Annotated in this window: 201 protein-coding genes and 3 pseudogenes (1 of these 204 only partly in view); 121 read left to right on the top strand and 83 right to left on the bottom strand. The window is 67.2% G+C overall.

Annotated features, from left to right (window positions below):
- Together AC5P7X_RS06235 and AC5P7X_RS06230 are read right to left on the bottom strand one after the other, a co-directional pair.
- Window positions 1-73, bottom strand: partial view of a glutamine amidotransferase gene (locus AC5P7X_RS06235; RefSeq protein WP_253136474.1) — the start only. 629 nt of this gene lie to the left of the window's left edge; the window shows 73 of its 702 coding nt (coding positions 1-73); it begins with the start codon at window positions 71-73; its stop codon lies beyond the left edge, outside the window.
- Entirely contained in the window at window positions 70-843 is a 774-nt protein-coding gene (locus AC5P7X_RS06230; protein WP_053499652.1) for a YggS family pyridoxal phosphate-dependent enzyme, read from the bottom strand. The genes AC5P7X_RS06235 and AC5P7X_RS06230 overlap by 4 nt, the downstream gene beginning before the upstream one ends.
- A gap of 76 nt (window positions 844-919) precedes the next feature.
- Between AC5P7X_RS06230 and ptsJ the strand changes: the two genes are divergently transcribed.
- The gene (gene ptsJ, locus AC5P7X_RS06225; RefSeq protein ID WP_495214625.1) at window positions 920-2206 is read left to right on the top strand and encodes a MocR-like B6 salvage transcription factor PtsJ; all 1287 of its coding nucleotides are present in this window, start codon (window positions 920-922) and stop codon (window positions 2204-2206) included.
- A gap of 30 nt (window positions 2207-2236) precedes the next feature.
- Here the strand turns inward: ptsJ and AC5P7X_RS06220 are convergent, their stop codons facing one another.
- The 7 genes from AC5P7X_RS06220 to AC5P7X_RS06190 form a co-directional block, all read right to left on the bottom strand.
- Entirely contained in the window at window positions 2237-2743 is a 507-nt protein-coding gene (locus AC5P7X_RS06220; protein WP_053499649.1) for a hypothetical protein, read from the bottom strand.
- A gap of 81 nt (window positions 2744-2824) precedes the next feature.
- Entirely contained in the window at window positions 2825-5935 is a 3111-nt protein-coding gene (locus AC5P7X_RS06215) for an error-prone DNA polymerase (protein WP_171955499.1), read from the bottom strand.
- A gap of 6 nt (window positions 5936-5941) precedes the next feature.
- Window positions 5942-7351 (bottom strand): Y-family DNA polymerase, encoded by a 1410-nt coding sequence (locus AC5P7X_RS06210; RefSeq protein WP_495204819.1) that lies wholly within the window; start codon window positions 7349-7351, stop codon window positions 5942-5944.
- Between the two features lie 9 nt (window positions 7352-7360).
- Window positions 7361-7975, bottom strand: coding sequence for a translesion DNA synthesis-associated protein ImuA (gene imuA, locus AC5P7X_RS06205; RefSeq protein ID WP_053499642.1), 615 nt, complete (start codon window positions 7973-7975; stop codon window positions 7361-7363).
- Window positions 7976-8315: 340 nt separating this feature from the next.
- A complete protein-coding gene (locus AC5P7X_RS06200; protein ID WP_070489998.1) occupies window positions 8316-9320 on the bottom strand; it encodes a cyclase family protein in 1005 nt (334 codons plus the stop codon).
- Between the two features lie 36 nt (window positions 9321-9356).
- Window positions 9357-10007 (bottom strand): DsbA family oxidoreductase, encoded by a 651-nt coding sequence (locus AC5P7X_RS06195; RefSeq protein WP_053499638.1) that lies wholly within the window; start codon window positions 10005-10007, stop codon window positions 9357-9359.
- Between the two features lie 92 nt (window positions 10008-10099).
- Window positions 10100-11050: a LysR family transcriptional regulator gene (locus AC5P7X_RS06190; RefSeq protein ID WP_218086323.1), complete on the bottom strand. Its 951-nt coding sequence runs from the start codon at window positions 11048-11050 to the stop codon at window positions 10100-10102.
- Window positions 11051-11178: 128 nt separating this feature from the next.
- Between AC5P7X_RS06190 and AC5P7X_RS06185 the strand changes: the two genes are divergently transcribed.
- Window positions 11179-12069, top strand: coding sequence for a sterol desaturase family protein (locus AC5P7X_RS06185; protein ID WP_070489996.1), 891 nt, complete (start codon window positions 11179-11181; stop codon window positions 12067-12069).
- A 9-nt stretch (window positions 12070-12078) separates the two neighbouring features.
- Here the strand turns inward: AC5P7X_RS06185 and AC5P7X_RS06180 are convergent, their stop codons facing one another.
- Together AC5P7X_RS06180 and AC5P7X_RS06175 are read right to left on the bottom strand one after the other, a co-directional pair.
- The gene (locus AC5P7X_RS06180; RefSeq protein WP_070489994.1) at window positions 12079-12783 is read right to left on the bottom strand and encodes an AraC family transcriptional regulator; all 705 of its coding nucleotides are present in this window, start codon (window positions 12781-12783) and stop codon (window positions 12079-12081) included.
- A 307-nt stretch (window positions 12784-13090) separates the two neighbouring features.
- Complete coding sequence (locus AC5P7X_RS06175) at window positions 13091-13525, bottom strand: VOC family protein (RefSeq protein WP_005417059.1); 435 nt, start codon at window positions 13523-13525, stop codon at window positions 13091-13093.
- A gap of 337 nt (window positions 13526-13862) precedes the next feature.
- Between AC5P7X_RS06175 and AC5P7X_RS06170 the strand changes: the two genes are divergently transcribed.
- A complete protein-coding gene (locus tag AC5P7X_RS06170) occupies window positions 13863-16658 on the top strand; it encodes a beta-glucosidase family protein (RefSeq protein ID WP_495214624.1) in 2796 nt (931 codons plus the stop codon).
- 99 nt (window positions 16659-16757) lie between these two features.
- Here AC5P7X_RS06170 and AC5P7X_RS06165 read toward each other — a convergent pair whose 3' ends face one another.
- Window positions 16758-17654 carry a LysR family transcriptional regulator gene (locus AC5P7X_RS06165; protein WP_070489903.1) on the bottom strand — a complete coding sequence of 299 codons (897 nt, stop codon included), beginning with the start codon at window positions 17652-17654 and terminating at the stop codon, window positions 16758-16760.
- Between the two features lie 105 nt (window positions 17655-17759).
- Here AC5P7X_RS06165 and AC5P7X_RS06160 point away from each other — a divergent pair, with 105 nt between their 5' ends.
- From AC5P7X_RS06160 to AC5P7X_RS06150, 3 genes are all read left to right on the top strand, one after another.
- Window positions 17760-19121, top strand: a complete 1362-nt coding sequence (locus AC5P7X_RS06160) for an MFS transporter (protein WP_495214623.1) — start codon at window positions 17760-17762, stop codon at window positions 19119-19121.
- On the top strand, window positions 19118-19504 hold the full coding sequence (locus AC5P7X_RS06155; RefSeq protein WP_005417047.1) for a DUF4440 domain-containing protein: 387 nt from the start codon (window positions 19118-19120) through the stop codon (window positions 19502-19504). Before AC5P7X_RS06160 ends, AC5P7X_RS06155 begins: the two co-directional genes overlap by 4 nt.
- Before the next feature lie 222 nt (window positions 19505-19726).
- On the top strand, window positions 19727-21637 hold the full coding sequence (locus AC5P7X_RS06150; protein WP_053499562.1) for a CocE/NonD family hydrolase: 1911 nt from the start codon (window positions 19727-19729) through the stop codon (window positions 21635-21637).
- A gap of 164 nt (window positions 21638-21801) precedes the next feature.
- Here AC5P7X_RS06150 and AC5P7X_RS06145 read toward each other — a convergent pair whose 3' ends face one another.
- Window positions 21802-22755 (bottom strand): helix-turn-helix transcriptional regulator, encoded by a 954-nt coding sequence (locus AC5P7X_RS06145; protein WP_053499560.1) that lies wholly within the window; start codon window positions 22753-22755, stop codon window positions 21802-21804.
- 320 nt (window positions 22756-23075) lie between these two features.
- On the opposite strand from AC5P7X_RS06145, the gene AC5P7X_RS06140 reads away from it, so the two are divergent.
- The 7 genes from AC5P7X_RS06140 to AC5P7X_RS06110 all read left to right on the top strand — a co-directional run bounded on the left by AC5P7X_RS06140 (window position 23076) and on the right by AC5P7X_RS06110 (window position 30980).
- A complete protein-coding gene (locus AC5P7X_RS06140; RefSeq protein ID WP_053499559.1) occupies window positions 23076-23834 on the top strand; it encodes an SDR family NAD(P)-dependent oxidoreductase in 759 nt (252 codons plus the stop codon).
- 129 nt (window positions 23835-23963) lie between these two features.
- Window positions 23964-24416 carry an MgtC/SapB family protein gene (locus tag AC5P7X_RS06135; RefSeq protein ID WP_005413774.1) on the top strand — a complete coding sequence of 151 codons (453 nt, stop codon included), beginning with the start codon at window positions 23964-23966 and terminating at the stop codon, window positions 24414-24416.
- Window positions 24417-24636: 220 nt separating this feature from the next.
- The gene (gene lldP, locus AC5P7X_RS06130) at window positions 24637-26295 is read left to right on the top strand and encodes an L-lactate permease (protein WP_206620535.1); all 1659 of its coding nucleotides are present in this window, start codon (window positions 24637-24639) and stop codon (window positions 26293-26295) included.
- A gap of 53 nt (window positions 26296-26348) precedes the next feature.
- Complete coding sequence (lldR, locus tag AC5P7X_RS06125) at window positions 26349-27113, top strand: transcriptional regulator LldR (protein WP_495214622.1); 765 nt, start codon at window positions 26349-26351, stop codon at window positions 27111-27113.
- Window positions 27114-27117: 4 nt separating this feature from the next.
- Entirely contained in the window at window positions 27118-28257 is a 1140-nt protein-coding gene (gene lldD / locus AC5P7X_RS06120) for an FMN-dependent L-lactate dehydrogenase LldD (RefSeq protein WP_053499557.1), read from the top strand.
- Window positions 28254-29954: a D-lactate dehydrogenase gene (gene dld, locus AC5P7X_RS06115; protein WP_053499555.1), complete on the top strand. Its 1701-nt coding sequence runs from the start codon at window positions 28254-28256 to the stop codon at window positions 29952-29954. Before lldD ends, dld begins: the two co-directional genes overlap by 4 nt.
- A gap of 141 nt (window positions 29955-30095) precedes the next feature.
- Complete coding sequence (locus AC5P7X_RS06110) at window positions 30096-30980, top strand: hypothetical protein (RefSeq protein WP_065185745.1); 885 nt, start codon at window positions 30096-30098, stop codon at window positions 30978-30980.
- A 69-nt stretch (window positions 30981-31049) separates the two neighbouring features.
- On the opposite strand, the gene AC5P7X_RS06105 is transcribed toward AC5P7X_RS06110, so the two are convergent.
- Window positions 31050-31346, bottom strand: a complete 297-nt coding sequence (locus AC5P7X_RS06105; RefSeq protein WP_005417035.1) for a hypothetical protein — start codon at window positions 31344-31346, stop codon at window positions 31050-31052.
- 169 nt (window positions 31347-31515) lie between these two features.
- Here AC5P7X_RS06105 and AC5P7X_RS06100 point away from each other — a divergent pair, with 169 nt between their 5' ends.
- Together AC5P7X_RS06100 and AC5P7X_RS06095 are read left to right on the top strand one after the other, a co-directional pair.
- A complete protein-coding gene (locus AC5P7X_RS06100; RefSeq protein ID WP_032954259.1) occupies window positions 31516-32175 on the top strand; it encodes a hypothetical protein in 660 nt (219 codons plus the stop codon).
- Between the two features lie 68 nt (window positions 32176-32243).
- A complete protein-coding gene (locus AC5P7X_RS06095; RefSeq protein ID WP_053499550.1) occupies window positions 32244-33023 on the top strand; it encodes a CDP-diacylglycerol diphosphatase in 780 nt (259 codons plus the stop codon).
- Here the strand turns inward: AC5P7X_RS06095 and AC5P7X_RS06090 are convergent.
- Entirely contained in the window at window positions 33020-33619 is a 600-nt protein-coding gene (locus AC5P7X_RS06090) for a GNAT family N-acetyltransferase (RefSeq protein ID WP_425520243.1), read from the bottom strand. The two genes, AC5P7X_RS06095 and AC5P7X_RS06090, sit on opposite strands and share 4 nt — an antisense overlap.
- 217 nt (window positions 33620-33836) lie before the next feature.
- Here AC5P7X_RS06090 and AC5P7X_RS06085 point away from each other — a divergent pair, with 217 nt between their 5' ends.
- The gene (locus AC5P7X_RS06085) at window positions 33837-36563 is read left to right on the top strand and encodes a TonB-dependent receptor plug domain-containing protein (protein ID WP_206620539.1); all 2727 of its coding nucleotides are present in this window, start codon (window positions 33837-33839) and stop codon (window positions 36561-36563) included.
- A 78-nt stretch (window positions 36564-36641) separates the two neighbouring features.
- Here the strand turns inward: AC5P7X_RS06085 and AC5P7X_RS06080 are convergent, their stop codons facing one another.
- Entirely contained in the window at window positions 36642-37286 is a 645-nt protein-coding gene (locus AC5P7X_RS06080) for a hypothetical protein (protein ID WP_171957403.1), read from the bottom strand.
- Window positions 37287-37469: 183 nt separating this feature from the next.
- Here AC5P7X_RS06080 and AC5P7X_RS06075 point away from each other — a divergent pair, with 183 nt between their 5' ends.
- Window positions 37470-38630, top strand: a complete 1161-nt coding sequence (locus AC5P7X_RS06075; RefSeq protein WP_346607718.1) for an amidohydrolase family protein — start codon at window positions 37470-37472, stop codon at window positions 38628-38630.
- A gap of 48 nt (window positions 38631-38678) precedes the next feature.
- On the opposite strand, the gene AC5P7X_RS06070 is transcribed toward AC5P7X_RS06075, so the two are convergent.
- Both AC5P7X_RS06070 and AC5P7X_RS06065 read right to left on the bottom strand, forming a co-directional pair.
- Window positions 38679-39116, bottom strand: coding sequence for a DUF3806 domain-containing protein (locus AC5P7X_RS06070; protein WP_346607719.1), 438 nt, complete (start codon window positions 39114-39116; stop codon window positions 38679-38681).
- Between the two features lie 131 nt (window positions 39117-39247).
- Window positions 39248-40129, bottom strand: a complete 882-nt coding sequence (locus AC5P7X_RS06065; RefSeq protein WP_070489899.1) for a LysR substrate-binding domain-containing protein — start codon at window positions 40127-40129, stop codon at window positions 39248-39250.
- A gap of 115 nt (window positions 40130-40244) precedes the next feature.
- Here AC5P7X_RS06065 and AC5P7X_RS06060 point away from each other — a divergent pair, with 115 nt between their 5' ends.
- Both AC5P7X_RS06060 and AC5P7X_RS06055 read left to right on the top strand, forming a co-directional pair.
- Window positions 40245-40946, top strand: coding sequence for an ankyrin repeat domain-containing protein (locus AC5P7X_RS06060; protein WP_253136457.1), 702 nt, complete (start codon window positions 40245-40247; stop codon window positions 40944-40946).
- A 54-nt stretch (window positions 40947-41000) separates the two neighbouring features.
- The gene (locus AC5P7X_RS06055; protein WP_053499570.1) at window positions 41001-42458 is read left to right on the top strand and encodes an amidohydrolase family protein; all 1458 of its coding nucleotides are present in this window, start codon (window positions 41001-41003) and stop codon (window positions 42456-42458) included.
- Window positions 42459-42551: 93 nt separating this feature from the next.
- Here the strand turns inward: AC5P7X_RS06055 and AC5P7X_RS06050 are convergent, their stop codons facing one another.
- On the bottom strand, window positions 42552-43481 hold the full coding sequence (locus AC5P7X_RS06050; protein ID WP_005417015.1) for a LysR family transcriptional regulator: 930 nt from the start codon (window positions 43479-43481) through the stop codon (window positions 42552-42554).
- 93 nt (window positions 43482-43574) lie between these two features.
- Here AC5P7X_RS06050 and AC5P7X_RS06045 point away from each other — a divergent pair, with 93 nt between their 5' ends.
- Window positions 43575-44768 (top strand): MFS transporter, encoded by a 1194-nt coding sequence (locus tag AC5P7X_RS06045; RefSeq protein ID WP_053499534.1) that lies wholly within the window; start codon window positions 43575-43577, stop codon window positions 44766-44768.
- Window positions 44769-45297: 529 nt separating this feature from the next.
- Here AC5P7X_RS06045 and AC5P7X_RS06040 read toward each other — a convergent pair.
- Complete coding sequence (locus AC5P7X_RS06040) at window positions 45298-45951, bottom strand: response regulator (protein ID WP_005417012.1); 654 nt, start codon at window positions 45949-45951, stop codon at window positions 45298-45300.
- Entirely contained in the window at window positions 45944-48973 is a 3030-nt protein-coding gene (locus AC5P7X_RS06035) for a sensor histidine kinase (protein ID WP_346607818.1), read from the bottom strand. Before AC5P7X_RS06035 ends, AC5P7X_RS06040 begins: the two co-directional genes overlap by 8 nt.
- 96 nt (window positions 48974-49069) lie before the next feature.
- On the opposite strand from AC5P7X_RS06035, the gene AC5P7X_RS06030 reads away from it, so the two are divergent.
- The 7 genes from AC5P7X_RS06030 to AC5P7X_RS06000 all read left to right on the top strand — a co-directional run bounded on the left by AC5P7X_RS06030 (window position 49070) and on the right by AC5P7X_RS06000 (window position 55849).
- The gene (locus AC5P7X_RS06030) at window positions 49070-49402 is read left to right on the top strand and encodes a hypothetical protein (RefSeq protein WP_005417009.1); all 333 of its coding nucleotides are present in this window, start codon (window positions 49070-49072) and stop codon (window positions 49400-49402) included.
- Window positions 49403-49452: 50 nt separating this feature from the next.
- Window positions 49453-49896, top strand: a complete 444-nt coding sequence (locus AC5P7X_RS06025) for a helix-turn-helix transcriptional regulator (RefSeq protein WP_050562701.1) — start codon at window positions 49453-49455, stop codon at window positions 49894-49896.
- A complete protein-coding gene (locus tag AC5P7X_RS06020) occupies window positions 49893-50549 on the top strand; it encodes a hydrolase (RefSeq protein WP_053501200.1) in 657 nt (218 codons plus the stop codon). The genes AC5P7X_RS06025 and AC5P7X_RS06020 overlap by 4 nt, the downstream gene beginning before the upstream one ends.
- Window positions 50550-50551: 2 nt before the next feature.
- Window positions 50552-50977 (top strand): DoxX family protein, encoded by a 426-nt coding sequence (locus AC5P7X_RS06015; RefSeq protein ID WP_005417004.1) that lies wholly within the window; start codon window positions 50552-50554, stop codon window positions 50975-50977.
- 119 nt (window positions 50978-51096) lie between these two features.
- The gene (locus AC5P7X_RS06010) at window positions 51097-52944 is read left to right on the top strand and encodes an amidohydrolase (RefSeq protein WP_171955791.1); all 1848 of its coding nucleotides are present in this window, start codon (window positions 51097-51099) and stop codon (window positions 52942-52944) included.
- On the top strand, window positions 52923-54206 hold the full coding sequence (locus tag AC5P7X_RS06005) for an alginate export family protein (RefSeq protein ID WP_206620545.1): 1284 nt from the start codon (window positions 52923-52925) through the stop codon (window positions 54204-54206). The genes AC5P7X_RS06010 and AC5P7X_RS06005 overlap by 22 nt, the downstream gene beginning before the upstream one ends.
- Complete coding sequence (locus AC5P7X_RS06000; RefSeq protein WP_495214618.1) at window positions 54200-55849, top strand: MFS transporter; 1650 nt, start codon at window positions 54200-54202, stop codon at window positions 55847-55849. The genes AC5P7X_RS06005 and AC5P7X_RS06000 overlap by 7 nt, the downstream gene beginning before the upstream one ends.
- A gap of 122 nt (window positions 55850-55971) precedes the next feature.
- Here AC5P7X_RS06000 and AC5P7X_RS05995 read toward each other — a convergent pair whose 3' ends face one another.
- Window positions 55972-56796, bottom strand: a complete 825-nt coding sequence (locus tag AC5P7X_RS05995) for an alpha/beta fold hydrolase (RefSeq protein ID WP_065196126.1) — start codon at window positions 56794-56796, stop codon at window positions 55972-55974.
- A 195-nt stretch (window positions 56797-56991) separates the two neighbouring features.
- Here AC5P7X_RS05995 and AC5P7X_RS05990 point away from each other — a divergent pair, with 195 nt between their 5' ends.
- Window positions 56992-57369 (top strand): hypothetical protein, encoded by a 378-nt coding sequence (locus AC5P7X_RS05990; protein WP_495214617.1) that lies wholly within the window; start codon window positions 56992-56994, stop codon window positions 57367-57369.
- 74 nt (window positions 57370-57443) lie between these two features.
- On the opposite strand, the gene AC5P7X_RS05985 is transcribed toward AC5P7X_RS05990, so the two are convergent.
- The 13 genes from AC5P7X_RS05985 to AC5P7X_RS05925 all read right to left on the bottom strand — a co-directional run bounded on the left by AC5P7X_RS05985 (window position 57444) and on the right by AC5P7X_RS05925 (window position 70039).
- Window positions 57444-58148 carry a DUF2968 domain-containing protein gene (locus AC5P7X_RS05985; RefSeq protein WP_495214616.1) on the bottom strand — a complete coding sequence of 235 codons (705 nt, stop codon included), beginning with the start codon at window positions 58146-58148 and terminating at the stop codon, window positions 57444-57446.
- Between the two features lie 99 nt (window positions 58149-58247).
- Complete coding sequence (locus AC5P7X_RS05980; RefSeq protein ID WP_495214615.1) at window positions 58248-60401, bottom strand: TadG family pilus assembly protein; 2154 nt, start codon at window positions 60399-60401, stop codon at window positions 58248-58250.
- Window positions 60402-60409: 8 nt separating this feature from the next.
- Complete coding sequence (locus tag AC5P7X_RS05975; RefSeq protein ID WP_329843572.1) at window positions 60410-60877, bottom strand: DUF3613 domain-containing protein; 468 nt, start codon at window positions 60875-60877, stop codon at window positions 60410-60412.
- Window positions 60874-61764, bottom strand: coding sequence for a tetratricopeptide repeat protein (locus AC5P7X_RS05970; RefSeq protein WP_171957158.1), 891 nt, complete (start codon window positions 61762-61764; stop codon window positions 60874-60876). The genes AC5P7X_RS05975 and AC5P7X_RS05970 overlap by 4 nt, the downstream gene beginning before the upstream one ends.
- On the bottom strand, window positions 61764-62699 hold the full coding sequence (locus tag AC5P7X_RS05965; protein ID WP_171957157.1) for a type II secretion system F family protein: 936 nt from the start codon (window positions 62697-62699) through the stop codon (window positions 61764-61766). The genes AC5P7X_RS05970 and AC5P7X_RS05965 overlap by 1 nt, the downstream gene beginning before the upstream one ends.
- A 28-nt stretch (window positions 62700-62727) precedes the next feature.
- Window positions 62728-63684, bottom strand: coding sequence for a type II secretion system F family protein (locus AC5P7X_RS05960; RefSeq protein ID WP_171957156.1), 957 nt, complete (start codon window positions 63682-63684; stop codon window positions 62728-62730).
- Between the two features lie 2 nt (window positions 63685-63686).
- Window positions 63687-65033, bottom strand: coding sequence for a TadA family conjugal transfer-associated ATPase (locus tag AC5P7X_RS05955; RefSeq protein ID WP_495214612.1), 1347 nt, complete (start codon window positions 65031-65033; stop codon window positions 63687-63689).
- Window positions 65018-66274 (bottom strand): CpaE/TadZ family protein, encoded by a 1257-nt coding sequence (locus AC5P7X_RS05950; RefSeq protein WP_495214611.1) that lies wholly within the window; start codon window positions 66272-66274, stop codon window positions 65018-65020. Before AC5P7X_RS05950 ends, AC5P7X_RS05955 begins: the two co-directional genes overlap by 16 nt.
- A 28-nt stretch (window positions 66275-66302) precedes the next feature.
- Window positions 66303-67661, bottom strand: a complete 1359-nt coding sequence (locus tag AC5P7X_RS05945) for a type II and III secretion system protein family protein (RefSeq protein WP_065178477.1) — start codon at window positions 67659-67661, stop codon at window positions 66303-66305.
- An 18-nt stretch (window positions 67662-67679) separates the two neighbouring features.
- On the bottom strand, window positions 67680-68717 hold the full coding sequence (cpaB, locus tag AC5P7X_RS05940; protein WP_069138317.1) for a Flp pilus assembly protein CpaB: 1038 nt from the start codon (window positions 68715-68717) through the stop codon (window positions 67680-67682).
- 25 nt (window positions 68718-68742) lie between these two features.
- Window positions 68743-69219, bottom strand: coding sequence for a TadE/TadG family type IV pilus assembly protein (locus tag AC5P7X_RS05935; RefSeq protein ID WP_053500170.1), 477 nt, complete (start codon window positions 69217-69219; stop codon window positions 68743-68745).
- The gene (locus AC5P7X_RS05930; RefSeq protein ID WP_065185730.1) at window positions 69216-69761 is read right to left on the bottom strand and encodes an A24 family peptidase; all 546 of its coding nucleotides are present in this window, start codon (window positions 69759-69761) and stop codon (window positions 69216-69218) included. Before AC5P7X_RS05930 ends, AC5P7X_RS05935 begins: the two co-directional genes overlap by 4 nt.
- A gap of 89 nt (window positions 69762-69850) precedes the next feature.
- Window positions 69851-70039, bottom strand: coding sequence for a Flp family type IVb pilin (locus AC5P7X_RS05925; RefSeq protein ID WP_005416979.1), 189 nt, complete (start codon window positions 70037-70039; stop codon window positions 69851-69853).
- Between the two features lie 692 nt (window positions 70040-70731).
- Between AC5P7X_RS05925 and AC5P7X_RS05920 the strand changes: the two genes are divergently transcribed.
- From AC5P7X_RS05920 to AC5P7X_RS05905, 4 genes are all read left to right on the top strand, one after another.
- On the top strand, window positions 70732-71712 hold the full coding sequence (locus AC5P7X_RS05920; protein ID WP_053500175.1) for an AraC family transcriptional regulator: 981 nt from the start codon (window positions 70732-70734) through the stop codon (window positions 71710-71712).
- Between the two features lie 235 nt (window positions 71713-71947).
- Window positions 71948-77272: an ESPR-type extended signal peptide-containing protein gene (locus AC5P7X_RS05915; protein ID WP_495214608.1), complete on the top strand. Its 5325-nt coding sequence runs from the start codon at window positions 71948-71950 to the stop codon at window positions 77270-77272.
- Window positions 77273-77333: 61 nt separating this feature from the next.
- Entirely contained in the window at window positions 77334-78170 is an 837-nt protein-coding gene (locus AC5P7X_RS05910; RefSeq protein ID WP_053500118.1) for an OmpA family protein, read from the top strand.
- A gap of 148 nt (window positions 78171-78318) precedes the next feature.
- The gene (locus AC5P7X_RS05905) at window positions 78319-78582 is read left to right on the top strand and encodes a DUF6959 family protein (RefSeq protein WP_223224455.1); all 264 of its coding nucleotides are present in this window, start codon (window positions 78319-78321) and stop codon (window positions 78580-78582) included.
- 80 nt (window positions 78583-78662) lie between these two features.
- On the opposite strand, the gene AC5P7X_RS05900 is transcribed toward AC5P7X_RS05905, so the two are convergent.
- The gene (locus tag AC5P7X_RS05900) at window positions 78663-79490 is read right to left on the bottom strand and encodes a class I SAM-dependent methyltransferase (protein ID WP_253137262.1); all 828 of its coding nucleotides are present in this window, start codon (window positions 79488-79490) and stop codon (window positions 78663-78665) included.
- Window positions 79491-79553: 63 nt separating this feature from the next.
- On the opposite strand from AC5P7X_RS05900, the gene AC5P7X_RS05895 reads away from it, so the two are divergent.
- The gene (locus AC5P7X_RS05895) at window positions 79554-79958 is read left to right on the top strand and encodes a MerR family transcriptional regulator (protein ID WP_171957149.1); all 405 of its coding nucleotides are present in this window, start codon (window positions 79554-79556) and stop codon (window positions 79956-79958) included.
- 1 nt (window position 79959) lies between these two features.
- Here AC5P7X_RS05895 and AC5P7X_RS05890 read toward each other — a convergent pair whose 3' ends face one another.
- From AC5P7X_RS05890 to AC5P7X_RS05880, 3 genes are all read right to left on the bottom strand, one after another.
- The gene (locus AC5P7X_RS05890) at window positions 79960-80676 is read right to left on the bottom strand and encodes an MgtC/SapB family protein (RefSeq protein ID WP_005416969.1); all 717 of its coding nucleotides are present in this window, start codon (window positions 80674-80676) and stop codon (window positions 79960-79962) included.
- Window positions 80677-80777: 101 nt separating this feature from the next.
- Window positions 80778-82550, bottom strand: a complete 1773-nt coding sequence (locus tag AC5P7X_RS05885) for a chloride channel protein (RefSeq protein WP_495214606.1) — start codon at window positions 82548-82550, stop codon at window positions 80778-80780.
- A 62-nt stretch (window positions 82551-82612) separates the two neighbouring features.
- Complete coding sequence (locus tag AC5P7X_RS05880) at window positions 82613-84694, bottom strand: TonB-dependent receptor family protein (RefSeq protein ID WP_495214605.1); 2082 nt, start codon at window positions 84692-84694, stop codon at window positions 82613-82615.
- Between the two features lie 131 nt (window positions 84695-84825).
- On the opposite strand from AC5P7X_RS05880, the gene AC5P7X_RS05875 reads away from it, so the two are divergent.
- A complete protein-coding gene (locus AC5P7X_RS05875; RefSeq protein WP_495214603.1) occupies window positions 84826-85746 on the top strand; it encodes a M14 family metallopeptidase in 921 nt (306 codons plus the stop codon).
- A 33-nt stretch (window positions 85747-85779) separates the two neighbouring features.
- Here the strand turns inward: AC5P7X_RS05875 and AC5P7X_RS05870 are convergent, their stop codons facing one another.
- Complete coding sequence (locus AC5P7X_RS05870) at window positions 85780-86631, bottom strand: LysR family transcriptional regulator (protein WP_005416961.1); 852 nt, start codon at window positions 86629-86631, stop codon at window positions 85780-85782.
- A gap of 160 nt (window positions 86632-86791) precedes the next feature.
- On the opposite strand from AC5P7X_RS05870, the gene AC5P7X_RS05865 reads away from it, so the two are divergent.
- From AC5P7X_RS05865 to betT, 4 genes are all read left to right on the top strand, one after another.
- Complete coding sequence (locus AC5P7X_RS05865) at window positions 86792-87145, top strand: SMR family transporter (RefSeq protein ID WP_005416959.1); 354 nt, start codon at window positions 86792-86794, stop codon at window positions 87143-87145.
- Complete coding sequence (locus AC5P7X_RS05860; RefSeq protein ID WP_069138327.1) at window positions 87145-87468, top strand: DMT family transporter; 324 nt, start codon at window positions 87145-87147, stop codon at window positions 87466-87468. The genes AC5P7X_RS05865 and AC5P7X_RS05860 overlap by 1 nt, the downstream gene beginning before the upstream one ends.
- Window positions 87469-87564: 96 nt before the next feature.
- Complete coding sequence (locus tag AC5P7X_RS05855) at window positions 87565-87945, top strand: VOC family protein (protein WP_021204273.1); 381 nt, start codon at window positions 87565-87567, stop codon at window positions 87943-87945.
- Window positions 87946-88141: 196 nt separating this feature from the next.
- Window positions 88142-90121: a choline BCCT transporter BetT gene (gene betT, locus AC5P7X_RS05850; RefSeq protein ID WP_372483736.1), complete on the top strand. Its 1980-nt coding sequence runs from the start codon at window positions 88142-88144 to the stop codon at window positions 90119-90121.
- Window positions 90122-90231: 110 nt separating this feature from the next.
- Here betT and AC5P7X_RS05845 read toward each other — a convergent pair whose 3' ends face one another.
- A complete protein-coding gene (locus AC5P7X_RS05845) occupies window positions 90232-92859 on the bottom strand; it encodes a TonB-dependent receptor (protein WP_495214601.1) in 2628 nt (875 codons plus the stop codon).
- Window positions 92860-93139: 280 nt separating this feature from the next.
- Window positions 93140-94117 (bottom strand): zinc-binding dehydrogenase, encoded by a 978-nt coding sequence (locus AC5P7X_RS05840; RefSeq protein WP_053500918.1) that lies wholly within the window; start codon window positions 94115-94117, stop codon window positions 93140-93142.
- On the opposite strand from AC5P7X_RS05840, the gene AC5P7X_RS05835 reads away from it, so the two are divergent.
- From AC5P7X_RS05835 to AC5P7X_RS05815, 5 genes are all read left to right on the top strand, one after another.
- Window positions 94116-94250 carry a hypothetical protein gene (locus AC5P7X_RS05835; protein ID WP_256337620.1) on the top strand — a complete coding sequence of 45 codons (135 nt, stop codon included), beginning with the start codon at window positions 94116-94118 and terminating at the stop codon, window positions 94248-94250. The two genes, AC5P7X_RS05840 and AC5P7X_RS05835, sit on opposite strands and share 2 nt — an antisense overlap.
- Before the next feature lie 297 nt (window positions 94251-94547).
- Window positions 94548-96911, top strand: a complete 2364-nt coding sequence (locus AC5P7X_RS05830; protein WP_053500920.1) for a ribonucleoside-diphosphate reductase subunit alpha — start codon at window positions 94548-94550, stop codon at window positions 96909-96911.
- A 99-nt stretch (window positions 96912-97010) separates the two neighbouring features.
- A complete protein-coding gene (locus tag AC5P7X_RS05825; RefSeq protein WP_005416944.1) occupies window positions 97011-98051 on the top strand; it encodes a ribonucleotide-diphosphate reductase subunit beta in 1041 nt (346 codons plus the stop codon).
- A 25-nt stretch (window positions 98052-98076) separates the two neighbouring features.
- Window positions 98077-98544, top strand: coding sequence for a flavodoxin (locus AC5P7X_RS05820; RefSeq protein WP_080375118.1), 468 nt, complete (start codon window positions 98077-98079; stop codon window positions 98542-98544).
- On the top strand, window positions 98516-98842 hold the full coding sequence (locus AC5P7X_RS05815) for a thioredoxin family protein (protein WP_005416939.1): 327 nt from the start codon (window positions 98516-98518) through the stop codon (window positions 98840-98842). The genes AC5P7X_RS05820 and AC5P7X_RS05815 overlap by 29 nt, the downstream gene beginning before the upstream one ends.
- A 90-nt stretch (window positions 98843-98932) precedes the next feature.
- Here the strand turns inward: AC5P7X_RS05815 and AC5P7X_RS05810 are convergent, their stop codons facing one another.
- A complete protein-coding gene (locus AC5P7X_RS05810) occupies window positions 98933-100264 on the bottom strand; it encodes an Nramp family divalent metal transporter (RefSeq protein ID WP_346608040.1) in 1332 nt (443 codons plus the stop codon).
- 117 nt (window positions 100265-100381) lie between these two features.
- On the opposite strand from AC5P7X_RS05810, the gene mntR reads away from it, so the two are divergent.
- Window positions 100382-100852 carry a manganese-binding transcriptional regulator MntR gene (gene mntR / locus AC5P7X_RS05805; protein ID WP_014647435.1) on the top strand — a complete coding sequence of 157 codons (471 nt, stop codon included), beginning with the start codon at window positions 100382-100384 and terminating at the stop codon, window positions 100850-100852.
- A gap of 69 nt (window positions 100853-100921) precedes the next feature.
- Here the strand turns inward: mntR and AC5P7X_RS05800 are convergent, their stop codons facing one another.
- The 3 genes from AC5P7X_RS05800 to fabR all read right to left on the bottom strand — a co-directional run bounded on the left by AC5P7X_RS05800 (window position 100922) and on the right by fabR (window position 104566).
- Window positions 100922-101482: a thioredoxin-like domain-containing protein gene (locus AC5P7X_RS05800; RefSeq protein WP_346608039.1), complete on the bottom strand. Its 561-nt coding sequence runs from the start codon at window positions 101480-101482 to the stop codon at window positions 100922-100924.
- Complete coding sequence (locus AC5P7X_RS05795; protein WP_495214599.1) at window positions 101472-103631, bottom strand: TonB-dependent receptor plug domain-containing protein; 2160 nt, start codon at window positions 103629-103631, stop codon at window positions 101472-101474. Before AC5P7X_RS05795 ends, AC5P7X_RS05800 begins: the two co-directional genes overlap by 11 nt.
- Before the next feature lie 278 nt (window positions 103632-103909).
- On the bottom strand, window positions 103910-104566 hold the full coding sequence (gene fabR, locus AC5P7X_RS05790) for an HTH-type transcriptional repressor FabR (protein ID WP_005416927.1): 657 nt from the start codon (window positions 104564-104566) through the stop codon (window positions 103910-103912).
- A 92-nt stretch (window positions 104567-104658) separates the two neighbouring features.
- On the opposite strand from fabR, the gene AC5P7X_RS05785 reads away from it, so the two are divergent.
- Together AC5P7X_RS05785 and AC5P7X_RS05780 are read left to right on the top strand one after the other, a co-directional pair.
- On the top strand, window positions 104659-105729 hold the full coding sequence (locus AC5P7X_RS05785) for a ferredoxin reductase (protein ID WP_053498537.1): 1071 nt from the start codon (window positions 104659-104661) through the stop codon (window positions 105727-105729).
- A gap of 11 nt (window positions 105730-105740) precedes the next feature.
- On the top strand, window positions 105741-106889 hold the full coding sequence (locus AC5P7X_RS05780; RefSeq protein WP_005416924.1) for a fatty acid desaturase family protein: 1149 nt from the start codon (window positions 105741-105743) through the stop codon (window positions 106887-106889).
- Window positions 106890-106894: 5 nt separating this feature from the next.
- Here AC5P7X_RS05780 and AC5P7X_RS05775 read toward each other — a convergent pair whose 3' ends face one another.
- From AC5P7X_RS05775 to AC5P7X_RS05755, 5 genes are all read right to left on the bottom strand, one after another.
- Complete coding sequence (locus AC5P7X_RS05775) at window positions 106895-107230, bottom strand: tetratricopeptide repeat protein (protein WP_053498539.1); 336 nt, start codon at window positions 107228-107230, stop codon at window positions 106895-106897.
- On the bottom strand, window positions 107227-107805 hold the full coding sequence (locus tag AC5P7X_RS05770; RefSeq protein ID WP_495214597.1) for a flavin reductase family protein: 579 nt from the start codon (window positions 107803-107805) through the stop codon (window positions 107227-107229). The genes AC5P7X_RS05775 and AC5P7X_RS05770 overlap by 4 nt, the downstream gene beginning before the upstream one ends.
- Window positions 107802-108431 (bottom strand): superoxide dismutase, encoded by a 630-nt coding sequence (locus AC5P7X_RS05765; RefSeq protein WP_053498542.1) that lies wholly within the window; start codon window positions 108429-108431, stop codon window positions 107802-107804. The genes AC5P7X_RS05770 and AC5P7X_RS05765 overlap by 4 nt, the downstream gene beginning before the upstream one ends.
- Before the next feature lie 429 nt (window positions 108432-108860).
- The gene (locus AC5P7X_RS05760) at window positions 108861-110372 is read right to left on the bottom strand and encodes a thioredoxin family protein (RefSeq protein WP_495214669.1); all 1512 of its coding nucleotides are present in this window, start codon (window positions 110370-110372) and stop codon (window positions 108861-108863) included.
- 127 nt (window positions 110373-110499) lie between these two features.
- On the bottom strand, window positions 110500-110949 hold the full coding sequence (locus AC5P7X_RS05755; protein WP_171957138.1) for a GNAT family N-acetyltransferase: 450 nt from the start codon (window positions 110947-110949) through the stop codon (window positions 110500-110502).
- A gap of 66 nt (window positions 110950-111015) precedes the next feature.
- Between AC5P7X_RS05755 and AC5P7X_RS05750 the strand changes: the two genes are divergently transcribed.
- From AC5P7X_RS05750 to AC5P7X_RS05710, 9 genes are all read left to right on the top strand, one after another.
- Window positions 111016-111951, top strand: a complete 936-nt coding sequence (locus AC5P7X_RS05750; RefSeq protein ID WP_495214595.1) for a TIGR03571 family LLM class oxidoreductase — start codon at window positions 111016-111018, stop codon at window positions 111949-111951.
- 145 nt (window positions 111952-112096) lie between these two features.
- Window positions 112097-112408, top strand: a complete 312-nt coding sequence (locus AC5P7X_RS05745; RefSeq protein WP_005416915.1) for a DUF3817 domain-containing protein — start codon at window positions 112097-112099, stop codon at window positions 112406-112408.
- Between the two features lie 154 nt (window positions 112409-112562).
- Window positions 112563-113759: an MFS transporter gene (locus AC5P7X_RS05740; protein ID WP_053498548.1), complete on the top strand. Its 1197-nt coding sequence runs from the start codon at window positions 112563-112565 to the stop codon at window positions 113757-113759.
- The gene (locus tag AC5P7X_RS05735; RefSeq protein ID WP_495214593.1) at window positions 113756-114949 is read left to right on the top strand and encodes an isochorismate synthase; all 1194 of its coding nucleotides are present in this window, start codon (window positions 113756-113758) and stop codon (window positions 114947-114949) included. The genes AC5P7X_RS05740 and AC5P7X_RS05735 overlap by 4 nt, the downstream gene beginning before the upstream one ends.
- On the top strand, window positions 114946-116598 hold the full coding sequence (locus AC5P7X_RS05730; protein WP_495214592.1) for a (2,3-dihydroxybenzoyl)adenylate synthase: 1653 nt from the start codon (window positions 114946-114948) through the stop codon (window positions 116596-116598). The genes AC5P7X_RS05735 and AC5P7X_RS05730 overlap by 4 nt, the downstream gene beginning before the upstream one ends.
- Window positions 116598-117230 (top strand): isochorismatase family protein, encoded by a 633-nt coding sequence (locus AC5P7X_RS05725; protein WP_495214590.1) that lies wholly within the window; start codon window positions 116598-116600, stop codon window positions 117228-117230. The genes AC5P7X_RS05730 and AC5P7X_RS05725 overlap by 1 nt, the downstream gene beginning before the upstream one ends.
- A complete protein-coding gene (locus AC5P7X_RS05720) occupies window positions 117230-117487 on the top strand; it encodes a phosphopantetheine-binding protein (protein ID WP_019659922.1) in 258 nt (85 codons plus the stop codon). Before AC5P7X_RS05725 ends, AC5P7X_RS05720 begins: the two co-directional genes overlap by 1 nt.
- The gene (locus AC5P7X_RS05715; protein WP_495214589.1) at window positions 117484-121374 is read left to right on the top strand and encodes an amino acid adenylation domain-containing protein; all 3891 of its coding nucleotides are present in this window, start codon (window positions 117484-117486) and stop codon (window positions 121372-121374) included. Before AC5P7X_RS05720 ends, AC5P7X_RS05715 begins: the two co-directional genes overlap by 4 nt.
- The gene (locus tag AC5P7X_RS05710) at window positions 121365-122123 is read left to right on the top strand and encodes a 2,3-dihydro-2,3-dihydroxybenzoate dehydrogenase (RefSeq protein ID WP_495214588.1); all 759 of its coding nucleotides are present in this window, start codon (window positions 121365-121367) and stop codon (window positions 122121-122123) included. Before AC5P7X_RS05715 ends, AC5P7X_RS05710 begins: the two co-directional genes overlap by 10 nt.
- A gap of 101 nt (window positions 122124-122224) precedes the next feature.
- Here the strand turns inward: AC5P7X_RS05710 and AC5P7X_RS05705 are convergent, their stop codons facing one another.
- From AC5P7X_RS05705 to AC5P7X_RS05685, 5 genes are all read right to left on the bottom strand, one after another.
- Window positions 122225-122689, bottom strand: coding sequence for a YrhA family protein (locus AC5P7X_RS05705; protein ID WP_495214587.1), 465 nt, complete (start codon window positions 122687-122689; stop codon window positions 122225-122227).
- A 243-nt stretch (window positions 122690-122932) separates the two neighbouring features.
- Entirely contained in the window at window positions 122933-123310 is a 378-nt protein-coding gene (locus AC5P7X_RS05700) for a DUF2894 domain-containing protein (RefSeq protein ID WP_053498559.1), read from the bottom strand.
- Window positions 123300-123938 (bottom strand): OmpA family protein, encoded by a 639-nt coding sequence (locus tag AC5P7X_RS05695; protein ID WP_065179209.1) that lies wholly within the window; start codon window positions 123936-123938, stop codon window positions 123300-123302. The genes AC5P7X_RS05700 and AC5P7X_RS05695 overlap by 11 nt, the downstream gene beginning before the upstream one ends.
- Window positions 123935-126199 carry a DUF802 domain-containing protein gene (locus tag AC5P7X_RS05690; protein ID WP_495214586.1) on the bottom strand — a complete coding sequence of 755 codons (2265 nt, stop codon included), beginning with the start codon at window positions 126197-126199 and terminating at the stop codon, window positions 123935-123937. Before AC5P7X_RS05690 ends, AC5P7X_RS05695 begins: the two co-directional genes overlap by 4 nt.
- Before the next feature lie 10 nt (window positions 126200-126209).
- On the bottom strand, window positions 126210-126863 hold the full coding sequence (locus tag AC5P7X_RS05685) for a DUF3348 family protein (RefSeq protein WP_065179210.1): 654 nt from the start codon (window positions 126861-126863) through the stop codon (window positions 126210-126212).
- Window positions 126864-127009: 146 nt separating this feature from the next.
- Here AC5P7X_RS05685 and AC5P7X_RS05680 point away from each other — a divergent pair, with 146 nt between their 5' ends.
- Complete coding sequence (locus AC5P7X_RS05680; protein ID WP_069138347.1) at window positions 127010-127933, top strand: M14 family metallopeptidase; 924 nt, start codon at window positions 127010-127012, stop codon at window positions 127931-127933.
- On the opposite strand, the gene AC5P7X_RS05675 is transcribed toward AC5P7X_RS05680, so the two are convergent.
- The 6 genes from AC5P7X_RS05675 to AC5P7X_RS05650 all read right to left on the bottom strand — a co-directional run bounded on the left by AC5P7X_RS05675 (window position 127837) and on the right by AC5P7X_RS05650 (window position 133378).
- Complete coding sequence (locus tag AC5P7X_RS05675) at window positions 127837-129648, bottom strand: phosphoethanolamine transferase (RefSeq protein WP_495214584.1); 1812 nt, start codon at window positions 129646-129648, stop codon at window positions 127837-127839. The two genes, AC5P7X_RS05680 and AC5P7X_RS05675, sit on opposite strands and share 97 nt — an antisense overlap.
- Window positions 129649-129721: 73 nt before the next feature.
- Window positions 129722-130108, bottom strand: a complete 387-nt coding sequence (locus AC5P7X_RS05670; RefSeq protein WP_495214583.1) for a diacylglycerol kinase — start codon at window positions 130106-130108, stop codon at window positions 129722-129724.
- A gap of 56 nt (window positions 130109-130164) precedes the next feature.
- Complete coding sequence (locus tag AC5P7X_RS05665) at window positions 130165-131406, bottom strand: sensor histidine kinase (RefSeq protein WP_495214582.1); 1242 nt, start codon at window positions 131404-131406, stop codon at window positions 130165-130167.
- Window positions 131403-132077 (bottom strand): response regulator transcription factor, encoded by a 675-nt coding sequence (locus AC5P7X_RS05660; RefSeq protein WP_005416896.1) that lies wholly within the window; start codon window positions 132075-132077, stop codon window positions 131403-131405. Before AC5P7X_RS05660 ends, AC5P7X_RS05665 begins: the two co-directional genes overlap by 4 nt.
- A gap of 102 nt (window positions 132078-132179) precedes the next feature.
- Window positions 132180-132710: a nuclear transport factor 2 family protein gene (locus AC5P7X_RS05655; protein ID WP_495214668.1), complete on the bottom strand. Its 531-nt coding sequence runs from the start codon at window positions 132708-132710 to the stop codon at window positions 132180-132182.
- A 35-nt stretch (window positions 132711-132745) separates the two neighbouring features.
- Window positions 132746-133378 carry a YbbD-related protein gene (locus AC5P7X_RS05650; RefSeq protein ID WP_235642279.1) on the bottom strand — a complete coding sequence of 211 codons (633 nt, stop codon included), beginning with the start codon at window positions 133376-133378 and terminating at the stop codon, window positions 132746-132748.
- A 213-nt stretch (window positions 133379-133591) separates the two neighbouring features.
- Here AC5P7X_RS05650 and AC5P7X_RS05645 point away from each other — a divergent pair, with 213 nt between their 5' ends.
- On the top strand, window positions 133592-133843 hold the full coding sequence (locus tag AC5P7X_RS05645) for a hypothetical protein (RefSeq protein WP_235643041.1): 252 nt from the start codon (window positions 133592-133594) through the stop codon (window positions 133841-133843).
- A 17-nt stretch (window positions 133844-133860) separates the two neighbouring features.
- A complete protein-coding gene (locus AC5P7X_RS05640; protein WP_053498576.1) occupies window positions 133861-134178 on the top strand; it encodes a hypothetical protein in 318 nt (105 codons plus the stop codon).
- 51 nt (window positions 134179-134229) lie between these two features.
- On the opposite strand, the gene AC5P7X_RS05635 is transcribed toward AC5P7X_RS05640, so the two are convergent.
- The 5 genes from AC5P7X_RS05635 to AC5P7X_RS05615 form a co-directional block, all read right to left on the bottom strand.
- Window positions 134230-134577, bottom strand: a complete 348-nt coding sequence (locus AC5P7X_RS05635; protein ID WP_065185701.1) for an RcnB family protein — start codon at window positions 134575-134577, stop codon at window positions 134230-134232.
- Between the two features lie 134 nt (window positions 134578-134711).
- Window positions 134712-136148, bottom strand: a complete 1437-nt coding sequence (locus tag AC5P7X_RS05630; protein WP_495214581.1) for an efflux transporter outer membrane subunit — start codon at window positions 136146-136148, stop codon at window positions 134712-134714.
- The gene (locus AC5P7X_RS05625) at window positions 136145-137029 is read right to left on the bottom strand and encodes an HlyD family secretion protein (RefSeq protein ID WP_206620571.1); all 885 of its coding nucleotides are present in this window, start codon (window positions 137027-137029) and stop codon (window positions 136145-136147) included. The genes AC5P7X_RS05630 and AC5P7X_RS05625 overlap by 4 nt, the downstream gene beginning before the upstream one ends.
- A gap of 1 nt (window position 137030) precedes the next feature.
- Window positions 137031-137240, bottom strand: coding sequence for a DUF1656 domain-containing protein (locus AC5P7X_RS05620; RefSeq protein ID WP_053498584.1), 210 nt, complete (start codon window positions 137238-137240; stop codon window positions 137031-137033).
- Window positions 137241-137244: 4 nt separating this feature from the next.
- Window positions 137245-139206, bottom strand: coding sequence for an FUSC family protein (locus AC5P7X_RS05615; RefSeq protein ID WP_495214580.1), 1962 nt, complete (start codon window positions 139204-139206; stop codon window positions 137245-137247).
- Between the two features lie 79 nt (window positions 139207-139285).
- On the opposite strand from AC5P7X_RS05615, the gene AC5P7X_RS05610 reads away from it, so the two are divergent.
- On the top strand, window positions 139286-140080 hold the full coding sequence (locus AC5P7X_RS05610; protein ID WP_495214667.1) for an AraC family transcriptional regulator: 795 nt from the start codon (window positions 139286-139288) through the stop codon (window positions 140078-140080).
- 34 nt (window positions 140081-140114) lie between these two features.
- On the opposite strand, the gene AC5P7X_RS05605 is transcribed toward AC5P7X_RS05610, so the two are convergent.
- Entirely contained in the window at window positions 140115-140936 is an 822-nt protein-coding gene (locus AC5P7X_RS05605; RefSeq protein ID WP_495214579.1) for an alpha/beta fold hydrolase, read from the bottom strand.
- A 576-nt stretch (window positions 140937-141512) separates the two neighbouring features.
- Between AC5P7X_RS05605 and AC5P7X_RS05600 the strand changes: the two are divergent.
- From AC5P7X_RS05600 to AC5P7X_RS05565, 8 genes and pseudogenes are all read left to right on the top strand, one after another.
- Window positions 141513-142256, top strand: a pseudogene (locus tag AC5P7X_RS05600) (RHS repeat-associated core domain-containing protein); the annotation flags it as partial.
- Window positions 142257-142708: 452 nt separating this feature from the next.
- On the top strand, window positions 142709-143134 hold the full coding sequence (locus tag AC5P7X_RS05595; RefSeq protein ID WP_176746378.1) for a hypothetical protein: 426 nt from the start codon (window positions 142709-142711) through the stop codon (window positions 143132-143134).
- Between the two features lies 1 nt (window position 143135).
- Window positions 143136-143708, top strand: a complete 573-nt coding sequence (locus AC5P7X_RS05590) for a hypothetical protein (RefSeq protein ID WP_141750807.1) — start codon at window positions 143136-143138, stop codon at window positions 143706-143708.
- A 14-nt stretch (window positions 143709-143722) separates the two neighbouring features.
- Window positions 143723-144760: pseudogene (locus AC5P7X_RS05585) on the top strand (RHS repeat domain-containing protein); the annotation flags it as partial.
- A 457-nt stretch (window positions 144761-145217) separates the two neighbouring features.
- Window positions 145218-145484 (top strand): annotated as a pseudogene (locus tag AC5P7X_RS05580) (RHS repeat-associated core domain-containing protein); the annotation flags it as partial.
- Window positions 145485-145874: 390 nt separating this feature from the next.
- Entirely contained in the window at window positions 145875-146198 is a 324-nt protein-coding gene (locus tag AC5P7X_RS05575; protein WP_206621089.1) for a hypothetical protein, read from the top strand.
- 487 nt (window positions 146199-146685) lie between these two features.
- Window positions 146686-147075: a hypothetical protein gene (locus AC5P7X_RS05570; protein WP_061479978.1), complete on the top strand. Its 390-nt coding sequence runs from the start codon at window positions 146686-146688 to the stop codon at window positions 147073-147075.
- A gap of 151 nt (window positions 147076-147226) precedes the next feature.
- Complete coding sequence (locus AC5P7X_RS05565; protein WP_495214578.1) at window positions 147227-147706, top strand: hypothetical protein; 480 nt, start codon at window positions 147227-147229, stop codon at window positions 147704-147706.
- A 19-nt stretch (window positions 147707-147725) separates the two neighbouring features.
- On the opposite strand, the gene AC5P7X_RS05560 is transcribed toward AC5P7X_RS05565, so the two are convergent.
- On the bottom strand, window positions 147726-148100 hold the full coding sequence (locus AC5P7X_RS05560; protein ID WP_164282633.1) for a hypothetical protein: 375 nt from the start codon (window positions 148098-148100) through the stop codon (window positions 147726-147728).
- 572 nt (window positions 148101-148672) lie between these two features.
- Here AC5P7X_RS05560 and AC5P7X_RS05555 point away from each other — a divergent pair.
- On the top strand, window positions 148673-149002 hold the full coding sequence (locus tag AC5P7X_RS05555; RefSeq protein ID WP_495214577.1) for a hypothetical protein: 330 nt from the start codon (window positions 148673-148675) through the stop codon (window positions 149000-149002).
- On the opposite strand, the gene AC5P7X_RS05550 is transcribed toward AC5P7X_RS05555, so the two are convergent.
- Complete coding sequence (locus AC5P7X_RS05550; RefSeq protein ID WP_065185691.1) at window positions 148996-149400, bottom strand: ribonucleotide reductase subunit alpha; 405 nt, start codon at window positions 149398-149400, stop codon at window positions 148996-148998. The genes AC5P7X_RS05555 and AC5P7X_RS05550 overlap by 7 nt on opposite strands.
- Before the next feature lie 194 nt (window positions 149401-149594).
- On the opposite strand from AC5P7X_RS05550, the gene moaA reads away from it, so the two are divergent.
- The 19 genes from moaA to AC5P7X_RS05455 all read left to right on the top strand — a co-directional run bounded on the left by moaA (window position 149595) and on the right by AC5P7X_RS05455 (window position 169356).
- A complete protein-coding gene (moaA, locus tag AC5P7X_RS05545) occupies window positions 149595-150575 on the top strand; it encodes a GTP 3',8-cyclase MoaA (RefSeq protein ID WP_495214575.1) in 981 nt (326 codons plus the stop codon).
- An 8-nt stretch (window positions 150576-150583) separates the two neighbouring features.
- Window positions 150584-151579, top strand: coding sequence for a bifunctional molybdenum cofactor biosynthesis protein MoaC/MoaB (gene moaCB / locus AC5P7X_RS05540; RefSeq protein WP_495214573.1), 996 nt, complete (start codon window positions 150584-150586; stop codon window positions 151577-151579).
- A complete protein-coding gene (locus AC5P7X_RS05535) occupies window positions 151579-152832 on the top strand; it encodes a molybdopterin molybdotransferase MoeA (RefSeq protein WP_495214572.1) in 1254 nt (417 codons plus the stop codon). Before moaCB ends, AC5P7X_RS05535 begins: the two co-directional genes overlap by 1 nt.
- Window positions 152832-153092, top strand: coding sequence for a MoaD/ThiS family protein (locus AC5P7X_RS05530; RefSeq protein WP_005416856.1), 261 nt, complete (start codon window positions 152832-152834; stop codon window positions 153090-153092). The genes AC5P7X_RS05535 and AC5P7X_RS05530 overlap by 1 nt, the downstream gene beginning before the upstream one ends.
- A gap of 3 nt (window positions 153093-153095) precedes the next feature.
- Window positions 153096-153596 (top strand): molybdenum cofactor biosynthesis protein MoaE, encoded by a 501-nt coding sequence (locus AC5P7X_RS05525; RefSeq protein WP_495214571.1) that lies wholly within the window; start codon window positions 153096-153098, stop codon window positions 153594-153596.
- Between the two features lie 36 nt (window positions 153597-153632).
- Window positions 153633-154175: a molybdenum cofactor guanylyltransferase gene (gene mobA / locus AC5P7X_RS05520; RefSeq protein WP_053499742.1), complete on the top strand. Its 543-nt coding sequence runs from the start codon at window positions 153633-153635 to the stop codon at window positions 154173-154175.
- Entirely contained in the window at window positions 154172-154537 is a 366-nt protein-coding gene (locus AC5P7X_RS05515) for a hypothetical protein (RefSeq protein WP_053499740.1), read from the top strand. Before mobA ends, AC5P7X_RS05515 begins: the two co-directional genes overlap by 4 nt.
- A gap of 144 nt (window positions 154538-154681) precedes the next feature.
- A complete protein-coding gene (locus AC5P7X_RS05510; protein WP_053499738.1) occupies window positions 154682-156100 on the top strand; it encodes a NarK family nitrate/nitrite MFS transporter in 1419 nt (472 codons plus the stop codon).
- 72 nt (window positions 156101-156172) lie between these two features.
- Window positions 156173-159916 (top strand): nitrate reductase subunit alpha, encoded by a 3744-nt coding sequence (locus AC5P7X_RS05505; protein ID WP_495214570.1) that lies wholly within the window; start codon window positions 156173-156175, stop codon window positions 159914-159916.
- On the top strand, window positions 159916-161460 hold the full coding sequence (gene narH, locus AC5P7X_RS05500) for a nitrate reductase subunit beta (protein WP_053499734.1): 1545 nt from the start codon (window positions 159916-159918) through the stop codon (window positions 161458-161460). Before AC5P7X_RS05505 ends, narH begins: the two co-directional genes overlap by 1 nt.
- Window positions 161460-162140, top strand: a complete 681-nt coding sequence (gene narJ, locus AC5P7X_RS05495; RefSeq protein WP_005416842.1) for a nitrate reductase molybdenum cofactor assembly chaperone — start codon at window positions 161460-161462, stop codon at window positions 162138-162140. Before narH ends, narJ begins: the two co-directional genes overlap by 1 nt.
- Window positions 162137-162844: a respiratory nitrate reductase subunit gamma gene (narI, locus tag AC5P7X_RS05490; RefSeq protein WP_005416840.1), complete on the top strand. Its 708-nt coding sequence runs from the start codon at window positions 162137-162139 to the stop codon at window positions 162842-162844. Before narJ ends, narI begins: the two co-directional genes overlap by 4 nt.
- A gap of 3 nt (window positions 162845-162847) precedes the next feature.
- A complete protein-coding gene (locus tag AC5P7X_RS05485) occupies window positions 162848-163747 on the top strand; it encodes a peptidylprolyl isomerase (RefSeq protein WP_053499732.1) in 900 nt (299 codons plus the stop codon).
- A gap of 23 nt (window positions 163748-163770) precedes the next feature.
- Entirely contained in the window at window positions 163771-165102 is a 1332-nt protein-coding gene (locus AC5P7X_RS05480) for an MFS transporter (protein WP_005416836.1), read from the top strand.
- Window positions 165103-165245: 143 nt separating this feature from the next.
- Entirely contained in the window at window positions 165246-166460 is a 1215-nt protein-coding gene (locus AC5P7X_RS05475) for an oxygen-independent coproporphyrinogen III oxidase (RefSeq protein WP_206620779.1), read from the top strand.
- Window positions 166461-166471: 11 nt separating this feature from the next.
- Window positions 166472-167248, top strand: coding sequence for a helix-turn-helix domain-containing protein (locus AC5P7X_RS05470; protein WP_005416832.1), 777 nt, complete (start codon window positions 166472-166474; stop codon window positions 167246-167248).
- 19 nt (window positions 167249-167267) lie between these two features.
- Window positions 167268-168011 (top strand): molybdate ABC transporter substrate-binding protein, encoded by a 744-nt coding sequence (gene modA, locus AC5P7X_RS05465; RefSeq protein ID WP_495214569.1) that lies wholly within the window; start codon window positions 167268-167270, stop codon window positions 168009-168011.
- 3 nt (window positions 168012-168014) lie between these two features.
- Window positions 168015-168698 carry a molybdate ABC transporter permease subunit gene (modB, locus tag AC5P7X_RS05460; protein ID WP_206620781.1) on the top strand — a complete coding sequence of 228 codons (684 nt, stop codon included), beginning with the start codon at window positions 168015-168017 and terminating at the stop codon, window positions 168696-168698.
- Complete coding sequence (locus AC5P7X_RS05455; protein WP_495214568.1) at window positions 168688-169356, top strand: sulfate/molybdate ABC transporter ATP-binding protein; 669 nt, start codon at window positions 168688-168690, stop codon at window positions 169354-169356. The genes modB and AC5P7X_RS05455 overlap by 11 nt, the downstream gene beginning before the upstream one ends.
- A gap of 93 nt (window positions 169357-169449) precedes the next feature.
- On the opposite strand, the gene AC5P7X_RS05450 is transcribed toward AC5P7X_RS05455, so the two are convergent.
- The 5 genes from AC5P7X_RS05450 to AC5P7X_RS05430 all read right to left on the bottom strand — a co-directional run bounded on the left by AC5P7X_RS05450 (window position 169450) and on the right by AC5P7X_RS05430 (window position 173729).
- Entirely contained in the window at window positions 169450-170979 is a 1530-nt protein-coding gene (locus AC5P7X_RS05450; RefSeq protein WP_495214567.1) for a diflavin oxidoreductase, read from the bottom strand.
- A complete protein-coding gene (locus tag AC5P7X_RS05445) occupies window positions 170976-171404 on the bottom strand; it encodes a PAS domain-containing protein (RefSeq protein WP_134972627.1) in 429 nt (142 codons plus the stop codon). Before AC5P7X_RS05445 ends, AC5P7X_RS05450 begins: the two co-directional genes overlap by 4 nt.
- A gap of 136 nt (window positions 171405-171540) precedes the next feature.
- The gene (locus AC5P7X_RS05440; protein WP_495214565.1) at window positions 171541-172095 is read right to left on the bottom strand and encodes a ubiquitin family protein; all 555 of its coding nucleotides are present in this window, start codon (window positions 172093-172095) and stop codon (window positions 171541-171543) included.
- A gap of 591 nt (window positions 172096-172686) precedes the next feature.
- Window positions 172687-173001, bottom strand: coding sequence for an AzlD family protein (locus AC5P7X_RS05435; RefSeq protein WP_053501167.1), 315 nt, complete (start codon window positions 172999-173001; stop codon window positions 172687-172689).
- A complete protein-coding gene (locus AC5P7X_RS05430; protein ID WP_014037422.1) occupies window positions 172998-173729 on the bottom strand; it encodes an AzlC family ABC transporter permease in 732 nt (243 codons plus the stop codon). Before AC5P7X_RS05430 ends, AC5P7X_RS05435 begins: the two co-directional genes overlap by 4 nt.
- Before the next feature lie 127 nt (window positions 173730-173856).
- Here AC5P7X_RS05430 and AC5P7X_RS05425 point away from each other — a divergent pair, with 127 nt between their 5' ends.
- From AC5P7X_RS05425 to AC5P7X_RS05355, 15 genes are all read left to right on the top strand, one after another.
- Entirely contained in the window at window positions 173857-174321 is a 465-nt protein-coding gene (locus AC5P7X_RS05425; RefSeq protein WP_005413654.1) for an Lrp/AsnC family transcriptional regulator, read from the top strand.
- 479 nt (window positions 174322-174800) lie between these two features.
- On the top strand, window positions 174801-175481 hold the full coding sequence (locus AC5P7X_RS05420; RefSeq protein ID WP_053501284.1) for a TonB C-terminal domain-containing protein: 681 nt from the start codon (window positions 174801-174803) through the stop codon (window positions 175479-175481).
- Between the two features lie 16 nt (window positions 175482-175497).
- Complete coding sequence (locus tag AC5P7X_RS05415; protein ID WP_329842107.1) at window positions 175498-176028, top strand: RNA polymerase sigma factor; 531 nt, start codon at window positions 175498-175500, stop codon at window positions 176026-176028.
- 68 nt (window positions 176029-176096) lie between these two features.
- Window positions 176097-177077, top strand: coding sequence for a FecR family protein (locus AC5P7X_RS05410; protein WP_070489805.1), 981 nt, complete (start codon window positions 176097-176099; stop codon window positions 177075-177077).
- 58 nt (window positions 177078-177135) lie between these two features.
- A complete protein-coding gene (locus AC5P7X_RS05405; RefSeq protein ID WP_053499848.1) occupies window positions 177136-177687 on the top strand; it encodes a hypothetical protein in 552 nt (183 codons plus the stop codon).
- A 144-nt stretch (window positions 177688-177831) separates the two neighbouring features.
- The gene (locus AC5P7X_RS05400; RefSeq protein ID WP_229766051.1) at window positions 177832-178389 is read left to right on the top strand and encodes a hypothetical protein; all 558 of its coding nucleotides are present in this window, start codon (window positions 177832-177834) and stop codon (window positions 178387-178389) included.
- A gap of 57 nt (window positions 178390-178446) precedes the next feature.
- The gene (gene gspG, locus AC5P7X_RS05395; protein WP_206620787.1) at window positions 178447-178884 is read left to right on the top strand and encodes a type II secretion system major pseudopilin GspG; all 438 of its coding nucleotides are present in this window, start codon (window positions 178447-178449) and stop codon (window positions 178882-178884) included.
- A gap of 9 nt (window positions 178885-178893) precedes the next feature.
- A complete protein-coding gene (gene gspK, locus AC5P7X_RS05390) occupies window positions 178894-179799 on the top strand; it encodes a type II secretion system minor pseudopilin GspK (RefSeq protein ID WP_032954238.1) in 906 nt (301 codons plus the stop codon).
- Window positions 179796-180959 (top strand): type II secretion system protein GspL, encoded by a 1164-nt coding sequence (gspL, locus tag AC5P7X_RS05385; RefSeq protein ID WP_206620788.1) that lies wholly within the window; start codon window positions 179796-179798, stop codon window positions 180957-180959. Before gspK ends, gspL begins: the two co-directional genes overlap by 4 nt.
- Window positions 180956-181483: a type II secretion system protein M gene (locus AC5P7X_RS05380; protein ID WP_053499842.1), complete on the top strand. Its 528-nt coding sequence runs from the start codon at window positions 180956-180958 to the stop codon at window positions 181481-181483. Before gspL ends, AC5P7X_RS05380 begins: the two co-directional genes overlap by 4 nt.
- A complete protein-coding gene (gene gspD, locus AC5P7X_RS05375) occupies window positions 181480-183861 on the top strand; it encodes a type II secretion system secretin GspD (protein ID WP_329842112.1) in 2382 nt (793 codons plus the stop codon). The genes AC5P7X_RS05380 and gspD overlap by 4 nt, the downstream gene beginning before the upstream one ends.
- Complete coding sequence (gene gspE / locus AC5P7X_RS05370; protein ID WP_495214562.1) at window positions 183858-185291, top strand: type II secretion system ATPase GspE; 1434 nt, start codon at window positions 183858-183860, stop codon at window positions 185289-185291. Before gspD ends, gspE begins: the two co-directional genes overlap by 4 nt.
- 7 nt (window positions 185292-185298) lie before the next feature.
- Window positions 185299-186498, top strand: a complete 1200-nt coding sequence (gene gspF / locus AC5P7X_RS05365) for a type II secretion system inner membrane protein GspF (RefSeq protein WP_053499836.1) — start codon at window positions 185299-185301, stop codon at window positions 186496-186498.
- Window positions 186499-186768: 270 nt separating this feature from the next.
- Window positions 186769-187944, top strand: a complete 1176-nt coding sequence (locus AC5P7X_RS05360; RefSeq protein WP_053499834.1) for a substrate-binding domain-containing protein — start codon at window positions 186769-186771, stop codon at window positions 187942-187944.
- Window positions 187945-188143: 199 nt separating this feature from the next.
- Complete coding sequence (locus tag AC5P7X_RS05355) at window positions 188144-200527, top strand: filamentous hemagglutinin family protein (protein ID WP_495214561.1); 12384 nt, start codon at window positions 188144-188146, stop codon at window positions 200525-200527.
- 302 nt (window positions 200528-200829) lie between these two features.
- Here the strand turns inward: AC5P7X_RS05355 and AC5P7X_RS05350 are convergent, their stop codons facing one another.
- From AC5P7X_RS05350 to gspH, 3 genes are read right to left on the bottom strand one after another with little or no spacing between them, the layout of a single operon-like run.
- Entirely contained in the window at window positions 200830-201444 is a 615-nt protein-coding gene (locus tag AC5P7X_RS05350; protein WP_495214666.1) for a prepilin-type N-terminal cleavage/methylation domain-containing protein, read from the bottom strand.
- On the bottom strand, window positions 201441-201803 hold the full coding sequence (gspI, locus tag AC5P7X_RS05345) for a type II secretion system minor pseudopilin GspI (protein WP_053500979.1): 363 nt from the start codon (window positions 201801-201803) through the stop codon (window positions 201441-201443). The genes AC5P7X_RS05350 and gspI overlap by 4 nt, the downstream gene beginning before the upstream one ends.
- Window positions 201800-202246, bottom strand: coding sequence for a type II secretion system minor pseudopilin GspH (gene gspH, locus AC5P7X_RS05340; protein ID WP_495214560.1), 447 nt, complete (start codon window positions 202244-202246; stop codon window positions 201800-201802). The genes gspI and gspH overlap by 4 nt, the downstream gene beginning before the upstream one ends.
- A gap of 103 nt (window positions 202247-202349) precedes the next feature.
- On the opposite strand from gspH, the gene AC5P7X_RS05335 reads away from it, so the two are divergent.
- Complete coding sequence (locus AC5P7X_RS05335; protein ID WP_346608082.1) at window positions 202350-202811, top strand: hypothetical protein; 462 nt, start codon at window positions 202350-202352, stop codon at window positions 202809-202811.
- Window positions 202812-202901: 90 nt separating this feature from the next.
- Here the strand turns inward: AC5P7X_RS05335 and AC5P7X_RS05330 are convergent, their stop codons facing one another.
- A complete protein-coding gene (locus AC5P7X_RS05330; protein ID WP_495214558.1) occupies window positions 202902-203237 on the bottom strand; it encodes a hypothetical protein in 336 nt (111 codons plus the stop codon).
- Between the two features lie 201 nt (window positions 203238-203438).
- Between AC5P7X_RS05330 and AC5P7X_RS05325 the strand changes: the two genes are divergently transcribed.
- From AC5P7X_RS05325 to AC5P7X_RS05300, 6 genes are all read left to right on the top strand, one after another.
- On the top strand, window positions 203439-205055 hold the full coding sequence (locus tag AC5P7X_RS05325) for a ShlB/FhaC/HecB family hemolysin secretion/activation protein (RefSeq protein WP_495214557.1): 1617 nt from the start codon (window positions 203439-203441) through the stop codon (window positions 205053-205055).
- 38 nt (window positions 205056-205093) lie between these two features.
- The gene (locus tag AC5P7X_RS05320) at window positions 205094-206878 is read left to right on the top strand and encodes a DUF2341 domain-containing protein (protein WP_495214555.1); all 1785 of its coding nucleotides are present in this window, start codon (window positions 205094-205096) and stop codon (window positions 206876-206878) included.
- A 10-nt stretch (window positions 206879-206888) separates the two neighbouring features.
- A complete protein-coding gene (locus tag AC5P7X_RS05315; protein ID WP_005409874.1) occupies window positions 206889-207302 on the top strand; it encodes an ExbD/TolR family protein in 414 nt (137 codons plus the stop codon).
- Between the two features lie 39 nt (window positions 207303-207341).
- Entirely contained in the window at window positions 207342-208007 is a 666-nt protein-coding gene (gene tolA, locus AC5P7X_RS05310) for a cell envelope integrity protein TolA (RefSeq protein ID WP_495214553.1), read from the top strand.
- A 42-nt stretch (window positions 208008-208049) separates the two neighbouring features.
- On the top strand, window positions 208050-209795 hold the full coding sequence (locus AC5P7X_RS05305) for a putative porin (protein WP_495214552.1): 1746 nt from the start codon (window positions 208050-208052) through the stop codon (window positions 209793-209795).
- Between the two features lie 97 nt (window positions 209796-209892).
- The gene (locus AC5P7X_RS05300) at window positions 209893-210222 is read left to right on the top strand and encodes a hypothetical protein (protein ID WP_053500994.1); all 330 of its coding nucleotides are present in this window, start codon (window positions 209893-209895) and stop codon (window positions 210220-210222) included.
- A 110-nt stretch (window positions 210223-210332) separates the two neighbouring features.
- Here AC5P7X_RS05300 and AC5P7X_RS05295 read toward each other — a convergent pair whose 3' ends face one another.
- The gene (locus tag AC5P7X_RS05295) at window positions 210333-210731 is read right to left on the bottom strand and encodes an OsmC family protein (protein ID WP_495214551.1); all 399 of its coding nucleotides are present in this window, start codon (window positions 210729-210731) and stop codon (window positions 210333-210335) included.
- Window positions 210732-211084: 353 nt separating this feature from the next.
- On the opposite strand from AC5P7X_RS05295, the gene AC5P7X_RS05290 reads away from it, so the two are divergent.
- The 10 genes from AC5P7X_RS05290 to AC5P7X_RS05245 all read left to right on the top strand — a co-directional run bounded on the left by AC5P7X_RS05290 (window position 211085) and on the right by AC5P7X_RS05245 (window position 222150).
- Window positions 211085-211588, top strand: a complete 504-nt coding sequence (locus AC5P7X_RS05290; RefSeq protein ID WP_372483700.1) for an RNA polymerase sigma factor — start codon at window positions 211085-211087, stop codon at window positions 211586-211588.
- A gap of 82 nt (window positions 211589-211670) precedes the next feature.
- Window positions 211671-212627 (top strand): FecR family protein, encoded by a 957-nt coding sequence (locus AC5P7X_RS05285; protein ID WP_495214550.1) that lies wholly within the window; start codon window positions 211671-211673, stop codon window positions 212625-212627.
- A gap of 184 nt (window positions 212628-212811) precedes the next feature.
- Entirely contained in the window at window positions 212812-215928 is a 3117-nt protein-coding gene (locus AC5P7X_RS05280) for a TonB-dependent receptor (RefSeq protein ID WP_495214549.1), read from the top strand.
- Window positions 215929-215980: 52 nt separating this feature from the next.
- Complete coding sequence (locus AC5P7X_RS05275; RefSeq protein ID WP_495214547.1) at window positions 215981-216745, top strand: Slam-dependent surface lipoprotein; 765 nt, start codon at window positions 215981-215983, stop codon at window positions 216743-216745.
- Window positions 216746-216835: 90 nt separating this feature from the next.
- A complete protein-coding gene (locus AC5P7X_RS05270) occupies window positions 216836-218290 on the top strand; it encodes a surface lipoprotein assembly modifier (RefSeq protein WP_329842131.1) in 1455 nt (484 codons plus the stop codon).
- A gap of 136 nt (window positions 218291-218426) precedes the next feature.
- Window positions 218427-218831, top strand: a complete 405-nt coding sequence (locus AC5P7X_RS05265; RefSeq protein WP_329842292.1) for a response regulator — start codon at window positions 218427-218429, stop codon at window positions 218829-218831.
- Between the two features lie 9 nt (window positions 218832-218840).
- Window positions 218841-220427, top strand: a complete 1587-nt coding sequence (locus AC5P7X_RS05260; protein WP_329842132.1) for a sensor histidine kinase — start codon at window positions 218841-218843, stop codon at window positions 220425-220427.
- Window positions 220428-220497: 70 nt separating this feature from the next.
- A complete protein-coding gene (locus AC5P7X_RS05255; protein WP_005416745.1) occupies window positions 220498-220839 on the top strand; it encodes a type II toxin-antitoxin system prevent-host-death family antitoxin in 342 nt (113 codons plus the stop codon).
- 3 nt (window positions 220840-220842) lie between these two features.
- Entirely contained in the window at window positions 220843-221469 is a 627-nt protein-coding gene (locus AC5P7X_RS05250) for an ATPase (protein ID WP_329842134.1), read from the top strand.
- A gap of 63 nt (window positions 221470-221532) precedes the next feature.
- A complete protein-coding gene (locus tag AC5P7X_RS05245) occupies window positions 221533-222150 on the top strand; it encodes a hypothetical protein (RefSeq protein ID WP_053500439.1) in 618 nt (205 codons plus the stop codon).
- Between the two features lie 84 nt (window positions 222151-222234).
- On the opposite strand, the gene proP is transcribed toward AC5P7X_RS05245, so the two are convergent.
- Window positions 222235-223722 carry a glycine betaine/L-proline transporter ProP gene (proP, locus tag AC5P7X_RS05240; protein ID WP_111178676.1) on the bottom strand — a complete coding sequence of 496 codons (1488 nt, stop codon included), beginning with the start codon at window positions 223720-223722 and terminating at the stop codon, window positions 222235-222237.
- Window positions 223723-224302: 580 nt separating this feature from the next.
- Between proP and AC5P7X_RS05235 the strand changes: the two genes are divergently transcribed.
- Both AC5P7X_RS05235 and AC5P7X_RS05230 read left to right on the top strand, forming a co-directional pair.
- Window positions 224303-224719, top strand: coding sequence for a host attachment family protein (locus AC5P7X_RS05235; protein ID WP_032962601.1), 417 nt, complete (start codon window positions 224303-224305; stop codon window positions 224717-224719).
- A gap of 5 nt (window positions 224720-224724) precedes the next feature.
- Window positions 224725-225048 (top strand): thioredoxin family protein, encoded by a 324-nt coding sequence (locus AC5P7X_RS05230; RefSeq protein ID WP_495214543.1) that lies wholly within the window; start codon window positions 224725-224727, stop codon window positions 225046-225048.
- A gap of 59 nt (window positions 225049-225107) precedes the next feature.
- Here the strand turns inward: AC5P7X_RS05230 and AC5P7X_RS05225 are convergent, their stop codons facing one another.
- Both AC5P7X_RS05225 and AC5P7X_RS05220 read right to left on the bottom strand, forming a co-directional pair.
- A complete protein-coding gene (locus AC5P7X_RS05225) occupies window positions 225108-225353 on the bottom strand; it encodes a hypothetical protein (RefSeq protein WP_053500445.1) in 246 nt (81 codons plus the stop codon).
- A gap of 414 nt (window positions 225354-225767) precedes the next feature.
- Window positions 225768-226041 (bottom strand): autotransporter outer membrane beta-barrel domain-containing protein (locus AC5P7X_RS05220; RefSeq protein ID WP_495214542.1); only part of this gene is annotated, 274 nt, incomplete at its 5' end.

The raw sequence follows: 226041 nt of genomic DNA, 5'->3' as shown, positions 1-226041 counted from the left end.
GGGCCAGCAGCAACGGTTGCAGGGTGCCAAGGTCCTCGAAGGCAACGTGTTGCAGGACAACCGCGTGCTTCATGCCGGGGCTCCATTGCTGGGCCAGTAGAAACTGTCCGGGGTGGCGCGTGCGCCGAAGATGGCCTGGCCGACACGGACCACGGTGGCGCCTTCCTCGATGGCCACTTCGAAGTCGCCGGACATGCCCATCGACAGCTGCGACAGGTCAATGCCGGGTGGGGCGGTACGCTGCAGCTGGTCGCGCAGTTCGCGCAGGCGCACGAAGCACGCGCGCACACGTTCGACTTCGGGAGTGAAGATGGCCAGAGTCATCAGGCCACGCACGCGTAGCCGGTCGAAGACTGGCAGCTGCTGCACGAATGCCTCGACGGCAGCGGGTTCCAGTCCGTACTTGCTGGGTTCGGCGGAGGTGTTGACCTGCACGAAAACATCCAGCGTGCGGTCTTCCAGCTGCAGGCGCTGCTGCAGCGCTTCGGCCACGCGCAGGCTGTCAAGCGCCTGGAACTCGCTGGCGAAGCGCGCCACGTAGCGCGCCTTGTTGGTCTGCAGATGCCCGATCACCGACCAGTGCACGCCCAGATCGGCCATCGTCTCGGCCTTGCGTTGCGCCTCCTGCACCTTGTTCTCGCCCAGCTCGCGGCAACCGGCGGCCACCGCCATGCGGATGCGGGCGTCATCGACGGTCTTGCTGACCGGCAGCAGGCGCACGCTGGCCGGGTCCCGGCCGACGCGGGCACACGCATCGGCGATGCGTTGGCGCACCGTGCCCAGGTTGGCGGCGATCTGTTCAACAGACTGGGCGACGGGCCAGTCGGCGGCGGCAAGGGGCATGCGGGCACCTCCAATGCAGGGCGGCCAGGGTGGGATACACTGGCACAGGACAAGACTTATTTTGGCATAGGACAAAATGAAAATCACCGGGCATAGCGCCGAGTCGATCTTCGACAGCATCCGCGATGGCATCGGCAAAGGCCGTCTGCCGGCCGGCAGCGTGCTGCCGCCGGTTCGCGATCTGGCCGATCAGCTGGGGGTCAATCGCAACACCGTGGCCGCCGCCTACAAGCGATTGGACGCGGCCGGCCTGGCCAGCACCGCAGGCCGGCGCGGCACGGTGGTGCGTGGCCTGCCGCCGATGCTGGCGCGCGAGGGCAGTACGCCGGGGTTGGCGCTTCAGGACCTGGCCGGTGGCAACCCGGATCCGCGCCTGTTGCCCAGCCTGCGCCTGACCGCGGCGGCACCGCGGTTGTATGGCGTGGGCACGGTCGACCCGAGGTTGCAGGCGTTGGCACGCGCCTCGCTGGATGCGGATTGCCCCGAGGGGTACGCGCTGGAGCTGACCCATGGCGCGGTCGATGGCATCGAGCGCCTGTTGGCGGCATGGCTGCTGCCGGGCGATCGCATCGCGGTGGAGGATCCATGCTTCCTCGGTAGCCTCAATGTGCTCAATGCCGTCGGCCATGCGCCGTTGCCGGTGACGATGGATGCGCATGGCATGCAGGTCGAATCGCTGCGACAGGCGCTGGAGGCTGGTGCACGCGCGGTGCTGTTGACACCACGGGCGCACAATCCGACCGGGGCCAGCCTGGATGCGAAGCGGGCACGGGCGTTGCGCCAGCTGCTGGCGGCCTATCCGCAGGTGGCGGTGCTGATCGATGACCACTACGCACTGCTCTCGCAGCAGGCCTACCACTCGGTACTGCCGCTGGATGGCCGGCGCTGGGCGCTGCTGCGTTCGCTGTCCAAGCCGCTCGGCCCCGACCTGCGCCTGGCCTGGCTGGCCTGTGATGACGAGACCGCGATGCGGTTGCGGTTGCGGTTGGCGTCCGGCATCGGTTGGGTCAGTCATCTGCTGCAGGATGCCGCCACTTCGGTGCTGGCATCGGCGCCGCAGCGGGCAAAGATCGCCTCGGCAGGCGAGCGGTACCAGCAGCGCCTGCAGTCGCTACAGGAACTGCTGCGCGTGCGTGGCGTGCCGACGCCGTTGCCGATGGAGGGATTGAACCTGTGGCTGCCGTTGCCGGCCGACAGCCATCCACAGGTGCTGGCGCTGGCTGCGCGCGGATGGCATGTGCGTGCTGGCGAAGTGTTTGCGGTGGCTGCACCAGCGCATGGCCTGCGCATCACCTGCGCGGCGCTGGGGGCGGCGCAGCTGCGGCAGCTGGCCGATGACCTGGCAGCGGTGTGTGGGGTATAGCGCCCAGCCATGCTCGACGCTGGAAGCAGATCAGGGCGCGGCGTTGGCGTTGGGGCGCACGTAGTAGGACTGGCCACTGTCATCGACGAACATCAGCTCCGGCTTGCCCTGCCAGGACGTGAGCATGGCGCCGGTATTGTTCTGGTGCTTGACCATCAGGCTGGCGCCACGGTCCGGATTGGCGACGACCTTGAAGACTTCGGTGGTGCCGGTGGCATCGTCCAGAGTGAGCAGGGCTTCGCCCCCGCGGTCGCTGGTGCCATAACCGCCGCGCTCGGAACCGTCGGGGCCAAGCAGGATCAGGCCGGACAGCGCGGTTGCACGCGGTCCCTGGGTGCGGCCCCTGCTGAGGGGGTCCGGCACCGGCGCACCGAGGATCAGCCGTGGTTGGCCAGTGCCATCGTGGATGACCAGGCCGCGCGCTTCGATGATCCGCTCAGGCGATTGGCTGCGATGCAGGCTCCAGGCGGTCCAGCCGGAAACGAGCAGGGCAAGGGTCGATATCACCAGGGTGGTCAGCAGCAGCACACGGGGCATCGGGTCGTCCTTCCTTGGATAGGCCGACGATAGCGGATGCCGGCGGGCAAAGGCCAGTTCGTTGTGTGACGATCTGTATCGTCAGTGGAAATCGCGGCTGTGGCTGCGCAGTCCCTGCAGCAGCTCATCCAGGCAGTGCATGCGCTGCACGATGACATGCTGCACGCCATCAACGCGCTCCAGGCGGCCATCGATCTGCATCAGCTGGGTGTCGACCAGCACCCGGTGCTGGCGGTCGGCCAGGTGGCGCCAGACCACGGCGTTGACCATCCCGGTCTCGTCTTCAAGGGTGAGGAAGGTAACGCCACTGGCGGTCTGCGGGCGCTGGCGCATGCGCACCAGTCCGGCGATGCGCACGCGGCGGCCATGGCCGTGCCCGGCCAGCTGCGCGGCATCCAGGCAGCCGCGGCTGCGCAGCTGCGCGCGCAGGAACGAGATCGGGTGGCGGCCGAGGGTGGTGCCGGTGCTGCGGTAGTCGGCCTGCATGTCCTCCCAGGCGCTGGGCAGTGGCAGGGGCACGCGGGCTTCGGCAGTGGCACGGGCCTGATCGAACAGCGGCAGCCGGTTCTCTACGCCCGAGATATCCCAGCGTGCACGATGGCGATGGCCACTGAGCCCGCGCAGTGCGCCAGCATCGGCCAGCAGGCCCTGCTGGCGGCGGTCCAGCGCGGTGCGCTGGCACAGGTCGCCGACGTCGTCGAACGGGCGCCGCGCGCGCTCGCGCATGATGGCCTGTACGGCATCTTCGTTGCAGCCGTCGATCAGACGCAGGCCCAGACGGATCGCCGCCGGCCCCCTGCTGAAGTCCAGCGTGCAGTCCCAGTCGCTGTGGCGTACGTCCACGGGAAGAACGGTAATGCCATGCCGCCGCGCGTCCTGCAGCAGCTGGTCAGGGCTGTAGAAACCCAGCGGCTGGCTGTTGATCAGGCTGGCAGTGAACGCGGCGGGATGATGGCACTTCAGCCAGCAGCTGGCATAGGTCAGCAGGGCGAAGCTGGCGGCATGACTTTCCGGGAAACCGTAATCGCCGAATCCCTTGATCTGCTCGAACAGGTGCTCGCCGTATTCGCGGCTGAAGTTGTTTCTCAGCATGCCGGCCAGCAGTTTCTCGCGATGTGGTTCCAGCCCGCCGCGGCGCTTCCAGGCCGCCATCGAACGGCGCAGGGCATCGGCCTCGCCCGGGGTGTAGCCGGCCGCATCCACCGCCAGCTGCATCACCTGCTCCTGGAACAGCGGCACGCCCAGGGTACGTGCGAACACGCGTTCCAGCTGCGGTGGGTAGAGCGGGTTGTCCGGGTCGTTCAACGCGTCCGGGCCTTGTTCGCGCAGGATCCGGCGCCGCTCCAGGTAGGGATGCACCATGTCGCCCTGGATCGGGCCGGGACGCACGATCGCCACTTCGATCACCAGATCGTAGAAGTTGCGTGGCTGCATGCGCGGCAGCATCGCCATCTGTGCGCGCGACTCGATCTGGAACACGCCGATGGTGTCGGCGGCGCTGATCATGTCGTAGGTGGGGGTGTCTTCGTCGGGGATCGCATCCATGCGCCCGCTGTGCAGGCCATGCTGTTTCAGCATCGCCAGGCATTTGCGGATGGCCGTGAGCATGCCCAATGCCAGGCAGTCGACCTTCATCAGGCCGGTGGCATCCAGGTCATCCTTGTCCCACTGGATGACGGTGCGGTCGGCCATCGCCGCGTTCTCCACCGGTACCAGGGTCGACAGTGGATGCTCGGAAATCACGAAACCGCCCGGGTGCTGCGACAGGTGGCGCGGAAAATCGATCAGCTCTGCGGTGAGTGCCAGCAGGCGCCGCATCAACGGCGTGTCCGGATCGAAGCCACGCTCGCGCAGGGTTTCCGGCAGCGGGATGTTGCCGCCCCAGTGGTCCATCGCCGCGCCCAGTTCGTTGACCTGGTCCATCGGCAGGCCCAGCGCGCGGGCCACGTCGCGGATCGCGCTGCGGCCACGGTAGCTGATCGCCACCGCGGTCAGTGCGGCGCGCTCGCGGCCGTAGCGCTTGAACACGTACTGCAGCACCTCCTCGCGCCGCTCGTGCTCGAAGTCGATGTCGATATCCGGTGGTTCGTCGCGCTCGGCGGAGATGAAGCGCTCGAACAGCAGGTTGCTGCGTGCCGGGTCGATCTCGGTCACGCCCAGCACGAAGCACACCGCTGAGTTGGCCGCTGAGCCACGGCCCTGGCAGAGGATGTCCTGGCTGCGCGCAAAGCGCACGATGTCCTGCACGGTGAGGAAGTAGGAGGCGTAGTTCTTCTGCTTGATCAGCGCCAGTTCGTGCTCGATCTGCGTGCGTTGCTTCGCTTCGATGCCGCCTTTCCAGCGCCACTGGATGCCGCGCTCGACCAGCACGCGCAGCCAGCTGTCCGGATCGTGTCCTTCGGGCACCAGCTCGCGCGGATAGGTGTACTGCAGCTGTTCCAGGGTGAAGTGGCAGCGCTCGGCGATGCGCAGGGTTTCAGCCAGCAGTTCGGGCGGATACAGCTGGGCCAGCGCGGTACGCGGGCGCAGGTGGCGCTCGCCATTGGGAAACAGGCGCCAGCCGGCCTCGGCCACGCTGCAGCGGTGGCGGATCGCGGTCAGCGTGTCCTGCAGGGCGCGGCGGCGTCGCACGTGCATGTGCACGTCGCCACTGGCGACCAGGGGCAGGCGGTGGCGTTCGCCGAAGGCCTGCAGCTGCTGCAGGCGGCGTGCGTCATCGTGTTCGCGGTGCAGTTCCACCGCCAGCCACAGCCGATCATTGAAGCCGGTGCGCAGCAGTTCCAGGTCGGTAGCGGCCGGTTGCCGGTCCAGCCATAGACAGAGCAGGCCGTTGGGCAGGCCGAGCAGGTCCTCGCGCAGGCAGAGGTACTCGCCCTTGGCAGCCCGCCGCCGGCAGGTCGTGATCAACTGGCAGAGCCCGGCATAGGCGGCCTGGTCGGTGCACAGCAGGGCCAGCTTCGGCCCGTCCTCGACCTGGAATTCGGCACCGACGATCAGCGCCACGCCATGCGCCTTCGCCGCTTGCCAGGCACGCACGATGCCGGCCAGCGAGCATTCGTCGGTGATCGCCAACGCGCGGTAGCCCTGGCCAGCGGCGCGCGCGAACAACTCTTCGGCGATCGAAGCACCGCGCTGGAAACTGAAGGCCGACAGGCAGTGCAGTTCGGCGTAGCCGGGCAGTTCGCTGCGCATGGCGGCTCAGCCGAACCAGCCGTGCAGCATCCACGGCGCATGCGGATCGTTGCGCGCGCGGAAGGCCCAGCCGCGCTGGCCATGCGCGGTTTCCACCACGTAGTAGTCGCGGCGCGCGTCAGCCTGGTCCCACCAGCCCGATTCGATCCGCTCCGGCCCGGCGATGATGCGCAGGCGCGGGTCACGCAGCGGCTGTGGGGTGTCCAGCAGCCAACCGGGGCGCAGTGGCCAGTATGCCGGCGGCCTGGCCGCTGGCTGGATGCCGCTGGCGCGTTCGGGGCGATGGTCGGCCTGCACCGCCAGCGGCTGCACGGCGTCATCGCCCAGCCGCGCGCGCAGGCGCTCGCGCAGCTGGTTCCAGGGCATCGCCTGTGCCGGCCGGGTGTCGAACAGGTCGCGTGCGGCCGGCACGAACGGTGGCAGCTGTTCGGCCTGCAGGCGCAGTGCGCGGCTGCCGGCCGGCAGGGCGAACGCTTCCATGCGGTTGCGCGCGATCTCGAACAGCAACGCGGGATCGCGTTCGGGCGCCAACAGGCCGATGGTCAGCACGCTGGCCGGCAACAGGTCATGCTCGAAATGCAGGTCGAAGCGCTGCACGCCGCCATCGCGCGAACACAGGAACGCGGCCAGGTCGAGCAGCAGGCGGCGCAGCGGGAACAGCAGGGCCTGGCTGGATTCGATCTCGTATTCGAATTCGATGCGCGCATCGAAACGGTCCGGTGGCTGGTAGTAGCGCAATGGCGCGGTGGGCAGCCCGCGCAATGCATCCAGCTGCTGCAGGACCTCGGGGGCGAAGCGCCGGGCCAGGCTGTCGCGCGGCAGCTTGAGCACCGCGCCCAACGTGCGCAGGCCGGAACGGCCAAGCACCGTCACCGCCTCGCTGGGCAGGCCGCAGCGCGCCAGGGGCAGCTGCGCCAGCGCCGCCGGCAGCTGCTGCGCATCAAGGCCGAGGCCATCGTGGACGTTGGCCAGCACGCGCGCGGCATGTGGGGTAGGCGCGGCCACCAGGCGGTGGCGGAAGCCGAGTTCGTGCAGTTCGTTGCGCAGGCGCTGCTGGATCGTCAGCCAGTCACCGAACAGGGCACGGCTGGCACCGATTTCCAGCACCAGTGCATGCGGAAAATCGAGGCTGACCTGCGAGCTGTAGGCATAGGCCCAGCTGGCCAGCAGCTGGCGGGTGTGCTGTTCGGCATTGGGGTCGTAATCGTGCAGGTGCAGGTCCTGCACCAATACCTGCGCAGCCGACAGCAGCATGCCCGGGCGCAACCCCGCGGCGCGTGCCGGCGGGCTGACTGCACGCACTACGCGTCGCTGCGCCGGCCCCTGCAGCAGCACCAAGGGCCGCTGCGGGTCGGGTTGCAGGCGCAGCACGCTGTCCAGCGCCAACTGCGGCAACAACAGGCAGGCCCAGTGCATGGCGCGTCCTCAGTGGGCGATGGCCAGCGGCAACGGTTGTGCCGGCGGCAGGCCGCCACGGCACTTCAGCACCCGCACCTGGCCGTGGTCGAGCTGCAGGCGCAGGCTGGCCGGGGAGGGATTGCGCGCGGCCTGCGCCTCGCGGAACACGAAGCCCAGGCACTGGCCGCTGTCGGCGGCCACCTGCAGGCGGCGCAGGGCGCGGTCGTCGGCTTGATGCGGCCAGCACAGTACCGCCGCGCAGGCCGCAGAGCGCAGGCACTGTTCGGCGGCCCACAGTGCCTGCTTCGGCGTGGCCTGGATGACCTGCAGCTGGGCCAGTTCCAGCCCGGCCGCTGCCCAGGCCGGAGCGTGCGGGCGATAGGGCGGAGCGACCAGCACGATCGGGCGGTCGCGCTGGCTCAGCCTGGCCAGTGCCGGCCAGACCAGCGCCAGTTCGCCAACGCCGGGCGCCGCCTGCAGTACCTCGCACAGCCCGCTGGCCGGCCAGCCGCCGCCGGGCAGGCGTGCATCCAGTGCCGGATGGCCGCTGGCCAGATGGTCGCTGGCGGGGCCCTGGCGGGCCGGGCCACGCCACAGCTGGCGCCCGTCCAGCAGCCGGTCGAGGGCGACGACGGCACCCATCAGTCAGCCCTCCAGGGGAGGCGCCGGGCGGGCTGGAAGCGGCAGGAACGGGCGGAAACGGCGGGCATGGCGCGAGTATCGACGGGCCGGTATCAGGGGCTGAGACCAGACATGCTACTCGCGTTGTGAGTAGAATTACTAATGAAATCGGAAGGCCGGGTTTCAGGTTGCTGAAGGGGGAAAGCATCCACGCATGGCGTGGATCTACTGGAGAGAGCCCCGGCAAATCCATGCCGCAGCCTGGTAGATCCACGCCATGCGTGGATAGCGGTAAAGCGCGGTGCCGACCAAGGTCGGCACCCACCCGGCATGGCCCGGCGCTACCCGGGGATGCCCCTGGTTACGGGCGGACCGGCAGCGCCACCGGGCGCAGCGGCGCGGCATCGCCGCCACGGATCTTCAGCGGGCCGCCGATGAAGGCGAATTCGTAGACCTTGTCGCGCGCCAGTTCGTCCAGCGCCACCAGCTCGATGATCGGCGCACCCTGCTGAGCCAGCAGGTAGGTGTGCAGCGGTACGTAATCGTCGGGCACCTCCGAGGGGAAGGTCTCGAAGCTGAGGTTGTCGGCACCGACGATCATCGCGCCGCCGTCCTCGACCAGGAAGCGTGCCGCGTCCAGGCCCATGCCCGGCGGGTTGGCCATGTAGGCCCTGGGCTGCTCGAACAGGCGCATGCGGCCGGTGCGGATCAGCACCACGTCACCCTGCTGCAGTTTCACCTTCTGGCGTGCCAGCGCATCCTTCAGGTCCTGGCGGGTGACGCGGTAGCTGTCCGGCAGCATGTCCACGCCCTTGGCGCCGGCCACGTCGATCAGCACGCCACGCGCGATCAGCGGCGGGAATTTCTCGATGCCGGTGACATTCCAGCCGCGGTCGCCGAGGTGCTTGTCGGCCTCGAAGCCGTTCCAGATCTTCCCGTGGATGCCGAAGTGGTTCAGCGCATCGATGTGGGTGCCGGTGTGGCTGTACATCGAGAACGCGGTGCCGGTGTAACTGCGGGTGAGGTTCATGGCCTCGCCCACGCCCATCGGATCGTCCATCACTGTGCCGCGCGGGGTGTGGGTCATCCAGAACTGGTAGTGCGGGTCGCCGGCATCCTGCCAGCTGGGCATGCCGACGTAGTATTCGGTGGCCAGGTCATAGGCCTTGCCGCCGCTGACCCGCGACAGGATCGCCGCACGCGAGGCTTCGGTGATCAGGTTGAGGCGGCCAATCTCGTCCTTCGGCCCCCACGGGCTGGTGCCGACCTGCTGGCCGGAGGGAACGCGTTCGTGCGCGGACACGGTGGACGCGGCGGTGGTGGCCAGCAGCAGGGCCAGCGCGGTGGACAGGGTACGTGGGGTCATGGGGAAATCTCCTTGCAGGGTGGGGGAGGGGGCGGCTCAGGCCGCGACCAGGGGCGCCAGGGCCTGGCGCAGGTGTGGGAGCGGCAGGGTCTGCAGGCGCAGGCCGTTGCCACCGATCACGGTGGGGATGGAGCGGATGCCGAGCGCGGCAGCTTCGGCGCGATCGGCCTGCACGCGCTGGCGCACCGCGTCGCTGCGCATGTGGTCAGCGAAGGCGCCACGTGGATGGCCCAGCGATTCGGCAATATCCAGCAGCACTTCGGCATCGCCGATGTTGCGGTGCTGATGCAGGTGCGCCCATTGCACCGCGTCGAACATCGCGCCATGGGCATCATTGCCACCGATCAGCCCTGCGGTCTGGCAGGCCAGTGCGCCGAGCCAGCCGGACGGATACTCGAAGTCCTGTGCGCGCATGCCTTCGATATCGATGCGCGCGATGTCTTCATGCGCGGCGCAGTCGGTCCAGTGGCGCAGGATGATCGCCTTGGCGCGCGCCATCGAGCCGAACACCTCGACCATCTGCGCGCGCGAGTCCTGCAGCACGAAGCTGCGGTGGCGCACCTGGATGCCGAGTTCGGCGGAGACCTGCTGCAGGCGCGGGGCCAGCACGAAGCACCAGCCGCAGACCACGTCGTGGAAGAAATCGACCACCGGCGCTGCGGTGGCGGGGGAAGGAACGGGAGACATCTGCCTGCCATCGGTGAGAGGAGAGGCGGCAGAGTAGGCAGCGCGGCGTGGCCGAAACAGCACGCTGCGGGCAGCTCAGTTTTCGCTGGCGGTTACGAATCCAGGCCGGCGCAGCCGGGCAGCTCGGCGTGCAGGAAGTCGATGAAGGCACGCACCTTGGGCTGCAGGTGGCGCGAGGTGGGGTAGACCGCATGCACGAAGCGCGGCGGATAGCGGTGGTCGGGCAGCACCTGCTGCAGTTCGCCCCGCGCCAATGCCGGCGCGGCCAGGAACGAAGGCAGGGCGCCGATGCCCATGCCCGCCACCAGCAGGTCACGCAGCAGCAGGCTGTTGTTGACGGTCACGCGTGCCGGAAGGGTGATCGTCACCTGGCCATCCGGGCCGAGCAGCGGCCAACTGCCCGGTGAGTCGGACAGGCTGTAGGCCAGCACGCTATGGGCCTGCAGATCCCCTACTGCCTGCGGTGCCGGATGCTGCCGCAGGTAGGACGGCGCCGCGCACAGCACCTGCTGCAGCGAGGCCAGCCGGCGTGCCACCAAGCGTGAATCATCCAGCTCGGCACGCAGTCGTAGCGACACATCGAAACCTTCGCCGACCGCGTCGAGCAGGCGATCTTCCATCACCAGATCCAGCGACAGCTGCGGATGCTGCTGCAGGAAGCGGGGCAGCAGCGGCGACAGCGTGCTCAGCGCGAACGACTGCGGCACATTGATGCGCAGGCGCCCGGTCACCTCGCCACGCTGCTCGGCGATGCCACGTTCCAATGCGTCCAGTTCGTCGAGCAGGCGGCAGCATTCACGGTAATAGGCGTGGCCGGTCTCGGTCAGGCTCATGCGCCGCGTGGTCCGCTGCAGCAGTACCACACCCAGATGCGCTTCCAGCGTGCGCAGCTGTTTGCTGAGCCCAGCGGGCGACATGCCCAGGTCTTCGGCAGCGCGGGCCAGCCCGCCGCGTTCGACGATGCGGCGGAAGGCGCGCATCAGGTTGAAGGAATCCATGCCGGTCCCGGGCGCGATGAGGGCGCCATTGTAGATCCACGCCATGCGTGGATGCAGGAAACGCGGTGCCGACCAGGGCGACCTCTCTGCGGGGGCGCGGGTTGCGCCGTTTGTTCAAGCCGGCAACCCGCACGTGGCGCCAGCATGCAGGCCCCTCATTTCCCGGGTTGCCCATGAAGCACTGGATCCTGCGCCTGTATGCCCCGTTGTTCCTGCTGGGGTTCGTTGCCCCTGCCGTCGTCTGGGTCGGCCACTGCCATGGCGATCCGTTGTGGCTGCTGGCCCTGCTGGCGATCGCCATTGCGGTTTCGTTCGTCGCCGAGCGCGCCTGGCCGTATGACCCTGCGTTCAACCGCGACCACGGCGACCGTGTGCGTGATGCCCTGCACGCGCTGGTCAACGAAGGCCTGAACCTGTTGTCGATCGCGGCGGTGCCGCTGCTGGCGGCGATCATTCCGTGGCAGGTCTGGCCGCTGCAGTGGCCGTTCGCGCTGCAGGTACTGGTGGCGATCATCGCTGCCGATCTCGGCGTCACCCTGGTGCACTACGCAAGCCATCGCATCGGCTGGTTGTGGCGCCTGCATGCGGTGCATCACAGCGTGGCCCGCATGTACGGTTTCAACGGGCTGATGAAACACCCGCTGCACCAGGCGGCCGAAGCGGTGGGCGGCGTGCTGCCATTGTTGGTGCTGGGCCTGCCGATGCCGGTAGCTGCGGTGCTGGCGTTTGCCATCGCCATCCAGCTGCTGCTGCAGCACTCCAACGTGGACATGCGCCCGGGTGTGCTGGGCCGGGTGATGGCGTGGGCACCGCTGCATCGCTTCCATCACATACGTTACGGCACCGCCGGCGACGTCAACTTCGGCCTGTTCCTGACCGTCTGGGATCACCTGCTGGGGACCGCCTTCGATGCGCCGGGCTATCGACTGCAGCAACGCGACCTCGGCATCGGCAGCCAACCGGACTATCCACGCGATTACGCGGGGCAGCTGCTGGCGCCGTTTCGTGAACTGCCGCATGGCGAGGTGCCGGAGCTGCCTGCAGGCCTGCGCAGGCGCGAATGATCGAAGATGTCAGGCCGCGTGCAGCTGCAGGCCCTGCAGTTGCGCGGCACCGATGCCGAACATGCGGCGCAGGCTGCGTGACAGATGGGCCAGGTCGGCGAAGCCGGCGGCATGCGCACTGTCGGTCAGGTTGTGCCCGCGCAGATGATGCATGAGCGCGCGGCGCAGCCGCTGCCACAGCACCCAGCCGCGCAGGGTCACTGCCAGGTCGGACTGGAAACGCCGGTGCAGCTGGCTGGTTGACAGGTGCGCGGCTTCGGCGATGTCGGCAGCCGGCACCGGGCCGGGCAGGTACTGGGCGATACGGGCCAACGCCGCCTGCACGCGGCGGTCCAGCGGTTGCGGGCGGCTCAGCCGTGGCAACCAATCGCGCAGCTCCAGCGCGTTGCCCGGCAGCGCGTGCAGATGCTGCTGGATCTGGGTGGGATCGGCGTGGGCCGGCTCAAGGAACACCGTGCAGCCTGCTTCCGGTGCCGACAGGATCGCGTGCGGCTGGAACGAAGGCAGCCATAGCCGCTGGCCCTGCTGCTGTACGCCATCGATCTCGACGTGCCAGGGCGTACCGTCGCTCAGCAGCAATTGATGGGCGTAGTGCGCATGCAAAGCGCTGTCACCAGCATGGCCGTGCAGCACGGCGGCGTGCGCATCCAGCAGCAACGTGCCGTTCCAGGGCAGGGCGGGGGAGGACATGGAGGGATTGTAGATCCACGCCATGCGTGGATGAATCTCCATCGAAATCGAATATTTCGAGAGTTGAACGAAGAGCAGCCGAGCATGGGCTCGGCTCTACAGCAGGCCGTGCGGGGAATTGTCGAAGGCGGGGTGGGTCCGTTTGCGGGGGTGTCCGCGGCAGGGATGCCGCGGCCAAGGCCCCATGGATGGGTTTACGGCGTCCCCCGCCAACGGGCCCACCCCGCCACCCCACAGGAGCCCAGCTTTTGCTTCTGCTGTTGCTTCTGAGGTTGCCGGCCAGCGGCCGGCACTACCGCGGGGGCCGGGCGCAGCCTGGCCGTGCGTCACCTCACCGCCCCTGCGGATCCGGCCGGTGATGCACGTACTCGACCACCGTGCCATCGGGATGTACCGCATTGAACGCCGCCCCGGTCGGGACCACCTGCAACGGGAAGATGATCTCGGCGCCGGCGGCAACCAGTTTGTCGTGATAAGGCCGAACGTCATCGACCAGCAGTGTCCCCGTGGTCGAGGTGAACGGCGCCAGCGCCGCCTCGCTGCCCTCGATCAACAGGAACGCACCGACCATGGCCAGGCGCAGACCGGCCTCCGGAAACGGAAAGCCCGCATCGGCCACCACGCCCTGCAGCTGCTCGTAGAAGGACACGCTGCGTTCCAGCTCACCGGGGGCCACGAACACCCGGATCAGCACGCGCGGTGCGCGCTGGCTGGACGTATCGCAGCGGTCGCGCCAGAGATGGTCGAAGTCGCGGTGGACGGTCATGGGCTCGGTTCGTGGCCAGGGATCTCCATTATCGGCAGCCCCGCGCGGCGCGCTGATGACCGCCGGTGATGGCCTGATAACTACAGGCTGGATCGCCCCTGTGACTTAGGTCCTGTTGACAGGTGTGAACGCCCTCGCACAATCTTCACAGGATTGGGTCGCCCTGCGCGGCCCGGGCAGGCAGGTTGTCACGGCGGGAGGAGGGTCCCGCGCGCAGACCGGCCCGTCCTTCGGCCTGCGGGAGGTTGCCTGGCAACCCCTGCGCGGCATGAACGCTGCACCCTTCGGCGGCACTTTCCCTGGACCGATTGCCTTGGCAACGGAATTACGCCTGTCGATGAAAACGTTTACAAAGCAGCTTGTACTGCCCCTGGCCCTGTCCGCTGCACTGGCCGCTCCGGCCTGGGCCGACCCTGCCGCGTTCACCGTGCTGACCCTGGAACAGGCCCCGACCGCCGAGGCGATGCCGGCCCTGGCCGCCCAGCTGAAGACCCTGCAGGTGGACGCGGTGAGCGTGCGCCAGGTGCAGCGCGGCATCGGCCAGGTCGATCCGCTGCAGGTGCTGGCCGACGGACTGGGTTACAAATACCGCTTCATTGCTGCGGGCAGGGATGATGGCCAGACCCAGCGCGGCCAGGCCGTACTGACCCGGCTGCCGATCGCCGCTGAATCCGGCCCGGACCAGCCGGGCCTGAACTACCTGCGCCTGGACGATGGCCGCCACACGGTGGCGGTCTATACCGATGCCGGTGCAGGTGCCGCGCAGCTGCCAGCGCTGGTCACCCGTTCGCGGCTGGGTGCACCGGCGGTGCTGCTCGGCGCGGTGGCCGGTGAATCGGCCAAGGCCGCCGGCTTCGATCCGGCGCGTGTGGCGCTGGAAGCCGATGCCAGCTATTTCAGCGATGGTTTCCAGGCCGCCAGCAGCGCGCCGTTCAAGGTGGAAGGCAGCGCCTTGCGCGCCACCCTGCTGACACTGGCCTATGCCGCCGACACGCATGGCGACAGGCCGTGGATGGACACCACCCTCAACGCCGATGCGCGCGCCGAGCTGCTGCTGAAGGCGATGACCGAGGATGAGAAGTTCCAGATGCTGCACAGCTACTTCGGGCTGGGCAAGGATGGTGGCCCACTGCCGGAAGGCGCGGTCGGTTCGGCCGGTTTCGTGCCGGGCGTGGCGCGGCTGGGCATTCCGTCGCAGCAGTCGGCCGATGCCGGCGTCGGCGTGACCAATCCGGGCGGCATCCGCCCGGGTGATTTCGCCACGGCGATGCCATCGGGCCCATCCACCGCGTCCAGCTGGAACCGCGAAGTGGCTTTCGCCGGTGGCGCGACCATGGGCCGCGAGGCGTGGCAGCAGCGCTTCAACATCCTGCTGTCGGGCAGCGTCAACCTGCAGCGCGATCCACGCAACGGCCGCAACTTCGAATATGCCGGTGAGGACCCGCTGCTGGCCGGTTCGATGGTCGGCGCGCTGATCCAGGGCGTGCAGAGCCAGCACGTGATCTCCTCGATGAAGCACTTCGCGCTGAACGACATGGAGACCCGGCGCAACTTCCACGACGTGCGCATCGGCGAACAGGCCATGCACGAGTCGGACCTGCTGGCGTTCGAGATTGCGCTGGAGGCTGGCCGCCCGGGCGTGGCGATGTGCTCGTACAACAAGATCAACGGCACCTACGGCTGCGAGAACGGCTACCTGATGAACCAGGTGCTGAAGCAGGAATGGAAGTTCCCCGGTTTCGTGATGTCCGACTGGGGCGGCGTGCACAGCGGTTCGAAGGCGGCGCTGGCCGGCCTGGACCAGCAGTCGGCCGGTGAAGTGTTCGATGCGGCGGTGTTCTTCGACGAACCGCTGCGTCTGGCCGTGCATGGCGGCGTGGTGCCGCAGGCGCGCCTGAATGACATGGTCACGCGCATCCTGCGCACGATGTTCCTGCACGGCAACTTCGACAACCCGCCGCAGCACCAGAAGGTGGATGCCGAGGCCGGCTTTGCCGTGGCCCAGCGCACGGTGGAAGAGGGTAGCGTGCTGCTGCGCAATGAAGGCAACCTGCTGCCGCTGGCCGACAGCGTGAAGCGCATTGTCATCATCGGTGGCCACGCCGACAAGGGCGTGATCGGTGGCGGTGGTTCCTCGATGGTGGGCGTGACCGCCAAGGGCACCAACGCGGTGCCGGGCGTGCTGCCGACCACCTGGCCGGGCCCGGTGATCTTCCACCCGTCCTCGCCGCTGGAATCGCTGCGTGCGGCGCGCCCTGACGCAACCATCGAGTATGTGGACGGGACCAATGCCGCCGCTGCGGCCAGGGCCGCCGCGCAGGCCGATGTGGCCATTGTGTTTGCCACGCAGTGGGCCGCCGAATCGGTGGACCTGCCGGACATGCAGCTGCCGGACAACCAGGACGCACTGATCTCGGCGGTGGCCGCGGCAAACCCGAAGACCGTGCTGGTGCTGGAAACCAACGGCCCGGTGCGCACCCCTTGGCTGGCGCAGGTGCCAGCGATGCTGCAGGCCTGGTACCCGGGCATCCGCGGCGGCGAAGGCATCGCCGCGCTGCTGACCGGTCAGGTCAATCCGTCGGGCCGCCTGCCGGTGACCTGGGTGACGGACGAATCGCAGCTGCCGCGCCCGCATATCGATGGCCTCGGCTTCAAGCCGGCCAAGCCGTTCGGTGATGTGTTCGATTTCGATATCGAAGGCGCCAACGTCGGCTACAAGTGGATGGCGGTCAAGGGCCTGACCCCGACCTTCGCCTTTGGTCATGGCCTGTCCTACACCTCGTTCGCCTATGACAACCTGAAGGTGAGCGTGGAAGGCTCGCGCCTGGTCGCCAGCGTCGATATCCGCAATACCGGCAAGCGCGCCGGCGCCGATGTGGCCCAGCTGTACCTGAAGCTGCCGGCAGGCAGCACCACGCCGATCCGCCTGATCGGCTACGACAAGGTGAACCTGCAGCCGGGCGAACAGCGCCGCATCCGCATCGAAGCCGAGCCGAAGACCCTGGCCCACTACGATGCACTGGCGCGCCAGTGGAAGATCGACGGTGGCACCTACCAGGTGCAGCTGGCGCGCAATGCCGCCGAGCCGCTGCAGACCGTGGACGTGCAGCTGGTGGAGCAGGTGCTGCGCTGATGCCTGACGACACGGCCCGCACAGGGCCGTGTCTGAAAAAGGGGACGGAGGGGATTAAGTCGTTTATGCATAAACGACTTAATCCCCTCCGTCCCCTTTTTATGTGGCGAACCGGTCGCGCAGGAAATCAATCAGCTGCCGTACCTTCGGTGAGGGCTGCGTGCTGTGCGGATAGACCGCGTAGACACTCTGCTGCGGGAAGCGGTGCTGGCGCAGCACCGGGCGCAGCCGGTCCTGGGCCAGGTCGTCCTCGATCAGCCAGCGTGGCAGCACGGTGACCCCGGCGCCGGCCAGGGCGAACGCGCGCAGGCTGCTGGCACCATCCACGCGTACCACCGCGTTGCCCGGGTTGGTGGCAAACAGGGCGCCGCTGCCATCAGGCGCGATCACCGGCACATCGGCCAGGCGCGGATAGCCCAGGCGGGGCAGGGTGCCCAGCTGTGCCGGCTCATCGGCAGCCTCGGCAGAGGGCAGGCGCGCCAGCAGCGAGGGAGCGGCCACCGCGCACAGAGGGTGGCGCTCCAGTTCACTGGCGTGAAGGCCCGAATCCGGCAGGCGGCCGAGGCGGATCGCCAGGTCGAAGCGTTCGGGAATGAGGTCCGCTGGCGCTGGAGAAGTTGAAAGGTGCAGCTGCAGGGCCGGGTGCTGCGCGCGGAACGCCTCCAACGCGGGAATCAGGCGTAGCTGGGCGTACTCCGGTGTGGTGGTCAGGCGCAGCACGCCCTGCAGCTGGTGCTGGTCGCGGCGCGCGGCATCGATCGCCGCCTGCGCAGCATCCAGTGCCTGCACGCAATGTTGCAGGAACTGCTCGCCGGCCTCGGTCAGGGACAGGTGGCGGGTACTGCGCAACAGCAGGGTCACGCCCAGCTCCTGCTCCAGCCGCTTCAGGTTGAAGCTGACCACCGCGCGGCTGAGGCCGAGCCGATCGGCCGCAGCGGTCAGGCTGCCGGCTTCGACCACGGCACGGAAGATATCGAAGCGATCAAGGCTGACCATGGCGATCCATTGTCAAAACAGATTTGACAGTGTTGCAGCTGCCGTCGTGTTTTTCCAATGGGGTCCGGACGGCATGCTGGCTGCTTCCTCGCTGGAACGCCGCCGATGCCGTCCCCCCGCCTGCGCCATGAGGCGATCTTCCTGCTGGTATTCGCCCTGGATCTGGTCAACATGTTCATCGCGACGGTGGCCTATCCGGCATTGGCAGTGGAGCTGCACGCCGACGTCAGCACCCTGGCCTGGGTCGGCACAGCGTACATGCTGGGCCTGAGCGTGGTGATTCCGCTGGCGCCGTGGCTGGCCGCGCGCTGTGGCGAGCGTCGCTTGCTGCTGGTGGCGTTGCTGTTGTTCGCGGTTGCCGCTGCGCTGGCAGGTTCCGCATCGGGGATCGGCTGGCTGCTGGGATGGCGCCTGCTGCAGGGGTTGGCCGGCGGTCTACTGATTCCCGTGGCGCAAGCCGCGGCGTACCGGCAATGCACGGCCGGGCAACGTGGCGCGCTGACCCGTCGCATCCTGCTGGTGGCGCTTCTGGTGCCGGCCCTGGCACCGGCACTGGGCGGGCTGCTGGTGCAGTGGCTGTCCTGGCGCGGCGTGCTCTGGGCCAGCCTGCCATTGGCGGTGGTGGCCATCGGTCTGGTGCTGGCCTGGACGCCGGCCGACTGCGCGCGCAGTGCGCCGCGCCTGCAGGCCTATGCCCTGTCCACCGCGATGCTGGCGCTGGGCGCGCTGCTGCTGGCGCTGACCTGGCTGGGCGAATCGGGACATCGCGGTGCAGGTGCCGTGTTGCTGCTGGCCGCGCTGTTGCTGGCGGCGACGCACCTGCGGCATGCACGTCGGCAGGCGCAGCCACTGCTGCGCTGGTCGTTGCTGTCCCATCGCGGGCTGCGGCTGGCGATGCTGGTGTATCTCGCCGTACCCGGTGTGTTCATCGGCAGCCAACTGGTCAGTACCCTGCAATTGCACCACGCCGGTTACAGCGCGGCACGCATCGGCGCGCTGATGCTGCCCTGGGCGCTGGCTGCGGCCATCGCGATCATGGCCAGCAAGCGCCTGCTGGCTCGCTTCGGTCCGGCCGCGGTACTGCGCGCCGGCATGCTCCTGCAGGCCAGCGGCCTGTTGTTGATGGCGCTGCTGCCGCAGCCGGCCTTCGTGCTGGCCGGATTGTTGTTCGCGCTGATGGGCGCCGGCGGCAGCCTGTGCAGCAGCACCGCGCAGACGCTGGCCTTCCATGGCGTGGAAGGTGAGGCGTTGGGCGATGCCAGTGCACTCTGGAACCTCAACCGCCAGCTCAGCTTCTGCCTCGGCACCGCCGCCATCGCACTGCTGCTGGCATTGGCCATGCAATGGCTGCCGGCACGCGCCACCAGCGTGGCGCTGGGCTTGGCCGCTGCAATGACGCTGCTGCCGATGGCGCTGCTGCGCCGTTCGCAATCGATCTCTCTTTCCCAACCCGAGACAATGCAATGACGATGACCGCAGAGAACGAGTTCCATGATCTGATCGCCAAGCTGCAGGCCTGGTTCCGTGCGGAAGCAGCCGCCAGTACGCTGGATGCGCTGATGGATCATTTCTGCACCGACTTCAGCATGGTCGGTATTGCTGGGCAGCGCCTGGACCGCGAAGCACTGGCCGGCATGTTCGCTGGCGGCCACGGTGCCCGCCCGGGCCTGTGTATCGAAATCGATGCCCTGCAGTTCATTGCGGTGCCGGCACCGTTGGCAATGCTGCGCTACCGTGAAGGGCAGGGCGTTGCTGAAGGTGGGATGGCCTGGCGTGAAGCACTGGCCGTGCTGCGGCAGGAAGACGGCCGTTGGCGTTGGCTGGCGTTGCATGAAGTAACGGCAGCCTGATCGGGTAGTGCCGGCCGCTGGCCGGCAACTTCATGATCCTGGGGCGCGTTACGCGGTTGCCGGCCAGCGGCCGGCACTACCTTTCGCCGACGAGCGCAGCGGCACCGCAGGCACATGTGCCATCAGTCCTGCCTGCATCGACCGCAGAATGCAAAGCCTGCACACACTTCACGGCGCCAGGCAGGAGTAGGCTTGGGGCTTTCCTGCCGGGAGGGGTTGTCCATGCGTGTGCGTGCCGTCGCTGTAGCCATTGCCCTTTGCCTGTCCAGCACCGTGCTGGCCGCCGATACCCCGCCGATGACCCCGGATATCAGCGGCAAGCCGTTCGTTGCCCCCGATGTCGGTCGCGACTACGACAAGCGCGTGGTGATGGTGCCGATGCGTGATGGCACCAGGCTGTATACGGTGATCGTGGTGCCCAAGGGCGCCCACAATGCGCCGATCCTGCTGACCCGGACTCCCTATGATGCTGCCGGTCGCGCCAGCCGCAGTGATTCGCCGCGCATGCGCGACCTGTTGCCGCAGGGTGACGAGGTGTTTGTCGACGGCGGCTACATCCGCGTGTTCCAGGATATCCGCGGCAAGTATGGTTCCGAGGGTGATTACGTGATGACCCGGCCGCTGCGCGGGCCGTTGAACAACACCAAAGTCGACCATTCCACCGACGCCTGGGACACCATCGACTGGCTGGTGAAGAACGTACCGGAGAGCAATGGCAAGGTCGGCATGCTCGGCTCGTCGTACGAGGGCTTCACCGTGGTGATGGCGCTGACCGACCCGCACCCGGCACTGAAGGTGGCCGCACCACAGAGCCCGATGGTCGATGGCTGGATGGGCGACGACTGGCTCAACTACGGTGCGTTCCGCCAGGTCAACTTCAACTACTTCGCCATGCAGACCGAGAAGCGCGGCAAGGGTACGCCGCTGCCCAGCCTCGGCTACGACGACTACAGCACCTTCCTGCGCATCGGTTCGGCCGGTGACTATGCGCGCTTCACCGGCGTGGACCAGCTGACCTGGTGGAAGAAGCTGGTCGAGCATCCGGCCTATGACGGCTTCTGGCAGGGCCAGGCGCTGGACGCGGTGATGGCAAAGACACCGCTGAAGGTGCCGACCATGTGGCTGCAGGGCCTGTGGGACCAGGAGGACATGTGGGGTGCCAACCACGCCTATCAGGCGATGGAAGGACGCGATAGCGGCAACAACCGCAATTACCTGGTGATGGGCCCGTGGCGACACAGCCAAGTGAACTACAGCGGCAGCGAACTGGGTGCGCTGAAGTTCGACGGCGATACCGCGCTGCAGTTCCGCCGCGACGTGCTCAAGCCCTTCTTCGACCAGTACCTGGTGGATGGCGCGCCGAAGGCCGATACGCCACCGGTGCTGATCTACAACACCGGCGAAAACCACTGGGACCGCTTGAAGGGTTGGCCGCGCAGCTGCGACAAGGGGTGTGCCGCCAGCAGCAAGCCGCTGTATCTGCGCGCCGGCGGCAAGCTGGCGTTCCAGGCACCGGCGGCGGGCGAGGGCGACTTCGAGGAATACGTGTCCGACCCGGCCAAGCCGGTGCCGTTCGTGCCGCGCCCGGTCCGCTTCGGTGACCGCGACATGTGGACCACCTGGCTGGTCAAGGACCAGCGCTTTGTCGATGGTCGTCCGGATGTGCTGACCTTCATCACCGAACCGCTGACCGCGCCGTTGCGCATCGGCGGCGCGCCGGTGGTGCACCTGCAGGCCTCGACCAGCGGCACCGACAGCGACTGGGTGGTGAAGCTGATCGACGTGTATCCGGACCAGGAAGCGTCGACGCCGGAAATGGGGGGCTATGAGTTGCCGGTGTCGCTGGCGATCTTCCGTGGCCGCTACCGCGAGAGCTTCAGCGATCCGAAGCCGCTGGCCGCCAACCAGGTGCTGCCGTACCGTTTCGACCTGCCCAACGCCAACCACACGTTCCAGAAGGGCCACCGGGTGATGGTGCAGGTGCAGTCCAGCCTGTTCCCGTTGTACGACCGCAACCCGCAGACCTACGTGCCGAACATCTACCTGGCCAAGCCGGGCGATTACCAGAAGGCCACGCAGCGCGTGTGGCACAGCGCGGCGCAGGCCAGCTACATCGATCTGCCGGTGTATTGAGGCCCGCAGGGTGACGCCGGGCCGTGCCTGGTAGCACGTGGTAGTGCCGGCCGCTGGCCGGCATCGGCGATGGCGCAGGAGCGTGTCGACCAAGGTCGACACCTACCAAAGCTGGGCCATGGCATGCCGATCGACCAAGGTCGACACCTACCGGGCAGAGGCTTTCAGCCGACCTTCGAGGGACCCGTACGCCAGCGGCTGGGGACCAGGCCGAAGCGCTTGCGGAACGCGGCGGCGAAGTTGCTGGGGTGGCGGTAGCCGCTGGCGGCGGCAGCCTGCTCGACGGTCCATCCGTTTTCGCGCAGGCCCTGTTCGGCATGGCGCATGCGCTGCTCATGCAGGTAGTCGAACACCGAGCTTCCATATTGCTGGGCAAAATGGCGGCGCAAGGAGCTGGGGCTCATGCAGGCCAGCTGGGCCAGTTCGATCAGGCTGTGGGCATGGCTGGGGTCGTCATGCAGATAGCTGCGCACTCGCTCCAGCCGCTCGCGCTGGCCGGCGCGCAGCGTGCGTATATGCTCGGTCTGCATATCCTCGGCCTGCAGGCCGACGGCCAACACCTGCAGGGCCACGCCTTCGCGCCACAGCGCATCGATGTCGTCCTGCCAGGGGCTGTCGAACAATTGGGCGAGCGTCGGCAGCAAGGCATGCGGAATGGCCCAGTGGCGGCACTGCAGAGGGGAATGAAGGACCCGTTGCAGTGCCGGCAGGCGCAGCATGTCCACGTCCAGATCGGCCGGTACGCTCAAGCTGACCCCACGCAGGTGGCTGCCACCGGGATGCAGCCCGGCCATCGACACAGGTTCATGGTGGCTGGTGGTCATGCCTGTGCCGGCGCGCAGGGTGAACCCCTTGCGACGAGGAAACTGGACATCCACTTCGCCCTGAAGCATCAGGCGGATGGTCAGGCCGGCACCGTGCACAGCGGTGGCCGTGTAGGTGAACCGGTTGTGCACGTCCGAGGCGATCAGGCCCAGGCCACCGCGCAGTGACTGTTCGTGGACGTCGCCACGCCCTGCCCATTGGTCGTCGCGCAGTTCACTCCCTTCGATCCGGTAGTCGTAGCCATGGCGTTCGCCGAACTGGCGGTAATCAGCAAAAGTGAAATATCGGGACATCGCTCTGCGCAAACACAGGTTGAATTGAATGTGTCGAAGAATCTGGAAGCGTTTCCCATTGTCGCCGCGATTCGCGCGCTTTTGACTTCGATAAGGTCAAAACGATTGGCGATTACGGCCAAAGTGAAAATGCCGAAGAACATACGCCGGCGTTTTGCACGCATATCCGTACGTAGTTCCATACATAAACTTCAGTTGAGGTTTCATGGCTGGAACGATCTGGAGATGCGATGTCAGCCCGACCATCACGGGCGTGCGCGTAGGGTGGGTGGGTTGGCTGTTGCAGGCCACTTTGATACCCCCACCGATGGAGAATGGAGATGATTGATTACCAGTTGACCGGCAAGACCGCGATCGTGACCGGCGGCGTGTCGGGCATCGGCCTGGCCGTGGCCCAGACACTGGCCACATCCGGTGCCCGTATCTCGGTCTGGGACCTGAAGCAGGATGCGGTGGATGCCACCGTGGCGCAGTTGCGCGATTCGGGTGCACAGGCCATCGGCATCGCGCTGGACGTCACCGACGAGGCGGCGGTGGAGGCAGCGGTGCAGCGCACGATCAAGGAACTCGACGGCCTGCACGTTGCGGTCAACAACGCCGGCATCAGCGGGCCGGCGGCCAGCAGCGGCGACTATCCGATTGATGGCTGGCAGCGCGTGATCGATGTCAACCTCACCAGCGTGTTCCTGTGCCAGCGTGCGCAGATCCAGGCCATGCGCGCTGCAGGCACGGGCGGCAGCATCATCAACATGGCCTCGATCCTGGGCCAGGTGGGCTATGCCGGCTCCACCGCGTATGTGGCGGCCAAGCACGGCGTGGTCGGGCTGACCCAGACCGCAGCGTGGGAACATGCGGCTGACGGCATCCGTGTCAACGCGGTGGGTCCGGGCTTCATCAGCACGCCACTGCTGGAGAAGATGGACCCGAAGGTGCGCGCCACGCTGGAAGGGCGGCACGCGTTGAAGCGGCTGGGTACGCCGCAGGAAGTGGCCGCGTTGGTAGCCTGGCTGGCCAGCGACGATGCCTCGTTCGCGACCGGCACGTACTACGCCATCGATGGTGGCTACCTCGCGCAGTGATGCGCTGAACGCGGGTTGCGGCGTCGCCGGGCATCGCCCGGCGCTACTGGGTGAACGCACTGTGGGGGGGTCTTCACCTCTGTGCCACGCATGCCACGCGACGCTCGGGGAAATACCCGGAGCCTGCCCATGGAACTCACCCAGGATGTCTCGATCCTGCTGCGCGTAGCCGCAGCGATGCTGTTCGGCGGTGTGCTCGGTGTCGAGCGGGAAATGGGCAAGCACGCCGCCGGCCTGCGTACGCACATGCTCATTGCCGGAGCGGCGGCATTGATCGTCGGTCTTGGCGACTCGGTGGCCGAGCATTTCCAGCAGGAGCGTTACCGCGATCTGCTGCAGGTTGATCCGGTGCGCCTGATCGAAGCGGTGGTGGCCTGTGTCGGCTTCGTGGCCGCTGGCACCATTCTGCGCGGCTCACGCGAGGACCAGGTCAGCGGCTTGACCACGGCCAGTTCGCTGATCATGGCGGCGGCGATCGGGATTGCGGTGGGGATCAGCAAGTACGTGATCGCGATCGGGGTCAGCGTGCTGTGCGTGCTGGTGCTGGCGGTGATGCGGCGGTTGGAGAAACGGATCTCGTAGGGAAGGTCGAGTTGTCGGCCAGCGGCCGGCACCATAATGGCTCTAATGGTCGGACCAATATGAAGGCTAGCCCTATGGTCTAATAGGCTCTTCGTCGGAGTAGCGGTTAAATCCGCTGCAAGTGGTCTGATCGCGATCATTAATGGTAATACCAATGATCGACGGCCACGGCGACCCACCGCCTGCGGTGGGCCCCTTCCGTTTCCAGTCGAGAGTCTTCATGCAGCCCTGGCAACACCTGTACGACCCCGCCGGCAACCTGTGGTTGTCGAGCCTGATCGCGCTGCTGCCGATCGCGTTCTTCTTCGTTGCCCTGGCAGTGCTGCGCATGAAGGGCTGGCTGGCCGGCACGATCACCGTGGCCATCGCACTCAGCGTGGCCCTGTTGTTCTACCGCATGCCGGTGCCCCAGGCGCTGGGCGCGGCCGGCTTCGGTTTCGTCTACGGCCTGTGGCCCATCGCATGGATCATCATCGGTGCGGTGTTCCTCTACAAAGTTTCGGTCAAGACCGGGCAGTTCGACATCATCCGGGCCTCGATCCTCTCGGTGACCGAAGATCAGCGCCTGCAGATGCTGATGGTCGGCTTCGCTTTTGGCGCCTTCCTGGAAGGGGCGGCCGGTTTCGGTGCGCCGGTGGCGATCACCGCAGCGTTGCTGGTCGGGCTGGGCTTCAAGCCGCTGTATGCCGCCGGCCTGTGCCTGATCGTCAACACCGCGCCGGTAGCGTTCGGCGCGATGGGCATTCCGATCATCGTGGCCGGGCAGGTCACCGGCCTGGACGCATTCGAGATCGGCCAGATGGCCGGCCGCCAGTTGCCGTTCCTGACCATCATCGTGCTGTTCTGGATCATGGCGATCATGGATGGTTGGCGCGGTATCAAGGAGACCTGGCCGGCGGTGCTGGTTGCGGGTGGTTCGTTCGCCATCGCGCAGTACCTGACCTCCAATTTCATCGGCCCGGAACTACCGGACATCACCGCGTCGCTGGCGTCGCTGGTGTGCCTGACCCTGTTCCTGCGCCGCTGGAAGCCGGTGCGGATCTTCCGTTTCGACACCGAAACCAGCGCCGAGGCGGCCGCACAGCCACTGGAGGCACCGCGCCACAGCGTCGGCCAGATCGCCAGGGCATGGTCGCCGTTCCTGATCCTCACCGCGATGGTCACGCTGTGGAGCATCAAGCCGTTCAAGTCGCTGTTCGCGGCGGGCGGTCCGCTGGAAGGCTGGGTGCTGAAGATCCCGGTGCCGGGCCTGGACCAGCTGGTGCAGAAGATGCCACCGATCGTGGATGCGCCGCTGAGCTATGACGCCATCTACAAGTTCGACTGGTTCTCGGCCACCGGTACCTCGATCATCCTGGCTGGGGTGATTGCCATCATCGTGCTGCGCATGCCTGCACGTTCGGCGCTGCAGACCTTCGGCGAGACCGTGCGTGAGCTGCGCATGCCGATCTACTCGATTGGCATGGTGCTGGCGTTCGCCTTCATCGCCAACTACTCGGGACTGTCTGCCACGTTGGCCCTGGCACTGGCGCATACCGGCGACGCGTTCCCGTTCTTCTCACCGTTCCTGGGCTGGCTGGGCGTGTTCCTGACCGGTTCGGACACCTCGTCCAATGCCTTGTTCTCGGCACTGCAGGCCACCACCGCACAGCAGATCGGCGTGTCCGACGTGCTGCTGGTAGCGGCCAACACCACCGGCGGTGTCACCGGCAAGATGATCTCACCGCAGTCGATCGCCATTGCCTGCGCGGCGGTCGGCCTGGCCGGCAAGGAGTCGGATCTGTTCCGCTTCACGGTCAAGCACAGCCTGATCTTCACCACGATGGTCGGCCTGATCACCCTGGCCCAGGCTTACTGGCTGACCTGGATGATTCCCTGAGCCATGCGCGGCTGGCCGACCACCCGCTGCGCGCTTCGGGCCACAATGGCGCCATGAGCACGCAACGTATTTCGGACAAGGTGGCTGCGCAGCTGCGCGGCCTGGTGCAGGAACAACAGCTGCGGCCGGGCGACCGGCTGCCGGCCGAGCGCACCCTGGCGGTGCAGCTGGGGGTCTCGCGCACCGCGCTGCGCGAGGCCATCGCGCAGCTGGCCAGCCAGGGCCTGTTGACCGCACGGATCGGTGGCGGCACCTACGTGGCCGAGCCTGCGGCACGCGCGCGGCAGGCGCTGGATGAACCGCTGGCGCCGTACCTGCCGCTGTTCCAGGGCGACCCGGAATACCGCTTCGACGTGCTGGAGATCCGCCACGCGCTGGAAGGTGCCACCGCCTGGCATGCGGCGCTGCGTGCCACCGACGAGGACCGCGCGCGCATCGCACAGGCCTTCCAGACCATGATGGACGCGCACGGCAAGGACGACCCCACCGGCGAGGCGGAGGCCGACGCGGCCTTCCACCTGTCCATCGCAGAGGCCTCGCACAACCTGGTGCTGCTGCAGGTGATGCGCGGGCTGTTCGAACTGCTGCAGACCAACATCTCGCAGAGCCGCGAAAAGCTCTACACCTCGGCGAGGACCTTCTCGCCGCTGTCCGACCAGCACCGCGAGATGATGGATGCGGTGCTGGCCGGCGACCCCGAACGCGCGCGCGCCGCCGCGCATGCCCACCTCGAGTTCGTGCACACCACGCTGCGCACCCTCGATGACAACGAAGCCCGGCGTGCGCGGGCCTCGCGCCTGCCTTCCCCCCACGGTTGACCCCATGATCATCTCCGCCTCCACCGATTACCGTGCTGCTGCCGAACGCCGGCTGCCGCCGTTCCTGTTCCACTACATCGATGGCGGCGCGTATGCCGAGCACACGCTGAAGCGCAACGTTTCCGACCTGTCCGACATCGCGCTGCGCCAGCGCATCCTGCGCAACATGTCCGACCTGAGCCTGGAAACCGAGCTGTTCGGCGAAAAACTGGCGATGCCGGTGGCGCTGGCGCCGGTCGGCCTGACCGGAATGTATGCGCGGCGCGGCGAGGTACAGGCGGCGCGCGCGGCCGACAGCCGCGGCATCCCGTTCACCCTGTCCACGGTGTCGGTGTGCCCGATCGAGGAAGTGGCACCGGCCATCCAGCGGCCGATGTGGTTCCAGCTGTACGTGCTGCGCGACCGTGGCTTCATGCGCAACGCGCTGGAGCGGGCGCAGGCCGCCGGCGTGACCACGCTGGTGTTCACCGTGGACATGCCGGTGCCAGGCGCGCGCTACCGCGATGCACACTCGGGCATGAGCGGCCCGAATGCCTCGCTGCGCCGTATCGGCCAGGCCATCACCCATCCGCACTGGGCGTGGGACGTGGGCCTGTTCGGCCGCCCGCATGACCTCGGCAACATCTCCACCTACCGCGGCAACCCGACCGGGCTGGAGGACTACATCGGTTGGCTGGGCAGCAACTTCGATCCCTCCATTTCGTGGAAGGACCTGGAGTGGATCCGCGAATTCTGGAAGGGCCCGATGGTGATCAAGGGCATCCTCGACCCGGATGACGCGCGTGATGCGGTGAAGTTCGGTGCCGATGGCATCGTGGTCTCCAATCACGGTGGCCGCCAGCTGGACGGCGTGCTATCCACCGCACGTGCGTTGCCGGCCATCGCCGATGCGGTGCAGGGCGACCTGAAGATCCTCGCCGATTCCGGCATCCGCACTGGCCTGGACGTGGTGCGCATGCTGGCGCTGGGGGCCGATACCGTGCTGCTGGGCCGCGCCTTCATCTATGCGCTGGCCGCGCAGGGCGAGGCCGGCGTGGCCAACCTGCTGGACCTGATCGCCAAGGAAATGCGCGTGGCGATGACCCTGACCGGTGCGCGCCGCATCGCCGACATCGGCCGCGACTCGCTGGTCAGCCTGCCATGAGCGGCCACGACGCCGTGCTGGCACAGTTGCGCGATGCGGTCGGCAATCGCCATGTAATGACCGGCGACAAGGCTACGCGCCGCTTCCGCCGCGGCTACCGTTTTGGCGATGGCCCAGTGCTGGCGGTGGTGCGCCCGGGGACGCTGCTGGAACTGTGGCGCGTGCTGCAGGCAGCGGTGCAGGGCGGTGCGGCGATCATCCTGCAGGCGGCCAACACCGGCCTGACCGGCGGCTCGACCCCGGACGGCGATGACTATGGCCGGCCGATCGTGCTGGTCAACACGCTGCGCCTGACCGGCATCCAGTTGTTGAACGAAGGCCGCCAGGTGCTGTGCCTGCCCGGTGCCACGCTGGACCGCCTGGAGCAGACGCTGGCCCCGCTGGGTCGCGAACCGCATTCGGTGATCGGCTCGTCCTGCATCGGCGCCTCGGTGCTGGGCGGCATCTGCAACAACTCCGGTGGCGCGCTGGTGCGACGTGGCCCGGCCTACACCGAGCTGGCGCTGTATGCGCAGGTCGATGCACAGGGCCAGTTGCAGCTGGTCAACCATCTGGGCATCGCGCTGGGTGATACGCCCGAGCAGATCCTGCAGCGCCTGCAGGCCGGTGACTACACGGCCGCCGACGTGGGCGATGGCGACGGCCGTGCGGCTTCCGATCCACGCTATGCCGAGGAAGTACGCAAAGTCGATGCCGATACTCCCGCACGCTTCAATGCGGATCCCAGCCGCCACTTCGAGGCAGCGGGATCTGCCGGCAAGCTGGCAGTGTTCGCGGTGCGCCTGGACACCTTCGAGAAGGAGGCTGCCGAGGTCTTCTATATCGGCAGCAATCGCACCGACAGCCTCACCGCGATCCGTCGCCAGCTGCTGACCGGCTTCGAGCGCCTGCCGATCGCGGGCGAGTACATTCACCGCGATGCCTATGACATCGGCGAGCGCTACGGCAAGGACAGCTTCCTGCTGATCGATCGCCTCGGTACCTCCCGTGTGCCCGCGGCGTTCGCATTGAAGAGCCGCGTCGATGGCTGGTTCGAACGGCTGGGCCTGCGCGGGGTGACCGACCGGGTGATGCAGGTGCTGACCGGCCTGCTGCCCTCGCACCTGCCAAAGCGCATGGGCGAGTTCCGGCAACGCTACGAGCATCACCTGTTGCTGAAGGTCTCTGCCCAGGACGCTGCGGAAACCGAGGCCTGGTTGCGCGGGTTCTTCGCCGGGCACGAAGGCGGCTATTTCCACTGCACGGCCGAGGAGGGACGCAAGGCGTTCCTGCATCGCTTCGCGGTGGCCGGTGCGGCAGTCCGCTATCGTGAAGTGCATCGTGAGCAGGTGCAGGACATCGTCGCGCTGGATATCGCATTGCGCCGCGACGATACGGATTGGTTCGAGCAGTTGCCGGCCGATATCGACGGCCGCCTGCTGCACAAGCTGTACTACGGCCACTTCCTGTGCCACGTGTTCCACCAGGACTACATCGCGCGCAAGGGCGAAGACCCGGTGGCGATCGAGCATGCGATGTGGGCGCTGCTGGACCAGCGTGGCGCCGAGTATCCGGCCGAGCACAACGTCGGCCACCTGTACCCGGCCAAGCCGGCGCTGGCAGGTTTCTACCGGCAGCTGGACCCGAGCAATACCTTCAACCCGGGTATTGGCCAGACCTCGAAGGAAAAAGGGTGGGGTGGCTGCGACTGCGGATGATGTAGAGCCGAGCCTATGCTCGGCTGCTCTTCCCGACAGACAGCAGTCGAGCATGGCTCGACGCTACAAGGGCGATGCCGGGCAGGTCCGCCGCCGTCCGGGTAACGGTTACCATCGGAATCCCAGCCACAGGAGCCGCCCATGCCTTCCATTCCCGTCCGCGCCGCCCTGTGCGCTGCATTGCTGGCGACCCCGCTGCTGGTGCTGGCGCAGTCTTCTATCCTGCCGCAGCAGCGCGATGCCGCCGGCAACGTGATGGAACCGCTGGGGCAGGTGCTGGAACAGGGCGGGCAGGGCGAAGTACGCACGCAGTACTGCACGCTTGATCGTGTCTGGTGCGTGCGTGTGCAACCGGTGGCCGAGGACGGTGATCGGCCAACGACGCTGGAAGTCTCTGAACGGGTGGCCGGCGAAAGCGAAGCGCATACCTACCACGTCAGCATCGACGTGCCGCAGGAAAGCGAGCTGTCGCTGTGGCCGTGGATCGTGCGCCTGGCTCCGGGTATCGGCAGCGATGAGCCGGTGACCGACCCGCAGCAGCGCGCCCACCAGAATGTGCTGGTAGGCGGCATCGTCAAGTTCAGCACCATGTACTCCGGTGGAGGTGCCGACGCGTCCACGCTGCAGTTGGCACGCGTGCGCCACCTGCAGGACGACATCCAGGTGGACGACGACGTGCTGACGGTGCCATGGCTGGGCAATGCGATGATCCGTGCGTGTTTCAGCGAGCAGGACATGAAGCAGCGCGCAGGCGCCTGCCACGACGAATACGGGTTCTCGGCCAGGCTCGGGCTGGATCCGGTGGCCGAGGGCATGCCGGTGCTGCGCTACCAGACGGTGGCAACCCGCTTTCCGGCGGGCGTTTCGCGTTTCGAGGATTCGCTGGCCAAGGGCCCGCTGAAGAAGAAGGACCTGCGCACCGAGCAGGACCCAGCATGCAGCTACACGCGGCTGTTCCGCTTCAATGATGGGGTGTTCCACCCCGACCAGGCGCTGCCGGACTGCGCGGGGTATACCGAACCCTGAGCTGTAGAGCCGAGCCTGCGCTCGGCTGTCACGGAAGCGCAGCCGAGCATGGGCTCGGCTCTACAGCGCCTACTCGCAGCGGGTAGCGGTGATGATGTTGTCCTTGTCCACGTACACGCGCAGGCGATCCTGGCGGATGTCCTTCGTGGTGATGGTGCTGGGGCCGATCGGGTTGACCAGGCCGGCGCCGCTCTCGCTGGACAGGCGGCGGATGTTGGGTTCGTTGGCCGGCTGGCCGATTGCCCAGCCCAGCTGGCTGGCATCGCAGTGGCCGGTACCCTTGACCTGCGGGCCAGGGGTGCTGACGCAGGCCGACAGCAGCAGGGCCGACGCAGGCAGTAACAGGGACAGACGGAAGGCGGACATGCGAGCGCTCCTGCGCAGGGAAGATGGCGGAACGATAGCACCCGTCGCGCGAAAGGCGTCAGCACTCCGGTCATTGCCGGCACAGCGTGGTCATTGCATAGTGGGAGGGATGGCTGGCAGCACGCCAGCGGGCAGGCCGGGCCATTCCGGTGCAGGTGTTGGATACGCTATGACGGCAGGCAGTTTGCGCGACAAGCGCAGGGCGAGAAGAGTACTGGCAGTGTCGGTGCTGGGCGTGGCGTTTGCCGCCTCTGCCATCGAGCCGACGCCGGACGCCGCTGCGGAAGCGCCGGTGTTCGGTGCCTGGCGCAACCTGCAGACCGAGGCAGGCTACGCACCCGCCCAGCGCAACCTGGCGTTCGCGATGCTGCCGCAGGCCGCCACCCGCGGCGATCGATTCGCCATTGTCGATCGTGAGGGCAAGCGCGCGGTGTGCTGCCTGCAGGTGGCCAGCCCGTCGCTGGGCGTGGCCGCACTGCGCGAGCAATACCACCTGCCACAGGCCTGGGTGACCGACCTCAGCAATGGCCGCAGCCCGGCACGCCCCTACCTGCCGCACGTCTATGCGATGCAGCGCGTGGATGAACTGGCTGACTATGGTTTCACCGATGTGCCGGGGGCCTACAGCGACCTGGGGGGGCTGCTGATTCCCGAAGGTGCCGCGCTGGAGGCCGATGGCAGCGCCGTGCGCCTGGGTGATGACCGTTATCCCCTGCATTTCCAGCGCCAGCCGCACGCCGAAGATGATGGCGCACTGGACCGCTACACCCTGCAGGCGGGCGAGGGCGTGGCTCCGATCGTGGTTGAAGTGCCGTTCGGCACCTACTGATTGCAGCACCGCGCTGGCTAGAATGCAGTGCGGCGCCGCCTGCCGTGCCTGTTCCGTGAGTCGCCGCCGTGTCCCTGCGCTCGTTGCTGCTGTCGCCCCTGCTGCTGTTGTCCGCCTGTGCGAGCGCGCCGCCTCCGCCGCCCGTCCATTCCGATGCGCTGTGGCGCCTGATCGAGCGTGACTGCCAGGCAGCTGACGGCCCGCGCGGCAGCTGCCTGCGGGTGGAGACGGCGGCCGGCCGCCGTGACGTGCTGGTCAAGGATGCACACGGTGACTACCAGTTCCTGCTGATGCCGCTGGACAAGGTAAGTGGCATCGAGAACCGCGGTCTTTACCAGCGTGGGGCGCCCAACTATTTCGCGGCCGCCTGGCAGGCGCGCGCGCACACCGAACAGGCCCTGGGCCAGCCATTACCGCGCAACGTAGCCAGCCTGGCGCTGAACTCACCGCACGGACGGTCGCAGCACCAGTTGCATATCCATGTCGATTGCCTGCGCACGGACGTGCTGCAGGCCCTGGATGCACACGCCGGCGCCCTGGGGCCACGCTGGTCACCGTTGCCGGTGCTTCTGCGCGGGCATCAGTACCAGGCCTATCTGTTGCCCGGTGCGGAAATGACCGCCAATCCGCTCAACCTGCTGGCCTATGGCCTGAGCGGCGTGGGCGATGTGGGCCAGTGGAGCCTGGTGGTGGCCGGACGCGATGACGTGCAGGGTGGCCCCGGCTTCATCCTGCTGGCCACCCGCGTGGATGCCGCCAGCGGCAACGATGCCAGCGGCGAAGAACTGCAGGATCACGCCTGCACGGTGCTGACCGGCGCGGGTGCGGCACTGGAGCGGGTGCGCTAGCCGATCCGCTGCAGGTGGCTGCGCCACGCTGGCGCGGTAAGCGCCAGCAACTGGCGGTCATGCCATCCCTCGGCGTCCAGGTGGTAGTCGCGCAGGATGCCTTCACGCATGAAGCCCAGGGCCTGCAGTGCCTGGGCGAAAGGGGTGGTGCAACCCGGTGGCAGCAGTACGAAGATGCGATGCAGGCCGACATTGTCGAACAGGAACGGGCACAGCGCGCGCAGTGCGGCCTGTGGATGGGCGTTGCGGTGCTGCAGCGACTGCAGTTCTGCGCAGCGCGAATGCAGTGACTGCAGGCGGACATGCAGTTGGTCGTGCAGGATGCCCTGCGCGTCGTCGAACACGCCCAGTACCAGCAGATCGTTGTCTTCCTGTAGGCGTGAACGATGGACGCTGGCGAGGAAGCGGGCCTCTTCATCAATGCCGTAGGAAGGCCGTTGGCCGCGCTGGCGACGGTCGTCGAAGGTGCGCCAGCGCGGCAGATCGGTGCGCTGGAAGGAACGCAGGGTGATGGGCGTTGCCTGGAGGTGCAGCAGGTGGCGGCGCAGGACGGGGCGCAGCGGGGCGAGGTGAGTGTAGGTGGCGCGGTTGGTCATCCATGCACGATGCGTATCGGAAACGCGCCAGACCATGCAATTCATTGCAAAAGTGTGGCGGTGCCGTGGGTCCGTCTGATTCGGTTCAGGCATAAGCCCATCAGGGCTGGTCATTTCCGTTGAAACCACCCATTCAGGACACTTTCGTTACGGGATCGTTATGTGCCGCACAGGCCACGGCTCCCCCGTACCACCCGCCCACTCCCCCAGGAAGCCCATGTCCGCCTCCCACAAGGCGTTGCGCCCGCGTCCGCTGGTGCTCGCGCTGTCGTCCCTGATGCTGGTCTCGCTGCCGGCCTTCGCGCAGGAAAGCGCACCCACCACATTGCAGGAAGTGAAGGTCACCGGCTCGCGCATTCCCCGTGCCAGTGTCGAGGGGCCCTCGCCAGTGACGGTGATCAGCCGCGAGCAGATCGATGCGCAGGGCTACCGCAATGCCTTCGACGCGCTGAGCGCGCTGACCGAGAACACCGGCAACGTGCAGGGCGAGGACTTCGGCAATACGTTCACGCCGGCCGCCAACACCATCAACCTGCGTGGACTGGGTCCGAACCGCACGCTGGTGCTGGTCAACGGCCGCCGCCAGGCCGACTACCCGCTGGCCTACGAGGGCTCGGTGAACGTGGTCAACCTCGCCAACATTCCCAGCGCCCTGATCGAGCGCATCGAGGTGCTCGCCGCGGGTGCGTCGGCGGTGTATGGCTCCGATGCCATCGCCGGCGTGGTCAACATCATCCTCAAGGACCGCTTTGAAGGCGTGGACGTGAACGTGCGCGCCGGCGGCACCCAGCAGGGCGGGGGTGACAACCAGCGTGCGCAGGTGGTCGGTGGCAGTTCCGGCGAGCGTTGGGATGCGCTGTTCGGCTTCGAGTTCGACGTGCGCAAGGCGATCCACGCGCGCCAACGCGACTTCATGGATTCACTGGACGATGATCCGGCCGGCAAGGCGCCGCAGGCGACCGCGATCGCCTATCGCCGCAATGCTGCCACCGGCCGCAACATCGATCCGGGCGTGAGCGGCTGCGACGCAGCGTCGGGCATTTATGGCGGCAGCGTGTTCCGTGCCAACAACCCGCGCCAGGGCTGGTACTGCGGCAGCAACGAGGCCGCCGCCAGCTACTGGACCGTGCAGACCCAGAAGCGCAACCTCAATGGCTATGGCCTGTTGACCTTCCACGTCAACGACACCACCGACCTGTTCGCCGATGTCGCCGTGGGCAGCGCGCGCATCTACAACAACACGCGCGCGCCGACCTGGACGTCCTCACGCAACTACTTCTACAACCAGAACAGCGGGAACCTGGAGAGCTGGTACCGCCGCTTCGCGCCGGAAGAAATCGGTGGCCTGCCGCGCAATGCCAATCGGTTCCTGGAGAACTCGTGGTCGTTCAACGTGGGCGCACGCGGCCAGATCGGCGACAGCGGCTGGGACTACGAGGCGGTCTACAGCCGGTCGCGCTACGAGAACCGGACCCGTCGCCCGGTGCTGCTGGCCGGCATCAACGAGTACCTGCTGGGCCCGAAGCTGGGCGTGCGCAATGGCGTGGAGGTCTATGCGCCGGACCCGGTGCGCCTGTTCAAGCCTTTGACTCCGAACGAGTATGCGGGCCTGTCCGACTATCAGGAAAGTCGCAACGCGGCGTGGCTGCAGACCTTCAGTGCCAGTGTCAATGGCCGCCTGTTCGCACTGCCGGGCGGCGATGCTGCGCTGGCCGCAGTGGTCGAGGCCGGCAGCCAGGGCTACCGCAACCGCCCGGACCCGCGGCTGGGCACCGGCGAGTTCTGGAACACCAGCGCCGGTATCGGTGCCGGGGGTGATCGCGATCGCTATGCGGCCGGCGTTGAACTGCAGTTGCCGTTGCTGCAATCGCTGACCACTACGCTGGCCGGCCGCTACGACCAGTACCGCGCAGGCGGCGAGCACATCGGCAAGGCGACCTGGAGCTTCGGCGTCGAGTTCCGCCCGATCGAGAGCCTGTTGATCCGCGGCTCTGCTGCGACCAGCTTCCGTGCGCCGGACATGAACTACGTGTTCGCCACCGAGACCCGCGGCTACAACCCGGGCATGACCGATTACTGGCGCTGCCGTACTGCAGGCCAGTCGTACGACAACTGCGACTACAACGGCCTGTCGATCGACTACAGCAACCGCGCCAACGCACAGTTGCAGCCGGAAACCGCAAAGTCGTACGGCTTCGGCGTGGTCTGGTCGCCGCTGTCCGGGCTGGATTTCAGCGCCGACTACTACGACATCCGCATCGACAACGAGGTGACCAGCCTCGATACCAGCCGTATCCTGCGTGACGAGGCCGATTGCCGCCTGGGCCGCACGCTGGGCGGCGAAGCGCGCGATATCGGTTCACCGCTGTGCCAGGACGCACTGTCGCGGGTGATCCGCAATCCGTCCAATGCCACCGTGCAGCCGGACCAGGTGACCCGCGTGCTGATCAATCCGATCAACGCGGCCTCCGAATCGGTGCGTGGCCTGGACCTGAAGGGCAACTGGCGTTTCGATGCCGGCCGCTATGGCCGCTTCACCACGCGCCTGGCCTACACCGTGGTGCTGGAGCACAAGTACCGGCAGTTCTCCGATGATCCGGAGCGTGACATCCGCAATTCGCTGGATGATTACCAGTGGCGCAGCAAGGCCAACGGCAGCATCACCTGGAACCAGGGTGACTGGACCACCACGCTGTACGGCAATCGTTTCGGTTCACTGCCGAAGACCGATGGCAGTGGCCGCATCGCGCCGTACATGACCTACAACGCCAGCGTGTTCCGCCAGTTCGGCGAGAACCTGTCGGTGGGCGTGATCGTCAACAACGTGCGTGACAGCCGCCCGCCGGCAGACAGGAACGGGGGCGGCTGGCCGTTCTACCCGGTCGGCAACTACGACCCGTATGGCCGCCAATACTGGCTGCAGCTGGACTACCGGTTCCGCTGACCGGGCGGGAAGACAGAAGGCCCGGCAATGCCGGGCCTTCTGCTGTCTAGACACCGCGGTGATGGCGCGCGCGGTCGCCTAGGGCAGCGCCTGTTGCAGGTACGACTCGATGACATAGCTGAAGGGCTGCTGCTGGCGATCGCGCAGCAGCGCGCGCACTTCCAGGACCACACCGTCGTCGCCTTCGCCACGCGGTGGCCAGAACGTCTGGTCGGCCAGGGTCTGGCGCTGGAAGCCGAGCGGGCCGACCACGCGGCCAAAGGGTTCGTCGGTGCTGTCCAGCACCTGGTTCATGGCCGGGCTGAGATGGTCCGGCAGGTACCAGTTGTCGGCCTCGGAGAGGACGCGGCTGCCACAGACCAGCTGTACGCGGCGGTAGCGCAGGGCGGTGCCCGGTGGCGTTGCGCCCAGCGCCTGCAGCACGTCGGCGGGGGCAGGTTTGTCCTGGCCGTGCACACGCACCGCGCGCACCCGCGCCTGTTCGGCCAGGCCGTGTTCGGCGCACCAGTGTTCCAGGGTGGCGGTGGCGCTTTGCCCGGACAGCACGCGCTGGTGCAACCGCTCGACCAGGGCAGCCGATGCGATGCGCTGTTGGCCAGGCGGCGCCTGCAGCGGCGCGGTGGCGGCCGCATCGGTGGCGGACAGGCTGGCGATCGGGGCCGCAGCGAGCAGGGACGCGGCCTGCCAGCGGCGGAGGCGATCGTGGCGGTCGGACGGGCCCATGCGGCATCACAGCGGAAACAGGTGCCTATGGTACCCGTTCAGGCGTGTGCACGGCGTGGCTGCGAGCCCCGTCGCAACCGCGTTCATCGGATTGGTGAATATGTGGCATCCAGATATTTCGTTGGCCGATGGCAGCGCGGGCGCGCAGGATGGCGTCATGACTTGGCTTTCCGGGAGTTTCCGATGACGCTTCAGTTCGTCCATGGCGGTGTAGACCGCTACGGCGCGCCACTGCATTTCCATATCCGTGACGGCCGCATCAGTGGCCTCAATGGCGAGGCCTCGCCGGCCGACGGGGCGGAATGCATCGACCTGCAGGGCTTCGCGGTCCTGCCCGGGCTGGTCGACGGCCACATCCATCTGGACAAGAGTTTTGTCGGCGACCGCTGGCACCCGCATCAGCCGGTGAACAGCCTGCGTGAGCGGCTGGCGGTGGAGAAGGCCGCGGTAGCGGGTGCCGCGCCGATGGTGGACCGTGCCGAGGCATTGATCCGCCAGTGCAGCAGCTTCGGCACGGTGGCCATGCGCTGCCACGTCGACATCGACGGCAGCACGGGCCTGCGTCATCTCGAGGCGGTACGCGAGGCCTCGCTCCGCTGTGCCGGCCTCATGCGCATCCAGCTGGTAGCGTTCCCGCAGGCCGGGGTGATGTCCTGTCCGGGTACCGCCGCCGTGCTTGAGCAGGCCCTTGCAGCGGGCGTGGAGGTGCTGGGAGGCATCGACCCGACCACGCTGGATGGCGATGCTGAAGGCCAGCTGGCACTGCTGTTCGGCCTGGCCGAGCGCTATGGCGTGCGCCTGGACATCCACCTGCACGAGCCCGGCGAAACCGGACTGGCCCAGTTGCTGCGCATTGCCGCGCGGACCCGGGCCGCTGGCCTGCAGGGGCGGGTGGCGGTCAGTCATGCCTACTCGCTGGGCGAAGTGCCGCTGGCGCGCGCGTTGCAGGTGGGCGAGGCGCTGGCGACGGCGGGCGTAGCGATCATGAGCAACGCGCCGGGGGATCATCCGTTTCCGCCGCTGCGTGCACTGCATGATGTGGGCGTGCGCGTGTTCGGCGGCAACGACAATATCCGCGACTGCTGGTGGCCTTACGGCAACGGCGATCTGCTGCAGCGGGCGATGCTGCTGGGCTACCGCTCGGGCTTCTACACCGATGCCGACCTGATGCTGGCGCTGGACATGGTCACAACCCATGCTGCACAGGCGATCGGGCTGCCGCAGCACGGCATTGCCGAAGGCCTGCCGGCCACCTTCGTGGCGGTGCGCGCCGATCACGGTCCGGCGGCCGTGGCCGCAGTGCCGGTGGAGCGACGCGTGGTGGTGGACGGCCGCTGGCTGTAGATCCAGGCCGCGCCAACCTCTGTAGCGCCGAGCCATGCCCGGCGGCTTTCAGGCGTAATCGTCGGCGCGGGTAGCGACGAATTCTTCCAGCCACGCCAGCAGATGGGCGATGTCGATGACCTCGCCCTGCTCCACGCGCTTGAGCAGCAGGGTGCTGGCGCCGATCTGCAGGCTGCTGTCGGCATAGCGCAGCACCGCATCGATGCCCCAGGCATCGGTGACCTGCATCCAGGCCAGGCCCGGCACGCGCTGGGCCAGAGTGTCACCGAACGCCACGCCCAGCGCTTCCCAGCCGCCGCAGTCGTCACGATCGATCAGTTCGGCATCGACCACGCGCTGCAATGTGCTGGTGGCCAGCGGCCATTGCACCGGCAACGTCGGGAAGCTGGCGGCCACGCGTGAGGCGATCCGTGCACGCTGGTGCTGCAGGTGCGTCTGCAGGGCTGCAGGCAGGGGATCGAATCGCGTCGGGGGTTGGTCGGACATGGCGAGGCGCCGTGGAGCACGGAAGCAGGGGGCACTGTACGAGGCGATGATGCCCGCCGTGCGGCAAGATTGATCAGATATCGATGATCAATGCGCGAAAGGCATCCACGCGTGGCGTGGATCCACTGTGGTCAGTCCGGTTCGCGCTGTACCTGCCGCCACAGCTCGCTGGCCAGTGCCCGCACCGCATCATCGGCATCGGCACGATGCAGCAGACCGATTTCGTAGTTGTCGATCACCGGCAGCCCGCGCTCGCCATCGATGATGCGGTGCTCGCGCGTGACCGCGCGGCGCGGCAGCAGGCTGACGCCGATGCCATCAGCCACCGCGCCCTGGATGCCACTCAGCGACGAACTGGTGAAGGCAATGCGCCAGCGCAGGCCCAGCGCTTCCACGGCGTGGATCATCTCGTCGCGGTACAGCCCTCGCGGCGGGAAGGTGACCAGCGGCAGCGGGTCCTGCTGCAGGCAACTGCTGCGCAGGCTGTCGATCCAGTGCATCGGCTCGCGCCGGCAATGCACCGCCTGGCGGCTGTTGCGGCGCTGCTTGACCAGCACCAGGTCCAGCTCGCCGTGGTCGAAGCCCTGCGCCAGGTCACGGCTCAGGCCGCTGCTGATCTCCAGTTTCACCTGCGGGTGGCGGCGGCTGAAGGCGGCCAGCATGCGCGTGGTCTGCGGGTTGACGAAGTCCTCCGGCACGCCGATGCGGACGGCGGTCTCCACCGTCGCGCCGGCCAGCGCCTGTGCCATTTCCTCGTTCAGGTCGAGCATGCGCCGCGCGTAGCCGAGCAGGGTGTGGCCGGCGTCGGTGGGGTGAACGTCGCGGTGGCCGCGTTCGAGCAGGCGATGCCCGGCCAGTTCCTCCAGCCGGCGTACCTTCTGGCTGACCGTGGACTGCGTCGAATGCAGGCGCGTGGCCGCCGTGGTGAAGCTGCCGCAGTCGGCCACCATCACCAGCGCCCGCAGCAGGTCCAGTTCGAACAGGGTTCTATTCGATTTGGCACTGTCTTGCATTTGAACATTTCACTTCTGGATACCCAGGCCGACTTCTACCATGCGGGGCAGGGGCCGGCAATGCGCGGCCCCTGCGACCATCGCCCTGCGGCGATGGAGAAAAGGAGACACCGTGATGCGCTTCCATTGCCCTGCTGGCTGGCCTGCACCGTTCACGCGCGTGCTGTTGTTGTGTCTGCTGGCCATGGTCACCCCTGCCTGCACTGCCACCTCCAGAGCCGACGCAGACGCGCGCCTGCGTGATGCCGCCAGCCGCGGCGATGCCGAGGCGGTGCGCGGCGCGCTGGCCGAAGGTGCTGATCTGGAGGCGCACGATGGCCAGGGCCGCACGGCGCTGCTGCTGGCCACGCAGGGCAACAACGTGGATGCCGCGCGCGAACTGATCGAGGCCGGGGCGGACGTCAATGCCAAGGATGCGCTGCAGGACAGTGCCTACCTGTATGCCGGCGCGCGCGGCCTGGATGAGATCCTGGCGATGACCCTGGCGCACGGCGCCGATCTGCGCAGCACCAACCGCTATGGGGGCACTGCGTTGATTCCGGCCGCCGAGCGCGGCCACGTCAGCACCGTGCGCATGCTGCTGCGTGCAGGTGTGGTGGTGGACCACGTCAACCGCCTGCACTGGACCGCGCTGCTGGAAGCGATCCTGCTTGGCGACGGTGGTGAACGCCATGTGCAGATCGTGCAGCTGCTGCTGGAGGCCGGTGCCGACCCGGAGCTGGCCGATGGCGATGGCGTAACGCCGCTGGCGCACGCGCGCCAGCGTGGCTATGCCGGCATTGAAACCCTGCTGCGCCAGCACGGCGCGGCGCGCTGAACCGCTACTCCTTCCACCCGCACGCTGGCCGTGCCTACCAGGATGCTGTCCATCATGTTCCGTTCCCGCCCGTTGTCCCTTGCCATCCTTCTTGCGGTGGCGCCGCTGTCGGTATCTGCTGCCGAGCGCGCCGACCTGCTGATCCGCAATGCCATCGTGGTCGACGTCGAGCACGCCAGCACGCGGGCCGGGCAGAGCGTGGTGATCCGCGGCGAGGACATCGTCGCGGTGGGCCCGGACGCGCAGCTGCGCGGCCAGTGGAGCGCGGCCCGCCAGATCGATGCCAAGGGCAAATACCTGATCCCGGGCCTGTGGGACATGCATGTGCACTTCGGTGGCGGCCCGGCGCTGATCGAAGAGAACAAGGCGCTGCTGCCGCTGTACATCGCGCACGGCATCACCACCGTGCGTGACTGCTCGGGCGATCTGCCCGAGCAGGTGCTGCAGTGGCGTGGCGAGATCGCCAGGGGCACGCTGTTCGGCCCGCGCCTGCTCAGCTCGGGCGCGAAGATCGAAGGCATCAAGCCGGTCTGGAAGGGCACGATCGAAGTGGGCAGCGAGGCCGACGTCGACAACGCGATCACCCGACTGCAGCACGACAGGGTCGACTTCGTGAAGATCACCGACAGCACGCTGAAGCCGGATCTGTTCCTGTATTCGGCCAGCGCAGCGCGCAAGGCCGGCTTCAAGGCCTCGGGCCACATTCCGATGGCGCTGACGGTGGAGCAGGCGGTCGATGCCGGCCTGGCCTCGATCGAGCACCTGGACTACGCATTCAAGGCCGGCAGCAAGGACGAAGCGAAGATCGCCGCCGACTTCGGCGCCGGCCGCATCGACCGCGCGGAAGCCAATCGCCGCCTCGACGCCAGCTTCGACCGTGACACCGCGATGCACGCCTACCGTGATTTCGCCAAGCGCGGCGTATTCGTGACCCCGACCCTCAACGGTGGCCGTATCCTCGATTTCCTGGACCAGGATGACCACGCCAACGATCCGTACCTGGCCTACATCGGCCCGGGCCTGCGCGCGACCTACCAGTGGCGCGTGGACCGCGCGGCGAAGGCGACGCCGGCACAGATCGAGGCGCGCCACGCGCAGTACCACCAGGTGGCTGCCGTGCTGCCGTTGCTGCAGGAGGCGGGCGTGACGATCATTGCCGGCACCGATGCGGGCTTCCTCAACTCGTTCAACTTCCCGGGCATCGCCCTGCACCAGGAACTGCAGCTGTTCGTGAAGGAGGGCCTGAGCGCGCCGCAGGCGCTGTCGGCCGCAACCCGTTCCGGCCCGGCCTGGTTTGGCCAGATGGACCGTTACGGTGATGTCGCGCGGGGCAAGGCCGCCGACCTGGTGCTGCTGACCGCCAACCCACTGCAGGACATCGCCGCCACCGAGAAGATCGACAGCGTGATCCTGCGCGGCAACGTGTATGACCGCGCCGCGCTGGACAAGATGCTGGCCGACACCAAGGCCAAGGTCGCGGCGTGGAATGCCGAGGCTGCGAAGGCGCAATGATCGACAGGGTCGGATCCCTTCTCAACGGGAAGGGCTCTGACCCTGTGGTCTTGAACGAAATCCACGCCATGCGTGGATGATGGGGCCGGTGACCTAGCGCGGTGCCGGCCGCATGCCGTGCAACTGCGGCAGTGCGGCCTTCATCGCATCGATGAAGGCGCGCAGCCGTGGCGGCTGCTGGCGCGCGGCAGGAAACACGACGTGTACCGGCAGTGCCGGTGCCTGCCAGTCCGGCAGCAGCTGCACCAGCCGCCCTTGTGCGAGGTCGTCGGCCACCAGCCAGGCCGAGACCACCGCTGCGCCCAGCCCGGCGCGTGCAGCCTGCTGTACCACGAACAGGTTATCGCTGAGCAGGCGCGGGCTGATTGACAGCGTATGCGCCCGGCCCTGCGCATCATGCAGCAGCAGGCGTTCGCGGTAGTAGGTGACCAGCGAGATCCACGGCAGTGACTGTGCCTGTTCCGGCGTACTGACCGCCGTGGCGTCCACCAGCGAGGGCGCTGCCACGACGATGCGCGGCACTTCTGCGAGCGGCAGTGCAACCATGCGCGGTTCGTCGACAGGGCCCACCCGCACCGCGCAGTCGATGCCTTCTGCGATGAAATCCGGGCGACGATCTTCAAGGATCCACTCCAGGCTCAGCTGCGGGTGCTGGGCGAGGAATGCGAGCATGGTAGGCAGCAGCTGCGCCTGGCCAAAGGCGTGCGGCACCATCACCCGCAGGCGTCCGCGCAGCGTTTCCGGTTCGCCGTTCAGCTCGGCCTGCAGCGACTCCCATTCGTCGACCACGCGCTGCGCATGACGCTGGCAGCGCAGGCCGTCCTCGGTCAGTTGCAGGCCATGGGTGGAGCGCTGCAGCAGGCGCAGGCCGAGCTGCCGCTCCAGTGCCTGCAGGCGTCGGCTGACCGTCGGCTGGGTGGTGCCCAGCTGCAGGGCCGCAGCAGACAGGCTGCCGGCATCGACGATGCGCAGGAAGGTGCGCAGCAGATCCAGGCGATCAGCGCCGGTGGCGAGGTCATTCATGCGTGTGGCGTATGAAATATATGTGCCAGAGCCTACTACAGACGTATGGCGAATACAGGCAGGATACGCCCACTTCCTCTACGGGGCTCCCCCATGTCTACCCCCTCGCTGTCTGTTGCGGCCGCACCGGCGACCGTGCCTTCCGCCCCATTGGTGCTGGCAATGGCGGCCGGTGCCGGCTTCTCGGTCGCGTCGCTGTATTACAGCCAGCCCATGCTGGGCCTGATCGCCCAGGACCTGGGCGCCGGTGAGCGCGCCGCCGGCCTGGTGCCAACCTTGACCCAGCTCGGCTACGCACTGGGCATCCTGCTGCTGGCACCGCTGGGCGATCGCTTCGACCGCCGCCATCTGATCCTGTTGAAGTCCGCGCTGCTGGCGCTGGCACTGGGCGCCGCCGCGATGGCCGGGCACCTGCCGGGCCTGCTGATGGCCAGCCTGCTGGTCGGGCTGATGGCAACGCTGGCGCAGGACATCGTTCCCGCCGCTGCGGTGCTGGCACCGGATGCGCAGCGCGGCCAGATCGTCGGCCGGGTGATGACCGGCCTGCTGCTCGGCATCCTGTTGTCGAGGGTGGTCAGTGGCGTGGTGGCTGAAGCGTGGGGCTGGCGCACGCAGTTCGTGCTGGCGGCGGTATCCGTGGCGGCGATGGGCGCGGTGATGGCGCGTGCACTGCCGCGTTTCGCGCCGACCAGCACGCTGCGCTATCCGGCGTTGCTGGGTTCGTTGCTGGCGTTGTGGCGCGAGCAGCCGCAGCTGCGCCGTGCGGTGGCCAGCCAGTCGCTGCTGGCCGTGGGATTCAGCGCGTTCTGGTCGACCCTGGCGCTGATGCTGCATGCACGTCTGGGCCTCGGCAGTGCGGCGGCGGGTGCGTTCGGTATCGCCGGTGCGGCCGGTGCATTGGCCGCGCCGTTTGCCGGCCGTTTCGCTGATCGACTGGGGTGCCATGCGGTGGCACGGCTGGCGATTGCGGTGGCGCTGCTGGGCTTCGGCCTGCTGCTGGCCGAAGCCTGGTTGCCGGCCGCCGCGCTGTTGCCGTTGCTGGTGGTGAGTGCGCTGCTGTTCGACTTCGGCTTCCAGTCGGCGCTGGTGGCGCACCAGACCCTGGTCTACGGGCTGGTGCCGCCGGCACGCAGCCGGCTCAATGCGCTGTTGTTCACCGGCATGTTCATCGGCATGGCCGCCGGTGGTGCGCTGGGCAGCCTGGCGCTGGCGCAGTGGGGGTGGCACGGCGTGGCCTGGCTGGCGGTGGTGTGTGCGGGCGGCAGCCTGCTGCTGCGTTTGAAGTAGGGGGGGTGTTCGGCAGGGCTTGCAGCCCTGCACCTGCTGGAGGCAACAGCAACAGCAACAGCAACAGCGGGGTTCCTGTAGGGAGGCGGGGTGGGTCCGGTTGCGGGGGACGCCGTGAATCCATCCCTGAAGGCTCGGTCGCGCCATCCATGGCGCTCACGCCCCCGCAACCGGACCCACCCCGCCTTCGACAGGTTCCTGCGGTCTGTTGGAATGGCTCTTGGGGTCAGATCCGTTTTCCGAAGGAAAACGGATCTGACCCCTGATTGATTTCGATATCTGACAGAAGTGTCGACCAAGATCGACACCTACCAACCGCTATCGGAATCTGTCAGGGGTGGGGCGGTGTCGGAGTGCGGGGTGTCAGCCGCATGGATGCGGCTGCCAAGCTTACAGGGACGTACTTGCAGCGTCCCCGCACTCCGACACCGCCCCGCCATCCCACGGAAAGCCCGCTTTTGCTGTTGAGGTTGCCGGCCAGCGGCCGGCACTACCGTGGGTGCAGGGCGCAGCCCTGCCGGACAACCCTCTAATCGTGCCCGCTGTCGTCCAGGCTGATGATGCCGCGCCGCAGCGCCTGGGTTACCGCATGCGTGCGATCACCCACGCCGAGCTTGTCCATCAGGCTCTTCATGTGCGCCTTCACCGTCTGCTCGGAAATCTGCATGCGCTCGCCGATGCGCTTGTTCGACAGCCCTCCGGCCACGTGCCGCAGTACCTCGGTCTCGCGCGGCGACAAGCGATCTTCCACTACATGCGCGGCGATGCTGGCCGCCACGGCCGGGGGAATCGGTGCGCGCCGGCCGCCGGCGACCATGCGGATGGTGTCGACCAGTTCATGGCGCAGCATGTCCTTCAGCAGGTACGCGCTGGCGCCGGCCTGCAGCGCCCGCACCGCACGTACGTCACCACGGTAGGTGGTCAGCACGATGATGCGCGCGCGCGGATCCATCGCGCGGATCCGCACGATGGCTTCCACACCATCCAGGCGTGGCATCTGCAGGTCCATCAGTACCACGTCTGGCTGCAGCTGCTGATAGCGCGCGATGGCTTCCTCGCCATCGGCGGCCTCGCCGAGCAGGCGCAGGTCGGAATGGGCGCCCAGCAGCGCAGCCAGGCCGTCACGCAGCAACGGGTGATCATCGACCACCAGTACGCCGATCGGGGTAGGGGATTCAGTCATGGCTCGTTCTACTCCAGGGCCAGCGCCAACGCGATGGGCGGCGGTGATACAGGCGACGGGCGGGAACCGCCAGCGCGACCTCGGTACCCAGCCCGGGGCGGGTCCACAGCTGCAGTTCCGCGCCGAGGCGCTGGGCGCGCTCACGCATGCCCTGCAGGCCCCAATGGCCATGGCCGGCGTTCTCGTCGGCAATGCCGGCGCCGTCGTCGCGCACGTGCAGCAGGAAACAACGCGTGCCATAGGACAGTTCCACTTCAATGGCACTGGCATTGGCATGGCGCAACGCATTGCGGATGGCCTCGCGCCCGATCAGGAACACCTCTTCGGCCGCGTCGGCCTGCAGCGGTGGCGTCGCGCCTTCCACGGTCAGGCGCAGGGGATTGATGCCATGCCCGGCGTATTCGGCGTGCACGTCGGCCAGCGCCGAAGCGAGGTCGCGGCCCGCGAACGGCGCCTCGCGCAGCGCATTGACCCGCTCGCGACCCTCGGCCAGGTTGCGCTCGGCCAGCTGCATCGCTGACTCAAGCTGACTGCGCACAGGCTCCGGTGTCTGCGCTGACTGGCTGATCGCGTGCAGGCGCAGGATCAGGCCCTGGCTACCCTGCAGCAGGGTGTCGTGCAGGTCGCGCGCGATGCGTTCGCGCTCGCCGTTGCGTTCCTGCAGTCGGGCGCGGAACAGTGCGGCCAGCTGCCCGCTGCGGATGCGTACCGCCAGCACCAGCAGTGCAAGCACGGCGGCGGTGCACAGCAGCTTGAACCACACGGTCTGCATGAAGGTGGGAGCGATGCGGAAGCTGCGGCTGGCCGGTGCGGTGCTCCAGATGCCGTCCTCGTTGGCGGCTTCCACCTCGAACCGGTAGCTGCCGGGCGCGAGGTTGGTGTAGTACGCACGTGTGCTGCTGCCAGCGTCCTGCCAGCCGTCATCCACGCCCGACAGGCGGTAGCGGTAGCGGTTGCGCTCCGGACGTGCCAACGACAGCGCCACGTAGTCAATCTGCAGCTGGCTGGTGCCGGCCGGGAGGCGCAGGCCATCGCGTAGCGGCGCGTGCTCGCTGCCATACAGCACCTCGCCGATGCGCACGCTGGGAGCCATCGTATTGACGTGCGAGCGGGTGGTGTCCAGCCAGGCCAGGCCCTGGTTGGTGGCCAGCCACAGCAGGCCGTCGTCGGCCAGGGCGGCGGTAGCGATCGGTCCGCTCTGCAGGGCGATGCCGGGCATGCCGTCGATGGCATCGAACAGGCGTGGCGTCACTGGCAGACCGGTGCGCAGGGCACGGCGCAGCAACCCGCTTTCCATCCGTACCAGGCCACGGCTGCCGTTTAGCCACAGGTGTCCATTGGCATCGGCGACCATGCCGGTGATGCCCTCCAGGACACCGGCCATGTCGGTGCGCACCGGAACGAACCGGCCGTTGCCCAGCCGTGCCGCCAGCCCCGCTTCGCCGGCGACCAGCAGAAGGTCCCGGTGGTGCAGCATCGCGGTGATCGGTCCTACCGACAGGCCGTTCCCGGCGTCGAAGGTCTCGGTGCCATTCGCACCCAGGCGGCGCAGGCGGCCATCGGCATAGCCGAGCAGCAGCTGGCCATCGGCATCCAGCGCCAGCGATGAGCAGGCCTGCTCGGGCAGGCGGATTTCACGCTGCCACTGGTCATGCTGGTAGTGCAGCACCCCGCGTTCGCCGGTGCAGACCCAGGCCTGTCCGTCATCGGGGAACAACAGGGCATGCAGCGGCTGCCCGGTGAACGGCGCCGGCAGCGGGATCAGTGTGGTGTGGCCGGCGACCGTGCGCGCGAGGTTGACCCAGTCGAACTGCCAGATCGGCGTGGGTGCCTGGCGCGCGGCGGCCTGCAGCTGTGTGGCGCTGCCATCGAGCAGGGTGCGCCGCAGGTCGTAGGGCTTGAGGTCTTCGCCATAGCCATACACGCGGCCATCACTGGCCCGCACCAGCGAGCGGTACGGATCGCTTGGGCCCACCGCCAGGGTGTGGACGCTGCGTGCGCGGAAGCGGTTGAGGCCGAGATTGGTGCCAATCCAGAGATTGCCTTCGCGATCGACGATGATCGGCACTGCCGATGTGGCGGTCAGTCCTTGCGGCGAATCGAAGCGTTCCATGCGCACGGCCCGGGTGCCGTCGAAGGTGATGCGGGCGACGCCGCCGTGCGGGCTCATCGTGGCCCACAGCGCGCCATCGGCAGTGAACTGCAGGCGCGCAGCAACCAGTTCCGGCAACCGCCGCGCCTCACGTTCGCTGTCTGCCAGCAGACCCTGCGCGTTGGCCAGCGGCGAGGTGCCTCTCACCCGGTCGGCCAGCCACACTTCACCCTGCGGGCTTTCGGCCAGCGTCGCCATCTGCGAGACCGCGATGCCGGTGTCCTCGAACGCGGTCTGGCCCGCCGCACGCATCCAGATCTTCAGGTCGGCCAGCACCCAGAACCTGCCCCGGCTGTCGTGCAGCACCCACTGCACACGGCGCTCTGGCAGGCCGGCAGCGGCCGGCAGTGGCTGCCAGCGATGTCCGTCAAAGCGGCGCAGCCCGCCATTGATCGCCGCCCAGAGCTGGCCCTGGCGATCCTGGCTGAAGCGTGGGACCACGCCGACCGGCACCCCCTGCTCGCGGCCGTAGCTGCGCAGCTGCCCATGCGTGAACTGGCTGATGCCGGCCTGGAAGTAGCCGATCCACAGCGCACCGCCGTCGGCATGCGCCAGCGTGACCATGTTGGTGGACGGGAACTGGCTGCCGGCGGGCGCCGCCTGCCGTTCGAAGCGACGGCCATCGAAGCGGTACAGGCCCGAGCCGGTAGCCAGCCACAACAGGCCCTCACGGTCCTGGGCAATGTCCCAGATATCGCCCGGCGCGCCCTGGCCGACACGCCAGGCGGTGTGTTCGTAATCGGGCAGCCCGCCGCTCACCGGCGGGCGCTGCACGGCAAAGGCGGGCAGGGAGGTCAACAGCAGCAGGCACGTCAGCAGCGTCGGCAGGCGACGCACGGACGGGAAGGGGCGGCCACGCATGGCGCGCATTCTGGCAGGTGTGGGGCAGTCCGGGGTGACCCGAACGGGGTAGGCGGCGTGCGCCGGCGTCGGCTATCACGCCGGCATGCCCTCCGGAGCCCCGCCATGCAGCGCTTGTTCGTGATGTTCCCCGACCGCGGTCCGGGCATCGGCCTGCTGTGGTTGCGGTTGTGCCTGTCCGCTGCGCTGTTCACGCCCGGCATGCAGGCAGGCGGGTGGTCGGCGTTGTGCCTGCTGGCAGTGCTGATGCTCGTGCTGGGTGCATTGACGCCGTTGGCGGCGCTGATGGCGGCCGTGGGCATGTTCGCGCAGCAGGCGCCGTGGCCGCAGGCGGTGCTGCCATTGGCGCTGTTGATGCTGGGCCCTGGCGCCTATTCATTGGATGCGCGGTTGTTCGGGCGCCGCCTGCTCGGCCGTCGGCCTCCCCCATTCGGGTAGGTGCTGGCCTCGACCGACGGGGGTAGGGCATCACGCAGGGGTCACGCACCATGGGGCACCCCTTCGCGGCGTCCCGCATGGCCACCCTCTTCCCGCCTGATCCGCCCGCCGCTTCACTGGCACCGCAACAGGCCGCCGCGTTGCAGCGCGCCCTGCGCTATGTCGATGAGCATCTGTCGCAGCCGCTGCGGGTGACCGAGCTGGCGGCGGCCGCCTGCGTCAGCCGCTTCCATCTGGTACGCCTGTTCCGCGCCGGTACCGGCGCCAGCCCGCTGCGCTATGTCCGCCGCCGTCGCATCGAGCGCGCGCGCCAGCTGCTGCCGGGCGCGCAGCTGCCGATGGCCTGCCTGGCCCAGCAGCTGGGCTTCTTCGACCAGAGCCATTTCGTCCGCAGCTTCCGCGCGGAGACCGGCTGCAGCCCCGGCCAGTACGTTGCCGGCGATGCCGCCCTGTTGCATCCCCTTGATCGTGTTTCCAACGGAGTCCACCCATGAGCCTTGCCACCGCCACTCCCGCCCCGGCGCTGCTGTCGCCGACCGACCACGCCCTGGTGCTGATCGACTTCCAGTCGCAGATGGCGTTCGCCACCCACACCATCGACATCTCCGCGCTGCGCAACAACGTGTCGCTGATCGGCAAGGGCGCCAAGGGCTTCAATGTACCGGTCGTGCTGACCACAGTCGCCGAAGCATCGTTCTCCGGGCCGATGTTCCCGGAACTGCCGCAGATCTTTCCGGGCCAGACGGTGTTTGATCGCACCTCGATGAACACCTGGGAAGACCAGCCTGTGATCGATGAGATCAACCGCATCGGCAAGCGCCGTCTGGTCATCGCCGGCCTGTGGACCAGCGTCTGCATCGTCGGCCCGGCACTGTCGGCGCTGGCGCAGGGCTTTGAGGTGTATGTGATCACCGATGCCTGTGGCGATGTCAGCGAGGAAGCGCACGAGCGTGCGATCACCCGCATGGTGCAGGCCGGCGGGGTGCCGATGACCAGCGTGCAGTACCTGCTCGAACTGCAGCGCGACTGGGCACGGGGTGAAACCTACGACCTGACCACCGGCATTGCGCGCGATCACGCTGGCGGCTACGGCATCGGCATCCAGTACGCCAAGCGGATGTTCGGTGCGCAGGAAGGCGGGCACTGAGCATGGTTGCCGGCCATGGCCTCGACCTGGCCCTGCTGATGCTGCGCGTGGCGGCAGGAGGCTTCCTGCTGCCGCACGCGCTGGGCAAGCTGTTCGGCTGGTTCGGGGGACCGGGGCTTTCCGGCTTCGCCACCGAGCTGCGCGGTTTCGGGCTGCCGGCAGTGGCACCGTTGCCATTGCTGTTGGCCTTGCTGCAGGTGTTGTCCGGGCTGGCCGTGCTGCTGGGGTGGCAGACCCGCATCGCTGCGCTTGCGGCGGCTGCCTTCATCGGCTTCACCGTGCTGTTGGCCCTGCCCAAGGGCTGGTTCTGGATGCGCGGCGGCAGTGAGTACCCGTTGATGTGGACCACGGTGCTGCTGGCCCTCGCGCTGGCCGGCCCCGGCGCCTGGGCGCTGGACGGCCAACGCTTTCCGGGAGAATTCGCATGAGTCACGATCCCCTCGATCACGGCCGCCGCAACGTGGTGCTGGCCAGCGGCGCCGCTGTTGCGCTCGGCCTGGCAGGTCGCGCCGGTGCCGCACTCGATTCCACTTCCAAGGAGCGTCGCATGAGCACGCTGGTCATCCGCAATGCCCGCATTACCACCCTCGACCCGCAGCAGCCGCATGCGCAGGCGCTGGCTGTACAGGAAGGCCGCATCGTCGCCGTCGGCAGCGACGAGGAGATCATGCGCGGCTGGGGCAATGAAGCGACGCTGATCGACGCGCAGGGCCGGCGCCTGCTGCCCGGCCTCAACGACAGCCATACCCACCTCATCCGTGGTGGCTTGAACTACAACCTGGAACTGCGCTGGGACGGCCTGCGTTCGCTGGGCGATGCCCTGGACATGCTGAAGGCCCAGGTAGACCGTACTCCCGCGCCGCAGTGGGTCCGTGTGGTCGGTGGCTTTACCGCCGCGCAGTTCAACGAGAAGCGCCTGCCGACGCTGCAGGAGCTCAACGACATCGCACCGGATACGCCGGTGTTCCTGCTGCACCTGTATGACCGCGCACTGCTCAACCGCGCCGCGCTGCGCGCCTGCGGCTACAGCAAGGACACACCGGATCCGCCGGGTGGCCAGATCGTGCGCGATTCGCTGGGCAACCCGACCGGGCTGCTGCTGGCCAAGCCGAATGCGCTGATCCTCTACGCGACGCTGGCCAAGGGCCCGCGCCTGCCGATCGAGTACCAGGCCAACTCGACGCGCCACTTCATGCGCGAACTGAACCGGCTTGGCATCACCTCGGTGATCGACGCCGGCGGTGGCTTCCAGAACTACCCCGAGGACTACCAGGTCATCGAGCAGCTGCATCGCGATGACCAGCTGACGGTGCGCATCGCCTACAACCTGTTCACCCAGAACAAGGGCAGGGAAGTGGATGACTTCCGTGGCTGGAGCGAGATCCTGCAGCCGCGCCAGGGCGATGACCTGCTGCGCCACAACGGCGCGGGCGAGATGCTGGTGTTCTCCGCCGCCGACTTCGAACTGTTCAACGAGCCGCGCCCGGAACTGCCGCCGGAGCTGGAGCCCGAACTGCACGACGTGGTGAAGCTGCTGGTCGAGAAGCGCTGGCCGTTCCGCATCCACGCCACCTACGACGAGAGCATCACCCGCATCCTGGATGTATACGAACAGGTCAACCGCGAGGTGCCATTCGATGGCCTGCACTGGTTCATCGACCACGCCGAGACCATCACTCCGCGCAATATCGAGCGCATCCGCGCGCTGGGTGGGGGTATCGCCGTGCAGCACCGCATGGCCTACCAGGGCGAAGCCTTCGTCGAGCGCTACGGCGTGCAGGCGGCACGGCACACGCCGCCGGTCAAGCGCATGTTGGCCGAGGGCGTGCCGGTGGGCGCAGGCACCGACGCCACCCGCGTGGCCAGCTACAACCCGTGGGTGGCGTTGTCCTGGCTGGTGACCGGGCGCACCGTGGGCGGGTTGGCCCTGTATGGCGAGGAAAACCTGCTCGAACGCGAGCAGGCGCTGCGCCTGTGGACCCAGGGCAGCGCCTGGTTCTCCGGCGACGAAGCAGTGAAGGGGACATTGAAGGTTGGTCAGCTGGCCGACTTCATCCTGCTCTCGGCCGATTTCTTCCGCGTCGACGACGCGCAGATCGCCGACATCACCAGCATGCTGACCGTGGTCGGCGGGCGCATCGTGCACGCCGACGGCGATTATGCTGGGCTGGCGCCGCAGCTGCCGCCGGCGATGCCGGACTGGTCGCCGGTCAACCGGTTCGGTGGTTACCACGTTGGTGGTGCCGCCACCGGATTGGCCGCTGCCCATCGCCACCATCACGGTGTGGCCTGCAGTACGCATGGTGCTCACGGTCATGCCGCGCATCACGCGGCGCCGACCGATGACCTGGCCGGGTTCTGGGGCGCGATGGGATGCTCGTGCTTCGCGTTCTGAGCCTGGCGCTGCTGTCCGTGCCCTCGCTGGCGCTGGCCTGCGAGGGCGGCCGCTGCAGCGACGCGGGCAACGGCGAGCTGCAGCTGGACGCATCGCTGCGCCTGCGTGGCCTGTACTACGACCCGACCCGGTTTGGTATCGGCGGCAGCGAAGATGGCTATGGCCTGCTGCGCGCACTGGCTTCGGCCACCTATGTGGAGGACACCTGGCAGGTAAAACTGCAGCTGGGCGTGCATGCCGAGAATGGCAAGGCAGGCGGCCCGGGCCGCACCGACCGTGGTGCCTTGGACGTGCAGCAGGCGTACTGGCGCTGGCAGCGCGGTGGCTTCCATGTGCAGCTCGGCCGGCAGGAAGCCGGCTATGGCAGCTCGCGGCTGTTGTCGGTACGCGATGGGCCGAACATCCGCCTGGCCTTCGATGGTGCGCGCCTGGGCTGGAAGGGGCGGCTCGGCACGCTTGACCTGATGGCCCTGCGGCCGGTCGAGAACCGGCCGGGTGCCTTTGATGATCGCAGCGAACACGGTGCGCACCTGTGGGGTGCCTATGCCACCGCGGCACGCGGGCAGGGCGTGGGACAGTGGGATCTGTACCTGCTGGACTATCGTCGCGACGGTGCGCGCTTTGCGGCGGGCTCGGGAACCGAGCGCCGGCAGACACTCGGTGCGCGCTGGTTCGGCCAGTCAGGTCTGCTGGACTGGAACAGTGAGCTGGTGGCGCAGGGCGGTGAACTGCGTGCCGCCACCGGCCCACTCGACGTCCGTGCCTGGACGCTGGCGACCGACACGGGTTGGCGCTGGAGGGAGCGGCCACTGCAACCGCGGCTGGGGCTGAAGGCCGACATCGCCAGTGGCGATGGCAACCTGCACGACCGGCGACTGGGCACCTTCAATGCACTGTTCCCGAAATCGGCCTACTTCAGCGAGGCCAGCCTGCTGGCTCCGGCCAATCTGATGGACCTGCAGCCGACCCTGTCCCTGCGCCTGCACGACGCGGTGACGACGGAACTGGGCGTACAGATGGCCTGGAAGCATCGTCGTGCCGATGCGGTCTACACCACGCCGGCGCCGCTGGTGGCGTTGCCGGGCAGCGCCGGTGGCGCGCGCCGCATCGGCACCCAGTACAAATCCGAAACCCGCTGGCAGGCCAGCGAACACTGGCAATGGCAGCTGCAGCTGGCCTGGGTCGACGCCGGTCCTGCACTGAAGCAGGCTGGAGGCCAGGACACGCTGTTCGCCTCGATCGTTGGAGCATGGCAATGGTGAACGCAACCGCGTCGCAACCCCCCGTACAGGACGCAGGTGCCTGGTCCCCGCTGAAGATCCAGATGTTCCGTTCGATCTGGCTGGCAATCCTGGCCAGCAACATCGGCACCTGGGTCAATGATGTGGCCGCCGCCTGGGTGATGGCCGAGCGCACCGGTTCGCCGCTGATGGTGGCCCTGGTGCAGTCGGCCACCACGGTGCCGATCGTGCTGCTGGCGCTCGCTGCCGGCACCCTGGCCGACATTGTCGATCGTCGGAAGTACCTGTTGGCGACCCAGGGCTGGATGCTGCTGGTGGCCGCAGCGATGGCTGCGTTGACCGCGATGGACCTGCTGACCCCGCAGTTGCTGGTGCTGCTGACCTTCTGCATGGGCTGCGGTGCGGCGATGGCAATGCCCGCGCAGGCCGCCATCGTCTCCGAACTGGTGCCACAGCCGATGCTGGCCTCGGCGGTGGCGCTGAACTCGATCGGCATCAATATCGCCCGTTCGATCGGCCCGGCCATCGGCGGCGTGATCGTCGCCCAGCTGGGTGCGGTCTGGGCGTTCGGCTTCAATGCCATCACCTTCGCCGCGATGCTGTTCGTGGTGTGGGGCTGGAAGCGCGACCCAAAGCAGTCGAGCTTGCCGCCGGAAGGCTTCGGTGCCGGATTGAAAGCGGGCCTGCGCTACGCGAGCCGTGCCGGACGGCTGCAGGCGGTGCTGATCAAGTCGGTCGGCTTCTTCTTCTTCGCCGCGGCAATGAACGCGCTGTTGCCGGTGGTAGTGCGTGGGCAGATGCAGGGTGGGGCGGGGCAGTACGGCATGCTGCTGGGCTGCATCGGCATCGGCGCAGTGGGTGGTGCGTTGCTGCTGCCGAAGCTGCGCGCACGGATGGATCGCGACCTGCTGGTGCTGCTGGCGACGTTGTCGCTGGCCCTGAGCCTGGTCGGGCTGGCGCTGACCCGCAGCTGGTACGTGCTTCCGGCGGTGATGCTGGTCAATGGTTTTGCGTGGATCACCGTGCTGTCGTCGCTGCAGATCGCTGCGCAGACTGCGGTTCCGGCATGGGTACGTGCGCGTGCGCTTGCGCTGTACATCATGGTGTTCTCTGCCGGCATGGCCGCCGGCGGCCTGAGCTGGGGCGCGCTCGCTCAGCGCACCTCGCCCGAACTTGCATTGCTGGTGGCAGCGGCCGGTGCGGTGATCGGTGGGTTGCTGGTGTGGCGCGTGCGCATCGCCGGCACCGAAGACCTGAACCTGCGCCCGGCCGGGCACTGGCCGGCACCCGAGCTGTCGGTGCCGGTGTCGAACGATCGAGGCCCGGTGCTGGTCACCATCGAGTACCGCATCGATGATGCTGATCGTGCCACGTTCCAGGCGCAGATGCGCGCGCTGGGCACGATCCGCCGCCGCGATGGCGCCGTGGTCTGGGGCGTGGTCGAGGACGTGGCCAGCCCGGGCATCCACCTGGAGTATTTCGTGACCCCGTCGTGGCTGGAGCACCTGCGCCAGCATGAGCGCATCACCGCCGACGACAAGGCGATCCAGGAAGTGCTGCGGGAACTGCATCGCGGTGAGCGCGCACCGGTGGTACGCCACTTCGTGGGTGGCCATGATCGGCTGCCGAAGACCGGGGTACCACACCATCACAGCGATATCTGAGCTGCCCTTGGTAGAGCCGGCCGCTGGCCGGCTGTGCAGATTGCGATGGATTGATCGGGTTGCCGGCCAGCGGCCGGCACTACCGAAGGAGCGGCGGCGCTGTGGGGCGCCGCCGCGATACCTCACTTGCGTGCGAACGCCAGCAGGTCGGCGTTGAACTGGTCGGCGTGGGTGATGGTCAGGCCATGCGGCGCACCGGCGTACACCTTCAGTTCGGCATCCTTGATGATCTGCGAGGACAGCTTGGCCGAGGCGTCGAACGGCACGATCTGGTCGTCATCGCCGTGCACGACCAGCGCCGGCACGTCGATCTTCTTCAGGTCCTCGGTGTAGTCCACTTCCGAGAATTCGTGCACGCAGTCGTACTGGCCCTTGACGCCACCGAGCATGCCCTGCAGCCAGAACGCATCGCGCATGCCCTGGGTGACGTTGTTGCCATCCCGGTTGGCGCCGAAGAACGGGGTGGTCAGGTCCTTGAAGAACTGCGAACGGTCGCCGCCGGTACCCTTGCGGATGCCGTCGAAGACCTCCAGCGGGGTGCCGGCGGGGTTGCCAGCGGTCTTCAGCATCAGTGGCGGCACGGCGCCGACCAGCACCACCTTGGCCACGCGCGCGCTGCCGTGGCGGCCGATGTAATGGGCCACTTCACCGCCGCCGGTGGAATGGCCGACCAGGATCGCGTCCTTCAGGTCCAGCGCTTCGATCACCGCGGCCAGGTCATCGGCATAGGTGTCCATGTTGTTGCCGTTCCAGGTCTGGCTGGAGCGTCCGTGGCTGCGGCGATCGTGGGCGACCACGCGGAAGCCGTTCTGGCCCATGAACAGCATCTGCGGATCCCAGGCATCGGAAGACAGCGGCCAACCGTGGGCGAACACGATCGGCTGGCCGGTGCCCCAATCCTTGTAGAAGATGCGGGCGCCATCGGCGACGGTGACGAAGTTGCTCATTGCAGGTTCCTTGGCGGAAGGGAGGGAAGGCTTCGGCAGGATGCCGGTGCCTTCGGCAGTACAGCGCAGGCGCAGGCGACCGACTTGCACGGCTGTGCTGGATTGCATCGGATGTGACGCGTATCGCTCTGGCAGGACGGGAGCCGTATGCCGAGGATGAGCGCAGCCCGCCACAGGAACGCACGGACGCCCGCCATGCGATGGTCGCTGATGCTGTGCCTGCTGCTGCCCATGGCAGCGCCGGCACAGACCCATGTCTACAAGTGCGTGGATGGACCGCACCCGGTCTACCAGCAGACACCCTGCCAGGGGCGTGCCGCATGGCGCTGGGACGTGCCCGCGGAGCAGTCATTGTCCCGCGGCGCTGTGGCGCCAGCGGCCTCGACACCGAAGCCAACGCCACGGCCACGGCGTGCGGCGCGGGCGCACGGTGCGCTGATCACGATCAGCACGGATGCGGCAGCCTGCGAGCGTGCCCGGCGTGATCGTGAGAAGGCGTTGCTCAAGCGTCGGCGCCTGGATTTCGTGCAGCGCCGGCAGCTGGATGACGCGGTCTACGACGCCTGCCAGTGATGCGGGACGCTGAAGTGCCGAAAACGACAACGGCGCCATAGGGCGCCGTCGCGTGAGTACCGTGAGTGCAGCTCTCAGCGACCGTCGCTTGCGGCGGCCGGTACGGGCACACTGTCCGGCTTGGGCAGGCTCAACTCCGGGTTGCCCTGTTCGGCCTGCAGGATCTGGATGCGGCGCTGCAGGGCGTCCAGCTGGCTGTTGGTGCTCTGCACGTCGGTGCTGAGGCTCACGGCCTGCTGCTGGGCCTGCTGCAGGGCCGCGCTGACCTGTGCCGACTGCGCCTGCTGCTGTTCCATTTCCTGCTGCAGGGTGCGCAGGCGTTCTTCGTTGTAGGCCACCAGGCGCTCGGTGTAGCGCTTGCCGGCTTCAAGACGGGTGGTGTCGATGTAGACCTGGGCGAGCTGTTCGGACTGCTGCGCGAAGGTGCGGTAGACGCGCTCGGCGTTGTCCACCGCATCGGTCTTGATCACCCGCCAGAAGTTCTTCTCCTGGAACAGGGCGACGTAGTAGGTCAGGGTGTTGGCATTGAACAGCAGGCTGGCGCCATAGTTGCCGTTGTAGGTGGTGCGCAGCTCGGTCAGCTGGCGCGAGTCCATCAACTGCTTGAGTTCGTCCACGGTATTGCGCACCACAGGCGCGCTGCGCGCCGGTTCGGCTGCCGCCTCGCGGTCGGCACGTGCAGCCATCGCTGCCGGTGCCACCAGCATCATGACCACGGCCAGCACTGCCGCGCTGCGCGCGTGCCGGGCAAAGACCGCGCCCCCTGAAGTTTCTCGCATGTCTAGACCATCCACGGATGAGTGTGGGTTGAGATGAAGGTGGTTCCCCGCCGGGAGTCTAGCATGGGTGTGGGCGCCGCCAAGGGCGCCCGTCACCGGTCAGTAGACCAGTTGTGCGGCGCTGCACTGGATCGACTGCACATTGACGTCGGTCCGGCCCAGTTCAACGCCCAGCACGCTGGCCAGCAGGTTGGTCAGCAGGGTGCCAATACTGTTGAGCACCGGCCGCAGTGCGGCCAGGATCGGCTTCAGCAGGGTGCACAGCAGTCCGCTGCAGCTGACGCTGCCATCGGGGTTGGTGACACCCGTTCCCCCGGCACCATCGAGAAAGCCGGCCGGTGCGGTCTGGATGTAGGACGCCAGATTGTTGCGCACGCAGCCGTTGTAATCGATCAGGTTGCCGAGCAGGCTGTCGCAGCGGTTGATCAGCAGGCCGCCGACCAGCGAGCCGAGCAGACCGTCGAGCACGCCCAGTCCCTGGCCGGTGACCGTAACCTTCAGCGCATCCCAGACCGGCCCGTCCTTGTGGCAGGTGGTCAGGTTGAGCAGCCCGCACGCATATGGCAGCCCACCCGGCACGGTCCAGCTGTTCAGCGGAGCCAGCTGCTTGCCGGGATCGCCGTCGCGCAGCAGTGGAATGAGCTTGTCGATGTCGTAGCGCCCACCCGTGGGAAACGCCGCCTGCAGATAGCGATCGGCCAGCGCCTTGGCGGTGTCGTTGGCGTTCATGCCCTGCTTGGGCGAATTGAGCATGCCCGACAGCACCCGTAGCAGTTCGTTGACCAGGCTCGACACTGCGTCACCAATTGCGAGCGGATTGAACCGGGTCGAGCCGGTCTCGCCGGCGGCCAGGGTCAGGGTCTGCGTGCTGGTCAGGGCGGGCAGGGCAATCCTGTCGTTGATCAATGGTTGGCCCAGCAGCTTCAGCAGCTGTTCGTCCTGCAGCGTGGCATCGCAGACATTGGCCTTGGAGAAGCGCTGTGCGGGGTCGACATTGCCGACGCAGGCGCGCAGCACCGACGAGTCCACCTGGATCGTGGCCTTGGGTGGACTGCCGCCGCACTGGATGCCGGTCAAGGTGCCCATGCCGTTGGCCACGTCGACGTGCAACGGCAGGTGCAGGCGCGTGCCAAGCAGGTTCAGCAGCGGCCCCAGCGCGAACAGGTTGTTGCTGTCCACGTCCGCCATCAGCCGCACCTGCGCGTTGTAGGCACGGCTGCCGACGCCGCCGATGGCGATCGATGGCGGCTCGACCACGCCGGCCTGGATCCTGATGCCCAGCAGGTCCAGTCCCTTGACCGCCACGCCGTTGCCATCGTTGGCGATGGAGATCGCGGTGTTGATCAGGTTGAGCACGTTGATCTGTGACTCCAGTGCGCTGCCGACCGTGCCGTCGGGCGAGACAACTTCGGCAAACAGGCCGCCGCCGCCGGACTGGCTGCCAAGCACGATGTTGAGCTTGTTGATGTCCAGCTGGGTGGCAACCAGATCGGACAGGGCGCGCAGCTGCACCCCCACTGCGGAGTCACGGCCGACCACGGTGGCGGTAGCATCGACCAGCTGTGCCAGCGAAATCTTGTTGACCGACAGCAGGCGATTGAAGTCGGCCACGCTGAGGTTGGCGCTTACCGGTATGTTGAGCGCTTTCAGCAGGCCGGACGGAGTCACGTTGGCCTGCGCCAGGCCGTCATAGGACAGCACCGTGGCATTGGTGACGTCCAGGCCAACCAGGCGCAGGGTGGACAGCAGCACTGAATCGCCATTGGTCCGCAGCAGCTGCGAGCCGACCGCAAACACCGCGGTGGGTTCGGCACGGCGCGCCACGGCCTGCACGCTCACGGCGGGCAGGCTGGAAGTCTGACCGAAGAAGGGCAGCACGCTGCGCTCGGCGATCACCTGAACCGCATTGCGGGGATTGCTGGCATCGACGCTGGTGACGAAGCGGGTGCCGGTGCCACGGCTGGCGCTCCAGTTGCCGCAGCGGATCTGCAGGGTGCCTGCGAACCCATTCTGGACCACCGCATTCTGCCGGGCAGCGCTGTTGTCGCTGTTGTCCGGGCTGCACAGCTCCAGCCGCTGTGCGCCGGCCAGTGCGGCAAGGTCGGCCACCTTCTGCGCATCACGCTTGGCCCAGAACAGATAGCCGATCTCGATCAGGCCCAGCATGGCCACCAGCGCCAGCATGACCAGCATCATCGTGACCGACATGCCGCCGCGTGCGCGGCTGAAACTGAACTGTCGTGGGCGTTTCATGGCCGACCTCAGCGTCCGGAGGAGGAGGCGTCCCTGGACCGGGAGACATCGGTCTCAAAGAAGTCCGGGATCTCGTGTTCAAAGCTCTTCAGGTAACGCGCATAGCTCAGCGTGGCCTGGTCACCCAGGATCGGCAGGCGCTGGCCGGCCTGCTGCCCGGAGGCCTGCAGGCGGAACAGATTGCGGGTGGCCTCGCCGCTGGGCAGGCGCGCGCGCGGTGCTGCGGGCGATGCTGGTGCGATGTCGTTTGCGATGGTCGTCGCTTGCGCCGTGGCCCCCCCGGCGGATGCGGAGGGAGCGGCGATGTCCAGGCTGGGAAGCGGCTCGGCCTGCATCGGCGCTGCAGCCGGTGCCGACAGCGAGGGGCCACCGAGCATCTGTCCGGTCAATGGCTGTTGCTGTGCCTGCACGGCACCGGCCACAAGCAGGCAGCACAGCACGGGCAACAGGCGTCGGGTCTGGCGCATCGCGGTCATGGTGTGCTTCCGGTCGGGTGGTCGGTGGCGCTGAAGCGTTCCAGCATCGAGGGTGGCAGGCGCTGCGGATCGCGTTGGACGCGCGGGTCGCGGCGGGGTTCGCCCGCCAGCCGTGCGCCGCCCGATGCACGAGCGCCACTCTCGACGCTGGCCGTGTGTGCAGGTGTGGCTGCGTTGGCGGCGGCAGCGGCCTGTCGTTGCTGCAGGCGCGTGCGGATCTGCTGGGCCTGCTGCTGGATGCTTCGGCGCGTTTCCTCGTTGAGGCTGGCCTGTGCCGATAGCCGCTCCGCCGTGGCCTGGTCGCCGCGCAGTACCGCCCAGAGTGCAAGGTTGGCCGTTGCCTTGGCGTTGCCCGGTGAAAGTTCCAGGGCCTTGGCCAGCGGCTCGCGGGCTTGATCGAACTGGCCGGCACGCAGCCGTGCATAGCCCAGGTCGCCCAGATAGTCGGTGTTCAAGGGCTGCAGCTGCGTGGCGCGCGCCAGCGCCTGTTCGCTTCCGGCGTCGTCGTCGCGGCGTGCAGCGATCAGGCCCAGGCCGTGGGCGGCCGCCGCGGCCTGCGGCCCGCTGGACAGCTCGCGATACAGCGTGACCGCCGCGTCGGCCTGGCCGGTCTCGCGCAGTGCGTCGGCCTGCAGCAGGCGCAGGGCAGGGCGATCACCATAGCGCTGGCGGAAGGCCTCCACGTGGGCCAGCGAGGCATACCAGGCGCCCTGCTGCTGCATGCGTTCGATCAGCTCCAGATAGGCGTTGCGGCTGTCCTGCGGATCGGGTTCCGGCGGCGCAAGGCTGGGCGCCCGCACATATTTCGGTGTGGTCGAGGCGCAGCCACTGGCCAGGGCGGCGAGGGCGACGGCAAGCAGCAGGCAGGAGGTGCGCAGGGCAGGCATCAGGGAGATCCCATCTTGGACAGGGTGGTGGCCAGCGCGACCAGCGCCGGGCCGGCAAGCACCAGCATCAGTGCCGGCAACAGGGTCAGCATCATCACCACGGTCATCTTCACCGAGAGCTTGCCGACCTTTTCCTTCAACGCGTTGCGGCGCTGTTCGCGCAGGCGGATGCTGAACTGGCGCAACGGCTCCTGCACTGCGCCGCCGTGCGCATGCACCTGCAGGATCAACTGCATCAGGCTGGCCAGGTCATCATCGGCGTAGACCTCGCTCAGACGCCGCAACGACTGCGCGCGCGTGCGGCCATGGGTATAGGCCACATTGGCTTCCTGCAGTTCGCCGCCGAGTACCGGCAATGCATCGCGCAGCTTGTCACCCAGGGTCTGCAGGCTCTGGTCCATGCTGAAGCCCACGCCCTGCAGCAGGCGCAGCAGGTCGATCAGCAGGGGCAGCTCGTTCTCGACCGCGCGGCGGCGGCGCCTGACCCACGACGACAGCACGAACTTGGGCAGCAGCAGCCCGGCCGCCAGCGCACCGATCACCACCATCACCTTGGCAAGCCCGTGCGCGCTGCTGAACGCCAGCGCCAGCGCCAGCACCAACAGGGCAAGCAGCAGGCGCAGGCCGAGATAGATCGCGGTGCCACGGCGCGTGTTCCAGCCAGCCAGGTCCAACAGCAGCTTGTCTTCGTTGGCAAGCAGCGCAGCCTCCAGGCGGCCGCCACTGAGCGAGCGCCCGAAGCGCTCGATCCAGCCCAGCGAGTCGCGGCGCGTGGCCTCGGTGTCGCGGCCTTCCTCACGCGGCTGCAGCGCGGTTTTCAGTGTGGCTGAGGTGCGGTGCTCGCGATGGCTGCGCACCCAGCCGGCGATACCGAGCAGGGCGACGCCGGCCGCCAGCACCAGCAGCGAAAGGGCGAACCAGGCGCTGGCGCTCATCGGGCACCTCCGGGGCGGCTGTGGGCGGTCATAGCGATTTGGCCAGGCGGTACAGCAGGAACGCCCCTAGCAGTTCCAGGCCCAGCGCGATCAACAGGATCCTGTGACCGAGCGGGTCGTGCAGCACCGGCTGGAAAAACGCCGGGCTGGAGATTGCCATCAGCACCGCACTGGCGGGCGGCAGCAGCCCCAGTACCCAGGCCGACATCCGTGTTTCCGAGGTGGTGGCCGCCAGTTCCTGCTGGGCCTGTTCCAGGTCGCGCATGAAATCGCCCATGCGTTGCAGGATCTGGTCGGCGCGGCCACCGATGCGCACGCTCACGCCGATCACCACTGCCAGCACCTTCAGTACGTCCATCCGGTACGGCTGCGCGGCCAGGCTCAATGCACGATCCAGGTCCATGCCGCTGCGCGCATAGCGCACCGTGGTGTCGAGCAGGCCGCGCAGTGGCGCGCTGGTCTGCATCGAAGACACCTGGAACGCGGCCTGCAGGCTGTTGCCCAGCGCGGTGAGGCGGACCAGGTTGTCGAGAAAGTCCGGCATCTGGTGCAGCAGCTGCGCGCGCAGCTTCGTGATCCGGCGCATCACCCACAGCCAGCAGCCCAGCAGGTACAGCAGCAGGGTCAGCGGAAACATCCAGGCCGTGCCCAGCCGCATCGCCGCCACGACCGCAAGCATCAGTCCCGGCACCAGCAGCATCAGTGGCAGCTTCCAGCCCGGCGGAAGGCCGGCGCGCTGCAGGACACCGTCCCATGGCAGTACACGGGCTCCGGTGCTGGCCGGGCGGGTCGAATCGTTGGCCGCCGCAACGGCAGGCCCGGCCGGTACCGCGCTGGCCGCGCTACCGCGCGCCAGCTGTTGCTCGGCATGCTGCAGCGAGGCCTGGCGCTGCTCACGGCTGGCGGCGGTGCCCCATAGCCAGACGGCCAGCGCCAGCAGCACCGAGATGATGCTCAACACGCCCAGCAGCAGGCCGGTGCCCATGCTCAGAAGTCCCCGTAGAGCGATTCACGCAGTTGCTGGCGGAACGGCTCCAGCTTGTGCGAGTGCGGATGGAAGCCCAGGCCGATCCAGCGGTCGGTCTCGCGGCCGGTGGCGTCGATCTGCACCTCGTGGCGGAACATTTCCTGGGTGGTGATCAGGTTGTCGCTGACCCCGGTGATCTCGGTGATCGAGACCAGCACCCGGCGCCCGCTGCCCAGCCGCGAGATCTGCACGATGAAGTCGATGGCGCTGGCAATCTGCCGGCGCAGGCTGTCCTCGCTGCCCTGGAAGCCGGCAAAGCCTGCCAGCATCTCGATGCGGTACAGGCAGTCGCGTGGCGTGTTGGCGTGGATGGTGGCCATCGATCCGTCATGGCCGGTATTCATCGCCTGCAGCATTTCCAGCACTTCAGCGCCGCGCACTTCGCCGACCACGATGCGGTCCGGGCGCATGCGCAGACTGTTGCGCACCAGGTCGCGGATGCTGACCGCGCCCTGGCCCTCGGCGCCGCCGATGCGGCTTTCCAGGCGCACCACGTGCGGATGGTTCAGCGACAGCTCGGCGGTGTCCTCCACGGTGATGACGCGCTCGCTGGGTGGCACGTAGCTGGCCAGTGCATTCAGCAGCGAGGTCTTGCCGGAACTGGTGCCGCCGGAGACCAGGATGTTGCAGCGGCCCAGCACCATCGCCTTCAGCAGGGCCTGCATCGGTGCGTCGAAGGTGCCCTTGGCAAGCAGCTCGTCGGGGGTGAACGGGTCCTTGCGGAACTTGCGGATGGACACCATCGGCCCGTCCACCGCCAGTGGCGAGATGATCGCGTTGAGGCGGCCGCCGTTGGGCAGGCGCGCATCGACCATCGGATTGGAATCATCCAGCCGGCGGCCAAGTGGCGCGAGGATGCGGCGCAGGATGCGCAGCAGGTGGGTGTCATCGGTGAAGCGCTGGGTGGCACGCCGGAGCTGGCCACCCTGCGAAACGTGCACGTCCTTGAAACCGTTGATCAGGATGTCTTCGATGGAGGGGTCGTGGAGCAGGTCGTCCAGCGGGCCGAAACCGGTCAGCTCCTTGACCAGGCCCTCGGCAACCACCTGCATCTCTTCTTCGTTGATCGGGATGCGCCATTCCTGGATGAAGCCCACGGTCTGTGCCTGCACCCAGCGGGCGATGGTATCCGGGGCCCAGGAATCGATGTCGATGCGCTCGTCCTCGATGCTGTTGAGCAGGTGCTCATGCGCGGCCGACAGCACCTTCTGGTACTGCTCGGTCTGTGCGAACGGCAGGTGGCCCGGGCTTTCGTGCAGCAGCGGGCGGGCAACGGCATGCGGGAACGGGGTTACCTTGTCTTCCATTGCGATCCACCCAGGGCAAGGGAGAGTCTTTCCCGCAGGCCATGCGGCTGGACCGGGCAGGCAGCCGGGTCCAGCCGTGACACGAGCGGGGCGAGGGCACGCAGGTAGGGATCGCGCGGCGCATCCTGCAGCAGCAGGCGGCCCTGGCTGGCGGCAAGGCGCACACGCGGTCGTTCAGGCAATGTCGCCAGCAACGGCAGTTCGAAGCGGCGTGCGATCTGTTCCGGGCTCATGCCGCTGCTGTCGTCGTGGCGGTTGATCACCAGTTGCAGGCGTTTCTCGCGCTCGCGCTGGCCTGCAAGATGCTTCAGTGCCTGGTCCAGCGAGACCAGCGTGGCGATCGACGCATCGGTGACCAGCCAGATCTCGTCTGCCTGGTCCAGCAACAGCGGCGGCAGCTGCCGCAGCGGGCAGCCGCCGGCATCACACAGCACGCTGGCGAACACCCCGCGCAGGCGCTGCAGCAGCGCGCCAGGGTCGGACGGGGGCACGGCATCACTGCCGCCGGCACGGTCCAGCAGCACCAGCCCGGAGTCATGGCGCGCCATCGCGGTGCGTGCAAGGGTGGCGTCGATGCGGCTGGCGTTGCGCAGCGCATCCTCGTAGTGGAAGCGGCTGTCGAGATTGAGGTACAGCGCAAGGTCACCGGCGGGCTGCGCCAGTTCCATCAGCAGGCCGTCCTGCTGCACTGCATCGCCCTGGGCGAGGGCCCGCGTCTGTTGCGCCAGCACCGAAAGATGTGCGGCCAGGGTACTGGTGCCGACGCCTGCGCGCACGCCCAGCAGCACGATCAGGCGCGCCTTGTGCGCATGCTGCGCCACCGCGGCCGGGCGCGGTGACAGTGCGCGCCGCAGGGCCGCCTCGATGCCGGCGTTGTCACTGTCCAGGTCCAGCACATCGCGCAGGCCGGCGCGCAGCGCGATCACCACGCCTTCGACCTGGCCGGCGCTGGTGGCGCCGACCGCGACCAGCGCCAGGTCCGGTTGGGTCTGCTGCAGCTGCTGTGCCAGTACGCTCGAGGCAGCCGCGCGCTCGGGCCGGAAGTCAAGCAGCACCAGGCTCTGCGGGCCGCGTTGCAGGTCCTGCGCCGACGTCGGCGCACTGCTGTCCTGCCAGTGCAGGGTGGTGGTCGGCGGCAGCTTGGCGGCCAGCCGGGGCAGCAGTTCGCGGTCGATGCCGTACAGGACCAGGTTCATCGGCGGTCCTTGCGGATGCAGCGGCTGGGCGGTGGCGTAGGGCATGGGCGTGGTTCTACAGGCGTCATGGAAGTCAGCGCGAGAAGCCGGGCACCGGGTCCTGGCTGACCGGCCCCAGCAACCACGATCCCCATTCGGGAAGATGCGGCTTGGCTTCGCGCTCGCCAGGCAGCGGCAGTTCGGTATTGCGTGCCAGCGGCTGCACCAGACGCGGGGTGACGATGATCACCAGCTCCTTGTCCTGGCGCTTGTAGTCGAAGTTGCGGAAGAACGAACCAATGATCGGCAGGTCGCCCAGCAGTGGAATCTTGTTGACGTTGGAGACGATGTTGGAGCTGACCAGGCCACCGATGACGAAGCTCTCGCCATCGCCCAGCTCGACCGTGGTATCGGCGCGACGGGTGGTGATCGAGGGAATCTGCACGTTGTTGAGCACGATCGCGTTGCTGTAGTCCAGGTCGCTCGCCTCCGGCGCCACCTTCAGCGCGATCCGGTTCGGCGCCAGTACCGTTGGGGTCACGGTCAGGCCGATGCCGAAGGGCTTGTAGGTGATGGTGGTGGTGCCAAGCCCCTGCGGCTCCAGGATCGGCAGCTCGCCACCGGCCAGGAAGCTGGCGCTCTGGCCGGACAGTGCCACCAGCGTCGGCTCGGCCAGCACGCGCGCCATGCCATTGCTCTGCAGCAGTTCGACATCGGCGTTCCACAGTCCCTTGGTCGAGCCGAACACCAGCCGGAACGCCGATGAAATCGGCGACACGGCCTCGTTGCTGCTGTTGCCTTCCTTCATGCCGGGCAGCAGGCCGGTATTGCCGGGCAGGCCAGTGCCGGGTCGCGCGAAGCCATAGGCGAAGCCGCCGTTGCGGTTCTGGAAGTTGATGCCGATCTGCTTCATCGCGGTCTTGTTGAACTCGACCACCTTGACCTCGACCTGGACCACACCCCCACTGTTGATGGTGGACGCATCGGCAAGCATGCCGTCCTTGCCCAGCGCCATCGCCGCAGTGCGCTGTTCCTGCATGTGCGTGAGCATGCTGTCGGTGCTTCCCTGCAGGAGGCCCTGCTGGTCCTGCTGGGTGAACACCAGCCCGGTACCGCCGGTGCTGGCAGCGCCCTGTACGGCGCTCTGCACCCGTACCGTCAACCGCTGTGGCTCGGCCTGTCTGCGGTGCCACAGCAGCAGGGTGGTGGTACCGGGCATCTTGCCGACCAGCAGCGCCTGGCGCTGCCCGCGCAGCATCACGATGTCGGCCACACCCGGGTCGGCAATGGCCACGCGCTCCAGGTCGGCCGGCAGGTTCCAGGGACGCTGCTCGCGCGCCTGCAGCACCAGGTCATCGGCGGCCACGCTCGTTGCCGGCGCCAGCAGCACCAGCAGCAGGGCCAGCCAGCGCTGGCGGAGGGAGAGGCGTGGACGGCGGCGACGTTCGGTCATGGATGCACTCGATGCAGGTCAAAGGGAGGCACGGGATGCGGAACTGTCGCCGCGGATGATCTCGATCCCCGACGCGCGCGGTGCACTGCGACGTGGCGCCGGCGCGCGCGACGGTGAATCCGGGGTGCCGCGTTGCGGTGCACTGCCACGTCCGGCCAGCGCGTCGCTGTCGATACCGGCAAAAGCGTGGTTCTCCGGCCGCTGCAGGGCGAGCTGCTGTTCGGCGTCGAGCCCACGCAGCGGGTCGATCACTCCGCGCGATTGCGGGAACAACGCCAGGTCGGGCAGGCCGGTATCGGCGGGATTGCGCAGGGCCAGGAAAAGCTTGCCCTGCTGCGCACCCAGCAGCAGCCGGTTGGCGTCGGCCACCGGTACCGCAAGCACCGCGCTGCGCGCGGGTTGCGGCGCTTCATTGCTGCTGCTGTGCGTGCTGCCACTTCCGGTGATGTCGGCAGCGCGCGGGTCGTTGCGGGTGTCGGCCTCGCTGTCGGAAGTAGTCTCTGTGGCTACCGGCACGATGTCCTGCTGGCCGTAGCTCAGGACGCGCAGGCGCGACAGCAGCAGGCGCGTCTGCGCGGCTTCGCCAGGGCTGTTGATGTTGGGTTGGGCGTTGCGGAGGTTGAGGAAGACGTCGACGAAATCACCGGGAAGGATGCGGTTGCCGGCACCGACCAGTTCGTCCACGGGCACGGCCAGTGCACGCTCGCCCGGCCGCAGCTGCAGCGAGAAGCCCTGAGCCAACGCGCTGCCGTTGATCACACTGCCTTCGGCAATGTCCTGCACCGGCACCTTGCCGGTCACGGCGGCAATGCTGGTAGCGGCGCCGGGGACGGGTGAGGTGCGCTGGGCCAGGCGCAGGCCGTTGGCGCTGATCGGCTCGCCCGCAGGCAGGCGTGCCACGGCTTCGACCACGGTGATCGCCTGGGCCTCGTTGTGAGCGACTGGCGCGACCGTTGCAGGTGCGGCGGGTTTGCGCCCGATCATGAAGGCGATCAGCGCCAGCAGCACGGCCAGGCCGATCAGGGCGACGGCAGCGATGCGGGTTAACTTGAGCATGGAACCGTCTCCAAAGTACCGATCATCAATTGCCGCTGCCGAGATCGAGCTGCGCGACCGCGACGCTGCGGATGGGGGCCTGCATCACCCACTTGTAGAGCGTGGCGGTGCCGGGCAGGAAGGGATGGTTGGCGTAGTCGTAGCTGACCGTCACGGTCATGCACTGGGCCGTGGCCAGACCGGCGCAGGGCGCCTGTGCCGACACCACGATGGCGTTGCTGCCCCCCGCGCTGCAGTCCACGTTCTGCTTGGAAAACTGCAGCAACCATTGCATCGAGGTGCGTGCGGCGACGCAGGCGGCTGTGCGTCGTTCGCTGGCGGTGCCGTAGCGCAGCGAGGCGCGCGCGCCTTCGGCCGAGGCGGTGGCCAGGGTCTGTTGCGCCGCCATGATCATCACCCCGGAGAAGGTGAACAGCAGCAGCGGCAACAGGCCGAGCATCAGCATCAGGGCGAACTCGATGCTGGCGACACCGCGTTGCAGGCGTGGGCTGCGGATGTTCATGGTGCACCTCCGTAGATGCTGGCCAGCACCCAGCCGATGGCGGCCAGTGCCAGGTAGGCTGCATAGGGAATGCCACGTCGTCCCTGGCGGGCGGCCTGCATGTCACGCAGCACCGGATGCGCTTGCCACTGCGTGCTGGTGCGATTGACCTGCATCTGCAGGTGACCGGGCAGCAGCACGCCCAGGCGGCGACCGGCCAGCACCAGCACGGCATGCAACCCAGCCGCGAGGCTCGCTACCAGCCAGACCGGCAGCAGCGCCTGCCAGCCCAGCATCAGGCCCACCACGGCGAAGAACTTCACGTCCCCGGCGCCCATCCAGCGCAGGGCATGGAACGGCAGCAGCGCCAACAGGCCGATCGCCGCGCCGGCCAGGTGGGGCAGCCACGGCTGGCGCGGCGCACTGAACTGGCCGACCACGATCACCGCAGTGGCGATCACGCATGCGGCGACCAGCCAGGTGTTGGGCACCCGACGGGCATACAGATCACTGATCGCGATCCGCAGGCAGACGCCGATGGCCAACAATCCCAGCACTGTCATCGCACACTCCATCGTCCGTCACTGGACGGTCTTCGCCTGGTTCCATGCGCCCCGCCGTCGCGGCCCTGCCGGCCGCGCGCGGTCGCCGCTCAGGTCGTCGAGCCCGACGCCTTGGTGGCCAGTGCGGAGAGGTTCTTGAACAGCGTTTCGAAGAACCCCTTGATCTGGTCGTTGCCGACCGCAATCAGGACGCCAGCGATGACGGCAGCCAGCAGCCCGTACTCGAGCGCGGTGACGCCGTCTTCTTCCTTCAGGAATTTGCGGATCGATGCGTTCATGACCAATGTCTCCCTCTACCTGTCTGCGGATGCAGTACACCTGCGTTGGGCGGTGGCCCGGCTCCGCCGGGATCGTCCGTGGGCCTCCGCGCGTCCTGGCGGAGGAGGCACGGCGGGACTGGCCCGCTGTGCTCAAGCAGGGTGATCGTTTCCAGGCGGGACATCGGCCGCACGGTCGCGACCGGACGGCCCGGGGCCGGTGGTCGAGGCATCCAGTGATGCGTGCGTGGTCATGCTGTCCCCCTGGGTGCGGCCAGATCAGATGGCCGGATCACCGTAATGTCGACTTTGCCTGAATGGCGGTTGGCTGCAACCGGAACCTATATGCAAATTCGGCAGAAACCCCGGAAGCCTGAAAATTTCAGATGGTTTCTGTGACGAAAATCCGTTCGCACGCAAAACGATTCATTGTCGTGCAGATAATGTGATTCGCTTTGTGGGCCATGCGAAAACCGTGCCAGCCGCTCCGACATTTTCTTCACTTGTGTATCCATTTTCATCATGCCGGGCCGCGGGTTTACCTTTGCCGATTATTGGGCATACTCGCATTCAAGCTCTTGCATTGATTTGTACGATCGCATCGACGCCGGCGCCGCCGGCGTAGCAACGGAAATGGATTCTGGATCGTTGCGCGCCCTGTCAGGCAGTGGGGGCCGCAGCGGATGGCGGATCAACGGGGGGACAACACTGTCATGGTCGATGGTGGGGTAGAGGACAGCGACGACAGCGGCCTTCGGTCCATAGACCTGGCCACGCTGAGCGGCGTGCTTCGCGTCTGTGATGTCGAACTGCTGCTGCTGGATGGCAACGGGCCACGGGCGGCGTTCGCTTCGCGCGTGCACGAGGAAGCCCTGTTCTGCAGCATCAGCTGCGGCTTCCATTGCCGTGGCCGTTTCATGCTGCCGCCGGACTGGGCGATGCTGGGGTACCTGCACGCCACCGATGAAACGATGAGCTGGTGCCACGGCGTGCCGCTCACGCCGGGCATGGCGCTGACGATCATGCCGGAGGGCATCAGTGAGTTCACCCTGAGCCCGGGCACGCACATGACCCTGATGCTGGTGCCGGTGGCCCGCGTCCAGCGCAAGCTGACCGAACTGAGCCTGCGCAGCACGCCACCTGCTGGCCAGGCACTTTCGCTGTTCAACCTGGCCAGCGACGCCACGCCGCTGGCGCGCCATTACCAGCAGCTGCACCTGCAGCTGGGACAGGGGGCAGGGCTGCAGCCGGATGAAACCGAGAACCTGCTGCATGAGCATGTGCAGGCCCTGCTGGGCGCCGGTGCGGCGGATCGCCCGGGCTGCACCCGTGCGCGGCGCACGCATTATCTGATCGCGCAGCGTGCAGAGAACTTCATGCGGCTCAACCTGCGTCGCAACATCTACATGAACGAGATCTGCGATGCCGCCGGCGTCAGCGAGCGCGGCCTGCGCTATGCGTTCGAGGACCTGTTTGGAACCTCGCCGAACCGCTACCTCTCCATGCTGCGCCTGTGCGCGGCCTGCCGCAGCCTGTCGATGGCAGACTCCAGCCGTCGCTCGGTGAAGGCGATCGCCCTGAGCTGCGGGCTGTGGGACCTGTCGCGCTTCGCTGACAACTACCGCAAGGTATTCGGCGAACTGCCGCGCGACACCCTGATGCGCGCACCCGCGCAGATCGGCCAACCGGCCTGATCCAGGCCCGGGAAGGGTTTTTGCGGTGTTTATGCCGGAATTGCGTATCCGCTTGCCGATCGTGTTGCCGCTTATGCATAGCCGGCTGCCGATTCCGGCCGTGGATTTGCCGGAATGCGCGATTGCCGTGCCGGATTGAAGTGCACCGCCCTCGTTGCAACCGCTGAAATGTCAGTCACCTGCCTAGCGGCAAGTCCACTGACATTCCAGTTGTTCGCCTACGGGGGAAATGCTCATGAACCGCATCTACCGGCGTGTATGGAACCGCCAGCTCAATGCTCTGGTTGTGGCCTCGGAACTGGCCACCGGCGACAGCGGCGGCAGCGCCGCACGCGATCCGCGCGCCTTCCTGCTGATGCCCACGGCCCTGGCGCTGGCACTGCTGTGTGCGCTGGCCAGCGGTCACGCTGGGGCCTCGGAAACCAATCAATCGCTGCGTGACCTGCAAGCACTCGCGGCAAAGTATGCGCAGCCGATGCCGGTCAAGGTTGACGCGGAAGTGGCCCTGGCTGCCGCCGCGCGGCAGGCGCAGAACAGCCCCGCAATCAGTGCGGATGCTCGTCTGGGCCTGCAGTTGAATACCACGTCGCTGCCGCTGGTACCTGACGTGTTGCCGGCCACCGTGCAGGTGAAGCTGGCGGCGAACACCGTGCCGAAGCAAGTGGCCGTGCCGGCGCTGGCGGCTGATGTCCGCGCCAATGTTGGCGTGGGCAACGCTGCGGCCAGGGCGGCACAGGTGGATGCATCGCTGGCTGCGCACGTTGCGCCCGGCGCCCAGGCGCCGCTGGGCGTCGCTGCCGATACGCGCGCCAGGGCCAAGGTCGGCATCGCTGGCCGCCAGGTCGCTTCGATCGATACGGGTGCCCGGGCGGCCGCCGGCCTCAGCGGTGCAGCCGCCGGATCACTGCCTGGGCTGAAAGCCACCGTCGACGGCAAGGCCGACACGCATCTGGCGGTCGCTGGCCATCACATCGAAGGGCAGGGCCAGGCCCGGGCGACGGCGGCAGTCACGCTGCCGGCCAAGGAGGAGCTGCCGGGTGAAACCCATGATCGTGCCATCAACGCCGCCTTCGATGCCGGCGTCGCCGGCAAGGTGCGCGTGCAGGCGCCGGACGGCCAGGAGGTAGTGGCCGATCGCAACCTGAAGCTGGCCGGACAGGCGACCGTCGCGGCGCAGCACAGCGCACTGGGCGTCGGCAATCTGGTGGGTGGTGCGGTGGGTGCTGTCGGTGGGACGCTTCACAGTGCCGCGGGTGCAGTTGGTAGCGCGGTGGGGGGCGCGCTGAACGGCACAGTCAGCACGGTTGGCAGCGCAGTGGGTGGCACGCTCAACAACACGGTGGGCGCAGTCGGTGACGCAGTTGGCGGTGCTCTGAACGGCACCGTCGGCCAGGTCGGCAGCGCCGTGGGCGGCACGCTCAACAACACGGTAGGCGCAGTCGGCGGCGCAGTGGACGGTGCTCTGAACGGCACTGTCGGTACCGTTGGAAGTGCAGTGGGCGGCGCACTGAACGGCACCGTCGGCCAGGTCGGCAGCGCCGTGGGCGGCACGCTCAACAACACGGTTGGCGCAGTCGGTGGCGCAGTTGGCGGTGCTCTGAACGGCACTGTCGGTACCGTTGGAAGTGCAGTGGGCGGCGCACTGAACGGCACCGTCGGCCAGGTTGGCGGCGCCGTGGGTGGCACGCTCAACAACACCGTCGGTGCAGTCGGTGGCGCTCTGAACGGTACTGTCGGTACCGTCGGCAGTGCAGTGGGTGGTGCTCTGAACGGCACCGTCGGCCAGGTCGGCGGCGCAGTGGACGGTGCTCTGAACGGCACTGTCGGTACCGTTGGAAGTGCAGTTGGCGGCGCACTGAACGGCACCGTCGGCCAGGTCGGCAGCGCCGTGGGCGGCATTCTCAACGGCACCACCGGCAGCCCCACCGGCGACCTGGGCGGCGTGCTGGGCAGCACGCTGGGCAGTGTCGGAAGCGCGGTGGGCAACCTGCTCAACGGCAATCTCAATGGCACCGTCGGCAACCTGGGCACCGCCGTGGGTGGCCTGGTGGGAGGCACGCTGGGCAGCCTCGGCCTGACCCAACCCTCGGCGATTCCGCCAACCAGTCCGAAGGCGCCCGCGCCGGCCGACCCGAATGCTGGCCTGATCATCGGCACCGGTGGCCTGGTCGGCAATGTCGGCCAGCTGATCGGGCCGACCACCACCAGCCTGTTCGGCGGCAACGGCTACCTGAGCAACGGCAATCTCAAGCTCAGCAACGCCAACGTCATGCAGACCTATTCGACGGTCAATGTGCTGGGCCTGCCGGTGGTCAACCTGTCGCCGGTCGGCAGCACGCTCAATGGCCTGGGCGGCGCAGCCACGGGCGGCAGCTCGCACCTGACCCTGATCGGTGGCGTGACTTCCGACAGTTACATCTACAACATCAACAACGGCAATCCCGGTGGCCTGCTGGGCCTGCTTCTGCCAACCGACTCGCCGGCGTGGGCGGCCAAGTGCCTGGACATCGCGCTGGCCGATATTTCCTGCTGGGCGGTCAACGCGGCACAGGACTACCAGGTGTTGATGGGCGATGGCGCCTTCGCCAACGGGTCCAAGGAAGTGGTGATCGGTGCCAATGCACGCCATGAACTGCCGAAGGTCGATGCCAATGTCGCCTTCCCCGGCGATGGCGTCAACGATCCCAGCAATCCGACCGGCGTGCCGACGGCCGACTATGCCGCCCGCATGGGCCACTCGGTCGTCGTTGGTGACAGTGCCGTCGGCACCGCCAACGGACAGACCCTGCTGGGTGCCGAAGCCACTTCGAACCAGGCCAACTCGGTCGCGCTGGGTTACCGCTCCGCTGCACTGCGCGGCGCTCAGGCCAGCTACAGCGCGTACGGCCTCACCGCACCCCAGGTCTCGGCCGGCGAAGTGTCGGTGGGCACGGCCGGTGGCGGCGAGCGCCAGATCACCAACCTTGCCGCGGGCAGCGCCAATACCGATGCTGTCAACGTGGCCCAGCTGAAGGGCGCCATCAGTCTGATCGACGATGTGGCCTCCGCAGCGGTCACCTATGACCTGGACGGCTCGGGCAACCCGAACTATCGCCGGGTCACGCTCGGCGCAGGCACCGGCACCACCACCATCGGCAATCTTGCCGCCGGCGCGGTCACCGCCGGTAGCCTGGAGGCGGTCAACGGCGGCCAGCTGGCGGCTACCAACAGTGCCATCGCCAGTTTCTTCGGTGGTCGTGCGGCTTTCGATCCGGCCAGCGGCATCTTTACTGCACCGTTGTTCGAGATCAGCACGATCTCCACTGGCGGTGCCATCGCCAAGGGCCTGTATGAGAATGCCACCGATGCCTTCGCCGCAGTCGATGGCTCGCTGGTCAACCTCAATACGCAGATCACCGACATCCGCAACGGTGGCACCAAGTACCTGCGGGTGAACTCGACCGGTACCGAGGCGCTGGCCACCGGCGCCGACTCGATCGCGGTCGGTACCAACGCCCGCGCCACTGCCCCCAACAGTATCGCGGTGGGTGCCGGCAGCCTGGCCGACCGTGCCAACAGCGTGTCCATCGGTGCGGCCGGTGCCGAGCGCCAGGTCACCAACATGGCGGCCGGTACTGCTGCGACCGACGCGGTCAATGTTGGCCAGCTGCAGGCATCGGAACAGGGCGCGCTGCGCTATGACCTCAACGCCGATGGCAGTGTCAACTACGCCAGCGCCACGCTGGGCCAGACCGGCACGGCAACCACGCTGCGCAACCTTGGCCCGGGCCAGGTCAGTGCCACCAGCAGTGAGGCCATCAATGGTGCCCAGCTGTTTGCCGCCAACCAGGCGGTAGCCACCCATCTGGGCGGTGGTGCCGCGGTCGATGCCAACGGCGTACTGACCGCACCGACCTACTCGATCAACAACGTCGCCGCCAACGGCACCGTGACCAAGGGCAGCTACAACGATGTTGGCACCGCGTTCGATGCAGTCAGCAACTCGCTGGCCAACGTTGCCGACCAGACCGGCGAGATCGACAAGCTGGCCGTGAAGTACGACGTCGATGGCAGTGGCAACGTGCTCAACAGCGTGACGCTGACGGGTACCGGCACCGGCGCGGTGAAGATCACCAACGTCGCCGCCGGCAGCATCCTGGCCGGCAGCAGTGATGCCATCACCGGCGACCAGCTGTTCAGCACGAACAGCACCATCGCCACCTACTTCGGCGGCACCACCGCCTACAACGGCACCACCAACGTGTGGACCGCGCCGACGTTCAGCATCTCCAGCATCGCCACCGATGGCACCTTCACCAGCGGCGACTACAACAACGTCACCGCCGCCTTCACCGCTGTCGACGGCTCGCTGAAGGTCCTCAACCAGCGCATCACCAATGGCGGTGGTGGCAGTGCGTACCTGGCGGTCAACTCAACGGCGGCCGCAGCCACCGCGGCGGGTGCGGAAGCGGTGGCGGTCGGCCCGCAGGCCAGCGCAGCCGGTGCGAACAGCGTGGCGGTCGGCAACGGTGCCAGCAGCAGTGCCGGCAACAGCGTGGCGCTGGGTGCCGGTTCGGTCGCCAGCGTCGGTGCACAGAGCGGCTACACCGGCGCCTACGGGCAGACTGGTGCCAGCAATTCGGCCGGTGAGGTCTCGGTCGGCAGCAGTGGCAGCGAACGCAAGATCACCCACGTGGCCGATGGCTCGGACACCTACGACGCGACCAATGTCGGCCAACTGAAGAACGGCGTGAACTACGCCATCGACGAGTCGAAGAAGTACACCGACCAGAAGATCCAGAACATCACCAACGTGGCCGGCAGCTTCCGCGCCAACAACACCAACAACCTGGCCGACCCGTCCGCCAGCGGCGCCAATTCGGCCGCCGGTGGTGCAGGCTCCACTGCCGCCGGTGCCAACTCGACCGCGCTGGGCAATGGTTCGCAGGCGCAGGCCGACAACTCGGTGGCCTTGGGTGCGGGCTCGGTGGCGAACCGGGCCAACACGGTCTCGGTCGGTGCCGCCGGTGCCGAACGCCAGGTGGTCAACGTGGCAGACGGCTCGCAGGCCACCGATGCGGTCAACGTGCGCCAGCTGCAGGCTTCGCAGCAGGGCACGATCCGCTACGACACCACGGTGAACGGCGCGACCAACTACAACAGTGTCACCCTGGGCAGCACCAGCAGCGGCCCGACCACGGTCCGCAACGTTGCCGCCGGCACCGCCGGTACCGACGCGGTCAATGTGGACCAGTTGAAGTCGGGCATGGCGCAGACCCTGGACTGGTCCAAGGCCTACACCGACGAGCGCATGGGCGGCTTCGAGCGCGACCTGCGCAAGACCGACAATCGCGCTTCGGCCGGTATCGCTTCGGCGATGGCCACCGCAGCGCTGCCGCAGCCGAGCGAGGCGGGCCGCAGCATGGCCTCGATCGCCGCCGGCAGCTACAACGGCGAATCGGGCGTGGCGGTCGGTATCTCCGGTGTCTCCGAAGGCGGCCGCTGGATCTACAAGTTCAGCGGTTCGACCAACAGCCGTGGCGAGGCCGGTGTGGCCGTCGGTGCCGGCATCCAGTGGTGATCCCCGCCGCCGGGCCGCACCCGCGGCCCGGCATCGCGGAAACGTCTACAGGGGGAACGACATGAAACAGCATCGCATCGCCCGCGCCGGCCAATGTGCCGCCACGCTGGGCCTGATCCTGGGGATGGGCCTGCTGGCCGCCTGCCGCAGCCATGCGCCGGCCGCCGACGGTCCTGCCGAAGCCACCGCCGTGCACTTCCCGGAGGCCTCCAAGGCCTCGCTGAAGGAAGGTATCTATCCCGACGTCGCCGACCTGCGCCGCTTCGCGCCGGGCATGAGCAAGCGGCAGCTGTACACGCTGCTGGGCACGCCGCACTTCAATGAAGGCATGTGGGGCGTGCGCGAGTGGAACTACCTGTTCAACTTCCGCACCGCGCAGGGCGCGGAGTACTTCACCTGCCAGTTCCAGGTGCGCTTCGACAGCAAGGGCATCGCGCAGGGCGGTTATTGGAAGCCGGAGTCGTGCGCGGCCGTGCTCGAACCGCCGCGGCCACCAGCGCCGCTGGCACCGGCACCGCTGCCGGAGCAGCCCCTGCGGCTGTCGGCCGACGCGCTGTTCGGATTCGACAGCGCGGTACTCAGCGCCGAAGGCCAGCAGGCGGTGCAGGGCATCCTGGCGCAGGTACGCGAGGCCGCGCAGGTGCAGTCGATCAAGGTAACCGGCTACACCGACCGTATTGGCAGCGCCAGCTACAACCAGGCACTGTCGCAGCGCCGCGCCGATGCCGTGCGCAACGCGCTGGTGCAGGGGGGCGTGCCTGCAGCCAGCATCAGTGCCGAAGGACGCGGTGCGGCCGAGCCGATCGTGCAGTGCGAGCAGCGCAACCGGCGCGAACTGATTGCCTGCCTGGCGCCGAACCGGCGCGTGCAGATCGCCGGGATGGCACAGCCACATTGACCTTCCTGCGCCGGGGCGATGCCCCGGCATCCCGAGTCCCCCCTGACCGCCGGCAGGCGTGGCAACGTCTCCCCCGTCGTCCACGCCTGCCGGCGGCTCAGGTTTCCAAACGGTGCACGCGATGAATGCCCAATTCCTGCCCCTCTCCATGAAGACGGAAGCTACGCTCAGCGTGTATGGCCAGCTCGGCAACCATGCCGTGGTGCGCATCCCCGGGCGGCGCCTGCCGGGCCTGATCCTGCAGGCCGATACCGTGGCCGGGTTCCTGGCCCAGCTGCAGGAAGCCCAAGCCTGCCTGCGCAGTGGCCGCGCACAGCGCACCGATGCCGAGCTGGACATGCTGATCGACGTGCTGCAGCAGTGGTATGCACTGATCGAATCGCGCCTGGCCGACGCCGGCGAGGCCCTCTAGCAAAAAAAGGGACGGAGGGGATTAAGTCGTTTCCGGCACAACCCGGGCATATGCGACTTAATCCCCTCCGTCCCCTTTTTTCAAGCGTGGGCGCGGATCAACCAACAGGCGGCATCGACACGAACGCGGTCACCTTCGATGAACGGCGCGAATGCGGCCAGTGCTTTTTCGCGAAGCACTGCGGCGCGGGCTTCCGGCATCGATCGCAGGGCCAGTCCCAACGGTCCCAGGTGACCGACATAGGTCGGCAGGTCTTCGCGGGCGAGCGAACAGGGCAGGTCCACCGCAACCACTTCCACGCCATTCCAGCCGGCGGCCTGCAACAGGCGCTGCACGCGCTCGCCATCGGCAAAAGCGAACTGTCCCGGTGCGCCGGGTACGCGGGGCGGAAGATCCAGTTCATCGCCAATGGCGCGCTCGGCGGTGGTCATGAACGGATTCTCCCCGGCACTGCGCCACGCGATGAAGCGCAGCCCAGCGCCCGGTGTCGTGGCACGATGCAGGTTGGCGAACGCGGCCTGGCTGTCCTCGAAGAACATGACGCCCAGCCGCGACTGGATCCAGTCGAAGTGCGCGGGCGGCAGCGGATGGCGCTGCGCGTCTGCCACGATGAAGTCCGCGTCCAGTCCTGCCGCCTTGGCGCGCTGATGGGCCAGCGCCAGCATCGGCGCGGAGATGTCCAGGCCGGTGCAATGTGCCGCGGGGCGCGCTGCGGCCGCGGCCAGCAGGCTGGCGCCGGTGCCGCAGCCGATGTCGAGCAGTTCGGTAACGGTCTCAGGAAGTTCGGTGACCAGCAAGTCAGCCATCGGCTGGAACAGGCCGTCAAGAACAGCCTGTTGCGCAACCCACGCCTGGCCGCCAGGGCCGTTCCACAGGGCGTTCTGATCAATGGGAGATGTGCTTGCCATGGCCTTGCCTCGCCGGGTAGTTGCCCATAGCTTGGTGCTTGAAGGTCACTTGAGGTCAAGCCCGTGCGCGAACTGGATATCGGCGAGGTGGTCAAGCGCAGTGGCGTGCCGGCCTCGACCCTGCGCTACTACGAACAGCTGGGGTTGCTGCAGGCGCTGGGGCGCCGCGGCCTGCGCCGGCAGTATGACGCGCGGGTGCTGGAACGGCTGGCGCTGATCGGCCTGGGCCAGGCGGCCGGGCTGTCGCTGCAGCAGATCGGTGCATCGCTGCCGTCACAGCAGGGGTGCATCTCACTCGACCGCGAGGCACTGCTGGCACAAGCCGAGGTGCTGCAGCGGCAGATCACCCGGTTGCAGCGGGTGCGGCGGCACCTGCAGCGCGCAGCGGCCTGCCCGCAGGCGGAGGATGCCCGCAAGTGCGGTTCGTTCCGGAAACTGTTGCGCGCGCAGCAGCGGATGGGCGGTTGAATCAATCGCGGGTACTGACTTCCCACGTGGCATGCAGCACGCCCGGCACCTGCTCCATCCGTGCCAGCACCACGTCCAGTTCATCAGCACTCACGGCCGTACTGACCAGCACCGCGATCACATCGGTAGGCGCGTCGGCATGCTCGACCACCTGCACATCGCCCACCGGATACTGCGCCGCTTCCAGCGCATCGACCAGGCGCTCGCGCACCCGCGGCACGGCGTCGGCATCCACGCTCAGGCGCACCTCGTAGGTGGCTTCGGTCGCTGCCTCGTTGATCGGAATGCGGTTGATGGCATTCACCAACGGCCGCAGCAGGGTGTTGCCGGCGATGATCAACACGGTCAGCAGGACGCCCTCGGCCAGCATGTCCGCGCCGGTGCAGCTGCCGACCGCTGCAGAGCACCACAGGGTGGCGGCGGTGTTCAGGCCACGCACGTTCATGCCTTCCTTCATGATCACGCCGGCACCGAGGAAGCCGACACCGGAGACCACGTAGGAGATCACCCGTACTGCCTCGGCGCTGCCGGCGATGCGCATGCCGAGGTCGACGAAGGCGGCGGCGCCGACCGCCACCAGCACATTGGTGCGCAGGCCGGCGGTGCGTTGCCGGTACTGGCGCTCGGCACCGATCAACGTACCCAGCACGAAGGCGGCCAGCAGGCTGACCACGGTGTCGGCGAAGGGACCTGCCTGGAAGGTCTCAATGAAGCGCATGGCCGGAGTCTACCCGGTCGAGGTGACAGTAGATCCACGCCATGCGTGGATTTCGAAAGTGCCAGAAGCGGCTTAATCCCCTCCGTCCCCTTTTTGCGGGGTCAGTCGGTGTCGTCGACGCGCTCGCCCATCAGTTCGCGCTGGCGCTTGTCCAGCTCCTCGGCGTAGCGCTTGCGTACGAAGGCTTCGGACACTACGCCCAGCACCTGGCCGTCGGCGCCGACCACGGCCAGTTCATCGGCCTGGGTCTGGTCGAAGCGCTGCATCACGCTGACCACGTCCGCGGACGGCGACAGCGACACGTCACGGTTCTCGGCCAGCTCGCCAATCGCCGTCTCCGGTTTCACGCCGTCGCTGTAGACGCGCGGAATCTGCACGATGCCGGCGTAGTGGCCCTCGCTGTCGATCAGGATCACCCGGCTGCCCGAGCCCAGCGGGAAGCGCTGGCGGAACGTGGCGGCGCCAAGGTCGGACGGGGCGGTCGCCACGCCCTTGCGCATCAGTCGGCCGGCGTTGAGGTTCTGTACCCAGCCCACGTCGCGGGCACTCTTGATGGTCTCCCCGCGCAGGTGCATGCGCCAGGTCGAGAACGAATAACCAAACCACTGCCGTACCAGCGTGCTGGACACCAGCACCGCACTCATCACCACGCTGGTCAGCAGGAAGTCGTGGGTGCCTTCCAGTACCAGCATGGCCATGGTCATCGGCGCGCCGACCACGGCTGCGGCCAGCGCCGCCATGCCGGCCAGCGCGGCGGAGGTGGCGTCGATCACCGGCACGCCGGTGGCCATGGCCAGCAGTCCGGCGAACAGCGCGCCGACCAGGGTGCCCATGAACAGCGAGGCAAAGAACAGGCCGCCACGGAAGCCGAAGCCCAGCGAGATGCCCGAGGCCAGGCACTTCAGGGTCAACAGGCCGCCGATCCAGATCAGCGGCAGGTGCGTGGTCAGGTCCAGGTGCAGCGCGCCGTGGCCGGACGACAGCACCTGCGGGCTGGCCAGTGCCAGTGGAATCAGCAGCAGTCCACCCACCACCGGCCGACCCCAGGCAGGCAGCGGGCTGCGCTTGACCGTGCCCTCGATCGAGGCGATCAGCCGCATGATGGCAATGCCGACCATCGCGCAGCAGCAGCCGAGCAGGCCGTAGATGGCGTAGTCGGCGGCGCGAACGTCGATGGTCGAGGCCGCTGGCAGTAGATAGGCTTCGATGCCGGCCTGGTCGGCCACGAACGCGCCGGCCAGTGCAGCCACCGCCACCGGCGCCAGTGCGGCCGGGGTGTAGGCGCCGATGACGATCTCGAAGGCGTAGAAGGCACCCGCCAAGGGCGCACCGAAGGCGGCGGCGATGGCGCCGGCGGCACCGGCGCCGACCAGGATGCGCACGTCATTGCGGCGCAGGCGCATCACCCGGCCCAGCTGCGAACCACTGCCGGCGCCCATCTGCGTATACGAAGCCTCCAGACCCACCGAGGCGCCGCAGCCATTGGACAGCAGGGTCTGGGTCAGCACGATCAGGTTGTCGCGCATCGACATGCGGCCGCCATGCAGGGCATTGGCTTCCACCGCATCGAGCAGGGGCCGCTTGAGCCGGGTCGCGGCCAGGCTGACCAGGCCCACCAGCAGGCCACCCAGCGGCAGCACCAGCAGCGCGGTCCATGTCAGCGAGGGCAGGGAGCTCAGGCGCATACCGTCGTCCAGCCCATACAGCGTGCCCTGCAGCCAGCGCGCGATGCCCGACTGCAGCAGGGTCAGGTAGCCGGCGATCAAGCCGACCAGCAACGCCAGCGCGATGAACCACAGGTCGCTGCCACGCAGGCGCAGGCGCAGGCCCTGGAAGGCCAGATGCAGGCGCGATGGCGAAACAGGCAGTGACATGGTGGCGGCATGATACGCCGCCACCGTGATCGCCACCGTCACTGCATCGGGCGGTTATGGCCTCAGAAGCGGTAGCGGCCCTGCACGTAGAACGTGCGCGGCGCGGCCACCATGCGGCCGGCGTTGCCATCAACGTTGCGGGTGTACCAGCGCGTGTCGGCCAGGTTGTTCACGCCCAGCGCAATCTCGCTGTCGCCCAGGCCCGGCACCTGCCAGGCCACCTGCGCGTTCCACAGGCGCACGCCCGGCACGCGGCCCACGCGCGCATCGGCGGTTTCTTCCCAGGTGTTGGCGGCATCGGAGAACTGGCCGCTCTGGTGGGTGCTGGAGACATTGAAGGTCCAGCCGGCCAGCGCGTAGCGGGCGCCGACGCTGTCGGTGTCGCGCGAGTAGAACGGCACGTCCAGGCCACGGTTGTCACCCGACTGCTGGATCGCCTTGGTCCAGGTGTAGTTGGCGTACAGCTCCAACCCGGCCAGCGCACTGTCCTCGGCGAAGTGGTACTCCAGTGCACTCTCCACGCCCTTGTGGTCGGTGGCGCCGATGTTCTGGAAGGTCGGCGGGGTGATTCCCGGCACCTGCAGGATCTGGTTGTCGAAGCGCATCTTGAACACGGTCACTTCCGCGCGCAGTGCGCCGTCCTGCCAGCGTGCACCCAGTTCGGTGGTCCTGGCGATTTCCGGGTTCAGCGGGTTGCTGGCGGTCTGCGAATTGAGCTGGATGTTCTGCACCGGCCCGAACGAGGTGGTGTAGTTGCCGAACACGGTCAGCTGCGGGGTCAGCAGATAGGCGATGTTGAGCGAGGGCAGGGCCTTGTCGTTGCGGCTGCTGAAGGTCGCCGCGCCACCGGCCTGGCGGCGGTCCATGTCGATCCATTCCATGCGCACGCCCGGAGTGATCCGCCATTGGCCGATCGCGATGCGGTCGTCGATGTAGAACGCATGCGCATCGGTGGCGTTGTCGAAGCGGGTGGTGGCGCTGGCCACGCCGGTGCGGCGGGTGACGGTGTAGCTGCGGTCGTTGCCGCGCTCGCGCAGGAAGCGATAGCCCGCGGTGATGTCATGCACGCTGCTGCCCCAGTGCAGGCGCTGGGTGTAGCGCGGCTCGATGCCGAGCACGCGGTAGTCGCGCGGCTGCACGGTCAGCTGGGTATTGGCGGCGTTGATCAGCGAGCTGGCTCGGCTGCTTTCGTTGTAATAGGCCAGTACCTCGAACTCGCTGTTGGCCGACAGCGTGTTGGTGTAGCCCAGGTCGACGCCGGTGCGGTGGCCCTTCCAGAAATCGGTGGGGCGGGTGTTCTGGAACGGATCGGCCTCGTACTGGGTGCGGGTCAGGCCGCCCGGGGTCAGCGAGCGCACATCGTAGTAGGACAGCTTGGCGCGCAGTTCCTGCTGCGCATCGATGGCGTAGGCGAACTTCAGCGCGAGATCATTGAAGCGGTCATCGCTGCCCCGGCGCCAGCCGCGACCATCCTGGCCGGAGTACAGCAGGGCCGCGCCCAGGCCATTGTCGCCGGTACCGCCGAGGAAGGCGTTGTACTGGGTGCTGTCACCGCCGCCATGGTCGTAGGCGGTGTAGCGCATGCCGGCTTCGCCGTGCAGGCCGGCCTCGGTGGGAATGGAGCGGGTGCTGAAGTTGATGATGCCGCCCACGTTCTGCGGCCCGTAGCGCACCGCGCCGCCGCCGCGCACCACGTCGATCGACTCGATGTTGGACAGGCTGGTCGGCGCGAACGACAGCTGTGGCTGGCCATACGGCGCCACCGCCAGCGGCACGCCGTCCAACAGTACGGTCGAGCGCGGCGAGTAGCGCCCGGTGAGGCCGCGCACGCCGATGTTCAGCGACACCGAACTGCCCGCGGTGCCGGAGTTGTCGGTGACCTGCACGCCGGGGATGCGGCGCATCGCATCGCCGAGGCTGGCCGCGCCGCTGGCCTCGATGCGCTGGCGGTCGACCACGGTGCGCGCGCCGGCGAAGCTCTTCACGCTGTCATGCAGGCCGGTGCCCAGCCAGCTGCCCGAGACCTGGATGCTGTCCAGCGTGGTGGCGCCGTCCTGGGCGAAGGCGGTGGCGGCCGGGAGCAGGCACAGGGTGAGGGCGGCGGCCAGCGGCAGGCGGGCCGGTTGCAGGGCAGGGATGGGCATCGGTGCGGGCTGTGGAAGGCGGTAAATGAGAATTATTGCTGATTCCATTCGCCAATGGAATGCGCCGCCGGTTCACGTTGTCCCCCCAGTGGTAGAGTGGGCGATTGCTTCCTGACTCGCTGAGATCTGCCATGTCCCAAGCCGCCTTCTACCCCGTCGGAACCCCTGGCCAGCCGTGGGGAGCGGCGGAACGGGAGACGTGGCGTGGCCGCCAGCAGCGCCTGCGTCGCTATGACGAGGACGTGCTGCCGCGCATCGAGGCGCTGGCCTCGCGCTTCGACAAGGTGGCCTATGGCCAGCTCGACTACGCTGGCGAGACCTACACCCTGTTCGCCCTGCGCAGCCGCGATTGGAACCCGGCGCTGCCGGCTGCCCTGGTTACCGGTGGCGTGCACGGTTATGAGACCAGCGGCGTGATGGGCGCGCTGGAATTCCTCGAAAAGCACGCCGCCGACTACGCCGGCAAGGCCAATCTGCTGGTGGCACCGTGCGTGAATCCGTGGGGCTTCGAGCGCATCAACCGCTGGAACTTCGATGCGATCGACCCGAACCGCAACTTCCGCGCCGACGGCCCGGCGCGTGAATCAACGGCGGTGATCGATCTGATCGCGCCGTACAAGGGCCAGTTCGCGCTGCACATCGACCTGCACGAGACCACCGACAGCGACGAGAGCGAGTTCCGCCCGGCGTTGGCCGCGCGTGACGGCAAGCCGTTCGAACCGGGCCTGATCCCCGATGGCTTCTACCTGGTGGATGACAGCGAGAACCCGCAGCCGGCCTTCCAGCAGGCGGTGATCGCCGCGGTGGAGAAGGTCACCCACATCGCGCCGGCTGACGACAAGGGCGAGATCATCGGTTCGCCGCTGGTGGCCCACGGCGTGATCGAATATCCGCTGGTGAAGCTGGGACTGTGCGCGGGCATCACCGGTGCGAAGTTCACTACCACCACCGAGGTCTACCCGGACAGCTCCCGGGCGACCCCGCAGCAGTGCAACGACGCGCAGGTGGCCGCGGTGTGCGCGGCACTGGATTACGCGCTCGCCCATCGTTGACCGGTAGTGCCGGCCGCTGGCCGGCAACTCGTATCACCCCAACGCGTCGGCCCACCACAGTGCGGCCGGTCCCGGCGGCGCGTCGCGGCGCCAGAGCAGGTCGCTGTGGATGCGCCGCGGCCAGCCGGGCAGCGTCAGTTCCACCAGTCGCCCGCGGTCATAACGCTGCACAAGTGCCCGCGGCAGCTCGGCCCAGCCGATGCCGTCCTCGGCCATCTCCATCACCATCAGATAGTCGGTGGCGGTCCAGGCCAGGCCGGTGACGATGTGGGATTGATCGACCTCCGCACTCAATCGCACCTGCCGGTGCCGCGCCAGCTGTGCGGCGCTGCGACGGCCGGCGCTGGCCAGTGGGTGCTCGCGCGCCACGTACACCGACAGTTCGCTGTGATGGGCCAACGGCCGGGCCATCAGGCCATCCGGATAGCTTTCCTGTTGCGGCAGCAGGCCCAACGCGGCGCGGCCGCTGCCGACCAGCTCCAGCACGTCATCGCCTTCGGCATCCAGCCATTCCAGTTCGATCTCCGGGAATGCTTCGGCAAAGCGCTGCAGCACGCGCTGCTCCGGATCGAGCTGGTACACGTCGGAGAACACCACGGTCAGCCGCGCTTCGACCGGCGCGGCCAGGCGCACACTCAACTGCTGCAGGCGGGCATCGGCGGCGAGGATTTCCTGGGCATGGCCGAGCACCTGGCGCCCGGCCTCGGTCAACCGGGGGTAGCGCCCGCTGCGGTCGAACAGGCTCACCCCCAGGTCGGCCTCCAGATGGGCAATGGCGGTACTGACCGTTGACTGGGTCTTGCGCAGGCGGCGCGCCGCCGCCGAGAACGAGCCCAGCGCGGCGGCTTCCACGAAGGCCTGCAGGGATTCAGGGGAATAGGGCATTGATCCATCGCTCCTGTCGATGGCATCTATTTTGATACCACCGTAAAAGGCGATGATACTGGCCGTCGTCGCCCCTGTCTGCGGGGCGTTCCGGACCCTCCACGCATGCCGTGGACCCATTGAGGAGGCGGCGCGGTCCCCGCCCTGCAAGGAGCTTCACATGTCCCGTACTGTTCCCGCCCGTGGCGCGCTGGCCGCCTGGGCCTGCCTGACCGTGGCGATCATCGCCGAGGTGGTCGGCACCTCGTTCATGGCCCATGCCGCCCGCGACGGCGGCTGGAGCGGCTACCTGATCATGGCCGGCGCGTTGGCGCTGTCCTACTTCTTCCTGGCGCAGTCGGTGCGCCGCATTGCTGTGGGCGTGGCCTACGCGGTGTGGGAAGGCCTTGGCCTGACCCTGCTGACCGTGGTCGGCCTCACTGTGTTCGGCGAGAGCCTGTCGCTGCAGCAGCTGGCCGGCCTGATGCTGGCCGTGGCCGGCATCGTCTGCGTCACCCTCGGGGAGGCGCACTGATGAATACCCTGGCCCTGTTTTTCGTGATCTGCTCGGCGCTGATCGACGTCGCCGCCAACATGATGGTGGCCAAGTCGGAAGGTTTCCGTCGTTGGCGCTGGGGCGTCGGTGCGATCGTCCTGGTCTGGATCGCCTTCGCCCTGCTGGGCCAGGCCGTACGCTACATGGATCTGGCCACGGCCTATGCGATGTGGGGGGCGATCGGCGTGATCGGCACCGCCACCTGCGGCCGCCTGTTGTTCGGTAACCGCCTGCGGCCGATCGGCTGGGTTGGCATCGCCCTGGTCACGGCGGCGGTACTGCTGCTCAGCACCGCCAAGTAGCAGCACGCCCGGTCGCGAGCGGGGCGGCGATGATGCAGCGATTTGCGAAGTCGCCCGCGCTCATCGACACTGCGGTTTTCCACATGGAGTGCCCGCATGTTCAGCCACATCACCGTAGGAACGAACGACATGGATGCCGCGCGTCGCTTCTACGACGCCCTGTTCGCTGCGATGGCCGCGCGTGCGGGCGTATTCGACGAGAAGGGACGGCTGCTGTACTTCAAGGATGGACGGATGTTCGGTGTAACCGCGCCGATCGATGGGCAGCCAGCGTGCCATGCCAACGGTGGCACCATCGGTTTCAGTCTGGGCAGTGCAGAGGCCGTGCGTGCCTGGCAGGAAGCTGGAGTGGCTCACGGTGGTACCGCCATCGAAGATCCGCCCGGCGTCCGCAACATGTCCGGTCGGCAGGTGTTCCTGGCCTATCTGCGTGACCCGGATGGCAACAAGCTGTGTGCGGTGCATGTAATGTCGTGATCGGACAGGATGCGCGTGGCCGCGCCGCAGGCGGTGCGCGCGGCCCGCGCAAGCAAGGGTGCGTCGCAGCGCGCGCGTGATACCACGGAATGAGCGGACGGGCCTGCGACCACAGGCCGCAACTTCATGCTCTGTCCACTGCGGTTCAGCCAGAATCGGTCGGCTAACCCTTTGATCTACCGGAGAACGCCGCCCCATGGAAGTACTGGAGCCGCAACAATCCCCGGTGCGCACCCTTCGGCCTGTGTTCGCCTTCGCGGCGATCGTTGTCGTGGCGTTCGCGCTGTTCGTCAGCCTGTTCCCGCTCGGCGCGGGCCGCCTTCTGCTCAGGGCACAGGACTGGGCCGCCCTCAACGTCGGCTGGTACTACCTGCTGGCCATGACCCTGTACCTGGTGTTCGTGGTGGGCGTGGCGCTGTCCAAGTACGGTGGCATCAAGCTGGGTGCCGACCATGACGAGCCGGAGTTCAGTTACCTCTCATGGGCCGGCATGCTGTTCGCCGCAGGCATCAGCATCACCCTGTTCTTCTTCTGCGTATCCGAACCGCTGACCCACTACCTGCAGCCGCCGCAGGGCGATCCGGCCGCAGGCGAGGCTGGCGCGCGCCAGGCCATGCAGCTGCTGTTCCTGCACTGGGGCCTGCACGGCTGGGGCGTGTTCGCGCTGGCGGCGATGGCGATGGCCTACTTCGCCTATCGCCACAACCTGCCACTGGCCCTGCGCTCGGCGCTGTACCCGCTGATCGGCAAGCGCATCAATGGCCCGATCGGCTACACCGTGGATGCGCTGGGCATCGTCGCCACCGTATTCGGCATCGGTGCCGACATGGGCTTCGGCGTGCTGCACCTCAATGCCGGCCTCTCGCACCTGTTCGACATTCCGCACTCCAACCTGGTGCAGATCATCCTGGTGGTCAGCATGATGGGCGCGGCCGTGGCCGTGGCCGTGTCCGGCGTCGAGAAGGGCGTGCGCTGGATGGCCAACATCAACATGCTGCTGGCGATCGCGCTGGTGCTGTTCATGCTGTTCGCCGGGCCGACGCAGTACCTGTTCAGCACGCTGATGCAGAACCTGGGCGACTACCTGGGCAGCGTGGTCGGCAAGAGTTTCGATGTGTACGCCTATGGCGGCCGACCGGAATGGCTGGGCGGCTGGACGGTGTTCTACTGGGCCTGGTGGATCGGCTGGGCACCGTTCGTCGGCCTGTTCATCGCGCGCATCTCACGTGGCCGCACCATCCGCGAATTCGTGTTCGGGGTGCTGCTGATCCCGCTCGGCTTCACCCTGGCCTGGCTGTCGATCTTCGGCAACAGCGCGCTGGACCAGGTGCTCCACCACGGCCAGCAGCAACTGGCGCAGCTGGCGGTGGATGACCCACCGACCGTGTTGTATGCACTGCTGGATGGCTACCCGTGGAGCCGCACGGTGATCGCGGTGACGGTGCTGGTGAGCTTCATCTTCTTCGTGACCTCCGCTGATTCGGGGGCGGTGGTGTTGTCCACGCTGTCGTCGCATGGTGGATCACCCGAAGACGATGGTCCGCGCTGGCTGCGCGTGTTCTGGGGCACAGTGATTGCGGTGCTGACCGCAGGGTTGTTGCTGGCCGGCAGCATCGATGCATTGAAATCGGCGGTGGTGCTGGCATCGCTGCCGTTCTCGGCGATCCTGCTGCTGATGATGTGGGGCCTGACCCGCGCGTTCAGTGACGAGTCGCACCGCAAGCGCGCGCTGCAGTACCGGCCGTCGCCGTTGATCGGAGACGATCGCCATCATCAGGGCTGGCGCCAGCGCCTGAGCCAGGCCATGCACTTCCCGGTGCGCGACCAGGTCTACCGCTTCATGGATGACACCGTGAAGCCGGCGATGGAGGCGGTGGCCGAGCAGCTGCGCGGGCAGGGTTGGGATGTGGCCACGCGCTTCGAAGCGGGCGACATGGAGCTGACGGTGAACCACGGCGAGCAGCAGGACTTCCTGTACCGCGTGATCCTCAGCGGCTACCTGACCCCGTCGTTTGCCGCGCAGCAGCTGCGCAACCAGCGTTACTACCGTGCTGAAGTGCATCTGTTCGAGGGCAGCCAGGACTACGACCTGGTGGGCTACAGCCGCAAGCAGATCATCAACGACATCATCAGCCAGTACGAACGGCACCTGCAGTTCCTGCACCTGAGCAGGTGATGCGGTGGGTGCGGACCGTTGGTCCGCACACCCCTGTAGAGCCGAGCCCATGCTCGGCTTCCTGTTGCCGAAGAGCAGCCGAGCATGGCCCCGGCTCTGCAGCTGGCCTATCAGAACCGGTAGCGCGCACCCAGCGAGACGAACTGTCCGCGCAGGTTGTACTGGCTGATGTCGAAGCCGTTGGAACCGCCAGCCGGATCGAACGGCGGATCCTTGTCGGTCAGGTTCAGCACCGACAGCGACAGCGTGGTATTCGGAATTCCCTCGTACGCCACGTAAAGGTCCAGCTGGTGATACGGCTTGACGCGGTTACGCAGCCCCGGATTGCTGGTCGCCGTCGCCACGCGCTGGTCGTAGCCGCTCACGTACTGCAGGCTCAGCGTGCTGCTCCAGTCGCCCACCGCCCAGTTCAATGAGGTGGTGCCGCGCGTACGCGGCAGTGCGCCGTGGCGGTTGTTGCCGGCGCCTTCGTACGGCGACTGGCCAGCCACCAGCGGCTGCTTGAAGCTCAGCAGGTGGGTCCAGCTGCCGGCCACGGTGAAGTTGCCCCAGCCGTCGGTACGGAAGGTGCGGCTGGCATCCAGGTCCAGGCCGGAGGTGGTCAGTTCGCCCTGGTTGGCGTACTGGTTGGTGATGAACTGGATGCGTCCCTGCGCGTCACGCTGCACGCGACCCGGGAACAGGGTCGGGTTGTCGACGATGAACTGCGCGCTGTCCGGCTTGACCAGGTTGTCCTGCTCGATGCGGTACCAGTCCAGGCCGATGCTGGTGTCGCCATCCGGCGACCACACTGCACCCACGTTGAAGTTGCGCGAGCGCTCGGCCTTCAGGTCCGGGTTGCCGGTGCGGATGTTGGTCACGCCACGGCTGCCGCCCGGTTGCAGGGGGTCCAGCGGATCGATCACCGAGCCGTAGCTGACGGTCTGGCCCGGCGCGATCTCCGGCAGCGACGGCGCACGGAAGCCGCGCGAGAACGAGCCGCGCAGCAGCAGGCTGTCCAGCGGCTGCCAGCGCAGCGCCACCTTGGGCGAGAACGCTTTGCCGAAGTCATCGTAGTGATCGCCGCGACCGGCTACCTGCAGTTCCAGGGTGCGATGCAGCGGCACGCTCAGTTCGGCGTAGGCGGCGCTGACCTGGCGCTCGCCGTTGACCACGTTGATGGCCGGGCGCAGTTCGGTGCCCGACAGCACCTGGGCACTGGTGCGCGCATCCAGCGATTCCTTGCGGAACTCCGCGCCCCAGGCGAAGCCGACCGCACCGGCGGGCAGCTCCCACAGCGAGGTCGAGGCTTTCAGGTTCAACGCGTGCAGCTTGTACCAGCCTGGCCGCTTGGTCTGCAGACGCAGTGCATCCAGCGCGCCCGGCGTGGCGGACGGGTTGAGGAAGTTGTAGCTTCCGTCGCGCAGGATCTGTTCGAACGCATAGCGGTTGACGAAATTGTCGACGTACTCGCGCTGCGCACTTTGCGAGGTCAGCGCCGCGACTTCCCAGTCCCAGCGTTCACCGCTGCCGCGCACGCCGGCCAGGGCACGGTAGAACACCTGCGTGTTGTCCTTCAGGCGCGGGCCGAGATCGAAGAAGGTGTACTCGAACGGCAGCGGCGTGCTGCCCGGGTTGTTCGGGTGGCCGACCGGCAGCACCGCCGGCACGTCAATCAGCGTGCCGGTGGCCGGGTTGTACGCGCGCAGGCCGGGGCCGACGGTCAGCGGCGCGCTGAAGATCTGGTCGGCCTTGTTGTGGCTGTACAGCACATCGGCGAAGGCCTCGACGCTGTCATTGAAGCGGTAGGTCGCGCTCAACGAGGCCTGCAGGCGCTCGGCGCCGGGTTGCAGGGTCTTGAACGGCTGCGCATTGAAGGCGCAGGCCTGGCCGGGCAGGGTACTGCCGAAGTCGCTGTACGGGCGCAGCTGGCTGCCCTCGGGGCAGTTGGCGAACGGCTGAGGTGCACGTGGGTTGGACAGCCAGTTGCCACCGGCGGTGGACCAGCCGGCCAGGCGTCCGCCGGGCTTGTCGCGGAAATCGCCGCTGCGGGTATAGGCGCGCTGGTCGGCGTCGAGACGATCGCGCTTGAGCAGGTCCAAGCCGAACAGCACGTTCCAGCCCTGCTGCTCCAGGTCGCCGAAGCCGGCCAACAGGTTGGCCTTGCGTTCGTTCAAGCCGCCCTGGGTGGCGGTACCGAAGCCGCCACCGACTTCCACGCCCTGGAAGTTCCTGCGCAGGATGATGTTGATGACCCCGGCGATGGCATCGGAACCGTACACCGCCGAGGCGCCGTCCTTGAGTACTTCGATGCGCTCGACGGCGCTGATCGGCAACGCGTTGAGGTCGACGAAAGTGTCCTGGGTATTGAGTGCGAAGCCGAAGTTGGACACGCGGTAGCCGTTGACCAGCACCAGCGTGTTCTTCGGTGACAGGCCACGCAGGCCGATCGAGGCAGAGCCGGCGGCGAAGCTGCCCGTGTACTGCTCGTCGAAGCTGTTGCCGGCATTGGCCGACAGGTTGCGCAGCACGTCGGTGAGTGTTGAACGACCGGTCTGTTCGATCTGTTCGCGGCTGACGATCTGCACCGGGTTGGGCCCGGCGGTATCGCTGCGCTTGATGTTGGAGCCGGTCACCAGCACGGCGCCGAGGGTGGTGCTGTCCTTGCCGGCATCAGTGGTTTCAGAGGCGCTGGCGGTGCCAGCAGTGAGGCCCAGCGCGATCGCGCCGGCAAGCAGGTTCAGGGTGGTGCGGTACATGGAAGCGGCAACGCCGAACGGGGGAGGAGCCGTCAGTACCGCATGCAGGTACCTGCGCCTTCCAATGACGAAAGCGCATTCAGTTATACATCACAGGTTCTTAACGAAAGTAAGCGCTCTCGGCGGCGCGGTCTATGCTTCGGTGGGTGCGGACCGATCTTTGGTGGGTGCGGACCGTTGGTCCGCACGCCCCTGTAGAGCCGAGCCAACGCTCGGCTCCACACACTGGCCGGAAAGCAGCCGAGCATGGCTCGGCTCTACAGAACGCAATGTCAGACGATCACGGCCGCAGCAGCACCTTGCCGTTACGGCCCGAACCGGCGCCCGCCTTCGCCGCTTGGGCGATATCGTCCAGCGCGAAGATCTGCTCCACCGGCAAGGTCAGTTCGCCGCTGGCCGCACGCTTCAGCAGCTCACCCACCAGCCGGCGCTTGTCTTCCACCGCCATCGCCTGGCTGACCTTGCTGCCCCAGAAACCCTTCACCGTGGCCTCCTTGTAGATCAGGCCGCCGGCTGGAATGTGCATCGGCTCGCCACTCATCACGCCGAACGACACCAGCGTGCCGTGGTGGCCGAGCAGGTCGACCAGGTCACCGCTGGCATCACCGCCGATGGAATCCACCGCGGCCGCGGCCTGTGCTTCGCCGGTCGCTTCACGCACGCGATCCTTCCAGCCGTCCACCGAGGTGTCGAATACATGATCGATGCCCAGCGCCTGCAACTGCGCTACGGCCGTGGCATTGCGCACCAGGTTGGCCACGTGCACGCCGCGCGCCTTTGCCAGCATCGCCAGCGACTTGCCGACCGCGCCGTTGGCGGTGTTCTGCACGATCCACTGGCCTGCTTGGACGTGCAGGAATTCCAGCAGCATCAGCGCGCTCAGCGGCATCGCGATCAACTGTGCGGCCATCTCGTCCGGGATCGCCTCCGGCATCGGAATCACCATGCGTGCCGGTGCGACGAAGGCCTCGGCCCAGGTGCCGTGCACCGAGGCGGCGGCTACCCGCTGGCCGATCTGCAGGCCGTCCACGCCATCGCCGAGTGCATCGACCACGCCCAGTGCTTCACTGCCACCGATCGCCGGCAAGGTCGGCTTGTACCCGTAGAGGCCACGCACGGTCAGCAGGTCGTGGTTGTGGATCGAGGCCAGCACGGTGCGGATGCGCACCTCGCCGGGGCCGGGCTCGGGCAGGGCGGCATCGGCAATGGCGAGGACGTCGGCCGGGTTGCCGAAGGAGGAGTACTGGGCAGCGCGCATGAGCGAGGTTCCGGAGAAAGTGATGTTGTACCGGACTGGGGATGTGCGCCGCGTCGACAAGGTGCTGCGGGTGCAACACGGCATCCTGCGACTGATCGTCGCGGCATGTCGTGATTACCGCATCTTGTGTTGACGGTGCGCGTCATCCCCACTATGTTGTGGCCGTCACTCCCGGTCAGCCGCCGCCGCCGGACATGCAGCAAACGTCCCGCGGCCCGCCCCTGAAGGCTTGCCGTGTCGACGCGGCCGCCATCGTGCGGACGCAGGTCGCCCCCACGGCCCGGATACCGGCCGCAGGCGCAGGCAGATGCCGACGACCTACGTTCCCGCACCCTGGCAATCCACCCGTTCGCCCCGTGCGCCGGTATCGCGTCCAGGGCCGCCATGGCATCGACCGCCAATGCGCGTGCGAGCCTGGAGTTTCACCACCATGACCGACAGTACCTTCCGCGTGGCCGATCCGGCCGGCGCTGGCGACGCCTTGCGCGCCGGTGGCGAGCGCGTACCGACCTGGATCACCAAGGAGGCCGGCAACCGCCGCCTGCCGTTCGACGCCGAGCGCCTGCAGCGCAGCATCGATGCCGTGCATGCCGAGTTCCCGCAGCTGGATGTGAGCGACTACCGCCGCGTGGTGCAGGCAATGGTCGAGCGCAAGCCCAGCATCAGCGCCGATGACCTGGTCGATCTGTTGATCCGCGAGGCCGAATCGCGGGTGGACCTGGTCGCGCCCGAGTGGGAACAGTTCGCCGCGCGCATCTACCTGCGCCGCCTGTACAAGCGTGCCAGCCGAAACCGCTTCTACGATGTCAGCCTGAAGTACGGCTCCTACGTGGGCCTGCAGGAAAGCCTCGCCGATCGTGGCATCTACAGCAACGACATCCTGCGCTGCTATTCGAAGGAAGAGCTGCAGCAGGCCGGTGAGATGATCGATCCGGAACGCGACCGCCTGTTCGCCTACAACGGCCTGTACCTGCTGGCCACGCGCTATCTGGCCAGCGACCGCAGCCGCGAGGTCTATGAACTGCCGCAGGAGCGCTGGCTGACCATTGCGCTGTACCTGATGCAGGAGGAAAAGCCGCGCGAACGCCGCATGCAGCTGGTTGGCGAGGCGTACTGGGCGCTGTCCAACCTGTACATGACCGTGGCCACGCCGACGCTGGCAAATGCCGGCAAGGTGGGCGGCCAGCTGTCCAGCTGCTTCATCGACACGGTGGACGACAGCCTGCAGGGCATCTATGACTCCAACACCGATATCGCGCGCGTGTCCAAGCACGGCGGCGGCGTCGGTGCCTACCTGGGCTACGTGCGCAGCAGCGGCGCACCGATCCGTGGCGTGGCCAACTCCTCCGGCGGCGTGGTGCCGTGGATCAAGCAGCTCAACAACACGGCGGTGTCGGTTGATCAGCTTGGCCAGCGCAAGGGCGCAGTGGCGGTGTACCTGGACATCTGGCATCGCGACATCGAAGCCTTCATGGACCTGCGCCTGAACAACGGCGACCAGCGCCTGCGCGCGCACGATGTGTTCACCTCGGTGTGCGTACCCGACCTGTTCATGGAAGCGGTGGAACGCCGCGCCGACTGGTACCTGTTCGACCCGCACGAGGTGAAGCAGGCCAAGGGCTGGTACCTGCAGGACTTCTACGACGAGACGCGCGGCGCGGGCAGCTTCCGCGACCGCTACGCCGAACTCGTGGCGGACGAGCGCATCAGCCGCCGCACGGTGAAGGCCATCGATCTGTTCAAGCGGATCATGCTCAGCCAGCTGGAAACCGGCAACCCGTTCCTGTTCTACCGCGACGAGGTCAATCGCAGGAACCCGAACAAGCACGCGGGCATGATCTATTCCAGCAACCTGTGCACCGAGATCCTGCAGAACATGAGCCCGACGCGGATGATCCAGGAGATCGTCAGCGGCGACCAGATCGTCACCACGCGCCGTGCCGGCGACTTCGTGGTCTGCAACCTGTCCTCGATCAACCTCGGCCGGGCGATCAGTGCGCCGGATGACCTGCTGGCCACCGATGTGCTGGAGCGCCTGATCCCGATCCAGGTGCGCATGCTCGACAACGTGATCGACCTCAATGCGTTGCCGGTGCCGCAGGCCACGATCACCAACCGCAAGTACCGCGCCATCGGCCTGGGCACGTTCGGTTGGCACCACCTGCTGGCGCAGCAGGCGATCCAGTGGGAATCTCCGGATGCCGAAGTATTGGCCGACCATCTCTACGAACGCATCAACTTCCTGACCATCCAGGCCAGCGCGCAACTGGCGCAGGAGAAGGGCAGCTACCCGATGTTCGCCGGCAGCGATTGGCACAACGGACGCTATTTCAGTGACCGCGGCTACAGCGGCGCGGCCTGGGACAGCCTGGCCCGCGAGGTCGCCACGCACGGCCTGCGCAACGGCTGGTTGCTGGCCGTCGCGCCGAACATGAGCACCGCGCAGATTGCCGGTTCCACCGCATCGATCGACCCGATCTACAGCGCGTTCTACTACGAGGAAAAGAAGGACTTCCGGCGGCCGGTGGCGGCGCCGGGCCTGTCGCTGGAGACCTGGCCGTACTACGAGAAGGGCGCCTACAAGGTCGACCAGTTCGCCAGCGTGCGCCAGAACGCGCGCCGCCAGCGCCATGTCGACCAGTCGATCAGTTTCAACCTGTATGTGCCCAGCACCATCCGTGCGAGCACGCTGCTGGAGCTGCACCTGAGCGCCTGGCGCGAAGGCCTGAAGACCACCTACTACGTGCGCTCCAACGACATCGACATCAGCGAATGCGAGTGGTGCGCCAGTTGACCATCCACGGTAGCGCCGGGCCACGCCCGGCGAGCGCATCGCGCGGCCGTCGCACATTCCGCCGGGCATGGCCCGGCGCTACCCCCTGCAGGTAACACCATGGCAACCCCCCTTGATCGCATCAAGATACTCGAACCACGCCACCCCAACCGCAGCACCGGCATCATCAACGGCCAGACCAGCGGCATCCTCAACTGGAACGATATCCCGTACCCGTCGTTCTATCGGGCCTACAAGGAGCTGTCGACCAACTTCTGGATTCCCGACGAAGTGGACATGAAGCTGGACGCGCGCCAGTACGGCGAGCTGTCAGGGCGCGAAAAGAACGCCTACGATTCAATCATCGGTCTGCTGGCCACGCTGGATTCACCGCAGACCCGCTTCATCTACAACGTGGCCGAGTACATCACCGACCCGGCCGCGCATGCCAACGCAGCCATCATCGGCCAGCAGGAAGTGATCCACAACGAGAGCTACAGCTACGTGCTGGCCTCGATCACCGACCTGCCGAACCAGAACCGGATCTTCGAGATCGCCCGCACCCACCCGACCATCATCAAGCGCAATGCCCCGATCATGGGCGCGTATGACGATTTCATGCGCGAGAAGACCGCCGAGACCCTGCTCAAGTCGTTGATCCAGTCGTCGATCCTGGAGGGCATCAATTTCTATTCCGGGTTCGCGTACTTCTACAACATGGTGCGGCAGAACCGCATGAACGGTACCGGCAAGATCATCAGCTTCATCAATCGCGACGAGCTCGCGCATACCAAGTTCATCAGTGAGCTGATCCGCGCCATCATCGGCGAGAACCCGGAGCTGCAGACCAACGAGCTGACCGCCTATGTGCACCAGTCATTCGAGCATGCCATCGAACTTGAGACGCAGTGGTCGTCAGAGGTGCTGGATGGCATCGATGGCATCGACGTGGACGAGATGGTGCGCTACGTGAAGTACCGCGCCAACAAGATGGCCGGCATGCTCGGCATCGAGCGCCTGTACAGCGACACCACCGACAACGTGATGCCTTGGATCAGGGCCTACGCCGACAACTTCACCGAGACCAAGACCGACTTCTTCGAGATGCGCAATGCAAGTTACAAGAAGACCAACGTCGACAACGGCTTCGACGACCTCTGAGCCCGGCACCGCGCTGAGCATCCTGATGGTGGTCGCCTCCTTGAGCGGCAACACCCGCGAGCTCGGCCGGCAGATCGCCGAGCGCTGCCGCGCCGCAGGTCATGCGGTGCACTGGCAGGAGGCCGACGACCTGCGGCAGGCGCCGCCGCTGGCTGCCGGCGAGGCTGACCTGGTGCTGCTGGGCTGCTGGACCGACAACGCCGGGCGCACGCCAGCGGAGATGAAGGCGTGGGTGGCTGGCATTGCCGAGCGCGGTCAGCAGCCACGCCAGCTGGCGGTGTTCGGCACCGGCGAAACGCAGTGGGGGCAGGAGTACTACTGTGGTGCCGTGCACCGGCTGATCCGCTATTTCCGCAGCGACTACCCGCCGCTGGAGATCGAACAGATGCCGCATGGCGAGCGTCATGCCGAAGCCATCGACGCCTGGACCGATGCGGTCCTGGCCCACTACTGGAGCAACCACGATGCAGATCATCGACGCCACCACGCCTGAGCAGTTCCAGCAGCTGCTGGCTGAGCACCCGCGGGTGCTGGTGGATTTCCACAAGGACCAGTGCCCCGGGTGCCGGATGCTGGAAGTGTCGCTGCACCGCGTGGCCAACAGCGTGGCGGGGCAGGGCACCACCTTGCTTCGCGTGCAGCTGGAAGTGCTGGGTGAGGCGTTCTTCAGGGAACTGGGGCTGCGGCAGACGCCGACGCTGTCCCTGTTCCGTGATGGTAACGAACGCACGCGCCTGGCCGGGTTCCAGTCGCCGCAGCAGATCGAGGCCGCGATCGCCCTGCATCTGTAGAGCCGAGCCATGCTCGGCTGCTTTCCGCGCGATGCGAGAAGCCATCCACGCATGGCGTGGATCTACCGGGGCAGGGTCCGTGGTTCGGCATCAGGCGCCGTTGAAGGTATCCACCAGCAGCTTCACGTTCAACACCACGATCACCAGCGCGATCACCCAGGCGATCGCGCCCAGCCAGCGCGGTGCCACCAGCGCCCCCATCGTCACCTTGTCGGTCACGATCCGCACCAGCGGGATGATCGCGAACGGCAGCTGCATTGACAACACCACCTGGCTCAGCACCAGCAGCTTCACCGCGCCCTGGTCGCCGAACAGCAGGATCACCACCACCACCGGAATGATCGCCAGTGCGCGGGTGATCAGCCGTCGCAGCCACGGCGGCATTCGCAGGTGCAGGAAACCTTCCATCACGATCTGGCCGGCCAGCGTCGCGGTCACCGTCGAGTTCAGGCCGGAGGCCAGCAACGCGATCGCAAACAACGTCGCCGCCGCGCCCACGCCCAGCATCGGCGCCAGCAGCTGGTGCGCCTGCTCGATGTCTTCCACGTCGAAACGACCATTGGCATGGAACACCGCCGCCGCCAGGATCAGGATGCTGGCGTTGATGAACAATGCGAGTGTCAACGCGAGAGTGCTATCGGTAACCGCCCAGCGCAGCGCACTGCGGCGGCCTTCATTGGTACGCGGGTAGGCGCGGGTCTGCACGATGGACGAATGCAGGTAGAGATTGTGCGGCATCACCGTGGCACCGATGATGCCGATCGCGATGTACAGCGCTTGCGGATCGGTCACCACCTGCGCGCGCGGAATGAAGCCGCCCAGCACCGCCATCACTGGCGGCGCAGCCATCGCGATCTGCACCACGAAGCAGGCGAAGATCACCATCAGCAGCGCGATCACGAAGGCTTCCAGCGCACGGAAGCCGCGGTTCATCAGCAGCAGAACCAACAGCGTATCCAGCGCAGTGATCACCGCGCCCCACAGCAGTGGCAGGTCGAACAGCAGCTTCAGCGCGATCGCGGTGCCGATCACCTCGGCCAGGTCGCAGGCGATGATCGCCGCCTCGCACAGCGCCCACAGCGCCAGGTTCACCGGCTTGGGGTAGCGGGCGCGGCAGGCCTGCGCCAGGTCCATGCCGGTGGCGATGCCGAGCCGCGCCGACAGCGCCTGCAGGATCACCGCCATCAGGTTGGAAATGAGGATGACCGACAGCAGCAGGTAGCCGAAGCGCGAACCGCCGGCGAGGTCGGTGGCCCAGTTGCCTGGATCCATGTATCCGACCGAGATCATGTAGCCCGGGCCAAGGAAGGCCAGCAGGCGGAACCACCAATGGCCTTTGTCGGGCACGGCGACCGAGGCGTTGAGCGCACCCAGGCTGGCCGGAGTGGAGGCCGAAGGGTCGCGGGGCGCCAGGGTGTTCATGGGTCCGAATATAGCTCCTGCTATAGTCAATAGCAACGTGAAACAATCGTCTTTATCGCGTTACTGGTCCAGAATTCAGGTTCAACACCGGATCACCCCGGAAGGACAGGCGCAGGCGTGGGCAAGACCGACGATTCGACATCGCTGAAAAGCACCCCCTTAATTGAGGCCGAGCGCCAGGTCGAGAGCTTCCGGCAAGTGCGCGAGGCGCACCGGATGGAACTGGTGGAGGACTATGTCGAGCTGATTTCGGACCTGCTGGCCGACGGCGGCGAGGCCCGCCAGGTCGACATTGCCACGCGCCTGGGTGTGGCCCAGCCCACCGTGGCGAAGATGCTGCGGCGCTTGGCCCGTGATGGTTGGGTGGTGCAGCGGCCGTACCGCGGCGTGTTCCTGACCCCGGAAGGCGAGGCGCTGGCCCATGCCAGCCGCCAGCGGCACCAGACCGTGGAGCGTTTCCTGCTGGCGCTGGGCGTGGACGCAGACACCGCGCGGCGCGATGCGGAGGGCATCGAGCACCATGTCAGCGAACAGACGCTGGCGTTGTTCGAGGCATTCGTGCGCAAGGCCGAGGGCGAGGCGCCGTAACGGTAGCGCCGGGCCATGCCCGGCGGGCGCGTCGCCACCTTCATGGCTTTCGCCGGGCATGGCCCGGCGCTACCGTGGTTGGATGGCGCCGTTGGGGCAACGGGCCTGCGCTTGCGCGCACGCGCGTTTCGTCCATTCCTTCAACACTGGCTGCAGGCCTTCATAGCGCCGGCCCTGCCATCCGTTGGCCAGCACCTTCCCATCCGCATCGATCAGCACCAGGTTGGGTGGTCCCAGCCCGGCCAGTGCCTGCAGTGCGGGCATGCGCGCGGCGCGGCGCGGGTCCAGTACCGGCCACGGCATGTCCTGCGCGTGCATGTAGCGCCGCAATGCAGCCTCGCTCTCATCCAGGCTGACGTACACCACTTCGGTATCGGCGCCGGCCTCGCGCAACGCGTCGCGCACACTGCGCAGCGTGGGTACGAAGGCATGGCACGGTGCACACCAGTCGGCGCCGAAGTACAGCGCCACCAGCTTCGGCGGCGGCGACCATTGCATGGGCCGCAGTGATCGCTGTTCTGGCCGCATCAACGAGGCGGCGACCTGCGCGTGCAAGTCTGCCGCCATCGCTGGTACGGCCAGCAGGAGCGCGCCGGTCAGCAACAGCGTCCGCAGTGCTTCAGAACGCATAGCGCAGGTTGACGTACCACGAACGTGCAAAGCGCGGCCCGTAGACATAGTCGCTGTCACGCAGCGCGCCCACTTCCAGATCTTTCTGGCGCTGGTCGAATACGTTCTTGACGCCCGCAGCTACCGACACTTCCTGCTGCGCCTGCGCGCCCAGATGTCGGTGCCAGCGAGCACCAAGATCGGTGACCAGGAACGAGCGTGTGCGGTGCAGCTCGCCCAACCGGTTGTTCAGCACCGACATCGGCCCGGTATGGCGCAGCGCGACGAAGGTTTCCCACGGTTCGGCCGGCATCCAGCTGAGCTGCGCCAGACCGGTCCAGCGGGGTGTCTTCAGGTAATCGCGGCTTTCGATCACGGTGTCGCCACCGTCGCCACTGTCGTCGAAGATGCGTTGCGGCTCGCGGAAGCGGGAGCGGTACCATGAGGCACCTGCGGTCAGGCGCCACTGCGGCGAGGGTTGCCAGCCGAGGTTGGTCTCCGCACCCAGCACGTTGGAGCCGGAGGCGTTGTAGCGCAGCTGACTCAGCTGGCCGTCATCGCCGCGCCGGAACTCGCCCAGCGCGAAGGTGTCGCGGATGCGTGCATAGGAGGCGGTGGCATCCCAGCTCCACACCGGATTGGCCGGGTCCGAACGCCAGTCGAAGCCGAACAGGGTGGTCAACGCGCGTTCCTCTTTCAGACCGTCCGTGTTGCGCACGCGCACCTGTTCGCCGCCCAGCGTATCGACGTGCACATCCTCGACGAAGATCTCCGGCGCACGGAAGCCGGTGGCGATACCGGCGCGCCACTTCAGGTTCGGCGTGGCCTGCCAGGCCAGCGCGATGCGTGGTGAGAACACCGCGTTGTCCAGCTCCGAGCTCTTGTCCACGCGTGCGCCCAGCACCAGGTCGACGTTGTCGCGCAGGCTCCACTCGTCCTGGATGAAGGCGCCCAGGTTGTGGAAGGTCGCATCCTCCAGTACCGCAAGACGCTGCCCGTCACCGGTACGGTTGTCGTCGCGCAGCGCCTCGTGCTTGTACTGCACACCGAAGGCCAGTGCATGCGCGCCCAGCCGCCAGTTCAACTGGCTGTCGATGTAGTACAGCGGGTTGTGGGTGTGGCCGTACTGGCGCCATGAACGCGAGGCCGCGCTGCCGGCCAGGTTGCGGTCAAGCTGCAACGGGTCATGGCCGGGCGCCGAGGGATCGGTGACCACGTCGCCCAGGCCGCCGTAGAAGCTGTCGCGGTCGATGTCGGCGAAGGCGTAGGCCAGGCGGAAATCGACGTCAGCGGTGATCTCCTGGTCCCACGACACACTGCCGCGGCGGTATTTCGTATCCAGCGATTCGGCGATGTTGGCCAGGTACTCTGGCTGGTCCAGGCGATTGCCGCCGCGGCGGGTTTCATCGGTCACCTGCAGGTCCAGGCGCAGCCGCGTGCCCGGCGTGGGCGCGTACCAGGCCTGCAGCCCGCCGACCTTGAGGTTCTTGCGGGTGATCTCGGTGTAGCCGTCACCGTTGTAGTCGATGCCACTGTTCCAGTTGCGCTGGGCAATCACCGACAGGCCGGCGTCTGCGTCCTTGGCGACCAGGTCCAGTCGAACGTCGGCGTTCTTCTGAGGTGTACCCTCCAGCACATCCACGCCGGCCTGCACATGGCCACCGCTGCGCGTCGGCAGCGGCGGAATCAGGTTGATCACACCGGCAACCGCGCCCGGTCCGTACAGCGCCGAGCCACCGCCCTTGACCACTTCGATGCGGTCGACGAACCCGGCCGGGATCTGTTCCAGGCCGTACACGCTGCCCAGCGTGGACAGCAGCGGGATGCCATCGAACAGCAGCTGGTTGTAGGCACCGGGCAGGCCCAGCAGCTGCACTTCGCTGGTGTTGCAGTTCTGGCAGTTGCTCTCCACGCGCAGGCCGTTGATCAGCTCGGCGGCGCGCGAGAAGTCGGTGGCGGCGCGCAGCGCGATGTCTTCCTTGCGCAGCACTTCCGTGCGGATCGGCACGTCCGACAGCAGGCGTTCACTGCGTGTGGCGGTGCTGACCTTGACCTGCACACGGTCCAGTTCGGTCGGTTTCGGAGTGTCAGCCAGTGCAGGCAGCGGCAGGGCCAGGGCAATGGCGGCGGCCAGGGGCAGCCGATGGAAGAGGGGCGTGGCAACGGGCATGAGGGCGTCGTCCTTGGGGGAAGAAAGGCGGCGAGGGCGACCTGGCTGATGCATATGAAAGCAGTGGCTTATCAATATAGCAAGTGCTATATAACGAAGCCGCAGCAATTCCGAGTGGAGCGCCGGCCCGGTCAGATCACAGGAGTGTTATAACATTACATAAAACAACCACAAACCTGCCGGTGGTCATGTCCGGAGGATGGAGTTGCCGTGTGGGCAGGGAGGTTGGGGTCAGAGCCCTTTCCTTTGGAAAGGGATCCGACCCCAGGGCGCGATCGTCAGCCGCGGCGGAATGCGGCGGGCGTGCGGGCGCCGACGATGATCATGCGGATCATCGTGGAGATCTGTTCGACCAGCTCCGGATCCTTCTCCGGGGGCAGGTCCATGGCGGTGGCGCCCATCGCGAACACCAGCCGGGTGATGGCCTTGGCTACCAGTTCCGGAGCGTGCAGCACCGCGCCGTCCAGTGCGGCCAGGCGCACCAGGTCGTGCTGCAGCTCTTCCTCGAAATAATGCAGCTCGCGTTCGACTGCGTGCTTGAAGTCGTCCGAGCCGACCGCGCCTTCGCGCAACAGCACGTGCAGCAGCTTGTCGTCGGCGCGCAGCTGTTCCATGAAGGTCTCCACCGAGACCCGCACCACGCTGGTGGCGGTGGAGGTGGCGCGCTGGCGGGCCTCGCCGATGATGGTGCGCAGCGAGCGGCCGGCTGCGTCGATCAGCGCTACGGCCAGTTCGTCCATGTCGCGGAACTGCCGGTAGAAGCTGTTCGGCGCGATGCCGGCCTCGCGTGCCACTTCGCGCAGGCTGAGCGTGGACAGGCTGCGGTGCGGCCCGATCAACTTCAGGGCGGCGGCCAGCAGATCTTCGCGGCTCACCGTACGGCGGGCCGGGCTGTTGGCATCTTCAGGCGTCGACAAGACGGTGGCGGCGGCCATGACGGTTCCGGTGGGGCGAGGCTGAATCATACCCAATCCGGTTCAATATACACATGTATACACAGGTGTATGTGCGCCCGTATAGTGCGCCCATGAGCGCTGTCGTCCGTCCATCCCTGTTCTCTCCGTACCGCTGGGTCTCGCCGTCGCTGTTCGATTTCTGGGCGGGCCAGCTCAATCCCCTGTGGACCCTGCGCGAGCCGGTGGCCCGCCTGGTCCGGCGCGAGCCGGCCGGCGAGGGCGCGGCGACCCTGGTCCTGCGCACCAACCGGCACTGGGCCGGCATGCGCGCGGGCCAGCACGTCACCCTCGGCGTGGAGATTGAAGGACGCCTGTGGCAGCGCAGCTACAGCCCCACCGCGCTGGGACCGCGCGAACTGGCGATCACCGTCAAGGCGGTCGAGGGCGGCCGGGTCAGCCAGCATCTGGTCAACCACGCACAACTGGGTGAGCTGTTCCGCCTGGAGGCTGCGTTCGGAGAATTCCAGTTGCCGGCCGCGGCTCCGGTATTGCTGCTGGCGGCCGGTAGTGGCATCACGCCGATGCGCAGCCTGCTGCGCGACGCCTGCCAGCGCCCGCTGGCCGCACCGGTGGACCTGTTCTACTGGGAGCGCAGTGCCGCCCAGCTGCAGTTCCGTGATGAGCTGCAGGCGCTGGCCGCGCGCCAGCCGAACCTGCGTGTGCACCTGCTGACCACCCGCGAAGGTGATGTGCCTGCCGCACGCATCGATACTCACGATCTGCAGGTCGCCGGCGATGACACCCCGTTGGCTCAGCGCCACGTGCTGGCCTGTGGCCCGGATGGATTCGTTGCCGCTGCGCGCGAACGCCTGGCGCACCAGGTCGCGGGTTTCCAGGCGGAAGCGTTCACTCCGCCGGCGCCGTTGCGTGACGCCAGCAGCGAAGGCGAAGTGTCGCTGACCCTTGCCCGCAGTGGCCGCCAGCTGAGCGTGCCGCGCGGCCGCTCGTTGCTGGAAAGCCTCGAAGCCCATGGCATCAAGCCCAAGCATGGCTGCCGCATGGGCATCTGCAATACCTGTAGCTGTGACCGCGTCAGTGGCGCCACCCGCCACCTGCGCACCGGCGACCTGCAGTCCGAATCGGCACAGCCGGTGCGGATCTGCGTGAGCGCACCGACCACCGACCTGACCCTGGATCTCTGAGGACGCCTGCCATGACCCGCGCCACCGACCGTGCCCTGAGTACTGCCGAGATGCATGCCTTCGGCGAGGAACTCGACGCGATCCGCGACCGTGTGATCGGCAGCCTCGGCGCCTCCGATACCCGCTACATCCGCCGCGTGGCCGCCGCCGTGCGCTGGTTCGGCGTGGGTGGCCGTGGCCTGCTGTTCCTGGCAGCGTTTTCGCCGCTGTTCTGGATGCCGCTGCTGTGGCCGGCCGCGATCACCGGCACGCTGCTGCTGGCGCTGTCGAAGATCCTGGAGAACATGGAGCTGGGCCACAACGTGATGCACGGCCAGTTCGACTGGACCGGTGATCCCAAGCTCAATGGCAACACCTACGAGTGGGACATCGTTGCCACCGCCGACAACTGGCGCAAGACCCACAATTTCCGCCACCACACCTACACCAATGTGCGTGGCATGGACGATGACATCGGCTATGGCCTGCTGCGCATCTTCCCCGAACAGCGCTGGAAGCCGTTCTACCTGCTGCAGCCGATCATCGCGCCGATCTTCGCACTGCTGTTCCAGTGGGGTGTGGCTGCGCAGGACCTTCGCCTTGGCCGCTGGCTGAAGGGCCGCATGAGTGCCCGTGCGATGTGGCTGCAGACCCGGCCGGTGGCGCGCAAGATGCTGCGCCAGGTGCTGAAGGACTACGTGTTCTTCCCGCTGCTGGCGGGTCCGTTCTTCCTCACCGTGATGCTGGGCAACCTGGTCGCCAACGGCCTGCGCAACATCTGGACCTACGTGATCATCTTCTGCGGGCACTTCACCGCCGAATCGGAAACCTTCCCCAAGGAGTGCCTGCGCAATGAGTCGCGCGGCCACTGGTACCTGCGCCAGCTGCGCGGTTCGTCCAACATCAGTGGTGGCTTCCTGATCAACGTGCTGTCGGGCAACCTCAGCCACCAGATCGAGCACCATTTCTACCCGGATCTGCCGGCCAACCGCTATGCGGCCATCGCCAAGGAAGTGAAGGACATCTGCCGCCGCTACGGCCAGCACTACAACAACGGCTCGCTGCCGCGCCAGTTCGGCCAGGTGGTCTGGCGCATCCTGCGCCACGCATTCCCGAGCAAGCCGCGCCGCCTGCCGATGCCGGACATCATGTCCGCACCGGCATCTGCCAACGCGGGCTGATCGACTCAGCCCGCCTTCGCCAGGGCCGCCTGCTCGCGGTCCAGGCGTCGTAGGAACACCTGCATTTCCTTGCGTGCCTGCTGGTCGCCCTTGCTGCCGGCCACGCTCAAGCCGCGCTGCCACGCCTCACGGGCCGCCTGTGGCTGGCCACTGGCCAGCCAGGCTTTGCCCAGCAGCTTCCAGGCCGCCGAGTACTGCGGATCAAGCACCACGCAACGGCCCAGGTGGGTTGCCGCGCGTACCGGGTTGCCGGCATCCAGCCAGCCCTTGCCCAGGCCGAAGCGCAGCAGCGCGCCGTCCTTGCCTGCGGCAAGCATGCATTCCAGAGCTTCGATGTTCATCCGCGTACCTCCGCCAGCAGCTCGGCCGGGCCGGGCTGGAAGCGGCCGCGATGAAACAGCAGTGGCGCGCCGCCGTTCTCGTGCACTTCGATGATGCGGCCGGCCAGCAGCAGGTGATCGCCCACCGGCCACTGCGCGTGGCGGGTGCAGGTGAGATGGGCGACCGCACCGGTGATGCGGGGTGGGGCGTCCTCGTCGTCATCCAGCAATGCCAGGCCGTCGAAGCGGTTGCGGACCTGCGGATCGGCGAAGCGCCGGGCCAGTGCTTCCTGGTCGGCCGCCAGCACGCTGAGCGCAAAGCGCGTGGCGCGCTGGAAGGTGGACAGGCTCTGTGCGTGCAACGCCAGGTTCCACAGCACCAACGGCGGCTGCAGTGAGACCGGTACGAACGAGTTGATGGTCAGGCCGACCGGCTTGCCCGGTGCATCGCGCGCGCAGACGATGGCCACGCCGGTCGGGAAATGGCCGAGCAGCCGCCGCAGGGCACGCGGCGGCATCTCGACCGATGGCACCGGGGCCGGGGCGGGGAACACCCCTGCCCACGGCCCGGCGTAGGGTAGTGTCTCGCCGCTCATGAGGCCCGGGCCTGGTGGTAGCGCCGGCCGACCTCGGCCCAGTTGATGATGTTGAAGAAGGCGCCGATGTAGTCCGGGCGGCGGTTCTGGTAGTGCAGGTAGTAGGCGTGTTCCCAGACATCCAGTGCGAGGATCGGGGTGTGGCCGGACAGGCCCACGGCTGCACCCATCAGCGGGCTGTCCTGGTTGGCGCTGCTTTCCACCTGCAGGCGACCATCGCGATCGCTGGTCAGCCAGGCCCAGCCACTGCCGAAGCGGGTCTGCGCGGCCTTGCTGAAGGCATCCTTGAAGGCATCGAAGCCGCCAAGGTCACGGTCGATGGCGGCGGCCAGTTCATCATCGGATGCACCACCGGTGGGGCTGAGCACGGTCCAGAACAGGCTGTGGTTGGCGTGGCCGCCGCCGTTGTTGCGCACCGCGCCACGCTGCGCCTCGGGCACGGCATCGAGGTTGGCGATCAGCGCCTCGACCGGTTGCTCGGCGATGCCGGCCTGCTCGATGGCGGCATTGAGGTTGTTGACGTAGGTCTGGTGGTGCTTGCTGTGGTGGATCTCCATCGTGCGCGCATCGAAGTGCGGCTCGAGGGCGTCGTAGGCGTAGGGGAGCGGGGGAAGCGAGTACGACATCGAAGCAATCTCCGTGGGGAAGGCCAGGGGCTGGCCGTGGGGAGATCGTTATCGCACCTCAACATTGGTTGAGGTCAAGGGGCGGGATTGAGGTGCGTGCGCGTTCATCGCTTTGATTCTTCCTGCAGGACAGCACGAGCGGAGTGGTAGTGCCGGCCGCTGGCCGGCATGCCGGCAAGGTCGGGTTGCCGGCCAGCGGCCGGCACTACCAGAACCCGCTTTTCGAACCTCACCGGCGCGCTGAAGTGCTGCCCGCGCTCGCAGGAAACCGTCCGGTGGTGGCCGGGACCGTTGGCGCCATGGATGGCGCCATCGAGCCCCCAAGGATGGGTTTACGGCGTGTCCCGGCCAGCCCCTCCCCCGGCCACAACCGGTATCAACAAAGGCGCCGGCAGGCGAACCAGCCGCCCGCGTTTTCATCAACTCAACTCAACTCAACCAGTCCTTGCACGCGCCATCCACCTGTTCACCGCACGCCTGCTGCATCCTCTGCTGCAACCGCGCCAGCGTCTCGGCACCCTGGTGCTTCCCGCTCCACGCCTTCAGCTGCCCGGCCAGGCGCTCGAAACGCTGGCGGGTGCGCTGGTGGTAACCCGACGGCTGCGCCTCCAGTTCGGCGATCAGCGAGGCGGTGGCCTGCTCGATGCGCGGCGCGTCGTTCGGCGCCAGCTTCAGCAACCCTTCCACGTACAGCACGCCCCATTGCACGCGGGTGGCCGGGCCCTGCGCACCGTCGTAGGCACGCTTCAACCACTCCAGCGCACCGGCAGTGTCGCCGCGCTGCTCGGCCAGTTCGGCCAGCTCGGGCATATAGTAGTAGGGCTGCTCGCTGCGCTTCAGCTCCGCCAGCAACAACGCCTCGGCAGCGGCGTCGTCACCGACCTGGCGCAGTGCGTAGACCGCGCTGCTGATCGTGGCCTGGCGTGCATGCGCATCAGTGGCGGTGGCATCGGCCGCGGCCACGCGCTGCTTGACCCGATCAACCAGCGGCGCGGGCAGTGCGCCCTTCGGCTGCTGCTGGCGGGCCAGCGATACTTCCGTCAGTGCGCGCGACAATGCGTCGTCGGCGCGGTCGCCGCGCTCGGCATCTGCGCGCTCCAGCGCGACCAGCAGCTGCTGCCCCAGCGTGTTGCGGGTGGCCGGGCCGGCGCTGGCCTGCTTGACCAACTGTGCGCCTGCATAGCCCAGCAACGCACGGTTGCGGCGGACTTCGGCCGGCTGCGCCAGCACGGCCTGCAGCAGCTCGCGTACTTCGGTAGGCGAGCTGGCGGGCGTGTCGGCGGTGGCCAAGGCCAGCAGGGCGAAGCGGCGTTGCAGGGCGGCATCCGGTGCCGACCTGGACAGCTGGCGCAACACGTCCTGACTCTTGCGCTCGCCGGCCAGACGGTTGGCGTCGACTTCCCAGCCGTAGTCGCCCAGTACCTGCCAGTCTTCTGCAGCCAACTTCTCCGGCGTGGCCAGGGCGGTGGCCAGAGTGGCAGCGATTGCACTGCGGCGCCCGGCGGCGACGGTCAATGCCCGGGTCAGTTCGGCGGCGTCGTTGCCACCGGCCACGCGTGTAAGTTCATTGCGCTGTGGGTCCAGCACGATCAGGGTCGGGTAGCCGCGCACCCCGAAGCGTTCGCCCCAGGCCTGCGCACCTTCCTCGTCGCCATCCAGGTAGACCGGCACGAACTTGCCGGTCAAGGCGATGAAGGCCGGGTCCTTGAACAGGCCGGCCTTGAGCTGGTTGCACGGCGGGCACCAGACCGCGCCCCAGTACAGCAGCACCGGCTTGCCGCTGTCTGCGGCTTCGGCGAAGGCATCATCGACGTCACCCTGGCGCCACGCGATTCCCTTGACCGGCGCAGGTGCCTCGGCGGAGTTGGCGGTGGAAACCGGGGCCGGGGCGCAGGCACTCAGCGCCGAAGCCAGCAGCAACACGGAAAGCGCGACGCGCATCGGCAGGATCTCGAAGGGCAGGGTGACAGGGCATTGTAGGAACGCGCAGGGAACCCGCTGATTCAGTTTGCTCATGACGGACATGCGCCGGGGCATGACGCCCCGGGCATTGGCCGGGGCCGTGCCTTCAGGCGGCTGCCCGCACCATCTGCTGGTAGACCAGTCCGTTGAACTCGCCGGCCTCACCGTCAATCACGAAGCCATAGCGCAGATAGGTCGGCACAGCGTTGAGCGATGCGCGTACGGTCAGGGCCGGCTCGCGTACCTGCGGCAGCACCGCCTCGAACAGTGCATGGCCGATGCCCTGTCCCTGGCAGCCGGGATCGACGAACAGCATCGCCAGGTGGCGACCTTCCTTCAGCTCGACCACGCCGACGATACGGCCGTCCTGCTCGGCCACCAGGATATGGTTGTCGCCGTGCAGGCGTTCACCAAACGCATCGGCGGCGGCGACATTGCCGAACGTGGCGATGCCGGTTGCGCTGAGCGAGGGCGCAACCGCCGCAGTGAACGCGGCCAGGCACACCGCGCTGATCGCGGGCAGGTCATCGACGCGGGCAGGGCGGATCGTCGGCATGCAGTGTTCTTCCCGTGGCGGGCTGCGCGTCATCGCTGCCCCGTGCCTGCACGCTAAGCTGCAGGCATGAGTGATTTCAATCCCGCGTACGCTGCGTTGTTTCCAGGGCAGGGCTTGAGCCTGGGCCTGATGACGCCGGTGGCGTCGCAGGGGCTGGCCGATCCGCATCAGGCGCGGCGCATCGCGCAGTTGGCCGACGATCTTGGTTTCGCCGCGTTGTGGGCGCGCGATGTGCCGCTGATGGTGCCCCAGGGTCCGGACGCGACAGCAAGTGCGCTGGACGATCCGTTCCTGTGGCTGGGCATGCTGGCGGCCGCGACGGGGCACATCGTGGTCGGCAGCGCGGCCATCGTGCTGCCATTGCGCCAGCCGCTGCAGGTGGCGAAGTCGGCGTTGAGCCTGGACCGGATCAGCGGCGGACGCTTCGTACTGGGCCTGGGTTCGGGTGACCGCCCGGAAGAGTTCGCCGCATTCGGCGAGGATCTGGAGGGCAGGGCGGCGACCTTCCGTGAGCGTTGGACGTTGTTGCGGGCGGCGCTGTCACCGGCCGCCGATGAGCGCACCGCCGTATTGCAGGCCACTGGTGGCTTCGACGTGCTGCCAGCGCCGGCAACCCGCATTCCGATGCTGGTGGTGGGTACCGCGCGGCAGAGCCTGCAGTGGATAGCGCGTGAGGCCGAAGGCTGGGCCACCTATCACCGCGAAGAGGCCGCACAGGAAGGGCGCATCGGCCTGTGGCAGCAGGCGCTGGCGCAGCGCGGCGGTCCAGGCAAGCCGTTCGTGCAGTCGATGCTGCTGGACCTGCAGGCAGATCCGCAGGCGCCGCCCGAGCCGCTGCCGCTGGGCCTGAAGGTCGGCCGCGATGGCCTGCGTGAGTATCTGCTGCGCGTGCATGCGCAGGGCGTGGCGCATGTGATGTTCAACCTGATCGATAACGGGCGGACGATGGATGACGTGCTGCGCGAGATCGGGGAGCAGGTTCTGCCGGATATGCCCGGGTAGGTGTCCACCTTGGTGGACACGCCGTGTTGCTGATGACGGTGCGCCCGCCGGGCATGGCCCGGCGCTACCTGCCGCGGCGTGCATCTGCGTATCATTCGCATTTGATACCCCGATGCCGGAGCCCCACGTGACCCAACGTTCCCCCATGCACCCGACCGGACGGCTGTTCGCTGCGGTCGCTTTCATCGAGGCCGTGACTTGGGCCGGCCTGCTCATCGGCATGTGGATGAAGTACGGCCCGATGGCCAACGTGGCCCTGGTGAAGGTGTTCGGGCCGCTGCACGGCGTGGCTTTCCTCGTGTATGTGGCGGTGACGCTGCTCGCGGCGGTGCGCCTGCGCTGGCCGTGGTGGGCCAGTGCCCTGGCCCTGCTGGCAGCGATCCCGCCGCTGGTGACGCTGCCGTTGGAGTGGTGGTTCAAGCGCCGTGGCCTGCTCGGCCTGCGTGCAATGCGCTGAACCCAGTGTTGCGCGCCCATTCATGAGAATGGGTATCAAATGCAAATACGAGCCGTTATCATTGGAGGGTGGCATCTGGCCCTGAGCAGGGTCGGTGCCGGGTGGGGCGCGCAGGCGCGCCCGGCCAATCCTCTCCTGTTACGGCTGGTGTTTCATGCACGCACGTCCCGTCGTTCCCGGCTTGCCAGCGCTGGTGTTGGCTGCCCTGATTGGCACCATGGCGATGATGTCCTTCGTCGCCGTGATCGGCCCGGTGGTCCGCATGCTCGGTTTGTACGAGTGGCATGCCGGGCTGTCAGTCACCGCCGCAGGCGTGTTGTGGATGCTGGCCGCGCGCCCTTGGGGCCAGCTCAGCGACCGCATCGGCCGCAAGCGCGTGCTGATGCTGGCGATGAGTGCCTACACCGTGGTCTACATCGCGCTGGCGGTGTTCATCGACGTGGCCCTGCAGGCGGTGCCGCCGGTGCTGGTGTCAGTGCTGGTGCTGGTCGCTGCGCGCGGCCTGATCGGCCTGTTCTACGCAGCGGTGCCTCCTACCGCAGCTGCGCTGATCGCCGACAAGGCGCCGACCGGGCAGCGTGCGAAGTTCCTCGCCCGCCTGGGCAGCGCCAACGCATTGGGCATGGTGCTGGGCCCGGCTGCCGCGGGTTGGCTGGCCTATACGAACCTGTCGCTGGCGCTGTACGTGGCCGCACTGTTGCCACTGCTGGCGTTGGCGCTGCTGGCCTGGCGACTGCCGGCCACACCGCCTGTAATGGGCGTTTCCGCCCAGCGCCGCGCGCCGATGAGCCGCCTCGACCCGCGCCTGCGCCTGCCGCAGCTGGCGGCGTTCATCGCCATGGTTTCCGTGACCATCGCGCAGGTCACGGTTGGCTTCTTCGCGATTGATCGCCTGGGCCTGGATGCGGCGGCCGGTGCGCGCATGGCCGGCATCGCGCTGACGGCGGTCGGCGTTGGCCTGATCCTGGCGCAGGCGCTGGTGATGAAGCTGGAGGTTCATCCGCGGCGCTGGATCGTCCTCGGCGCCGTGATCTCAGGCATCGGCTTTGCTTCGGTGGCGGGCGTGCAGCAGGCCTGGCAACTGCCTGCGGCCTACGCACTGGCTGCATTCGGCATGGGCTTCGTATTCCCTTCGTTCCAGGCGTTGGCCGCCGACGCGGTGGAGGCGCACGAGCAGGGCGCCGCCGCCGGTACTGTCGCTGCCGCGCAGGGACTGGGCATGGTGGCCGGGCCGATGCTCGGCACGCTGTTGTATCGCGGCGGGCCCAGCCTGCCATACCTCCTGGTCGGCGCGTTGCTGCTGTTGCTGTGCGCGCTGGCCGCAGTGCATCGGATGAAGGAGACCCCATGAACGATTCCCTGATGCAGGGCGCGTGGGCGGAGGCTGCGCCAGCGCCGCAGGAGAGCAGCGACGACGCGACGCTGTTCCTGCTGCAGCACGCTGGTCAGCACGTGCACGCACGCGGTTGCCGCGCCACGCTGCCGGCCGGTGCGCTGGCGACATTGGCCGAACGCGTTTCGGTGTTCTTTGCCCAGCAGCGCGGCGGCCCGGGCCTGCTGGTCGGCGCAGTCCCATTCGAACCCCGTGCCGACGGCGCGTTGTACCAGCCCGAGCGCCTGCTGCCAGCGCTGGCACTACAGCCACAGGCCGCGCCAGCGCTGGAGGGTGCCCTGCAGGCCGAGCCTTCGGCGCAGGCGTACGCGGCGTCGGTGGCTGCGGCGGTGCAGGCACTGCGCGCGCCCGAACTGGACCTCCAGAAGGTGGTGCTGGCGCGCAGCCTGGTGGCACGCACCCACCGGGCGCTGTCTCCGGACGTGCTGCTGGCACGGCTGGGCGCGGATCCTTCGGTGGCGACCTATGCGGTTCCGCTGCCGGTGGAAGTGGGTCAGGCGCCAGCGTGGCTGGTGGGCGCGACCCCGGAACTGCTCCTGCGCAAGCGTGGCGCCGAGCTGTTGTCGCACCCGCTGGCGGGGTCTGCGCGGCGCTGCGCCGATGCTGCCGAGGACGAGCGCGCCGCGCAGGACCTGCTGGCCTCGACCAAGGACCATGACGAGCACCGTCATGTGGTCGAGGCGATCGTCGAGGGTCTGGCACCGTATTGCAGCCACATCGATGCACAGCCGCGGCCGGCGCTGCATGCCACTGCCAGCATGTGGCATCTGGGCACACGCATCCATGCCACGCTGAAGGATCCGCACACGTCGGCCGCCGAGCTGCTGGCGCAGCTGCACCCTACGCCGGCGGTCTGCGGTACGCCGCGGATGGCGGCGCTGCAGCGCATCCGCGAGCTGGAAACGGTGCCGCGCGGCTTCTATGCCGGCGCCGTGGGCTGGTTGGATGCGCAGGGTGACGGCGACTGGTATGTGGCAATCCGCTGCGCACGCCTGCAGGGAATGCAGCTGCGCCTGTTCGCCGGCGCCGGCATCGTTGCCGACTCGCAGCCCGAGGCCGAGGTGGCCGAGACCGCTGCGAAGTTCGCCGCCCTGCTGAATGCGCTGGGTGTCCATGAATCCGCGCCTGCGATCGAGCCTGCCGCATGACTACCTCCACTGACGCTTCCCGCCTGCCACTGCAGCAGGTGTGGCCGGATGACCTGATGGCGCGCTATCGCGAGGCTGGGCATTGGCGTGGCGAGACCTTCCCGGGGTTCCTGCGCGAACGTGCAGAACGCCATGCCGATGACATTGCGGTGGTCGCCGGCGGCGTGCGCCTGAGCTATGCGCAGCTGTGGCACGAGGCCGGGCGGATCGGTGCCGGCCTGCTGACGCTCGGCCTGCAGCCAGGGGAGCGGGTGCTGGTGCAGCTGGGCAACACGGCAGGCTTCGTCACAACGGTCTGTGGCCTGTTCCGCGCCGGACTGGTGCCGGTGTACGCGTTGCCGGCACACCGCATCACCGAGCTGGTGCACTTCGCCAGCAAGGCCGAAGCCAGTGCCTACATCACCACCGGGCTGCATGATGGCTTCGACCATCGCGGACTGGCGCGGGCGCTGCAGGCCGACGTGCCGGCGGTTCGCCATGTAGTGATCGACGGCGATGCGGCGGAGTTCATTGGGCTGGAGGCACTACAGGGCGATCGCAGCCGGTTGCCGGCCGATCCGGACCCGCAGTCTGTGGCGTTCCTGCAGATTTCCGGCGGGAGCACCGGGCTGTCCAAGCTGATTCCACGCACGCACGACGACTACATCTATTCATTCCGTGCCAGCAATGAAATCTGCGGCATCGACCGCGACAGCGTCTACCTGGTCGCGCTGCCGGCCGCGCACAATTTCCCGATGAGCTCGCCGGGCTTCTTCGGCGCGTTGTACGCCGGCGCCCGCGTGGTGCTCAGCCCCGGCCCCGGGCCGGATGCCGCATTCCCGCTGATCGCCCGCGAAAAGGTGACCTGCTGCGGCCTGGTGCCGCCGCTGGCGCTGCTGTGGGCGCAGGCCGCCGCTACCGGCAAGCATGACCTGTCGAGCCTGCGGGTACTGCAGGTGGGCGGCGCCAAACTGGTGCCGGAAGCCGCACGGCGGGTGATCGACGGCCTTGGCTGCACGCTGCAGCAGGTGTTCGGCATGGCCGAAGGCCTGGTCAACTACACACGGCTGGATGATCCGGAGGACCTGATCGTGGCCTGCCAGGGCCGGCCGATCAGTCCGGACGACGAAGTGCGCGTGGTCGATGACCATGACCAGCCGGTGGCCGAAGGCGAGGTGGGGCATCTGCTCACCCGTGGCCCGTATACCATCCGTGGCTACCACAACGATGCGGTGGCCAATGCGCGCTCGTTCACCGACGACGGCTTCTATCGCACCGGCGACCGTGTGCAGCAGCTGCCCGGAGGCTACCTGGTGGTGCAGGGCCGCGCCGGTGACCACATCAACCGTGCCGGGGAGAAAATCTCCGCCGAAGAGATCGAAGATCATCTGCTGGCGCACCCCGGCGTGTTTGATGCCGCCGTGGTCTCCATTCCCGATGAGTATCTGGGCGAGCGCAGCTGCGCCTTTGTGATCGCGCAGGGCGAACCGTTCAAGGCGCCGGCGCTGAAGGCCTGGATGCGCGGGCGCGGCCTGGCGGCGTTCAAGGTGCCCGATCAGGTCGTGTTCGTCGACAGCTTCGATACCACTGCGGTCGGCAAGATCAGCCGCCGCGAACTGCGTGCGCAGCTGCGTGCGCGTCATCTGCAACAGACAGGAGGAACGCGCTGATGGCGCTGCCCCGTATCACCGATTACCCCTTGCCGACCGCCGCTGAGCTACCGCAGGCGCGCGGACCATGGCGTCCCCGGCGCGATCGTGTCGCGCTGCTGGTGCACGACATGCAGCGTTACTTCCTGGCCGCATTCGACGCCGGCAGTACGCCCTTGCGGCCTGCGGTGGACAACATCGTGCGCCTGCTGGCGCATTGCCGTGTGCAGGGCATTCCGGTGTTCTACACCGCCCAGCATGGTGACCAGGACCGTCGCGACCGTGGCCTGCAGGCCGACCTGTGGGGGCCGGGCATGCGTCGCAGCGCCGACCATGAGCCGATCATCGAGGCGCTGGCACCGCAACCGGGCGAGCACGTGCTGGTGAAGCACCGCTACAGCGCATTCCAGCGCAGCAACCTGGAGACGCTGATGCGGGTGCGTGGGCGCGACCAGTTGCTGGTGACCGGCGTGTACGCCCATATCGGCTGCACCGCGACCGTGGTCGATGCCTTCCAGCGTGATATCGAGGCCTTCATCGCCGCTGATGCGGTGGCGGACTTCTCGCGTGCCGATCACGATCAGGCGCTGCACTGGATCGCGCGCACCTGTGGTGTGCCGATGACCACCGATCAGCTGCTGGAGGTGCTGTGATGGCTGCCATGGGTGAGGCGCTGGATCTGGAGCGGATGCGTGCCGACGTGGCGCGTGTCCTGGAGTGCACGCCGGCCGAGATCGGTGACGACGACAACCTGATCGACCTGGACCTGGATTCAATGCGCATGCTCGGCCTGGTCCTGGCCTGGGGCAACACTGGCCTTCCGCTGGAGTTCTCGCAGTTGGCCGAGCACACCACGCTGCGCCAGTGGTGGGGTGTGGTGCAGCAACTGCAGGCAGCGCAGAACGCATGAACGCCGTAGCGCTGGCCACGCCGGTGGCGTTGACCGAGGCCCAGGCTGGGCTGTGGTTTGCACAGCGGCTGGCACCGGACAATCCGTCATTCAATACCGCGCACGCGGTATGGATCGACGGCCCGCTGGACGTGGCCGCGTTCGTCGCAGCGGCAGACCAGGCTGCGCGCGAGGCCGAGGCTTTCGCATTGCGCTTTGCCGAAGGTGCCGATGGCCAGCCACTACAGTGGCATGACCCGGTACACGTGCCGCTGATTTCGGTACGCGATGTGTCCGCCGAGGCGGATCCCGCCGCTGCGGCACGCAGCCTGATGCACGCTGACCGGCTGAGCCCGGTCGATCCCACCCGCGACCGGATCAGCCAGCAGGTGCTGCTTGAACTGGGTGGGCAGCGCTGGGTCTGGTACCTGCGGGTGCATCATCTGGCTGCCGATGGCTACGGCATGGCGCTGTTCACCGATCGCGTGTGCGCGTTGTACGCCGGCCGCAAGGGTGAGCCACTGCCAGGACTGTCCGCTGTGCTGGCCGATGATGCCGCCTACCGTGCCGATCCGCGCCGCGTGCAGGCCGGGCAGTGGTGGCGTGAGCACATGCAGGGCGCACCGGCAGGCGCAGGCCTGGCCGGCACGCTCGCGGCCAGTGTCGACGCGCTGCGCTGGGTACAGCCGCTCGATGCGGCATTCCGTGAGCAGTTGCTGCAGGCTTCGGTGCGTTGGCTGCAGCCCTGGCCGGATGTGCTGGCCGCGCTGGCGGCCGAGTACCTGCGGCGGATGAGTGCCGCCGATGAAGTGGTGCTGGGCGTGCCCTACATGGGGCGGCTGGGCAACGCGTCGGCGCGGGTGCCGGCGATGGTCATGAATGTGTTGCCGCTGCGCGTGGCGGCCGGTGAGGGCAGCGTCGAGGCCTTTGCCCGGGGCCTGGGTCGCCAGCTCAGCCAGGGCCGCAGGCACGGCCGCTACCGGGGCGAGCAGCTGCGCCGGGACCTGGGCCTGGTCGGCACGCAGCAGCGCCTGCACGGCCCGCTGGTGAATGTGCAGCCGTTCTACAGGCCGCCGGCCCTGCCCGGCGTGCAGGCGGCGCTGGAGGTGCTGTGCACCGGGCCGGTGGATGACCTGGCGCTGGGTTTCCGTGGCGATGGCCAGCACCTGCTGGATCTGGAGATCGAGGCCAATCCCGCGCTGTACAGTCGCGAGGATGTCGAGGCGCACGCGGCGCGGCTGCTGAATTTCGTGTCGGCGGCGCTGCAGGCTGACGATATCGAAGCCGTACCCTTGGCCACGCCCATGGAGGCGCAAGAGGTGCTGCAGGGTTTCAACGCCACCGCGCACGCGCTTCCTGAGACGACCCTGGTTGAATTGCTGCAGCAGGGCATGGATCGGGACCCGCACGCGCCTGCGCTGGTGTTCGGCGATGCTGCCATGGATTACGCAACGCTGGAAGCGCGCAGTTTCGCGCTGGCGGCCCAGCTGCGGGCGATGGGTGTCGGCCCGGGCAGCGTGGTGGCGGTGGCATTGCCGCGCTCGCTGGCGCTGGTGATCGCGCTGGTGGCGGTGCTGCGCGCAGGCGCGGCCTACCTGCCGCTGGACCTTGCCCATCCCGACGAGCGGCTGGCGCGCATCTTCGCCTCGGCGCAGCCGGTGTGCGTTCTGGCTGCGGCGGAGGTTTCGGCGCGCATGGCCGGCGTACCGGTGCTCGCGCCGGAGCAGTGGACCGCGCTGAGCTTCGCCGCGCCGTGGGCCGATCCGGCGCCCAGCGATGCGGCCTATGTGATCTATACCTCCGGTTCGACCGGGGAACCGAAGGGCGTGGTCGTCGAACACCGTGCCATCGTCAACCGCCTGCTGTGGATGCGCGAGCACTACGGCATCCGCGCCGATGACCGCGTGCTGCAGAAAACCCCGGCCACCTTCGATGTCTCGGTCTGGGAGTTCTTCCTGCCGTTGCTGTGCGGGGCCACGCTGGTGGTTGCCGGGCCCGATGCGCATCGCGACCCCACCGAACTGGCGCGGCTGATCCGCAGGCATGGCATCACCACGGCGCATTTCGTGCCGTCGATGCTCGATGCCTTCCTCGCTGCACCGGCCTCCGAAGGCCTGCAGCTGCGACGGGTATTCACCAGTGGCGAGGCGCTGGACGCCGCGTTGCGCGACCGCTTCCACGCGCGCATGCACGCCGAGCTGCACAACCTGTACGGCCCGACCGAAGCCGCGGTGGACGTCAGCTACTGGCCGGCGTCGGCGCAGGATCGATCGCGGCCGGTGCCGATCGGCTTCCCGGTCTGGAATACCCGCCTTTACGTGCTGGACGCGCGGATGCAGCCGGTGCCGGTCGGTGTGGCCGGTGACCTTTATCTGGGCGGTGTGCAGCTGGCGCGTGGCTATCTCGGTCGCGAGGACCTGACTGCCGAACGCTTCCTTGCCGATCCTTTCCTGGCGGGCGAGCGCATCTACCGCACCGGCGACATAGCGCGCTGGCGCAGCGATGGCGCGGTGGAGTACCTGGGCCGCAGCGACCATCAGGTGAAACTGCGCGGCCTGCGCATCGAGTTGGGCGAGATCGAGGCGGCTTTGCGCGAACTGCCGGGCATGGAGCGGGTGGAAGTGCTCCTGCGCCACGACGCACCCGGCGATGCCCGGCTGGTAGCCTATGTGCCGTCGGCACTGGCCGACGCCAGCATGCTGCGCAGTCATCTGGCCACACGCGTGCCGGATTACATGGTGCCGTCCGCCTTCGTTGGCGTGGATCACTGGCCGGTGACCGCCAACGGCAAGTTGGATCGCAACGCGCTGCCCGTACCACCGCGGCAGGAGATCGCCGGGCTGGCGCCGCGCACGCCGTTGGAACAGGAGCTGGCGTCGCTGTTTGCCCAGGCACTCGGGCGAGAAGCGCCGGTGGCGGTGGATGCGGATTTCTTCAGTCTCGGCGGTGACTCACTGTCGGCGGTGCACCTGCTGCTGGCGATCGAACAGCGCTGGCGCTGCGATCTCGGTCTGGGGGCCTTGTTTGCCCAGCCCACCGTGGCCGCGCTGGCGGTTCGTATTGCCGAGCCGCCGGCGCTGGCCGATCACGCACTGGGGCCGGTGATCGCGCTGGCCGCGACCGACGCTGCCGGGCCTACGCCGCTGTTCGTGCTGCACCCGGCCGGCGGCATCGCCTGGAACTACCGCGCCCTGGCCCGGGCACTGCAGCCGGCGCGCCCGGTATATGGCCTGCAGTCGCCGGCACTGGACGCGCGGCAGCGGCTGCCGAGCAGTATCGAGGCGATGGCCAACGACTACGTACAGCGTGTGGTCGCATTGCAGCCGACGGGGGCGGTGCATCTGCTGGGCTGGTCGGTGGGTGGCATCCTCGCCCAGGCTATGGCGGTGCGACTGCATGAGATCGGGCGCGAGGTCGGCGAACTTGTACTGCTGGACGCCTATCCCAGCGAGTGCTGGCGGGCCGAGCCGGAGCCCGATGCCATCGCCGCATTGCGGGCACTGCTGGCGATTGCCGGTCATGACCCGGATGCGCATCCGGAACTGGACAGCCGGGAACGCATTCTCGCGTTCCTGCGTCGTGGCGGAAGTGCGCTGGGTAGCCTGCCGGATGTCGTGCTGGATGGCGTGGTGCGCGCCGTGACCGGCACCAATCGACTGATCCGTGAACATATCCACCGGCCGTTCGATGGCACGCTGGTGCATGTGCGTGCCGGTCGAGATCACCAGGCGCGGCCACAGTTGCAGTCGGCGTTGTGGCGGGCACACGCGCGCAGGGTGCAGTCGTTGGAACTGCCATTCCTGCACGCAGAGCTGACCGGACGCGATGCGGTGGCGCAGCTGGCGCCGTGGTTGTCGGCACGCTTGCGCCAATGGGACGAACAACAGGAGATCGCAACATGCAGTTGACCGGTTTCAAAGGCCGCGTGGCGTTGGTGACCGGCGCTGCCGGTGGCATCGGCGAGACACTGGTGCGGTTGCTGGCCGAGGCCGGTTGCACCGTAGTGGCGACCGATCGCGAGGCGCCTGTTACGGCAGATGTGCGTGTGCACACCTTTGCGCTCGACGTGACCGCCAGTGCCGCCGTGGATGGCCTGGTGGATCAGGTCGAGTCCAGCATCGGGCCGATCATGCTGGCCGCCAGCGTAGCCGGTGTGCTGCATGTGGGCGGCGTGACCGAGACCGGCGATGACGACTGGCGCCGGGTGTTCGCGGTGAACACCGACGGGGTGTTCCATGTCGGGCGTGCCCTGGCGCGGGTGATGTCGCCGCGCGGGCAGGGCGCGATGGTTACCGTCAGCTCGAATGCGGCCGGTGTGCCAAGGCATGGCATGGCCGCCTATGCGGCATCCAAGGCCGCCGCCACGATGTTCACCCGCTGCCTCGGGCTGGAGCTGGCGCCGTTGGGCATCCGCTGCAACATCGTCGCCCCGGGGTCCACGCTGACCCCGATGCAGACCGGCATGTGGCAGGACGAGCACGGCGCCGAACGGGTGATCGCCGGCAACCTTGAGACCTACAAGGCCGGCATCCCACTGCGCAAGCTGGCCACCCCGGAAGACATCGCGCACTCGGCGATGTTCCTGCTCTCCGAGCAGGCCGGGCACGTGGCCATGACCGATCTGTATGTCGACGGCGGCGCCACCCTGCGCGGCTGAGGTCCTCAGAGCCGAACCCATGACTCGGCTGATTCAGAAGGCAACCGGTGTAGCTGTGAATGCCAACCCGGCGTGGCATGGGCATTCTTGAATCTGTTTGTTCAGCAATGCTGTTCGATCAGACCGATGATGTGACCGAGTAGGCCATCCAATGAAGTGAATTCTTCGTAGACATTATCGAACGCTACTTTGTCACGGACCTGGTACCGCCCTGTTGCGAATTCAAAGACGTAGCAATCCATATCGCTCTCTCCGAGTTCTACATAGCTGCCCAGGGATCCCTGGCCGCGAGCGATAAGGTTCATTTCCACCAGGGCAAGGGCTGACCCACCATCGCAGTATGAGCGTGAAGTACTCGAGTAGAGGAAGACTCCCGCTGCTGCCAGGCCATCGTGGCGTGAAAGAAAGCCCAGATAGGACTCTGGCAGGACGATGCCTAGGGTAGAAAGCGCCGAGCTCTGGAGTGCGTCGATGTCAGGACGTTCAATTGGAGGGCCAAGGTACATCTCGGCTTCGTTGAGATTCGCGCGAAGCTTGAGAAGTCTGGCTTCTACTGAAAGCTGCATTTGCTGGGATTGAATTCAAGTGCAATGGGGGCAGTCAAACACTGGGGAATTCTTCCTTCCACGTCAATTACAGTCGCCTCAGTCTGTTCAAGTTGGTCAACCATTGACGTGGTTGGCTCGCGGTAGCGATTGGACAGCAGCGCTGCTGGGAGTCGATAAGCGCCAAGCAATGTTGGCGTAACCAGCAGCGTGGATCAGGATTGTCGTGTCCAAGGGGCGCCGAACGAGGTCGGCGTAACGTGTTCAACCCGCGCTGCGCGGCTTGCGTGTCCGTTTCGGCTTTGCGGTATCACCGCCGCTGGCGGCGCTGTCCTGCAGCGCCTGCAGCCAGGACAACGTGTCCACATAGTCGATGAAGTGGCGCAGGTAGCCGGGACTGGTGGCCTGCATCGTGTCGAGCATGCGTTGCACCAGCACTGCCGAGTTCAGTGGGCCGCCATCGGCCGGGGCCTCGGCGCGCAGCGAGCGGCGCACCTGCAGTTCGCTGCGCAGCTCCGACCATTCGCGCTGCACCTGCTGCAGCATCGGCACCTGTGGGTAATGCGGCAGCGAGCGCGACCCCGCATCGAGGTCACGCACCAATGCGCGCAGGCCTTCCAGCGCGGGCGGCTTACTTGCCATCCGCCGCCTTGGGCTTGGGGATCGGCGCGATTTCCACACGGCGATTGCGCGCGCGTCCTTCCTCATTGGCGTTGGAACTGACCGGCTGCTCGCTGCCGAACGCGGCGGCGAACACGGCGTCAGCCGGTACGCCATCGGCGATCAGGGTGCGGGTCACGGTCAGCGAACGCTGCGCGGACAGCTCCCAGTTGTCGGCGAAGCGGCGGTTGCCTTCGCGCACCGGCGCATCATCGGTAAAGCCGCTGACCATCAGGATCTCTTCGCGGCTGCCCAGATAGGCGGCCAGCGGTGCGGCCAGGCTGCGCAGCAGCTCCTGGCCTTCCGGCTGCAGCTGGTCCGAGTTCAGTGCGAACAGCACGCTGCCGCTGATGCCGATGCGGCCATCGACCAGGGTTACGCGACCAGCGGCCAGTGGGCCGGCCAGCGCCTGTTCCAGGGTCTGCAGGCGCTTGGCTTCGGCCTGGCGCTGCTTCATTTCCTGGTCCAGCCGCTGCGACAGCTCCAGCTGCACCGCGACCACACCCACCAGGATCAGCACGAACGCACCCAGCAGCACCGACATCAGGTCGCCGAAGGCGGCCCAGATCGGTGCGTGCGAGCCGCCATCGACCTCCAGCTCGTCGCTCATGCGCTACCGGCCTTGCCGCGGCGCGTGGCCAGCTGCTGCAGTTCTTCCATCACCTGCTTCTGCGACAGCAGGCTGAGGTCGACCACCTCGCGCGCCTGCGCCACGTAATAAGCCAGCTGCTCATCGCTACGGGCCAGCGAGGCATCCAGTGCGCCACCGATCTGTTCCAGGCGGCCGGAAAGCGCGGTGGCGGCACTGCCGAACTGCGCGACCGCTTCACCGAAGGCGCCGGCCAGCTGGCCGACGTCACCCGCGCTGCCGGTGAGTGCTGCCGCAATGCCATCCAGCTTGTCGGTCTCGGCGGCGATATGGTCGGTGAAGCGGTTGCCGACGCGTTCCAGCAGCTCGGCCGAACCGCCAACCAGTGCGTCCACCGCGGTGCGCTGTTCGTGCGATGCGTGGTTGATCGCATCGAGCAGGGTCTGCACGGTGGCCAGCAGGCGACCGCGTTCTTCCAGCATCGCGTTGTCACGCACCAGGCTTTCAGAGAGCGTGCTGCGCAGCTCGTTGATGACGTCGGCCGCAGCTTTCGGTGCCGCTGCCGCGGTCTGCAGCAGGGTGGACACTTCGGCCAGCGTGGCGCTGGCCTGCGCGCGACCGTTCTCGCCGATCTGCTGTGCGGTCGCCGCCAGCGTGTCGCAGACCTGTTGCTGCTGTGCAGCCAGGCGTTCGCCATTGGCCTGCAGGCGCTCGGCCAGCTCGGTGGAAACGTGCTGCAGGGCATCACTCCAGCGCTGCAGGCGCTGTTCGTCGCCAGCCTGCAGTTGCGCATGCAGGGTGGCGTGGGCCTGCTGGAGTTCGGCGCTGACCGCGTCCCAGCGCGCTTGACGCTGCTGTTCGCGGCTGTCCAGGCTGGCCTGCAGTTCGGCGTGCGCAGTCGCGGCGGCAGCCTGGGCGGCTTGCCACTGCTGCGAGCGCTGCTGTTCGTGGTCCTGCAGCAGCGACTGGCTGGCGTCGTGGCGCTGCTCCAGTGCCTGCAGCAATGCCTGCGCACGCTCGTCCAGCTGCTGGCCGGCCGCCAGCAGCGCCTGCTGCTGGCGCTCGACCAGCGCGCTGTTCAGTGCCTGCTGCTGCTCGATGGCGGCGCGCCAGGCCTCGGCGTTGCCGTTGGCATCGGCCTGCAGGCGCTCGCCGATACGCGCGACGAGTGCTTCGGCGTGCGTGCCCTGGCTATCGCTGAAGGCCTGCAGGTGCTGGCGCAGATCACTCACCAGCGCCTGCTGTGCCTGGGTCTGTTCACTCACCACCTTGGCCCAGCTGGCTTCGGTGGCGACCCGGCTGCGTTCGAAACCGTCGCTCAGGCCCGCCAGCTGCTGTTGCACGGCGCGCTCGACACGGGCATGCAACGCTTCGCCATGGTGAGCCAGACCGGCCAGGGTGGTTTCAGCCATCGGCTGCAGCGCGCCACCGATGGCCGCGGCACTGGCTTCGGCACCTTCGCGCAGCGACTGCTGCAGCGACAGGGCCAGGCGTTCCTGCAGCGCTTGGCTCTGGGTCAGGAACTCGGCCTGGCCAGCCAGCAGGCGCTCATTGGCGGCCGCACTGTGCTGTTCAAAGGTGCTGGTCATCGCCTGCAGGCGGTCGACCAGCGCCGGCAGCGCGGCGGACTGTGCCTGCAGCAGGCGCAGCGATTCGGCGCGCTGCCAGGCCTGCGAATACGGGTGCAGGTCGCCGGCAATGGCGCGGTCAAGCTGCTGCACGGCCTGCAGGCGGTCGCGGCGCAGCAGCGCAGCCAACAGGCCGAGCATCGCCGAGCTGGCCACGCCGGCGATCGAGGTACCGAAGGCCACCGCCAGGCCCTGCACCGGCGAGGCCAGCGAGCCGCGGATCGCGGCCATGTCGGTCGCGCTCTGCAGGGCCAGGCCGGTGCCACGCAGCGTGTCCATCATGCCCAGCAGGGTACCGAGCATGCCCAGCAGCACCAGCAGGCCGACCAGGTACGGGGTCAGCACCGGTGCGGGCAGGGCGGTGCGCTCGCCTTCCACGCGCAGGCGCACGGCGTTGCGCAGGCCTACCGGCACGCGCTCCAGCCATGGGGCGAGGCTTTCCTTCGCGCTGGACAGGTCATTCAGTGCGGCGCGCAGGCCGTTGCTGGCCTGGCGGTAGCGGTACAGCTCCACGCCGCCGGCGATGTAGCAGGCCGCAATGATCGCCGCCACCGCTGCACCCAGCGGATGCACCGAAACGTAGCCAATGCCGATCCAGCACACGGCCAGCAGGCCGACAAGGAAAACAACGACATGGAGAGCAGTTCTGGACATTGTGTTCCGGTCAGTGGGAGCGCAGGGCGTCTTGCAGCCCTTCGATCGGGTGGAAGCGCAGCTGCAGCTCGGCGAGCAGCAGCGTGCGCATGTCATGGCGGAAGGCCGCGCGCCAGCCGGGCTGGCCATGCACGCGTTCAAAACGGGCGCCGAGCACCGCCGGCGCGGTGGCCAGCAAGCTGTGCTCGCGCGGGGTGAGTGTCTGTTCCATCACCGCATCAACCTCGGCCAGTCGCGCCAGCTCCGGCGAGACCTGTACCAGCTGGTCGCGCAGGCGGCCGCGCAGGCGCCCGGTGGCGGTCTGGATGGCCTGCTGCAGCACCCGGTAGCGCTGGCGCAGCGAAGCGAAGTTGGGTGCGGCAGCGGCCTCGGCCAGGTCCAGCAGGCGCTCGGCCTCGGCGTCCTCGCGGATCGAGGCCAGCAGGCTGGCATGGGCCTGGGCGCAGTCGGCCAGTACATCCTCGGCCCGCTCGGCAGCTTCGCCGGGCTCGGGCAGGCGTCCGCCCAACGCGCCGGACAGGGCCACGGCACGGCTCCAGTCCACCCACTGGCCGAGGCGATCGGTCAGGGCGGGACTGCTGGCCGGCATCGCGCCGTCGCTGAGACGGGCGAGCAGGCGGAGGAACTCCGGTCCACCCAGGACCGGCTGCGCTGCGTTCGCCATCAAGGGGTGAGGGGCCAAAAACCGTTGATTTTACAACCAGATGACCCCGGCTGGATGAAGGCGGGGCCTGGGTGGCGGTACCCACAGGCGCGACAAGGCTTAGAATGTCCGGCTGCATCCCCCCGTTCGACCCCTGGAGTACCCCCATGACTGTTGCGCAGTTCTACCCGATCGGCACCCCCGGACAGCCCTGGGGCGACGCGGAACGCGCACAGTGGCGGGCCCGCCAGCAGCGCCAGCGCAGCTACCACGATGACGTGGTGGCCGCCCTTGAGCGCCTGGACGACAGCGTTTTCGACGTGATCCAGTACGGCCAGCTGGACTATGCACCGGACCATTACCCGCTGTTCGCCGTGGTCAACCACGACTGGAACCCGGCGCTGCCGACCGCGCTGATCACCGGCGGCGTGCATGGCTACGAAACCAGCGGCGTGCACGGCGCCCTGCAGTTCCTGGAACAGCAGGCCGAGCGTTACCTGGGCCGGCTGAACCTGATCGTCGCGCCATGCGTCAGCCCGTGGGGCTACGAGCGCATCCAGCGCTGGAACCCGGATGCGATCGATCCGAACCGTAGCTTCCGTGACGGCGGCCAGATCAAGGAAGCCGCCGCACTGATGGCCTGGGTGGGCGAGCGCAAGGCGAACCTGCTGGTGCACCTGGACCTGCACGAGACCACCGACAGCGACCTGAACGAGTTCGATCCGGCGCGCTGCGCGCGCGACGGCAAGCCGTTCGAGCGCGACACGATTCCCGATGGCTTCTATGTGATCGGCAACAGCGAAGATCCGCAGGCCGAGTTCCAGAAGGCCCTGATTGCCGCAGTGGCGCCCATCACCCACATCGCCCCGGCCGATGCCGACGGCAACCTGGTCGGCCTGCCGCTGCAGTCGCCGGGCGTGGTCTGGGGCGAGTCGCGTTCGATCGGCGCCTGCGCCGGCTTCACCGACGCACGCTTTGCCACCACCACCGAGGTCTACCCGGACAGCCCGCGCACCAACCCGCAGGAATGCAACGACGCCCAGGTGGCGGCGGTGTGTGCGGGCCTGGATTTCGCCCTGGCGGCGCAGTAGCGCGCCACGTTGCGGGCGGTGACCGGCATCAGCCGGTGCCGCTTCTTCGCCGGCGTGGCGGCCACAGCCGGCGAACCCGACGGGCGGCATCCGGCAAACACATCCAGATTACGCTGGTACACCGTGCTGCTGACCCCGAACAGGCCCAGCAGCGAGTGGAAGATGTTGTCGTGGCTGTGCGCCCGGTGCAGCGCATTCCCACGCAGGCAGGCCATGTCCAGGCCCGCGTTGCGGCTGAACTCCGTTGAGAGCCACATCACCATCGGCACCTGGGTCTGTTCGCGCGGGGCGATGAAGTAGGGCGTGCCATGCAGGTACATGCCGCGTTCGCCGAGCGACTCGCCGTGGTCGGACACATAGATCAGCGCAACGTCGCGCCGGTCCGAGTAGCCTTGCAGCAGGTCGATGGTCTCCGCCAGTACCCGGTCGATATGCACCAGGGTGTTGTCATAGGTGTTGACCAGCGCCTCGTTGCTGCAATGCTGGATCTGGTTGCTGTCGCAGGTCGGGCTGAAGGCCCGCGAGGCAGCCGGATAGCGCTCGAAGTAGGTCGGGCCGTGGCTGCCCAGCTGATGCAGTACGACCAGGCCGTCGCCGTTGATCGCGTCGATGCGTGTGCCAAGCTGGTGCAGCAGCACGTCGTCGTAGCAGGTGCTGTCGGTGTTGACGCACTGGCCCGCCACCTTCAGCGCAGGCATGTCCTCGGTCGGCACGCGCTCGCACACGCCCTTGCAGCCGCCATTGTTGTTGTTGCGCCAGAGCACGCTGACGCCGGTACGCTGCAGGATGTCGAGCACGTTCTCCTCGGTCGCCGCGCGAACGTCGTCGTATTGCTGGCGGGTCATCTGCGAGAACATGCACGGCACCGAGATGGCCGTTGCGGTTCCGCACGAGGAGACATCACTGAAGCTGATGACGCCTTCCGTGCGTGAGAGCCGGGGATTGGTTGCGCGTGGGTAGCCGTTGAGCTGGAAGTTCTGTGCCCGCGCGGTCTCGCCGACGACCATGACCACCAGCTTCGGGCGCGGGCCGGGTGTGCGCCGCGCGTCCGTGCCGATCGGGCGCAGCGGTTGCTGGCGGGTGCTATGGAGGCTTTTCAGGTAACCGTGGGTATGGCGCATCACGTTCAACGGCAGTACCTGGTCGCGGATGTAGCGGTTATTTCGCAGCAGTGAGGAGTAGTCCTTGTAGAACGCAAAGCCGATCACCAGCAGCATTACCAGTGACGCCAGAACGTTGGCCGGCCACACCAGCAGCGACCGTATCGACCCCGCTCCGCTGGCGGTGCGCACCAGGGCAAGCGCTGCAGCGGGCATCGCGCCCAGCGCCAGCAGGGTCAACAGCAGCGGCAGCGAGAGATAGGCGTTCAGTTCGGCCTGATTGGTCTCGAACACGTTCTGCACCATGCTGCGATCGATCAGCACGTTGTAGTGCAGCATGAAATAGCTGCAGGCGGCGCTGGTGACGATGAGTACGGCCAGCAGCGGCTTGCGCACGAAGGGTAGTGCCAGCAATGGCGTCAGCAGCAGATTGAACAGGCAGAACAACACCAGCGGCAGGCTGGCCAGGAACAGGTTGCTGCGCACACCGTTGAGATCGATCAGTTCCCACAGCGACTTCCAGAGGGCGATGTTTCCAATCGTGGTGAAGAAAAACGCTGCGGCCCAGACCAGGATGATCGGATGGGGCCGTGGAAAACGGAGGCATTGACGCACGAGCAGGGTCCGCGGAACAGGAGTGCGCGCAGTATCGAAACGGCCTTATCAGGAAGTTGTCAGGATTGCCGGCCTAGCCCAGCAGGATCACACCCCACACCGCGCCGACCATCAACAACGCGGTGGTCTGTGCGGCGCTGCCCATGTCCTTGGCGTTCTTCGACAGCGGGTGCTGCTCCAGCGAGATGCGATCAACCACGACCTCGATTGCCGAGTTGAGCAGTTCCACCAGCAGGCTGATGAAGCAGACCGCCAGCACCAACGCGCGCTCGGTTGTACTGATGTCCAGCACGAACGCCGCAGTGATCAACAGCGCGTGCAGCAGCAGCAGCTGGCGAAAGGCGGCCTCGCCGCGGAAGGTCGCGATGAAGCCATCGCGCGAATGGACCAGGGTGTGCAAGATGCGGCTCAGGCCGGTCTTGCCGTGCGGATACTTGCCGCTGTGCTTGGGGTGCTGCATGCCGTTCTCGAGGTTGGGACAACCCCGAGCATGTGCACGCCACTGTCAGGAATACGTCAGATGCGGGCCGCAGGCCAGTGCAGGGCGAACCGGCAGCCGCGCTCCGAGGACTGTACCGTCATTGTCCAGCCAAGGTGTTCGACGATGCGCTGCACGATGGACAGTCCCAATCCTTCGCCGCTGTGCGGTACCCCGGGCACGAATCGTTGGAACTGCTGCGGGTCGATGCTGGAGGGCAGGCCGGGGCCGGTGTCTGCGATGATCAGTGCGGTGGTGTCCAGGGTGATCCGGACCTTGCCCTGTTCGGTGTATTGGCAGGCGTTGCGCGTCAGGTTCCAGATCACGCTGTGTACCAGGTCCGGACTGGTGTGCATCGTTACCTCGCGACCGGGATCAACGGTGATGCCGACCGGCTTGCCGGCCAGCCAGGGCTGGCAGCGCTCCACGCAGGACTCGATCAACGGACGCAAAGCCACCTCGCTGCGCGGGACTGAGCCGGGGGAACGTGAGAGCAACAGCAGGCAGGACAACTGGCGCTGCATCTCCTGGGTGGTACGCAGGATGCGCTCCGCGCTGGGAACCAGATGGCTGTCAGGAGGAAGCTGGCAGGCAAGGGTTTCCGCAGCGCCGCCGATGATGGCCAGCGGCGTACGCAGCTCATGGCTGGCATCGCCGCTGAAGCATTGCTCGCGGTGAAGGAAACGCTCCAGTTCATCACTGTGCCGGGCAAAGGCGCGGGCCAGAACACCGATCTCGTCGCGTGCGTCCTGGCGGGGAAAGGGCTTCCGCCCGCTCTGCACGGCATCGGCCAACTGCGTGATGGGCGCGATGACGTGCGACGCCACCTTGCGACCGATCAGGAAGGCGCCGAGCACGCAGATCGAAATGACCAGCGCTGCAAAGGCGTTGATCAGGTATTCCAGATAGCCATAAGGCGCCGCGTCCTGCAGCAGGTAGTAGCGCTGTCCGCCACTGTCGAACACGCGCAGGTGCCACTCGTTGGGTGCTGCTTCGCCGTGGTAGCCCAGGCCATACTGGCGCAGCACCACAGGTACGTTCCGGGCATCGTACAGTGCGCTGCCGGAGGGCAGGGCGGGGCGTTGGCCACGAGCCAGCTCGTCCTGCAGGCGGCGTACTTGGCTGTCCTGGGTGCGTCCAACGACGGCGGCCCGTACCTGGTCGTAGTCCACCTGTTCGGCCAGAACGATGAAGCCCATGGCGCCGGCCATCAGCAGCACGAACGAAATCGTGATGCGGGTGCGCAGGGTCAGGCGCCGGTAGAGAGCGGCGGGGGTCACGCCGGCATGCGCCAGCCGACGCTGTGCACCGTGGCGATCAGCGTGGTGTCGAAACTGCGGTCCACCTGCAGGCGCAGCTCATGGATGTGGGTACGCAGCGCGCCGCCGTCCGGTGGCTCGTCGCCCCAGACCAGGTATTCCATCTCCTGCTTGCGGACCACGGCGGGTGCCGCGCGTACCAGGCACAACAGGAGCTTGTGCGAGGTGGGCGTCAGCGCGATGCAGCGTCCCTGCCGCCAGGCCTGCGGCGACCGCGTATCGACCTGCAGGTCCTTCCACGCCAGTACGCTGTCGACCTGGCGGCCCTGGGCGCGTCGCACCAGGGCCTTGATCCGCGCATCCAGCTCCTTCAGCGAGAAGGGCTTGACCAGATAGTCATCCGCGCCCAGCGCCAGGCCCTGCACGCGGTCTTCGACCGGATCGCGCGCCGTCAGCATCAGGATCGGCACCGGATTCTGGAACTCCTGGCGCAGCTTCCGGCACAGCGCCATCCCGTCCAGGCGTGGCAGCATCAGGTCCAGCAGGATGGCATCGTAGTCGTTCTGCGTGGCCCGACGCAGGCCACTGGCGCCGTCACGGGCGTCGTCCAGCACATAGCCGAGCGGCTCAAAGAAGGCGTACAGGTTGGCAACCAGTTCGGGGTTGTCTTCGATGATCAGCAGGCGGGTCATTGCGAGCGTCCTTGCACGTGGCCGAACTCTGCCCGATCCCTTGCCGGATGCCAATGCCCTGGCTGAATGGATCGCAATCCGCGCTCGGCGTCCTCAAGACGTTCAGTTGGCCGGGCTGCGTGAATCGCGGATCGAATAGATCACCGAGAAGATCTTCCAGCCCTGTTCGGTGCGGACCAGCTGCCACATTTCCTTGCCCCAGTTGGTCTTCACCCCATCGTCGTGAAAGCTGTAGTCAAACGCTACCGAGGCCACATCGCCGTCCGTCTCGATCTTCGTGTTGGAGAATGTCTCTTCTTTCAGCTTCGGCGAGGCCACCGCCCCGTCAATCAGCGCGATGAAGTTGTTGGCGGGAATCTGCCGCGCCTTGATCGCATCGGGCTTGGCCTTGCGGATGTCCTGCAGGCGCGCGTCCTCGGAAACGAACTGCCAGCCGATATCTTCCGGCTTGTCAGAAAAGAACAGGCTCATGTAGGTCGGCTTGTCCTTGTTGATCAGCGAGGTGCGGAACGATTCGACCACCTGTTCGATGGCCTTGACGTCGGCAGGGGCGTTCTGCGCGGCTAAAACTGGCAGCCACGCCGGGAGCAGAAGGGCGAGGGCGGCGGAGCGTGCACGTGCGTTGGGCATCATGGGGGTCCTGGGGAGGAATAGGTGGCGCTGGCGCATCAGCGCGCGTAGGTTCGCCAGAAGAGCACGTGGTCTTCGGCCCTGTTGATGGCGACGAAGACGGATTTTCCGGATTCGGGCGCGCAGCGAAAAACGCGGTACGACGCACTGAGCGTCCCGTTGCCAGGCCACCAGTATCGATTGAATGCAACAGGATCACTGTTGTTGAATGTGGTCGCCTGGCAATCCGCAGGCAGCTGCAGTGGTATCGCAGCGGGCTTGGTGAAGGCCAGCGCGCTGGTGTTGGAGTCGAGGTCATGGACCTCGCGCAGATCGGTCGCCGCTTGCGGCACCCAGCCGGGAATCCACCCCTTGTTCACCCTGTCGGAGTCAAGCGCCTCCTGCAGGGTGTCGAACGAACTGTCCATCACCATACCGCAGGCGCATAGCGCGCTACAGAACGTCACGACAATGGCGCGCCTGGCCCATGCAACGGGGCTGCTCATCCTCGTCATGCTCTGCGGAAAGCAGCCTACCCACTTCCTAGGGCGGCAAGCGCTTGAGCCGCGCTTCCAGCCCCGGTCGTACAGCCGGTCGCAGGGTTCTGCATGGCGCTGCGCCTTGCGCGCGTACTGCTGCATGAACAGGCCGATCTCCTGCGCGATCCTGTCCTTCCGGCCCTTGCCTGCCATCGACGGGCGTCCCTGTGTTCATCCTGAATCATCGGTCGGCGCACGCTAGCACGGATGACGGGCGCCGCAACAGGCCGGTTTGACGTTGAGGAAGGTCTGCGCGGATGATGCGCGGGCGCGCGGCGCAGGAGGGGATCTGTCAATGAGGACATTGATGTGGGGGCTTGCCGGCCTGTTCCTGGCGTACGTTGCCGGTTGCTCGGCAATCTCGGCGTGGCATTCCCGCGCGCTTGCCTCGGTTCGGCCGGGGCGGGCAAGGCCGAAGTACTCCAGGCGCTGGGGCAACCTGACGTGGTGGAGCACGCCGGTGCTCCCTTTACCCGCTATGCCAGCCGTGGATGCAGTGGTCGCTGTGCGCAGCGATGGTGGTATGAGAACCGGCTGGGCCTGGATACCGAAGCCTGGTCGGTGGAGCTGGATGCTTCCGATCGCGTGCTCACAACGTCGCGCTTGACGTCACCCTAGAAGACCGCGACGAACGCATGCGCATCCATCGACCTTTCATCTTCATCGCAAGCCTGGCCCTGATGGCGTTGTGCGGGCTGATGGGCGTGCTGGTGCTCATCCATGGCTTCAACGAGCAGGGCCTGCGCTGTGGCAGGCTGTGCTCACTGGAGGTCTCCCTCCGCCTGCTCTTCGGTGATCGGGGATACGAACTGCTGGTGGCGATGGGACTGTTTGCCACAGCGCTGATGTGCGCGTATATCGCACTGCGGGAGGGCATGCATGCCGGGCGGCCGCGAAGGCAGGTACAGCGTCGGGGGCATAAGCGCCGCCGATCGTCACAGCCCAGGTCGTGAAGTATCCCTCCGCGCGGCGTTCTGCCGCGCGGAGGGACACCGCACGAGGTGTCAGCGATGCAGCGCGTCGATGATCAGCCCGGTGGCGATCTCCACCAACAGGTACTCGTTATCGGACTGCCGGACCCAGCGCCGGTCGCGGCCCGGCTCGCGCAGGTCATAGCGCGCGTAGTCGTCCACCCAGTAGCGGCGGTCCACTTCGGCCCAAGGCAGGCGGTCGCCACGACGCCAGGCCTTCTTCTGCCAGCCCGGCGGCGGCGCATCGCGGTTGTGCGGGCCACCTGCATGCGGCGGCGGGCCGTTGCCGCGGGCGTGGTGCGGCGGATCGGCGAAGGCGGGGGCCGCAGCCAACGCGGTGGCGGTGGTCAAAGCGATGGCAAGCAAACGTGTGGTCTTCATGGATGTGCCTCCGTCATGGCCGCAGCATGCGGCGCTGTGGCGGGAATATAGGGCAGACAGCGTGAATGAATACGGGTGTGCGCGGCACTTTCCTGAACACACAGCGTGACGTGCAGTCGCCGCCCCGGAACGGATCAACCGGCCCCGTCCGGGGCCGGACCCAATGCGCCCCAGCCGCCGCCCAGTGACAGGAACAGATCCATCTGGCGATCGATCCGGTCCGCGCGCGATGCGGCCAATGCGGACTCCGCATCTGCCAGCGCGGCCTGGGCCGAAAGCACATCGAGAAAATCGATCCTGCCGAAACGGTAGAGCTGCTGCGCCTGTCCCGCGGCCCGCGCTGCGTCCCCACGCGCCTGTGCCAGGCTGCGCTCGCGTTCAAGCGCCTGCGTGCAGGCAGAAAGCGCAGTCTCGGTCTGGCGAAGTGCCTGCAGCACCGCGCCGTCAAAGGAAGCAAGAGCCGTATCTGCATTGGCACCGGCCGCTGCGATCCGGGCCTTGGCCACGCGGCGGTTGGGCCAGTGCCATGACAGCAGCGGCCCGACGCTCGCCCCGAAACTGTCGGCGGAAAGCAGCTGCCGTCGCATGCCCGCCGTGCCCAGGGACGCGCCCAGGGTGACCCGCGGATAAAGTTCCGCAGTCTCTACGCCGATCATCGCTGTGGCCGCGGCAAGGCTACGCTCCGCGGCACGTATGTCGGGGCGCCGCTGGAGCAGCTGCCAGCCGTCACCGACCGGCAGCGCCTGCTCCAGCTCAGGGGGCTGGGGGCAGGCTTCGGCCTCCCTGGGATAGTCTGCCGGGACCCTGCCCATCAGTGCGGCCAGTTCGAACAGTGCGGCCTGGTGTTCTGCCAGCAGGTGCGGTACCGCCGCCGCGCTGCGGTTGACCGCGGCTCCGGCACGGCTGACATCGAAGTCCGTTCCACGCCCGCCTGCAGCCAGGCGACGGGTTGCCTCCAGCGTGGCGCGCTGTATCGCCAGCACATGCCGGGTCGCAGCGAGCGTGTGATTGCTTGTGCAGATCTGGAGATAGGCACGGGTGACAGCCGCAGCGACGACCACGCGGACCTGGTCCCGTGCCGCAGCGATGGCCTCCGCGTCGGCGTTGGCGGCTTCGATGCCGCGGCGGATGCCGCCTGCAAGATCCAGTGGATAGGAGAGGTGAAGGCCCAGCGCATAGGACTGCGGCGCGGCCGACGCCAGGGTGTAACCACCGGCATGGGTGAGCGTGCCCGATGCATCCACGTCGGCCTGCACGGCACCGCGCGCGCGGTACTCCAGCACGGTCGCGCTGGCGCGCCGAAGGTTGGCATCGGCGGCGCGCAGGTCGGTATTGGCCGCCAGTGCATCGCGTACGTAGGCGTCAAGCTGGGGGTCGCCATACAGTTCCCACCACCGATCCGGTGGTGGGTCGTGGCTGAACGATGCCTCTTTGCCCGAGACGAACGCCTGCGCCGCGCGTGTGGAGGCAGCGACGGCATTCGCAGGCAGGTGATAGTCGGGGCCGGAGACACAGGCCGTCATCGGCAGCAGCAGGGCAAGCAGCCCACCGCGTAGTGTTCGCAGGCTCACTTGCAGGTTCCCAGTGCCGAGGGCGTGATGGTCACACTCGCAGTGCGACCGACGATCAGGCGGGTATCCGGCCGCGCATCATCAATGCGGATGCGTACCGGGATCCGCTGTGCCAGCCTCACCCAGGTGTAGGTCGGCGCCACCGCCGGCAGCAGGTTGTGGGTGCTTGAGCGCTGATCGTCGGCAATGCCGGCGGCGATGGTATCCACGTGCCCGCGCACGTCGTGGTCGTCGCCCATCAGCCGGGCCACGGCGGCATCGCCCTCGGTGATGCAGGCCAGCTTGGTTTCCTCGAAATAGCCCTCGATGCGCAGGCTGCGGGTGTCGATCAGCGCCAGCGCCTGTGCCCCCGGCTGCAGGTAGTCGCCCGCGTGCAGGTCCAGGTTGGTGACGATGCCATCGGTGGTCGCACGCACCTCGGTGCGTTGCACGTTGAGCTGGGCAACGCGCTGTTCGGCCCGTGCCTGCGCCAGCGCTGCCAGCTCGGTATCGACCTTGGCGGCATTGCGTTCGCGGGTTTCCGAAGCGACCAGGTTGCCCAGTGCGTTGTCCCGCGTCGATTCGCGGCGGGCCAGCGCCAGCGTGGCGCGTGCGCTGCTGGCCGCTGCGTCGGCCTTCTCAAGTGCGGCAGCGAAGCGCGGCTGGTCCAGCACCAGCAGCAGCTGTCCGGCGCTCACCCGCTGGTTGTCGTGCACCAGCACCTGGGTGACCAGCCCGCCCATGTCTGATGCAACGCGCACCACGTCGGCGCGCACCCGTCCATCCCGCGTCCACGGGCGTGTTTCGTAACGCTTCCAGATGGACAGTGCGGCAACGACAGCAATCGCGAATACAACCAGGGTTGCGCTCCAGCGCCCGATGACAGCAAGCGTGTGTTTCATCTCATTTCTCGAACAGGGGCGCGAGCCGGATCATCAGCTCCGCCAGGATCACGAACAGGGACAGGCCCACCAGTGGTCGCGCGGCGAACAAGCGGTACAGGCCGAGACTGGCGAGCAGGCGCGAGGTCAGCATCGACAGCGCCAGCGCGGCGGCGGCCACGGCGAGAAGGCCGGGGATCAGCACGCCATCAATCGAAAGATCAGGAAGCATGAGGTCAGCGCCGGTGGGTGAACAAAGGTACGAGAAGGTCGCGGCGCAACCCGCAGAGCAGGTGCGACAGATGCTCCCGATCAGCCCCGCTGCTGGTCACCACTGCTTCGCGCATTCGGTCCAGCAGTTCCAGAAGATGGGTGTCGATAGGGCGCGGCGGGTGAGCACGAACCCTGAAATGCTCGGCGAGGCGTTCGATCAGCAGTGCTTGAAGCGCCCGGACCTGCGGATTGTCCAGGCAGCTTTCCAGTGCGCGGAGTTGGCTGGATGCACGTGCCGCACGAACATCCGCAAACAATGCCCGCACGTCGTGCGCGGCGCTGGAAAGGCCCTGCAGCCTGGGAGCGAGCAGCCCGATTCGATCCAGCATGCGGCTGAGCCAAGCGCGGGTCACGCCACCTTGTCCGGCGGCGTGTCGTGCGATATCCCGACGGATCGAACGCTCCAGCCGTGCGCGGTTGCGGCCCGCATCGGCGGTCTGGAACAGCTGCATGCTGCACAGTGCCACCGTCGTACCGACGAACAACGCAACGCTGTTGTTGAGTGCGCCGACGATGTTGATCGCATTGGTCGCACCCAGGCCGGCGATGAGCGGGAAGGTCAGCACCACGCCCAGCGCGGCCATGATGAAGGGCGGCCGGGCCAGGAACGATCCGCACAGCAGCAGTACCGGCGCGAGCGCGGCAATCAGGCCGGTGATATCGGACAACGCGGGGAAGATCAGCAGACCGTAGAGCAGGCCGACGGCAACGCCAATCAACGACCCCACCAGATAGCGCATGACATGCGGCGCAGGCGCTTCGATCGTGCCGAACAGCACGCACGCCGTGCCGATGATGGACACCGCCGTGGCGCCGTCCGACCAGCCGGTAACGATCCACAGAACGCAGCTCATCAGGATGCCGACGAACGCGCCCAGCGCGCTGCGCAGGGCAAGCCGATGATCCCGGTGAAGTACCGCACCCTGCGCATATCGCGCAAGGCGAGCAGGTACATGCCGGCGCCAGTCGGGCCGGGCAGCGCATAGTTGTGCCTGCAGCACGCGGCAGTCGGCGTGGGCGAGGTCGAGCTCGGTCTGTTGCGCGGCGAGGCCGGCCTGCAGCAGATCGCGCCAGCCCGTTGCATCCATCGCGCCGGCCTGTGGTGAACGCAGCCGGTCGATGGAATCTTCCACCGCGCTGGAGAGCATCAGTACGTCCAGCATCCGGTCATGCACGGCACGCAGGATCCGTACCTGGGCCACGCCGTGGGCGCTGTCGAAGGGCAGGTGGATCGACAGCACATGCAACTCGAGCAGGTCGGCTGCCACTTTCGAGCGGTCCGTCGCCAGCACCGTGTCCGATGCGCCGGCGCGCATGTCCCTCGTCCATCGTTCCGCGTCATCCAGCACGGCAGCGACCCGTGCGTGCACGCGCGACGAAACCCGGCGCGGCAGCACCAGCCCATGGACCAGCGTTGCGGCCAGGATGCCGATGGCGATTTCCTGCACCCGCGTGATGGCAATGGTGAACACGTCTGCCGGCACCATCACCGCAGGAAACCCGATCAGGCTGGTGGTATAGCCGGCCAGCAGAAACGCATAGGCACGTGGCGTGCGGTCGAGCATTGCCAGATACAGGCAAAGCGACATCCAGGTGGCGAGCGCGGCGCTCAGCACCAGGGGTTCATTGGCGAAGCGTGGCACCAGCATGACGGTGGCGACGGCCCCGCCCACGGTACCGAGCAGGCGGAACAGGCCGCGGCTCAGTGTTGCCCCGGAAAGGGGCTGCGACACCAGATAGACCGTCCCGATCACCCAGAATGGGCGATTCAGGCCGATCCGCAGAGAGACATACAGCCCCAGCGACGCGGCGAGCAGGCATTTGAGCGAGAACAGCACTGCTTCCTGGTCGGTCCTGAGGGCAGGGCTTTTCAATCGGGCAAATGCCTGGAGCACGTGGGGGCGGAGCGGGGTGGGGGAGTGCATGCGGCCCATGCTAGTGAGCGACCGCAACGGCGAATTTCGCTACAATGACAATCAATCGCTAAAACCGGTCAATGTGAGAATGGCTCGCATTTCGCTCCCCGGCTTTGACCTGGACCCGGACGAGACCGATCGCCCGGCGGTTGCCAGCCGCCTGCAGGTGGCCGAGCACGACGCAGAGATTCCCGTGCATGAGCACCGCAAGGGTCAACTGATTCTTGCGCTGCATGGCGCGGTGACCTGCGAAGTGGCCAATGCGCTGTGGATCGTGCCGCCCCAGTGTGGCGTCTGGATTCCGGGTGGCATGCCGCACAGCAATCGCGCCACCGCCAACGCGCGCCTGTGCTACCTGTTCGTCGAGCCCGGCGTCGTCGACCTGCCGGCGCAGTGCGTGACGCTGGCGATCTCGCCGATGCTGCGCGAGATGATCCTGCACCTGGCCGACGCGCCGCTGGACTACCCGCATGGCAGCCACACCGACCGGTTGGCGCGGGTGCTGCTGGACGAACTGGTGCAGATGCCGGCCGAGCATCTGTCGCTGCCGGTCAGCCATCACCCGAAGGTGCGTGCGCTGGCGGCGGCGCTGTCGGCGGATCCGGCAGACCGCAGCACCATCGGCCAGTGGGCAGTGCGCCTGGCCCTGGGCGCGCGCACGTTGACCCGGCTCATCGAACGGGAAACGGGCTTGTCCTTCGGGCGCTGGCGACAGCAGCTGCACCTGCTCATCGCCATTCGGGAACTTGCCACGGGCGCACCGGTACAACGCGTTTCCGAGACGCTGGGCTATGAGTCGGTGACGGCCTTCATCACGATGTTCAAGAAGGCGCTTGGCCTTTCCCCGGCGCGCTATTTTGCGGTGCGCCTGCGGGGGCAGTAGCCGGGACAACCCGGAAGGCCGTTGCCTGGAACGGCTACTTCAAGGTGCCGGAGACGGATTGAATCGCGGCCACCACCGCAGCAGGATCCTCGCGCTGGAGGGTGTGCCCGGTCGCCAGGTAGCGATGCGTGCCGCGCGTGAACCCCGAGAAGAGCAGGGCGTGCTGTGCCTTCCAGAGCGCCTTGCCCCCTGCGGTTTCCTCGAAGAACAGCGGCTCGGCAGCCAGCCGCGTTGCAGTCAGCAGCGCCACCGGCACGTCCGGCATCGTGCGCGGGGTTTCCGCACCGGGTGCATCCAGTTGTTCGGTCAGCACGGCGTAGTCGGCGGCCATGGCTGGCGGCAGCATCGCCCGCAGCCGGGCATCATCTGCCTGCACGCGGGCACTGTCGGCCTGCTTGAACGCATGGCGCTGCCCCATCGTGGCCGGGTCCACCAGCACCAGGCCCTGCAGCCGCTCCGGATGGCGGCGTGCAAACTCCGTGGCCAGCAGGCCGCCATAGGAATGACCCACCAGCACAACGCGGCGACCGGGGGCGAGCGTATCGATCACGGCCGTGAGGTCGGCCAGATGCGCATCGATGCGCTTGGGGTGACCGTCGCTGCCGGACTTGCCGAGTCCTGCACGGGCGTAGGTGATGCTGTGATAGTTGCGCCCCAGACCCGCAACCACCTCCTTCCAGGCGCCCGCGCCCTGGCCGAAACCGGATTCAAAGACCACGGTGATCGGGCCTGACCCCGTTTCTTCGGCCTGCAGTGCGTAAGCGCCTCGATCTACCTGGATTTCCCCTGCGTGCGCGGTGCCCACTGCGGCCATCATCGCGGCCAGCGCCCACGACGTCACTCGGCTGCTCTTCATTGCCGTTCCCCTGGGCCGTGCGCGTGCCAGCCCTTCCGATGGGTCAGGTCTGCAGCGGAGTGCCACAGCCTGCCGACCTCGCGACGGGTCGTGCTGGTAATGTAGTGAGGTATAACACCTACTCCCTGTGCAGGAAGTCATGGTGCATGAGGTCGCTGCGCCTGCGCTGCTGGTTCTTCCGCCCCCCCCCTATCAACGCGGCTGACCTTGCCGGCATCTGGTGCGTCGGATCTGACGCTGCTTTTGCCCTTTGTCGCCGGCGTTGCAGCAGTTGGAGGAAGGGATGCCGGCAATCTATTAGGTTGCATTGGGTATCGTCTGCGCTATGGTTGGAATTCAAACTGTGTATTGAGCCCTATGAAGCTGACGCGCGGATGGTTTCTTGCACTATCTGTAATGTGGCTGGCCATTTTCACTTTGATGCTGTGGCTTGACCGAATCTGGGATGCGTGTGGCGCGTTGCTAGCTGCGACAGCCTTCTTTCTCGTTGCCTTGAGGAGAAAGCAGCATTTGGCTGGTGGATCACAAGAGTAGCGTGCCTTCTCAGCCCCCTCTTCGAAGAGGGGGCTTGAGAATTTTGACTCCACCGGTAATCGCACCCCGCTGACCACTTCGGCAGGCACCGCCAGCTACACCTATCCCCCAACCAGCCATCGCCTGGCTGCGGTGGATGGCGAGGTGCGCAACCATGACGCAGCGGGGAATACCACCAGCATCGGCAGCAAGACGTTCATCTACAACGATGCGAACCGCATGAACGCGGTGAGGCAGGGTGATGCCGTGCTGGAAAGCTACGGTTACAACCATCGCGGTGAGCGCGTGCTGCGCACCCCGGCCGGTGGCGCGGCGCAGATCACGCTGTACGACGAGGCAGGACAGTGGCTGGGCAACTACTCGGCCACGGGCCAGGCGCAGCAGCAGGCCATCTGGCTGGATAACTACCCGGTGGCGCTGGTCAATGTGCCGGCTACCGGCGTGCCGGAGTTGGCCTACGTCCAACCAGATCATCTGGGCACGCCGCGCGTGGTGATCGATCCGGTACGGAATGTCTCGATCTGGGAGTGGAGCAACAAGAGCGAAGTGTTCGGCAACCAGATCCCAAGTGCCGATCCAGATGGCGATGGTGTGGCATTCGAGCTGGCACTGCGCTTCCCAGGCCAGCAGGCGACGGATGCGAGTGGGTTGTTCTACAACTATCAGCGCGAGTACGACCCATCCGTGGGGCGCTACTCTCAGAGTGATCCCATCGGGCTGAATGGCGGCATCTCCACATTCTCTTACGCTGAAAGCAATCCTCTGTCCTATGTTGATCCTCTAGGGGAAATGTCGCGACGCAAAGGCGAGCGCAATTTGACTCGCTCGCCAGATGGCACAGGCAACCCAGATAAGCATTGGAAGGATGATCCCAAGCGGCCAGGATGGGGTTGGCAGCTGGATAGCCATTCAGGTAAGCCGAAGTACAAAAAGAAACCGCACTACCTGCTTCCCCCAAAGGCAATCGGGCCGGGTCTGGCCCTCCGGGTTGCCCTTCAGGTAGCCTGTGAGAATGGCGACCTTGCCTCCTGCAAGACGCTCTGTACTCTGTTCCCTGAGGTCTGTGGCAATGTTGACTTCGCCGAACCCAACGTAGCGATGTGTCCAACTGAGGGGCCGTCGTTAAATGTGCAGTGATAGGCAGTGATCCGTCGATCTTCATGGTTCCAGGCACAATGCGGCCTGGATTCCGTGATGGTTCGTAGCATGCCTGTAGATGACAGGACGTGGAGTTGATAGTGAAGTCATTGCATTCGCGAGCGAAGATTGACTTGGCACCCTTGACCGCAAGGGCTCTAAGAAAAATAGTAGGGAGTCTGTTCCATCGCCGGCACGACTATGGTGATTTCGAGCCCGAAGAACTGCTGGATGAGCTTGCGCGGCTCGGTGTTACAACGGCCAAGCAATTCAGACTGCTTATGAAAAAACATCGTCGCGCAATTCTTCGGGACGAGAGGGCGAGGATGTCTAGAAGAAAGATGCTCTACCTCTTGGACGAGTTCGGCCCTGAAGGTCTTGACATGCATACCAATACCTCTTGGTTCGCGACTTCGGGATTGGTGCGGCAAGCCATTGAGAAGGAATTCGGCTGGGAGGCATTTATCGCTTTGTACGATCGTCAGCCAGGCGCCGCCTCTGGTTCTTCTGAAAAGTCGGCGCCCTAGCATGAAATCCATTGCGCTTTGGAGAATGAAGCGCGAGGCCAAGAGGAGCGGTCTGCGAGTCGTTGGCAATTTTTTGATTGCGTTACATACGCGCGATGTTATCTCAGGTTTCACGTTGGATCCTGCGCCATCCTCTACCTATGTATGGACCTTCGTAATTCCGACATATGATGATTTGCCCTACCTGCACATGTCTCTAGGTCAGAGGATTGCAAGCGCGGAAGTGGATAAAGGTTTTTTCTGTGGAATGCATGAGGCGCATGCCAAAAAGCTTGAGACAGTGAGAACGGCGGCAGACTTGTTGCTCTATGTCGACAGTCTTGACTTCACAAGCGACTATTCGGAATGGGTAAAATACATATCCGCCATCCGGCTTGGCGATTTCGTGGCGGCGGACGCGACGCTGAAGACGCTTTTGAAGTTGCCAATGTCCAATGCTATTAAAAGTAGATTAGATGCGATTCTTTCTGTACTGAAGAATGGTGGTGAATCCGGCGCGCAGCATCTTTTGGAGGCGTGGTCTGTTCAGACGGATCGATTAGTGGGCGGCAGCTCCTGGGGCAGCGGACGGTAGCGAATCGTCGCGCTGCACGCAGCCCTAATGCAGCAGGGAATACCACGCTCTGACAGCAGATCGTTTACCTGCAGCGATACCAACCGCATGAACGCGGTGAAGCAGGGTAATGCCGTGCAGGAAAGCAACGCCTACAACCATCGCGGCGAGCGCGTGCTGCGTACCCCTGCCGGTAGACTGCCCAGATCACGCTGTATGACGAAGCAGGGCAGTGGCTGGGCAACTACTCGGCCACGGGCCAGGCGCAACAGCAGGCCATCTGGCTGGACAACTACCCGGTGGCGCTGATCAATGTGCCGGCTACCGGCGTGCCGGAGCTGGCCTACGTGCAGCCGGATCATCTGGGCACGCCTCGCGTGGTAATCGATCCGGTACGGAATGTCGCTATCTGGGAGTGGAGCAACAAGAGCGAAGTGTTCGGTAACCAGATTCCGAGTGCTGATCCGGATGGCGATGGTGTGGCGTTCGAGCTGGCACTGCGTTTCCCGGGCCAGCAGGCGACGGATGTGAGTGGGTTGTTCTACAACTACCAGCGTGAATACGACGCTGCGACCGGACGCTATACGCAAGCGGATCCCATAGGCTTGTCCGGCGGCATTTCCGCGTACGGGTATTCGAATGCCTCTCCGCTTCTTGCGGCTGACCCACTTGGGCTTGAGCCCGTGTTCGATACAAGTACGTGCGGCGGACAGCTGGGAATGGTGACTTGTGATGGCAATGGAGGATTTCTGGTCAGTGTCTGCAATTCAGGCTGCGACAAGATATGCACCGTTATGCATGAGCGAAACCATAAGGCGTTATTGGAAAAGAGGGTTCCTAATGCCTGCGTGGGTAGGCCTAAAGGTGCAAGCCCATTCCCAAAGGACTGGGAATATGGTGGGATCGAGCATCGGCAGCTGGCCAATGAGCTTGAGTGTCGTGCATATCAAGAGCAGATGATCTGTGCAACTCGGCTGCGCGATGGAGGACTCGGAGGCGCCGCAGTAGACAAGGCCTACAGCAGGGCAGTAAAGGAAAGGAGCAACAGGCAATGCGATGCATTCGGATACTAGCCATCCTCTCGCTCGTTCTGGGCCAGCTGGGGTGCCGGGATGAGGTTGAGAGTTCAACGTACCCCATGGGTCAGACGGGAAAGAGTTGCACTGCCTACAAAGGCTTTGATCGCCAGCCTCCCGAAGTGGTTGTTACGGAACTGGCCAGACGGGGGTTGGACAGTCGCAGGTTGATCCATAAAACAGTTTGCGGCTCGATCACCAGCTGGGAGATCCTTCCCGCAGGGGCGTCAATCAATCGGATACCTCCCCCAGATACCTACGTGAACGTCTGGCTGAGGGAAGACGGCTCTGTTTCCGTCAGTACGGACCTCCCTTGATGTCGGCGCTGCCTCCGATGCTCACGCATCGGGCCAGCGCGTCTGCGCAATAGGTCAGCTAAGCCGAAGTTGCGCTCACTCGATGTCATCCGGGTTGGCCGCGCGTGGCAATCGCTCGGTAGCCCGATGTCCCGGCTTGGAGCAGAAAGAGCGAAGTGTTCGGCAACCAGATTCCGAGTGCCGACCCGGACGGGGATGGTGTGGTAGTCGACTTCGCGCTGCGCTTCCCGGGCCAGCAGGCCACGGATGCGAGTGGGTTGTTCTACAACTACCAGCGCGAGTACGACCCGGCGGTGGGCCGGTACTCGCAGAGTGATCCAATCGGGCTGGAAGGTGGAGTAAACACCTATGCCTATGTTGGATCGATGCCGATTTCCCTAGATGATCCGCATAGGCTTCAGGCAACCTTCGCCGACTGCGTTTCGGAGAGGCGGTGGGACTGGGTCAGGCTTGGCGCTAGCGGGCCGGAAAGTACGTCGACAACTGGTGAAGTCGCATCCGGCGCACGGGTGGCAAATGCTGCTGCCAATTCTGCAGTTGGAAGCACTGGCTCGGGCATCAGCGCCGCTCCCCATGCCACGACGTGGCAGCATGCTGCGGGTTCCCAGGCCGGGCAGGCGATGCAGCAGGCGGCAAACGGACGCTGATTCGGTCCAGTCCAAGCGTCGTGGAGTTCGGCAGGAAGACTTTTGGGGCGGGTGGCCGTGGTGACGACTGTATGGGAGGGGTTCTGTGATATCGGCTCCATGCTCTATTGTGGCTGCAGCGCAGGTGGTGGATGGAGGCGAATGGAAATGAAAGACAAACTGAGAGAAAGAGAGACGCTGTCGCCAACTGGCTTCTATGACCAATACTATGCGGACAGTGGTCTGGATCAGGAAACCGTAGTGGAGCTGCTGGAGCATGTTGCAGACGAGCTTCGTTTGCCCTCCGGGAAGCTCCGTCCTGGAGATCGATTTTCGAAGGAACTGTCGCCTGGTGAAGCTGATGGCTGGGACTCGGGATATGGAGTTTTAGTATTCGAGCTTCAATCGCTCGCGAAAGAACGGGGTATTGCAGTCAATCGGCGGGTGGATTCGCTCGACGACTACCTTCGTATCATGGCGGGTATCTATTGATGAGGTTGATGCGTACCTGAATGGTTGTATGCGTGAGACGTCGCAGTGCGTACTGAGGATCCGAGGATGCCAAAGGTGAGGTGTGCCGCAGCTGTCATGGCCGGTCTGGTTCTGGCCGGCTGTGCAACATTGGGTGGCGATATGATCGTGCGCGTCTCGGGAAGCGTGCCGCCAGGTCAGGGTGACGTTCGCGCTCTGGATTGTGAGCTGAGCATGCTCGGGGAGGGCGAAGGTGTAGCTTCGTCGAAACCGGTTGGAAGCACATTCTCGGTCCCCATGATGGTCGTTGCAGGGCCGGAACCCCAGAGCTACCAATTCGCCGTTGAATGCACGGACGGCCGGAGGTTCGCATCCAAGCCGGTGCTGATCAGTAGTCGGCGCTCCTATGCTCGGGATCTCAACCTTGGGGAGCTTCGGGAGTGGTGAGAGAGAGGAAGGGGCCACCGGGGTCGCACCTCCGTCGTATGCATCTGACGGATTCCAGTGGATGAACGAAGATTTCAACTTGCTCGAATGGTGTGACGCCACGTTGCTGGCCATCAACATTGACAGGAGCAAACCTGGCGTATGCGACGAGGTAAAGGTCCACGTGCGCTGGCCGGACGGCCGGCAGGCAACCGTCTGCTTCTCGGAAGCCTACGGGTGCTCGGCGCTCATGAACTTCGGCGTACTGGGGGAGGAGGGAATAGAGTTCGCCAGGGTCGAGGACGACGAGCCGGGGCTTGCTCATCTTCTTGATCGTTGGAAGGCGGTCGGCTATCCGTTGTCCGGCCTGAAGTGTTTCCGTATCGAGACCACCTCGACCGGAAGCGTAATTCTCATCTACGCCAGGACATGGCGGATCGAGCATCTGCCGATGGCGGGTGCAGTGCCCTGAAGGACATTCCGTGCCCAGATTCCTCACCCCCGACAAGGTCTCCCTCATCCAAGGGAAGCGGCCTGAGAAGACCGAGCGGAGATGTGCTTGGGGTCATGATTTTTGGCCCTGCGGCGACGTTGTCCGCCACACTCTGCAAACTGGGGCCTTGATGATGGTGAGGATCCTGACAGCACTCCTTCTGATTGGAGTCGGACTTGGATTCTCTGGCGGCGCATGGGCTGTAGGAAAGCGGCCCTTCAAGATGATCCAGTTCTGCGTGCATGACCAAGAGGGCGTGAATCGGTTCAAGCAGACCCTCAGCTCTATCGCCAACGACGAAGGAATGCAGTACTTCGATGGCAGCGCTGAATTGGATCGCCAGCTTGCCAGAGCAAAGGTGGACGTGAAGCGCCCTGTCGTCTACGTCGGAGTGAAGCGGGAAGATGGCTCTGGACTGGAGGCGGGGAACTTCGGATTGGATCGCTTCGAGATAGCTATTGGCTTCTCTGAAGGGAAGATTCCCGCCGAGGCACGGTCATTTTCTGTCCGCGTCGAACGCACCTTGGCCGAGCGCTGGAATGTACTCGCGATTCCCTCGGCGAAGGGCGCTACGCCGCTGGCATGTCGGGTGGGAGGCGGTTCTCGTTGAAGTCCGTTGCACATGACATTCACCCTTCGGGCTGCAACCGCCCCACCGCCTGGGCGCACAACGACTGGCAGGCCATGACCAACCCCTCCATCACCCGGTCGCCCACGTACTGCCCGGGTTCGCCGTTCTGCCGGGTGCGCTCCGCCGCCAGCAGCATTTCCAGCACCACCCGCAACCCGCTCAGCGCGCAATCGGCATCGGCGAGGGCCAGGCAGCGACCGGGCAGCTGGTGACGCTCCGGCCAGGGTTGCCCGTCGGCCGCCGCACCGGAGCCGATGCGGTGGAGGTTGGCAATGAAGGTGTTCCTGTCCACTGGCGGCGCGGCTTGTGGCGAACCGTCGTCGCCGGCGGTGCTGCAGTAGGCGTGCAGATGCGGGAAGTCCGACTCGTTCATGGCAAGGCTCCGTGCAGGGCAATCGGTAGCCGCCACCCATAAAAGTGGCGGGCGGTACGTGGTTCGAATCCGGGTTGGTCCCAAGCCGGTGGGCGCGAACGCCCCCACGCACCGCCCGCCATAGCCGGCAGACGGATTGCCAGCCGGCGCCACGGAATGTGGACGCCGACTGGCAAGCGCAATCACTCAGGACCAACTCGGGATTCGAAACCCGGCCACCCTTTTCCGGTGGCACGCCATCTGAGCCCCTGGCGCTGTGCAATGCCAATCAGAAGAGTTGCAAACATCACTCGATTGGAGACGCTTTTGACATTGTCCTACGCTGTTAAGCCCCGCCAGTGCCGGCTGGCGCGGCGGTCCGCCCGCACCGTGCAATCTGCGACAGATGTCGAGGTTGGGGGGCGTTAGGGAACAAAGGGGGAGGGGCGATGACGACAGGCTCTGCGGGGAGCGACCTGTGTCGAGCATGGCCCGCGTCTACAGGCGCCAAAGCGTGACGTGCGACTCGGGTTGACGTTCCCAGCCACCAAGCGCAGGCTTGTTCAGCACGTTTCCTAAACAGAAGGAGACTTATGACCGCCACCGCTTCGCTGCACCCCACCCCCGACACCCAAGGCCGTTCCCGCCTGTGGAGTGTGTTCTGGCTGCAGGGCGTCATTCCCAGCAACATTCTGTGGGCGGTGGCCCTCTGGGCGCTGGCCAACCAGCGCACCCCGCTGCTGCTGGGGGTATTTGCCGTGCTGCTGCTCTATACCGGCTGGATCATCCCGGCGGTCTGGCGGGCGGCGCCCACCGCGCACAGCCCCAACCTGGGCGTGGCGGCGCGCGGGCTGACCGTGGCCTGGGGGCTGAACACCGTGCTGGTGATCTTCTTCCTGACCCTGCAGCTGGTGGCTCAATAGAACTGAACGGGCTCGCCGCCACGGTCGAAGGCGGCGAAGCGGCCGATCTGACCGTCATGGATGGCGTTGACCATCAGCTGCAACGGGCGCGCGGCTTCGTCGCTGTTCGGCGCGAAACCGCCACGGCCATCCAGCGCCGCTACGAACACCAGGTCCCAGTCGATGCCGGTGGTGGTCGATTCGGCCGCCAGCGCCTGGAAGCTGGGCACCTCGGCCGGCAGCTTGTCCACGCACAGCACCGGCGACAGGGTGCCGCCCTCGCGGCGGTCATGACGGTCGCGCTGGTCGCTGGTGGGCGATTCGGGCAGCTCGGCGCGCACGAATACGAACAGCAGGCGTTGCGGTTCAGCCTGCTCGCCGGCGGCGTGCAGCAATTGCTGGAAATCGTTCATCATCATGAGGGTTGTCACACGCCCGCTGCACGGAAAGCCGCATGCTGCCACAACGCCTGCCGCGCGGGGCCGAACGCGATTGATTTAAGTCATGCCGATGGAACTGAAGGCCGCGTACTCTGGCAATCGTTCCAGCAGGCGAGGGTATCCGGGCCGTTCCGGGCACAGGCAAGACGGTGGAGCAACAAGGTGGACCAGCCATGAGCCAACTCACCGACGGTTTCGGACGCAGCTTTCCGTACCTGCGCCTGTCGTTGACCGAAGCCTGCAACTTCCGTTGCAGCTACTGCCTGCCCGAGGGCTACCAGGCCGATGGCCGCCCGCGCTTCCTGCAGGTGGATGAAATCGCGCGCCTGGTGCGTGCGTTTGCCGCGCTGGGCATGAGCAAGATCCGCCTGACCGGTGGCGAGCCCAGCCTGCGCAAGGACCTGGACGAGATCATCGCCACCGTGGCGGCGGTGCCGGGCATCCGCAAGGTGGCCATCACCACCAATGGCACGCTGCTGCCGCGGCGCTTGCCGGGTTGGCACCGGGCCGGGCTGACCGCGCTGAACGTGAGCATGGACAGCCTGCAGCGCGAACGCTTCCACACCATCACCGGCCATGACCGCCTGCCGGAGATCCAGCAGGGCCTGGCGCTGGCGCAGGCGTTGGGCCTGCCGGCGATCAAGCTCAACGCGGTGCTGCTGCGCGGCCTGAACGACGACGAGCTGCCGCAGTGGATGGACTACCTGCGTGACCGCCCCTTCAGCGTGCGCTTCATCGAGCTGATGCGCACCGGCGACAATGAAGCCTATTTCCAGCGCCACCACCTGCGCGCCGATCGGGTGATCGAGCAGCTGCTGGCCGCGGGCTGGCACGAGCGCCCGCGCGCGGCCGATGCCGGCCCGGCGCGCGAGTTCGGCCACCCCGACCATCGCGGCAGCATCGGCATCATCGCGCCGTATTCGCGTGACTTCTGCAAGGGCTGCAACCGCCTGCGGGTGACCGCCAAGGGCGACCTGCGGCTGTGCCTGTTCGGCGAGTTCGGCGTGCCGCTGCGACCGCTGCTGCAGCGCGATGAGGACCACGACGCGCTGCTGGCACGCATCACCACCCAGCTTGGCCTGAAAGCGGCCGGGCATGGACTGCACCAGGGCCAGACCGGGCTGACCCCGCACCTGGCCTCCATCGGAGGATGAGCAACACGATGAGTGGGGAATTGAATGCGGCCTTCCATATGGCCGATGTCCGTGACAAGCGCATCACCCGCCGCCGTGCGGTGGCGGTGGGCGAGTTGCATGCCGGCCCAGTGGCCTATCCGCTGATCGTCGAGCGCCGCCTGCCCAAAGGCGATGCGCTGGTGATGGCCGAGATTGCCGGCCTGCAGGGCGCCAAGATGGCCTCGATGCTGATGCCGCTGTGCCACCCGCTGCCGCTGGAACTGGTGCAGGTGTTCTGCGCGGCGGTGCCGGAGCGGCAGGCGATCCGCGTGTGGTGCGAGTGCGCCAGCGAGGCGCGCACCGGCGTGGAGATGGAGGCACTGGCCGGCGTCAACGCGGCGCTGCTGACCCTGTACGACCTGAGCAAGCCGGTGGAACCGGCGCTGCGCATCGAAGGTATCCGCCTGCTGTTCAAGGAAGGCGGCAAGCGCGGTGTCTGGCTGCACCCGGATGGCATGGACGAGGCCGAGCGCGAGCGGTTCAAGCCGCGTGCGCCGAAGGGGCTGCAGGGCGCGGCCTGCGCGGTGATCACGCTGAGCGATCGCGCCAGCGAAGGCACCTATGAGGATATCTCTGGCCCAACCCTGGTGACCGGGCTGAAGAAGCTGGGGGGCGAGGTGGTAGCCACCGAAGTGCTGCCCGATGGCATCGAGCCGTTGGCGGGCCGCCTGCAGGCCTTGGCCGCCGAGGGCGTGCGCCTGTGCCTGTGTACCGGTGGTACCGGGCTGGGCCCGCGTGACCTGACCCCGGAGGCGCTGCGTTCGTTGAATGCGCGGCCGGTGCATGGCCTGGCGCAGATGGTGCGGGCACTCAGCGCACAGCACACGCCGATGGCCTGGCTGAGCCGCGCCGAGGTGGTGCAGCTGGGCAACATGCTGGTGTTTGCATTGCCGGGCAGCCCGAAGGCGGCGGCGCAGTGCCTGGACATCCTGGCGCCGGTACTGGGCCACGCCTTGGCCATGGCCGATGGCGGTGGCCACTGATGATTGCCTACAGCGAGGCCTTGCAGCACCTGCTGGAGGCGGCCACGCCGCTGCCGGCCGAACGCCTGCCGCTGCACGAGGCCGCGGGCCGCACGCTGGCCCGTGACATCCACAGCGCACAGTCGCTGCCGCCGTTCGACAATTCGGCGATGGACGGCTTCGCGCTGCGCGCCGACGGCGCGACGTTCGAGGCCGGTACCGAATTCGGGGTGCAGGGCTGGCAGGCGGCCGGCGATGCCGGTGCCGAAGGCGGCGAGGGTGCCTGGGAAATCATGACCGGCGCGCGCATGCCGGTTGGGCTGGACACGGTGGTGCCGGTCGAGAATGTGGAGATCCTCGCCAGCGAGGACGGCCGCCCGACCCGCATTGCCCTGAAGGGATTGGTGAAGCCGGGCCAGAACGTGCGCCTGCGCGGCGAGGACGTTAGCGAAGGCGAGCGCGTGCTGCAGGCCGGGCAGGTGCTGGATATCAATGCGCGCACCCTGCTGCATGCCATCGGCGTGGGCGAAGTGGCGGTGGTGGCAAGGCCAAGGGCCGCGGTGATCGCCACCGGCAAGGAACTGGTGACCGAGGCTGCGCAGACGCTGGCATCCGGCCAGATCCGTGACAGCAACCGGCCGTATCTGGTCGGCCGCCTGCAGGCCGCCGGTGCCGAGGTGGTGTGGCAGGGCACGGTGGGCGACGACGTGGCCGCGTTCAATGCGGTGCTGGATGAAGCGCTGGCTGCGGGTGCGCAGCTGTTGATCAGCACCGGCGCGGTGTCGGCCGGTCGCTACGATTTCGTTCCCGATGCGTTGCGTGGCCGGGGTGCGCGCATCGTCTTCCACAAGGTGGCGATCCGCCCGGGCAAGCCGTTGCTGTTTGCGGTGCTGCCCAATGGCGCGCTGTATTTCGGTCTGCCGGGCAACCCGGTCTCGGCGGCCGTGGGCCAGCGTTTCTTCGTCGAGCCGGTGCTGCGCCGCCTGCTGGGGCTGGCGCCGGAGCCGGTGCTGACGCTGCCGCTGCAGGCCGACGTGCGCACGCCGCCGGGCCTGCGTTTCCATGCGCGGGCGCGGGTGGAAGTGGACGCGCAGGGGCGCCTGAGTGCGCGCGTGCTGTCCGGGCAGGAATCATTCCGTTTGATGTCCATGCTGCAGGCCAACGCCTGGGTGGTGTTGGAGTCCGAGGGAGACCTGGCCAGCGCGGGCACCTACGTGCGGGTGCAGGGCTGGGGTCACCACGAACCGGTGCAGCTGGTGAGCCAGGAGTCATGATGAAACAGGTGAATCTGCAGTTGTTCGGTGCGTTTTCCGATCTGGATGCCAGCCGTGAAATCGCGGTGGAGGTGGCCGGTGGCACCGTGGCCGATCTGCGCCAGGCGCTGCGCGAGCTGCTGCCACTGCGTTGGCCGGGTTTCCGTGCCGGCCTGCTGGATTACTCGGCATTCGCCGATCAGCAACGCGTGCTGCGCGACCACGAGGCGCTGCCCGACGATGGCCGGGTGGCGATCCTGCCGCCGGTGAGCGGGGGCTGAGCGATGAGCGAGACGATCATTGCCAAGGTGGTGGACCGCGCGCAGGCGGCGATCGATCCGGCCGAGGGCATCGCGGCGGTCTCCGATCCGGGCTTCGGTGGCATCGATGTGTTCATCGGCAAGGTGCGCGACGTCAACATCGGCCGGCCGGTGACCGGGATCACCTACGACCTGTTCGAGCCGCTGGTGTTGAACGAGTTCAAGCGGTTGGCCGCCGAGGTCGAGGCGACGTTTGGCCCGAAGCTGAAGCTGTATGTGGCCCATGCCAAGGGCCGGCTCGGCATCGGCGATGTGGCGGTGGTGGTGGCCGCCGGCAGCCCGCACCGTGACGAGGCGTTCCGCGCCTGCCGGCAGTTGATCGAGGTGGTGAAGCACCAGTGCCCGATCTGGAAGCAGGAGCATTACGAAGACGGCGACAGCCAGTGGAGCGAGGGCTGCAGCCTCTGCCACGCGGACAGTGAACCCGCCGATGCCCATGACCATGCGCACGATCATCAACATTGATGCCGGCGCAGCCACGCATGGCGTGGCTCTACTGCGATGAGCATCACCGGCATCGTGCTGGCCGGTGGCCTGTCCACCCGGATGGGCCGCGACAAGGCGCTGCTGCCGTGGCAGGGGCGCACGCTGCTGGAACACATGCGGGGCCTGTTGATGCAGGCTGGCGCACGCGAGGTCTGGGTCAGCGGAAATTACCCGGCGTTCGGCGGCATACCGGACCGCGTGGCACGTTGCGGGCCGCTGGGCGGGCTCTACAGCGTGGCGATGCGCATGCCCGATGGCCCGGCCTGGGTGGTGCCGGTGGATACACCGCTGCTGCCGCCGCGATTGCTACAGCAATTGCGTGACGGCCATCGCGGTCCATGCACGATCTTTGCGGGCCACCCCCTGCCCATGCTGGTGGATATAGACGATGCTTGCCGCAACGTACTTGGATCGATGCTGGATGACCCGGACGGCCCGCGCTCGCTGCAGGCCCTGCAGCGCCGTCTTGGCGTGAATTCCGTGGCCCTGGCGCCGATTGACGAGGCCGGGCTGGTCAACTGCAATACCCCCGAACAATGGGAGGATGTTGCGTCATGAAAGTGCAGTTGCAGGACCAATCGGTACGGCTTCGCCTGGACGAGGCCGAACTGGCGCGCCTGCTGGCCGGTGAATCGGTCGAGAACATGACCCGCTTCGGCGGTATCGAGGGTTGGGGCATGGCGGTGTCGCTGCATGGCGGCGAGCGGCCGGTGCTGCTCGATGGTGGCACCTTCTGCCGCCTGGTGCTGCCGCGCCCGGCGGTTGAGGCCTTGGCGGCGCGGCTGCCGTGCCGGGATGGCCTGCCATTCGACATTGCCCTGGAAGATGGCAGCCGGCTTCAGCTGCAGTTCGATGTGGACGTGCGCGACAGCGTGCGCCAGCGCGGAGTCACGCGCCGCAATACCGCTTCATCGGTTTGACATTTGTCAGGGGCAGGGTGAAAACCGGCCCCTGATTGATCCAGATCAACCCCGTCGTAGTTGCCGCACGGCCTAATGGCTGCACGACGACGGGTCACAACTTGAAAGCAATACCCACGTCATTCCACAGCCTTGGAGCCATGTATGACCGTCGGTAGCGATCCTGTTGTCCGCAGCACTGCCCGTCCGGGTCGCGTCATCAGCGACTGGACGCCGGAGGACCCCGGCTATTGGGAGCGCACCGGCAAGCGGGTTGCCACCCGCAACCTGGTCATCTCGATCCCCTCGCTGCTGCTGGCCTTCTCGGTCTGGGTGCTGTTCTCGGCGGTGTCGATCAGCCTGCCGAAGATCGGCTTCAACTTCAGCACCGACCAGCTGTTCTGGCTGGTGGCGCTGCCCAGCCTGTCCGGCGCGACCCTGCGCATCTTCTATTCGTTCGTGATCCCGATCTTCGGCGGCCGCCGCTGGACCGCGCTGTCGACCGCCTCGCTGCTGGCGCCGACGCTCTGGCTCGGCTTTGCGGTGCAGGACCCGGCCACGCCGTACTGGGTGTTCGTGGCCATCGCGATCCTGTGCGGCTTCGGTGGCGCGAACTTCTCATCGTCGATGTCCAACATCTCCTTCTTCTATCCCAAGCAGAAGCAGGGCCTGGCGCTGGGCCTGAACGCTGGCCTGGGCAATGTGGGCGTGTCGGTGGCGCAGGCGGTGATCCCGCTGGTCATCACTGTAGGCGTGTTCGGTGCGCTGGGTGGTGCACCGCAGCCCACGGTGGAGGGTGGGGCACCGCTGTTCCTGCAGAACGCCGGCTTCATCTGGGTGCCGGCCATCGCGCTGTGCGCCATCGCGGCCTGGTTCGGCATGAACGACCTGACCAGCGCCCGCTCGTCGTTCTCCGAGCAGGCGGTGATCTTCCGCCGCAAGCACAACTGGCTGATGTGCTGGTTGTACATCGGTACCTTCGGTTCCTACATCGGTTTCTCGGCCGGCTTCCCGATGCTGGTGAAGAGCCAGTTCCCGGACGTGAACCCGCTGGCCTACGCCTTCATCGGCCCGCTGCTGGGCGCACTGATGCGCTCGGTGGGTGGCAGCATGGCCGACCGCTGGGGTGGCGCACGCCTGACCTTCTGGGTGTTCGCGCTGATGATCGCCGCGGTGTTCGGTGTGTTGCACTTCCTGCCCAGCGATGGCCAGGGCGGCAACTTCCATGGCTTCCTGCTCAGCTTCATGGCGCTGTTCGTGCTCAGTGGCATCGGCAACGGCACGACCTTCCGCATGATCCCGGTGATCTTCCGCACGCTGCATGAGCGCTGGTCGGCCAACGACAATGCCGAGGGCAAGGCTACCGCCGCGCACCAGGCCAGCATCGAGTCGGCTGCGGTGGTCGGCTTTTCCGGTGCGATTGGCGCCTACGGCGGTTTCTTCATTCCCAAGAGCTACGGCTCGTCCATTACGTTGACCGGCAGCCCCGACATGGCGCTGTACGGATTCGTTGTTTTCTATGTCACCTGCCTGGCCGTGACCTGGTGGTGGTACTACCGGCGCGGTGCCGAGACACCCTGCTGACGACATGAAAACGCACCGCAGCCAGATGACACACACAGCCACGATGCCGATGTCCGCAAAGGGAGATCCCCGATGAGTTATTTCCTCGATCGCTTGCAGTTCTTCAAGCGTGACCCCCAGACCTTTGCCGATGGCCATGGATTTGCCAAGAGCGAGGGCCGCGACTGGGAAAACAGTTACCGCGCCCGCTGGCAGTACGACAAGATCGTGCGATCCACCCATGGGGTGAACTGCACCGGCTCCTGCAGCTGGAAGATCTACGTCAAGAACGGCCTGGTCACCTGGGAAACCCAGCAGACCGATTACCCGCGCACGCGTCCGGACCTGCCCAACCATGAACCGCGTGGCTGCCCGCGTGGCGCCAGCTACTCCTGGTACCTGTACAGCGCCAACCGGCTGAAGTACCCGCTGATCCGCGGCACGCTGCTGCGCCTGTGGCGCGAAGCGCGCAGGAGCAAGGCCCCGGTCGATGCCTGGGCCAGCATTGTTGAAGACAAGGAGAAGGCGCGTTCGTACAAGACCCGCCGCGGCATGGGCGGCTTCGTGCGCCTGCAGTGGGAAGAGGCCAACGAGATCATCGCCGCTTCCAATCTGTACACGGTGAAGCAGTACGGCCCGGACCGCGTGGTCGGCTTCTCGCCGATTCCGGCGATGTCGATGGTGTCCTACGCCGCCGGCGCGCGCTACCTGTCGCTGCTGGGCGGCGCCTGCCTGTCGTTCTACGACTGGTACTGCGATCTGCCGCCGGCCTCGCCGCAGATCTGGGGCGAGCAGACCGACGTGCCCGAATCGGCCGACTGGTACAACAGCCGCTACATCATCGCCTGGGGCTCGAACGTGCCGCAGACGCGTACGCCCGATGCGCACTTCTTCACCGAAGCGCGCTACAACGGCACCAAGACGGTGGCGATCTGCCCGGACTATTCCGAGCTGGCCAAGCTGACCGACCACTGGCTGCACCCCAAGCAGGGCACCGACGCTGCGCTGGCGTTTGCGTTCGGCCATGTGATCCTGCGTGAGTTCCATGTCGATTCGCCCTCGCAGTATTTCCAGGACTACTGCCGCCAGTACTCGGACATGCCGATGCTGGTGCGCCTGGAGCGCCGCGACGATGGCCGCCTGGTGGCGGGCCGCTTCCTGCGCGCCAGTGAGCTGGGCGGGCTGGGTGAAGCCAACAACCCGGACTGGAAGACCCTGGCCTACGACGAGAACAGCGGCCAGATCGTGGTGCCCAATGGCTCGATCGGTTTCCGCTGGGGTGAAAAGGGCCGCTGGAACATCGAAGAGAAGGCCAGCAATGGCGCCGACACGCGCCTGCGCCTGAGCTTGTCCGACGCCAACGACGGCGTCGAGGCGGTGAGCTTCCCGTACTTCGGTGGCATTGAAAGCGACGGCTGGACCGCCGCACCGGCCGAAGACGTACTGGACCGCAACATTCCGGTGCGCCGCCTGGCCACGGTCGACGGCGGCGAGACGCTGGTGGCCACGGTCTACGATCTGCTGCTGGCCCAGTACGGCGTGGACCGTGGCTTTGGCGGCGGCAACGTGGCATCGAGCTTCGATGACAGGGTGCCGGGCACGCCGGCGTGGCAGGAGCGCATCACCGGCGTGTCGCGCGCCGAGGTGATCGAGATCGCCCGCGAGTTCGCGCGTACCGCCGACAAGACCCACGGCCGCTCGATGATCATCGTCGGCGCGGGCATGAACCACTGGTTCCACAACGACATGAACTACCGCGGCCTGATCAACATGCTGATCATGTGTGGTTGCGTGGGCCAGACCGGCGGCGGCTGGGCGCATTACGTGGGCCAGGAGAAGCTGCGCCCGCAGACCGGCTGGCAGCCGCTCGCGTTCGGCCTGGACTGGAGCAAGCCGCCGCGCCACATGAACGGCACCTCGTTCTTCTATTTCAACACCGGGCAGTGGCGTTACGAGAAGCTGCAGGTGGACGAGCTGCTGTCGCCGCTGGCCGATGCCCGCAAGTACAGCGGCAGCCTGGCTGACCTGAACCTGCGCGCGGTGCGCATGGGCTGGCTGCCGAGCACCCCGCAGCTGGACCGCAACCCGCTGCAGCTGGTGCGCGAGGCCGAAGCGGCCGGCGTGGCCCCGGCGGACTACGCGCTGGGCAAGTTCAAGGATGGCTCGCTGGACTTCGCCTTCGCCGACCCGGACGCCAGCCAGAACCACCCGCGCATGATGTTCATCTGGCGCTCGAACCTGCTCGGTTCCTCGGGCAAGGGCCACGAGTACATGCTGCGGCACCTGCTGGGTACGCGCCACGGGCTGCAGGGCAAGGACCTGGGCGAAATGGGCGCAGTGAAGCCGCAGGAGGTGAAGTGGCGCGACGACGCGCCGGAAGGCAAGCTGGACCTGCTGGTCACGCTCGACTTCCGCATGTGCACCACCGCGCTGTACTCGGACATCGTGCTGCCGACGGCAACCTGGTACGAGAAGGACGACCTCAACACCTCGGACATGCACCCGTTCATCCACCCGTTGTCCAAGGCGGTGGACCCTGCGTGGGAATCGCGCAGCGACTGGGACATCTTCAAGGAGGTGGCCCGCACCGTGAGCGAGATGGCGCCGGGCGTGCTGGGCGTGGAGAAGGACCTGGTGCTGGTGCCGACCCTGCACGACACCCCCAACGAGCTGGGCATGCCGTTCGGCGTGGCCGACTGGAAGAAGGGCGAGTGCGAGGCCATTCCGGGCCAGACCATGCCGTCGATGACGGTGGTGGAGCGTGACTACCCGAACCTGTACCGCAAGTTCACCTCGCTCGGCCCACTGCTGGACACGCAGGGCAACGGCGGCAAGGGCATGAGCTGGGACACGAAGCACGAGGTCGAGTTCCTCGGCAAGTTGAACCACACCGTGCACGAAGAAGGCATAAGCCAGGGGCGCCCGGCCATCTCGACCGCGATCGACGCGGCCGAAGTAATCCTGCACCTGGCGCCGGAAACCAACGGCCACGTGGCGGTAAAGGCCTGGGAATCGCTGGGCACCTTCACCGGTCGCGAGCATACGCATCTGGCGGTGGGCAAGGAGCACGAGGCGATCCGCTTCCGTGACATCCAGGCGCAGCCGCGCAAGATCATCTCTTCGCCGATCTGGTCGGGACTGGAAGACGACAACGTCAGCTACAACGCCGGCTATACCAACGTGCACGAGCTGATTCCGTGGCGCACGGTGACCGGTCGCCAGCAGTTCTACCAGGACCACGAATGGATGATCGACTTCGGCGAGGCCTTCATGAGCTATCGCCCGCCCGTCAACACGCGCACGGTGGAGCCGCTGCTGAACCAGCGCCCGAACGGCAACAAGGAGATCGTGCTGAACTGGATCACCCCGCACCAGAAGTGGGGCATCCACAGCACCTACAGCGACAACCTGATCATGCAGACGCTGTCGCGCGGTGGTCCGATCGTGTGGATCAGCGAGGACGACGCGCGCAGTGCCGGCATCGTCGACAACGACTGGATCGAGCTGTTCAACGTCAACGGTGCGATCGCCGCGCGTGCGGTGGTCAGCCAGCGCGTGATGCCGGGCATGGCGATGATGTACCACGCGCAGGAACGCATCATCAACGTGCCGGGCTCGGAGATTTCCGGCACCCGCGGCGGCATCCACAACTCGGTGACCCGCATCGTGCTCAAGCCGACCCACATGATCGGCGGCTACGCTCAGCTGGCCTATGGCTTCAACTACTACGGCACCTGCGGAACCAACCGCGACGAGTTCGTGATCGTGCGAAAGATGGACAAGATCGATTGGCTGGACGATGAGGCAGTACCTGCAGCTGTAAAGGAGGTGGTGTGATGAAGGTCCGTGCACAGATCGCGATGGTGCTGAACCTGGACAAGTGCATCGGCTGCCATACCTGCTCGATCACCTGCAAGAACGTCTGGACCTCGCGCGAGGGCGTCGAGTACGCCTGGTTCAACAACGTGGAAACCAAGCCGGGCATCGGCTACCCGAAGGAATGGGAGAACCAGGACAAGTGGAACGGCGGCTGGGTGCGCACCCGCGCCGGCAAGCTGGTGCCACGCGCGGGTGGCCGCTGGCGCATGCTGGCCAAGATCTTCGCCAACCCGGACCTGCCGCAGATCGACGACTACTACGAGCCGTTCGATTTCGACTACCAGAACCTGCACACCGCCAAGGACAGCCAGCACCAGCCGACCGCACGCCCGCGTTCGCTGATCAGTGGCGAGCGCATGCAGAAGATCGAGTGGGGCCCGAACTGGGAGGAGATCCTCGGTTCGGAGTTCAGCAAGCGCTCACGCGACTACAACTTCGACCAAGTGCAGAAGGAGATCTACGGCGCCTTCGAAAAGACCTTCATGATGTACCTGCCGCGCCTGTGCGAGCACTGCCTGAACCCGGCGTGCGTCTCGGCGTGCCCCTCGGGCGCGATCTACAAGCGCGAGGAAGACGGCATCGTGCTGATCGACCAGGACAAGTGCCGCGGCTGGCGCATGTGCGTGTCGGCGTGCCCGTACAAGAAGATCTACTACAACTGGAAGAGCGGCAAGTCGGAGAAGTGCATCTTCTGCTACCCGCGCATCGAGATGGGTGAGCCAACCGTGTGCTCGGAAACCTGCGTGGGCCGCATCCGCTACCTGGGCGTGATGCTGTACGACGCCGACCGCATCGCCGAGGCCGCTTCGGTAGCCGCCGAGAAGGACCTGTACCAGGCCCACCTGGACATCTTCCTGGACCCGAACGATCCGGCAGTGATCGCCGCCGCGCGCAAGGAAGGCATCCCGGACAGCTGGCTGGATGCGGCCAAGCAGTCGCCGGTGTACAAGCTGGCGATCGACTGGAAGCTGGCGCTGCCGCTGCACCCGGAATACCGCACGCTGCCGATGGTCTGGTATGTGCCGCCGCTGTCGCCGATCCAGTCCGCCGCCGAGCGTGGCCGCGTGGGCATGAGCGGCGAGCTGCCGGACGTGGCGTCGCTGCGCATCCCGATGCGCTATTTGGCCAACCTGCTGACGGCCGGTGACGAGGCGCCGGTGGTACGCGCGCTGGAGCGGCTGATGGCGATGCGTGCCTGGCGCCGGGCCAAGAACGTGGACGGCGTGGAAGACACCGCGGTGCTGGAACAGACCGGGCTGAGCATCGCCCAGGTGGAAGAGATGTACCGCTATCTGGCCATTGCCAACTACGAGGACCGTTTCGTGATTCCGACCGGCCACCGCGAGTATGCCAACGACGCCTTCGGTGAGCGCGGCGGCTGCGGCTTCACCTTCGGAAACGGTTGCAATGGTGACAGCCCGGCGGACCTGTTCGGGCAGCGCAAGACCACCACCTTCGTGGTGGACAAGGGCCCGAACCAGCGCCGCAAGGAGGTGGTGTGATGAGCGTGCTCAAGCTGGTCGGGGTGTTGCTGGACTACCCCCGCGAGGAACTGTGGGAGCACGGCGAGGAGCTGCTCGCCGCCTGTGACGACCCGGCGCTGAACCCCGCCCGCCGCCAGCAGCTGCGCAGCTTCGTGCAGCAGCTGCTGGCCACCGACGCGCTGGATGCACAGGCGGCGTGGCTGGCCAGTTTCGACCGCGGCCGTTCGATGAGCCTGTTGCTTTTCGAACACATCCATGGCGAGTCGCGCGACCGCGGCCAGGCCATGGTCGATCTGGTCGAAACCTACCGCCGCAACGGCTTCGAACTGGATGCCCGCGAGCTGCCGGATTACCTGCCGTTGCTGCTGGAGTTCCTGGCCCACCGCCCCGGTAGCGAGGCCCGCGAGTGGCTGCACCACATCGGCCATATCGCCGGGATGCTGGCCGCGCGTGCCGCCGAGCGTGAGCTGCCGCACCGGGTGCTGTTCGAGATCCTGGTCGAAGCCGGTGACGGCAAGGCCGATCTGCAGGCGCTGCGCCAGCGTGCCAGCGAGGAAGTCCGCGACGATACCGCCGAGGCCATGGACCGCTTGTGGGAGGAGGAGGCGGTGCGCTTCGGCGCCGAAGCCCCTGCCGAAGACTGCAAGCCGCCCGTGCGTTCGCCGGCCCGTCCTTCGCATCGTGAGGTCCAGCCATGAGTTACTCCCTGCATCAATTCGCCTTCCAGTACTACCCGTACATCGCCGTGGCAGTGCTGCTGATCGGCAGCTGGGCCCGCTATGACAAGGCCATGTACACCTGGCGCACCGGCTCCAGTCAGATGCTGTCGGACAAGGGCATGCGGCTCGGCAGCAACTGCTTCCACATCGGCATCCTGGCCATTCTCGGCGGCCACCTGGTCGGGCTGCTGACGCCGCACGCGGTGTACGAGCACTTCATCACCTCCTCGCAGAAGCAGATGCTGGCGATGGTGGTCGGTGGTGTGTTCGGCGCACTGTGCTTCATCGGTATCAGCATCCTGCTGGTACGCCGCCTGTTCAATGCGCGTGTTCGGGCTACCGGCAGCTTCGGTGACACCCTGGTGCTGGTGCTGCTGTTCGCGCAGCTGTGCCTGGGCCTGTACAGCATCCGCGTCTCGTCCGGTCACCTGGACGGCGGGGTGATGGTGCAGCTGGCCGAGTGGGCGCAGCACATCGTGACCTTCCGTGCCGGTGCCGCTGATTACATCGAGGGCGTCAGCTGGGTCTACAAGATGCATATCTTCCTGGGCCTGACCCTGTTCCTGATCGCGCCGTTCACCCGCCTGGTGCACGTATGGAGCATTCCGATCAGTTACCTGTGGCGGCCCTACCAGGTGGTGCGCCGCCGTCAGGCCACGCTGCGCTATGGGCCGCGGGAGTAATCCATGGGCAGCCTGCCGAAATTCCTGCCGATTACCGTGATCGACTCCGCCGCACCGGTTCCCGCCGAGGCGCATTCGCACCACCATGACGCGGCGGCGCAGGGGCCGCGTTCGCTCGGGCAGCCGGCACCGTGCCGGCTGTTCGTGGACGAGACCGCGATCAGCGAGGCCGACATCGCCCGCGAGATGCAGCACCACCGGGCGATGCGCCCGCAACAGTCACGTGCCGAAGCGGCACGTGCACTGGTGGTTCGCGAACTGCTGCGCCTGGAAGCGCAGCGGCTGGGCCTGCAGGCGCCGGAGGGTAACCGGGTAAGTGACGAGGAAGTGCTGATCCAGCAGCTGCTGGAAGACGCGATCGAAGACCGCGTGCCGACCGATGAAGACTGCCGGCGCTACTTCGAGCAGAACCCGGAGCGCTTCCGCTCCCCCGACCGTGTGCGCCTGCGCCATATCCTGCTGGCCGCACCGGCCGACGACGTGGCCGGGCGCTTCGCTGCACGCACCGAGGGCGAGCGGCTGGTCGGACTGCTGAAGGAGTCGCCGCACCTGTTCGCCGATTTCGCCTTGCGTCATTCACGCTGCCCATCCAGCAGCGAAGGCGGTGACCTGGGTTGGCTGCAGCGTGGGCAGACCACGCCGGAGTTCGACCGACAGGTGTTCCGCCTGCGCGAAGGCCTGGCCGGTTTCCCGGTGGAATCGCGCTGGGGCTACCACGTGGTCTGCGTCGATGCCCGCGAGGAAGGCCAGCCGCAGCCGTTCGAGGCCGTGCTGCCGCAGCTGCGTGACTACCTGGAGCTGCAGGTGCGGCAGCGCGAGGTGCAGGCCTACCTGCTGCAGTTGCAGGAACGCTACCCGGTGCGCGGGCTGGATGAGATCGAAGCCGAAGCGGATATCGGCTGAACCCCTTTGAACGAGGAAAATTCATGAACCAGGCCCTTGCCCCCGCCAGTGCCGGGCAGCAGCAACGTGCGCTGTGGCTGAGCACGTTCGCCTTCACCGTGTGCTTTGCGGTGTGGATGATCTTCTCGATCATTGGTATCCAGATCAGTCAACAGCTCGGCTTGAATGACACCCAGTTCGGCCTGTTGATCGCCACGCCGGTGCTGACCGGCTCGGTCAGCCGCGTCTTCCTCGGCATCTGGTCCGACCAGTTCGGTGGCCGCAAGGTGATGGTGCTGGTGATGCTGTGTGGTGCAGTCGCTACCTGGATGCTGACCTACGCACAGACCTACAGCCAGTTCCTGGTTGCCGCGCTGTGCGTGGGTATCGCCGGCGGCAACTTCTCGGTGGGCGTGGCCTACGTCTCGAAGTGGTTCCCGGCCAGCAAGCAGGGCACTGCGCTGGGCATCTTCGGTGCCGGCAACATCGGTTCGGCGGTGACCAAGCTGCTGGCGCCGCTGGTGATGGTGGCGGCCGGCTGGACCATGGTTGCCAAGGTCTGGGCCGTCGCGCTGGCGGTCACTGCGGTGCTGTTCTTCCTCTTCAGCAAGGAAGACCCGTCTCTGGAACAGCGCCGCCGCGAAGGCGTGAAGCCGGTGCCGTTCGCCGAGCAGATGGCACCACTGAAGAACCTGCAGGTATGGCGGTTCTCGCTGTACTACTTCTTCGTCTTCGGCGGCTTCGTGGCGCTGGCGTTGTGGCTGCCGCACTACCTGGTTGGCGCCTATGGCATGGACGTGGGCCACGCCGGCATGCTGGCGGCGTGCTATTCGATCCCGGCCAGCCTGTTCCGTGTGGTCGGTGGCTGGATGTCGGACCGGATGGGCGCGCGCCGGGTGATGTACTGGACCTTTGGCGTGTCGGCCATCTGCACCTTCCTGCTGGCCTACCCGGATACCGAGTATGTGGTGAAGGGTATCCACGGCCCGCTCCATTTCCATCTTGCCATCGGCGTGGTGATGTTCACCGTGCTGGTGTTCGTGCTGGGCTTCTTCATGTCGCTGGGCAAGGCCGCGGTCTACAAGCACATTCCGGTGTATTACCCCAGGCATGTGGGCGCGGTGGGCGGCGTGGTCGGCATGATCGGCGGCCTCGGTGGCTTCGTCCTGCCGATCGTGTTTGGCGCGTTGAACGATGCGGTGGGCATCTGGAGCAGCTGCTTCATGCTGCTGTTCGTGCTGGTGGCGGCTGCACTGGCGTGGATGCATTTCGCGATCCGCCGCATGGAACGTCGCCACTTCCCGCAGATCGACCGCGAAACCGACCTGCCCGAAGCCATCGACGCGGCCGCCGCCGAGCGGGTGCGCGGCGGGTGAAGGGGTGATGCCGGCCAGCGGCCGGCACGACCGAGTGGTGGGTGAAAGGGTAGTACCGGCCGCTGGCCGGCAGGAACCATCAGATGCGCCACGCTTGATTTCAATCAGGGCCACGCGAAGAGGAACGCCCGAAGATGTCTGCCATGAGCTTCCACGTTGACGAGAGCGAGGACACTGCGCTGCAGGCGGCATTGCTGCGGCAGCCACGGCACGTGCTGTTTCCGCCGGCTGACCAGTTCAGTACCGGCTTTGGCGAAAGCGGGTGGCGCGCCGCCGTGCGCGCCAGCAACGAGCACCTGATCCCGCGTGGTTTGACGCTCGGCTTCCAGGCGGGTCGTGGCGGGCGCGACGTGCCACCGCAGGCGTATCTGGACACCCTGCTGCTGGCGCTGCGCCTGCAGGCCGGCGCGCTGGCTGAAGATCGCGAGGTGGTGGCAATGGTGCTGCAGTTGGGGCTGGCCGAGACGCTGCTGCCACCACAGCTGGGCCAGCTGCTGGATGCCGTGCCGCAGTACTTGCGCACCGTGGCGCGGCCACAGGTGGAGGTGCGGCTGGACGCGGGCAGCGCGCTGGCGCCGGCACAACTGCGTGCGGTGGGCTGCACCCGCCTGAACGTGATTGATCGCGCCGATGCACCCGGGCCGACGCTGCTGGCGCATGCGCGACAGGTGGGCTTTACCGCGCGATACTACCAGTTGCGGGTGCCCGGCAGCGCGGATACCGGCTTCATCGAACGACTGCATGAGGTGCTGGCCGAAGCGCCCGAGCGCATCCTGCTGCCGGCGCCTTGCGCGCTGCCAGAGCATCCCTCGGCGGAACGATGGCTGCAGAGTTGGCGCCTGCTGCGCGCAGCCGGCTACGAACCGATCGGTGGTGACCACTACCAGCGCGGCGACCTGCCGATCCCGCATGGCCCGGGCGATGGCCAGCGTCATTGTGACCTGGCCGGCGTGCCACGCCGCGACCGCAGCGATTTCATCGGGCTTGGCCTGTCCGCCTGCAGCCAGATCGGCGAGGTGTTCTACCGCCTGGAGGATGAACTGGGCGAATGGCGTGCGCGGCTGCAGGCCGGGCATATGGGCGTGTCTGCCGGATTGATCCTGTCCGAAGACGAGCGACTGGCGGCCGAGGTGGCGCAGAGTATCGCCTGCGATCACGCGCTCGATGCGGCTGCCTTCGAATGGCGCAACGATGAACCGTTTGAAGAATGCTTCGCCGGGCAGCTGCCAGCATTGGCACCGTTGCTGGCGCGCGGCTGGGCGCACTGGGATGCGCGCGTGCTGCGGCTGGCCGAAGAAGGGCGCCTGCTGTGGCGTATGATGGCCGCATGCTTCCGGCCGGCGGCCGCCATCGCTTGAGTCTTGCCCAGATGTCTTCGAATCCGCCTTCGCACGGCCGCCTTGGACAGGCCACCCCGAACCCCGCCGCCGCCGATGACGGCGACGCGCTGCACTTCTGCAGCACCTGCGCGTTTTCCGACGCCTGCATGTCGCAGGGCTACGACAAGACCGCACTGGGCGATCTGCACGTGCTGGTCGACCACGTCGGTCCGTTCCATGCGGGTGACTACATCTTCCGCGCTGGCGAGTCGTTTGATTCGATTGCTGCGGTGCGCGCCGGCATGGTCAAGACCTTCGTCGACGACAGCCAGGGCAACGAGCAGGTGCTGGGCTTCAGCCTGCCGGGCGAAGTGATCGGCCTGAATGCGATCCATGGTTCGCGCTTCCCCTGCAATGCGGTGGCGCTGGATACGGTGCATCTGTGCCGCATCTCGTTCCCGAAGCTGAGCTCGCTGGCCACGCGCATGCCCGGGCTGCAGGCCAAGCTGTTCAGCCTGCTCAGTGCGGAGATCGGCAAGGTCGCCACGCTGGCCGCCAACCACCGTACCGAAGAGCGCATGGCCGCATTCCTGCTGGACATGTCCGAGCGCTACGCGCGGCGCGGTTTTTCTGCCACGCGCTTCAACCTGACGATGGCGCGTACCGAGATCGCCAACTACCTGCGGATGGCGCCGGAAACCGCCAGCCGCGTGCTGCGCCGCCTGAGCGATGATGGGATCATCGCGGTGAAGCAGCGTGAGATCCTGCTGCTGCAGCCCGAGCGCCTGGCCGCGCTGGCGGTGGCCGACGAATCCGATCCGAACTGAACCTGGCCGGGAGCTGACGATGAAGCGAGCTGGACTGTTGTTGCTGGGCCTGCTGGCCACGGTGCCGGCCTGGGCGGCCACGCTGACCGTTTCGGCGGCATCGAGCCTGACCGAGAGCTTCCGCGAACTGGGCAATGCCTATGAGAAGGCACACCCGGGCACCACGGTCGATTTCAACTTCGCCGCGTCCGGCGTGTTGCTGCAACAGATCAGCCGCGGTGCGCCGGTGGATGTGTTCGCCTCGGCCGACGAAACCACGATGGACCAGGCCCAGCAGCAGGATCTGCTGGCGGCCGGCACCCGCGAGGTGTTCGCAGTGAACGCGCTGTGGGTGGTGGTGCCGCCGCAGGCCAAGGCGGCGCCGCGTACCTTGAAGGACCTGGCCGGTGCCGGTGTGCAGCGCATCGCACTGGGCAACCCGGACAGCGTGCCGGTCGGCCGCTATGCCAAGGGCGCGCTGGAAGTGGCGGGCCTGTGGTCGTCGGTGCAGGGCAGGATCATCACCACGCAGAACGTGCGTCAGTCGCTGGATTACGTGGCGCGCGGTGAAGTGGATGCCGGCTTCGTCTATGCCACCGATGCGCAGGCGATGCCCGGCCGGGTGCGCCGTGCGTTCGCGGTGCCGGTGTCCGGGCGCATTGCGTATCCGCTGGCGGTGACCAGGGCCAGTACGCAGCCGGCAGAGGCACGGCGCTTCGCTGCCTTCGTGCGTTCGGCACAGGGCCAGGCGATTCTGGCCAAGCACGGGTTCGGCACCCCCTGAGGCATGGATCTGGACTGGACCGCGCTGGGGTTGTCGCTGAAGGTGGCCGGCTGGGCCACCGCGATCAATCTGGTGCTGGGCGTGGCGCTGGGCGCGTTGCTGGCCCGCCGTCGCTTCCCCGGGCGCGAGCTGCTGGATTCGCTGCTGACCCTGCCGATGGTGCTGCCACCGACGGTGCTGGGGTACTACCTGCTGGTGTTGATCGGTCGCAATGGTCCGATCGGTGCGTGGCTGCAGTCGTGGTTCGGCGTCAACCTGGTGTTCACCTGGCAGGCGGCCGTGATTGCTGCGGCGGTGGCCTCGCTGCCGCTGGTGTTCAAGCCGGCACGCGCGGCGTTCGAGGAAGTGGACGGGCAGCTGGAGCAGGCCGCACGCACGCTGGGTGTGTCCGAAGTGGCGGTGTTTTTCCGCATCACGCTGCCACTGGCGTGGCGCGGCATCCTCGCCGGCCTGCTGCTGGCGTTTGCGCGCGCAATGGGCGAGTTCGGCGCGACGCTGATGGTGGCCGGCAGCATTCCGGGCCGGACGCAGACGTTGTCGATCGCCATCTACGAGGCGGTACAGGCCGGCCAGGACGGCAAGGCCAATGCGCTGGTGATCCTGACCTCGGTGGTCTGCATCGTGATCCTGTTGCTGGCCGCGCGGCTGGTGGGCGGGCGTCGCCGGGAGCTGCGCGATGTGGCTTGACCTGCAGGTGCAGCGTCGCCTGCAGGCGGCCGACCAGGAGTTCGTGTTGGACGTATCGATGCAGTGCACGCAGCGGCAGGTGGTGTTGTTCGGGCCTTCGGGCGCGGGCAAGAGCCTGACCTTGAAGGCGGTGGCCGGGCTGCTGCGGCCGGGCCAGGGTCATGTGCGCGTGCAGGGGCAGACCCTGTTCGATGCGGCCACCGGCGTGGATCTGCCGCCGCAGCGCCGCCGGCTGGGCTATGTGTTCCAGGATTACGCGTTGTTCCCGCATCTGAGCGTGCGCCAGAACGTGGCGTTCGGGCTGGAGAAGGGGTGGTTGAATCCACCGAACCGCCAGCGCTTCGGTGCGGTGGAGCAGTGGTTGCACGCCTTCCGCATCGACACCGTGGGTGATCTGCTGCCCTCGCAGATTTCCGGCGGGCAGCGCCAGCGCACCGCACTGGCGCGGGCGCTGGTGACGCAACCGCAGGCGCTGCTGCTGGATGAACCGTTCTCCGCACTGGATCATGACCTTCGGCAGCATCTGCGCCAGGAGTTGGAGGCGGTGCTGGACAAGACCGGGATCCCGTTGTTGTTGATCAGCCACGACCCGCAGGACGTAGCCATGTTTGGTCAGCAAGTGGCGCGCGTGGTGGACGGCCGTATCGTCGGCGATTGACCTGCATCTGTAGAGCCGAGCCCATGCTCGGCTGCTCTGCGCGACACCGCCAACAGCAGCCGAGCGTGGGCTCGGCTCTACAGGATCTACGGATCAATACAACTCACAGTGCGTGCGGCCTTCGCCCCGCAACGCGTCCCAGTGCCCTTCGCCACCGATGGCATCGATGGCTTCGCGCACCGCGCCTTCCAGGTGGCTCTTGTTGCCGCACAGGTACAGGTGCCCACCGCGGGCCAGGACATCGCGCACTTCGGCGGCACGCTGCTGCAGCACATGCTGCACATAGACCTTTTCGGCGCCATCGCGCGAGAACGCGGTATGCAGGCCGGCCAGCACGCCTCGCGTGTGCCAGTCCTGCAGCTGGTCGCGGTACAGGTAGTCGTGCTGGCGGTGCTTCTCGCCGAACACCAGGTGCACTTCACGCTCGCAGGCGTTGGCCTGCAATTCCTGCATCAGGCCCATCAACGGTGCGATGCCGGTGCCGGTGCCGACCAGCAGCAGCGGTGCCTGGCCGGTATCGGGCAGGTGGAAGCCGGGGTTCGAACGGCAGTACACCCGGGCGTGGTCGCCGCCGTGCAGCAGGCTGCCGGTGGCGGTGCCGAAGCGCTCGCGGTCGCGCAGGGTGTAGCGCACTTCGCGCACGCACAGGCTCAGCTGGTCGTCGCAAGGGTGAGAGGCGATGGAATAAGCGCGAGGCAGCCGCGGTGACAGCAGCCCGCGCAGCCGGGCCAGAGGAACGCTGTCCGGGGTGGCGTGGTCCTGCAGCACGTCCAGCAGGTCCAGGCCGTGCAGGTAGGTGTCCAGCTCGCGCTTCTGGCTGACCTTCAACAGGCCCTTCAGTACCTCGCTACCGCCGAGCCTGGCCAGTTCGCGCAGTACGCCCTTGCTCAGCAGGCGCAGCTCGCGGTCATGCAGGGCGGCCACGGCGGCGGTGTCGCCATACCAGGCAGCCAATGCCTGCAGCAGGGCGGGATCGTTCTCGGGTACCACGTGCAGGGTGTCACCTGCGCGGTAGGCCATGCCACTGCCGGCAATGTCCAGCTGCAGGTGCCAGGCAGCGGGGTCGCTGCTGTTCAAGCGGCGACGTTCGAGAATGGGGGCGGCAAACGCATTGTCTTCGCCATAGGCGGTGACCTGCAGGCGCAGGTCCTGGCCAGCGTTGAGGTCGCCCTCCAGCACCTGGCCGAGCACCGGCCGCCATTGCTGGAAGAACTGCTCGTAGCCCAGGTCGGCGTCCACCCGATGCAGCAGCGGCTGCGCCTGGCGCTCGCTCAGTGCAGCATCCAGCGCCTTGGTGAAGCCGCAGAAGCTCGGGTAGCCGGTGTCACCGAGGCCGAACACTGCATAGCGCAGCCCAGCCAGCGTCGGGGTCTGGCGCAGTGTTTCGAAGAACTGTTCGCCATTGGCCGGCGGTTCGCCATCGCCGAACGAGCTGGAGATCGCCAGCAGCACGTCGCCGTGACCGAGACTGGCCACGTCGATGTCGTTGAAAGGGAGCACCTGCGGCGCGTGCGGCTGCAGGTCCGCGCCCAGGCGCTGGGCCAGGGCGCGGGCATTGCCCGACTCGGACGCGAAACCCACCAGCAGGCGGCTGAAGGGCGTACTGGTCGGGAGGGCGTTCACGCGGCCTCGTAGAAGTCGTCGAACTTTTCCTTGCTGAACTCGACCAGGTCGTAGTTCTGCATCAGGTCGTTCACCACGCGGCGGATGCTGATGTAGGAGGTGATGTTACCGTCGCCATCGAACAGCGGTTGCACGGTGGTGTCGACCACGTAGAGCACGCCGCCTTTGCCGAGGTTGGGCACGATGCCGGTCCAGGTCTTGCCGGCCTTGATGGTGTCCCACATGTCCTTGTAGACCGCCTTGGGCACATCCGGATGGCGCACGATGCTGTGCGGCTGGCCGATCAGTTCCTCGCGGGCGAAGCCGGTGAGGGTGCAGAACAGGTCGTTGGCGTAGGTGATGTTGCCCTGCAGGTCGGTGGTGGAGATCACCATGACGTTCTGCATGGCGTTCAGCAGCTGGGCGTTGTCGGGGGTGTAGCTCATCGCAGGGTCCTTGTGGATGCCGGTAGCGCCGGCGTGTTCGGGTCCTGCATAGAGATACGCCCGCACGGCAGCGGGCGGTTTGACATTGGTCAAGCGGGTGGCGCGAAGGGCTGCGACCGGGTGTCGCAGGGAGCGTTCACTGCTGCAGGGGAAAGCCGATCGTCTCGTGGCAATGCTGCACGAGGTGGCGACCTCCCTCATTGATGTGCAAGGTGTCTGCGTCACCGAAGAACCGCAGCAGTGCTGCGCCGGTCGTACTGCCCGTGTGCGCGGAGCGTCTGGCTGCAGATGGCAGGAACGGATCAGCTCGCGGATCGTGTCCGCCCGGGAGGTTCGCGCGCGCAAGGGTGCCTTCGATCAGTAACTGCGCACATGCGCCAGCCAGATAGGCGACTGGTTCCCGTTGCCGGCCGCGCCGAGGCTGCCCTGACAATGCGGTGGCGATATGCTGGAACTCATGAGCGGTGGTGGCGATCACGCGCCTGCGCAGCGAATCAGCGTCCGGGCCGGAGGGAAACCAGAAGCTGACCACCTGGCCCGGCCGCTCTGGTCCTGGCAGTTGTCGCCAGATGCCGCCTCCGTCACTTACGATCGTGAGCTGATAATGCACAGGCGTCCGTTCCTGCCCATTGGCCTCGAGCGGCAGTCCAGCGGATCGTGCAGCGGACTCGCAGAGCTGTGATGCTTGCATGGCCGAAAGCGCTCCATCTGCCCAGAGAAGTCGAGTTGCGACGGATGACCACCCGCACTCGATGGACCGATTGGGATACTCCGAGCTTTCCGGGCCGGGTAGCACCGACACTGTGCTGATCTTCAGATGTGAGGATGGGCCTCGCAGCAGGGTGGCATACCCTCCATCGGGACTGACCAGGTCCCGGGGAGGCAGTTGGATGGATTGGCACGCACTTGTGGCCAGAAGGATTGCCGCCAGCCCAGCATAGAGCCCGAGGGCGGAGCCCGGTTGGGTACGCTTGGGCTGACGGCGCTGCATCAGGGGGTCAGCCCGCCAGCAGAGATGAGGGCGATACCGATTGCTACCACGATAGTCCGTAGATTGCCCATTGGTACTCTCCACGTTGGACGTCGATTGACCGATCAGCTCAACCTGCTGATTCGGTAGTCGATCCGTACCGGCTCTGGCTCGATCAGGCAATCGGAATTGTTTCAAACACCTGCAGTAGTTGGCTCCGGGTCACATTCGATGCACCAGAGACATGCGCAGGTCGCGCCAATGGCGACACTTGCGCCTCCAGTCACACCCTGTGGGGAAGTCGCGGGCGCGTCAGCCCATCAGATAGCGCAGAAGTCCGGCCGAGGTGACGCCGATCAGCACCGTCGGCAGCATCGACAGCCGCGTGGCGGCCAGCAGGGTGATCGCCAGTGCGGCCAGGTCGGCCGGCTTGTCGGCGACGAAGTCCGGGGCGATCACCGAGATCAGCACGCAGCCCGGCGCGGCTTCCATCACCGTCACGGCGCGTTTGCTCAACGTGCGGTTGCGCAGCGCGAGGAAGCCGACGATGCGGGTCAGGTAGGTGGCGGCAGCCATCAGCACGATGGTCAGCACCGAGGTCCAGTGGATCAGGCCGTTGAAGGTCATGCGGCGTCCTCCGCCAGCAGCCAGGCGGCGGCCAGGCCGGCCAATGCGCCGCTGGCCACGTACCACGCACCTGGCACCAGCAGGTAGGTGGCGGCGGCGACGACCAGGCTGACCAGCCACGGTCTAGCCGCCTTCATGCCCTGCCACATGCCGCGCAGCAGTACCAGGAACACGGCGGGGAAAGCCATGTCGAAGCCATAGGCGTGGATGTCGCCCAACATCGGCCCGACGATCGCACCGAGTGCGGTGCAGGCCACCCAGACGGTGTACAGGCCTGCCGATACGCCCAGGTAGTAGGCCAGGCTGAAGCCAAGTGCGCGTCGGCGCGCATCAGCCACGCCCATCGCCCAGCTTTCGTCGCACATGAAGAACAGCGCTGGCAGCACCCGGCGGCGTGGCAGGTGTTGCAGCAGCGGGGCCAGGCTGGCGCCCATCAGCAGGTGGCGGCTGTTGACCAGCGCGGTGATCGCCACGATCAGTGCGATGTGCGGTGGCGAGGTCCACAGTTCGACGGCGGCGAACTCCGAACCGCCAGCGAAGTTGAGGCCGGTCATCAGCGGTACTTCCAGTGCGCTCAGGCCCTTCTGGGCCGCCTGCGCGCCGAGTACCAGGGCGAACGGAATGAAGCCGATCATCACCGGTACGGCGGCGCGCAGGCCGCGCAGGAATTCGGCACGCGGCGCGGTATCGCAGGTGTCTGGCAGGGGGAGGGTGGTACGGGCGTCCATGGAACGGCACGACGAGGTGGGGGTGGCCCATGCTAGCGGTCCGATCACGAAATCGGGTTGCGTTGATGCCACTGGATTCTGGATGATTGATATTCCATGCGGCCAGAGTCGATCAGGACGAAATTTCATGCAGTACCAGCTCGACAACCTTGATCGCCGCATCCTCGACGCCCTGCAGCGCGACGGCCGCCTGCAGAACCTGGAGCTGGCCCGTCTGGTCGGGCTGTCGCCGTCGGCCTGCCTGCGCCGGGTGCGGCTGCTGGAGGAGGGCGGTTACATCGACCGCTACGTGGCGCTGTTGAACGAGGCCAAGGTGGGCCGCGGCTTCACCGTATTCGTGCGGGTGTGGCTACGCGGGCAGGACGAGGACACCACCAATCACTTCATCAACAGCATCAAGTCTTTCCCGGAAGTGCTGGAATGCCATCTGATGGCCGGTGACTGCGATTTTCTGCTGCGGGTGGCGGTGGCCGACCTCGACGCCTACCGGCAGTTCCAGATGCAGCACCTGAACCGGATCGCCGGAGTGCAGAACACCAAGACCGAGATTCCGATGCAGCGGATCAAGCAGACGACCCAGCTGCCGCTTTGAGGGATGGGGTTTGCGGCCGGGTTGTACCCGGCACCCGCCGGTAGTGCCGGCCGCTGGGTGGCAACCTCAGAAGCAACGGCCGAAGCAACAGCGTGCATTCCGTGGGATGGCGGGGTGGGTCCGGTTGCAGGGGACGCCGTAAACCCTTCCATGGTGGCTTGGCCGCGGCATCCATGCCGCGGACACCCCTGCAACCAGACCCACCCCGCCTTCGACAGTTTCCCGCGATCTGTCGGGGTCGGATCCCGTTGCTGCGCAACGGGCTCTGACCCCAGGGGCAGATGATCATGTCTGTTCGATTCATTGATTCCTGATGCGTGACTGGCCCCACGGAGCCTGCCTCGGCGTCAGCCGTGGCGGCGGTCATCGCAATGACATGTGCCCTCGGTACGGTTTGAGCCCGCTTGCGGGTCGCGCGCGGGCCGGGGTTCCGGTTGTGGTGCGCGACCGTTGCAGCTGCTGTCGCTGCCGAGGGTCATGTGTTCTACGTCAGGGGGCTGAATGGACACCATGCGGTCAGAACTTGGAAGGTGGCCATCGCCGCATGGCTGCTGCTGTCCTTTGCCGCTGCCGCACAGGACGCGGTTCATGCCTACGACATCCCTGCGCAGCCGCTGGAACAGGCGGTCGAGCGCTTCAGTGTCATCAGTGGGTGGTCGGTGATGTATCCCGGCGACCTTGCTTCGGGCCGCAGCAGCCATGCGCTGCGCGGGAGCCTGGCGCCGCTTGCGGCGCTGGAGTCGCTGCTGCAGGACACCGGGATCGAGGCAGAGGTGATCGGCGAGCAGCGTGTGGTGCTGCGCCGGGGCAAACCCTCGGCCGCGGAACCCGGTGTTGGCGCGGGGCTTCCCGAGGCCGAACGTCGGCGTCGCTACGGCGGGTTGCAGCAGCGGCTGCGTGCGGCGTTCTGTGACGACCCGGAGATTGCGCCCGGCCGCTATGCCGCAACGCTGCGCTTCCGCATCGACGGCGCGGGCCAGGTAAGCGAGCCGGAGCTGCTGTCCGGCAGTGGCAGTGATCGCCGCGACGCACGCCTGCTGCAGGCGCTGCAAGGCCTGGTGCTGGCGACCGAGGCCGCCGCGCTGCCACAGCCGGTGACGCTGCAGATCCGTCCTTCCGGCACCGACCACGACTGCGGCCGGCGCGCGCCCCTTCCATGACTTCAAGGATTCGAACATGAGCAACGGTACGGCTGGGGCGGTTGATCTGATGGACCACCTCCTGGGTGCCTACGACGAGCTGAAACGCCGGTTGGTGCGCAAGCTCGGATCGGAAGAGCTGGCCGGCGACGCGCTGCAGGACACGTGGATGCGCCTGAGTGCGCGCCGTGACCGCCTGGACGCGGTGCACAACCCTGCGGCCTACCTGCTGCGGATGGCGATGAACACCGTGATCGACCGCCAACGGGCAGACCACCGCCTGCTGAGCCTGGAGGAGGTGGATACGCTGATGGACATGGCCGACCCGGGGCCGGGGCCGGCGCAGGCGGCCGAGCTGGACTTCGCGCTGGAAGACATGGTCGGCCTGCTGCAGCGCATGCCCGAGCGCCGTCGTCGCATCCTGCTGGCAATCCGCGTCGATGGCCTGCAGCAGCGCGACGTGGCCGACCACCTCGGTGTGTCGCTGCGGTTGGTGCAGCGGGAGCTGAAGGCAGCCCAGGACTACCTGGCCGAACGCAGCGGGCAGGGGCGCCAGGTGCGGTTCTGAGCGACGGCATCCGTCTACACTTTGACGCCGAGCAGAACCCCGCAGCGTGCGGGTCCGGCATGAGACCCATGGATTCTGACGACCGCCCGCAACGCCCGCTGGATGCCGTTGAGCATCAGGCCCATGCGTGGGTGGTGCGGCTGACCTCGGGCGAGGCGACCGCTGCCGATGGGCGCCGGTTCCGTGCATGGTGCGAGTCCGACCCGCGTCATCGTGAAGCGTTTGGCCGTGCGCGCCGGCAGTGGGAGCAGGTGCGGCTGGCCGGCGAGCGACTGCCCGCCGCCGCGCGCCAACCGGTCGCGCCGACACCGGCCCAGCGCTGGAGCCGGCGCGCCTTCCTGGGCGCTGCGGTGGCAGCGCCAGCCAGTCTGGTGGTGGCGGCGGCGCTCCGCCCGCCGCTGGGATTGTGGCCCTCGGTGACGGCGATGGCGGCCGATTTCCACACCGGCACAGGTGAACGACTACAGATCGCGCCCTTGCCGCAGCTCAAGATCGAACTGGATACGCAGAGCAGCCTGCGCCGCCGCGCGCACGCGCAGGGCGAAGGCTTCGAGCTGGTGCAGGGCCAGGCCGCGATCGAAACCGGCGCTGGCCTGCGCCTGGCGCTGTTCGCGGGCCCGGGTTGCGTGATTACCGATGAAGGTGCGGTGCGCCTGGACGTGCGCAACACCCACGGCCAGGTACGGGTGACCTGCCTGCAGGGTAGCGCCCGTATCGAGCACCCGCAGGGCCGCCTGCAGCTGCAGGCCGGCCAGCAGACCCGGTTCGACGAGCGCCTCAGTGGCGTCGTGGCCGAGGCCGTAGCTTCGGAAGTGAGTGCCTGGACCGAAGGCATGCTTGTGTTCCGCCGCGCACCGCTGGGCGAGGTGGTGGACGAGATCAACCGTTACCGGCGGGGCAAGGTACTGCTGGGTGAATCGGCATTGGCGCGCGCGCCGGTCAGTGGCCGCTTCCGCATCGATGATCCGGACGCGGCACTGGAGCAGCTGCGCCTGACGATGTCGCTGGATCTGCGTCGCTTTCCGGGTGGCATCGCCGTCCTTGGATAGATGAAGGCGCTGGCCGTGCGCGCCGCGCAGGTCTGTTGCAAGCGAGGAGAAGCCAAGGATGCGCAACGAGACCATCGGTGTGCTCGATCTGCGTCGCAATCTGTCTGCATTGCTGGAAACCACCCAGCGAAGGCCCTTGATGGTGCATCGCTATGGTTCGCCCTGGGTGTGCGTGGTGTCCGACGCGCAGTGGCAGCAGCAGGCGGTGCTGCTGGACTTCAATCCGCAGTCACACCCATTGGCGATGCTGCTGCGGCTGCAGCAGCAGGAGATGCCCTTGGTCGAATCCGGGGCGCTGCCGCCTGCGGCGCTCGCACGCGCACTGCTGTTGGCGGACATCCATGGCATCGACGATCTCACGCAGCTGCATGAGCAGGTGCTGCATCATCGGCTCTGGCACTGGTTCGTGGCGGGCGCCCATGGGGTGATGGACGGGTGGCAGCTGCCCGCACTGCGCGTCGCGCTGGCGTCATGGTGCGATGACGTGGACATGACCGAGGCACTGGTCGCATTCGCTGCCCGCAGCGACGTGGCGGTACTGGCCCGCCGTTGTGGGGGTGACGCACCGCGGCTGCAGCGCGAAGCCTGCAGGCGGATGACGCTGCGATGACGTTGCCGATGAAGCGCCACCCCGTGCACAGAGTTGCATTCGCGGTGTCGCTTCACCTGCCTTGCTGACGTCTTCTCCAGAGTACGACGCACCACGCGTCGCGGAGCACGGGCGGCGCAGATGGAAGACAGTCGCAGGATCAGCATGCTGGAGCTGGATCGCCACCTGAGCCAGTCACTGGAACAGGCACGGCACACGCCACTGAACGTGCAGCGCTACGGGCGCTCGTGGGTCTGGGTGCTGTCCAGTGACGCCTGGGCGGATGCGGCACGCTGGGCGGCACTGGACAGCAGTGCGCATCCACTGGCGGCACTTCGAAAGGCCCTCGACCTGCGGCTGTGGCCCTGGCCCGACGCGGCCATGAGCGCGCTGCCGCTTGGCGCAGCCGATGCGCGGCTGCTGCAACGTGCGGCGCTGCTGGTGGTCGTGCGTGATCTCAACAGTGCACAGCGTGTGTACGACGACCTGCGCTACCACCAGGCCTACCGGATGTTCATTGGCCTCGACCACGGCACCGCGTGGTCGCCGACGCAGTGCGTGCGCCTGTTGCAGGCGTGCGTGCATCCGTTGCTGCGCGAGTGCATCGACGAAACACTGGCCAGCGTGCCGCCTCACCTGTTCGAGGCGGCACGCGCGCCGGCTGCACGAGCGGCCGCACAGGCAACCGCGCCGCGAATCGCAGGCGGATGTTTATCGTACTGACACATGCACCGCTGACCATGGTGCAGCGGTCTCTTCCAGGATGACGAGGGCGGAACAATGGCAAGGCAGGCAGGTGGTCGCAGGGCTCGGCAGCAGGGCTTCAGCCTGATCGAGATCATGGTGGTGGTGGTGATCATCGGCATCCTTGCCGCGCTGATCGTGCCGCGGTTGATGGACCGTCCGGACCAGGCGCGTGTGGTGGCGGCGCGCCAGGACATCGCGGCGCTGATGCAGGCGCTGAAGTTGTTCAAGCTGGACAATGGGCGCTATCCCAGTGCCGAACAGGGCCTGCAGGCGCTGGTGAAGCCGCCGCAGGGCAGCGGTGCGTTGCCGGTGACGCCGTATCTGGATCGCCTGCCGAATGATCCGTGGGGCCATCCGTACCAGTACCAGGTTCCAGGCACTCATGGCGACATCGATGTGTACTCGCTGGGTGCGGACAGCAAGCCCGGTGGCGACGCCGGGAACGCAGACATCGGCTCCTGGCAGCTGTGAGGCGTGCTGATGGCAGCCCGGACGCGTTCGATTTCATGCATCCACCAGCGTGGCGTGGCGGTGATCGTCGCCTTGCTGGTGGTGGCATTGGTGGCCGTGATTGCCACTGCGCTGCTGACCCGGCAGTCGGCGCAGCTGCGCGCGCTGCGCGGCGACCAGTTGCGCGCACAGGTACGCATGGCGGTGGATGCGACGCTGGAGCGTGCGGCGCAGCAGCTGCGTGAGGATGTCAAGGAACAGCTGACCACGGTGCGCAGCGGGCGCTGGGCGCGCCCGTTGGAACTGCAGGCGCCATTGCCGGTGCAGCTGCAACTGGTCGATGCGCAGTCGATGTTCAACCTGCGCAACCTGCTGGCACAGGGCAGGCCGGACCCCGAGGCGCGGGGCGCGTTCGTCGCGTTGTGCGCCGGGCAGGGGCTGGGCCAGGGCACCTGCGCATCCGCGGTGGACCACATCCAGGCGCGCCTGCGCGACGGCGATGTGCAGGCGCAGGCACCGCTGCCGCGCGAATCACTGATCGAACAGGCGCTGGTCGGCGCTGACCCGGTGGCGTTGCAGGCGTTGGTGCGGCGCACAGTGGTGTTGCCGGCGCAGACCCTGGTCAACGCCAACACCTGCGACCTGAGCGTCCTGCAGGCGGTGGCGCCTGCGGTGGAACCGGCAAGGCTGCAGGCGCTGCTCGCTGAGCGCGACGCCGGCCACTGGCTGCTCAACCGCGGTGACATCGCCAACCGACTCCAACTGAGCAACGAACAGATGGCCGTGCTTCCGCTGGGTATCCATAGCGAGTGGTTCCTGGCCGTGGGCCGGGTGCAGGCTGACGGCAGCGCGGTTGATTTTCGCGCGCTGCTCTGGCGCGAGTACCGCGACGACGGGGTACGTGTACAACGGGTGTGGACGAGGATCGGCGCATGACGGTGCAGCTTCGGGTGCGCCTGCCGCCGTTGGCGCACCTGCGCGCCGACAGCGCGGTGGACTGGGCGCAGCTGCACAAGGACGAGGTAGTGGCACACGGCCGCGACACGCTGGCCGCGCTGGGTCTGCGGCATCCGCGGGCCACAGTGCATGCCTGCCTTGACCCGAACGACCTGATCCTGCTGGAACTGCAGCTGCCGCCGCTGTCCGGGCGCCGCCTGCAGGCGGCGTTGCAGGGTGAGGTTGAGGCCATGCTGCTGGATGACCTGCAGGACGTGGCGCTGGCCCACGGTCCGCAGGCGGCAGACGGTACGGTTCCGGTGGCCTGGCTCGGCCAGCAGGCCATCGCGCAGGTGCAGCAGCTGCTGGCCTCGTGTGCGCTGCAGCTGCAGGCGTTGTATCCGACGCCACTGCTGCTGCCTTGGCAGCGCGGCCACGCCACGCTGCAGGTCAGCGGCGAGCATCTGCTGGTGCGCAGCGGGCGCGATCGGGGACTTGTCCAATGGTATGGCGGACGTGACGCGTCCGCGGTGATGCAGGCGTTGGCCACCCGCCTGCAACAGGCTGGGGTGCGGGCCGTGCAATGGATCGACAGCGTACCGCCGGCGTGGCCGGACAGCCTGCCGGCCAGCGCCGTTGCGCATGAACAGCAGGCCTGTGGTCCGTTGCCGGGTTGGTCATTGCCGCTGCCCGGCGCAGGCCGTCAAGCGCCGCGACTGGCGATCGGCCTGGCACTGGCGGCGGTGCTGCTGGCTGCACTTGGCCTGCAGTGGCAGGTCACGCGTTGGCGGATCGAGGGTGAGGCGCTGCAGCAGGGCATGGCACGGCAGTTCAGCGCACGCTTTCCGGAGGTCACCGATGTGGTGGACCCGGTGTTGCAGGCAAGGCGAGCGCTTGCGGTTCCACCGCCGACGCCGCCGTTGCCGGCGCTGCAACGTCAGATCGCCAGCACGCTGCACGCGGTTCCGGAGCTGGCGGGTCAGGTGCACAGCCTGCACTACCAACCCGGGCAGGTGCACCTGGAGCTGGACGCCGATGCCCAGGCATTGGCCGACGATCCACAGCGGCTTGAGCGCTGGCAGCAAGCGATGCAGGCGCAGGGGCTGCAGCTGGCGCGCGATACCGGTGGACGCCTGCGGGTGAGCGGAGCGGGACAGTGACGACCCGAACCCTGCGGCTGGGCCAGGGGCTGGTGGGCCTGCAGCAGCGCTGGCAACGCCTGCCACCGCGCGACCGGCTGATGCTGTGGGTGATGGGGGTGGCGCTGCTGGTGGCGGGCCTGTGGTCGTTATGGCTGGAGCCCCTGCTGAAGCAGCGCACGCACTGGCAGGCCGAACTGCCACGGCTGCAGGCGCAGTCCCGCGCACTGGCGCCGCTGCTGCGCGCGCGTGAGCGCCAGCAGTTGGCGCAGGGCCAGCATCCGACCCTGGCCGGGCTGCGTGACCAGATCAAGGCTGCCGGTCTGGCCGACGGCCTGCATATCCAAGCGCGCGACGGGCGCTGGCACCTGCAGGTACGGGCCGTACCCGCCGATGCGCTATGGAACTGGCTGCTGCCGCTGCTGGCCGACCCGGCCATCGAGTTGCAGCAGCTGCAATTGACACGCACAGGGGATGCGAACATGCCGGCGGCACGGATTTCAGGACACATCGTGATGGTGGCAACTGCGGGTGCCCATCCATGAGGGCGATGCGCAGCCTTGCCTGCAGTGCTGCATTGGCACTGATCGTGTGCATGGGCCACGCGCCGGCACCCGTGCTGGCGCAGGACACCCGCGATGAGCCGGTGCAGTTGAACCTGGTCGACACCGACATCGGCGGCGTGCTGCGCATGGCGGCGCGCTTCACCGGGCGCCAGTTCCTGGTCGACCCACGCGTGACCGGCAAGATGACGGTGGTTTCCGATGGCCCGGTCAGCCGTACCCAGGCCTACCAGTTGCTGCTGGGCGCATTGCGCATGCGTGGCTTCGCCGTGGTCGAGAACGGCGGCGTCAGCCGGGTGGTGCCGCAGGCCGATGCCAAGTTGCTCGGTGGACGGGTGGGCAGCGGTGGTGCAGGGGGCGAGATCGCCACGCGCACCTTTGCGCTGCGCTATGAGAATGCGGCGGCGCTGGTGGCTGTGCTGCGGCCGATGATCAGCCCGGACAACCCGATCAGCGCCAATCCAGGCAACAACACCCTGGTGATCACCGACTACGCCGACAACCTGGATCGCATCGCGCGGGTGATCGCCAGCGTCGACACGCCCGCCGGCATGGACACCGATGTGGTGAAGCTGCAGCAGGGCATTGCGGTGGACGTGGCGGCAATGGTCGCACCGCTGCTGGATGCGCAGGGTGCCGAACCGGGCCAGAAGGTGGTGGTGATGGCCGACCCGCGCAGCAACAGCGTGCTGCTGCGTTCCAGCAGCCCGGGCCGCACCCGCCTGGCGCGGCAGCTGGTGGAAAAGCTGGACCGTGCCCAGGACGAGTCCGGCAACCTGCATGTGGTCTACCTGCGCAACGCCCAGGCCAACCAGCTGGCCGGTGTGCTGCGTGGCGTGGTAGCCGGACAGAGCGATGCACCGGCAATGGGCAGTAACCAAGGAATCACCCCGCTGCCGGGTGACGCCAACCGTCCCACGCCCACCCAGACGTCGCAGCCGCAGCAGGCCAAGCCCGGGGGTAATGCGCTGGAATCGCAGCGGCTGGACCCGAGCCGGGGCGACCCGATCGATGCAGGAAGCACCGGCTTCAGCCAGAACGGCATTTCGGTACAGGCGGACGTGGCCACCAACACCCTGCTGATTTCGGCGCCGGAGCCGGTGTACCGCAACCTTCGGCGGGTGATCGACCAGCTCGACCAGCGCCGTGCGCAGGTGCTGGTGGAAAGCCTGATCGTGGAGGTCAACCAGACCGACGCGGCCGAGCTGGGCGTGCAGTGGATGCTGGGCAATGGCCGTACGTTTGGCGGCACCCATTTCGGGGGCGCTACCGGCGGTAGCGGGCTCAATACCGGTGCGCGTACCACGCTGGACGTGCTGCCCAAGGATGGCCTGAAGATCGGCGTGATCGACGGCACCATCAACCTGCCCGGTGTCGGCCAGATTCTCAACATGAAGGCGCTGGCCACTGCGCTGCAGAGCAAGGGGGGCGCCAACATCCTGTCGACGCCGAACCTGATGACGCTGGACAACGAGGCAGCCAGCATCATGGTCGGCCAGACCGTGCCGTTCGTCAGTGGCCGCTACGTGACCGACGGTGGCGGCGGCAGCAACAACCCCTTCCAGACCATCGTGCGCGAAGACGTGGGCCTGAAGCTGCGGGTGCGCCCACAGATTTCCGAGGGCGGTACGGTGAAGCTGGACATCTACCAGGAAGTCAGCAGCATCGACGCGCAGAGCGCGAACAGCACGGCCGGCATCATCACCAACAAGCGCGCACTCGATACCAGCGTGCTGCTGGACGATGGCCAGATCATGGTGCTCGGTGGCCTGCTGGAAGACAGCGTCAGCCACGGCCGTGATGCGGTGCCGGGGCTGGGGAAGATCCCGGTGCTGGGTGCCTTGTTCCGCAGCGACACGCGCAAGCGCGCCAAGACCAACCTGATGGTGTTCCTGCGTCCGCACGTGGTACGCGACCCGGCCGCAGGACAGCGCCTGACCCGCGACCGCTACGACTACATGCGCAATGCGCAGGCCGGCGCGCAGCCCGTACAGAGCTGGGCCTTGCCCGCGCTGTCGGCGCCGCAGCTGCCACCGCAGGACCTGACGGTACTCGGCCAGGGCAATGCGCGCGATGGCCACGGCCAGCCGTTGCAGAACACCAGCCTGGCAGCGTTGTATCCGGCCGGTGACGGCGATGCGCAGCTGGTGCAGTTCGCACAGGGGCTGGAGCCGAGCCGTGCCAGCCAGGTCGTGGCGCAGGTGCGGGCGCTGGGCCTGCAGGCCTACGCGGAGGCGACGCCGGGCGAGAGTGGGCAACGCCTGCGCGTGCGGCTGCCGCGTGATCCGGTGAAGTTGGACCCGGCATTGCAGCAGCTGCGCGGGCTGGGCTACACGCCGGAACTGGTGATCGGGCCGTGAGCGCCGTTGTGCCGCTGCCGTACGCGTGGGTGCGCAGCCACGGCGTGATGCTGACCGAAGCCGGTGGCGAGCCGGTGCTGCTGGGAACGGACGATACCGCAGCGTGGGCCGTGGCCGAGCTGCGCCGGCGGCATGGCCCGCTTCCGTTCCAGGCATTGGATGCCGCGACCTGGCAGCAGCGGTTGGGTGAGCAGTACCGTGACGGCGGTGATGCCGCTGCCGTGGTCGGTGCCGCCGAAAGCGAAGTCGATCTGGACCGGCTGATGCAGGACATGCCGGAGGTCACCGACCTGCTGGATGCGCAGGACGATGCACCGGTGATCCGCATGATCAATGCGCTGCTGGCACAGGCCGCGCGCGATGGCGCCAGCGATCTGCATATCGAGCCATTCGAGACCCATTCAGTAGTGCGCTACCGGGTGGACGGCACCCTGCGCGACATGGTAAAGCCACGGCGCGCATTGCACGCGGCGCTGGTGTCGCGCATCAAGATCATGGCCCACCTGGACATCGCCGAGAAGCGGTTGCCGCAGGACGGGCGCATCGCGATCCGCGTGGGCGGCCGGCCGCTGGACATCCGCGTTTCCACTGTACCGACCGGGCATGGCGAGCGTGCCGTGCTGCGATTGCTGGAAAAGGATGCCGGCCGCCTGCAGCTGCAGCGCCTGGGCATGGCCGATGACACCTTGGCCACGTTCACCGGATTGATCCGGCAGCCGCACGGCATCGTGCTGGTGACCGGCCCGACCGGCAGCGGCAAGACCACGTCGCTGTACGCCGCGCTGGGCCAGCTCGACAGCAGCACCAGCAATATCCTCACCGTGGAAGATCCGGTGGAGTACGACTTTGCCGGCATCGGCCAGATCCAGGTCAATGCGCGCATCGGCATGAGCTTCGGCACCGCACTGCGCGCGATCCTGCGCCAGGATCCGGACACCATCATGATCGGCGAGATCCGTGACCTGGAGACCGCACAGATCGCGGTGCAGTCGTCGCTGACCGGGCACGGTGTGCTGGCTTCGCTGCACACCAACGATGCGGTCTCGGCGGTGACCCGCCTGGCCGACATGGGCGTGGAACCGTTCCTGCTGGCCTCGTCGCTGCGCGGTGTGCTGGCGCAGCGGCTGGTGCGGCGGCTGTGCACGCAGTGCCGGCGTGCCGAGCTGGATGGCGAAGGCCGAACCGTATGGCGCGCAGTGGGCTGCACGGCCTGTGCCAACAGTGGCTATCGCGGACGCACGGGCATCCATGAGCTGTTCGTGGTGGACGACCGGGTACGCGCACTGATCCATGAAGGGCAGGGTGAGCCTGCGCTACGCGAGGCGGCGCGGCGGGCCGGCATGCGGACCCTTCGGCAGGACGGCCAGCGCTGGGTCGACAGCGGGGTGACCACGCTGGAAGAGATCCTGCGCGTCACCGGCGACGATTGAGGCCTGCATGGCACTGTTCGATTACCAGGCTGCCAACGCGCAGGGCCGCATCGAGAAAGGCCAATTGGATGCCGACAGCCCGCGCGGTGCTCGCCAGCTGCTGCGTGGGCGCGGGCTGACACCCGTGCAGGTCAGCGCGGCGCGAAGTGCAGGCACTGGCTGGGGCGCTCGCCGCCTGTCGGCCAGCGAGCTGGCCTGGGCCACGCGCCAGCTGGCCAGCCTGCTGGCGGCCAGCCTGCCGTTGGAAGCTGCATTGAGTGCGGTGATCGAACAGGCCGAGCGCCCGCACGTGGCCCAGGCACTCACCGCTGTGCGCGCCGACGTGCGCGCCGGCCAGCGCCTGACCGTGGCACTGGCCGCGCGGCCACGCGATTTCCCGCCGATCTATCGGGCGCTGGTGGGTGCAGGTGAGGATTCCGGCGATCTGGCGCGGGTGATGGAGCGTCTGGCCGACTACATCGAGGAACGCAATGCGCTGCAGGCCAAGGTACTGACCGCCTTCATCTACCCGGCGGCGATCAGCCTGGTATCGGTGGCGATCGTGATCTTCCTGCTCAGCTACGTGGTGCCGCAGGTGGTGACCGCATTCGTGCAGGCGCGGCAGACGCTGCCGATGCTGACCCAGGTGATGCTGGCCGCCAGCGCGTTCGTGCGCAGCTGGGGCATGTGGGTGGGGCTCGGCATCGCTGCGCTGGTGGTGGCATGGCGGTTGGCGTTGCGCCGGCCGGAACTGCGCCTGCGCTGGGACGCGATGCTGCTGCGGCTGCCGATGGTCGGGCGCTTCGTGCTGGGCGTGAACAGTGCGCGTTTCGCCTCGACGCTGGCGATCCTGCTGGATGCCGGCGTGCCATTGCTGCGCGCATTGGAAGCGGCGCGGCAGACCCTGGGCAACGCGTTGCTGGCGCGCTGTGCCGATGATGTGGCTGCACGCGTACGCGAAGGTGCGGCACTGGGTGCTGCGTTGAAGGTGCAGAAGGTCTATCCGCCGATCCTGGTGCACCTGGTGGCCAGCGGCGAGAAGACTGGTTCGCTGGCGCCACTGCTGGACCGCGCCGCACAGACGATCTCGCGCGACATCGAGCGTCGCGCGATGGCGCTGACCGCGCTGCTGGAACCGACCATGATCCTGGTGATGGGCGGCGTGGTGCTGACGATCGTGCTGGCCGTGCTGATGCCGATCATGGAAATGAATCAGCTGGTGCAGTAGATCCACGCCATGCGTGGATGGATCAACCGACGCGCGCATGGGCGGCACATCCACGCATGGCGTGGATCTACTGGTGCCTGGATTTCTCCACACAATCCTCCACACCTTTTTCCGATCTTCCACAGGTTTCTTAAGCGGCCTGTCATCGGCGCGGACCAGCATGGACCCGTCGCCGCAGAGTGGGCTGGGAGGCCCTCGGCGGCAGCAGGCGTGTAGTGACCGTTCCTCCCTTGGCGTTTCCCTTCGCAGTAAACCCTTCAGGAGAAGATCATGACCAAGTACAAGACCCTGGCCGCGCTGGTTGCCACCGCGCTGCTCGCTACCGTGGGCGCCGCCTCGGCGCAGACCGTTACCGGCGGCGGTGCCTCGCTGCCGGCCGACCTCTACAAGGGTTCGGCCGACAGCATCCTGCCTGCGAACTTCACCTACGCCGTGACCGGTTCGGGTACCGGCAAGAAGGCCTTCCTGGAAAACAACTCGGCGCTGTTCTCGACCACCGGCACCGTGCATTTCGCCGGCAGCGATTCGGTGCTGAGCAGCACCGAGCTGAGTAACTACACCACCAACTTCAACCAGCCGACCAACGCCAACCGCTACGGCGCGCTGATCCAGGTGCCGTCGGTGGCCACCTCGGTCACCATCCCGTTCAACAAGGCCGGTTCGGCGGTGGACCTGAGCGTGGCGCAGATCTGCGGCGTGTTCTCGGGTGCGATCAGCGACTGGTCGACCATCGATGCCAACCGCAGTGGCCCGATCCAGGTGGTGTACCGCGCGGAAAGCAGCGGTACCAGCGAAATGTTCAGCCGCTTCCTGACCGCGGCCTGTGCCGCTGAGAACGCTGAAACCTCGAAGCTGGTGGGCGGCAAGTTCGCCATCAAGTCGACCTTCGCCGACCTGTACAAGCGTGATGCCAACGGCAACCTGCCGGCGTTCCTGGTGGCCGCCCCGGCCACCGGTGGCACCTCGCTGTACAACACGGTCTACGCTGCTGAAGGCCGTATCGGCTACGTCGGCCCGGACGTGATCCCGAGCCTGACCGATGCGACCAAGGTCGCCAAGGTCAAGGGCTTCTCGCCGGACCAGGTGAGCGTGCAGGCCACCCTGGACACCGTCGCTCCGCCGACCGGCACCGATGCTGAGAACCCCGCCAACTGGGTGCCGGTGTTCGGCAACCCGTCGGCTGGCTATCCGATCGCCGGCTACACCAACCTGGTGATCGGCCAGTGCTACAAGGATTCGAGCGTTGCCACCAGCCTGCGCGGCTTCCTGGCCCGCCACTATCCGGCCACCTACACCGTCACGTATGAGAAGTCGATCACCGACCACGGCTTCATTCCGCTGACCAAGGCCTGGCGCGATGCGATCCGCAACCGCTTCGTGCTGGCCAGCAGCACTGCCGGTCTGAACAACCCCAGCACCTGCGCCGGCATCGGTCGTCCGCTGTAATCCGCAGCACCGGTTGAATCCTGCTGGACGCGACGCCGGCCTCTGGGCCGGCGTCGCCATTTCCGCGACGGTGCCGCCGCCGCAGTGTTTCGCTGTCGGCTTCGTGCCACGTGAACCGTCTATCAGTGGCAGGGCATGCGTTGCGCGTGCCTCCCCGATCGTCGCCGCAGCCGCGGCCCACCAGGTTGATGAGGTTCCGATGTCGCACCCGCTCCCGTCCGTTGTTCGTCCGGCCGCGTCGATGCGCCGCAATCATCCGATGGCGTGGGCCATCGCAGTCGCACTGGGGAGCATGGTGGCCCCGGCCAGCCAGGCGCAGCAGGCGTTCAGTCCGGGCTGGTTCGCCGAACGGGGCGCGGCCCAGGGCAGCGCGGCACAGAGTGGCCGGATGCCCAACGGCGTGCCGATCCAGTTCCAGTTGCCGGCCCAGCAGCAGGACGCAGCACGGCAGAAGCTGCAGCAGTCGATCGACAATCTTGGCACGGCGGCGCAGGCGATTGCCCTGCAGCAGCGCCTGCAGGAACAGGCGCGGCAGGCGCGCCGCGAAGCTGGCTTCATCGTTGCCGATGGCCTCGGCAAGGACGGCCTGAGCGTCGACCAGAATCCGCTGACCCGTGGCTGGCTCAACGCGCGCGAGGCGATCCAGTCGCAGGGCAGCGACGGGCGGGTGCAGGTCACGGTCGAGCAGACCGCGGACAAGGCGATCCTGAACTGGGAGACCTTCAACATCGGCGGCAACACAACGCTGAACTTCCTACAGCACCCTGACTGGGCAGTACTGAACCGCGTCAACGATCCTCAGGCGCGGCCCAGCCAGATCCTGGGCCAGCTGAAGGCCAATGGCACGGTGTTCGTGGCCAACCGCAACGGCGTGGTGTTCGGCAACAACAGCCAGGTCAATGTACGCAATCTGCTGGCGGCTGCAGCACGGATCAGCGATGCGCAGTTCCGCGACAATGGCCTGTACAGCGCCGACGCCAGCAGCAGCACGCTCAGCGATGCGTTCGGCAAGGTGATGGTGGAGCAGGGTGCCCGCATCGCGACCCATGAGCCGACCAGTGCGACGCGCGGCGGTGGCTACGTGCTGCTGGCCGGGCACAGCGTGGAGAATGCTGGCCATATCGAGGCGCGCAAGGGCCAGGTGCAGCTCGCTGCGGGAGACAGTTTCGTGATCCGGCGCGGCGTGGGTACGGCCACCAACACCAGCTCCACCACCCGGGGCAATGAGATCGCGCCGCGCTTCATCGCCGGCAGCACGGCTGGCAGCGTGCGCAACACCGGCCTGCTGCGCGCGCTTGAGGGTGACGTGACTCTGGCCGGGCGCAGCGTCGAGCAGGCCGGTGTGGCCGTGGCCAGCACCACGCTCGCACAGCGCGGCACCGTGCATCTTCTGGCCTCGGCCAGTGATGCCGGCAGCAGCGTCACGCTCGCCGATGGCGCCACTACGGCGGTGCTGATCGAGGACGATGGCAAGGCCACGGTGCTGGATACGCAGCGCGACAGCCTCATCAAGGAGTCGGCAGAGCAGGACGCGATCCGCGCTGGCGCGCGCTCGGCAACCTTCGACAATCTGTCCCAGCACAATGATCGCCGGGACCAGTCGCGGGTGGAGATCGTCTCGGGTGGCAACATCCATTTCAGCAGGGATTCGCTGACGGTTGCCACGGGCGGCCAGATCATCGCCGATGCGGCGGCCCGCAGCTACGTAGACGACGCCGCGCGCGTGGACGTGTCCGGCGCAGTGGGCGTGCAGGTGTCGATGGAAAGCAACAATGTCCAGGTCAAGGTGCAGGGCAACGAACTGCGCGATGCCCTGGACAACCGCGACAGCGGCAAGCTGACCAGCAGTGAAGTCTGGGTCGATCGCCGCAGGCTGGTCCACGTTCCGGCCGGTACCGGGGGCTACGAGGGGGAGCGCTGGTACGCTGCAGGCGGCCTGCTGGAGGTGGGTGGCTACCTCGACAACCAGGGACACTCGATCGGCGAATGGGCTGCGCAGGGAGGCACCGTCCTGCTGGGTGGCAGGGAAGTGATCACGAACGGTGGCTCACGCATCAACCTTGCCGGCGGCAGCCTGGATGTGCAGAGCGGCGTGATCCGGCAGAGCTGGGTGCGCGGCGTCGACGGCCAGGTCTACCGCCTTGATGAGGCGCCGGCGGAGATGCTGTTCGATGGCCTGTACAGCGGCCATGAAGTAAAGCAGGAGCGCTGGGGCATCACTGAGACCTTCCGTGATCCGATCGTATTCGCGGCGCAGCGTGTCGATAACGGATACACCGTCGGCCGCGATGCAGGTCGGCTGATCGTCTCCGCACCGACCGCAGTGCTGGATGGGAAGGTTGAGACGACCACTTTCCAGGGCGCGCAGCAGAACCGCAGGCCGGAGGCCGCGCTGGATGGCTATGCGCAGGCGCAGACGGCAGTGGCGCGCAATGCGCAGCTGTACCTGGGGCGCTACGACGGCCAGGGCCGCAGTGGTGTGTTCGGCTCGGATGTGCGCCTGGATGACAAGGCTCCGGCGAAGGCGGCGTGGTCGCTGCTGGCTCCGATGAACGAGGAGCGGCGTGACACGGTGTGGTTGGATATCGCAGCGCTGAGTGCCCAGCAGTGGGGACGGATCGACCTGGCGACCGCCGATCGCATCCGCATCGACGGCAGCCTTCGGCTTCAGGCAGGTGGACAGCTCAACCTGACCGGCAGCGAGGTCGAACTGGCAGGCGACATCGGCATTGCCGGCGGCCAGCTGTCGGCGGGCAACCTGCTGGATGTCCAGGGGCGGCCGACGGCGCTGCTGCACGATGGCCGCGCCCGCACCGCCATTGCCGGTGGCACGCGGATCGATCTCTCCGGCGAATGGAGCAACGCGTCACTGCCGATGCCGCTCGACGCCAGCGGTGCCTGGACGGATGGCGGCCGCCTGAGCCTGAGCAACAGTCATGACGTGGTCGTGGCCGCCGAGGCAACGGTGGACGTCGAGGCCGGCGCCGCGCTGGACCTGCGCGGCAAGGCCCGCATCGGAAAAGGGGGCAGCGTCAGCCTGCAGGCCAACAGCAGCACGGTTACGACGGACGGCAGTGGTCGGGTGCAGCTGGGTGAGGGGAGCCGGTTCAGTGGTCGAGGACAGGGCAGTGGTTCCTTCTCGCTGGGAACAGGTGGCCACGTTCGGGTGGGCGATGCGGACCCGGCGGGCGCGTCGCTACGACTGGACACCGGCTTGTTCGGCAGTGGCTTCGCGCAGTACGACATCAATGGCCACCAAGGCGTGGAGGTGGCCGATGGCGCGCGGCTGGTCGCTGCCCTGCCAGGCCTTCGCCTGACCCAGGACGCGCAGATGGCAACCGATCGGGCGTCCGCACTGGCGGCGTGGGATGTGCCGCTGTACAGCGCCGATCCGTCGAACGGGCGCGTCAGCCAGCGCGCCGGTGCGAGTATCAGCCTGCGTTCGGACCGCAACAGCGTGGGCGGTGACCTGCGCGTCGGCAAGGATGCGCTGGTGGCGGTCGATCCAGGGCAGACGATCTCGCTGCTGGGTGCAGGCAACATCGATGTTGAAGGCATGCTGCGTGCGAGGGGCGGGCGCATCGTGATCGACGATGTGCGTCCGCAAAATGCGCTGTACGCCGGGCAGCGCACCGAACGCACCTGGCGTTTCGCCGAAGGCGCGCTGCTGGATGCCGATGCGGACGCGATCTCGCTGCCCGATCCCAGCGGCCGTCTGCGTGGGCAGGTGCGCGCGGGCGGACGCATTGAGATTGGCGGGGCGCTGGACTGGGAGACCGCAGCATTCGTCGACAACCGACCACCGGAAGCGTTCGTAGTGGTCGAACGCGGCGCGCGCCTGCAGGCGCGGGGTGCGTCGGCCGAGCTGGATATCGACGGCCAAGGCCGCGTACGCGTGGACAGCGACGGCGGGCAGATCGTGCTGCGCTCGGCCAATGCGCTGTATCTGGAGGGCGGAATGGACGCGGCCGCCGGTGGTGCCGGCGCACGTGGTGGCACGCTTGGGCTGGCCTTCGGCGGCAGCATCCATGCACGTGGCGCCAGCGAGGAGGTACTGCGGGCACGTGCGATCACCCTCAGCCAGCACAGCGCACCGGTGCAGCCACTGCCGGCCGCATTGGAGTATGGCCACGCCGCGTTGTCGGTCGAGCAGCTGCAGGCGGGCGGCTTCGACAACCTGTCCGTGTTCGGTGACATCCGCGCCGTTGGCGATGTCGACCTGCGCCTGGCCCAGAGCCTGCGCATTCATGGCCAGGGCACTTCGAGCCTGGGCATGGCCGTGGATGCCGGGCCGTCGTCGGCGTTACGGCTGAGTGCGCCCTACGTCCGCCTGGCGCAGGCGCGCTGGGGCCAGCTGGCGGGCGAGAACCTGCAGGGCACTGCGTCGGTCGCTTCGGCCGGGCCGGACGATCACGCGCTGGCGGTGCAGGCCGCGCTGATCGATATCCGCGACGTCACCTGGTTGCCGGGTTTCGGGCACGTGGCGCTGGAAAGCCGCAGCGACGTGCGCCTGACCAACGGCATTGCCAGCAGTGGCAACACCAGCGCGTTGATGACGGCCGGTTCGATGGACGTCACCGCTGCGCGCCTGTACCCCACCGCAGGCGCGGTCGGCACGCTGGTGGCCGGCGCTTCGGCGCAGACCGTGCAGACCGCTGATTACTGGGCCGATCCAGCTGCCGTGCTGCGAATCCACGGCACAGGTGCGGCCACGCAGCCGGCGCCGGAATCGGCGCTGGGCACGCTTCGCCTGGTGGCCGCCACGGTGCAGCAGGGCGGCAACGTACAGGCGCCGATGGGCACGCTGCAGCTGGGCGGTCTGATCCAGAACGGAACCATCGGCAGCAGGGTGGAACTGCTGCCAGGCAGCGCTACCTCCACCAGCGGTGCCGGCTTGTCGCTGCCCTATGGTGGCACCGTCGATGGTGTCGACTGGCGGGTAGGCACGCGCAGCCTGAGCTCGCTGACGCCGGCCGGCATCTCCTCGATGGGGGTGACCCTGAAGGCCAACGAGATCGAGGTGGCGTCGGGGGCACTGCTGGACATGTCCGGCGGTGGTGAGTTGACCGGTGCGGCCTTCGTGTCCGGGCGCGGCGGCTCTGTCGACGTGCTGCGCACGGCGTTGGCCGACGCCAATCCGCGCTACGCGTTCAGTGCGTCGGGCAACCCGGTGTACGCGATCGTACCGGGGCGCGCCGGGGCGTTCGCCCCCAGCGGGGAAGAAGGATTCGCAGCTCCGGCGGTTGGCCAGCAGATCACCGTGCCGGCTGGCGTGCCCGGGCTGGCGGCCGGCACCTACACGCTGATGCCGGCAAGCTATGCGCTGCAGCCCGGCGCATTCCGGGTGGAGCTGGGCGCTACCGGCACCTCGGGGATCGTGCAACCGATGGCGACCGGCACCGGCACCTGGCGCGTGTCCGGGCAGCAGCGCACGGCACTGGGTGCGGCAATTTCGCCGTTGCTCACCGACATCCTGCTGACGCCCGCCGAAGTGGTGCGCCGGCACTCGGGCTACAACGAAACCTACTACAACAGCTTCGCGCAATCGGTGGCCGACCGTCGAGGCGAGTCGCGTGGCTGGCAGACCATCGATGCGCTCGGGTTGACGCTTGCGCTGGGCGAAGGCGCCGGTCGCGCAGACACGCCTGCCATCCGCTTCGCCGGCACCGCGCGGTTCGGCGCCGCTACCGACAAGGGGCGCGGCGGCACGCTGGCAGCCACGTTGGCGAGCCCGGCGGTCGGTTCACTGGAGATCGTTGGCGGCAGCGCGCGATCGCAGGCGCGTGATCGCGGCGCCACCTTCAGCGACGACGCGCTCAATGCCTTCCTGCCGGCACGGATGATCATCGGCGGGCAGTTCAACCAGGTCGCCTCGCAGGTGGCGGTGACCGGCCAGGCGCGCAGCGTGGCGGTGCGTTCCGGTGTCACCCTGAACGCACCGGAAGTGCTGGTGGCAGCGGCCTCCGGTGGCAGCGGCATCCTGGTCGAGGCCGGCGCGACCCTCGATACACTGCCGTTTGCATCCGCCAATGCGGATGCCAACGCGACCCTGCCTTACCAGGTCTCCGGCGGCCTGCTTGCAGTGTCCAACCAGCGGTTGAACCTGATCACCGGCAACACCGACGTGGGGGCTGGCCCGGTGGCGATCGACATCGGGGGGTGCCAGGCGGCGTGCGACGGCCAGGCCCGGTTGGTTTCCGATGGCAGCATCACGGTAGCGACCGATGGCACGCTGCAGATGCGCGACTCGGCCAGCTATGGCACCCGCCAGCTGGGCCTGAGCATGGCGGCGCTGAACCTCGGCAGTGCCGAAGCGATCGCGCAGGCCGCTGCGGCAGGGGCGCTGCCCAGTGGCATGACCATGAACCAGTCCGTGCTGCAGCAATTGCTGCGCGGCAATGATGCGACCGGCGTGCCGGCGCTGGACACGCTGAGCCTGGTCGCGCGGGATTCTGTCAACGTGTTCGGCAGCGTCGACCTGGACGCACGCGACAGTGCCACCGGCCGCAGTGGCCTGCAGACGCTCGTGCTGGGTGCGCAGGCCATCCGCGGCTACGGTGCGGCGACCGACCGCGCGCGCATCCTGGTGGACACGCTGGTCTGGGACGGCGCATTGGCGGCGAGCCAGGCGCCGGGCAGCGACGCGTCGGTGCCGCCGGCCGATCCGATGGTGGACCGGCTCGGCGCCGGGCAGCTGGACATCGTCACCCGCCAGCTGCAGCTGGGGCGGGCGCCATTCAGCCGTCCCAGCTCTGAAGTACCTGCGAACCGGCAGGTGCTCGGATTCAGTGCGCTGAACCTGAGTGCTTCGGAGCAGCTGTCGTTCTCCGCGCAGGGCACGCTGGACGTGTTCCAGCAGCGCGGCGACTATCTGGCCGACAAGGGCTGGCAGTACAGCGGAGGCAGCCTCGGCATCGATACCCCGCTGTTGACCGCCGATCCCGCCGCGCAGCTGCGCGTGCGCTCCGGCGGCGAGTTCCGCCTGCACGGGGGCACCGGCAAGGCGGGTGGCGATGCACTGGGCAGTGAGCTGAGCATCGACGCCAACCGGATCACGCTGGACAGCACGATCGCGCTGGCGTCAGGACGGCTGTCGGCGAGCGCACGCCAGGGCATCACGCTTGGCGGCCGGGCGGTGCTGGACCTGGCCGGGCGCAAGGTCCCGCTGTACGACGTGGACAAGTTCAGCTGGGGCGGTGATGTCCTGCTGTCCAGCGACACGGGTGACATCCGCACCGATGCGGCCTCCCGCATCGATGTTTCCGCCCGCAACAACCGCGCCGGGCGCATGACGGTCACCGCAATGGCTGGCCGAGCCGATCTGGCCGGTGATCTTCAGGGCGCCGCAAGTGGCCGCTACGATGCCGGTGGCACGCTGGTGCCCTACGACGGTGGTGAACTTGTGGTGCAGGCACGCCAGCTGCAGGACTTCACCGGCCTCAACCAGCGATTGACCGCCGGTGGCATCGTCGGCGGCCGCAGCTTCCAGATCGGTGAAGGCGATCTTCGGATCGGCGACGAAGTGAAGGCGCGCCGGGTCGACATCAGTGTCGACGCGGGCAGCCTGACCGTGGCCGGCCGCATCGATGCCAGCGGCGAGCAGGTCGGCAGCATCCGCCTGTACGCCCGCGACCAGTTGCAGGTGGACGGCACGCTGGACGCGCACGGTACCGGCCTGCGCGTGGACAGCCATGGCAAGATCATCGACAGTCCAAACCGGGCCACCATCACGCTGGGCAGCGCCGAAGGCGCCGTGGGTCTGGGCAGCGCGGCGCACCTGGACCTGCGTGCCGGCAGCGGCGTGGCCGTCGGCGACGGCGCTGGACAGAACGACGGCATGGCGCGGGGCTCGCTGAAGATCGATGTGCCGCGGGTGGGCAGCAACGACGCGGCGATCGCCGCGGCCAATGGCCTGCGCATCGATGGCGCGGCTGACATCCAGCTCAATGGTGTCCGCCGTTACGACGATGCGCCCCTGGCCAGCACCGCTGATGTGCGCGGCAATCGCGCGCAGCTGGTGACCCAGCAGTGGCTGGACCAGGTGGTCGATCCGCACAGCGTGGCGTGGATCGATGGTGCGCTGGGCAACCCGGACCTGCAGCAGCGCACGCGCGCGCTGGGTGACGTCCGCCTTCGTCCCGGCGTGCAGGTGGTGGCGCGGCGCAGCGACGCCAACCCGGACGGCGACCTGAGCATTGCCGGCGACATCGATCTGTCCGGCTACCGCTACGGACCCGAAGCCAACCGCGCCGATCCATCGCGGCGTGGCTTCGGCGAATCGGCCTCGCTGGTGCTGCGGGCCGAAGGCAACATCAACGTCTACGGCAGCATCAACGATGGCTTCGCACCGCCACCGCCCACGCCGGATGAGGGGGGCTGGCAGCTGTATGAGGGCCGCAATGGCAGCGCGGGGCACACCCCCTTCGGCAGCGGCCTGGTGGTGCCGGTGGACGGAGTGAAGCTGCAGCCCGGCACCGAGTTCCAGGCCGGCACCCGCCTGAACTACGACGTGCCGGTCGAATCGGTAACGCTTCCGGTTGGTACCGTGCTGCCCGCGCCGATGGTGATCTCGCAGAATCTGCGCCTGCCCGCGGGTACCGTGCTGGGTGCGGCAGTGACCACCGACTCCGGGCAGACGCTGGCCGCGGGCACCGTGCTGCAGGAGCCGCTGGTGCTGGCGGCAGGTGCGCGGCTGGGAGCCGGCTTCCGCCTGCGCAGTGCGGTACAGGTGGCGGCACAGGAGTGGCCCGCCGGCGCGGTGTTGCCGGTTGCGCTGCGCCTGGCACGGGAAGTCGCGCTCAAGGTGGGCGCGTACATTCCCTCGTTGACCAAGGTGGAGCTACCCGGCGACGCGCCGGTGAATCTGCGGCCGGCCGATGCCAATGGCAACCAGGGGCGCAACTGGGCGCTGGCGCCGATGCTGGCCGAGGGCACCACCTCCTGGGACCTGACCGTGGTTGCCGGTGCCGATGCCGGGGCGGCCGATCCACGCAGCCGGCGCTGGGGCAGCGAAGGCAGCGTGGTGCTGGCCGATACCCACCAGGGCTCGATCGGTACGGTCAAGACCGAGATCATCTGGGTGGGTGATCGTGCGTTGACCGAGCGGGCATCGCTGGACTGGATCGGCGACACGTCCTATGCGGGCCGCCCGATCGCAGAGCTGGCCGACATGTTCGGCTTCACCGAAGATGAGTTCTGCGCGATGTCGGCCGACTACTGCGGCCCGGCACCCCGCCAGGTGGCCGCGCAGGGCTCGCTGGATTACTGGGGTGACGAGTCCTACGTGGGCACCCCTGCGAAGGACTTCGCCGCGATGTTCGGCATGACCGAAGACGAGTTCTGCAGTACCGCGCCCACCTACTGCGCCGGCGGCGGCACGCAGACCGAAGTGACTACCTACGGCAAGCGCGCGGGCACGCCGGCGTGGAGCGTGCTGCGCACCGGCAATGGGGACATGGAACTGCTCGCTGCCGGTGACGTCGTGATGAAGTCAGGCTTCGGTGTCTACACCGCCGGCACTCCCACCGCGCTGGGTGGGGGCCACGACGCTGCCTTCAATTCGCCCCGTGCAGCGGCTCCCTGGAACACCACACTGTTGGGGCCGAACCTGGTGCCGGGCAGCTATGACGCAGCGATCGCAGGCTACCAGGCCTGGTATCCCGATCATGGTGGCAACCTGCGGGTCGAAGCCGGGCGCGATATCGTCGGCGACGCCTGGACCGCGCGCGCGGAGTCGGGCACCAGCGAGCGCGACTGGGCGCTGTACTCCAGTGCCGCGGTCGGCAATTGGCTGTGGCGGCAGGGAACCGGGAGCACCACCGGCGTGGAGCCGGTGCCGACCAGCTGGTGGGTGAACTTTGGTACCTACACCAACGTGTCCACTGCCGCTGGCGCCTCTCCGCGGATGGTCGGCTTCACCGGCTTCGGCACCTTGGGTGGCGGCGACCTGACGCTTGAGGCCGGGCGCAATGCCGGCGTCCGCGATCCGATGGGCGACGCGCTGGGCTCGCTGAGCGCACCACGCTCGGGCGCGATCATCGCGGCGGTGGGATCGACCGGCCGCGTCAGCAATGGCCAGCTGCACCTGACCGGTGGCGGCGACCTGCGGTTGCGCATCGGTGGCGCACTGAATCCGAATCTGCAGGCGACGATCTCCAGCCTCAATCCCTCCAGGGCGGGACAGAATCTCGACCTCAACGGTACCTTCAGCAATCTGCGTGGCAGCCTGCAGCTCGATGCCGGGCGCATCGGTACAATGGGCGTCACCCTGGAAAACTACGCGACGCTGGGCCAGCTGCGTGCGGCCGATCTGTTCGCCGCCGACGCCGCCCGCGCAATGGGCGGACCGGTGCTGGTGCTGGGCGATGCGGTCGCGCAGCTGCAGGCACGGGGCGATGTGGTGCTTGGCGGGGTTGCCGATGCAGGCCGGGTTCCGCTGGCCAACTACAGCGCGGTGCTGCAGGATGATGGCGCGCGCGCTGCAGGCAGCACGTGGTTCTCCCTGTGGACCGCCAGCACGGCCGTGGATCTGTTCAGTGCCGGTGGTGACCTCGCGCCAGGCCTCGCCGGGCCGGATAACGTGACCGGCAGCAATCTGTGGCGCGAGCAGGTCCAGCTTGATGTGCGTGGCGGTGATGATCTGCTGAATTACTGGCTCTATCCTTCGCGCTTCAGCGCCATTGCTGCGCAGGGCGACATCAAGCTGGACCGGATCAGCGCCACGCCGGGGACGCAGGATGTGATCCTGCTGGCACCCTCAGCAACGGGACGGTTGGACGTGCTGGCCGGTGGCAGCATCTTCGCCCAACGTGGCGCGACCCAGATCGCGCGCTCGGGTGCGGACGCGCGGCTGCCGGGACCCTTCGACCCCGCATTTCTGGCCCAGCAGGGGGATTCCGGCGGCAATGTGACCCGCTCGCGGCACAACCTGTCGGTTGACGGCAACATTGCATCGCCGGACGCGTCGCTTCCGCTGTTTGCGTTCGGTCCGAATTCTCCGCTGTCCACCGTAGCTGCGGCCCTGGCGCCGAGCCGCTTCTACGCGGTGCAGGGCGACATCATCGGTCTGGCCACCGGCGCCCGGCGCACGCTGAATCCCAACGTGGGGCAGCGCACCCAGCTGAACTGGTTCGAGGCCGCCGGCGCCGTGCAACTGCGGGCAGGCCGGGACATCCTCGGGGTGTCGATGACCGCGTTGAACACCGCGCCCACCGACATCACGGTGGCAGCGGCGGGCCGCGACGTCGTGCATCTGAACGCGACCATCGCCGGCCCCGGCAACACCGAGATCAGTGCCGGCCGCCAGCTGCGCCAGGAAGATGCGGGCAGCATCGTCAGCCTCGGTGGCATCGTGCAGGGCGATACCCGTCCCGGCGCCAGCATCGCGCTGACGGCCGGCAACCAGCAGATCGATTTCGCGGCCCTGCGTGCCCGCTATCTGGACCCCGTCAACCTTGCCGATCCCGCGCAATCGCTTGCGTCGCAGCCGGGCAAGGCAGTCAAGGTCTACGACCAGGAACTGAAGCAGTGGCTGCAGCAGCGCTTCGGCGTGGCTGCCGACGGCGACGGGGCGCTGGCTGCCTTCGATGCGCTGCCGCAGGAACAGCAGCACATCTTCCTGCGCCAGATCTATTACGCCGAGCTGCGCGAAGGTGGACGGGAATATACCGATGCAGAAGGACCCCGCTTCGGCTCCTACCTGCGTGGGCGAGAGGCCATCGCTACGCTGATGCCAGACAAGGCTGCGACCGGCGCGACGATCGACCGTACCGGCGATATCGTGATGTACGGCGGCTCCGGCGTGCGCACCGAGGCGGGCGGCAACATCGAGCTGATGGCACCGGGTGGGCAGATCGTGATCGGTGTGCAGGGCGTGGTGCCCCCGGCCAGTGCCGGACTGGTGACCCAAGGGCAGGGCGATATCCGGCTGTTCAGCCAGGACAGCGTGCTGCTGGGCCTGTCGCGGGTGATGACCACGTTCGGCGGCGACATCCTGGCGTGGTCGGAGCAGGGTGACATCAATGCTGGTCGTGGTTCGCGCACGACGTTGCTGTACACGCCACCGCGCCGCGTCTATGACGGGTGGGGCAATGTGATCCTGTCGCCGCAGGCCCCGGCCAGCGGTGCTGGCATCGCGACCTTGAACCCCATCGCCGAAGTGCCGCCGGGCGACGTCGACCTGATCGCACCGCTGGGCACCATCGATGCGGGCGAGGCCGGTATCCGCGTCTCCGGCAACATCAACCTGGCCGCGCTGCAGGTGCTCAACGCGGCCAACATCCAGGTACAGGGCGAGAGCAAGGGCCTGCCGGTGCTGGCATCTGTCAACGTCAATGCGCTGGCCGCGGCCAGTGCGGCAGCCAACAGCGCCAGCCAGGCGGCACAGGACGTGATGCGCAAGAGCCAGGACGACGCACGGCGCAACCAGCCGTCGGTGATCAGCGTGCAGATCCTGGGCTTCGGCAGCGGTACCAGCAGCGTAGCGCCGCCGGCGCGTGGCACTACCGCCAACAGCGGCTACGACGCCGACAGCGCATTCCAGTTCCCGCAGGCCAGCCGCGACGACGGCACGCAGCGTCGGTAGGCATCGAACGATCCCGGTAGGTGCCGACCTTGGTCGGCACACCATGCTGCCGAACGTGGCCGGGAGTTGATCCACGCCATGCGTGGATGTGGCTGGGCCAGCATCAGTGCCGACCAAGGTCGGCGCCCACCAAAGCAGGCCGGGCAGTAGAAGCCACTCGGCAGTAGATCCACGCCATGCGTGGATGGCTGGGCCAGCATCAGTGCCGACCAACGGTCGGCACCCACCAGGGCAGGCCGGGCAGTAGAAGCCGCTCGGCAGTAGATCCACGCCATGCGTGGATGCGGTGCCACGAACGAATCCTACAACGCCAGCACCCGCCGGTAACTCAACGGCCCGCGCCCATCGCGCAGGCCCAACCGCAGTTCCAGCCCGGTGGCCGGCAGCACCTCGCCTTCGCTCGGCAACAGCGCCCACCCAGCGCCCGGCTGCCAGGCGCGTACCTCGAACCGCTGCACATCCCTGGCCACCGCAATGCCCTTCGACGGCTCAGGCGCGGGCAGGGGGTATCGATCCGTCGCCGCGCCACTGGCCCGCCACAGCGTATTGCCCTGCCGCCACCAGCGCACCCGCTGCCAGCGTAGTCCATCACTGCCGACACTGCGGGTGATCTCCAGCGCGAAGCTGCCATCCGGGTGCCGTTCGCTTACCAGGGACGGAGGCAGCAGCCGCTGCGGTTGACCGGCCGGACGCACTGCACCATTCATCAGCGCGTCGTCGGCACGCATCTCGATATCGCGCTGGAACTGCTGCAGGATGCGCAGCGCCGTCGTGGTTTCGGCATCGGCCCGGCGCAGGCGCTGGTCGCTGCTGGCCACGCTGTCCAGCGTACGCCAGCAGATCAGCGCCAGCACACCCATGATGGTGATCGCGATCATCACTTCGATCAGGGTGAAGCCACGCGCGACCCGCTTCATTGCATGGTGGTCCATGGCAGCTGCATCCGCGCCAGGGACTGTTGCGGTGCATCTTCGGCCACCACGCTCAGTTCCAGTTGCGGCTGGCTGTCGCTGCCGGTGCCGAGATGTTGCAGCACCAGGAACGTGCTGCGCCCCTGCACGCAGCGCTGCCGTGCATCCTGCGGCGGCTGCCCAGCCAGGCGCAGCTCCTGCCAGCGGTCCTGCGCGCACATCAGTGCCAGCCGACGGTCGCGCAGGCGCGATTGATCGTCGGTAGCCACCGCCACCGAACGCATCACCGCCGCCAGTGCGATTGAAACGATCGCCAATGCGATCAGCACTTCGATCAGGGTGAACCCGTGCCTGTTCCGCCTCACTGCACGACCTGCAACTGTGCGCTGCCATCATCACGAAGACGCAGCTGGCGGCCCTGCAACGACAGCGTCACTTCCCACGCCACGCCAATCCATTCGGGGCTCAGTTCAATCGGCGTGGTCGGCTGCACCGCGATGCCCGCCAGCTGCCATGGTTGTGGGCGCAGCAGGTCGTCGCGCTGCACATCCACCCAACGGGTGCCTTCGCGGCGGCTGAAGCGGTAGCCGGCGGCGTCGGCCTGCCAGCGCAGGGGGCGGCCATCGATCCGGGCCTCGTCGCGCGCCACCTGCAGGCGCTGCGCCAACTGTTCGGCTTCCTGTCGCAGCTGCCGGCCCGGGTCGAGCAGGCTGCCCAGGCCCAGCCCGATACCCGCCGTGCAGATACCGATGATCACCAGCACCACCATCAGTTCCAGCAGGGTGAAACCACGCGGCACGCGCTGCATCGACGTTGCCTCCTGTCCGGGTCGATGCCTGCCAGCGTAGGCCCGCATGATGAAACAAAAGCGTCAGCCGCACCTGCTAGCGTGGGCAGACACGAACGTGGCGATGGTGCGGAACATGGACGGCAGGCGCTGGGATCGCAATCGCATGTTGACCCTGCTGGCGGCGGCGCTGCTGCTGGCCGTAGTGGGCTATTGGAGCATCACTCTGTCTGCGGTGGCGCCGGCGGCCGTGGCCAGCGAGGTGAAGACCGAGGCGGCGGTGCGGCCGATGTTCGATGCGGTGGCAAGCCTGCCGCTGGTGCGCCTGTTGTCCCCCGGCGCCGTGCAGACCGAGGTGGTGGTGCTGGGCGTGTTGGCCGGCGACCACGCACCGCTTGCGCTGCTCTCGGTGGATGGGCGTCCTGCCGAAGCCTACGCGCCGGGCCAGCGGTTGGGGCCCTGCACGGTGCTGGCCAGCATCAGTGCCAATACGGTGGAGCTCAACCAGGCGGGGCAGTCGCGCAGCCTGGCGGTGCCCACGCTGCCACCGGTGCCGAGCGATGGCATCGTGCCGGCCGCCCTGTAGGGCCGAGCCTGCGCTCGGCTGCTTCAGCTTGGCCTCGCCGACGGATACAAAGACAGCCGAGCATGGGCTCGGCGCTACACAGGCGCAGACTCATTGCGCAGGTCGCTGCGGCACCACCGAGCGACCGAACGCATCGCCCATGCGCTGCCGCGTGCCTTCCAGGTTGTACTGCATCAGCTGGTTGCTGGGCTGCTGCATCAGGCGTTCGGCTTCGGGGAGCGCCGCCGACTTCGCCGGCCTTGTCGCAGGCGCCAGCTTGCGTTGCAGACAGTCCCAGGCCGGAATCCGCTCGCCGTTGACCAGTACTTCGATGCAGGGCGCAGCTTCTTCCTGCTTCTTCGCCTCGTCGGCGCGACCCGATGGCAGCGCCAGCAGCAGGGCGAGGGCGAGGGCCGCGCGCAGGTCCGGCATCAACGATTCACACATCTCGAATCTCCCGCAGCAATCGATGTCCTGCAATGAAGACGGGTGGCCAAGGCAGGGTCCGCCTGCGTGCGTTGCGGCGCTTTCAAAAGATGACAGTGCTGTCACAAAACTGTTGGCGGCTTTGACGCGATGTACACGTCCTGTTGGTAGATCCACGCGCCGCTCCCTGGCCCCTCCCTTCGATACGACGCGATGCCTTCGATGAATCCTGTTCCGTGCCGAGCCGTTCGCCTTCCGCTGCGCCTGCATCCGCTGGTGCTGGCTCTGGCCGCGATGCCGCTGCCGCTGTTCGCGCAGGAGGCAGCACCCGCGCCCAGCGTGAACATCAACGAATACATCGTGCGCGGCAACACGGTGCTCGATCCGCGGCAGATTGAAGGTGCGGTGGAACCGTTCCTCGGCCCGGGCAAGACCCTGGCCGATGTCGAGAAGGCGCGCGATGCGGTCCACGCGCTCTATCAGCAGGCCGGCTACCAGTCGGTCTACGTCGAGCTACCCGAGCAGCAGGTCAGTGGGGGCGTGGTGCTGCTGAAGGTGCAGCAGACGCCGATCGGCCAGCTGCGCGTGGTCGGCACCCGCCACGAGTCGCCCGAACGCATCCGGGAACGTGTACCGGCGCTGGCCGAGGGCAAGGTGCCTGACTTCGACCAGGCCCAGAAGGAATTGACCGCACTGAACGAAGGCGGGCGTCGCCAGGTGATGCCACTGGTGCGCGAAGGCCTGGTGCCGGGCACGATGGATGTGGACCTGCAGGTCGAGGAGAAGTCGCCGTGGCGTGCCAGTGCGTCACTCAACAACGACCATAGCGCCGACACCGAGAAGCTGCGCCTGAGTGCGTCGCTGGCCTACGACAACCTGTGGAAGCGCGGGCACAGCGCCACCCTCGGTGTGTATCTGGCACCGGAAGATACAAAGCAGGCCAAGGTGTTCTCGGCCTCGTACACGATGCCGTTCGAAGGTACGCCGTGGAGCCTGGAAGCCTCCGGCTACAGATCCGACAGCCGCGTGTTGAATGCAGGTGGGCAGGTCGGTACCGGCACCGGCACCAATGTGATCGGCAACGGCCATTCGATCGGCCTCAAGCTCAACTACCGCCTTGCCGGTAGCAGCCAGTGGTGGCGCCAGCTCAGCCTCGGTGTGGATTTCAAGGACACCGAGGAAGACACGCAGATGGGCAAGGAAATCCTGAAAACACCGTTGAAGTACGCGCCGATCACCTTGGCCTTCGTCGGCGTGCGCCAGGGCGAGCAGGATCAGCTGAGCATCAACACCCAGCTGGTGGCCGGTACCCGCCGCCTGTTTGGTTACGGCAGCGACGCCACCGCGTTCGGGCAGAAGCGCTACTGGGCGGACCCGAGCTTCGTGGCCTTCAAGGCCGATGTTGGCAACACCCACACTTTCGGCAACGACTGGCAGTGGTATGCGCGTGGCTCGCTGCAGGTAACCGATGCGCCCCTGGTGTCGGCCGAGCAGTTCGCCGCTGGCGGCATGTACACCGTGCGTGGCTACCTGTCGGCCGAGGCGATCGGCGACTACGGCGGCCTGGCCAGCCTGGAATGGCGCACTCCTGCGTGGTCGCTGTGGAGCGGCACCGACCTGCGTGTCTACAGCTTTGCCGACGCGGCCTACCTGCGCCTGCGCCAGCCGCTGCCCGAACAGCGTGACAAGTACAACCTGGCCTCGGTCGGACTGGGCGCGCAGCTGCGCCTGGGTCAACACCTGCAACTGCGCCTGGACTACGCCTGGCCGTATGCCGATGGCCCGGTCACGCGCAAGGACGACCCGCGCCTGCATTTCAACATCAGCACCAGTTACTGACCCTTCCCTTGAACATGCGTTCTCCGGAGACCCTTCGCATGGACCGTTTGCTTTCCCGAGTGTTGTTGCTGCTGGCCGCGCTGGTTGCGCTGCCGGTGGCTGCGGCCGATGCCAATTGGTGGCAGGCCGAATGGAAGTACCGCAAGCCGATCACCATCGACGCCGGCCCGCAGGGCGCGGGCCTGGCCGGTGACCCGGGCCGCACGCCGCTGCTGCTGCGCCTGCATACCGGCAACTTCGGCTTCGACGGAACCCAGGACGCGGGCACCGACCTGCGCTTCGTCTCGGGTGATGGCCGTACCGTGCTGGCCCACCAGATCGAACAGTTCGATCCCAGGATGGGCCTGGCCCTGGTCTGGGTCGACGTACCGGCAGTCAGCGCTGCCGCGCCGCAGACGATCTGGATGTACTACGGCAATGAGAAGGCACCGGCCAGCGGCAACGGCCAGCAGGTGTTCGATCCGGACTACACGCTGGTCTACCACTTTGCCGAGGCCAATGCGCCGGCACGCGACACCACCGCCTATGGCAACAATGCCGGTGCGGTGGTGCCGCCGTCGGAAGGCTCGGTGATCGGCCGTGGCGTGCAGCTGGGCGCCGGTCCGCTGCCGCTGCCGGCCAGCGCATCGCTGGCTCAGGAAGCGGGCGCGCCGCTCACCGTTTCAGCCTGGATCAAGCCGGGCGGCAACACTGCGGCGCAGGCGATCTATGCGCGTCGCGACGGCGCATCCGAGCTGGTGCTGGGCATCGAGAACCGCGTGCCGTTCGTGCAGCTCAATGGCCAGCGCAGCACGCCCGCGCAGCCGGTTCCAGAAGGACAGTGGGCACACGTTGCACTGACGGCAGAGAAGGGCGCGTTGCAGCTGTACCTCAACGGGCGCGTCGTTGCCCAGCTGAGCGGTGCGCTGCCGGCGCTGGGCACGGCTCCGGTGGTGGGTGCCGATGCGCCGGGGGCGGTGCAGCCACTGGCCAACTTCGAAGGTGCGCTGGATGAACTGCGCGTCTCGCGCGTGGCACGGCCGGCCGCGCTGCTGCTGGCCGATGCCACCGCACAGGGTGCCGATTCGCGGCTGATCAGCTACGGCGCGGACGAGCAGTCAGCCGGGCAGAGCCACTTCGCCTTCATCCTCAAGGCGATGCCGTTCGATGCCTGGGTGGTGGTCGCGATCCTCGGCCTGATGATGCTGCTGTCGTGGGCGATCATGATCGCCAAGGGGCGGCACTTCGGCCGGACCAGCAAGGCCAATGCAGTGTTCACCGAAAGCTTCGGCAAGCTGTCCGGTGTGCCGCTGCGCACCCTGTCCGACATGGACCGCCAGGGCAAGGCACCCGCCGCGATGCACGACGGTTCGTTGTGGCGCATCTACCAGGTGGCCATTGATGAAATGCAGCAGCGCCATCAGCGCGACGGCAACAGTGGCTACCTCAGTGGCGCCACCATCGCGGCGATCCGCGCGTCGATGGATGCGGTGATGGTGCGTGAGCAGGAGGCGATGGCACGACGCATGAACTGGCTGTCGACCACCATCGAGGGGGCCCCGTATGTGGGCCTGTTCGGCACCGTGATCGGCATCATGCTGGTGTTCGTGGTGGCGGCGATGGCTGGCGCGGTCGACATCAACTCGGTGGCACCCGGCATGGCCGCAGCGTTGCTGTGTACGGCGGCTGGCCTCGGCGTCGCGATCCCTGCACTGTTCGGCTACAACTACCTTGGCGCGCGTGCCGAAGCGATCGGTGCGGACATGGCGGTGTTCATCGACGAGTTCGCCGCGCGCCTGGCCGAAGAGCAGGACGGGCGCGGCCCGGCCGCGGTCCAGGGCTGAGGAGCGCGCCATGGGCCAGAAGGCGAAGTTCGGCATCAAGAAGCGCGAGAAGGGCATCAACGTGACGCCCTTCGTCGACGTGCTGCTGGTGGTGCTGGTGATCTTCATCCTGACCAGCAACGCCTCCATCCCCGGTATCGAGGTCAACCTGCCGAAGGCCAGCAACAGCGTGGCGCTGGAGAAGCCGAAGACCAAGGCGATCACCATCGACCCCAGCGGCCAGGTGTTCCTGGATGCCTACCCGGTGACGATGGCCGAGCTGGAAGACCGGTTGCGTACCGAGCGCGCGACCACGCCGGATTTCCCGGTGATCGTGCGCGGAGACGCACAGGTGCAGTATGCCCGGGTGGTCGAGGTGCTGGACCTCTTGCGACGCCTGGAGCTGGCCCAGGTGGGCCTGGTCACCGGCAAGGCGCAGGGCTGAGGCATGACCGCCCATCACCCCCCCCGGCCGGAGCCCGGCATGCGTGGTCGCCCGTTGCTGGTGACCGTCGCGCTGGTGCTGGTTGCGTTGCTGGTGCTCGGCGTCGCGCTGTGGTGGCTGTTGTTCAAGGACACCGCCAGCACCCGCCGGCCGGTGGTGCAGCCGCCGATACTGGCGTTGCCGCCACCGCCGCCGCCACCCCCGCCGCCACCGGAAAAACCGCCGGAACCGGAAACGCCGCCGGAAGAGACGATGCCCGAACCGGAGCCGCTGGATCAGCCGACGCCGGCCGAAGAGCCGACGCCGACCCCGGACAACAGCGATCCGGTGACGATGAATGCCGACGCGCAGGCCGGTGGCGACAACTTCGGCATCCAGTCCGGCAGTGGTGGCGGTTCGTCCGGTGTCGGCCGTGGCGGGGCCGGCAACGCCACCTATGGGCGCTACCTCGGCTACCTGATGCAGCAGGCGATCTCGCGCGACGACAAGGTCAAGCGCCTGGCGTTCCAGTTGCAGGTGAATGTGTGGCTGGCCAGCGATGGTCGCCTGGAGAAGGTCGAGCTGGTGCGTGGCAGTGGCAACGAGGAGGCCGACGCGGCCGTGCTCGATGCACTGCGTCGCATCGGCAAGGTCGACCAGGCACCGCCGCCGTCGCTTGATTTCCCCGCCCGCGTCCTGATCCAGGGCCGCCGGCCCGGGGCCTGATTCCCGACCTCCGTGATTTCCCTTCTTCCGATGAGAACCGTGATGAACGACCACGTCCGTGCACGAACCGACTCCCGCCACCCGCGGCCGGCCCGACGGGCGCTGCTGTGCTGCGCCGTGCTGCTCAGCCTGGCCGCCCCGGCCGGCGCGATGGCCGCCGAAACCACCATGGTCAAGCTGATCAAGGGGCTGATCGCCAGCGGTGCACTGAAACCCGAAGACGGCCAGGCATTGCTGGTGCAGGCGCAGGCCGAAGCAGCGGCGTTGCAGCGCACCGCGGCCGCCGGGACCCCGGCCGCCAGTGGTGGCGTGGCCCTGGAGGCCGGTGACGTGCGCGTGCCGTACGTACCGCAGAGCGTGCGCGACGGCATTCGTGACGAAGTGCGCCAGGAAGTGATGGCGCAGGCCAGGTCCGAGGGTTGGGCGGCGCCGAACGAAGTGGCTGAGTGGACCAAGCGCATCAAGGTCACCGGTGACATGCGCGTGCGCAGCGAGTCGCGCTTGTTCTCCGAACGCAACAGCGACATCGTCAGCAACTGGTCGTCGATCAATTCCGGCAACGGCTTCGACACCAATACCAACACCAACCTGCAGCTGCCACCGCTGCTGAACACCCGCCAGGACCGCCGCAACCTGTGGCGCATCCGCGCCCGCCTCGGCATCGAGGCGACCATCGGCCAGCACACCACGGCTGGCGTGCGCCTGGCCAGCGGCAGCAGCAATGGCCCGGTGTCAACCACCGAGCAGCTGGGTGGTGGCCTGAGCAAGAAGGATGTGTGGCTGGACCAGGCCTGGCTGGCCTACAGCCCGGCCGACTGGGTGACGGTGCGCGGCGGCCGCTTCGGCAATCCGTTCTGGACCAGCGATACGCTGTTCTCCAACGACCTGAACTTCGATGGCCTGGCCGCCAACCTGCAGTACGACTTCGACGGCGGTGACCTTGGCCTGTTCGGCAATCTGGCGGTGGTACCGCTGGAGTACACCTCCGACAGCGCGCCCAGCCAGAGTCGGGTCAAGACCCCGAACGAGAACAAGTGGCTGTCCGGCGCACAGGTCGGCGTGAACTGGCGTTTCAACGATGACAACGCGCTGCGCGCCGCGCTGGGTTACTACGACTTCAAGAACATCAGCGGCCGACTGTCCTCGCCGTGCGCGCTGTATGCGGGCGCGGTGGGCTGCGACACCGACTGGTCGCGCCCGGCGTTCATGCAGAAGGGCAACACCCTGATGCTGATCCGCGACATCGCACGCAACCCGCTGGATCCAGCCAACACGCCCACCCCGCAGTACGTCGGCCTGGCCTCGGCATTCCGCCTGGCCACGCTGAACCTGCGCTGGGATACGCAGCTGGCCCCGGGCATCGGCCTGCGCCTGGACGGCGATTACATCCGCAACCTGGCCTACGACAAGCAGGCGATGTTCAGCCGCGCCAACAACGGCATCGTCAACAACTACGGCGCCGGTGGTACCGCCAGCATCGACACCTTCCGCAGCGGCGACACCGCCTGGATGGTGCAGGCCACCTTCGGTGCCACCGACCTGAAGGAGAAGGGCCAGTGGCAGGCGCTGCTGGGCTACAAGCGCATCGAGGCCGATGCGCTGCCGGACGCCTACAACGACCCGAACTTCCACCTCGGGGGCACCAACGCCCGCGGCTACTACGTGGGCGGCGCCTACGCGCTGGACGCGCGCAGCTGGATCAGCGGCAAGTGGATGGCGGGCAAGGAAGTGTCCGGTGCTCCACTGTCGATCGATGTGTTCCAGCTGGAGTTCAATACCGGGTTCTGAGTGACGGCGTGATGTGGATCACGTAGTGCGTGGCGGGGGCGCAGCGATGCGCCCGTCTAAGGAAAGGAGACCACGCGCTGCACATAAGGAGGAGTGGATGAGCCGTCGCAAGCTGTTCGAGAGTTCCGAACCGTCCAGCCGATCGCTGGGCATCGGCCCGGCCTATGTCTCGGTGGAGGGGCTGCGCCAGCACCTGGCGGAGTTCCTGCTGTATGCAGGTCGGCCGGTGGTGATCATGCGCGGGCGCAGCGAAGTGGGGTATTTCCTGCCAGCGCGCTGCTGGCGCCAGCGTGACGATGATCCGCTGGCCGCCGCCGCCGCCGACGAGCTGCTGGACGCGGCCGGGTTCCAGGCCGAGGATATCCAGCAGGTAGAGCAGGAATTCAACGCGATGCGCCAGCGCACCGTGCTGCATTCACGGCGTTGAGCGGCCGCCGGGCATGGCCCGGCGCTACCCGATGGCCCCGCGCCGCTCCGGTAGCGCCGGGCCATGCCCGGCGAGCGTCGTCTGTAGATCCACGCCATGCGTGGATGGGGCTACGCTGGCCCCCCGCGCTCACTGGTGATGCGTGCACCCTCGCGCATCACCAGGGTCACCGGGGTCTTCTCCACCACCTCCAGCAACCGCTGCCACTGCGCATCGCTCAGCTCGGCGCTGGCATGCAGCACGCGGTGCACATGGAAGCGTCCATCCTCGTCACGGTCCGAACGCAGCTCGGCATGGAACTCTCCCAGCTCCCAACCCTTGCGCTGCGCGTACATGCGCAGGGTGATGGCAGTGCAGGCCGCCAGCGATGCCAGGTACAGGTCGAACGGCGCGAAACCGTTGCCCTGGCCGCCCAGCGAGGCGGGCTCGTCCGCATCCACATCGAAGCTGCCATTGCTGATGTGGTGCAGGTAGTCGTCGGCGGTCGAAACAATGCGTGCGTAGGCCATCGGGATCTCCTGTTGTGTGTAGGGCCGAGTCATGTTCGGCCAATCCCACCGTAGCGTCGAGCCATGCTCGACTGATTCCGAAGGCGGCGCCAGCCAGAACCGGCGTCGTCACGACGATCGTACGAGAACGGGATGCCGCAGCCGTGCAGGCCAGCGCGCGCGTTGATCGATTACCTCGCTGAGTGTTTCGAAGCGTTGGACGAGCCGTAGGCCGCCATCCACGCATGGCGTGGATCTGCCCTGCATGGATGATGTGCGGGGCCGCCGCTTGCCGCCTTCGGCCATGCAGCCCACAATCCACGTCCGGACCGTCGCCATCACGCCCATCATTCCCCGGTCCGGCCTTGGCACCTATGTCTCCCAATGCCCTGGCGCTGGTCGAGCTGCTGATCCGCGAGCGCCGTGCGTTGTCGCGCTTCATCGCGCGCTACCTCGACCCGGCCAGCACCGAGGACACCCTGCAGAACCTGTACCTGAAGGCCAGCAGCGTACCCGGCGATCCGCCCATCCTCGAGCCGCGCGGCTATCTGTACCGGATGGCCCACCATCATGCGCTCAACCGCAGCCAGGCCGACGCCCGCGAGCGACGTGCCATGGCCGAGTACGCCGTCGACATGGCCGAGGCCAGTCGCGATGGCGAGGCACAGGCGCTGGACCAGGCGCAGCTACGCGAGATCACCCAGACCATCCTCGCCCTGCCGGCCCAGGTGCGCGAGTGCTTTGTCCTCAATCGATACCTGGGCCTGAGCGAGCGTGAGATCGCTGCGCGCCTCGGCATTTCCAAGAGTCTGGTCGGCAAGCATGTGCTGCGTGCAGCGTTGCTGATCCAACAGCATCAGCAGGGGGCGCGGCGATGAGCGGCGATTACCGTGGGCAGATCGCGCCCGCCGTTGTCAGAACAGGAAAGCGCACCCGTTCGTGGTGCGGCAGGCCACAACCATGACCACGTCCGAACCCTCGCCGCGTCAGGCCAGGCAGGCGTTGCGCTGGGTGATCCGGTGCAGTGCAGGCCCGCTGCCGGAACCGCAGCAACGAGCCCTGCAGCGCTGGCTGCAGGCCGATCCCCGCCATGCGCGGGCCTGGCACCAGCAGCAGGCCTTCTGGCAGCGGTTGGACGCCGCCGGGCCGGAGGTGCTGGCAGCGCTGCCCGAGCTGACCGCTGATCGCCAGGGGCTGCGCCCGATCGCACCGCGCCGTCGCCTGCCGTGGCTGCTGGCTTCGGCCGCAGCCTTGGTGCTGATGGTCGCGGCCACACCGTACGCGTTGCTGCTGGCGCGCAGCGATGTGCGCAGCAGCGATGCGCCGCGCGTTGTGCAGTTGGACGACGGCAGCACGGCGGTACTCGATGCCGGCACCGCTCTGGCACTCGCGTTCGATGGCCAGCAGCGGCGTGTGCGCCTGCTGCGCGGGCAGGCCTGGTTCCAGGTCGCGCACGAGCAGCGGCCGTTCCAGGTCGAAGCCGGCGGTGGTCAGATCCGCGATATCGGTACGGCGTTCAGCGTATCGATGCAGGGCGCCACCATCACCACCGAAGTCAGCGAGGGCGTGGTCGATGTGCACCCGGGCGATGGCAACGTGCAGCGCCTGCGAGCTGGGCAGGTGCGCGTGTTCCGTGACGGGCGCTGGTTGCAGCCGCTGAGGCAGGCCGCGCCGGAGGCGATGGCGCCGTGGCGTCGCGGTGAGGTGGTGATCGACGGTATGCCTGCCGCGCAGGCGATCGCCGATCTCGGCCGCTACCGGCGCGCCCCGGTCTGGGTGGTGGGCGGGCAGGGCGCACGCGTACGGGTCAGCGGCCTGTTCCATCTGCAGCAGCCGGAAACAGCCATCGACGCCGTGGCCGCGCAGGCGGGACTGCGGGTGCAACGCTTGCCCGGTGGTGCGTTGCTGGTGTGGTGAAGTAGCTGTGGAGCCTGGATGCACCGGCCGCATGAAAAAAAACATGAAAAAACCGTGGGCAGTCGTCGCATCCCGCTGTCTATAGAGGTATAGCCAGAGCGAAACCGCGTTTCTTCTCAAGCCAGACACACCACCGGGCACCGGACGTGCCCGTGGTCCCGCCCCGCTTGAGGAGTTCCTGTCCATGCCGTCCACGGCATCCGCCTGTCACCGTCGCGCTACCGTCCTGGCCCTGGCCATCTCCTCCGCATTGCTGCCGCTGGCCTGGGTGCCGGTCGTACAGGCGCAGGCGGCGATGGCCGCACCGCTGCGCAGTTACGCCATCCCGGAACAACCATTGGCCGATGCCGTGCGCAGCTTTGGCCGCCAGGCCGATGTGCAGGTGGTGTTCCGCAGTGACCTGGTGGAAGGGCGTCGTTCCAGCGCGGTGAGCGGCGAGTACAGCCAGATGCAGGCCCTGCAGCAGCTGCTGCGCGGCAGTGGCGTGCGCGCCCAGCGCGGCATGGATGGCACCTGGAGCCTGCGCGCCGCAGCGGAGGCGGGGGATGGGGAAGGGGTGCGGGTGACCGAAACACTGGACGTGGCCGGTCGCCTGCAGTCGGAAGGGAGCGAGGCCCGCGATCGGCGCGGCTACGACGACGTGTTCGCGCTGGACATGACCACGGCGTATTCGGGGCGCGACCGGGTGGAGCGCTACCGCGGCTCCAATCCGGCCGACGTGGTCAAGGATCTGGTCGGTGTGTTCAGCGGTGATGCGCGCAACAGCGGCGCGCTGGACATCAACATCCGCGGCATCCAGGGGCCGGGGCGGGTGCCGGTCAGCATCGACGGTGGCGAGCAGGCGCTCACGGTCTGGCGCGGCTACAACGGCGTCAGCAACCGCAACTACATCGATCCCAACCTGATCGGTGGCATCCAGGTCATCAAGGGGCCAGGGCTGGTGCGCGATGTGCACAGCGGGATCGGTGGTGCGCTGGTGATCAAGACCATCGACGTTGACGACATTGTTGCTGCCGGCGAGCGCTTCGGCGGGGAGCTGAAGATCGAAGGCAGCAGCAATGCGGTGGCGCCACGCCTGCCGCGGCTGCATACCGGCGAGGATTACCGCACGGTGCCGGGGTTCCCGCAGGGCTCGCCCTCGGCACCGTATGCCGACAGCACGCTGCTGGTGCCGGTGAAGTCGCGCGGTTCTGAAACCAATGTGTTCGCCGGGGAAGACCAGGCCTGGCGGCTGGCGTTGGGCCTGCGTGGCGAACACGTGGACCTGATGGCGGCCTATGCCTGGCGCAAGCGCGGCAACTACTTTTCCGGCACCCGGGGCGCGGCGTACTACGACCAGGATCCGCGCGAGCAGTTCGAGTACAAGGGCCTGGACTACATCACCACGCTGGCGCGCTACTTCAAGCCCGGCGACGAGGTGCCCAACACCTCCAGCGAGCAGGAGTCGTGGTTGCTGAAGGCGACCTGGCAGATCAGCGACGACCAGCAGCTGCGCGCGACCTGGCGGCGTACGCTCTCCCACTACGGCGAGATCATGCCCTCGCGCATCCTGTCAGCGCCCGACTACGGTCGCATCCAGTGGCCGCTCAGCCGCGTTGATGCCGATGCCTGGAACCTGGAATACCACTGGCAGCCCGCCGGCAGCCGCTGGCTGGACCTGCGTGCCAACCTGTGGCGCACCGAAACCACAAGCGATACGTACACCGCTGGCGGCTTCCCCAATTTTGCCAGCAACCCCGACTGGAACCCCGGCAGCAGCCCGATCCTGCGCAATACCGCGCTGGCCAATGCCCGCAACGACCGCACCGGCCTGACCCTGAGCAACCGCTTCGCGTTGCATTCCACCCTGGACCTGACCGTGGGCGGCAACTGGCAGTTCGAGAAACTGCGCTCGGCGGACCCGTACTTCGGCGTCAGCGATGGCTGGCGCATGTACCCGCGCGCGGGGCGCCGCCAGGAAGGCGAGGGCTACCTGGTGCTGGACTGGCGGCCGGTGGATTTCCTCTCCCTGAGTGCCGGCGTGCGCTACGCGCGCTATTGGGCCTTCGATGATTTCCTGCAGGAACACCCGGAGCTGATGACCACCTCGGTGTTCCCCAAGGAGGCCCGCTACCGCGTCAACGAACTGCCCGAACGCCCGGCCAGCCTGCAGGGCGAGATCGACGCCATCGAGTCGCAGCGCGCGTTCTGGGACAGCATCGGCATGGGCTTCATTGTTGATGATCTGCTGAAGGGCCTGCTGAGCAGGTATGAGACGCCGGTTGCGGTGGACCACGCCATTCCGTGGCTGCCGGATGCGGACGGCAATTACAGCCGTGCCAGCAACCCCTGCCTGAATGGCGAGGTGGCGGCCATTCCCGGGCTGTTGCCGGTGCAGGGGTCGCAGATCCTGTGCAGTATCCAGAGCGGGCGGCCGCAGACGGTGTCCGGGCGCAATGAGCGCAGGCGCGACCATGCCTGGCTGCCGACCTTCTCGGCTACCGCGCATTTCTCGCCCAATGCGCGCGCCTACGTCCGTTACAGCGAGGCGGTGCGTTTCCCCAGCATGTTCGAGAGCACCATCGCGTTCTCCAGCAGCCTGAACCCGCTGTACCCGCTCAAGCCCGAGCACGCCTACAACTACGAAGTGGGTTACGTGCACAACCTGTCGGCGCTGTTCGGCAACACCGCCGACGCCGACGTGAAGCTGGCCTACTACGTGCACAAGACCCGCAACGTGATCGAGCGCGACGGCAATTTCCTGTTCGACAACCTGGACAAGCAGCGCATCCGTGGCGCGGAGCTGCAGGCGCGGTTCGACAACCGCCGCTTCTTCACCGACCTGGGCATCACCCGCACGCTGGAAAACAAGGTCTGTGACGAAAGCATGGCGGTGCAGCTTGATGCACTGGCCGGCAAGGTGCCCAACTGCGTGCAGGACGGCTTCGTCAGCGGCTACCTGCTGACCCAGGCCATTCCCCGCTTGTCGGTGAACGGGTCGCTGGGCACCCGGCTGTTCGATGAGCGCCTGGAGCTGGGCAGCCGCATCGTGCATTACCGGCGCCACCAGAACCCGGACCTGCAGGCCTACCGAGACCGCCTGTACGCCGGCAGTGGTGGCCTGATCTGGCAGAACGTGCCGTTCACCTGGGGACACATCACCACCGTCGATGCCTACGCGCGCTGGCGCATCAACGACCATGCCAGCGTCGAGCTGGTCGGCACCAACCTCGGCAACCGCTACTACGTCGACCCGGCCACGCGCTCCACGCTGCCGGCGCCAGGGCGCACGCTGAAGCTCGGTGTCACCGCGCGCTTCTGATGACCTGTTCTGTTGTTGTACCTGTAGTTCCCTCAACCCAAGGAGTAGTTCCATGAAGATGATCTCCCGTTCCGTACTGGCCGTGGCCGCCACCTTCGCCCTGGCCGGTGTCGCCCAGGCTGCCGACATCGTCGGTGCGGCCAGCCCGGCCACCGATTCGCAGCTGTACGTCAAGGTCGGTGCTTCCGAAGTCAACGGCGGCCCGCACAGCGCAGGCAAGGCCGGCATCGGTGTCGGCACCGTCTCCAACGCCAAGCCGGTCGATTTCCAGGGCCTGGCCGCGTACTCGGCCCCCACCACCGTGGGCAACGTGACCGTGCGTACGCTGGCCATGCCGATCACCGGCACCCCGGGCAACCATGCCGGCATGGGCCACTTCAACTTCGTCAAGGTGGGCAGTGGCGATGTGTGGTTCGGTGAATGGTCCAAGGATGGCGCCGCAGGCGGCTTCAACAATCGCCAGGTGTACTTCGCTGGCGACCGTGCGGGCACCACGTTGCCCAGCGGCACCGCCACGTACGCGGTGGCCGGCCTGAACAAGTTCAACGGCAGCAACCTGCTCAGCGGAACCTTCGCCGCGAACTTCGGTACCGGCAAGCTGACCGGCGGCCTGACCGGTGGTGGCCAGACCCTGGCGATCAGCGCCAACATCAACAGCGCCGATGCGTCCTTCGCCGGCACCGCTGTGGCCCACGGTTCGGTCACCGGCAACAGCCAGGGCCAGTTCTTCGGCGCCAACGCCGCCACCCTGGCCGGTATCGCTACGTTCGCCGGCAACAGCCAGTACGACACCGCCTTCGGCGGCAGCAAGAACTGATTGCCACGCCCCTGACGGGGCAGGGCAGGGACAAGCCGCGATCCGCCAGTCCCTGCTTCGGCCCGCCGCATGCACCACCACGGATCGACCATGCGCCACCCCATCTTCCTTGTGTTCCTGCTGCTGGCTGCCGCCGACGTGCGCGCCCAGCAGGACGATCTGCGCCGCGTGCTCGAACAGGGCAACGAACTGCGCCACCAGCAGCAGGACCAGCAGCGCCTGCAGCAGGCCGAATCGCAACGGCCGACGCTCACCATCGATGGCCAGACCGTGCGGGTGGAGCGCACCGTCGATGATCTCGGCCAGGCCCTCTACCTGTCATTGCAGCATCAGCAGTGGCCGGCCGCTGCGGCGTTCCTGGCCGAATACATCGAGCTTCCGGGGCACGATCCGCTGCTGCGCCACTACGCGCAGGGTGCGTTGGCCCGCGTGGCCGGTGACCATTCGCGCGCCGCACAGGAGTACGAAGCACTGCTGGCAGCGCAGCCGGACTTCCTGCCCGCCCGCCTTGAACTGGCGCGCGTCTATGCCGAAGACCAGCGCGACCGCGAGGCGGTGGCATTGTTCGGTGCAATCAAGGCCGGTATCGACAGCAACGATCCGGCCACCGCGGGTGTGCGCGCACGCGTGGACAGCTATCTGGACGCGTTGCAGGCACGCAGGCGCTGGAAGGGTGCGGTCGCCGCCGGGCCTGCATGGAGCGACAACATCAACCGCAGTTCGGCCAGCCGCACCTGCCTGTTCGGTGTCGGCGACACCTGCCTGATCGAACGCACGCTGCCCGAAGCGCAGCGCGCCACCGGCCTGGACTACGACGCCAGCCTGGAACGGCGCTGGGCGTTGGCAGGCCATCATGGCCTGTACGTGCGTGGGCTGGCGTTCGGCCAGGCCTGGCGTGGCTACAGCGCATACAACGAGCTCAACGCCAGCGTACAGGCCGGCTACAGCTGGCGCAGTGCACGGCACACCCTGCAGCTGGCGCCGAGCCATGACTACCAGGCGCTGGGCAACCACGCCCTGCAGGGCGGCAGTGGTGTGCACGGCGAATGGCAGTACGCCCTGGACGCGCGCAGCCTGCTCAAGCTGGAGGCCGACTGGAAACGCCAGCGCTACCGGCAGCCGGGCCTGGCCGACAACTACGATGGCGAACTGGCCGCGCTGTATGCCACCTGGTTCCGCGCGCTCAACCCGCGCTGGACCCTGTTCGCGGGCGTGGACCTGACCGACAGCAGCGCAGCCGACCCGGCCAACGGCTACCGCCAGCACGGCCTGCGGCTGGGCGCGGCACGGCAGTGGAGTGGCACCACGGCCACGGTGTTCGTGTCGTTGCGTCACCGTGACTATGGTGCCTGGAGTCCTTTGCTGGAGGCGCGCAGGCAGGACGACGAACAGAACCTGATCGCCATCGTGCGCAGCGAGCGGCTGGCGGTGGGCGGGCTGGTGCCCAGCCTGAGCCTGCGCTACGCCTGCATCGACAGCAACGTCGGTTGGCTGTACAGCCATGACCGAAGCCTGCTCAGCCTGAAATGGGAGCGTGCGTTCTGAACGCACCGCTGCCATGCCGGAGTGAATGCGCCACGGCTGCGATCTTCATCGATCATCACGCGCCCTTGTAGCCCGGTTCGCGCATCCTACGGCCGTTGCGGCGGAGGTGGGCCGCGTGTATCGAGGAGCGCCGGTCGTGCTGGAAGCGGGCAACAAACCTGAAGGCCTGAAAGGGTTGAGAGTACTGGTGGCGGAAGATGAATTCGCCATCGCGATGTTCCTGGTGGACTACCTGGAGCTGAAGGGCGCGCAGGTGGTGGGGCCGGCCGGGGATCTGCAGGCACTCGCCCGGCTGCTGGATGACAACCCCATCGATGTGGCCCTGCTGGACATCAACCTGGGCGGTGAACAGGTGTATCCGCTGGCCGACCGGCTGGCCGAAGCGGGTACGCCGTTCATGCTGACCTCTGGCTACGATGACAACCTGCCCAGCCGCTTCGCGGATGCGCCCCGCTGCACCAAGCCCTATCACATCGAGGCCCTGGTCCAGCAGCTGGCGGGACTGGTGGCGACGCCGCAGGCCCCTGCGGGCATCGCCTGATTGCGCGGCATGTCGCGCCGCACCGAAGGCCTCCGGGCCGTTGAGCGCGCGGCAGGCATGCCGCCGTCGCTGCAGGCCCATGCGCGCCATGACGGCATGGCCGCCCGCATTGCCCGGCACGACTGGTCAGGCACGCCATTGGGTGCGATCGAGCAATGGCCGCCGCACCTGCGCGCCACCGTCGACCTGATGCTTGCGCACGGCTTCCCGATGATTGTGCTGTGGGGCGAGCAGCTGGTGCAGCTCTACAACGATGGCTATGCCGAGATACTGGCTGACAAGCATCCTGGCGGACTGGGCCAGCCGACGCGCGAGTGCTGGCCCGAGGTCTGGCACATCAATGGCCCGATCTACCAGCGTGTGTGGCAGGGCGAGACCATCACCTATGAGGACAAGCTCTATCCGCTGGCGCGGCGGGGGCGCTTGGAGGGTGTCTGGTTCACCATCACCTACAGCCCCATACGCGGAGAGGACGGGTGCATCAACGGCGTGCTGGTGACCATGTTCGAAACGACCGCTGCGCACGTCGCGCAGGCGGCCCGCGAACGCGAGGAACAGAAGCGCCGTGAGAGCGACCGCCGGTTGGCGCTGGCCTTCAAGGTGCTGCCGGTGGGTGTCTGCATTGTCGACGCCGACGGCAACCTGCAGCTGTCCAACGACCAGATGCGGACCTATCTTCCCACCGGCAAGGTGCCCTCCACGGATCGCCCCAACCATTACCGGTGGCAGGGTACGCATCCCGATGGCTCGCGCATCGAACCCCACGATTTCGCCATCGCCCGCGCCCTGCGGGGGGAGACGATGGTCCCAGGCCTGGAGTTCCAGTTCATCCATGACGACGGGCGCGCGCGCTGGACGCGCGTCGCCGCCGCACCGTTGCGTGATGCCGATGGCGGGGTGAGTGGCGTGTTCGCGATCGCCGTGGACATCGACGATCTCAAGCGTGCCACCGAGCGCCAGTCGGTGCTGCTGGCCGAACTGCAGCATCGGGTGCGCAACATCATGTCGACCATCCATGCCATTGCCTGGCGGACCCGCGTATCGGTCGGCAGCGTGGACGAGTATGCCGAGCGCCTGTGCGCGCGGCTGATGTCACTGGCGCGCACGCAGAGCCTGTTGACCCGCGGCGCCAATGTAGGGGTCTGCCTGCGCGGCATGCTCGAGGAGGAGATCGCGGCGCAGGCACCGGCGGCCGCCGCCTGTCACCTGCAGGGTGAGGATGTGCTGTTGCCACCGAAGGCGGCCGAAGTACTGTCGCTGGCCATCCATGAGCTGGCCGCCAATGCGCTCCGGCACGGCGCGCTGGCCCACGAGGACGGGCGGGTCGATGTCTGCTGGCACCTGCAGGTGCAGGACGGGCAGCCGTGGCTGGGCCTGCACTGGTGCGAGCGCCATGCCGAGGTGGAGGGGTGGGAGATGCCACGCCAGCGTGGCCTGGGCCGGGTCCTGATCGAGCAGCGGGTGCCCTATGAACTGGCCGGCAGCGGCGAGCTGCGCTTTACCCCGCAAGGCCTGGATGCCTGGATCCGCTTCCCGCTGCGCGAACGCGACAGCCTGCTGCAGACCGACGCCCCGGACACCGGGCTGCCTGGGTAAAAGGGCATTTATCTCCAATTTGGCCAAATTGGGTATAGTGGTTCCCATCCGCCCCGCCTGGAGCCGTGCCATGACCCTGCCGCTGGATCTGCCTGGCCTCGAGAAGGCCCCGGCCTCGTCGGTGAAGACCCGCGGCTGGCCGAGCCTGATGCGCACCGTGCGCGAAAAGCAGGCGCTGGTCATCACCAACCACAATCACCCGGAAGCGGTGATCGTGGACATCCGCACCTACCAGGAACTGCTGGCCAAGGCCGCTGGCGGCGATGCCGGTGAGCGCAACGAGGAACTGCAGCGCCTGCGCCGCGAGTTCGACCAGACCCTGGCCGGGCTGCAGCGCGGTGAAGGGCTGGGCAAGGTGCTGGGCCAGCCGATCCGGCGCGGCCGCAAGGTCACCCTCGGCCGCCCGCTCTGATCGATGGGACGCATCCTGGCGCTGGCCGGTGTCAATGGCGCCGGCAAGAGTTCGCTGCTGGGCACCTGGCTGGACGCCGAAGGGCTGAGCTGGTTCAACCCGGACTCGTTCACCCGTCGCCTGGTCGACGCCGGCTGGTCGCTGCCGGAGGCCAACGCCGAGGCATGGCAGGAAGGCACCCGCCGCCTGCGCCAGGCCATGGCCGATGGCACCGACTTCGCCTTCGAGACGACGCTCGGCGGCAACACCATTCCGCGCCTGCTGCGTGAGGCCTGCGAACGGCATCAGGTGGCGATCTGGTTCTGTGGGCTGGCCGATGTTGAGCTGCATATCGCCCGTGTTGCTGCGCGGGTGGCCGCCGGTGGCCATGACATTCCAGTCGAGAAGATCCGCGCGCGTTTCGATTCCGCGCGCGCGAACCTGCTGGAGCTGCTGCCGCACCTGGCCGAGTTGCACGTCTACGACAACAGCGCACCGGCCGACGGGCAGGGTTGCGTGGTGCCGCTGCCGGTATTGGCCATGGCTGCAGGCGAACTGCAGTACCCGATTGCCGTAGCCGACCTGCTGCACACGCCCGGCTGGGCCAAGCCCATCGTGATGCGTGCAATGGAATCGAACACCCCGCGCTAGATCCACGCCATGCGGGGATGCCTTGGCTGTGGTTAGACTGGCCGCACACCCAAGGAGGATGACATGCACGGACCTGCGATGTTCCGCTCCACTTCGACCTGGCTGGCGCTTGCTGCGCTGGCGCTGTCCAGCCTGACGGCGATGGCCGCGCCGGCCGCGTCCAAGCGGGAGGTGGCGCCGCCCAGCCTGGTACAGGCGTATCGGGCCGCCGAAGCCAATCTGCGGCTGATTCCCGGCGATGACATCGAATCCGAGTTCCGTCCGGTGTGGACCGCTGTTGCCGATCTCGATGGCGATGGCCGTGCCGAGGTCGTGTATTTCTACACGTCCACCTACACCGGCGGCAGCTTCGCGCAGAGCAATGTGGTGGCGGTGATGACGGCGCTGACAGCGAACGATCCGCGTGGCCAGGAGAACCCGAAGAGCCTGTCTCCGGTGGAGGCAGAGGACTATGCCGCCATCCGCAGGTATGGCTATGGCGATGATGCCGGCATCCAGATTCCGGGCGCGGTGCAGTCGATCCGAATCGAAGGCAACCGGATCATCGTTGCCTTCACCGTTACCGCAGGCGCAACGGTCTGCGAAATTCCCCGCGATTTCCGCCACGTCTGTCCGCCGGACGGAAACTACACCTGGACGCTGCGTTGGACGCCGGGGAAGCTGACCCGCATCAAGACGTAGCGCCATGCAGCGCCGGGCGTATCCACCCGGCGCCACCTGGCCCATCGATCCACGCCATGCGTGGATCGCATTCTGCACCCGGCCTCAGGCAGGCTTCACCTGCTCGGGCTCGGCAACATCCGGCAGCGGTGGCAGGGTCGGGTCCACCGTCACCGGCACATCGCTCTTCAACAGCGCGGCCGCTTCCTTGTCGCTGCCGACGGCCGGCGGTGAACCGCGCAGCGGCAGGCCGGCGGTTTCCTTCACGAACAGCATGGTCACCAGGCCGATCACCGCCGCGCCCATCAGATAATAGGCCGGCACCAGCGGGTCGCCGGTACGCTCCACCAGCCACGCGGTCACCAGCGGCGTGGTGCCACCGAACAGCGACACCGACACATTGAAGGCGATCGACAGCGCGCTGTAGCGCACCGGGGTGTAGAACAGCGCCGGCAGCGTGGACGGCATCGAGCTGGTGAAGCACACCAGCGCCAGCCCCAGCAGCATCAGGCCCAGGAAGATCAGTCCGTCATTGCCGCTGCCCACCAGCAGCAGGCAGGGCACCGCCAACACCAGCAGCGCGATGCAGGCGCCAATGATCATCGGCCGGCGGCCCAGCCTGTCGCTGAACAATCCGCCGACGATGTTCAGCGGCATCATCACCAGCATCACGATGATGATCAGCAGCAGGCCCTTGCTCTCGGCATAGCCCATGGTGACGCTGAGGTAGCTGGGCATGTAGGTCAGCAGCATGTAGTCGGTGACGTTGAACACCAGTACCAGGCCCATGCACACCAGCAGCTGGCGACCGTGCACCTGGAACAGCGCGCCCAGCCCCGGGCGGTCATGCTCGCGCTTCTCGGCTTCTTCGGCAAAGGCGCGGAATGCCGGGGTTTCCTCCAGTTTCATGCGCATGTACAGGCCGAGCAGGCCCAGCGGGCCGGCCACCAGGAACGGAATGCGCCAGCCCCAGTCCAGCATCTGCTCGCTGCTCAGCAGCATGTGCAGCGCGGTTACGGTACCTGCGCCGGCAATGTAGCCGCCCAGCGTGCCGAACTCCAGCCAGCTGCCCATCAGGCCGCGGTTGCGGTCGGTGGAGTATTCGGCGATGAAGGTGGCCGCGCCGCCATATTCACCGCCGGTGGAAAAGCCCTGCACCACGCGTGCGAGCAGCAACAGCACCGGTGCCCAGATACCGATGCGCTCATACGAGGGAATCAGGCCGATGGCAAACGTGCCCAGCGCCATCAGGATCATGGTGAACGCCAGCACTTTCTGGCGGCCGTAGCGATCACCCAGCGGGCCGAACACCAGACCGCCCAGTGGCCGTACCAGGAACGCTACGGTGAAGGTGGCGAACGCGGCGATCACCTGCGCGGTGGGGTTGCTGGACGGGAAAAACACCTGGCCGATGGTGACGGCCAGATAGCCGTAGACACCAAAGTCGAACCACTCCATGGCATTGCCGAGTGCGGCGGCGCCGACGGCGCGCTTGAGCATGGGCTTGTCGACGACGGTGATCTCATCGACCTTCAGGTGGCGGCGGCGTTTGAACCAGCCGAAGTGGGCATGTGCATCGGGGGTGTCCTGCATGGGGGCTCCCTTTTAGGCAGAGGAGGGGGAATGAGCGGTGAGGTAGGTCCCGGAAATCGGAAACGGCGATGCAGGCGCAGGTGGCGCAGGGGCATCGGTGAGTGGCGTGGGGGCCGGGGAATGTGTGCAGGCACGACGCCACGCGCACGGCAACGCACCGCCGCAACGGCGGAAACGCAGCAACAAGATCACTGCGGTCGCGCAGTCAGCGGCCGGAGGTCACAGCAGCGTAGGGAGGGCAGGCCAGAGCGCCTGCGGGCGTCATCCGCCAGGATCCAGCGCGAGGCGGTGGAGGGGCAGGGCGGGAGCCATCGTGGCAAGCGAAGCGCCGGTCGGCAGTGCTTTCCACGTAACAGGTGCGCCCGTCACGTAGTGGGTCGTGTCGATCATCCGTTCATCATAACGGCATCGGCGTGAGCATGCAGAGAAGCGGGCTGATCTGCACGCTGTGTTCCATCGCGCCTGTTCATCTGCGAACGCAACGCGATGACATGCGTTGAACGAACTCTGGCCGCAGCGCTCACGCCATGCTGTCTACGGTGGGGGTGGACGCAATAGCGCAATCGAGAAGGAGCACCGCATGACCCGTCGCATTCCCGAAGGTACGCTGATCATCGTCGCTGATGGTGGTTCGGCCCGCGTGTTCACCAACGTTGGCAGCGAACATCAGCTGACCCTGAAGCAGGAAGGCGAACTGCGCCTGCAGGACATCAGCGAGCAGGGTGTATCCGGGCAGGGGCCGGCCGGCGCGGTGCCGAAGGATATGTCCATCTCGCAGCTCAATGAAGCGACGTTCGCCAAGCAGGTAGCCGAGCAGCTCAACGAGGATGCCTTGCACAATCGCTACGCACATCTGGTACTGGTGGCCGATCCGACCACGTTGGGCCGCATCCGCCCGCTGCTGCACAAGGAAGTCCAGGCGCGCCTGCTGGGCGATATCGCCAAGGACCTGACCAACGCACCGTTGGCGGATATCCAGAAGGCGTTGGCGGCGTAACCGGCATGCCGTTCATGCGTGACTACCCGGCGGCGGAGCCTGCGGGCGCCGACGTGGAAGCTCAGACCGGCTGGCAACTGCTCGAGTTCGGTGCACCTTGGTGTGGCCATTGCCAGGCCGCGCAGCCAGCACTCCAGGCATTTGTGGACGCCCACGATCTGGTGCACTGGAAGATCGAGGATGGCAAGGGAAAGCCACTGGGGCGTGCATTCAAGGTAAAACTGTGGCCCACCGTGGTGCTGTTGCATGACGGCCAGGAGGTGGCGCGGGTGGTGAGGCCGATCGACAGCGCCGACCTCGCCACCTTGCAGGGCGCATTGCCAGGCTGAGGGCAGCAATCGCTGCGTGCGGTGCGCACGGCGCCGAGCAGGTTCGGCTGCATCGCGGGCTAGTGATAGGTCACCCTTTCCGCTTCCGCGCGCAACTTCTGCAGCAACGACCGACCATGCTGGCTCAGCATTACCATCGCGTTGGCGATCTCTTTGGCGTTGTACCCCATGGGCGCGGGTGGCTTCGGCTCGGGGCCGTACTGCTCGCCGATGAGGATGGCCATGCCTTCGGCACTGTTGAGGGCATGTTCGATACGCTGGAACAGCGATTCCATGGCCGGGCTGAGCGGACGCGTGTGTTTCATGCGGAAACTCCTTGGGTGCGAGGGCCACCGCAATGGTGGCGGGCGATGCGAGGTTGGAACCCGGAGAAACTGAAGAAGAACTCCGATGACCAGACGGCCACACGCAGCGCCCGCCGTAGTCACGACAGGCAGATCTTCAGTTTCGTCCGGGGGTTCCAATCCCGGCAGCGGGATGTCCGCTGCGGCGCCATCCTGTACACATCACATCGTGGAACGCTCATTGATGCTTTCTGCCAAACCGGCAGAATCGAAAGGTCACGTCACTCACCGCTGCAGATCCCGGCAAACAAGTCTCGGACGCGACAATCCCTGTCGCGCCCTTCACGCCGTGGCCGCGAACCCCATTCCGGCAGCCACACCTCCCGCCTTGATATCAACCCGCAATCGAATCGACCGCGGGCTGAAGGCGACCGATTACCAGCTGTAACTGACACCCACCTGTGCACTGGTCTGGTTATAGCCGCTGGCCTTCTGCAGCGACAGCCCACCCCAGGCGCCGATGCCGTTGCTGAACTTCACCGACGCACCGCCGCTGAACTCGCCACGGCTGCGCGGCACGCGTGCATCGGCGATTTCGTCATCCATGCGGATCTGCGATTCGGCGCGGGTGTGCAGCCAGTTGGCGGCCAGGTACGGCTGCACCTCGGCGGTCCCGTTGCCCCAGCGGGTCACGCCGGACAGGCGCAGG

The sequence above is a fragment of the Stenotrophomonas sp. YJH_SMC_53 genome, from assembly GCF_059369995.1.
This window is presented reverse-complemented; position numbering and strand designations above follow the sequence as displayed.

Bases quoted from the DNA above. Each gene is read 5' to 3' on its own strand.
- AC5P7X_RS06230 (WP_053499652.1), bottom strand. From the start codon at position 843: ATGCCCCTTGCCGCCGCCGACTGGCCCGTCGCCCAGTCTGTTGAACAG.
- ptsJ (WP_495214625.1), top strand. From the start codon at position 920: ATGAAAATCACCGGGCATAGCGCCGAGTCGATCTTCGACAGCATCCGC.
- AC5P7X_RS06220 (WP_053499649.1), bottom strand. From the start codon at position 2,743: ATGCCCCGTGTGCTGCTGCTGACCACCCTGGTGATATCGACCCTTGCC.
- AC5P7X_RS06215 (WP_171955499.1), bottom strand. From the start codon at position 5,935: ATGCGCAGCGAACTGCCCGGCTACGCCGAACTGCACTGCCTGTCGGCC.
- AC5P7X_RS06210 (WP_495204819.1), bottom strand. From the start codon at position 7,351: ATGCACTGGGCCTGCCTGTTGTTGCCGCAGTTGGCGCTGGACAGCGTG.
- imuA (WP_053499642.1), bottom strand. From the start codon at position 7,975: ATGGGTGCCGTCGTCGCCCTCGACCGGCTGCTGGACGGGCGCCAGCTG.
- AC5P7X_RS06200 (WP_070489998.1), bottom strand. From the start codon at position 9,320: ATGACCCCACGTACCCTGTCCACCGCGCTGGCCCTGCTGCTGGCCACC.
- AC5P7X_RS06195 (WP_053499638.1), bottom strand. From the start codon at position 10,007: ATGTCTCCCGTTCCTTCCCCCGCCACCGCAGCGCCGGTGGTCGATTTC.
- AC5P7X_RS06190 (WP_218086323.1), bottom strand. From the start codon at position 11,050: ATGGCGTGGATCTACAATGGCGCCCTCATCGCGCCCGGGACCGGCATG.
- AC5P7X_RS06185 (WP_070489996.1), top strand. From the start codon at position 11,179: ATGAAGCACTGGATCCTGCGCCTGTATGCCCCGTTGTTCCTGCTGGGG.
- AC5P7X_RS06180 (WP_070489994.1), bottom strand. From the start codon at position 12,783: ATGGCGTGGATCTACAATCCCTCCATGTCCTCCCCCGCCCTGCCCTGG.
- AC5P7X_RS06175 (WP_005417059.1), bottom strand. From the start codon at position 13,525: ATGACCGTCCACCGCGACTTCGACCATCTCTGGCGCGACCGCTGCGAT.
- AC5P7X_RS06170 (WP_495214624.1), top strand. From the start codon at position 13,863: ATGAAAACGTTTACAAAGCAGCTTGTACTGCCCCTGGCCCTGTCCGCT.
- AC5P7X_RS06165 (WP_070489903.1), bottom strand. From the start codon at position 17,654: ATGGTCAGCCTTGATCGCTTCGATATCTTCCGTGCCGTGGTCGAAGCC.
- AC5P7X_RS06160 (WP_495214623.1), top strand. From the start codon at position 17,760: ATGCCGTCCCCCCGCCTGCGCCATGAGGCGATCTTCCTGCTGGTATTC.
- AC5P7X_RS06155 (WP_005417047.1), top strand. From the start codon at position 19,118: ATGACGATGACCGCAGAGAACGAGTTCCATGATCTGATCGCCAAGCTG.
- AC5P7X_RS06150 (WP_053499562.1), top strand. From the start codon at position 19,727: ATGCGTGTGCGTGCCGTCGCTGTAGCCATTGCCCTTTGCCTGTCCAGC.
- AC5P7X_RS06145 (WP_053499560.1), bottom strand. From the start codon at position 22,755: ATGTCCCGATATTTCACTTTTGCTGATTACCGCCAGTTCGGCGAACGC.
- AC5P7X_RS06140 (WP_053499559.1), top strand. From the start codon at position 23,076: ATGATTGATTACCAGTTGACCGGCAAGACCGCGATCGTGACCGGCGGC.
- AC5P7X_RS06135 (WP_005413774.1), top strand. From the start codon at position 23,964: ATGGAACTCACCCAGGATGTCTCGATCCTGCTGCGCGTAGCCGCAGCG.
- lldP (WP_206620535.1), top strand. From the start codon at position 24,637: ATGCAGCCCTGGCAACACCTGTACGACCCCGCCGGCAACCTGTGGTTG.
- lldR (WP_495214622.1), top strand. From the start codon at position 26,349: ATGAGCACGCAACGTATTTCGGACAAGGTGGCTGCGCAGCTGCGCGGC.
- lldD (WP_053499557.1), top strand. From the start codon at position 27,118: ATGATCATCTCCGCCTCCACCGATTACCGTGCTGCTGCCGAACGCCGG.
- dld (WP_053499555.1), top strand. From the start codon at position 28,254: ATGAGCGGCCACGACGCCGTGCTGGCACAGTTGCGCGATGCGGTCGGC.
- AC5P7X_RS06110 (WP_065185745.1), top strand. From the start codon at position 30,096: ATGCCTTCCATTCCCGTCCGCGCCGCCCTGTGCGCTGCATTGCTGGCG.
- AC5P7X_RS06105 (WP_005417035.1), bottom strand. From the start codon at position 31,346: ATGTCCGCCTTCCGTCTGTCCCTGTTACTGCCTGCGTCGGCCCTGCTG.
- AC5P7X_RS06100 (WP_032954259.1), top strand. From the start codon at position 31,516: ATGACGGCAGGCAGTTTGCGCGACAAGCGCAGGGCGAGAAGAGTACTG.
- AC5P7X_RS06090 (WP_425520243.1), bottom strand. From the start codon at position 33,619: ATGACCAACCGCGCCACCTACACTCACCTCGCCCCGCTGCGCCCCGTC.
- AC5P7X_RS06085 (WP_206620539.1), top strand. From the start codon at position 33,837: ATGTCCGCCTCCCACAAGGCGTTGCGCCCGCGTCCGCTGGTGCTCGCG.
- AC5P7X_RS06080 (WP_171957403.1), bottom strand. From the start codon at position 37,286: ATGGGCCCGTCCGACCGCCACGATCGCCTCCGCCGCTGGCAGGCCGCG.
- AC5P7X_RS06075 (WP_346607718.1), top strand. From the start codon at position 37,470: ATGACGCTTCAGTTCGTCCATGGCGGTGTAGACCGCTACGGCGCGCCA.
- AC5P7X_RS06070 (WP_346607719.1), bottom strand. From the start codon at position 39,116: ATGTCCGACCAACCCCCGACGCGATTCGATCCCCTGCCTGCAGCCCTG.
- AC5P7X_RS06065 (WP_070489899.1), bottom strand. From the start codon at position 40,129: ATGCAAGACAGTGCCAAATCGAATAGAACCCTGTTCGAACTGGACCTG.
- AC5P7X_RS06060 (WP_253136457.1), top strand. From the start codon at position 40,245: ATGCGCTTCCATTGCCCTGCTGGCTGGCCTGCACCGTTCACGCGCGTG.
- AC5P7X_RS06055 (WP_053499570.1), top strand. From the start codon at position 41,001: ATGTTCCGTTCCCGCCCGTTGTCCCTTGCCATCCTTCTTGCGGTGGCG.
- AC5P7X_RS06050 (WP_005417015.1), bottom strand. From the start codon at position 43,481: ATGAATGACCTCGCCACCGGCGCTGATCGCCTGGATCTGCTGCGCACC.
- AC5P7X_RS06045 (WP_053499534.1), top strand. From the start codon at position 43,575: ATGTCTACCCCCTCGCTGTCTGTTGCGGCCGCACCGGCGACCGTGCCT.
- AC5P7X_RS06040 (WP_005417012.1), bottom strand. From the start codon at position 45,951: ATGACTGAATCCCCTACCCCGATCGGCGTACTGGTGGTCGATGATCAC.
- AC5P7X_RS06035 (WP_346607818.1), bottom strand. From the start codon at position 48,973: ATGCGCGCCATGCGTGGCCGCCCCTTCCCGTCCGTGCGTCGCCTGCCG.
- AC5P7X_RS06030 (WP_005417009.1), top strand. From the start codon at position 49,070: ATGCAGCGCTTGTTCGTGATGTTCCCCGACCGCGGTCCGGGCATCGGC.
- AC5P7X_RS06025 (WP_050562701.1), top strand. From the start codon at position 49,453: ATGGGGCACCCCTTCGCGGCGTCCCGCATGGCCACCCTCTTCCCGCCT.
- AC5P7X_RS06020 (WP_053501200.1), top strand. From the start codon at position 49,893: ATGAGCCTTGCCACCGCCACTCCCGCCCCGGCGCTGCTGTCGCCGACC.
- AC5P7X_RS06015 (WP_005417004.1), top strand. From the start codon at position 50,552: ATGGTTGCCGGCCATGGCCTCGACCTGGCCCTGCTGATGCTGCGCGTG.
- AC5P7X_RS06010 (WP_171955791.1), top strand. From the start codon at position 51,097: ATGAGCACGCTGGTCATCCGCAATGCCCGCATTACCACCCTCGACCCG.
- AC5P7X_RS06005 (WP_206620545.1), top strand. From the start codon at position 52,923: ATGCTCGTGCTTCGCGTTCTGAGCCTGGCGCTGCTGTCCGTGCCCTCG.
- AC5P7X_RS06000 (WP_495214618.1), top strand. From the start codon at position 54,200: ATGGTGAACGCAACCGCGTCGCAACCCCCCGTACAGGACGCAGGTGCC.
- AC5P7X_RS05995 (WP_065196126.1), bottom strand. From the start codon at position 56,796: ATGAGCAACTTCGTCACCGTCGCCGATGGCGCCCGCATCTTCTACAAG.
- AC5P7X_RS05990 (WP_495214617.1), top strand. From the start codon at position 56,992: ATGCGATGGTCGCTGATGCTGTGCCTGCTGCTGCCCATGGCAGCGCCG.
- AC5P7X_RS05985 (WP_495214616.1), bottom strand. From the start codon at position 58,148: ATGCGAGAAACTTCAGGGGGCGCGGTCTTTGCCCGGCACGCGCGCAGC.
- AC5P7X_RS05980 (WP_495214615.1), bottom strand. From the start codon at position 60,401: ATGAAACGCCCACGACAGTTCAGTTTCAGCCGCGCACGCGGCGGCATG.
- AC5P7X_RS05975 (WP_329843572.1), bottom strand. From the start codon at position 60,877: ATGACCGCGATGCGCCAGACCCGACGCCTGTTGCCCGTGCTGTGCTGC.
- AC5P7X_RS05970 (WP_171957158.1), bottom strand. From the start codon at position 61,764: ATGCCTGCCCTGCGCACCTCCTGCCTGCTGCTTGCCGTCGCCCTCGCC.
- AC5P7X_RS05965 (WP_171957157.1), bottom strand. From the start codon at position 62,699: ATGAGCGCCAGCGCCTGGTTCGCCCTTTCGCTGCTGGTGCTGGCGGCC.
- AC5P7X_RS05960 (WP_171957156.1), bottom strand. From the start codon at position 63,684: ATGGGCACCGGCCTGCTGCTGGGCGTGTTGAGCATCATCTCGGTGCTG.
- AC5P7X_RS05955 (WP_495214612.1), bottom strand. From the start codon at position 65,033: ATGGAAGACAAGGTAACCCCGTTCCCGCATGCCGTTGCCCGCCCGCTG.
- AC5P7X_RS05950 (WP_495214611.1), bottom strand. From the start codon at position 66,274: ATGCCCTACGCCACCGCCCAGCCGCTGCATCCGCAAGGACCGCCGATG.
- AC5P7X_RS05945 (WP_065178477.1), bottom strand. From the start codon at position 67,661: ATGACCGAACGTCGCCGCCGTCCACGCCTCTCCCTCCGCCAGCGCTGG.
- cpaB (WP_069138317.1), bottom strand. From the start codon at position 68,717: ATGCTCAAGTTAACCCGCATCGCTGCCGTCGCCCTGATCGGCCTGGCC.
- AC5P7X_RS05935 (WP_053500170.1), bottom strand. From the start codon at position 69,219: ATGAACATCCGCAGCCCACGCCTGCAACGCGGTGTCGCCAGCATCGAG.
- AC5P7X_RS05930 (WP_065185730.1), bottom strand. From the start codon at position 69,761: ATGACAGTGCTGGGATTGTTGGCCATCGGCGTCTGCCTGCGGATCGCG.
- AC5P7X_RS05925 (WP_005416979.1), bottom strand. From the start codon at position 70,039: ATGAACGCATCGATCCGCAAATTCCTGAAGGAAGAAGACGGCGTCACC.
- AC5P7X_RS05920 (WP_053500175.1), top strand. From the start codon at position 70,732: ATGGTCGATGGTGGGGTAGAGGACAGCGACGACAGCGGCCTTCGGTCC.
- AC5P7X_RS05915 (WP_495214608.1), top strand. From the start codon at position 71,948: ATGAACCGCATCTACCGGCGTGTATGGAACCGCCAGCTCAATGCTCTG.
- AC5P7X_RS05910 (WP_053500118.1), top strand. From the start codon at position 77,334: ATGAAACAGCATCGCATCGCCCGCGCCGGCCAATGTGCCGCCACGCTG.
- AC5P7X_RS05905 (WP_223224455.1), top strand. From the start codon at position 78,319: ATGAAGACGGAAGCTACGCTCAGCGTGTATGGCCAGCTCGGCAACCAT.
- AC5P7X_RS05900 (WP_253137262.1), bottom strand. From the start codon at position 79,490: ATGGCAAGCACATCTCCCATTGATCAGAACGCCCTGTGGAACGGCCCT.
- AC5P7X_RS05890 (WP_005416969.1), bottom strand. From the start codon at position 80,676: ATGCGCTTCATTGAGACCTTCCAGGCAGGTCCCTTCGCCGACACCGTG.
- AC5P7X_RS05885 (WP_495214606.1), bottom strand. From the start codon at position 82,550: ATGTCACTGCCTGTTTCGCCATCGCGCCTGCATCTGGCCTTCCAGGGC.
- AC5P7X_RS05880 (WP_495214605.1), bottom strand. From the start codon at position 84,694: ATGCCCATCCCTGCCCTGCAACCGGCCCGCCTGCCGCTGGCCGCCGCC.
- AC5P7X_RS05875 (WP_495214603.1), top strand. From the start codon at position 84,826: ATGTCCCAAGCCGCCTTCTACCCCGTCGGAACCCCTGGCCAGCCGTGG.
- AC5P7X_RS05870 (WP_005416961.1), bottom strand. From the start codon at position 86,631: ATGCCCTATTCCCCTGAATCCCTGCAGGCCTTCGTGGAAGCCGCCGCG.
- AC5P7X_RS05865 (WP_005416959.1), top strand. From the start codon at position 86,792: ATGTCCCGTACTGTTCCCGCCCGTGGCGCGCTGGCCGCCTGGGCCTGC.
- AC5P7X_RS05860 (WP_069138327.1), top strand. From the start codon at position 87,145: ATGAATACCCTGGCCCTGTTTTTCGTGATCTGCTCGGCGCTGATCGAC.
- AC5P7X_RS05855 (WP_021204273.1), top strand. From the start codon at position 87,565: ATGTTCAGCCACATCACCGTAGGAACGAACGACATGGATGCCGCGCGT.
- betT (WP_372483736.1), top strand. From the start codon at position 88,142: ATGGAAGTACTGGAGCCGCAACAATCCCCGGTGCGCACCCTTCGGCCT.
- AC5P7X_RS05845 (WP_495214601.1), bottom strand. From the start codon at position 92,859: ATGTACCGCACCACCCTGAACCTGCTTGCCGGCGCGATCGCGCTGGGC.
- AC5P7X_RS05835 (WP_256337620.1), top strand. From the start codon at position 94,116: ATGAGCGAGGTTCCGGAGAAAGTGATGTTGTACCGGACTGGGGATGTG.
- AC5P7X_RS05840 (WP_053500918.1), bottom strand. From the start codon at position 94,117: ATGCGCGCTGCCCAGTACTCCTCCTTCGGCAACCCGGCCGACGTCCTC.
- AC5P7X_RS05830 (WP_053500920.1), top strand. From the start codon at position 94,548: ATGACCGACAGTACCTTCCGCGTGGCCGATCCGGCCGGCGCTGGCGAC.
- AC5P7X_RS05825 (WP_005416944.1), top strand. From the start codon at position 97,011: ATGGCAACCCCCCTTGATCGCATCAAGATACTCGAACCACGCCACCCC.
- AC5P7X_RS05820 (WP_080375118.1), top strand. From the start codon at position 98,077: ATGGTGGTCGCCTCCTTGAGCGGCAACACCCGCGAGCTCGGCCGGCAG.
- AC5P7X_RS05815 (WP_005416939.1), top strand. From the start codon at position 98,516: ATGCAGATCATCGACGCCACCACGCCTGAGCAGTTCCAGCAGCTGCTG.
- AC5P7X_RS05810 (WP_346608040.1), bottom strand. From the start codon at position 100,264: ATGAACACCCTGGCGCCCCGCGACCCTTCGGCCTCCACTCCGGCCAGC.
- AC5P7X_RS05800 (WP_346608039.1), bottom strand. From the start codon at position 101,482: ATGCGTTCTGAAGCACTGCGGACGCTGTTGCTGACCGGCGCGCTCCTG.
- AC5P7X_RS05795 (WP_495214599.1), bottom strand. From the start codon at position 103,631: ATGCCCGTTGCCACGCCCCTCTTCCATCGGCTGCCCCTGGCCGCCGCC.
- fabR (WP_005416927.1), bottom strand. From the start codon at position 104,566: ATGGCCGCCGCCACCGTCTTGTCGACGCCTGAAGATGCCAACAGCCCG.
- AC5P7X_RS05785 (WP_053498537.1), top strand. From the start codon at position 104,659: ATGAGCGCTGTCGTCCGTCCATCCCTGTTCTCTCCGTACCGCTGGGTC.
- AC5P7X_RS05780 (WP_005416924.1), top strand. From the start codon at position 105,741: ATGACCCGCGCCACCGACCGTGCCCTGAGTACTGCCGAGATGCATGCC.
- AC5P7X_RS05775 (WP_053498539.1), bottom strand. From the start codon at position 107,230: ATGAACATCGAAGCTCTGGAATGCATGCTTGCCGCAGGCAAGGACGGC.
- AC5P7X_RS05770 (WP_495214597.1), bottom strand. From the start codon at position 107,805: ATGAGCGGCGAGACACTACCCTACGCCGGGCCGTGGGCAGGGGTGTTC.
- AC5P7X_RS05765 (WP_053498542.1), bottom strand. From the start codon at position 108,431: ATGTCGTACTCGCTTCCCCCGCTCCCCTACGCCTACGACGCCCTCGAG.
- AC5P7X_RS05760 (WP_495214669.1), bottom strand. From the start codon at position 110,372: ATGCGCGTCGCGCTTTCCGTGTTGCTGCTGGCTTCGGCGCTGAGTGCC.
- AC5P7X_RS05755 (WP_171957138.1), bottom strand. From the start codon at position 110,949: ATGCCGACGATCCGCCCTGCCCGCGTCGATGACCTGCCCGCGATCAGC.
- AC5P7X_RS05750 (WP_495214595.1), top strand. From the start codon at position 111,016: ATGAGTGATTTCAATCCCGCGTACGCTGCGTTGTTTCCAGGGCAGGGC.
- AC5P7X_RS05745 (WP_005416915.1), top strand. From the start codon at position 112,097: ATGCACCCGACCGGACGGCTGTTCGCTGCGGTCGCTTTCATCGAGGCC.
- AC5P7X_RS05740 (WP_053498548.1), top strand. From the start codon at position 112,563: ATGCACGCACGTCCCGTCGTTCCCGGCTTGCCAGCGCTGGTGTTGGCT.
- AC5P7X_RS05735 (WP_495214593.1), top strand. From the start codon at position 113,756: ATGAACGATTCCCTGATGCAGGGCGCGTGGGCGGAGGCTGCGCCAGCG.
- AC5P7X_RS05730 (WP_495214592.1), top strand. From the start codon at position 114,946: ATGACTACCTCCACTGACGCTTCCCGCCTGCCACTGCAGCAGGTGTGG.
- AC5P7X_RS05725 (WP_495214590.1), top strand. From the start codon at position 116,598: ATGGCGCTGCCCCGTATCACCGATTACCCCTTGCCGACCGCCGCTGAG.
- AC5P7X_RS05720 (WP_019659922.1), top strand. From the start codon at position 117,230: ATGGCTGCCATGGGTGAGGCGCTGGATCTGGAGCGGATGCGTGCCGAC.
- AC5P7X_RS05715 (WP_495214589.1), top strand. From the start codon at position 117,484: ATGAACGCCGTAGCGCTGGCCACGCCGGTGGCGTTGACCGAGGCCCAG.
- AC5P7X_RS05710 (WP_495214588.1), top strand. From the start codon at position 121,365: ATGCAGTTGACCGGTTTCAAAGGCCGCGTGGCGTTGGTGACCGGCGCT.
- AC5P7X_RS05705 (WP_495214587.1), bottom strand. From the start codon at position 122,689: ATGCAGCTTTCAGTAGAAGCCAGACTTCTCAAGCTTCGCGCGAATCTC.
- AC5P7X_RS05700 (WP_053498559.1), bottom strand. From the start codon at position 123,310: ATGGCAAGTAAGCCGCCCGCGCTGGAAGGCCTGCGCGCATTGGTGCGT.
- AC5P7X_RS05695 (WP_065179209.1), bottom strand. From the start codon at position 123,938: ATGAGCGACGAGCTGGAGGTCGATGGCGGCTCGCACGCACCGATCTGG.
- AC5P7X_RS05690 (WP_495214586.1), bottom strand. From the start codon at position 126,199: ATGTCCAGAACTGCTCTCCATGTCGTTGTTTTCCTTGTCGGCCTGCTG.
- AC5P7X_RS05685 (WP_065179210.1), bottom strand. From the start codon at position 126,863: ATGGCGAACGCAGCGCAGCCGGTCCTGGGTGGACCGGAGTTCCTCCGC.
- AC5P7X_RS05680 (WP_069138347.1), top strand. From the start codon at position 127,010: ATGACTGTTGCGCAGTTCTACCCGATCGGCACCCCCGGACAGCCCTGG.
- AC5P7X_RS05670 (WP_495214583.1), bottom strand. From the start codon at position 130,108: ATGCAGCACCCCAAGCACAGCGGCAAGTATCCGCACGGCAAGACCGGC.
- AC5P7X_RS05660 (WP_005416896.1), bottom strand. From the start codon at position 132,077: ATGACCCGCCTGCTGATCATCGAAGACAACCCCGAACTGGTTGCCAAC.
- AC5P7X_RS05655 (WP_495214668.1), bottom strand. From the start codon at position 132,710: ATGATGCCCAACGCACGTGCACGCTCCGCCGCCCTCGCCCTTCTGCTC.
- AC5P7X_RS05650 (WP_235642279.1), bottom strand. From the start codon at position 133,378: ATGGCAGGCAAGGGCCGGAAGGACAGGATCGCGCAGGAGATCGGCCTG.
- AC5P7X_RS05640 (WP_053498576.1), top strand. From the start codon at position 133,861: ATGCGCATCCATCGACCTTTCATCTTCATCGCAAGCCTGGCCCTGATG.
- AC5P7X_RS05635 (WP_065185701.1), bottom strand. From the start codon at position 134,577: ATGAAGACCACACGTTTGCTTGCCATCGCTTTGACCACCGCCACCGCG.
- AC5P7X_RS05625 (WP_206620571.1), bottom strand. From the start codon at position 137,029: ATGAAACACACGCTTGCTGTCATCGGGCGCTGGAGCGCAACCCTGGTT.
- AC5P7X_RS05620 (WP_053498584.1), bottom strand. From the start codon at position 137,240: ATGCTTCCTGATCTTTCGATTGATGGCGTGCTGATCCCCGGCCTTCTC.
- AC5P7X_RS05615 (WP_495214580.1), bottom strand. From the start codon at position 139,206: ATGCACTCCCCCACCCCGCTCCGCCCCCACGTGCTCCAGGCATTTGCC.
- AC5P7X_RS05610 (WP_495214667.1), top strand. From the start codon at position 139,286: ATGGCTCGCATTTCGCTCCCCGGCTTTGACCTGGACCCGGACGAGACC.
- AC5P7X_RS05605 (WP_495214579.1), bottom strand. From the start codon at position 140,936: ATGAAGAGCAGCCGAGTGACGTCGTGGGCGCTGGCCGCGATGATGGCC.
- AC5P7X_RS05590 (WP_141750807.1), top strand. From the start codon at position 143,136: ATGAAATCCATTGCGCTTTGGAGAATGAAGCGCGAGGCCAAGAGGAGC.
- AC5P7X_RS05575 (WP_206621089.1), top strand. From the start codon at position 145,875: ATGAAAGACAAACTGAGAGAAAGAGAGACGCTGTCGCCAACTGGCTTC.
- AC5P7X_RS05570 (WP_061479978.1), top strand. From the start codon at position 146,686: ATGAACGAAGATTTCAACTTGCTCGAATGGTGTGACGCCACGTTGCTG.
- AC5P7X_RS05565 (WP_495214578.1), top strand. From the start codon at position 147,227: ATGATGGTGAGGATCCTGACAGCACTCCTTCTGATTGGAGTCGGACTT.
- AC5P7X_RS05560 (WP_164282633.1), bottom strand. From the start codon at position 148,100: ATGAACGAGTCGGACTTCCCGCATCTGCACGCCTACTGCAGCACCGCC.
- AC5P7X_RS05555 (WP_495214577.1), top strand. From the start codon at position 148,673: ATGACCGCCACCGCTTCGCTGCACCCCACCCCCGACACCCAAGGCCGT.
- AC5P7X_RS05550 (WP_065185691.1), bottom strand. From the start codon at position 149,400: ATGATGATGAACGATTTCCAGCAATTGCTGCACGCCGCCGGCGAGCAG.
- moaA (WP_495214575.1), top strand. From the start codon at position 149,595: ATGAGCCAACTCACCGACGGTTTCGGACGCAGCTTTCCGTACCTGCGC.
- moaCB (WP_495214573.1), top strand. From the start codon at position 150,584: ATGAGTGGGGAATTGAATGCGGCCTTCCATATGGCCGATGTCCGTGAC.
- AC5P7X_RS05535 (WP_495214572.1), top strand. From the start codon at position 151,579: ATGATTGCCTACAGCGAGGCCTTGCAGCACCTGCTGGAGGCGGCCACG.
- AC5P7X_RS05530 (WP_005416856.1), top strand. From the start codon at position 152,832: ATGAAACAGGTGAATCTGCAGTTGTTCGGTGCGTTTTCCGATCTGGAT.
- AC5P7X_RS05525 (WP_495214571.1), top strand. From the start codon at position 153,096: ATGAGCGAGACGATCATTGCCAAGGTGGTGGACCGCGCGCAGGCGGCG.
- mobA (WP_053499742.1), top strand. From the start codon at position 153,633: ATGAGCATCACCGGCATCGTGCTGGCCGGTGGCCTGTCCACCCGGATG.
- AC5P7X_RS05515 (WP_053499740.1), top strand. From the start codon at position 154,172: ATGAAAGTGCAGTTGCAGGACCAATCGGTACGGCTTCGCCTGGACGAG.
- AC5P7X_RS05510 (WP_053499738.1), top strand. From the start codon at position 154,682: ATGACCGTCGGTAGCGATCCTGTTGTCCGCAGCACTGCCCGTCCGGGT.
- AC5P7X_RS05505 (WP_495214570.1), top strand. From the start codon at position 156,173: ATGAGTTATTTCCTCGATCGCTTGCAGTTCTTCAAGCGTGACCCCCAG.
- narH (WP_053499734.1), top strand. From the start codon at position 159,916: ATGAAGGTCCGTGCACAGATCGCGATGGTGCTGAACCTGGACAAGTGC.
- narJ (WP_005416842.1), top strand. From the start codon at position 161,460: ATGAGCGTGCTCAAGCTGGTCGGGGTGTTGCTGGACTACCCCCGCGAG.
- narI (WP_005416840.1), top strand. From the start codon at position 162,137: ATGAGTTACTCCCTGCATCAATTCGCCTTCCAGTACTACCCGTACATC.
- AC5P7X_RS05485 (WP_053499732.1), top strand. From the start codon at position 162,848: ATGGGCAGCCTGCCGAAATTCCTGCCGATTACCGTGATCGACTCCGCC.
- AC5P7X_RS05480 (WP_005416836.1), top strand. From the start codon at position 163,771: ATGAACCAGGCCCTTGCCCCCGCCAGTGCCGGGCAGCAGCAACGTGCG.
- AC5P7X_RS05475 (WP_206620779.1), top strand. From the start codon at position 165,246: ATGAGCTTCCACGTTGACGAGAGCGAGGACACTGCGCTGCAGGCGGCA.
- AC5P7X_RS05470 (WP_005416832.1), top strand. From the start codon at position 166,472: ATGTCTTCGAATCCGCCTTCGCACGGCCGCCTTGGACAGGCCACCCCG.
- modA (WP_495214569.1), top strand. From the start codon at position 167,268: ATGAAGCGAGCTGGACTGTTGTTGCTGGGCCTGCTGGCCACGGTGCCG.
- modB (WP_206620781.1), top strand. From the start codon at position 168,015: ATGGATCTGGACTGGACCGCGCTGGGGTTGTCGCTGAAGGTGGCCGGC.
- AC5P7X_RS05455 (WP_495214568.1), top strand. From the start codon at position 168,688: ATGTGGCTTGACCTGCAGGTGCAGCGTCGCCTGCAGGCGGCCGACCAG.
- AC5P7X_RS05445 (WP_134972627.1), bottom strand. From the start codon at position 171,404: ATGAGCTACACCCCCGACAACGCCCAGCTGCTGAACGCCATGCAGAAC.
- AC5P7X_RS05440 (WP_495214565.1), bottom strand. From the start codon at position 172,095: ATGCAAGCATCACAGCTCTGCGAGTCCGCTGCACGATCCGCTGGACTG.
- AC5P7X_RS05435 (WP_053501167.1), bottom strand. From the start codon at position 173,001: ATGACCTTCAACGGCCTGATCCACTGGACCTCGGTGCTGACCATCGTG.
- AC5P7X_RS05430 (WP_014037422.1), bottom strand. From the start codon at position 173,729: ATGGACGCCCGTACCACCCTCCCCCTGCCAGACACCTGCGATACCGCG.
- AC5P7X_RS05425 (WP_005413654.1), top strand. From the start codon at position 173,857: ATGCAGTACCAGCTCGACAACCTTGATCGCCGCATCCTCGACGCCCTG.
- AC5P7X_RS05415 (WP_329842107.1), top strand. From the start codon at position 175,498: ATGAGCAACGGTACGGCTGGGGCGGTTGATCTGATGGACCACCTCCTG.
- AC5P7X_RS05410 (WP_070489805.1), top strand. From the start codon at position 176,097: ATGGATTCTGACGACCGCCCGCAACGCCCGCTGGATGCCGTTGAGCAT.
- AC5P7X_RS05405 (WP_053499848.1), top strand. From the start codon at position 177,136: ATGCGCAACGAGACCATCGGTGTGCTCGATCTGCGTCGCAATCTGTCT.
- AC5P7X_RS05400 (WP_229766051.1), top strand. From the start codon at position 177,832: ATGCTGGAGCTGGATCGCCACCTGAGCCAGTCACTGGAACAGGCACGG.
- gspG (WP_206620787.1), top strand. From the start codon at position 178,447: ATGGCAAGGCAGGCAGGTGGTCGCAGGGCTCGGCAGCAGGGCTTCAGC.
- gspK (WP_032954238.1), top strand. From the start codon at position 178,894: ATGGCAGCCCGGACGCGTTCGATTTCATGCATCCACCAGCGTGGCGTG.
- gspL (WP_206620788.1), top strand. From the start codon at position 179,796: ATGACGGTGCAGCTTCGGGTGCGCCTGCCGCCGTTGGCGCACCTGCGC.
- gspD (WP_329842112.1), top strand. From the start codon at position 181,480: ATGAGGGCGATGCGCAGCCTTGCCTGCAGTGCTGCATTGGCACTGATC.
- gspF (WP_053499836.1), top strand. From the start codon at position 185,299: ATGGCACTGTTCGATTACCAGGCTGCCAACGCGCAGGGCCGCATCGAG.
- AC5P7X_RS05360 (WP_053499834.1), top strand. From the start codon at position 186,769: ATGACCAAGTACAAGACCCTGGCCGCGCTGGTTGCCACCGCGCTGCTC.
- AC5P7X_RS05355 (WP_495214561.1), top strand. From the start codon at position 188,144: ATGTCGCACCCGCTCCCGTCCGTTGTTCGTCCGGCCGCGTCGATGCGC.
- AC5P7X_RS05350 (WP_495214666.1), bottom strand. From the start codon at position 201,444: ATGAAGCGGGTCGCGCGTGGCTTCACCCTGATCGAAGTGATGATCGCG.
- gspH (WP_495214560.1), bottom strand. From the start codon at position 202,246: ATGCAGCGCGTGCCGCGTGGTTTCACCCTGCTGGAACTGATGGTGGTG.
- AC5P7X_RS05335 (WP_346608082.1), top strand. From the start codon at position 202,350: ATGGTGCGGAACATGGACGGCAGGCGCTGGGATCGCAATCGCATGTTG.
- AC5P7X_RS05330 (WP_495214558.1), bottom strand. From the start codon at position 203,237: ATGTGTGAATCGTTGATGCCGGACCTGCGCGCGGCCCTCGCCCTCGCC.
- AC5P7X_RS05325 (WP_495214557.1), top strand. From the start codon at position 203,439: ATGAATCCTGTTCCGTGCCGAGCCGTTCGCCTTCCGCTGCGCCTGCAT.
- AC5P7X_RS05320 (WP_495214555.1), top strand. From the start codon at position 205,094: ATGGACCGTTTGCTTTCCCGAGTGTTGTTGCTGCTGGCCGCGCTGGTT.
- AC5P7X_RS05315 (WP_005409874.1), top strand. From the start codon at position 206,889: ATGGGCCAGAAGGCGAAGTTCGGCATCAAGAAGCGCGAGAAGGGCATC.
- tolA (WP_495214553.1), top strand. From the start codon at position 207,342: ATGCGTGGTCGCCCGTTGCTGGTGACCGTCGCGCTGGTGCTGGTTGCG.
- AC5P7X_RS05305 (WP_495214552.1), top strand. From the start codon at position 208,050: ATGAACGACCACGTCCGTGCACGAACCGACTCCCGCCACCCGCGGCCG.
- AC5P7X_RS05300 (WP_053500994.1), top strand. From the start codon at position 209,893: ATGAGCCGTCGCAAGCTGTTCGAGAGTTCCGAACCGTCCAGCCGATCG.
- AC5P7X_RS05295 (WP_495214551.1), bottom strand. From the start codon at position 210,731: ATGGCCTACGCACGCATTGTTTCGACCGCCGACGACTACCTGCACCAC.
- AC5P7X_RS05290 (WP_372483700.1), top strand. From the start codon at position 211,085: ATGTCTCCCAATGCCCTGGCGCTGGTCGAGCTGCTGATCCGCGAGCGC.
- AC5P7X_RS05285 (WP_495214550.1), top strand. From the start codon at position 211,671: ATGACCACGTCCGAACCCTCGCCGCGTCAGGCCAGGCAGGCGTTGCGC.
- AC5P7X_RS05280 (WP_495214549.1), top strand. From the start codon at position 212,812: ATGCCGTCCACGGCATCCGCCTGTCACCGTCGCGCTACCGTCCTGGCC.
- AC5P7X_RS05275 (WP_495214547.1), top strand. From the start codon at position 215,981: ATGAAGATGATCTCCCGTTCCGTACTGGCCGTGGCCGCCACCTTCGCC.
- AC5P7X_RS05270 (WP_329842131.1), top strand. From the start codon at position 216,836: ATGCGCCACCCCATCTTCCTTGTGTTCCTGCTGCTGGCTGCCGCCGAC.
- AC5P7X_RS05260 (WP_329842132.1), top strand. From the start codon at position 218,841: ATGTCGCGCCGCACCGAAGGCCTCCGGGCCGTTGAGCGCGCGGCAGGC.
- AC5P7X_RS05255 (WP_005416745.1), top strand. From the start codon at position 220,498: ATGACCCTGCCGCTGGATCTGCCTGGCCTCGAGAAGGCCCCGGCCTCG.
- AC5P7X_RS05250 (WP_329842134.1), top strand. From the start codon at position 220,843: ATGGGACGCATCCTGGCGCTGGCCGGTGTCAATGGCGCCGGCAAGAGT.
- AC5P7X_RS05245 (WP_053500439.1), top strand. From the start codon at position 221,533: ATGCACGGACCTGCGATGTTCCGCTCCACTTCGACCTGGCTGGCGCTT.
- proP (WP_111178676.1), bottom strand. From the start codon at position 223,722: ATGCAGGACACCCCCGATGCACATGCCCACTTCGGCTGGTTCAAACGC.
- AC5P7X_RS05235 (WP_032962601.1), top strand. From the start codon at position 224,303: ATGACCCGTCGCATTCCCGAAGGTACGCTGATCATCGTCGCTGATGGT.
- AC5P7X_RS05230 (WP_495214543.1), top strand. From the start codon at position 224,725: ATGCCGTTCATGCGTGACTACCCGGCGGCGGAGCCTGCGGGCGCCGAC.
- AC5P7X_RS05225 (WP_053500445.1), bottom strand. From the start codon at position 225,353: ATGAAACACACGCGTCCGCTCAGCCCGGCCATGGAATCGCTGTTCCAG.